Origin of the sequence: Cobetia sp. D5, from assembly GCF_035666195.1 — a bacterium.
In the GTDB taxonomy this organism is placed as follows: domain Bacteria; phylum Pseudomonadota; class Gammaproteobacteria; order Pseudomonadales; family Halomonadaceae; genus Cobetia; species Cobetia amphilecti.
This window is the reverse complement of sequence record NZ_CP142020.1, coordinates 172,006-401,376: the sequence shown is the minus strand read 5'-3', so window position 1 is coordinate 401,376 and position 229,371 is coordinate 172,006. Positions and strand designations below refer to the sequence as shown.

197 protein-coding genes, 14 tRNA genes and 3 rRNA genes (2 of these 214 cut by a window edge) are annotated in these 229,371 nt (G+C 63.6%); 85 read left to right on the top strand and 129 right to left on the bottom strand.

Annotated elements, in window-relative coordinates; translation table 11 throughout:
- The 9 genes from ccmI to ccmA all read right to left on the bottom strand — a co-directional run.
- A protein-coding gene (gene ccmI / locus U0O11_RS01845) for a c-type cytochrome biogenesis protein CcmI (protein ID WP_324691324.1) crosses the window boundary here: on the bottom strand, positions 1-813 show its 5' portion. Its footprint begins 540 nt before the window's first position; the window shows 813 of its 1,353 coding nt (coding positions 1-813); its start codon is at positions 811-813; its stop codon lies beyond the left edge, outside the window.
- A complete protein-coding gene (locus tag U0O11_RS01840; protein WP_442872636.1) occupies positions 810-1,373 on the bottom strand; it encodes a cytochrome c-type biogenesis protein in 564 nt (187 codons plus the stop codon). The genes ccmI and U0O11_RS01840 overlap by 4 nt, the downstream gene beginning before the upstream one ends.
- Positions 1,370-1,948 (bottom strand): DsbE family thiol:disulfide interchange protein, encoded by a 579-nt coding sequence (locus U0O11_RS01835; protein ID WP_324691322.1) that lies wholly within the window; start codon positions 1,946-1,948, stop codon positions 1,370-1,372. Before U0O11_RS01835 ends, U0O11_RS01840 begins: the two co-directional genes overlap by 4 nt.
- Complete coding sequence (locus tag U0O11_RS01830; protein WP_324692485.1) at positions 1,945-3,945, bottom strand: heme lyase CcmF/NrfE family subunit; 2,001 nt, start codon at positions 3,943-3,945, stop codon at positions 1,945-1,947. Before U0O11_RS01830 ends, U0O11_RS01835 begins: the two co-directional genes overlap by 4 nt.
- Positions 3,945-4,451, bottom strand: a complete 507-nt coding sequence (gene ccmE, locus U0O11_RS01825) for a cytochrome c maturation protein CcmE (protein ID WP_324691320.1) — start codon at positions 4,449-4,451, stop codon at positions 3,945-3,947. The genes U0O11_RS01830 and ccmE overlap by 1 nt, the downstream gene beginning before the upstream one ends.
- Before the next feature lie 81 nt (positions 4,452-4,532).
- Positions 4,533-4,799 (bottom strand): heme exporter protein CcmD, encoded by a 267-nt coding sequence (ccmD, locus tag U0O11_RS01820; protein WP_288989849.1) that lies wholly within the window; start codon positions 4,797-4,799, stop codon positions 4,533-4,535.
- Positions 4,796-5,563 carry a heme ABC transporter permease gene (locus U0O11_RS01815; RefSeq protein ID WP_324692484.1) on the bottom strand — a complete coding sequence of 256 codons (768 nt, stop codon included), beginning with the start codon at positions 5,561-5,563 and terminating at the stop codon, positions 4,796-4,798. The genes ccmD and U0O11_RS01815 overlap by 4 nt, the downstream gene beginning before the upstream one ends.
- 165 nt (positions 5,564-5,728) lie before the next feature.
- Complete coding sequence (ccmB, locus tag U0O11_RS01810; protein ID WP_324691317.1) at positions 5,729-6,451, bottom strand: heme exporter protein CcmB; 723 nt, start codon at positions 6,449-6,451, stop codon at positions 5,729-5,731.
- Entirely contained in the window at positions 6,448-7,215 is a 768-nt protein-coding gene (gene ccmA / locus U0O11_RS01805; RefSeq protein ID WP_324691315.1) for a cytochrome c biogenesis heme-transporting ATPase CcmA, read from the bottom strand. Before ccmA ends, ccmB begins: the two co-directional genes overlap by 4 nt.
- 474 nt (positions 7,216-7,689) lie before the next feature.
- On the opposite strand from ccmA, the gene U0O11_RS01800 reads away from it, so the two are divergent.
- Both U0O11_RS01800 and U0O11_RS01795 read left to right on the top strand, forming a co-directional pair.
- A complete protein-coding gene (locus U0O11_RS01800; protein ID WP_043333703.1) occupies positions 7,690-8,166 on the top strand; it encodes a LexA family protein in 477 nt (158 codons plus the stop codon).
- 26 nt (positions 8,167-8,192) lie between these two features.
- Positions 8,193-8,819, top strand: a complete 627-nt coding sequence (locus tag U0O11_RS01795; protein WP_043333702.1) for an IMPACT family protein — start codon at positions 8,193-8,195, stop codon at positions 8,817-8,819.
- A 110-nt stretch (positions 8,820-8,929) separates the two neighbouring features.
- Here U0O11_RS01795 and U0O11_RS01790 read toward each other — a convergent pair whose 3' ends face one another.
- Both U0O11_RS01790 and U0O11_RS01785 read right to left on the bottom strand, forming a co-directional pair.
- Positions 8,930-9,559, bottom strand: a complete 630-nt coding sequence (locus tag U0O11_RS01790) for an FMN-dependent NADH-azoreductase (protein ID WP_324691312.1) — start codon at positions 9,557-9,559, stop codon at positions 8,930-8,932.
- A 153-nt stretch (positions 9,560-9,712) separates the two neighbouring features.
- Positions 9,713-10,693 (bottom strand): MliC family protein, encoded by a 981-nt coding sequence (locus U0O11_RS01785; RefSeq protein ID WP_324691310.1) that lies wholly within the window; start codon positions 10,691-10,693, stop codon positions 9,713-9,715.
- 616 nt (positions 10,694-11,309) lie between these two features.
- Here U0O11_RS01785 and U0O11_RS01780 point away from each other — a divergent pair.
- Positions 11,310-12,221, top strand: coding sequence for a LysR family transcriptional regulator (locus tag U0O11_RS01780; RefSeq protein ID WP_054555293.1), 912 nt, complete (start codon positions 11,310-11,312; stop codon positions 12,219-12,221).
- 238 nt (positions 12,222-12,459) lie between these two features.
- On the opposite strand, the gene U0O11_RS01775 is transcribed toward U0O11_RS01780, so the two are convergent.
- The 4 genes from U0O11_RS01775 to U0O11_RS01760 all read right to left on the bottom strand — a co-directional run bounded on the left by U0O11_RS01775 (position 12,460) and on the right by U0O11_RS01760 (position 15,730).
- Positions 12,460-12,666, bottom strand: coding sequence for a cold-shock protein (locus U0O11_RS01775; RefSeq protein ID WP_043333698.1), 207 nt, complete (start codon positions 12,664-12,666; stop codon positions 12,460-12,462).
- A gap of 214 nt (positions 12,667-12,880) precedes the next feature.
- Positions 12,881-13,330 (bottom strand): lipocalin-like domain-containing protein, encoded by a 450-nt coding sequence (locus U0O11_RS01770; protein WP_324691307.1) that lies wholly within the window; start codon positions 13,328-13,330, stop codon positions 12,881-12,883.
- Positions 13,331-13,354: 24 nt separating this feature from the next.
- Complete coding sequence (locus tag U0O11_RS01765; RefSeq protein ID WP_324691306.1) at positions 13,355-15,016, bottom strand: ATP-binding protein; 1,662 nt, start codon at positions 15,014-15,016, stop codon at positions 13,355-13,357.
- 3 nt (positions 15,017-15,019) lie between these two features.
- Entirely contained in the window at positions 15,020-15,730 is a 711-nt protein-coding gene (locus U0O11_RS01760; RefSeq protein WP_043334706.1) for a response regulator, read from the bottom strand.
- A 599-nt stretch (positions 15,731-16,329) separates the two neighbouring features.
- Between U0O11_RS01760 and U0O11_RS01755 the strand changes: the two genes are divergently transcribed.
- The 3 genes from U0O11_RS01755 to gnd all read left to right on the top strand — a co-directional run bounded on the left by U0O11_RS01755 (position 16,330) and on the right by gnd (position 21,913).
- Positions 16,330-19,230 carry a ribonucleoside-diphosphate reductase subunit alpha gene (locus U0O11_RS01755; RefSeq protein ID WP_043334707.1) on the top strand — a complete coding sequence of 967 codons (2,901 nt, stop codon included), beginning with the start codon at positions 16,330-16,332 and terminating at the stop codon, positions 19,228-19,230.
- A gap of 277 nt (positions 19,231-19,507) precedes the next feature.
- A complete protein-coding gene (locus tag U0O11_RS01750) occupies positions 19,508-20,761 on the top strand; it encodes a ribonucleotide-diphosphate reductase subunit beta (protein WP_043334709.1) in 1,254 nt (417 codons plus the stop codon).
- A gap of 168 nt (positions 20,762-20,929) precedes the next feature.
- On the top strand, positions 20,930-21,913 hold the full coding sequence (gene gnd, locus U0O11_RS01745; protein WP_043334711.1) for a phosphogluconate dehydrogenase (NAD(+)-dependent, decarboxylating): 984 nt from the start codon (positions 20,930-20,932) through the stop codon (positions 21,911-21,913).
- A gap of 162 nt (positions 21,914-22,075) precedes the next feature.
- Here the strand turns inward: gnd and U0O11_RS01740 are convergent, their stop codons facing one another.
- From U0O11_RS01740 to U0O11_RS01715, 6 genes are all read right to left on the bottom strand, one after another.
- Complete coding sequence (locus tag U0O11_RS01740) at positions 22,076-22,618, bottom strand: retropepsin-like aspartic protease family protein (RefSeq protein ID WP_213113718.1); 543 nt, start codon at positions 22,616-22,618, stop codon at positions 22,076-22,078.
- Complete coding sequence (locus U0O11_RS01735) at positions 22,615-23,112, bottom strand: hypothetical protein (protein ID WP_324691301.1); 498 nt, start codon at positions 23,110-23,112, stop codon at positions 22,615-22,617. Before U0O11_RS01735 ends, U0O11_RS01740 begins: the two co-directional genes overlap by 4 nt.
- A gap of 26 nt (positions 23,113-23,138) precedes the next feature.
- On the bottom strand, positions 23,139-23,804 hold the full coding sequence (locus tag U0O11_RS01730; RefSeq protein WP_131431217.1) for an ankyrin repeat domain-containing protein: 666 nt from the start codon (positions 23,802-23,804) through the stop codon (positions 23,139-23,141).
- A 341-nt stretch (positions 23,805-24,145) separates the two neighbouring features.
- A complete protein-coding gene (locus U0O11_RS01725) occupies positions 24,146-25,510 on the bottom strand; it encodes a sensor histidine kinase (RefSeq protein WP_131431216.1) in 1,365 nt (454 codons plus the stop codon).
- Complete coding sequence (locus U0O11_RS01720) at positions 25,507-26,205, bottom strand: response regulator transcription factor (RefSeq protein ID WP_043334723.1); 699 nt, start codon at positions 26,203-26,205, stop codon at positions 25,507-25,509. The genes U0O11_RS01725 and U0O11_RS01720 overlap by 4 nt, the downstream gene beginning before the upstream one ends.
- A gap of 152 nt (positions 26,206-26,357) precedes the next feature.
- Entirely contained in the window at positions 26,358-26,855 is a 498-nt protein-coding gene (locus tag U0O11_RS01715) for a PepSY domain-containing protein (RefSeq protein ID WP_324691296.1), read from the bottom strand.
- Positions 26,856-27,113: 258 nt separating this feature from the next.
- Here U0O11_RS01715 and U0O11_RS01710 point away from each other — a divergent pair, with 258 nt between their 5' ends.
- Positions 27,114-27,950: a hypothetical protein gene (locus tag U0O11_RS01710; protein ID WP_324691294.1), complete on the top strand. Its 837-nt coding sequence runs from the start codon at positions 27,114-27,116 to the stop codon at positions 27,948-27,950.
- A gap of 336 nt (positions 27,951-28,286) precedes the next feature.
- Entirely contained in the window at positions 28,287-28,640 is a 354-nt protein-coding gene (locus tag U0O11_RS01705) for a hypothetical protein (RefSeq protein ID WP_166019712.1), read from the top strand.
- Positions 28,641-28,832: 192 nt separating this feature from the next.
- Here U0O11_RS01705 and coq7 read toward each other — a convergent pair whose 3' ends face one another.
- On the bottom strand, positions 28,833-29,498 hold the full coding sequence (gene coq7 / locus U0O11_RS01700) for a 2-polyprenyl-3-methyl-6-methoxy-1,4-benzoquinone monooxygenase (protein ID WP_284892560.1): 666 nt from the start codon (positions 29,496-29,498) through the stop codon (positions 28,833-28,835).
- A gap of 242 nt (positions 29,499-29,740) precedes the next feature.
- Entirely contained in the window at positions 29,741-30,082 is a 342-nt protein-coding gene (locus tag U0O11_RS01695; RefSeq protein ID WP_043334727.1) for a histidine triad nucleotide-binding protein, read from the bottom strand.
- Positions 30,083-30,303: 221 nt separating this feature from the next.
- Here U0O11_RS01695 and U0O11_RS01690 point away from each other — a divergent pair, with 221 nt between their 5' ends.
- On the top strand, positions 30,304-31,134 hold the full coding sequence (locus U0O11_RS01690; protein WP_324691292.1) for an RIO1 family regulatory kinase/ATPase domain-containing protein: 831 nt from the start codon (positions 30,304-30,306) through the stop codon (positions 31,132-31,134).
- Between the two features lie 34 nt (positions 31,135-31,168).
- Here U0O11_RS01690 and U0O11_RS01685 read toward each other — a convergent pair whose 3' ends face one another.
- The 4 genes from U0O11_RS01685 to phaR all read right to left on the bottom strand — a co-directional run bounded on the left by U0O11_RS01685 (position 31,169) and on the right by phaR (position 34,732).
- The gene (locus tag U0O11_RS01685; RefSeq protein ID WP_043334728.1) at positions 31,169-32,041 is read right to left on the bottom strand and encodes a phosphoribulokinase; all 873 of its coding nucleotides are present in this window, start codon (positions 32,039-32,041) and stop codon (positions 31,169-31,171) included.
- On the bottom strand, positions 32,041-32,496 hold the full coding sequence (locus tag U0O11_RS01680) for an acyl-CoA thioesterase (protein ID WP_324691290.1): 456 nt from the start codon (positions 32,494-32,496) through the stop codon (positions 32,041-32,043). The genes U0O11_RS01685 and U0O11_RS01680 overlap by 1 nt, the downstream gene beginning before the upstream one ends.
- Positions 32,497-32,755: 259 nt before the next feature.
- A complete protein-coding gene (gene purD / locus U0O11_RS01675) occupies positions 32,756-34,048 on the bottom strand; it encodes a phosphoribosylamine--glycine ligase (protein ID WP_043334731.1) in 1,293 nt (430 codons plus the stop codon).
- A 165-nt stretch (positions 34,049-34,213) separates the two neighbouring features.
- Positions 34,214-34,732, bottom strand: a complete 519-nt coding sequence (gene phaR, locus U0O11_RS01670) for a polyhydroxyalkanoate synthesis repressor PhaR (protein WP_248379881.1) — start codon at positions 34,730-34,732, stop codon at positions 34,214-34,216.
- Between the two features lie 197 nt (positions 34,733-34,929).
- Between phaR and U0O11_RS01665 the strand changes: the two genes are divergently transcribed.
- Complete coding sequence (locus U0O11_RS01665; RefSeq protein ID WP_248379880.1) at positions 34,930-35,655, top strand: 16S rRNA (uracil(1498)-N(3))-methyltransferase; 726 nt, start codon at positions 34,930-34,932, stop codon at positions 35,653-35,655.
- Between the two features lie 126 nt (positions 35,656-35,781).
- Here U0O11_RS01665 and U0O11_RS01660 read toward each other — a convergent pair whose 3' ends face one another.
- Positions 35,782-37,443, bottom strand: a complete 1,662-nt coding sequence (locus U0O11_RS01660) for a deoxyribodipyrimidine photo-lyase (RefSeq protein WP_324691287.1) — start codon at positions 37,441-37,443, stop codon at positions 35,782-35,784.
- A gap of 715 nt (positions 37,444-38,158) precedes the next feature.
- On the opposite strand from U0O11_RS01660, the gene U0O11_RS01655 reads away from it, so the two are divergent.
- The 6 genes from U0O11_RS01655 to U0O11_RS01630 are packed head-to-tail and all read left to right on the top strand — an operon-like array spanning position 38,159 to position 44,028.
- Positions 38,159-40,951, top strand: a complete 2,793-nt coding sequence (locus U0O11_RS01655) for a monovalent cation/H+ antiporter subunit A (protein ID WP_054555277.1) — start codon at positions 38,159-38,161, stop codon at positions 40,949-40,951.
- Positions 40,951-41,307, top strand: a complete 357-nt coding sequence (locus U0O11_RS01650; RefSeq protein ID WP_043334740.1) for a Na+/H+ antiporter subunit C — start codon at positions 40,951-40,953, stop codon at positions 41,305-41,307. The genes U0O11_RS01655 and U0O11_RS01650 overlap by 1 nt, the downstream gene beginning before the upstream one ends.
- A complete protein-coding gene (locus U0O11_RS01645) occupies positions 41,307-42,848 on the top strand; it encodes a monovalent cation/H+ antiporter subunit D (RefSeq protein WP_324691284.1) in 1,542 nt (513 codons plus the stop codon). Before U0O11_RS01650 ends, U0O11_RS01645 begins: the two co-directional genes overlap by 1 nt.
- Entirely contained in the window at positions 42,845-43,345 is a 501-nt protein-coding gene (locus U0O11_RS01640) for a Na+/H+ antiporter subunit E (protein WP_043334742.1), read from the top strand. The genes U0O11_RS01645 and U0O11_RS01640 overlap by 4 nt, the downstream gene beginning before the upstream one ends.
- Positions 43,339-43,608 carry a K+/H+ antiporter subunit F gene (locus U0O11_RS01635; RefSeq protein ID WP_043334744.1) on the top strand — a complete coding sequence of 90 codons (270 nt, stop codon included), beginning with the start codon at positions 43,339-43,341 and terminating at the stop codon, positions 43,606-43,608. The genes U0O11_RS01640 and U0O11_RS01635 overlap by 7 nt, the downstream gene beginning before the upstream one ends.
- Before the next feature lie 18 nt (positions 43,609-43,626).
- The gene (locus tag U0O11_RS01630; RefSeq protein WP_054555276.1) at positions 43,627-44,028 is read left to right on the top strand and encodes a Na+/H+ antiporter subunit G; all 402 of its coding nucleotides are present in this window, start codon (positions 43,627-43,629) and stop codon (positions 44,026-44,028) included.
- A gap of 202 nt (positions 44,029-44,230) precedes the next feature.
- Here the strand turns inward: U0O11_RS01630 and hemH are convergent, their stop codons facing one another.
- The gene (gene hemH, locus U0O11_RS01625; RefSeq protein ID WP_054555275.1) at positions 44,231-45,220 is read right to left on the bottom strand and encodes a ferrochelatase; all 990 of its coding nucleotides are present in this window, start codon (positions 45,218-45,220) and stop codon (positions 44,231-44,233) included.
- A 195-nt stretch (positions 45,221-45,415) separates the two neighbouring features.
- Between hemH and U0O11_RS01620 the strand changes: the two genes are divergently transcribed.
- Positions 45,416-47,092, top strand: a complete 1,677-nt coding sequence (locus U0O11_RS01620; protein WP_324691280.1) for a cryptochrome/photolyase family protein — start codon at positions 45,416-45,418, stop codon at positions 47,090-47,092.
- A complete protein-coding gene (locus U0O11_RS01615) occupies positions 47,089-47,475 on the top strand; it encodes a thiol-disulfide oxidoreductase DCC family protein (protein WP_324691277.1) in 387 nt (128 codons plus the stop codon). Before U0O11_RS01620 ends, U0O11_RS01615 begins: the two co-directional genes overlap by 4 nt.
- 15 nt (positions 47,476-47,490) lie before the next feature.
- Here the strand turns inward: U0O11_RS01615 and U0O11_RS01610 are convergent, their stop codons facing one another.
- The 10 genes from U0O11_RS01610 to rnr all read right to left on the bottom strand — a co-directional run bounded on the left by U0O11_RS01610 (position 47,491) and on the right by rnr (position 58,247).
- A complete protein-coding gene (locus tag U0O11_RS01610; RefSeq protein WP_324691275.1) occupies positions 47,491-47,847 on the bottom strand; it encodes a DUF6482 family protein in 357 nt (118 codons plus the stop codon).
- A gap of 214 nt (positions 47,848-48,061) precedes the next feature.
- Positions 48,062-49,930: a bifunctional diguanylate cyclase/phosphodiesterase gene (locus U0O11_RS01605; RefSeq protein WP_324691273.1), complete on the bottom strand. Its 1,869-nt coding sequence runs from the start codon at positions 49,928-49,930 to the stop codon at positions 48,062-48,064.
- A gap of 213 nt (positions 49,931-50,143) precedes the next feature.
- A complete protein-coding gene (locus U0O11_RS01600) occupies positions 50,144-50,431 on the bottom strand; it encodes a hypothetical protein (protein ID WP_043334752.1) in 288 nt (95 codons plus the stop codon).
- Between the two features lie 86 nt (positions 50,432-50,517).
- Positions 50,518-51,906 carry a replicative DNA helicase gene (gene dnaB, locus U0O11_RS01595; RefSeq protein WP_165873876.1) on the bottom strand — a complete coding sequence of 463 codons (1,389 nt, stop codon included), beginning with the start codon at positions 51,904-51,906 and terminating at the stop codon, positions 50,518-50,520.
- Between the two features lie 286 nt (positions 51,907-52,192).
- Complete coding sequence (rplI, locus tag U0O11_RS01590; protein WP_043334754.1) at positions 52,193-52,639, bottom strand: 50S ribosomal protein L9; 447 nt, start codon at positions 52,637-52,639, stop codon at positions 52,193-52,195.
- 12 nt (positions 52,640-52,651) lie between these two features.
- A complete protein-coding gene (locus U0O11_RS01585) occupies positions 52,652-53,506 on the bottom strand; it encodes a hypothetical protein (RefSeq protein WP_043334783.1) in 855 nt (284 codons plus the stop codon).
- Between the two features lie 12 nt (positions 53,507-53,518).
- Positions 53,519-53,746: a 30S ribosomal protein S18 gene (gene rpsR, locus U0O11_RS01580; RefSeq protein ID WP_024952281.1), complete on the bottom strand. Its 228-nt coding sequence runs from the start codon at positions 53,744-53,746 to the stop codon at positions 53,519-53,521.
- 26 nt (positions 53,747-53,772) lie between these two features.
- Positions 53,773-54,153, bottom strand: coding sequence for a 30S ribosomal protein S6 (rpsF, locus tag U0O11_RS01575; protein ID WP_043334756.1), 381 nt, complete (start codon positions 54,151-54,153; stop codon positions 53,773-53,775).
- A 303-nt stretch (positions 54,154-54,456) separates the two neighbouring features.
- Positions 54,457-55,368: a 23S rRNA (guanosine(2251)-2'-O)-methyltransferase RlmB gene (rlmB, locus tag U0O11_RS01570; RefSeq protein ID WP_082388189.1), complete on the bottom strand. Its 912-nt coding sequence runs from the start codon at positions 55,366-55,368 to the stop codon at positions 54,457-54,459.
- A 164-nt stretch (positions 55,369-55,532) separates the two neighbouring features.
- The gene (rnr, locus tag U0O11_RS01565) at positions 55,533-58,247 is read right to left on the bottom strand and encodes a ribonuclease R (RefSeq protein ID WP_324691266.1); all 2,715 of its coding nucleotides are present in this window, start codon (positions 58,245-58,247) and stop codon (positions 55,533-55,535) included.
- A 351-nt stretch (positions 58,248-58,598) separates the two neighbouring features.
- On the opposite strand from rnr, the gene U0O11_RS01560 reads away from it, so the two are divergent.
- The 4 genes from U0O11_RS01560 (at position 58,599) to U0O11_RS01545 (ending at position 59,211) form a co-directional block, all read left to right on the top strand.
- Positions 58,599-58,685: transfer RNA gene (locus tag U0O11_RS01560), tRNA-Leu, on the top strand.
- Between the two features lie 123 nt (positions 58,686-58,808).
- Positions 58,809-58,895, top strand: a tRNA-Leu gene (locus U0O11_RS01555).
- A 42-nt stretch (positions 58,896-58,937) separates the two neighbouring features.
- Positions 58,938-59,024: transfer RNA gene (locus tag U0O11_RS01550), tRNA-Leu, on the top strand.
- 100 nt (positions 59,025-59,124) lie between these two features.
- Positions 59,125-59,211 (top strand) — tRNA-Leu (locus U0O11_RS01545).
- Positions 59,212-59,513: 302 nt separating this feature from the next.
- On the opposite strand, the gene U0O11_RS01540 is transcribed toward U0O11_RS01545, so the two are convergent.
- Positions 59,514-60,380: a DNA/RNA non-specific endonuclease gene (locus U0O11_RS01540; RefSeq protein ID WP_324691264.1), complete on the bottom strand. Its 867-nt coding sequence runs from the start codon at positions 60,378-60,380 to the stop codon at positions 59,514-59,516.
- A 448-nt stretch (positions 60,381-60,828) separates the two neighbouring features.
- Between U0O11_RS01540 and U0O11_RS01535 the strand changes: the two genes are divergently transcribed.
- Positions 60,829-61,146, top strand: coding sequence for a high-potential iron-sulfur protein (locus tag U0O11_RS01535; protein WP_043334757.1), 318 nt, complete (start codon positions 60,829-60,831; stop codon positions 61,144-61,146).
- A gap of 183 nt (positions 61,147-61,329) precedes the next feature.
- On the opposite strand, the gene U0O11_RS01530 is transcribed toward U0O11_RS01535, so the two are convergent.
- The 12 genes from U0O11_RS01530 to U0O11_RS01475 form a co-directional block, all read right to left on the bottom strand.
- A complete protein-coding gene (locus U0O11_RS01530) occupies positions 61,330-62,895 on the bottom strand; it encodes a SpoVR family protein (protein ID WP_324692482.1) in 1,566 nt (521 codons plus the stop codon).
- Positions 62,896-62,978: 83 nt separating this feature from the next.
- The gene (locus U0O11_RS01525) at positions 62,979-64,262 is read right to left on the bottom strand and encodes a YeaH/YhbH family protein (RefSeq protein WP_043334759.1); all 1,284 of its coding nucleotides are present in this window, start codon (positions 64,260-64,262) and stop codon (positions 62,979-62,981) included.
- A 97-nt stretch (positions 64,263-64,359) separates the two neighbouring features.
- On the bottom strand, positions 64,360-66,282 hold the full coding sequence (locus tag U0O11_RS01520) for a PrkA family serine protein kinase (protein WP_043334761.1): 1,923 nt from the start codon (positions 66,280-66,282) through the stop codon (positions 64,360-64,362).
- Positions 66,283-66,985: 703 nt separating this feature from the next.
- Positions 66,986-68,071 (bottom strand): threonine aldolase family protein, encoded by a 1,086-nt coding sequence (locus U0O11_RS01515; RefSeq protein WP_303569190.1) that lies wholly within the window; start codon positions 68,069-68,071, stop codon positions 66,986-66,988.
- A gap of 199 nt (positions 68,072-68,270) precedes the next feature.
- On the bottom strand, positions 68,271-69,344 hold the full coding sequence (locus U0O11_RS01510; protein WP_324691258.1) for a 1-aminocyclopropane-1-carboxylate deaminase/D-cysteine desulfhydrase: 1,074 nt from the start codon (positions 69,342-69,344) through the stop codon (positions 68,271-68,273).
- Between the two features lie 203 nt (positions 69,345-69,547).
- Positions 69,548-71,575 (bottom strand): NADPH-dependent 2,4-dienoyl-CoA reductase, encoded by a 2,028-nt coding sequence (locus U0O11_RS01505; protein WP_324691255.1) that lies wholly within the window; start codon positions 71,573-71,575, stop codon positions 69,548-69,550.
- 493 nt (positions 71,576-72,068) lie between these two features.
- Positions 72,069-72,145: transfer RNA gene (locus U0O11_RS01500), tRNA-Asp, on the bottom strand.
- Between the two features lie 4 nt (positions 72,146-72,149).
- Positions 72,150-72,226 (bottom strand) — tRNA-Val (locus tag U0O11_RS01495).
- A gap of 49 nt (positions 72,227-72,275) precedes the next feature.
- A tRNA-Asp gene (locus U0O11_RS01490) sits at positions 72,276-72,352 on the bottom strand.
- A gap of 41 nt (positions 72,353-72,393) precedes the next feature.
- Positions 72,394-72,470: transfer RNA gene (locus U0O11_RS01485), tRNA-Asp, on the bottom strand.
- A 78-nt stretch (positions 72,471-72,548) separates the two neighbouring features.
- Positions 72,549-72,624 (bottom strand) — tRNA-Val (locus U0O11_RS01480).
- Between the two features lie 216 nt (positions 72,625-72,840).
- Positions 72,841-73,707: an alpha/beta family hydrolase gene (locus tag U0O11_RS01475; protein ID WP_324691254.1), complete on the bottom strand. Its 867-nt coding sequence runs from the start codon at positions 73,705-73,707 to the stop codon at positions 72,841-72,843.
- 321 nt (positions 73,708-74,028) lie between these two features.
- Between U0O11_RS01475 and U0O11_RS01470 the strand changes: the two genes are divergently transcribed.
- The 4 genes from U0O11_RS01470 to fnr all read left to right on the top strand — a co-directional run bounded on the left by U0O11_RS01470 (position 74,029) and on the right by fnr (position 77,475).
- The gene (locus tag U0O11_RS01470) at positions 74,029-75,519 is read left to right on the top strand and encodes a cbb3-type cytochrome c oxidase subunit I (RefSeq protein WP_324691253.1); all 1,491 of its coding nucleotides are present in this window, start codon (positions 74,029-74,031) and stop codon (positions 75,517-75,519) included.
- A complete protein-coding gene (locus tag U0O11_RS01465) occupies positions 75,516-76,133 on the top strand; it encodes a cbb3-type cytochrome c oxidase subunit II (RefSeq protein ID WP_052384483.1) in 618 nt (205 codons plus the stop codon). The genes U0O11_RS01470 and U0O11_RS01465 overlap by 4 nt, the downstream gene beginning before the upstream one ends.
- 25 nt (positions 76,134-76,158) lie before the next feature.
- Complete coding sequence (locus U0O11_RS01460; RefSeq protein ID WP_192838652.1) at positions 76,159-76,437, top strand: hypothetical protein; 279 nt, start codon at positions 76,159-76,161, stop codon at positions 76,435-76,437.
- A gap of 288 nt (positions 76,438-76,725) precedes the next feature.
- Positions 76,726-77,475, top strand: a complete 750-nt coding sequence (gene fnr / locus U0O11_RS01455) for a fumarate/nitrate reduction transcriptional regulator Fnr (protein ID WP_043333190.1) — start codon at positions 76,726-76,728, stop codon at positions 77,473-77,475.
- Between the two features lie 242 nt (positions 77,476-77,717).
- Here the strand turns inward: fnr and U0O11_RS01450 are convergent, their stop codons facing one another.
- Positions 77,718-80,216: a fatty acid cis/trans isomerase gene (locus U0O11_RS01450; protein ID WP_324691248.1), complete on the bottom strand. Its 2,499-nt coding sequence runs from the start codon at positions 80,214-80,216 to the stop codon at positions 77,718-77,720.
- A 269-nt stretch (positions 80,217-80,485) separates the two neighbouring features.
- Here U0O11_RS01450 and bufA2 point away from each other — a divergent pair, with 269 nt between their 5' ends.
- The 8 genes from bufA2 to U0O11_RS01410 all read left to right on the top strand — a co-directional run bounded on the left by bufA2 (position 80,486) and on the right by U0O11_RS01410 (position 87,075).
- The gene (gene bufA2, locus U0O11_RS01445; protein ID WP_197738697.1) at positions 80,486-80,752 is read left to right on the top strand and encodes a BufA2 family periplasmic bufferin-type metallophore; all 267 of its coding nucleotides are present in this window, start codon (positions 80,486-80,488) and stop codon (positions 80,750-80,752) included.
- 206 nt (positions 80,753-80,958) lie between these two features.
- A complete protein-coding gene (bufB, locus tag U0O11_RS01440; RefSeq protein WP_324691246.1) occupies positions 80,959-81,903 on the top strand; it encodes an MNIO family bufferin maturase in 945 nt (314 codons plus the stop codon).
- Positions 81,900-82,736: a DNA-binding domain-containing protein gene (locus U0O11_RS01435; RefSeq protein ID WP_324691244.1), complete on the top strand. Its 837-nt coding sequence runs from the start codon at positions 81,900-81,902 to the stop codon at positions 82,734-82,736. Before bufB (U0O11_RS01440) ends, U0O11_RS01435 begins: the two co-directional genes overlap by 4 nt.
- 119 nt (positions 82,737-82,855) lie before the next feature.
- On the top strand, positions 82,856-83,794 hold the full coding sequence (locus U0O11_RS01430; protein ID WP_324691242.1) for a pseudouridine synthase: 939 nt from the start codon (positions 82,856-82,858) through the stop codon (positions 83,792-83,794).
- Positions 83,795-83,994: 200 nt separating this feature from the next.
- Positions 83,995-84,879 (top strand): tRNA cyclic N6-threonylcarbamoyladenosine(37) synthase TcdA, encoded by an 885-nt coding sequence (tcdA, locus tag U0O11_RS01425; protein ID WP_324692481.1) that lies wholly within the window; start codon positions 83,995-83,997, stop codon positions 84,877-84,879.
- A 73-nt stretch (positions 84,880-84,952) separates the two neighbouring features.
- Entirely contained in the window at positions 84,953-85,210 is a 258-nt protein-coding gene (locus U0O11_RS01420; RefSeq protein ID WP_225996526.1) for a DUF1653 domain-containing protein, read from the top strand.
- Between the two features lie 221 nt (positions 85,211-85,431).
- Positions 85,432-85,950, top strand: coding sequence for a 5-(carboxyamino)imidazole ribonucleotide mutase (gene purE / locus U0O11_RS01415; RefSeq protein ID WP_043333193.1), 519 nt, complete (start codon positions 85,432-85,434; stop codon positions 85,948-85,950).
- 3 nt (positions 85,951-85,953) lie between these two features.
- Positions 85,954-87,075, top strand: a complete 1,122-nt coding sequence (locus tag U0O11_RS01410) for a 5-(carboxyamino)imidazole ribonucleotide synthase (protein WP_324691240.1) — start codon at positions 85,954-85,956, stop codon at positions 87,073-87,075.
- A gap of 92 nt (positions 87,076-87,167) precedes the next feature.
- On the opposite strand, the gene bfr is transcribed toward U0O11_RS01410, so the two are convergent.
- Both bfr and U0O11_RS01400 read right to left on the bottom strand, forming a co-directional pair.
- Positions 87,168-87,647, bottom strand: a complete 480-nt coding sequence (bfr, locus tag U0O11_RS01405) for a bacterioferritin (protein WP_043333195.1) — start codon at positions 87,645-87,647, stop codon at positions 87,168-87,170.
- A gap of 399 nt (positions 87,648-88,046) precedes the next feature.
- On the bottom strand, positions 88,047-88,250 hold the full coding sequence (locus U0O11_RS01400) for a bacterioferritin-associated ferredoxin (RefSeq protein ID WP_043333196.1): 204 nt from the start codon (positions 88,248-88,250) through the stop codon (positions 88,047-88,049).
- 632 nt (positions 88,251-88,882) lie between these two features.
- Between U0O11_RS01400 and U0O11_RS01395 the strand changes: the two genes are divergently transcribed.
- Positions 88,883-89,707, top strand: coding sequence for a hypothetical protein (locus U0O11_RS01395; protein ID WP_107335632.1), 825 nt, complete (start codon positions 88,883-88,885; stop codon positions 89,705-89,707).
- Between the two features lie 157 nt (positions 89,708-89,864).
- On the opposite strand, the gene U0O11_RS01390 is transcribed toward U0O11_RS01395, so the two are convergent.
- The 3 genes from U0O11_RS01390 to lptF are packed head-to-tail and all read right to left on the bottom strand — an operon-like array spanning position 89,865 to position 92,498.
- Positions 89,865-90,329, bottom strand: a complete 465-nt coding sequence (locus U0O11_RS01390) for an RDD family protein (RefSeq protein ID WP_324691238.1) — start codon at positions 90,327-90,329, stop codon at positions 89,865-89,867.
- Positions 90,322-91,404, bottom strand: a complete 1,083-nt coding sequence (gene lptG, locus U0O11_RS01385; RefSeq protein ID WP_324691237.1) for an LPS export ABC transporter permease LptG — start codon at positions 91,402-91,404, stop codon at positions 90,322-90,324. Before lptG ends, U0O11_RS01390 begins: the two co-directional genes overlap by 8 nt.
- On the bottom strand, positions 91,404-92,498 hold the full coding sequence (lptF, locus tag U0O11_RS01380) for an LPS export ABC transporter permease LptF (protein WP_324691235.1): 1,095 nt from the start codon (positions 92,496-92,498) through the stop codon (positions 91,404-91,406). The genes lptG and lptF overlap by 1 nt, the downstream gene beginning before the upstream one ends.
- A 412-nt stretch (positions 92,499-92,910) precedes the next feature.
- Between lptF and U0O11_RS01375 the strand changes: the two genes are divergently transcribed.
- The 3 genes from U0O11_RS01375 to U0O11_RS01365 all read left to right on the top strand — a co-directional run bounded on the left by U0O11_RS01375 (position 92,911) and on the right by U0O11_RS01365 (position 96,377).
- The gene (locus tag U0O11_RS01375; RefSeq protein WP_043333204.1) at positions 92,911-94,431 is read left to right on the top strand and encodes a leucyl aminopeptidase; all 1,521 of its coding nucleotides are present in this window, start codon (positions 92,911-92,913) and stop codon (positions 94,429-94,431) included.
- A gap of 145 nt (positions 94,432-94,576) precedes the next feature.
- Positions 94,577-95,671 (top strand): branched-chain amino acid aminotransferase, encoded by a 1,095-nt coding sequence (locus tag U0O11_RS01370; protein ID WP_324691233.1) that lies wholly within the window; start codon positions 94,577-94,579, stop codon positions 95,669-95,671.
- A gap of 235 nt (positions 95,672-95,906) precedes the next feature.
- The gene (locus U0O11_RS01365) at positions 95,907-96,377 is read left to right on the top strand and encodes a DNA polymerase III subunit chi (protein WP_043333207.1); all 471 of its coding nucleotides are present in this window, start codon (positions 95,907-95,909) and stop codon (positions 96,375-96,377) included.
- Positions 96,378-96,392: 15 nt separating this feature from the next.
- On the opposite strand, the gene U0O11_RS01360 is transcribed toward U0O11_RS01365, so the two are convergent.
- A complete protein-coding gene (locus U0O11_RS01360; protein ID WP_324691232.1) occupies positions 96,393-99,347 on the bottom strand; it encodes a cache domain-containing sensor histidine kinase in 2,955 nt (984 codons plus the stop codon).
- A gap of 262 nt (positions 99,348-99,609) precedes the next feature.
- On the opposite strand from U0O11_RS01360, the gene U0O11_RS01355 reads away from it, so the two are divergent.
- Positions 99,610-102,453, top strand: a complete 2,844-nt coding sequence (locus tag U0O11_RS01355) for a valine--tRNA ligase (protein ID WP_324691230.1) — start codon at positions 99,610-99,612, stop codon at positions 102,451-102,453.
- A 151-nt stretch (positions 102,454-102,604) separates the two neighbouring features.
- Here U0O11_RS01355 and U0O11_RS01350 read toward each other — a convergent pair whose 3' ends face one another.
- Entirely contained in the window at positions 102,605-103,111 is a 507-nt protein-coding gene (locus U0O11_RS01350) for an META domain-containing protein (RefSeq protein WP_324691228.1), read from the bottom strand.
- A gap of 531 nt (positions 103,112-103,642) precedes the next feature.
- Between U0O11_RS01350 and U0O11_RS01345 the strand changes: the two genes are divergently transcribed.
- Positions 103,643-104,326, top strand: a complete 684-nt coding sequence (locus U0O11_RS01345; protein WP_279834737.1) for a phosphatase PAP2 family protein — start codon at positions 103,643-103,645, stop codon at positions 104,324-104,326.
- Between the two features lie 41 nt (positions 104,327-104,367).
- Here U0O11_RS01345 and U0O11_RS01340 read toward each other — a convergent pair whose 3' ends face one another.
- The 4 genes from U0O11_RS01340 to U0O11_RS01325 all read right to left on the bottom strand — a co-directional run bounded on the left by U0O11_RS01340 (position 104,368) and on the right by U0O11_RS01325 (position 109,689).
- On the bottom strand, positions 104,368-105,594 hold the full coding sequence (locus U0O11_RS01340) for a GGDEF domain-containing protein (protein ID WP_324691226.1): 1,227 nt from the start codon (positions 105,592-105,594) through the stop codon (positions 104,368-104,370).
- A 285-nt stretch (positions 105,595-105,879) separates the two neighbouring features.
- Positions 105,880-106,320 (bottom strand): VOC family protein, encoded by a 441-nt coding sequence (locus U0O11_RS01335; RefSeq protein WP_043333215.1) that lies wholly within the window; start codon positions 106,318-106,320, stop codon positions 105,880-105,882.
- A 174-nt stretch (positions 106,321-106,494) separates the two neighbouring features.
- Positions 106,495-108,882, bottom strand: a complete 2,388-nt coding sequence (locus U0O11_RS01330; RefSeq protein WP_324691224.1) for an FdhF/YdeP family oxidoreductase — start codon at positions 108,880-108,882, stop codon at positions 106,495-106,497.
- Between the two features lie 15 nt (positions 108,883-108,897).
- Entirely contained in the window at positions 108,898-109,689 is a 792-nt protein-coding gene (locus U0O11_RS01325; RefSeq protein WP_052384488.1) for a formate dehydrogenase accessory sulfurtransferase FdhD, read from the bottom strand.
- A gap of 336 nt (positions 109,690-110,025) precedes the next feature.
- Here U0O11_RS01325 and trhO point away from each other — a divergent pair, with 336 nt between their 5' ends.
- On the top strand, positions 110,026-111,120 hold the full coding sequence (gene trhO, locus U0O11_RS01320) for an oxygen-dependent tRNA uridine(34) hydroxylase TrhO (protein WP_303570608.1): 1,095 nt from the start codon (positions 110,026-110,028) through the stop codon (positions 111,118-111,120).
- 69 nt (positions 111,121-111,189) lie between these two features.
- On the opposite strand, the gene U0O11_RS01315 is transcribed toward trhO, so the two are convergent.
- The 8 genes from U0O11_RS01315 to U0O11_RS01280 form a co-directional block, all read right to left on the bottom strand.
- Positions 111,190-112,077 (bottom strand): LysR family transcriptional regulator, encoded by an 888-nt coding sequence (locus U0O11_RS01315; RefSeq protein ID WP_213113684.1) that lies wholly within the window; start codon positions 112,075-112,077, stop codon positions 111,190-111,192.
- 175 nt (positions 112,078-112,252) lie between these two features.
- Positions 112,253-112,384 carry an entericidin A/B family lipoprotein gene (locus U0O11_RS01310; protein ID WP_043333217.1) on the bottom strand — a complete coding sequence of 44 codons (132 nt, stop codon included), beginning with the start codon at positions 112,382-112,384 and terminating at the stop codon, positions 112,253-112,255.
- Positions 112,385-112,535: 151 nt separating this feature from the next.
- Entirely contained in the window at positions 112,536-112,667 is a 132-nt protein-coding gene (locus U0O11_RS01305; RefSeq protein WP_107335644.1) for an entericidin A/B family lipoprotein, read from the bottom strand.
- Positions 112,668-112,690: 23 nt separating this feature from the next.
- Positions 112,691-112,822, bottom strand: a complete 132-nt coding sequence (locus tag U0O11_RS01300; RefSeq protein ID WP_084589348.1) for an entericidin A/B family lipoprotein — start codon at positions 112,820-112,822, stop codon at positions 112,691-112,693.
- Between the two features lie 65 nt (positions 112,823-112,887).
- On the bottom strand, positions 112,888-113,883 hold the full coding sequence (locus U0O11_RS01295; protein WP_324691217.1) for a zinc-dependent alcohol dehydrogenase family protein: 996 nt from the start codon (positions 113,881-113,883) through the stop codon (positions 112,888-112,890).
- Between the two features lie 168 nt (positions 113,884-114,051).
- Positions 114,052-114,831, bottom strand: a complete 780-nt coding sequence (locus tag U0O11_RS01290) for a sulfite exporter TauE/SafE family protein (RefSeq protein WP_225347489.1) — start codon at positions 114,829-114,831, stop codon at positions 114,052-114,054.
- 201 nt (positions 114,832-115,032) lie between these two features.
- Positions 115,033-117,105 (bottom strand): TRAP transporter permease, encoded by a 2,073-nt coding sequence (locus U0O11_RS01285; protein ID WP_324692480.1) that lies wholly within the window; start codon positions 117,103-117,105, stop codon positions 115,033-115,035.
- A gap of 363 nt (positions 117,106-117,468) precedes the next feature.
- The gene (locus tag U0O11_RS01280; RefSeq protein WP_043333219.1) at positions 117,469-118,476 is read right to left on the bottom strand and encodes a TAXI family TRAP transporter solute-binding subunit; all 1,008 of its coding nucleotides are present in this window, start codon (positions 118,474-118,476) and stop codon (positions 117,469-117,471) included.
- A 404-nt stretch (positions 118,477-118,880) separates the two neighbouring features.
- Between U0O11_RS01280 and U0O11_RS01275 the strand changes: the two genes are divergently transcribed.
- Positions 118,881-119,309: an HIT domain-containing protein gene (locus tag U0O11_RS01275; protein WP_054555248.1), complete on the top strand. Its 429-nt coding sequence runs from the start codon at positions 118,881-118,883 to the stop codon at positions 119,307-119,309.
- Positions 119,310-119,456: 147 nt separating this feature from the next.
- On the opposite strand, the gene U0O11_RS01270 is transcribed toward U0O11_RS01275, so the two are convergent.
- The 6 genes from U0O11_RS01270 to U0O11_RS01245 all read right to left on the bottom strand — a co-directional run bounded on the left by U0O11_RS01270 (position 119,457) and on the right by U0O11_RS01245 (position 126,516).
- Positions 119,457-120,719 (bottom strand): nickel/cobalt transporter, encoded by a 1,263-nt coding sequence (locus U0O11_RS01270; RefSeq protein ID WP_324691212.1) that lies wholly within the window; start codon positions 120,717-120,719, stop codon positions 119,457-119,459.
- Positions 120,709-121,470 carry a DUF1007 family protein gene (locus U0O11_RS01265; RefSeq protein WP_324691210.1) on the bottom strand — a complete coding sequence of 254 codons (762 nt, stop codon included), beginning with the start codon at positions 121,468-121,470 and terminating at the stop codon, positions 120,709-120,711. The genes U0O11_RS01270 and U0O11_RS01265 overlap by 11 nt, the downstream gene beginning before the upstream one ends.
- Before the next feature lie 122 nt (positions 121,471-121,592).
- A complete protein-coding gene (locus tag U0O11_RS01260; RefSeq protein ID WP_324691208.1) occupies positions 121,593-123,122 on the bottom strand; it encodes a sigma-54-dependent transcriptional regulator in 1,530 nt (509 codons plus the stop codon).
- Positions 123,123-123,138: 16 nt separating this feature from the next.
- A complete protein-coding gene (locus U0O11_RS01255; RefSeq protein WP_324691205.1) occupies positions 123,139-125,316 on the bottom strand; it encodes a sensor histidine kinase in 2,178 nt (725 codons plus the stop codon).
- 139 nt (positions 125,317-125,455) lie between these two features.
- Positions 125,456-125,893 (bottom strand): hypothetical protein, encoded by a 438-nt coding sequence (locus tag U0O11_RS01250; protein ID WP_324691203.1) that lies wholly within the window; start codon positions 125,891-125,893, stop codon positions 125,456-125,458.
- A complete protein-coding gene (locus tag U0O11_RS01245; protein WP_324691201.1) occupies positions 125,893-126,516 on the bottom strand; it encodes a hypothetical protein in 624 nt (207 codons plus the stop codon). Before U0O11_RS01245 ends, U0O11_RS01250 begins: the two co-directional genes overlap by 1 nt.
- Positions 126,517-126,928: 412 nt before the next feature.
- Here U0O11_RS01245 and U0O11_RS01240 point away from each other — a divergent pair, with 412 nt between their 5' ends.
- The 3 genes from U0O11_RS01240 to U0O11_RS01230 all read left to right on the top strand — a co-directional run bounded on the left by U0O11_RS01240 (position 126,929) and on the right by U0O11_RS01230 (position 131,082).
- Positions 126,929-128,926, top strand: a complete 1,998-nt coding sequence (locus tag U0O11_RS01240; RefSeq protein ID WP_054555244.1) for a BCCT family transporter — start codon at positions 126,929-126,931, stop codon at positions 128,924-128,926.
- A 364-nt stretch (positions 128,927-129,290) separates the two neighbouring features.
- Positions 129,291-129,770 carry a Dps family protein gene (locus U0O11_RS01235; protein WP_043333228.1) on the top strand — a complete coding sequence of 160 codons (480 nt, stop codon included), beginning with the start codon at positions 129,291-129,293 and terminating at the stop codon, positions 129,768-129,770.
- 199 nt (positions 129,771-129,969) lie between these two features.
- Positions 129,970-131,082 (top strand): App1 family protein, encoded by a 1,113-nt coding sequence (locus U0O11_RS01230; protein ID WP_324691198.1) that lies wholly within the window; start codon positions 129,970-129,972, stop codon positions 131,080-131,082.
- Positions 131,083-131,216: 134 nt separating this feature from the next.
- Here the strand turns inward: U0O11_RS01230 and U0O11_RS01225 are convergent, their stop codons facing one another.
- From U0O11_RS01225 to rmuC, 5 genes are all read right to left on the bottom strand, one after another.
- Entirely contained in the window at positions 131,217-131,690 is a 474-nt protein-coding gene (locus U0O11_RS01225) for a DoxX family protein (protein ID WP_324691196.1), read from the bottom strand.
- Between the two features lie 78 nt (positions 131,691-131,768).
- Positions 131,769-132,575 carry a DNA-binding domain-containing protein gene (locus tag U0O11_RS01220; RefSeq protein WP_324691193.1) on the bottom strand — a complete coding sequence of 269 codons (807 nt, stop codon included), beginning with the start codon at positions 132,573-132,575 and terminating at the stop codon, positions 131,769-131,771.
- Positions 132,572-133,498 carry an MNIO family bufferin maturase gene (gene bufB, locus U0O11_RS01215; RefSeq protein WP_324691191.1) on the bottom strand — a complete coding sequence of 309 codons (927 nt, stop codon included), beginning with the start codon at positions 133,496-133,498 and terminating at the stop codon, positions 132,572-132,574. The genes U0O11_RS01220 and bufB (U0O11_RS01215) overlap by 4 nt, the downstream gene beginning before the upstream one ends.
- 109 nt (positions 133,499-133,607) lie before the next feature.
- Positions 133,608-133,904, bottom strand: coding sequence for a BufA1 family periplasmic bufferin-type metallophore (locus U0O11_RS01210; RefSeq protein ID WP_043333233.1), 297 nt, complete (start codon positions 133,902-133,904; stop codon positions 133,608-133,610).
- A 346-nt stretch (positions 133,905-134,250) separates the two neighbouring features.
- Positions 134,251-136,119, bottom strand: coding sequence for a DNA recombination protein RmuC (gene rmuC / locus U0O11_RS01205; protein ID WP_324691189.1), 1,869 nt, complete (start codon positions 136,117-136,119; stop codon positions 134,251-134,253).
- 218 nt (positions 136,120-136,337) lie between these two features.
- Here rmuC and U0O11_RS01200 point away from each other — a divergent pair, with 218 nt between their 5' ends.
- Both U0O11_RS01200 and U0O11_RS01195 read left to right on the top strand, forming a co-directional pair.
- A complete protein-coding gene (locus tag U0O11_RS01200) occupies positions 136,338-136,925 on the top strand; it encodes a type 1 glutamine amidotransferase domain-containing protein (protein WP_043333235.1) in 588 nt (195 codons plus the stop codon).
- A 390-nt stretch (positions 136,926-137,315) separates the two neighbouring features.
- Entirely contained in the window at positions 137,316-137,717 is a 402-nt protein-coding gene (locus U0O11_RS01195; RefSeq protein WP_324691187.1) for a hypothetical protein, read from the top strand.
- A gap of 133 nt (positions 137,718-137,850) precedes the next feature.
- On the opposite strand, the gene U0O11_RS01190 is transcribed toward U0O11_RS01195, so the two are convergent.
- Together U0O11_RS01190 and U0O11_RS01185 are read right to left on the bottom strand one after the other, a co-directional pair.
- Positions 137,851-139,317: an aminoacyl-histidine dipeptidase gene (locus U0O11_RS01190; protein WP_324691185.1), complete on the bottom strand. Its 1,467-nt coding sequence runs from the start codon at positions 139,315-139,317 to the stop codon at positions 137,851-137,853.
- Positions 139,318-139,647: 330 nt separating this feature from the next.
- On the bottom strand, positions 139,648-141,978 hold the full coding sequence (locus U0O11_RS01185) for a tRNA(Met) cytidine acetyltransferase TmcA (RefSeq protein ID WP_324691183.1): 2,331 nt from the start codon (positions 141,976-141,978) through the stop codon (positions 139,648-139,650).
- A 268-nt stretch (positions 141,979-142,246) separates the two neighbouring features.
- Here U0O11_RS01185 and U0O11_RS01180 point away from each other — a divergent pair, with 268 nt between their 5' ends.
- The 4 genes from U0O11_RS01180 to U0O11_RS01165 all read left to right on the top strand — a co-directional run bounded on the left by U0O11_RS01180 (position 142,247) and on the right by U0O11_RS01165 (position 145,845).
- Positions 142,247-142,807 carry an iron transporter gene (locus U0O11_RS01180; RefSeq protein WP_324691181.1) on the top strand — a complete coding sequence of 187 codons (561 nt, stop codon included), beginning with the start codon at positions 142,247-142,249 and terminating at the stop codon, positions 142,805-142,807.
- A 176-nt stretch (positions 142,808-142,983) separates the two neighbouring features.
- Positions 142,984-143,388, top strand: a complete 405-nt coding sequence (locus tag U0O11_RS01175; protein WP_324691179.1) for a cupredoxin domain-containing protein — start codon at positions 142,984-142,986, stop codon at positions 143,386-143,388.
- 76 nt (positions 143,389-143,464) lie between these two features.
- On the top strand, positions 143,465-144,325 hold the full coding sequence (locus U0O11_RS01170; RefSeq protein WP_324691178.1) for an FTR1 family iron permease: 861 nt from the start codon (positions 143,465-143,467) through the stop codon (positions 144,323-144,325).
- A gap of 41 nt (positions 144,326-144,366) precedes the next feature.
- The gene (locus U0O11_RS01165) at positions 144,367-145,845 is read left to right on the top strand and encodes a 4Fe-4S binding protein (protein WP_324691176.1); all 1,479 of its coding nucleotides are present in this window, start codon (positions 144,367-144,369) and stop codon (positions 145,843-145,845) included.
- 179 nt (positions 145,846-146,024) lie between these two features.
- Here U0O11_RS01165 and U0O11_RS01160 read toward each other — a convergent pair whose 3' ends face one another.
- Complete coding sequence (locus U0O11_RS01160) at positions 146,025-147,635, bottom strand: DHA2 family efflux MFS transporter permease subunit (protein WP_324691174.1); 1,611 nt, start codon at positions 147,633-147,635, stop codon at positions 146,025-146,027.
- A 2-nt stretch (positions 147,636-147,637) separates the two neighbouring features.
- A complete protein-coding gene (locus tag U0O11_RS01155; RefSeq protein WP_324691172.1) occupies positions 147,638-148,765 on the bottom strand; it encodes an HlyD family secretion protein in 1,128 nt (375 codons plus the stop codon).
- A 244-nt stretch (positions 148,766-149,009) separates the two neighbouring features.
- On the opposite strand from U0O11_RS01155, the gene U0O11_RS01150 reads away from it, so the two are divergent.
- A complete protein-coding gene (locus U0O11_RS01150; RefSeq protein ID WP_107335663.1) occupies positions 149,010-149,687 on the top strand; it encodes a TetR/AcrR family transcriptional regulator in 678 nt (225 codons plus the stop codon).
- A gap of 440 nt (positions 149,688-150,127) precedes the next feature.
- On the opposite strand, the gene U0O11_RS01145 is transcribed toward U0O11_RS01150, so the two are convergent.
- From U0O11_RS01145 to polA, 14 genes are all read right to left on the bottom strand, one after another.
- Positions 150,128-151,762 (bottom strand): sigma-54 interaction domain-containing protein, encoded by a 1,635-nt coding sequence (locus tag U0O11_RS01145; RefSeq protein WP_324691169.1) that lies wholly within the window; start codon positions 151,760-151,762, stop codon positions 150,128-150,130.
- 65 nt (positions 151,763-151,827) lie between these two features.
- On the bottom strand, positions 151,828-153,285 hold the full coding sequence (locus tag U0O11_RS01140) for a hypothetical protein (RefSeq protein WP_324691167.1): 1,458 nt from the start codon (positions 153,283-153,285) through the stop codon (positions 151,828-151,830).
- A 75-nt stretch (positions 153,286-153,360) separates the two neighbouring features.
- On the bottom strand, positions 153,361-154,530 hold the full coding sequence (locus U0O11_RS01135; protein WP_324691166.1) for an iron-containing alcohol dehydrogenase: 1,170 nt from the start codon (positions 154,528-154,530) through the stop codon (positions 153,361-153,363).
- Positions 154,531-155,170: 640 nt separating this feature from the next.
- Positions 155,171-156,145, bottom strand: a complete 975-nt coding sequence (locus U0O11_RS01130) for an ABC transporter substrate-binding protein (RefSeq protein WP_192838689.1) — start codon at positions 156,143-156,145, stop codon at positions 155,171-155,173.
- A 197-nt stretch (positions 156,146-156,342) separates the two neighbouring features.
- Positions 156,343-156,963, bottom strand: a complete 621-nt coding sequence (locus U0O11_RS01125; RefSeq protein WP_324691163.1) for an HD domain-containing protein — start codon at positions 156,961-156,963, stop codon at positions 156,343-156,345.
- Positions 156,960-158,102 (bottom strand): 2-trimethylaminoethylphosphonate dioxygenase, encoded by a 1,143-nt coding sequence (gene tmpA, locus U0O11_RS01120; RefSeq protein WP_324691160.1) that lies wholly within the window; start codon positions 158,100-158,102, stop codon positions 156,960-156,962. The genes U0O11_RS01125 and tmpA overlap by 4 nt, the downstream gene beginning before the upstream one ends.
- 232 nt (positions 158,103-158,334) lie before the next feature.
- Positions 158,335-158,958: a hypothetical protein gene (locus U0O11_RS01115; RefSeq protein ID WP_054555228.1), complete on the bottom strand. Its 624-nt coding sequence runs from the start codon at positions 158,956-158,958 to the stop codon at positions 158,335-158,337.
- 143 nt (positions 158,959-159,101) lie between these two features.
- Positions 159,102-160,451 (bottom strand): TRAP transporter large permease, encoded by a 1,350-nt coding sequence (locus tag U0O11_RS01110; protein WP_054555227.1) that lies wholly within the window; start codon positions 160,449-160,451, stop codon positions 159,102-159,104.
- Complete coding sequence (locus U0O11_RS01105) at positions 160,441-161,172, bottom strand: TRAP transporter small permease subunit (RefSeq protein ID WP_324691157.1); 732 nt, start codon at positions 161,170-161,172, stop codon at positions 160,441-160,443. The genes U0O11_RS01110 and U0O11_RS01105 overlap by 11 nt, the downstream gene beginning before the upstream one ends.
- Positions 161,169-162,305, bottom strand: a complete 1,137-nt coding sequence (locus U0O11_RS01100) for a TRAP transporter substrate-binding protein (RefSeq protein ID WP_225996532.1) — start codon at positions 162,303-162,305, stop codon at positions 161,169-161,171. The genes U0O11_RS01105 and U0O11_RS01100 overlap by 4 nt, the downstream gene beginning before the upstream one ends.
- Before the next feature lie 451 nt (positions 162,306-162,756).
- Positions 162,757-164,307 (bottom strand): sigma-54 interaction domain-containing protein, encoded by a 1,551-nt coding sequence (locus U0O11_RS01095; RefSeq protein WP_324691154.1) that lies wholly within the window; start codon positions 164,305-164,307, stop codon positions 162,757-162,759.
- A 322-nt stretch (positions 164,308-164,629) separates the two neighbouring features.
- Positions 164,630-165,442: a hypothetical protein gene (locus U0O11_RS01090; protein ID WP_324691153.1), complete on the bottom strand. Its 813-nt coding sequence runs from the start codon at positions 165,440-165,442 to the stop codon at positions 164,630-164,632.
- Positions 165,432-165,698, bottom strand: coding sequence for a type I restriction endonuclease (locus tag U0O11_RS01085; RefSeq protein ID WP_324691150.1), 267 nt, complete (start codon positions 165,696-165,698; stop codon positions 165,432-165,434). The genes U0O11_RS01090 and U0O11_RS01085 overlap by 11 nt, the downstream gene beginning before the upstream one ends.
- A 125-nt stretch (positions 165,699-165,823) precedes the next feature.
- Positions 165,824-168,712, bottom strand: a complete 2,889-nt coding sequence (polA, locus tag U0O11_RS01080; protein WP_324691148.1) for a DNA polymerase I — start codon at positions 168,710-168,712, stop codon at positions 165,824-165,826.
- Positions 168,713-169,069: 357 nt separating this feature from the next.
- Between polA and U0O11_RS01075 the strand changes: the two genes are divergently transcribed.
- The 3 genes from U0O11_RS01075 to speA all read left to right on the top strand — a co-directional run bounded on the left by U0O11_RS01075 (position 169,070) and on the right by speA (position 172,632).
- Positions 169,070-169,399, top strand: coding sequence for a DUF2782 domain-containing protein (locus U0O11_RS01075; RefSeq protein ID WP_082388170.1), 330 nt, complete (start codon positions 169,070-169,072; stop codon positions 169,397-169,399).
- A gap of 195 nt (positions 169,400-169,594) precedes the next feature.
- Positions 169,595-170,557, top strand: a complete 963-nt coding sequence (locus U0O11_RS01070; RefSeq protein ID WP_324691145.1) for a homoserine kinase — start codon at positions 169,595-169,597, stop codon at positions 170,555-170,557.
- Between the two features lie 176 nt (positions 170,558-170,733).
- Positions 170,734-172,632, top strand: coding sequence for a biosynthetic arginine decarboxylase (gene speA / locus U0O11_RS01065; RefSeq protein WP_054555224.1), 1,899 nt, complete (start codon positions 170,734-170,736; stop codon positions 172,630-172,632).
- Positions 172,633-172,888: 256 nt separating this feature from the next.
- On the opposite strand, the gene U0O11_RS01060 is transcribed toward speA, so the two are convergent.
- Together U0O11_RS01060 and thpD are read right to left on the bottom strand one after the other, a co-directional pair.
- Positions 172,889-173,623: a fumarylacetoacetate hydrolase family protein gene (locus U0O11_RS01060; RefSeq protein ID WP_176675972.1), complete on the bottom strand. Its 735-nt coding sequence runs from the start codon at positions 173,621-173,623 to the stop codon at positions 172,889-172,891.
- A gap of 247 nt (positions 173,624-173,870) precedes the next feature.
- Positions 173,871-174,977 carry an ectoine hydroxylase gene (gene thpD / locus U0O11_RS01055; protein ID WP_318833289.1) on the bottom strand — a complete coding sequence of 369 codons (1,107 nt, stop codon included), beginning with the start codon at positions 174,975-174,977 and terminating at the stop codon, positions 173,871-173,873.
- A 588-nt stretch (positions 174,978-175,565) separates the two neighbouring features.
- Between thpD and U0O11_RS01050 the strand changes: the two genes are divergently transcribed.
- From U0O11_RS01050 to U0O11_RS01035, 4 genes are all read left to right on the top strand, one after another.
- Positions 175,566-176,489, top strand: coding sequence for a CsgG/HfaB family protein (locus U0O11_RS01050; RefSeq protein ID WP_324691141.1), 924 nt, complete (start codon positions 175,566-175,568; stop codon positions 176,487-176,489).
- The gene (locus U0O11_RS01045) at positions 176,416-177,360 is read left to right on the top strand and encodes a hypothetical protein (protein ID WP_165873872.1); all 945 of its coding nucleotides are present in this window, start codon (positions 176,416-176,418) and stop codon (positions 177,358-177,360) included. The genes U0O11_RS01050 and U0O11_RS01045 overlap by 74 nt, the downstream gene beginning before the upstream one ends.
- A 117-nt stretch (positions 177,361-177,477) precedes the next feature.
- Positions 177,478-177,861 (top strand): hypothetical protein, encoded by a 384-nt coding sequence (locus tag U0O11_RS01040; RefSeq protein WP_284727168.1) that lies wholly within the window; start codon positions 177,478-177,480, stop codon positions 177,859-177,861.
- A gap of 154 nt (positions 177,862-178,015) precedes the next feature.
- The gene (locus U0O11_RS01035) at positions 178,016-179,293 is read left to right on the top strand and encodes a sigma-54 interaction domain-containing protein (protein WP_324691135.1); all 1,278 of its coding nucleotides are present in this window, start codon (positions 178,016-178,018) and stop codon (positions 179,291-179,293) included.
- A 131-nt stretch (positions 179,294-179,424) separates the two neighbouring features.
- Here the strand turns inward: U0O11_RS01035 and U0O11_RS01030 are convergent.
- From U0O11_RS01030 to U0O11_RS00990, 9 genes are all read right to left on the bottom strand, one after another.
- Positions 179,425-179,499 (bottom strand) — tRNA-Gln (locus U0O11_RS01030).
- A 3-nt stretch (positions 179,500-179,502) separates the two neighbouring features.
- A tRNA-Phe gene (locus tag U0O11_RS01025) sits at positions 179,503-179,578 on the bottom strand.
- A gap of 77 nt (positions 179,579-179,655) precedes the next feature.
- Positions 179,656-179,731, bottom strand: a tRNA-Thr gene (locus U0O11_RS01020).
- A 49-nt stretch (positions 179,732-179,780) separates the two neighbouring features.
- Positions 179,781-179,855: transfer RNA gene (locus tag U0O11_RS01015), tRNA-Gln, on the bottom strand.
- Between the two features lie 5 nt (positions 179,856-179,860).
- Positions 179,861-179,936: transfer RNA gene (locus tag U0O11_RS01010), tRNA-Phe, on the bottom strand.
- 104 nt (positions 179,937-180,040) lie between these two features.
- Positions 180,041-180,352, bottom strand: coding sequence for an oxidative damage protection protein (locus tag U0O11_RS01005; protein WP_052384882.1), 312 nt, complete (start codon positions 180,350-180,352; stop codon positions 180,041-180,043).
- Positions 180,353-180,490: 138 nt separating this feature from the next.
- Positions 180,491-181,663, bottom strand: a complete 1,173-nt coding sequence (gene mutY / locus U0O11_RS01000; RefSeq protein ID WP_324691134.1) for an A/G-specific adenine glycosylase — start codon at positions 181,661-181,663, stop codon at positions 180,491-180,493.
- Between the two features lie 110 nt (positions 181,664-181,773).
- Positions 181,774-184,167 carry an AsmA family protein gene (locus U0O11_RS00995; protein ID WP_324691131.1) on the bottom strand — a complete coding sequence of 798 codons (2,394 nt, stop codon included), beginning with the start codon at positions 184,165-184,167 and terminating at the stop codon, positions 181,774-181,776.
- A gap of 240 nt (positions 184,168-184,407) precedes the next feature.
- Complete coding sequence (locus U0O11_RS00990) at positions 184,408-184,893, bottom strand: acetyl-CoA sensor PanZ family protein (protein WP_225347481.1); 486 nt, start codon at positions 184,891-184,893, stop codon at positions 184,408-184,410.
- Between the two features lie 260 nt (positions 184,894-185,153).
- On the opposite strand from U0O11_RS00990, the gene hisB reads away from it, so the two are divergent.
- The 4 genes from hisB to hisF all read left to right on the top strand — a co-directional run bounded on the left by hisB (position 185,154) and on the right by hisF (position 188,106).
- Entirely contained in the window at positions 185,154-185,747 is a 594-nt protein-coding gene (gene hisB / locus U0O11_RS00985) for an imidazoleglycerol-phosphate dehydratase HisB (RefSeq protein ID WP_043336716.1), read from the top strand.
- 70 nt (positions 185,748-185,817) lie between these two features.
- A complete protein-coding gene (gene hisH, locus U0O11_RS00980; protein ID WP_324691127.1) occupies positions 185,818-186,459 on the top strand; it encodes an imidazole glycerol phosphate synthase subunit HisH in 642 nt (213 codons plus the stop codon).
- A gap of 115 nt (positions 186,460-186,574) precedes the next feature.
- The gene (gene hisA / locus U0O11_RS00975) at positions 186,575-187,321 is read left to right on the top strand and encodes a 1-(5-phosphoribosyl)-5-[(5-phosphoribosylamino)methylideneamino]imidazole-4-carboxamide isomerase (protein WP_043336722.1); all 747 of its coding nucleotides are present in this window, start codon (positions 186,575-186,577) and stop codon (positions 187,319-187,321) included.
- 11 nt (positions 187,322-187,332) lie between these two features.
- Positions 187,333-188,106, top strand: coding sequence for an imidazole glycerol phosphate synthase subunit HisF (gene hisF, locus U0O11_RS00970; protein WP_043336726.1), 774 nt, complete (start codon positions 187,333-187,335; stop codon positions 188,104-188,106).
- A gap of 109 nt (positions 188,107-188,215) precedes the next feature.
- Here the strand turns inward: hisF and U0O11_RS00965 are convergent, their stop codons facing one another.
- From U0O11_RS00965 to U0O11_RS00955, 3 genes are all read right to left on the bottom strand, one after another.
- On the bottom strand, positions 188,216-189,064 hold the full coding sequence (locus U0O11_RS00965; RefSeq protein WP_324691124.1) for a CHAD domain-containing protein: 849 nt from the start codon (positions 189,062-189,064) through the stop codon (positions 188,216-188,218).
- Positions 189,065-189,126: 62 nt separating this feature from the next.
- The gene (locus U0O11_RS00960) at positions 189,127-189,738 is read right to left on the bottom strand and encodes a YjaG family protein (protein WP_043336733.1); all 612 of its coding nucleotides are present in this window, start codon (positions 189,736-189,738) and stop codon (positions 189,127-189,129) included.
- A 181-nt stretch (positions 189,739-189,919) separates the two neighbouring features.
- Positions 189,920-190,213: an MGMT family protein gene (locus tag U0O11_RS00955; protein ID WP_043336737.1), complete on the bottom strand. Its 294-nt coding sequence runs from the start codon at positions 190,211-190,213 to the stop codon at positions 189,920-189,922.
- A gap of 81 nt (positions 190,214-190,294) precedes the next feature.
- Between U0O11_RS00955 and U0O11_RS00950 the strand changes: the two genes are divergently transcribed.
- Positions 190,295-191,110, top strand: coding sequence for a type 1 glutamine amidotransferase (locus U0O11_RS00950; protein ID WP_324691122.1), 816 nt, complete (start codon positions 190,295-190,297; stop codon positions 191,108-191,110).
- 26 nt (positions 191,111-191,136) lie between these two features.
- Here U0O11_RS00950 and mnmH read toward each other — a convergent pair whose 3' ends face one another.
- On the bottom strand, positions 191,137-192,243 hold the full coding sequence (gene mnmH, locus U0O11_RS00945; RefSeq protein ID WP_287024178.1) for a tRNA 2-selenouridine(34) synthase MnmH: 1,107 nt from the start codon (positions 192,241-192,243) through the stop codon (positions 191,137-191,139).
- 118 nt (positions 192,244-192,361) lie between these two features.
- A complete protein-coding gene (locus U0O11_RS00940) occupies positions 192,362-194,233 on the bottom strand; it encodes a SulP family inorganic anion transporter (RefSeq protein ID WP_324691118.1) in 1,872 nt (623 codons plus the stop codon).
- A 338-nt stretch (positions 194,234-194,571) separates the two neighbouring features.
- Between U0O11_RS00940 and U0O11_RS00935 the strand changes: the two genes are divergently transcribed.
- Positions 194,572-195,216 carry a DUF1415 domain-containing protein gene (locus U0O11_RS00935; protein WP_107335681.1) on the top strand — a complete coding sequence of 215 codons (645 nt, stop codon included), beginning with the start codon at positions 194,572-194,574 and terminating at the stop codon, positions 195,214-195,216.
- Positions 195,217-195,337: 121 nt separating this feature from the next.
- On the opposite strand, the gene radA is transcribed toward U0O11_RS00935, so the two are convergent.
- From radA to U0O11_RS00920, 3 genes are all read right to left on the bottom strand, one after another.
- Positions 195,338-196,750, bottom strand: a complete 1,413-nt coding sequence (gene radA, locus U0O11_RS00930; RefSeq protein WP_043336740.1) for a DNA repair protein RadA — start codon at positions 196,748-196,750, stop codon at positions 195,338-195,340.
- A gap of 141 nt (positions 196,751-196,891) precedes the next feature.
- On the bottom strand, positions 196,892-197,359 hold the full coding sequence (locus U0O11_RS00925; protein WP_043336742.1) for a copper resistance protein NlpE N-terminal domain-containing protein: 468 nt from the start codon (positions 197,357-197,359) through the stop codon (positions 196,892-196,894).
- Positions 197,360-197,538: 179 nt separating this feature from the next.
- Positions 197,539-198,678, bottom strand: coding sequence for an alkene reductase (locus tag U0O11_RS00920; RefSeq protein ID WP_279837557.1), 1,140 nt, complete (start codon positions 198,676-198,678; stop codon positions 197,539-197,541).
- 403 nt (positions 198,679-199,081) lie between these two features.
- Between U0O11_RS00920 and hisC the strand changes: the two genes are divergently transcribed.
- Positions 199,082-200,137 (top strand): histidinol-phosphate transaminase, encoded by a 1,056-nt coding sequence (gene hisC / locus U0O11_RS00915; protein ID WP_279837558.1) that lies wholly within the window; start codon positions 199,082-199,084, stop codon positions 200,135-200,137.
- Between the two features lie 167 nt (positions 200,138-200,304).
- The gene (gene gloA2, locus U0O11_RS00910; RefSeq protein ID WP_279837561.1) at positions 200,305-200,748 is read left to right on the top strand and encodes an SMU1112c/YaeR family gloxylase I-like metalloprotein; all 444 of its coding nucleotides are present in this window, start codon (positions 200,305-200,307) and stop codon (positions 200,746-200,748) included.
- Positions 200,749-200,979: 231 nt separating this feature from the next.
- Here the strand turns inward: gloA2 and rrf are convergent.
- From rrf to tyrS, 4 genes are all read right to left on the bottom strand, one after another.
- Positions 200,980-201,095: ribosomal RNA gene (gene rrf / locus U0O11_RS00905) — 5S ribosomal RNA — on the bottom strand.
- Between the two features lie 136 nt (positions 201,096-201,231).
- Positions 201,232-204,117, bottom strand: a 23S ribosomal RNA gene (locus U0O11_RS00900).
- A 243-nt stretch (positions 204,118-204,360) separates the two neighbouring features.
- Positions 204,361-205,901: ribosomal RNA gene (locus tag U0O11_RS00895) — 16S ribosomal RNA — on the bottom strand.
- Together the 16S, 23S and 5S rRNA genes form the textbook arrangement of a ribosomal RNA operon.
- A gap of 577 nt (positions 205,902-206,478) precedes the next feature.
- Complete coding sequence (gene tyrS, locus U0O11_RS00890) at positions 206,479-207,687, bottom strand: tyrosine--tRNA ligase (protein WP_279836955.1); 1,209 nt, start codon at positions 207,685-207,687, stop codon at positions 206,479-206,481.
- 155 nt (positions 207,688-207,842) lie between these two features.
- On the opposite strand from tyrS, the gene U0O11_RS00885 reads away from it, so the two are divergent.
- Positions 207,843-208,991 carry an anhydro-N-acetylmuramic acid kinase gene (locus U0O11_RS00885; protein ID WP_324691114.1) on the top strand — a complete coding sequence of 383 codons (1,149 nt, stop codon included), beginning with the start codon at positions 207,843-207,845 and terminating at the stop codon, positions 208,989-208,991.
- Positions 208,992-209,081: 90 nt separating this feature from the next.
- Here U0O11_RS00885 and U0O11_RS00880 read toward each other — a convergent pair whose 3' ends face one another.
- Positions 209,082-210,236, bottom strand: a complete 1,155-nt coding sequence (locus tag U0O11_RS00880) for a PilT/PilU family type 4a pilus ATPase (RefSeq protein ID WP_043333447.1) — start codon at positions 210,234-210,236, stop codon at positions 209,082-209,084.
- A gap of 139 nt (positions 210,237-210,375) precedes the next feature.
- A complete protein-coding gene (locus U0O11_RS00875; protein ID WP_043333445.1) occupies positions 210,376-211,407 on the bottom strand; it encodes a type IV pilus twitching motility protein PilT in 1,032 nt (343 codons plus the stop codon).
- Positions 211,408-211,602: 195 nt separating this feature from the next.
- Here U0O11_RS00875 and U0O11_RS00870 point away from each other — a divergent pair, with 195 nt between their 5' ends.
- From U0O11_RS00870 to U0O11_RS00845, 6 genes are all read left to right on the top strand, one after another.
- Positions 211,603-212,355 (top strand): YggS family pyridoxal phosphate-dependent enzyme, encoded by a 753-nt coding sequence (locus U0O11_RS00870; RefSeq protein ID WP_279836957.1) that lies wholly within the window; start codon positions 211,603-211,605, stop codon positions 212,353-212,355.
- Positions 212,356-212,443: 88 nt separating this feature from the next.
- Positions 212,444-213,286, top strand: coding sequence for a pyrroline-5-carboxylate reductase (gene proC / locus U0O11_RS00865; RefSeq protein ID WP_324691111.1), 843 nt, complete (start codon positions 212,444-212,446; stop codon positions 213,284-213,286).
- A 149-nt stretch (positions 213,287-213,435) separates the two neighbouring features.
- A complete protein-coding gene (locus U0O11_RS00860; RefSeq protein WP_043333437.1) occupies positions 213,436-214,017 on the top strand; it encodes a YggT family protein in 582 nt (193 codons plus the stop codon).
- Between the two features lie 269 nt (positions 214,018-214,286).
- A complete protein-coding gene (gene metX, locus U0O11_RS00855; protein WP_324691108.1) occupies positions 214,287-215,480 on the top strand; it encodes a homoserine O-succinyltransferase MetX in 1,194 nt (397 codons plus the stop codon).
- Positions 215,473-216,087 (top strand): methionine biosynthesis protein MetW, encoded by a 615-nt coding sequence (gene metW, locus U0O11_RS00850; protein ID WP_153635072.1) that lies wholly within the window; start codon positions 215,473-215,475, stop codon positions 216,085-216,087. Before metX ends, metW begins: the two co-directional genes overlap by 8 nt.
- A gap of 249 nt (positions 216,088-216,336) precedes the next feature.
- Complete coding sequence (locus U0O11_RS00845; RefSeq protein ID WP_279836961.1) at positions 216,337-216,828, top strand: acyl-CoA thioesterase; 492 nt, start codon at positions 216,337-216,339, stop codon at positions 216,826-216,828.
- Positions 216,829-216,956: 128 nt separating this feature from the next.
- Here U0O11_RS00845 and U0O11_RS00840 read toward each other — a convergent pair whose 3' ends face one another.
- Positions 216,957-218,039 carry a ChaN family lipoprotein gene (locus tag U0O11_RS00840; RefSeq protein ID WP_324691104.1) on the bottom strand — a complete coding sequence of 361 codons (1,083 nt, stop codon included), beginning with the start codon at positions 218,037-218,039 and terminating at the stop codon, positions 216,957-216,959.
- A 185-nt stretch (positions 218,040-218,224) separates the two neighbouring features.
- On the opposite strand from U0O11_RS00840, the gene U0O11_RS00835 reads away from it, so the two are divergent.
- On the top strand, positions 218,225-218,557 hold the full coding sequence (locus U0O11_RS00835; RefSeq protein WP_324691102.1) for a Rieske (2Fe-2S) protein: 333 nt from the start codon (positions 218,225-218,227) through the stop codon (positions 218,555-218,557).
- Between the two features lie 69 nt (positions 218,558-218,626).
- Here the strand turns inward: U0O11_RS00835 and sfsA are convergent, their stop codons facing one another.
- The gene (gene sfsA, locus U0O11_RS00830) at positions 218,627-219,469 is read right to left on the bottom strand and encodes a DNA/RNA nuclease SfsA (protein WP_324692479.1); all 843 of its coding nucleotides are present in this window, start codon (positions 219,467-219,469) and stop codon (positions 218,627-218,629) included.
- Positions 219,469-220,653, bottom strand: coding sequence for an aminotransferase class I/II-fold pyridoxal phosphate-dependent enzyme (locus tag U0O11_RS00825; protein ID WP_324691101.1), 1,185 nt, complete (start codon positions 220,651-220,653; stop codon positions 219,469-219,471). Before U0O11_RS00825 ends, sfsA begins: the two co-directional genes overlap by 1 nt.
- Positions 220,654-220,928: 275 nt before the next feature.
- Here U0O11_RS00825 and dksA point away from each other — a divergent pair, with 275 nt between their 5' ends.
- From dksA to panD, 9 genes are all read left to right on the top strand, one after another.
- Positions 220,929-221,366, top strand: coding sequence for an RNA polymerase-binding protein DksA (gene dksA, locus U0O11_RS00820; RefSeq protein ID WP_043333424.1), 438 nt, complete (start codon positions 220,929-220,931; stop codon positions 221,364-221,366).
- 134 nt (positions 221,367-221,500) lie between these two features.
- Positions 221,501-222,436 (top strand): tRNA glutamyl-Q(34) synthetase GluQRS, encoded by a 936-nt coding sequence (gluQRS, locus tag U0O11_RS00815; protein WP_324691099.1) that lies wholly within the window; start codon positions 221,501-221,503, stop codon positions 222,434-222,436.
- Between the two features lie 152 nt (positions 222,437-222,588).
- Complete coding sequence (locus U0O11_RS00810) at positions 222,589-224,199, top strand: sigma 54-interacting transcriptional regulator (RefSeq protein ID WP_324691096.1); 1,611 nt, start codon at positions 222,589-222,591, stop codon at positions 224,197-224,199.
- Between the two features lie 488 nt (positions 224,200-224,687).
- On the top strand, positions 224,688-225,194 hold the full coding sequence (locus U0O11_RS00805) for a hypothetical protein (RefSeq protein ID WP_152965404.1): 507 nt from the start codon (positions 224,688-224,690) through the stop codon (positions 225,192-225,194).
- A 129-nt stretch (positions 225,195-225,323) separates the two neighbouring features.
- Positions 225,324-226,724, top strand: a complete 1,401-nt coding sequence (gene pcnB, locus U0O11_RS00800) for a polynucleotide adenylyltransferase PcnB (RefSeq protein WP_043333418.1) — start codon at positions 225,324-225,326, stop codon at positions 226,722-226,724.
- A 46-nt stretch (positions 226,725-226,770) separates the two neighbouring features.
- A complete protein-coding gene (gene folK, locus U0O11_RS00795) occupies positions 226,771-227,268 on the top strand; it encodes a 2-amino-4-hydroxy-6-hydroxymethyldihydropteridine diphosphokinase (protein ID WP_043333416.1) in 498 nt (165 codons plus the stop codon).
- 169 nt (positions 227,269-227,437) lie between these two features.
- On the top strand, positions 227,438-228,229 hold the full coding sequence (panB, locus tag U0O11_RS00790; protein ID WP_054556449.1) for a 3-methyl-2-oxobutanoate hydroxymethyltransferase: 792 nt from the start codon (positions 227,438-227,440) through the stop codon (positions 228,227-228,229).
- Positions 228,229-229,083, top strand: coding sequence for a pantoate--beta-alanine ligase (gene panC, locus U0O11_RS00785; protein WP_324691093.1), 855 nt, complete (start codon positions 228,229-228,231; stop codon positions 229,081-229,083). Before panB ends, panC begins: the two co-directional genes overlap by 1 nt.
- A 122-nt stretch (positions 229,084-229,205) precedes the next feature.
- Positions 229,206-229,371, top strand: partial view of an aspartate 1-decarboxylase gene (gene panD / locus U0O11_RS00780; RefSeq protein ID WP_043333409.1) — the start only. It continues 215 nt past the right edge of the window; only the first 166 of its 381 coding nucleotides appear in the window; its start codon is at positions 229,206-229,208; its stop codon lies off the right edge, out of view.

Below are 229,371 nucleotides of genomic sequence, written 5' to 3'. Positions count from 1 at the left end.
CTTGGCGGCATCGGGATTCTCGAAGCCGGCAATCGCCTTGCGCCAGTAATCGATGGCCTCGGGATAGCGGGCTTGATCGAAGGCCTCGATCCCGAGCAGGCCGAGTACCGTCGGCTGACGAGGATCGGCCGCCAGCACTTCATCGACCAGCGTCTGGACCTCATCGGTCAGGGTACGCTGGGCCGCGAAGAACTTGAGCTGCGCCAGCTGCGCGATCAGCGCAGGTACTCGGCCCTCGAGCGCAATCAACGCCTCGAGCGACTGCATGGCCTCATCGAGACGGCCGGCATCGCGGTAGAGCGGGAACAGCGCCATCCACACCTTGGCGTTGTCGGGCTGGGCCTCGGCCTCGGCGCGCAGCCGAGCGATGCGCGCCTCGAAGCTGGCAGCATCATGGATCGGCGTGGCGGCAATCGCCTGCGCCAGCGCCAGGTCCCCGCTCGCGCCTTCGCGCTGATACCAGTAGAGCGAGCCCGCCACCATCGCCACCAGCAACACGGGCACCAGCACGCGCCCGCTGCTGGCCGCCTTGAGCGGAGAGCGCTTGAGGGATTCAGCATCTTCCAGCAGGCTGCGTTCCAGCTCGACCCGCCCTTCCGCCAGCGCCGTGTCATCCAGCTCGCCACGCGCATGGCCGCGCTCCAGCGAGGCCAGTCGACGCCGATAGACACGCACGTTCTCGGCGCCGAGGCTGTCGTTGTCCTCGAACGCCTGCTGATCGGCATGCACGCGACGCGCCCGCCGCAACGGCAGCAACAGCAGCCAGCCGGCGGGAATCAACAGCACGGCAATCGCCAGCCATAACAGGATCATGAGCGCTCCTTGGCAGTGTGTTGCCCAGCGCCGGGTTGCTCATCACCAGGCTGCTCATCAATGGACTGGCGGTGCGTGGCAAGCAGTGCCGACAGGCGCGCCTGCTCATCATCATCCAGCGCACGCACACGTGCACGCCGCCGGGCGCGCACGATCAGGGTCACGACCAGCAAGCCGAGCAGGATCAGGACAGCCGGACCGCCCCACAGCAGCCAGGTGCGCCCATCGAGGCGCGGGTTGTAGAGCACGTACTCGCCGAAGCGCGCGACCATGAAATTCTGGATCTCGCTGTCACTGCGGCCGTCCTTGAGCAGGTCCGCCACGTTCTGGCGCATGTCACCGGCGATGGGGGAATCCGAGTCACCGATCGCCTGGTTCTGACACTTGGGGCAGCGCAGCGCGGCGGTCAGGCTGTCGTAGCGCTTCTGCAGCACCGGGTTGTCGAACTGATGCATCTCGATGGCGGCATGCGCCTTGCCGGCTGACAGCCAGGCGAGAAACATCAGCACCACCAGCGCCTGCACCAGCGGGATGGCGAAACTCCTGAGCACGGATTTCATGAGCTGGCCTCCTCATCGGGCGTGCTGGCGGCATCAGTCGCGGGCTCCGCGATGCGCTCCAGCGTCGGCAGGATGACGTCGCGGACATCTTCGGGCCGGATGTAGCCGGTGTGGTGATAGCGGATCACGCCCTCGGCATCGACCAGGAAGGTTTCCGGTGCCCCATAGACGCCGAGATCAAAGCCCAGCGTGCCCTCGGGGTCGAACAGATTGACGCTGAACGGGTTGCCGAATTCCTCCAGGAACTGGCGGCCCTTGGCGCGGGTGTCCTTGTAGTCGACGCCGACCATGTGCACGCCCCGCTCGGCGAGATCCAGCAGCTGCGGCATCTCGTGCTTGCAGGTCGGGCACCACTCGCCCCAGACGTTGATGAGGCTGACCTGCCCCTTGAGCAGCGAGGCATCGAGGCGCGCCTGCGGATCACTCAAGGTGCTGAGCGAGAATTCGGGGAAGGGCCGCGACAGCAGCGCGGAGTCCCGTGCATAGGGGTCATCATCGAGGCGCTGGTAGAGGAAGGCACCCAGTCCCACCACGACCACCAGCGGCACGAACAGCACCAGACGACGAACATTCATGGGCGAGCCTCCTGTGTGACGAGGGTGCGGGTGTCAGACGCCGTGCTGGCCTCGACACGGCGGCGATAACGGCGATCCAGCACGGCGATCACGCCGCCCGCGCCCATCAGCAGGGCGCCCAGCCACAGCCAGCGCACGAAGGGTTTGACCTGGATGCGTACCGCCCAGCTGTCGTCATCCAGCTTCTCGCCCATGGCGACGTAGAGGTCACGCGTGAAGCCGGCATCGAGCGCAGTCTCGGTCATCGGCATGCCGCTGGCCAGGAACAGACGCTTCTCGGGATGCAGTGTCGTCACCGCCCTGCCATCACGGCTGACCTCCACCGTGGCGCGGTCCGACAGGTAGTTGGGGCCACGATATTCGCCAAGTTCGGTCATGCGGAACTGATAGCCGCCCACGCTGACTTCCTTGCCCTGCACCATGCGCACGTTCTCGGCGACCTCGGTATTTGAGACCAGCGTCACGCCGACGATGGTCACCGCCAGCCCCAGATGCGCCAGCTGCATGCCCCAGTAGCTGGGCGTGAGGCGCTTGAGCCCCGCCCAGCGACCCGCCTTCGAGGCACTCTTGTCCCACAGGTCGCGCAGCAGCGGCAGCACCACCCACAGCGCGATGACCAGTCCGAGCGCCACCGAGAAGGTCCACTCGATATCCAGCGTCAGCGGCAGCAGGCCCCCGATGACGAGTGCCGCGCTGCCGGCCAGCGCCAGACGACGCGTAAGCTCGCGCCCCGGCATCTGCTTCCAGCGCGAGGCCGGCCCGAGGCCCATGAAGGCGCACAGCAGCGTGGTCAGCGGCACGAACAGCGCATTGAAGTACGGCGGGCCCACCGAGATCTTGCCCAGCCCCAGCGAGTCCAGCACCAGCGGATAGAGGGTGCCCAGCAGCACGGTGACCATCATCACCAGCAGCACGAGATTGTTGACCAGCAGGAAGGCATCCCGCGACAGCCAATGAAAGCCCAGCGTCGAACGCACGCGCGGTGCGCGCAGCGCGAACAGCAGCAGCGAGCCACCGACGGTGATGCCGAGCAGCACCAGAATGAACAGCCCGCGATCAGGGTCACTGGCGAAGGCGTGCACCGAGGTCAGCACGCCGGAGCGCACCAGGAAGGTACCCAGCAGTGACAGCGAGAAGGCGAAGATCGACAGCAGCACCGTCCAGCTCTTGAAGGCGCCGCGCTTCTCGGTGACCGCCAGCGAGTGGATCAGGGCGGTACCGGCCAGCCACGGCATCAAGGAGGCGTTCTCCACCGGGTCCCAGAACCACCAGCCGCCCCAGCCGAGCTCGTAGTAGGCCCACCAGCTGCCCAGCGCGATGCCGACGGTGAGGAAGGCCCAGGCGATGTTGGTCCAGGGGCGCGCCCAGCGTGCCCAGGCGGCATCGAGACGCCCGCCCATCAGTGCCGCCATCGCGAACGCGAACGCCACCGAGAAGCCCACGTAGCCCATGTAGAGCATCGGCGGATGGATGATCAGCCCGATGTCCTGCAGCAGCGGATTGAGGTCCGCGCCGTCAGCCGGCATGTCCGGCAGCAGGCGCGCGAAGGGGTTGGAGGTCAGCAGTACGAAAGCGAGGAAGCCGGTGGAGATCAGCCCCATGATGCCCAGCACCCGTGCCAGCATGTCGCGCGGCAGATGGCGCGCGCCCAGCGAGACGGCAAAGCCCCAGCCGGCCAGTATCAGGCTCCACAGCAGCACCGAGCCCTCATGGCTGCCCCACACGGCGCTGAACTTGAAGTACCACGGCAGCTGGCTGTTGGAGTTGTTGGCGATGTAGGCGACGCTGAAATCATCCAGCAGGAAGCTCGCGGTCAGGCAGGCATAGGCGATCAGCACGAACAGGAACTGCCCCCAGGCCATCGGCTGGGCGAAGCTCATCCACAGCGGACGGCGCGTACTGGCCCCCGCCAGCGGTACGACCGCCTGCACACAGGCCAGACAGGCACCCAGAATCAGCGCGAAGTGGCCGATTTCCGGCAACAGTTGCGTCACCATCACGGGGTCTCCTGCGGAACGAGCGCGGCCTTGGCTGCACTGCTGTCGCTGGTCAGGTTGCCCGTCCTGTTACCAGAGATATCGCGCCCGGAGGCCTTCAGCGCCTCCGACACCTCCGGCGGCATGTACTTCTCGTCATGCTTGGCCAGCACCTCGCTGGCCTCGAGATGCTCACCATCGAAGGTGCCCATCACCACCACGCCCTGCCCTTCACGGAATAGGTCCGGCAGGATGCCCTGATAATGCACCGTCACGTCATGATCGAAATCCGTGACGGTGAAGATGGCATCCAGCGTCTCGTTGTCGCGCCTGACACTGCCATCACGCACCATGCCGCCCGCACGGATCTGCCGCCCCTGGGGCGCTTCGCCGGTGGCGATCTGCGTCGGGGTATAGAAGGCGTTGATGTTGGCGCGCAGGGCATAGAGGGTCAGGCCCACCGCGAGGGCGGCCAGCAGCACGATGGCCGTGACGATATACAGGCGCTGCTTGCGTTTGGGAGTCATGGTCAGGGCTCGATCAGGGCAAGGGACGGACAAGCCTCTCGCGGCCAGCGGGACAACCGCAGCGGGAGGCAGAAAACAGGTTCAATCACGAGAGGTGTGGCGCGAAGCCTGATGTGACGAACGATGCGAAGCGCGGTGTGAAGCAGGGTGCGAAGAATGACGAGAAGCGTCACGGCGCAGCCGGCGACGGATATCCGCCTCCAGCGCGCGACGCGACAGCCGCGTGGCGATCACCAGCCCCACCAGACACGCCGCCGTCAGCCCCCAGGCCGACCACACATACAGCGCATGGCCGCCCATGGCGAAGAACTCGCTGACATTCGAGAAGGCGATGCCCGGCAGGTTCATGGCTTGTCCCCTTCTGCCGCGACTACCCCAGCATCGGGGCGCGCACGCGAAGACGGACTCAGCAGATCACGTACCCACTGCTTGCGACTCTCGCGCCTCAGCACCTCGACCCGCGTGCGCATCAGCACCAACGCGCCGAACAGGGCGTAGAAGCCGATCACCATCATCAGCAAGGGGATCCACATGCTGGCCGGCATCGGCGGCGCTTCGCTGAGCGTGAAGGTGGCCGGTTGATGCAGTGTGCTCCACCAGTCCACCGAATACTTGATGATCGGGATGTTGACCATGCCGACCAGCGCCAGGATCGAGGCCGCGCGCGAACCGCTGTCACGGCTGGCGAAGGAGCCACGCAGCACGATCACGCCCAGATACAGGAACAGCTGGATCAGCATCGAGGTCAGCCGGGCATCCCAGATCCACCAGGTGCCCCAGGTGGGAATGCCCCACACCGAGCCGGAAAACAGTGCCAGCGCCGTCATCAGGGCACCGACGGGCGCGGCGGCCGTGGCGACCATGTCCGCCAGCTTGATCTTCCACACCAGGAAGATGAGCGCGCACACCGCCAGCAGCATGAAGCACGACTGGGCGAGAATCGCCGCCGGCACATGCACATAGATGATGCGGAAGCTGTTGCCCTGCTGGTAGTCGGCGGGCGCGAAGGCCAGCCCCCAGACACTGCCGGCCACCAGCGCGATGATCGCCAGGGCCCAGAGCCACGGCAGCCAGCGCTGGCTGGCCGCGAAGAAGGTCGCCGGTGCGCCCATGCGATGCAGCCACGGCCATAGCCCGCCCTTGCGGGGGCGGACCTTGCGGGCAGGCGCTTGCTGAGAGTCGGAGTCGGCAGTCACACGGGCCTCTTGTCAGGGGCAATGAAGAGCCTTGCGAATGCCCGAGAATGCTCGGGCAGCGTCATGCAGTTCTTGATCGGGCTAGCCATTGATGCTCAGCCTGAGTCCGGCGGCGATGGCTAGCGGCGCCAGCAGCAGGGCCAGCGCCAGCATCGCGCCCAGAATGGCCAGATGGGCCAGACTGGGCATGCCATTGACGGCACTCTGAACGGCACCGGCACCGAAGATCAGCACCGGAATGTACAGCGGCAGGATGATCAGCGAGAGCAGTACTCCGCCGCGACGCAGCCCCACCGTGAGTGCCGCACCGATCGCGCCGATCAACGACAGACTCATGCTGCCCAGCGCCAGCGAGGCGATCAACACGCCAAAGGCGCCGTTCGGCAGCCCCAGCATCACGCCCAGCAAGGGTGCCATCAGCGCCAGCGGCAGGCCGGTCAACAGCCAGTGGCCCGCCACCTTGGCCAGCACCAGCAACGACAATGGCTGCGGCGTCAGCAACAGTTGCTCGAGGCTGCCGTCCTCCAGATCCTGCCGGAACAGACCGTCCAGTGACAGCAGCGTCGCCAGCAATGCCGCCACCCACAGCAGGCCCGGTGCCAGCGTCGCCAGCAGCGCCTTGTCCGGTGAGATGCCCAGCGGAAACAGCGTGATCACCAGGGCGAAGAACACCAGCGGATTGATCAGCTCACTGCGTCGGCGCAGCGCCTGACGCAGGTCGCGCGCGAGGGTCGCCTTGAAGGCACCGGCCAGCGAGCTGGTGGGCGGGGCCTCGGGCAGTGCCGTCAGCAGCTCATGGTTCATGCCGAGGCGCCTTGTATCGAGGCTGTGTCTTTCCCGCCCACGCCCTGCTCTGAACCCTGTTTTAGCCCCTGTTCGGCCTTCATCCCTTCCTTCGCGCCCAGGCGCAGGCGGCGCAAGCGCGAGGCCTGCGAGAAGCGATGATGGGTCGTCATCACCACACTGCCCCCACGCCGGGCGTGAGCCAGCAGCAATGCCTCCAGCGCCTGAACGCCGTCGCGATCGATGGCGGTGAAGGGCTCATCGAGCACCCACAGCCGGCGTGGCGTCAGATGCAGCCGCGCCAGCGCGATACGTCGCTGCTGACCGGCGGACAGCTGCTGGGCAGGCACATCCTCGAAACCGGCCAGCCCCACGGCATCCAGCGCCGCCCAGGCGAGCTCGCTGCGGGCCTCTGCCTTCGCCTGCAGCTGACCGCCAAGCGCCTGATACCAGGCAAGGTTTTCCAAGGCGGTCAGGGTGCCCTTGATGCCGGGCTGGTGACCCAGATAGAGCAGTGAGCCCAGAAAGTCGTCACGCACCCGCGAGGTGGGCTGGCCGCGCCACAGCACCTCGCCCTCGTAGTCATGGAACTGCCCGGACAGAATCTTGAGCAGGGTGGTCTTGCCACTGCCATTGGGGCCCTCGACCTGCAGGATCTCTCCCGCATGCAGCGAAAGATCCAGCCCCTCGAACAGCCAGCGCTCATCACGCTCACAGCCGAGCGCCACGACCGCCAACAGAGGCGGCGCGCTACAGACTTCATCGCTGGCAGGCAGGCTGGGCATCCCGGATTCTCGCGGCTGAGCCGTCGCGGAGTGCGACATCAAAAGCAGACCCAAAGGGTCACTGCGAGCCATTCTACGAGCTGAGGTCGACACTGACCACCGAACAGCCGATCGCCTGGCCTCGCAGCCCCGCCATGACGGGCAGTCAAGCACTCGAGAAATATATCAGCGACATGTGGTGCACATTCATACGACACACTTTCGCTGGATTGGCGCTGGTCGATCCGCTCACCTCTTGCCACTTCGCGAGAGCTTGCTATGATGCAGGCACTGTATACAAAAACAGTATCCATACAGTACCTTCATCACACGCCTGCCGAGTGCAGGCACAGACTGATCGGGTCGGCTCAACGCGTTGTCAGCATGTTCGCGGAGCCTAGCAGGCGACAGATGAACTCAGCCTGACGACCCTCCACGCTGCACCGCAGGCCGACGCACCATCCGCGCCGACCGTACGGCATCAGGGGATAGCTCATGTCACGTCTTCACGCTCCGCACTACCTTCAGCGTCTTCACAACCTGCCGCTCAATGACCAGGCCTGGCAGGAAATCACCGCCAGCGACATGATGGATATCCCGCTGCTCGGCAACATCACTGCCGGCATGCCCATCGAAGCCATCGCCGACTGCGGTACGGTTGCCGTGCCGACGCGCATGGTGCGCCGCAATACCTACGCCCTGCGCGTGCGCGGCCATTCGATGATCAACTGCAATATCCATGATGGCGACATCATCATCATCGAACGCAGCGAAAGCGCCGAGAACGGCGAGACCGCCGTGGTGATGATCAATCAGCAGGAAGTGACGCTGAAGAAGCTGTATATCGAGAAGACCGGCGTGCGCCTGCAACCGGCCAACGACAGCATGGCCCCCATCTATCTCAAGAATGCCGATATCGAAGTGCTGGGCATGGTGATGGGCGTGGTGCGCGGCAATGCCGTCACTCACTGAGGGCGACGCTTTGGTAAGATGGTGCCATGACCTATCTGATACCGGCACTGGCGCCCGAGGCGCATCATGAACACAGCATCGAGATCGAGAAGAGCCGCTTCATCGCCTGGCTGGCCCATGCCCCGACGCCAGAAGGCATGACGCGGCTGCTGGCTCAGGCGCATCTCGCCCACCCCAACGCACGCCATCACTGCACGGCGTTCATCGCCGGGGCACCCAATGAGCAGAACGCCATCGGCTTCTCCGATGATGGCGAGCCGGGCGGCACTGCTGGCAGGCCGATGTATCAGGTGCTCGAAGGCAGTGGCGTCGGCCAGGTGGCCTGTGTGGTGATCCGCTACTTCGGCGGTATCAAGCTGGGCACCGGCGGCCTGGCGCGCGCATACAGCCGCGCGGTGCTCGAGGCGCTCGAGCACCTGCCCACCACGACCTTCACGCCGCGCACGCCCAGGCGCCTGAAAGTCGGCTTCGCCCATGAAGCCGATGTTCGCCACTGGTTGAGCGGCTACGATGTGCCGGTGGATGCCAGCGACTATGGTGCCGATGGCGTGGTGTTGACGGCGGGCTGGCCGCAAGGCGGCGCCCAGCCGCCGCTGGAAGAACTGCATGCGCGCCTCAAGGGAGCGCTGGAAGTGCTCGATTCCCGCGATTGATCGACGTCAGCGACTGACCGGCGCCAGCGATTCCCTTTGGCTCTCCACAAACACGAACGCCATCGCCACCCCTTGTCCGGGCGGCGATGGCGTTCGTGTTTTCACTTCTCTCAGCGGAACTGCAGGGCTTCCACCTGATTGGCGATGGCAGCCTTGGCCTCGGCCAGCGAGGCGGCCCTCGGCTCATCGCCCATGCTGAGGCCTTCGGCATACACGAAGTGCTGATCCGTGATCCCCATCAGCCCAACCATGGATTTGAGATGCGGTGTCTGGGAGTCCATTTCAGTGCCCGCGTACATGCCGCCACGCGCCGCCAGTACCAGCGCCTGCTTGCCTTCCAGCAGGCCCACCGGCCCTTTCTCGGTATAGCGGAAGGTCTCGCCGGCACGTAGCACCCGGTCGAACCACGCCTTCATCTGCGTCGGCAGGCCCAGATTGTAGAGCGGTGCCGCGACGACCAGCAGGTCTGCCGCTCTCAGCTCGGCCAGAAAACCATCGGACAGTGCGGCGAGCTTGCGTTGCTCGGCGCTGCGCTCATCCACCGGCGCCATCCAGGCCTGCATTTCCGCGCCATCGAGATGCGGCAGGTCACGCTCGACCAGATCATGATGCGTCAGCTGAAATGGCTGCCCGGAGGCCTCGAGCGCACTGACGAAGGATGAGGCCAGCGCACGTGAATTGCCCTTGTCGGCGAACAGGGAAGCAGACACCAGCAGGACATTGAGCGAAGCTTTTGACATGTGGAGGGTCTCCATGAAAGTGAGGCGCGATCCTGTCGACGGTGTTCGACCCGATCCGCATGCACAGCATGATAAATGAACCATTCCACACGAAAAGCGACTTAAATCGCCCATATCATTCGAAAAAAGCGAACAGTTAGTCAGTCATCACCCTTATTCGACTGCCGACTGATAACGGAACGCCTCGCCACAGCCCTTCAATTCCTGCCCTGCAATCGTCAAGGTCGCCGTCAGTGGATAGGGCGCGCCCTGCATGGAATCGAAGCAGGCGCCCGGCGCCACCACCAGCTGCAAAGGCTCGCCCTGCTTGCCGTCAGCCGGGAGCTGCGCCTTGAGCACACGACTATCGTTTGCCTCGCGGGCGACCCGATAAGGCAGCTTGACCACCTGGACACCTGACGAGCGAGCGCCAGCCTCCGCTTTTGCAGAGCGCTCGGATGCCTGCGCCTCGTGCGGCGACTCGAGCAAGCCCTGCATGGCCGTCAGCGTCAGCAGGTTGTGCTCGCTGTCGAGACTGACCTGCCAGCCGGGCTCATTACCCTGCGCCACCAACAGCGGCTTCTGCGTCGTCGGATGAATCACGCGCCGATCATCCTGTACACATTCCAGATTGCCACGGGCATTCTGCAGCATCGCCTCGGAACCCTTGAACCACACCTCCAGTCCCTCTTCACCGGGCAACGCCTGCGCATCACCAGACGCCTTCTCGGCCGGCGATGCACCGGCATTGGCCTGATAGCGCTCGCCCGAGGCACTGACGACCCGCTCCAGGGTATAGGCATGCCGCCGCGACCACAGCCGCAACCAGTCATGCGACGCCTCGGCGTCGCCTTCGCTGAAGGCCATCAGCAGATCCTGCGCCGGAGTACAGCGCCACACCTGATACTCACTCGCCCGGGGCGGTGGCAGAAAGCTGGAGGGCAAGGTCACCGCAGCGGCCTTGCCCAGCGATTCCGCACTGGGCGGCGCAGGCTTCTTCGCCACCTCATGCACCACGGGGCCCGGGCCCTGCGCGGGGGCCGGCACCTTGAGCGGCGGTTGGCCAGCATCCGTCCCTGTCGTGGCATCCTGACTCCACGGCAGGGAGGTACATCCCGCCAGCAGCATGGGCACCGCCAGGGGCGACAGGCGCAAGCCCGCTCGACCGGCAGCGATCATCCCTGGCGTGAGACTCGCGGCCCACCTATGGGGCAACGCACGGGAAATGGCAAAAAGACGACAGCAATGACGTGACATGATGAACCCTCCCTGGGCATGTCGGACGACAAGATGCAGCGCAGGACTCTGATGATGAGACACTGCGGCATGGCTGGACTTCAAGGCGGAGACGGCGGCCTTCCTGGCGCACCCTGCCAAAGTCTATCAAGCGCAGTGAGGCTTGTGGGGATGGGAATGCACTGAGGGTACAAGGCGCGTGCCCTGCCGGCCTTGCATGACACCCTCCTGGCGCCTGACTCCGGCGCCCTTCGTGTTCCGCACGCCCCGAGTGATACGCGAATCGCCATGAATATGAGACAGTGTCATGAGCGCCCTCGGGCAGCCGCGCGTCACGATGGTGGCTTGGCGGGGAGAAAATCCCGCTGCCACTCTCCCACTGATCCAGTCACGCGGGAGTGATTGACCCGCGCGCGGCTTGCGCCAGAACTTTCAACTTATCGTTCTCGGCTTGCCTGTCTCAGCTGGCCTGTCTCAACTTGCCGTTCACAACGTACCTTTCTCACTCAACCTCTCAACATGAGCACCATTCATCATGCTTGAATTGCGCCATCTGCGTACCCTGCTGGCCCTGCGTGATGCTGGCTCGCTGGTCGAAGCCGCGGAGCGTGTCCACCTCACCCAGTCCGCCCTGTCCCATCAGCTGAAGGACCTCGAGGAGCGCCTGGGCGCGCCGCTGTTCATCCGCAAGACGCGCCCCGTGGAGTTCACCCGCGCCGGACAGCGCCTGTTGTCGCTGGCAGAGCAGGTACTGCCGCAGTTCCGCATGGCTGAGCGCGACATTGCTCGCATGGCGGGTAGCGAGCAGGGCCGGCTGCACATGGCCATCGAGTGCCATAGCTGCTTTCAGTGGCTGATGCCGACAGTGGATCGCTTCCGCGATCACTGGCCGGAGATTGAAGTCGATATCCCCTCGGGCCACAGCTTCGCTCCCCTGCAGGCATTGGGCCGCGAGCAGCTGGACCTGGTCATCACCGCCAACCCGGTGGAGATGACCGGCATCCAGTACATTCCGCTGTTCCGCTATGAGGTCATGCTGGCCGTGGCACGCCAGCATGCACTGGCCATCAAGGGCCATGTGGAGCCGCAGGACCTGTGCGACGAGACCTTGATCATCTATCCGGTCGAGCATGATCGCCTGGACGTCTTCACCCAGTTCCTCGAACCGGCTAACGTGAGCCCACGCGAGATCCGCAGTGCCGAGATGACGGTGATGATGATGCAGCTGGTCGCCAGCGGTCGCGGCGTCACGGCGCTCCCCAACTGGGCGCTGGCCGAGTATCTGACCCGCGATTACGTGCGCGGCCTGTCGCTGGGCGACGGTGTCTGGGCGACGCTTTACGCCGCCGTCAGAGAAGATCTGCTCGGCACGCCGTGGATGGACGACTTCCTGCGTACCGCCCGTGAGACATCATTCGAGGTGCTGAGTGGCGTGAAGCCTGCCTGATACCCGGGCCTCAGCGCTTACGTGGGATAGATACACGAAAGCCCCACTACTCGATGCCTTGCGGCCTGTCGAGTGGTGGGGCTTCTTGTTAGTACTGTTCAATGCTTGTTCACGCCATATCACTACGGCTTGCGTCCAAGACTTTTTCTTCAGCACAAACAGAACCGCCCCAGCATGAGCTGGGGCGGTTCTTGACATCTATCATCTCAAGCGGAAAGCATTCCGCAATGAGTGATGATCAGTCGATAGCCTTGACGTTGGCTGCCTGCAGGCCTTTCTGGCCCTGAGTCACGTCGAAGGAGACCTGCTGGCCGTCCTGCAGGGTCTTGAAGCCATCAGCCTGGACTTCGGAGAAGTGAACGAACAGATCGTCACCACCGTCAGCCGGAGCGATGAAACCAAAACCTTTAGCGTCGTTGAACCACTTAACTGTACCTGTAGCCATGAGAAATTCCTCTCTGATTAGCATGTTTGAAATAACGGGCATTACCCGAAGAGCGTGGGCAAAGCAAAACCATGCATCAAATCAGCGAGGCTTCTCGGGGCGCTCAAGGCGATTTACCGAGCAGCACAGGCGACTGAGTGGTGCGTCTTGCTATCCAACAGGGGCTACATTGCACGCTAACCCATGATCACGTCAAGCCTTTTCGACAATCACTTCACACAGTCGCCAATCGATGCCACTCCAGCCAGGTCAGAAATCCCCCTTCGGGCAGCTGCAGATTCGGCGCATCGGTCCCCAGCAGCAGGCGATCTCCCTCGAGCGTGACGCGCCGCACAAGCGTCACTTCATCCCAATCGGCGATCGTGGCCAGCGACAGATGATGGCAGACCTCCTCCCGCTCACTGTCCCACTGCCAGCGCCCACAGTAGGCAAAGCCCTCACGAAAGGCGGCGACCAGCTGATCATCCGTCGGCGCCATCCCCAGAGGCTGACGCTCACAGGACACCAGCTGCACGCTCATATAGCCATTGGCCATGTAATGCAGCTGTCCCTTGCACTCGCCCAGCGGTTCCAGCTCGCGTCCATCCGGCCAGGCATACCAGAAACGCTCGAGCCGCCACGCGCCGATCAAGTCAGGATTCAGTGACAAGGAAGATTGCCGCATGGCCGATTCCTCAAACGGTCGTGATCAGGTGGCGTGCTCGTCCTGGAGTGACGGCGGCTTGACCGGCGGCAAGGGCACAGGCGCCTTGCGTTCCAGCTGACTGGAGGTCAGTGGCAGCAACAGGCTGAAGCGCGCGCCCTTGAGCGACCTGCCCTTATCCACCACCACGCTGCCGCCGTGGGAATGCAGGATCTTCTGCACGATGGAAAGCCCCAGCCCGTAGCCGCCGGAGGCACGCGTACGCGAATCGTCCAGGCGCGCGAAGGGCTTGAAGACCTTCTTGCGATCTTCCTCATTGATGCCGGGGCCATCGTCCTCGACATCGAGCCTGACCACCTGCGGGTCACTGGTGATGCGCACCAGCACACGGGAATCCGCGTGACGGCAGGCATTGGAGACCAGATTCTGCAGCGCCCGCTGCAGATAGCGTGCCTCGGCCTCGACCTCCAGCGCCTCGCCCTCGATGCTCAGCAGCAATTCAGGATGCAACGGCGCCAGCGTCTCGCAGACCTGCTCCGCGATCTCGCGGCAATCCACCATGCCGAGGTCCAGCTGGATACCGGCGGCATTGTTGAGGCGTGCGTAGGTCAGGATCTCGTCGATCAACTTGTCGAGCTCCTCGATGTCGCCGTCTGCGCCCTTTATCTGACGCTGGACGAAATCATCATCGACCATGTCCTCGATCATCTGCAGCGCGAAGCGGATACGTGCCACCGGCGTGCGCAATTCATGCGAGACCGCCCGAATCATGTCCTGCTGCGCGCCCAGCAACCCCTGCACCCGCTCGGCCATGCCATTGAAGGCCATGCCGAGACGCCCGAGAAAGTCATTGGACTCGATGCGCACCCGCGTATCGAGATAGCCGCCCGCGATGCGTGTCGCGGCCTTTTCCAGACGCGTCAGACGCGCCTCCAGTGAACGCACCACCAGATAGATGACGCCGCCCAGCAGACTGATGACCGCCAGTATCATGGCGATGATCAAGGCCGGCGGTGTCGTCTCGAAGCCGCGGATGGGCCCCACCTTGAGCATGGCGCGGTCCCCTAGACGAGTATAGAGCGCCATCGCCTGGCCGTGACTGGCCACATTGAGCACCACCCGACCGGCCTCCAGGCGACTGGCCTGCTGCGCATCGAGATTCTGCGGAATGTCCGGCAGCAGCGCGAAGGAAAGACCGGAGGCCTGCTGCAGCTGGGCCAGCAAGTCGCTGCGCTGCTCGGCATTCATGGGCTGCAGGGTGTCATGCAGCGACACCATCAACCCGCGCAACTGCCGCTCCGCGAGATGCAGCAGCCGGAATTCCAGCACTCTCTCTTCGCCCGGCACCGCCATCAGCAGCTGCCAGCCGGCGTCATCATGTGGCCGCACCAGCGGCCGCCCGGCCTCAAGGCGGCGCTGCTCCCACCAGCTGAGGTCAAAGACCGCCGCCGGTGCCAGCAACAACCGCCCATCCAGCAGCCGGGCGGTCCGATTGAGGAAGGCCCCGCGCTCAACCTCCGGCGTGGCCGCGATCTGGCTCACCAGCAGGCGCATCGGCGCCGCGCCCAGACGCGTCTGGTAGGCCTCCAGCCGGACCATGTTGGTCAGCTGAAAACCGCCCAGCGCGATGCCCAGCGTGAGCACCAATGCCACCAGCAAGGCGACATAGACACGCAGGAAGATGCTGTCGGAGAGAGCCCGGCGCATCGTCTAGAGGTCCTTGACGAACAGGTATCCCTTGCTGCGCACCGTCTTGATCCGCTCAGGATGATTGGGGTCATCGCCAATCTTGGGGCGGATGCGCGAGACACGCACGTCGATGGAGCGGTCCTGGCCGTCGTACTTGATGCCGCGCAGCGCAGAGAAGATTTCCTCGCGCGTCAGCACGCGTCCCGCGTTCGAGGACAGCAGCCACAGCAGGTCGAACTCGGCACTGGTCAGCTCGATGCGCTCGCGCGCCAACCACGCCTCACGGGTGGCGTTGTCGATCTCGAGATCATTGAACACCAGGCGCGTCTCACCGGCGGCCACTTCGGGGCCATCGGCGCGACGCAGCAAGGCCCGCATGCGTGCAAGCAATACACGCGGCTGCACCGGCTTGGGCACGTAATCGTCGGCGCCCATCTCCAGACCCAGCACCTGATCCATGTCATCGGTACGCGCCGTCAGCATCAGGATCGGCCCGGCGAACTGAGGCCGCACGCGACGACAGATGGACAGGCCATCCTCGCCCGGCAGCATCAGGTCCAGAATCACGATGTCGGGGCGCAGACTGATGATCAGGTCCACCGCCCGCGCGCCGTCATTCTCGACGCTCACGCGGAAGTTGTTGGCTTCGAGGTATTCGCGCGTCAGTGTCGCCAGACGCTCGTCATCCTCAACAATCAATACATGTTCTTGCGCATTGGTATCCAAGGGCATTCCATCCGCATCGTTGGGTCAACGTGGCCAGCAGCTCACAAGCAGTTACTTTCCTGTGCCACGTCGTAACCTTTTCAGGGTGATTTGTCACGAATGATACGCCAATTTGGGCGTTTACGCGCCAGCAGCGCAGGCACCATCTGCATTGACGGAGCGCAGAAAATTTAACACCTGAACTCTTGACATCCCCCAGCGGCAAGGCCGGATTTTCAACCACACCTTACCCACAAGTTATCCACTTGCACGCCCCACCAAACAACACTATCTTGTGTCCAAAATCAGCTCACACCCCATATGTAGGGTTTTGGCGACGTCGACACCCATAGATCATGGCGACGATTGTCAAGCCCCGAAAGCATGAATCAACGTATGGGAAGGCAGTCACGCAAGGCTGCTGGAACCGTGTCTCATGAACGCTATCAGGCTCAGCCCGGGCGCCGATTGCCCCGCCTGAGCCTGATCGAGTTTCTCGACGACAAGGCTGACGACGACAGAATATCCCCGGGCGCAGGCAGGAATTTCCAGCCTGCGCCCCGATACGAATTGCCCTCGAGCCCTAACGGGCAACGATTCACCTTCAGACGATTCAGGAAGGCGTCATGGATTCCACTTTCAGCACCGATCAGGCGACAGTCGACGTGACTGCCCCCCAGCGCCTGCGCGTCATCAAGCGCAACGGCGATGTTGCGGCCTTCGACGCCAGCAAGATCTCCGTCGCTCTCTCCAAGGCGTTCATCGCCGTGGAAGGCGATCAGGTCGAGTCCAGCTCGCGCATCCGCGACCTGGTTCAGCAGCTGACCAGCCAGATCACCGACGCCTTCCAGCGTCGCATGCCTGACGGTGGCACCCTGCACATCGAAGACATCCAGGATCAGGTCGAGCTGGCGCTGATGCGTTCCGGCGAGCACAAGGTCGCCCGTGCCTATGTGCTGTACCGCGATGAGCACGCTCGTGCCCGCAGCGCCCAGAGCGACGGCATCGCCAAGCCGCACCCGACCATCAACGTCACGCACCTCGACGGCAGCGTGCGTCCGCTGGATCTGGGCCGTATCGAGACCCTCGTCTTCGATGCCTGCGCCGAGCTTTCCAACGTCGATGCCCAGAAGATCGTCGATGACTCCCTGAAGAATCTGTACGACGGCGTGCCGGTCGATGGCGTGTCCACCGCGCTGATGATGACCGCGCGTACGCTGGTCGAGAAGGACCCGAACTACACCTACGTCACCGCCCGCCTGCTGCAGGACAACCTGCGCCGCGAAGCCCTGAGCTTCCTCAAGGTCGCTGACGAGGCCACCTTCGGCGAGATGAAGGACCACTACCCGGTCGCCTTCAAGGCCTACATCGAAAGCGGTATCGCCTTCGAGCAGCTGGACGAGCAACTGGCCACCTTCGATCTGGAGCGTCTCGGCGCGGCCATCGATCACACGCGTGACAACCAGTTCACCTACCTCGGCCTGCAGACCCTGTACGACCGCTACTTCCTGCACCAGAACGACGTGCGCTATGAACTGCCGCAGGTCATGTTCATGCGTGTCGCCATGGGCCTGTCCCTGAACGAGGAAGACCGCGAAGGCCGTGCCATCGAGTTCTACGAGCTGCTGTCCAGCTTCGACTACATGGCTTCCACGCCGACGCTGTTCAACGCCGGTACCCGTCGCAGCCAGCTGTCCAGCTGCTACCTGACTACCGTGCCGGACGCCCTCGACGGCATCTACGGCGCCATCCGCGACAACGCCATGCTCTCCAAGTGGGCGGGTGGTCTCGGCAATGACTGGACGCCGGTGCGTGCGCTGGGCTCCTACATCAAGGGCACCAACGGCAAGTCCCAGGGCGTCGTGCCCTTCCTGAAGGTCGTCAACGACACCGCCGTTGCCGTCAATCAGGGTGGCAAGCGCAAGGGCGCCGTCTGTGCCTATCTGGAAACCTGGCACATGGACGTCGAGGAATTCCTCGACCTGCGCAAGAACACCGGTGATGACCGTCGTCGTACCCACGACATGAACACCGCCAACTGGGTGCCGGACCTCTTCATGAAGCGTGTCTTCGATGACACCGAGTGGACCCTGTTCTCGCCGTCCGACTGTCCGGACCTCCACGACCTGTACGGCGCGGCCTTCCAGGCGCGTTACGAGCAGTACGAGGAGATGACCCGTCAGGGCCAGCTGAAGCTGTTCAAGCGCGTCAAGGCGCGTGATCTGTGGCGCAAGATGCTCTCCATGCTGTTCGAGACCGGCCACCCGTGGATCACCTTCAAGGACCCGTGCAACCTGCGCAGCCCGCAGCAGCACGCCGGTGTCGTGCACTCGTCCAACCTGTGCACCGAGATCACCCTCAACACCTCCGAGGACGAGATCGCGGTCTGCAACCTGGGCTCGATCAACCTGGCGCAGCACGTCATCGACGGCAAGCTGGATGGCGACAAGCTCAAGAAGTCAGTGCGTACCGCCGTGCGCATGCTCGACAACGTCATCGACATCAACTACTACGCCGTACCGCAGGCGCGTCGCTCCAACATGCGTCACCGCCCGGTCGGCCTCGGTATCATGGGCTTCCAGGATGCGCTCTACGCGCAGTCCATCGCCTATGCCTCCGAAGAAGCCGTGACCTTCGCCGACGAATCCATGGAACTCGTCAGCTATCACGCCATCGAAGCTTCCAGTGATCTGGCCGCCGAGCGTGGTCGTTACGAAAGCTTCGACGGTTCGCTGTGGAGCCAGGGCATCCTGCCGATCGATTCCATCGAGAAGCTCAAGACCGAGCGTGGCGCCGACTACATCGAGATGGACGAAAGCCAGACTCAGGACTGGGACTACATCCGCGAGAAGGTCCGCACCCAGGGCATGCGCAACTCCAACGTGATGGCGATCGCGCCGACCGCGACGATCTCCAACATCTGTGGTGTCTCGCAGTCCATCGAACCGACCTACCAGAACCTGTTCGTCAAATCGAACCTGTCTGGCGAGTTCACCGTGGTCAACGCCTACATGGTCAACGACCTCAAGGCGCGCGGCCTGTGGGACGAGGTCATGATCAACGACCTCAAGTACTACGACGGCAGCGTGCAGCCGATCGAGCGCATCCCGGAAGACCTCAAGGCGCTGTACGCCAACGCCTTCGAAGTCGAGCCGAAGTGGATCGTCGAAGCCGCCTCGCGTCGTCAGAAGTGGATCGATCAGGCCCAGTCCCTGAACCTGTACATCCAGGGCGTGTCCGGCAAGAAGCTGGACGTGACCTACCGCATGGCATGGTTCCGTGGCCTCAAGACCACCTATTACCTCCGTGCTCTGGGTGCGACCGCCGTGGAGAAATCCACCGTCGATCGCAGCAAGCACAACGCCGTCGGCAATGCACCGACTCCGGCACCGGCTCCCGCGCCGACCCCGGCACCGGAAGCCAAGCCGGAACCGCGCGGCATCGAAGACTTCCTGCAGGGCAAGAGCGGCCAGCGCGCCCCCTCCGCCAGCAACATCGATGAGTTGGGCTGTGAGGCCTGTCAGTAAGCGATTGCGCCAGACCCGAGTCCGCTGACGCTGACTCACCGCCTGCCAGGACACACCTTGCAGGCGGATTGCGGCAAATCCACAAGACCGAGCCCCGCTCGGTCTTGTGCCGCCACCAACAATCACTGCCTCCTGACATTCCCTCGAAACAAGCCCGGGCCTGACTCCCTGTGGGAGCCACGCCACTCGATGGCGCTCGCGTCGTAGAACGCACCGCCCCTGCCTTTTCGTCACGCTGACTGCCCGCGTGACCATCACCGAACACGAGGAACGCAACATGTTGAACTGGGACGATTTCCACGAAGACGAAGCCCCCGCTGCCGAGAAGCCGGCGACGGCCAAACCGGCGCCGCAGGCCGAAGCTCCCGCCGCTGCCCCGGCGGCTGACGCTGTCGTCGCGAGCGAGAACAGCGAAGGCTACGCGATCAGCGATGCCGAGCGCATCGCGCGCGCCCAGCAGGCGCTGGACGATCTCGACGTGGCCAAGGGTCTGGAAGAACTGGAGATGGGTGCCCAGCGCATTCAGGTCGACGAGAAGCGCATGATCAATGCGCGCGCCGACGTCAACCAGCTGGTGCCCTTCAAGTACGACTGGGCATGGCAGAAGTACCTCGACGGCTCCGCGAACCACTGGATGCCGCAGGAAGTGAACATGAACGCGGACATCGCGTTGTGGAAGAGCCAGGACGGTCTGACCGAAGACGAGCGCCTGATCGTGATGCGCTCGCTGGGTTACTTCTCCACTGCCGACTCGCTGGTCGCCAACAACCTGGTGCTGGCCGTCTACAAGAACATCACCAACCCGGAGTGCCGCCAGTACCTGCTGCGTCAGGCCTTCGAAGAGGCGATCCACACCCACGCCTACCAGTACTGCATCGAGTCACTGGGCATGGACGAAGGCGAAGTCTTCAACATGTACCGTGAAGTGGACTCCGTGGCGCGCAAGTCCGCCTGGAGCCTCAAGCACACCCAGGCGCTGGCGCGTGCCGACTTCCACACCGGCACACCGGAAGCGGACCAGGAATTCCTGCGCAACCTGATCGGCTTCTACGCCGTCACCGAAGGCATCTTCTTCTACTGCGGCTTCTCCCAGATCCTGTCCATGGGTCGTCGCAACAAGATGACTGGCGTCGCCGAGCAGTTCCAGTACATCCTGCGTGACGAGTCCATGCACCTGAACTTCGGCATCGACGTGATCAACCAGATCAAGGTCGAGAACCCGCACCTGTGGACCGCCGAATTCCAGGACGAAGTCACCCAGATGATTCTGGAAGGCACCCAGCTCGAGATCGAATACGCGCGTGACACCATGCCGCGCGGCGTACTGGGCATGAACGCGGCCATCATGGAGGAATACCTCCACTTCATCTGCAACCGTCGCCTCGCGCAGCTGGGCCTCAAGGAGCAGTTCCCGGGCGCCAAGAACCCGTTCCCGTGGATGTCCGAGATCATCGACCTGCGCAAGGAGAAGAACTTCTTCGAGACGCGCGTCACCGAATATCAGGTCGGCGGTGCCCTGAGCTGGGATTGATCGCTGATCACTCCCCCTCCCAGAGACAGGCACGCGACTGACGCCTGCCTCTGCTGAGCACCCCAACGGGCCATGTCATTGATATGGCCCGTTTTTGCGTCCAGCGCCCGCACAGGGTAGGCTTCGCGCCGTCCCGACTCTCCCCGGCTTCACGTGAAAGGAACGAACATGCAACTCGGTATCATCGGACTCGGCCGCATGGGCGGCAATATCGCTCGTCGCTTGATGCGCAATGGCCACGAAGTGGTCGCCCATGATCGTGACGCGGCAATCGCCCAGTCACTGGTCGCCGACGGTGCGACGCACGTCGATAGCCTCGTGGAACTGGTTCAGCAGCTCGAGGCGCCGCGCGCCGTCTGGGTCATGCTGCCGGCTGGCGAGATCACCGAGCAGACCATCGCCACGCTGGCCGAGCTGATGGAAGCCGGCGACACCATCATCGATGGCGGCAACACCTTCTACAAGGACGACATCCGCCGTGCCACGGCCCTCAAGCTGAAGGGCCTGAACTACGTCGATGTGGGCACTTCCGGCGGCGTGTGGGGCCTGGAGCGCGGCTACTGCATGATGATCGGTGCCGAGAAGGCCGTGTTCGAGCATCTCGAGCCGCTGTTCGATACCCTCGCCCCGGGCTATGGCGATCTCGAGCGCACCAAGGGCCGCAACGCCCCGGATGAGCGCGCCGAGCGCGGCTACATCCACGCCGGTCCGGTCGGTGCCGGTCACTACGTGAAGATGGTCCACAACGGCATCGAGTACGGCCTGATGCAGGCCTACGCCGAGGGCTTCGAGCTGATGCAGAGCAAGGGCTCCGACGCCCTGCCGGAAGATCAGCGCTTCGACCTCAATCTGGCCGATATCGCCGAGGTGTGGCGTCGTGGCAGCGTGGTGTCTTCCTGGCTGCTCGACCTGACCGCCCAGGCACTGGCCGGTGATGAGCGTCTGGACCACTACAGCGGTGCCGTCTCCGACAGTGGCGAAGGCCGCTGGACCGTCGATGCCGCCGTCGAACAGGGTGTCGCGGTGCCTGTGCTGGCCAATGCGCTGTTCTCGCGCTTCAGCTCGCGCAAGGAAAACACCTACGCCAACCGCCTGCTGTCGGCGATGCGCTTCGGCTTCGGTGGCCATGTCGAGCCGCCCAGGAAAGACTGAGCACCTGCTCTGACACGCCAGACGTGAAACGCCCCGCTCATGGAGATCATGAGCGGGGCGTTGTCGTTTTCGGGGCCTGCTGGCAGAGCGGTGGAGTGTCAGCTGCCCTTCTTGCCAGCCCTGTCAGCCCTTGGTGTCAGCCATCTGTGTCAGCCACTGGCGTTATCGGCCGCCGCCAGCGCCATCCACCGGCGTCAGCGTCATCTGCTGACCGCGCATGTTGATATCGAACTCCCCCAGGAAACTCATACCCAGCAGCACCACCTCATCGTGCATGCCCGGCACGATGGCCCCGCGCACCTCGCGCTGGCTGAGCCCCGCCAGGCTGACGGTATCCAGTGTGGTCAGGGCGCCGTGACTGACGCCATTGGCGGTAGTGAAGCGCGCATCCCGCCCGCGTGGCAGCTGCAGGCGCTCGGCCAGCGCTTCCGACACCGAGACATAGGTGGCGCCGGTATCGAGCAGGAAGGTGACCGGTTGATCATTGATGGTGCCAGGGGCCACGAAGTGCCCTGAGCGATTGCGCGACAGCGTCAGTGGCTCGCCGGATGACAGCGACTGGCCAGCCAGCGAGGCATTGGGCCGGGTGCGCTCATCAAGCTGGCCCTGAAACCACCACACCAGCATGGCGAGAATCAGCGCCCAGCATAGCACCAGCATGCCGACACCATAACGGCGGGTCGCGCCGCCCCCTGAATCACTCATCCACCACCACCCCACAACAGCAGACGCAGGCCGACGGCGCACAGTGCGAAGCCGAGAATCAACGGCACCCCGATCAGCCAGCCGCGCGTCCCCGGCAGACTGGCCTCATGCGGGGCATCGAGGCGATAGACCAGCGCCACGCTCTCCCCCACGGCGGGTGTCGGCGAGGGCACCGCCAGTGGCGAGATGATCTCGTGCCAGCCATCACGCTGATCCTGATAGCGCACCACGGGCGCATACTGGATCGACTCGATATTGAAGCGCCCACCCGGCGGCAGACCCGCCATCGCCAGGGCCTCATCCTCGCTGAGTTTGCCACCCTTGGGCAGATGGATCGGGCTACGCCCTTCGACGTGCAGCGTGCGGTCGTGGTTGATGACCTCGCCCATCACCTGCGCGCTGTTGCGGGCGAAGGACTGCGCCTGCTGCCAGCGATAGCCGCCGAGCAGCAGCAAGGCGATACCGATGATGATCAGTCCCCAGGTCAACGCCATGCGATGCCTCCTTGTGGTCGGTGCCATCATGCACGACGCGGTGTCGAAGTACGGGCCTGGACGTCGTCGCTCACGTCATGGGCCACGCCCTGCTCGTGTCCGCCGGCCGCTTCCAGCCTCTCGCTCAGCGCCTCGAACTGGCGCCAGCGCGCATGCGCCAGCGGCGTGACACCTTCGGCGTCCGCCAGATTGACGTCGGCACCGTGGGCCAGCAGCTGCTCGACGACCTGTTGATAGTCAACGCCGCCATCCCCCAGCAACACGGCCTCGATCAGTGCCGTCCAGCCGAGCGTATTCTGGTGATTGACGTCGACATCGGTCTCCTCGAGCAGCTGACGGCAGATATCGGCATGGCCACGCTCACTGGCCGACATCAGCGCAGTGGAAGAAAAGCGATTGAGCACCGTCGCCGAGGCGCCATGCGCCAGCAGCCGGCTCAGACAGCGGCCATAGCCGAGTGCGGCCGCGGCCAGCAGGGGCGTGTCGTGCAGGGCATCGGTCTGCTCGCAATCGGCGCCGGCGGCCAGCAGGGCCTCCACCGCCTCCGGCTGATTGGCCTGCACCGCGACCAGCAATGGCGAGCGCCCACGATAATCCACGTCATTGACTCGCTCGTGCGCATCGGGAGCGGCCAATGCCTGTGCCAGGCCCTCCAGATCGCCATGCTGAGCACACATTGTCATGTCCTTCATCACCACCTCCTGACGCCCGGCAACGGATGCTTACTCTCTGACAGCCTATGCGATCCTGAGCGTGACCGTTAGCCCCGCCAGCGTTCAATCGGCGCCTTGAGCATCGCCTATCAGGCATGGCGCGACGAATGACAGGCAAAAAAAAGCGCTCCCGAAGGAGCGCCAGTTCGTCATCACCGCAGGGCGCGGCAGACGAGACTCAGAAACGAAGCCCGTCCGGCTGCCAGCCGGACACCGTCAGAATACTGTGTCGCCCTGCCCGCGCCCAATCATCTCTCGGGATGGCTGTGATAGCGCTGAGCTATCAAGACAAGAGCGCCGATAAACGAGGCGGCGCCCTGTCACTCCGTGGGCTGTGCCCCGACCAGCGGGGAGCTCGGCAGCCAGACGCGTGCCGCCAGGCCGCCCAGACTGGAGCGCTCAAGTGCCAGCTCGCCCCCATAGAGCGCCATCAGATCATCGACGATCGCCAGCCCCAGACCGGAACCGGAGCGCCCCTCATCAAGACGCGCCCCACGCCCCAGCGCGGCGGCGCCCTCTTCTTCATTCATGCCGGGGCCATCGTCCTCGATGATCAACAGCACGCCGCCATCGCGGGTCTCGCTGCTGACGCGCACCTGCTGGCGAGCCCACTGCAAGGCGTTCTCGAGCAGGTTGCCGACCATTTCCTGCAGGTCCTGCGGGTCGACCCGCACGCTGGCGTCGTCCTCCAGCGCCAGACTGAGCGTGATGCCACGCCGACTCGCCAAGCGCCCGAGACCCTCGAAGACCGGCCCCGCCGCCTCACGCAGGCTGATGCGCCCGCTGAGATGCGCGCCACCGGCGGCACTGGCACGCGCAAGGTGGTGGCGCACGGCTTCATCGATGCGTTTGAGCTCGGCGTCGATCCGCGCGCGGTCCTCGCCATCGAAGCGCTCGGACTGGGCCTTGAGCACGCTGACCGGCGTCTTGAGGGCATGCGCCAGATTGCCGGCCGCCGCGCGACCACGCTCGATCAAGCGCTGATCACGCTCGAGCACGGCATTGATGGCGCGGGTCAGCTCGGTCAGCTCCGGCGGCAGACGGGTCTCTTCCAGCCGCTCCGCCTCGCCGTCAGCGACCTTCTTGAGGCGAGCCCGCAGGCGCCGCAGAGGCGCCAGCCCCCAGCTGATCTGCGCGGCAGAGCCGCACACCAACAGCGATGCCAGCGCGACCAGCGCGCCCGCCAGCAGCCACTCGAAGCGCGCGACCTCGGCGTCGACCTCGCTACGACTGGCCGCCACCATCACGTGCAGTGGCTGGTTGCGACCGGGCAGGCGGATATCGCGCTCGAGGGAGCGCAGCACCTGATGGCGCGGACCCTTGAGATCTCGACTGATGATGACGCCCTTGTCCATGTCTTCCAGCGGCGGCAGGCGCTGGTCCCACAGCGAGCGCGACGTCAGCACATTGCCGTTGCGATCGGAAATCTGCCAGTACCAGCCCGAATAGGCCTGATCGAAGCGTGGGTCGCCCAGCGAGCGTGTCAAGCCGGGGCGGCCCTTCTCGCGGTCGAACTGGATGGCGGCGATCAGCACCTTCGACAGCGACAGCAGGCGCTGGTCGAAGGCGGTAGTCACGGCGTCACGGAAGCTCCAGGCCAGACCGAGTCCGGTCAACGGCATGACGATCAAGGCAATGACCAGCGAGCCGCCCAGCAAGCGACGGCCGACGGACAGTGGCTTCATGCGTCGCTGCCATCCGCCGGCGTCTGTGTCTCGGCGTCCGGATCACGCAGGCGATAGCCACGCCCGCGCAGCGTCTCGATGCGCTCGGCACCCAATTTGCGGCGCAGACGGCTGATCTGCACATCGATGACGTTGGAATCGGGTTCGTGGTCGCGGTCATAGACATGCTCGACCAGTTCAGAACGGCTGACCACACCAGGCACGGCGTGCATCAAATGCATCAGCAGACGCGTTTCCTGAGCGGTCAGCGACACGGGGCGCCCCGCCAGACTGACGGTACCGCCATGGGTGTCACAGGCCAGATCACCCAGCTTGAGCACGGGGTGGGCATGGCCGCGTGAGCGCCGTACCAGGGCGCGCAGACGGAAGATGACCTCGGCGGTCTCGAAGGGCTTGGTGACGTAATCATCGGCGCCGGCGGAGAAGCCGGCGGCCTTGTCAGACCAGCGCTCGCGCGCGGTCAGCACCAGCACCGGCACCTCGATACCGGCTTCCCGCCACTGGGCCAGCCAGCGCGTGCCATCACCGTCCGGCAGGCCGAGATCCAGCACTACGGCATCGTAGCTCTCGGTCTGGATCAAAAAGTCGGCGTCTCCCCCGGTGGTGGCATGCTCGACCAGTACATCGGCTTCCCCCAGGCGCGCCATCAGCGCTTCGGCCAACGGCATGTCATCTTCAACCAGCAATATCTTCATCGATTCTCGGGCTCCTGACGCAAGCGGCGTTCTACCGGTGGCGCAATGGACAATGGCACTAGCATACCGTTCCTCAGGGCCGCCAGGCACCCTCGGCGCCCTTGTCACAGCCTGCGCTGGCACTGCCTGGCCTGGCCACTGCCTGCCTCGCCTTACTGACTCTCGACCTCGGCATTGGCGCCGTCAGTCACGAGCGGCGCGTCGGCCGTCTCGGGCAGGGGCTTGGTCAGAGGCTCAGACAAGGAACCGCTGCCAGCGCGACGCATGGCATCCAGATTGACGCCGCGCACCTCACGCAGACTGCCATCCGAGGCACGCACGGTGAATCTGGCCATCTGGCCCTGCGGCCCGAGCATCTCGACCTCGTAGATCAGCTCGCCATGCGTCTCTTCGAGTTCCACCTCGACCACCTGCCCCAGCCAGTCGCGCTCGAGGCTATCGAGCAGCTCGGACAACGAAATGACACGTCCGGCGGCGACTTCGTCGTGCAGGCTGCGCCAGCGCTCGCTGTCACACAGCGCATGCGGCGGCAGTGCCAGTGCTCCGACCAGCAGGCTCCCGAGCCCGAGGCACAGCCAGGCATAGCGTTGCCGCCATTGACTGCCACGCGCTGCACGGGCGTCTGGCTGAGCCTTGTGGGGAGTCTGCATGAAGAGGAACCTCGTGAATGACGGCGGGGCTGGTGTGCGCCCAAGGCGGGCGCTTGCGCGTGGCGCTCAATCTAGCAACGGAATGTGCAATCAAACCTGCGTTGGAACAACGCGGACCAACGCGAGAACAACCACTGACCCTGTGATGCAGAGACTGACAGGAGGCAATGAACCTCAGATGAATTCACGTCTCAGCGTCGCGCAAGGTCGCCTGGCCCACAGTGAGCGCCATGCCCAGCCATCCTTGAGGAGGGTGCCATGTCCCCATCAGCCGCGTCCCGTATTGCTCCCGTTCGTGAATCAGACTCCGCATCCCGGCAGCCGCCATCCTCGGCCGCAGGCACCGCCCCGTCACGCTTCTGGCTCGCCAGCCGCGCAGTCCAGCACTGGCGACACGGCCTGGGCGTCAGCGCACTCGGCCTGATGCTGGGCTCGGCTCCCGCCTATGCCAACGGCATCGAGGACCTGCCGGTGCGCCATCAGCTGTCGGCGGCAGAACTCTCGACCGCAGGGCTCTCTGCAAATGGGCCCTCGACCAGCGAGCACTCAGATGACGGCAAGGCGCACGCCACGCCCGGAAATGATGCGGAGGATAGCGCGCTGGACACGGCCGCCACCCGCACAGCCGGAAAGCCTGCGACAGATATCTCTGACGCCGCGTCTACCCAGGGGCTCGCGCCAGAGCTGCTCACGCAGATGATGATCCACGCCAGTCGCAAGGGCATGATGGAATTCAGCACGATGGATATCCGCGACGATCATGTTCAGTTCACGGGCTGGGGGCATAATGGGTGGCAGATGGAACTGGCCATCAATCTCGCCGATGGAGAATTCATCAGCGAAGCGCTGCGCCAGAGTGATTCCGCGCCCGGCGACAAGGCCATCGATGGCGACAGCATGCGCCAGACCTTGAATTTTGCCGCTGTCGACGGCATCAAGAGTGTACAGAGCGTCGAAGTCGCTGCGCACGCCATCCAGATTCACGGGCGCGATGCTCAAGGCAGGCCGCAACGGATGACATTGAACATGCCGCTGCCGGGCAACGCTTTCAACCTCGCCGCCAGCGTGTCCATGAATCCGGATTACCGGCCGTGAACTGATCGACCCGCTTGACCAGCCACCGTGCCTTGAAGTGGTTCAGGGACTGAACCTGACATCCAGCGCTGGATCAACGCCGAAGCCGCTTGACGGCAACGATGCCAACTTCGATGCTGAACGAGTCGACCGGCCGCCCGATGCCATCAAGCGCCTCATGCAAAAGTGCGTCGCATCGAGCCCCACTTACCCATCCCCCGGCCCAGAGCACGAATGCCAGTTGCGCCGGGAGGGCAATACCCCTGTTTCCCGACCCGATATCCCCGACCACCCACTTTCACCTATCGGGTCATCCTCGCCCGGCCTGACGGCCCGGCTCTATCGTGGAGAAGACACATGCAAGGCCAACAGCACAACACTCTGTGGAACCAGGCTCGCCAATGGCAGGCCAACGCAGGCAACCAGCGCCCCTCCAATGGCCTGTCCGGCCTCAAGCTGGTCGCCGCCTGGCTGATCGGTGGCGTGGTCATGATCTTCAGCCTGTTCGCGGCGCTGGTGATGATGGTACTCGGCATCATCATGCTGCCCTTCATCCGCCGTCGCATGAAAAAGCGCATGAGCGAGATGCAGCAGCGCATGCAGGAGGCCCAGGACAAGGCCAACGGCCGCCAGAACTATTCGCGTGATGCCACGCGTGAAGACGGCAGCAGTACCGAGACACTTGACGGTGAATACCAGGTCAAGGAATAAGCCCTGACGCCAGAGACCGCTGAGCGTCTCACATTAGCCGTCTCACATTAGCCGTCTCACACTGGCCGACTCGCAATGATCTTCTCGTATTGATCATCACGACGTTCGCCCAAAACACAAAGGCCGCCCCATGGGGCGGCCTTTGTGTTGCTGCGTCCTGAAGCTGCCAAGGCAGGCTCCGGCGCCTGACCATCACACTCGATAGACGCTGGCCGTCATCACCTTGGACATCAGGCGCATGGCGCTCTTCAGCGGCCCCGGGAAGCGATGACCACCGGCTTCCAGCGCCCATTGCTCATGATGGGCTTCGTCGATTTCCATCTGGCGCAACACGGCACGTGAGCGCTGATCCCCCTCGGGCAGTGTCTGCTGGTGCTTCGACAGGTGCTCGCCGACCAGCTCTTCGGTCGCGGCCACGAACCCGAGGCTGACCTTGTCGTTGATGGCACCGGCCGCTGCCCCGAGCGCGAAGCTCGTCATGTAGAACAGCGGGTTGAGCAGGCTGGTATTGGCATCCAGCTCGACGAGTCGTGCATCGCACCAGGCCAGGTGGTCGATCTCTTCCTGGGCGGCCAGCTCCATCTGCGTGCGCGTTTCGGGCAGACGCGCCGTGAAGCCCTGACCCTGATAGAGCGCCTGGGCACACACCTCGCCGGTGTGATTGATGCGCATCAGGCCAGCGGCGTGCTGACGCTCTTCGTCGCTGATCGCTTCGTCGAGAATCTCGCCCGCCGGAGAGGGACGCGACGGCTGGGCGGCATGTGGCACCAGGGTACGCAGTACGGTGTCGAACTGATGGATCAACTGATCGGCGCGGCTGTGATGACGTTGCGCCGAAATGGCATCGGAATGCGGCATGGGAAGACTCCTGCACGGCGTGAGCAATGAGGCCATCTTACGCAAGCCAGCCCGCGACGGTAAGGGGCAGAGTGTCGCCGGGCGAGGCCTGACCGGCTCCCTTGCGCCGTGGCTTCCCCAATGAAAAACCGGCAATGCCGTTTTCACGACATTGCCGGTATGCGCCTGTGTGCCGCGCGCTTGTTATCGCTAGCCGCTACCTGCCCGCGAACCGCCGGTACAGGCGCCTGCTCTATGCCGGCTCAGCCAGCCGGCCATGTGAAGCGGCGACCACCCATCAGGTGCATATGAATATGATAGACCGTCTGGCCGCCATCTTCATTGCAGTTCATCACCACGCGATAACCGCCCTCGGCAAAACCGTAGTCCTTCGCCAGTCTGGCGGCGGTGTACTGCAGGCGCCCTACCGTGGCCAGCTGATGCTCCTCGATATCGTTGAGCGTGGCGATGTGCTGCTTGGGGATGATCAACACATGGGTCGGCGCCTGCGGATTGATGTCATTGAAGGCCAGCACCTCATCATCCTCATAGACGATATCGGCAGGAATCTCGCGGTTGATGATCTTGCAGAACAGACAGTCCATGACACCTTCTCCCTTGAAGTGGGGCTGCCCACGGCAGCGTGGCCTGCCAGCGTAGCGCCAGCCGGGCAACAGGCCAAGGGCAGACGCAGGAAAACGCGGGCCAGTTGGCGGACAGGGCAATGTCGCCTTTAGGGAAACAGACTGATTCACCGCTGCCAGTGGGCGAGTGAGGAAAACAGTAGGATAATCATTGTTATCCCGCTAACGAGAAGCCGCCCGTCATGCCCGTGTTCACTCGCCAAGATTCCTCCCTGCGCAAGGCCAACCACGAACTGGAGGCCGGCCTTGGCGCTCATGGCGAGACACGACCGGCCACTGTCGGCGCCCCCACCGTTGATCGCGCTGAGCCTACGCGCGCCGAGAAGGCGCGGGCGGCACTGCGTGCCGTGCCCAGGGTCGCGCGTGTTGACGGCGAGCAGGCCCCGGGCGAGTTCCTGCAGCGTGCCAAGGGCTTTCTCAAGGCCGAGGTCTATATCACGCACCTCAATGGCCAGCCGGTAGTCTGCAAGGATTACCGCCGCTATGCCGGCACGCCGGCGGCATTGGTGGCACGCTGGCTGGTACGCCATGAGCTGAAGATGCTCGAGCGTCTGGGGGATTGGACACACGCCCCCCGCGCCGTGGCGCGCCTGTCACCGCTGTCGCTGGCGATGGAATACATCCCCGGGCCGTTGCTGAGTGATGCCGCCCTGGATGACGTGACGGATGCCCGCCTCAGTCAGCAGCTGATTCTCGTCGTACAGCAACTCCATCAGCGTCAGATGGCCCACAACGACATCCGTGGCTCCAACGTTGTGCTGCGCGATGGCGTGCCGGTCCTGATCGACTTCACCTCTGCCGTCCGCCTGCCACGCCTGCCGGGCACGGCCACTCTCGCGCGCATGATGCGCCGCTTCGACCTGCGTCACTCGCTGAAGCTCAAGCAACGCACTCTCGGCCTGCCGCTGAGCACCCGCGAGGCACGCCTGCTGATCCGCAGTGGCCGCCTGAATCGCACCCTGCGCGTCTGGAAGAAAGGCATCCTGCCACGCCTCAAGGGCCGCAAGCACTGAGCCAGTCCGAGCCCAACCCCCTTCGTGTCTGCGGCTAGCGAAACCGCCGCTGCGCCAGCAGGCTCTTGACCAGCGGCGTGATGATCAGCTCGATGGCCAGTGCCATCAGCGCGCCGGGCACCACCAGCGTATGCGGGCGCGACATGAACGAGCCCTGGATCATCGCGAGCAGAAACGGGAAGTCGACACTGCCGGGGTCGCGGAAGTGGATCACGACCATCGACTCGGCGTCCGTCGGGATATCCTGCGGCTCGAAGGGGTTGGAGGTATCCACCGTCGGTACGCGCTGGAAGTTGATGTGCGTGCGTGAGAATTGCGGCTGGATATAGCGCACGTAGTCATCCATGCGGCTCAGGATGGTGTCCACCACCGCTTCCTGGGAGTGCCCGCGCAGCTTGGTGTCCCGATCGATCTTCTGGATCCACTCCAGATTCATGGTCGGTGCCACCCCGATCAGCAGATCGACATGACGCGCGATGTCATGCTCCGGCGTCACCAGCCCACCATGCAGCCCCTCGTAGAACAGCAGGTCCGTACAGTCCGGCAGCGACTGCCATTCGGTGAAGGTGCCGACCTTGTAGCCGGCCTCGATCATGCGCTTGTCTTCGGCATGGATGTAATGACGATGCGTGCCGGAGCCCTGCTCGCCATATTCGACGAACAGCGCTTCCAGACGATCCAGCTGGTTGGCCTCGACCGCGAAGTGAGACAGCTCGCGCTTGCGCTCCGGCGCCTCCTGAAACATGCGCACCAGCTCGTCACGGGTATAACGGTGAAAGGCATCCCCATCCACGTAGGCGGCATGAATCGCCTCACGCGAGAACATGCGCTCGAAGGTGCGCATGACCGTGGTGGTGCCCGCGCCGGAAGACCCCGTCACGGCGATGATCGGATATTCCCGCGACATCAGTTGGCTACCCGGGACGACATGGCAGAGACAGCCTGCTCGATGGCGGCACTGGCGCGCGCGCTCGGCTCCGCCAGCCCCTGCTCGCCAGCGAACACCAGCCCGACGCGCAGCGTCGCCAGTACCGCGTCATCGCTGACACGCAGCAGGCGGTGATGGACGCCAAGCCCCTTGCCGGACACGCTGTCGATGGCCGTTTCCACCACGAGGGCGTCACCCAGCCGGCCCTCACCCTGATACTGCACGGCGAGATCCGCGACGATGCTCATCAGCCCATCGATGTTCCATTCGGGGAAGCCCAGCGCCTGCCAGGCCTGGCTCCGCGCCTCGTGCGCCAGGCTGACCACGCTGTCGTGACCCAGGTGCTGGCCATAGTTGATGTCGCTGACCCGAATCGTCATCGGGTGGCGATGTACCAGGCGGGAAACCGGAAATTCAAGCCGGATACGGTCCATGCAGACTCCTTGTCGGCGAGACAGGAAAAGGGTTCAGGGCGGACAGCGACGCCATCTTTCGACGCCGGTCAGCCTCAAGAAGGAATATAGGATGACTAGGGTTATCGCATGCCCGATACCGACATGACCAGACCCCGACACGATGGTCGTAGGCGCTCAGGGCGTCGAGAGACGCCCCAACGACAAGACCCGGCCTGAGGCCGGGTCTTGTCGTGAAGCAGGCATGTCGCGGGGCGGTGGCCCGTGCGACTCAGCGCTTTCAGCTATCGCCGCGCTCGCGAGCGATGGCACGCCAGGCGATGTCGCGACGCACCAGCATGTCCTGCCAGCTGATGGCATCGACGCCTTCATAGGCACGCTCGGTGGCCGCCGCGACGCTGTCGCCAAGTGCGGTGACGCACAGCACGCGACCACCGCTGGTGACGACCTGGCCGTCCTGCTCGGCGGTGCCGGCATGGAAGACCTTGCAGCCGGTCGCTTCGGCAGCATCGAAGCCGCTGATGACATCGCCCTTGCGGTAGCTGGCCGGGTAGCCGCCAGCTGCCAGCACCACGCCGACCGCCGCGCGGGAATCCCACTCGCAGGTCTGGGTGTCGAGACGCCCGTCTTCGGCGGCCAGACACAGCGCGACCAGATCGGACTTCAGACGCACCATGATCGGCTGGGTTTCCGGGTCACCGAAGCGGCAGTTGTACTCGATGATCTTCGGCGCGCCCTGGGCATCGATCATCAGGCCGGCATACAGGAAACCGGTATAGGGATGGCCTTCGGCCGCCATGCCACGCACGGTGGGCAGGATGATCTCGTCCATCACGCGCTGGTGAACGTCAGCCGTCACCACCGGCGCCGGAGAGTAGGCCCCCATGCCGCCGGTGTTGGGGCCGGTATCGCCTTCGCCGACGCGCTTGTGATCCTGACTGGTGGCCATCGGCAGCACGTTCTCGCCGTCGACCATCACGATGAAGCTGGCTTCCTCGCCGTCGAGGAATTCCTCGATCACCACACGTGCGCCGGCATCGCCGAAGGCGTTGTCCTCGAGCATGTCACGCACCGCGGCGCGGGCTTCCTCGTCGCTCATCGCGACCACGACACCCTTGCCCGCCGCCAGGCCATCGGCCTTGATGACGATCGGCGCCGGATGGGCCGCCAGGTACTCAAGCGCCGCATCGACCTCCGCGAAGGTCGCGTAGTCGCCGGTCGGGATGGCATGACGCGCCAGGAAGTCCTTGGTGAAGGCCTTGGAGCCTTCCAGCTGGGCGGCACCGGCCGTCGGGCCGAAGCACTTGAGCCCCGCTTCGCGGAAGCGATCGACCACGCCGATCACCAGCGGCGCTTCCGGGCCGACGATGGTCAGCTCGATGGCGTTGTCACGCGCGAAGGCGACCAGCGCATCGAGATCGTCAGCGGCAATCGCCAGATTGGTCAGCTTGGACTCGCGCGCCGTACCCGCATTGCCGGGCGCCACGAAGACCTCCTCGACACGGGATGACTGGGCGGCCTTCCAGGCCAGCGCATGTTCGCGGCCACCGCCGCCGATGATCAGGACCTTCATCTTTTCAACCTTCATGAGCCAGTGTGGATCAGGGCTACCCGCATGGCGCGAGCTACCGAGGAAATATCAGGCTGCGCATTATGGCAGAAAGGCGCCCTGCTCGGGGCGCCCCTTTTCACATCACGATGAATTTATGTGAAAGCTGGATCTGACACGGTGTCACACTCAGCGTCGCTCATCGTCCGACGGCGTGTCCGACTCATCAGGCGCCGCATCCGCATCACTCGGCTGTGAGCGTGAGGCGTTCTTGCCAGCGCCCATGCCAGCGCCCATGGCCTGCTGCCAGAAGCGCAGGTTCTCTTCGGCGACCTCGCGCATCATCTCCATCGGCGAGTGACGCATGGCCTGGGACCACTGCTCCTGCATGCGCTGCTGCTGCTCCATCATCAGGCGCGTGCCCTGCTCCAGATAACCGGCCAGCGGCAGCGGCTTGGCCATCGCGTAGATGCGGATGAACTGCTCCAGCAGCTCGTTGGAGAAGACCTCGGCCTCGCCCTCGCCCTGCTCCTGCTCGATGATGATGGTCAGCAGGATGGTGCGCGTGAGGTCCTCACCGCTCTTGGCGTCCTCGACCTTGAAGACCTCTTCCGCCAGCACCAGGCTGCGCAGGTCTTCCAGGGTCACGTAGCGGCTCTGCTCGGTGTCGTATAGGCGCCGATTGGCATATTTGCGGATCACTCGCACGTGTCAGGCTCCTGTCGATTTTTCTTCATTGTGCACTCAAGGGGGGGGACTGCAAGAAAAGGCGTCACCACGCGTCAGCCATTGACGCCATGCCAACGCTGTCCCCGTCGGGTCAGCATGCACGACATGCTAGAATAACGCCCGCTTGCCGTTGTCTGTAAGCGATGCATCCCGCCCTCCACTGCCCCGGTATTGCCATGAATCTGATTTTGCTCGGCGCTGACGACCTGACCGCTCAGGACCATGCACGTGTCACGGACCCACGCCGCCTGCGCCATCTGCGTGAGGTGCATCGTGCCAGCGTCGGCGACGAGATGACGCTGGGGGTGGAGGGTGGCCTGATCGGCCGTGGCCGCCTGGAGCGACTGGAGGCGGACAGCGCCGAATTCAGCCTGACGCTGGACCGTCAGCCGCCGGCGCCACTCGACGTGCATCTGCTGCTGGCGCTGCCGCGCCCGCGCATGCTGGCACGCTCGCTGGAACACGTCACGGCATTGGGCGTGAAGCACATCACCCTGCTGCATACGCGACGGGTCGAGAAGAGCTATTGGCAGTCGCCGGAACTGAAGGAAGACAAGATTCGCCAGCATCTGGTGCTGGGACTGGAGCAGGCGCGTGACACCATCATGCCGACGGTGACCCACGAGAAACTGTTCAAACCCTTCGTGGAAGACTGCCTGCCGGCACTGATGACACCAGCATCAGGCACGCCTCTGCGCGGCATCATCGCCCATCCTGGCATGCCGGATGAATGCCCACGCGCCGTCCGCGAGCCGGTGATGCTGGCCATCGGTCCGGAAGGCGGCTTCGTGGACTATGAGGTCGAGAAATTCATGGCGACAGGCTTTGAAGGGGTGCATCTGGGCGAGCGCATCCTGCGCGTCGAGACGGCCGTCACGGCGCTATTGGCACGCCTGGGCTGAAGAGCGCCAGGTCATACAAGCAGCAGATCATAGTAGCAGCAAGTCGTAGAAGCAGCAGGTCATGGATGAGGTGCCACCAGGGCCTGGATCTTCCTAGACGACTGGCGTGATATCGACACCGTCTGATCACACATCGAAGCCCGCCAGATGCCGCCATTCGCCCCAGTGGATGGCGGCGTCGTAATCGAGCAGGCAACGCTCGAACCAGCGCGCGCCCAACCGCCAGTCGCCGCCGCCCTCCAGCCAGGCACCGGCCAGATACTTGCGCTCGGACCACGGCAACCAGCCTTCACGTACCAGCATCTGCATGGCCTTGTCGGCCCGGGCATCGCCGGTTCGCCCTTCGCTCCAGCGCGCAAAGGCGGCGTCATTTGCGGCGTCTTCCCGCAACGCGGCGCCATACCAGGCCGCGCGAGCCTCCTCATCCTTGTCACGCAGCATGCGCTGCCAGCACTCGCGCTGCAGCACGATGGCCAGCAGCTGCTGATTGATCGCCTCATCACCCGCCTCGCGGCGGCGGGCATCCAGTACCTGCAGAATGCGGCGCGGACTGATGCAACCCAGCGCCAGCCATGCTGCCAGTGGCCATGCATCCGCCGGGCGCGCCATCGATTGCATATCGTCAAGCGTCTTCCCCGCCTCCCGCTGGGGTGCCAGTCCCGTCGGCACACCAGCGCCTTCGGCATCGACAGAGTGCGATCGCTGATAGGACGCCCCTTCGATCGAGTCGTCATCGCCCTTGCCGGCATCTCCCTTCGCCCAGGCCTTGCCCCACAGCAAGGTCGACAGGTATGCGCGGGCTGGCTCCTCGCCGCCCTGCAGCTCCGCAAGCCGGGCAGTCGCCGGCTGCCAGGCTTGCGCCGAGCCACAGATGGCATCCAGCGGCGGAAAGCCACGCGAGGCAGAATCGGGCCACGGCGGCAGGGAATAGGGCAGCCCCTGCAAGGGCGACTGCGCCTCGCACAGCGCGCGCCACTGCTCATCGTTCAGCCCTGTCGGCAAAGCCTCGTGTTGAGACAGAGCCTCGCGCTGAGGGCGGGCCTGCATGGCGCCGGGCGTCGGCGTCAACACAGCACAAGGCGGCAGCATCAGGTCGGCCACGCCAGCGTCATCGCCACCACTGGCGTGCAGCACCTGCGAGGCAAGCGCGGCGCAGGTCGCCAGGGCGTCATGATCGTCTGATGCGCCTGTGTCAGCAGAGGCTGTGTCACGCAGAGTGAGATCACTGGAGGGAGTCGCACGCTCATCTACAACGCGGGACGCTTCATGCGCCACACGCAGGCGCGCCGTCTCTTCGCGGGGGAGTCTGCCCGGCAGCGGGCCATCCAGCAGCTGGCTGTCGAAGGCGATCTGGTCAGGGGGGTGACAGTGGAGGCGGGTCGAGGCCGGCAGGCGCCGTGAGAGCTGCTGCAGGGCGCGGCTGTCTTCCGGCGCGGCGGCGAGACTGACCTCCAGACACTGGACATCATGCTGGGCGACCTGCGTCAGCACTTCCTCGACGGGGTCCCCGACGCGCACCAGCAGGTCACTGCCGCGACGCAACAGCATGCCACGCAGGTTCATCAGGCTCTGCCACAACAGGCGCAGGCGCGCTGGCCCCAGGCGTGGCAAGCCGTCGCTCGGTGTCAGCCAGCGACGGTCGAAGACATACATCACCAGCATCTGATGCGGGCGACGTGACAGGGGCAGCGCGAACAGCGGGTTGTCTTCCAGCCGCAGGTCGTGACGCAACCACACCAGAGAGGTTTCCGGTGCGTTGCCCGAATTCATGCTGGCGACCTCGTGCATGATGACTCCGTGGAACGTATGGCGTGCAACATTTGTACAAGAAAATCGACATCTTGTACAACACTTCACACGGTACATGTCGCGTTCCGGCGGGTCGGGCATGCGCTGGCGAGGGGTGCAAGTGCGTGATACATTCGAGAGGTTAGGTCACGTTCCATCAATGTTTTCAACAAGATCGCGCAAGTGTCTCCACTCGAACACACACTTGTCATCCAGGGGCTTCAGGAGGAATACGGCCATGCTCGCAAGACATGACATGACCGCACCAACCCGGCATATTCGCCGGCTGCCCGTTGCGGGCAGCCGGGGACGCGCTGCGGACCTCATCCCATCCTGGATGCTGGCACCCCGTGCCGTGCGACTCCCCTTCCTGACGGATCCGCCCCTTGCGACGGTAACGTCATGCCCGGAGCGATTGACGCGCTGAACCCGCGCCAGATCCTCCGTGCAGCCTGAGCCAGCCACTGCCAACCCTTGCTGCCGCGTGACGCGTGACGTGTCTCGCATGGCCCCATGAGAACGTCTTCCTGACAGAGTCTCGTGTGTCCGGCACTTCATCGCGGCAACCTGCAGTGCGCTCGCCTATTCTGTCGGCACCCAGTGGCCGAAACTCCGCCTCCCGATCTCGAAGCTGGCAGTCCGGCCCTGAGCCTGTGTCTGCGCTGCCCACGAATGACGGACTACGTACTACAACAACGACTGGAGCGAGTCTTCCATGACCCTGCTGTTGATCGTGCTATTGCCGTTACTCGGTGCCCTGGTGCCCTTGATGGCCAGAAATCTGCCCCGCGCACGCCTTGCCTGGCTGACCGCGGTGGCACCTGCCATAGCACTCGGTATCGCCGTCTTCCACCTCGGAGACGTCTTCTCGGGCATGGTGCCCCAGTTCCATCTGCCCTGGATCGCGGAGCTGGGACTCAACCTGTCGCTGCGCTTCGATGGTCTGTCGGGGCTGTTCGTGCTGCTGATTCTCGGCATTGGCCTGCTGATCATTCTCTATTCCCGCTATTACCTGTCGGGCGAGGATTCGCTGGCACGCCTCTACAGCTTCCTGATGCTGTTCATGACCGCGATGCTCGGCATCGTGATGGCAGACAACCTGCTGCTGATGTGGGTATTCTGGGAGCTGACCAGTCTGAGCTCCTTCCTGCTGATCGGTTACTGGTACCAGCTGAGCGAGGCGCGCAAGGGTGCCCGCATGGCCCTGACCGTCACCGGTGCCGGGGGCCTGGCACTGCTGGCCGGTATCCTGGTCATCGGGCATATCGTCGGCAGCTACCAGTTCGATGACGTGCTGGCCGCGGCGGACCAGATCCGCTCCCACGAGCTCTATCCGGTCGCGCTGGTGCTGGTGCTGCTGGGCGCCTTCACCAAGTCGGCCCAGTTCCCGTTCCAGTTCTGGCTGCCCCATGCGATGTCGGCGCCGACGCCGGTGTCCGCCTTCCTGCACTCCGCCACCATGGTCAAGGCCGGTGTCTTCCTGCTGGCGCGCATGCACCCGGTGCTCGCGGGGACAGACCTGTGGTTCTACATCGTCAGCCTGACCGGCCTGGCCACCCTGCTGTATGGCGCCTGGTTCGCGCTGATGAAGCAGGACCTCAAGGGCGTACTGGCCTTCTCGACCATCAGTCACCTGGGCCTGATCACGTTGCTGTTCGGCTTCAATAGCCAGATGGCCGCCGTCGCGGGCCTGCTGCACATCATCAACCACGCCACCTTCAAGGCCTCGCTGTTCATGGCCGCCGGCATCGTCGATCACGAGTGCGGCACGCGTGACATCCGCAAGCTCAACGGCCTGTATCGCTACATGCCGCATACCACGGTGCTGGCGATGGTCGCCTCGGCCTCGATGGCCGGTGTGCCGCTGCTCAACGGCTTCCTGTCCAAGGAGATGTTCTTCGCCGAGAGCCTCGATGCCCAGCTGCTGGGCGGCCTGTCGTGGCTGATTCCGGCGCTGGCGACCCTCGGTGGCATCCTGTCGGTGGCCTACTCGCTGCGCTTCATCCACGACGTCTTCTTCAATGGCGAGCCGAAGGATCTGCCCAAGACCCCGCATGAGCCGCCGCGCTACATGAAGCTGCCCATCGAGGTGCTGGTGCTGATCTGTCTGCTGGTCGGTATCCTGCCGTCGCTGGTGATCAAGGACCTGCTGGTCAGTGCCTCCGCCAGCGTGCTGGCCGGACCGGTACCGGACTTCAGTCTCGCCATCTGGCACGGCTTCAATCTGCCGCTGCTGATGAGCGGTATCGCGCTGGCGGGCGGCGTCGCCGTCTATGCCCTGCGCCACCACCTCTATTCCTTCCAGCGTCAGTTCCGCGCCCGCAATGCCCTGCTGGTGTTCGAGGCCAACGTGCAGCGTCTCGTCAAGCTTTCCGAACGCAGCATGGACAGCTTCGAGAATGGCTCGCTGCAGCGCTACATGCTGTGGCTGCTGCTGACCGCGCTGCTGTTCGTCGGCATCGGCCTGCTGGCCGTGCCGCAACTGGGCGGAGAGCTTGAGCAACAGCCCTTCGATGGCATGCTGCTGACCGGCGCCGTGATCACCGGTCTGGCCGGCCTCGGTACCGCGATCACCCACCGCAAGCGTCTGATCTCGCTGCTGATGCTGTCCGTGGTCGGCCTGATGACCTCGCTGGCCTTCGCGCGCTTCGCCGCACCGGACCTGGCACTGACCCAGCTGGCGGTCGAGGTGGTGACGATGATCCTGCTGATGCTGGCGCTGTTCTTCCTGCCCCAGCGCACGCCCAAGGAATCCAGCGCACGCCGCATCATGCGCGACGTGCTGCTGGCCAGTGCCTTCGGCGTGGTGGTGGCGAGCCTCAACTTCGCCATCCTGACCCGCCCGGTGGAGTCGATCTCCGACTTCTTCATGGCCAATGCGGTCTCCGGTGGCGGTGGCCATAACGTGGTCAACGTGATTCTGGTCGACTTCCGTGGCTTCGATACGCTGGGTGAGATCACCGTACTGGGCATCGCGGGTCTGGCGATCTTCAAGCTGCTCAACCGTCTGCGCCTGTTCATGCCGTCCAGTGACCTGGATGGCCGTGGCTGGTCGCCGGATCGCCATCCGATGATCCTGGCCACCGTCTCCCAGACGCTGCTGCCGCTGGCTCTGCTGGTCTCGGTCTACATCTTCCTGCGGGGCCACAATGCGCCGGGCGGCGGCTTCATCGCCGGTCTGGTGACGGCAGTGGCCATCATCCTGCTCTACATCGCGCGTGGCGTGGACTGGACGCAGCGCTGGCTGCGCTTCCCCTATCAGCCCGTCGCGGCGGCCGGGGTGTTGATCGCCGGCCTGACCGGCGCCGGCAGCTGGGTGTTCGGCTATCCGTTCCTGACATCCTCCTTCGGCCACTTCACCCTGCCCGTCATCGGGGAAATCGAGCTGGCCACCGCGCTGCTGTTCGACCTCGGCGTCTACCTGACCGTGGTCGGCGCGACCCTGATGATTCTCGCCAATCTGGGCAAGCTGACGACTCCGCATCGCCCGACCAAGGAGAAGATGTGATGGAAGCCCTCTACGCCACTACCACCGGCCTGCTGGCCGCCTGCGGTGTCTACCTCACCCTGCGCGGCCGCACCTTCCCCGTCGTGGTCGGCCTGACGCTGCTGTCCTACGCCGTCAACCTGTTCCTGTTCTCCATGGGTGGCCTTGCGATGCACGGCAATCCAGCCGTGGTCGGTGCCGGCTCACCAGCGGCTGACCCGCTGCCCCAGGCGCTGGTGCTGACCGCCATCGTGATCGGCTTCGCCATGACGGCCTTCGTGGTCATTCTGGCGATGCGCGCGCGCGGCGACCTGGGCAGTGACCACGTCAACGGCAATCGCCTGGATGATTCGAAAGAGAAAGAGGACACCAAGTGATGCTGCAACACCTGATTGTCCTTCCGATTGTCCTGCCACTGCTGGTGGGGGCGGGCCTGCTGCTGAGCCGTGCCACCTCACCGACCCTGCGCCGCACGGTCAGCCTGGTGGCCCAGGCATTGATGGTGGCCATCGCCATCGCGCTGGTGGTGCAGGCCGGTGATGGCACCATCCGCTACTACGCGCTGGGCGACTGGCAGCCGCCGTTCGGGATCGTGCTGGTGCTGGACCGCCTGTCGGCGACCATGGTGCTGCTCAGCTCGCTGCTGGGGCTGCTGGCCTGTCTGTACGCCACGGCGGGCATCGATGAGACCGGCTCCAACTTCCACGGTCTGTTCCTGCTGCAACTGATGGGCATCAACGGCGCCTTCCTGACCGGCGACCTGTTCAACCTGTTCGTGTTCTTCGAGGTGCTGTTGATCGCCTCCTATGCCCTGCTGCTGCATGGCGGCAGCAAGGCACGCACGCTGTCGGCGCTGCACTATGTGGTGCTGAACCTGATGGGCTCGGCATTCTTCCTGATCGCGCTGGGTATCCTGTACGGCGTGACCGGCACCCTGAACATGGCCGACATGGCGGTCATCGTCACTACGCTGGACCCGGGCCGTGCCGGTCTGATGGAAGCCGGTGGCCTGCTGTTGCTGGTGGTGTTCGGCCTCAAGGCGGCGATGCTGCCGCTGTACTTCTGGCTGCCACGCGCCTATGCCGCGGCCTCGGCACCGGTGGCGGCGCTGTTCGCGATCATGACCAAGGTCGGCATCTATTCCATCCTGCGCGTCTACTCACTGATCTTCACCGACAACGCTGGCGCACTGGCGGACCTCGGTCGTGACTGGCTGTGGTGGGCGGGGCTCGCCACCCTGGTGGTGGCGATGCTGGGTGTGCTCTCGGCGCGTGATCTGCGCACCCTGGTGGCCTATCTGGTGATGGTGTCGGTGGGCACGCTGCTGACGGCGCTGGGCATGAACACGATCGAGGCAGACAGCGCGCTGCTGTTCTACCTGATCCACTCGACGCTGGTCACCGGCGGGCTCTTCCTGCTGGTCGACGTGGTCGCCGGTCAGCGCGGCAAGGCCGGGGCACGCATCGTGCGCTCGCGCCCGCTGCTGCAGGCAGGCCTGCTGGGCGGCCTCTTCCTGATCGGCACCGCCGCCGCCGCCGGGCTGCCACCGTTCTCGGGCGCCATCGGCAAGGCGCTGATTCTCGCCTCGGCGACGCCGGAGCAGCAGCTCTGGCTGTGGCCGCTGCTGCTGCTGGCCGGTCTGTGCTCGCTGGTCGCCTGCTCACGCGCCGGTTCCAGCGTGTTCTGGCGCACCAGCAAGGCCGAGCCCAGTGGCGAGCGCATCGGCGTAGCCCGTGGCATCGCCACTGGCGGGCTGATCTCGGCCGCGCTGATGCTGGTCATCTTCGCGGGGCCGCTGGCGAACTGGACCAAGGCCACCGCCGAGCAGCTGTCCAACCCGGCCCCCTATCTTGAATCCTTGCTCGGCAAGGACGCGGCACCGGAAACCGCACCGCCGCTGAAGGGAGATGTCTCATGATCAAGCCTCGTTCACGTCTCTTGCCCACGCCGATGCTGTCGGTGCTGCTGCTGATCGTCTGGCTGATGCTGCAGAACAGCGTCGCGCCCGGTCAGATCCTGCTCGGGGCAGTGCTGGCCATCGCGATTCCCATCCTGACCTACCGCTTCTGGGAGCCGCAGCCTGACCTCCAGAAGCCCTGGCGGCTGATCAGCTACTTCCTGCGCGTGATCATGGACATCATCATCGCCAACCTGCAGGTGTCCTACCTGATCCTCAATCCGCGCGCCAAGTTTCGCCCGGCCTTCGTGCGCTACCCGCTGGAGCTTGAGGAGAAGTTCCCGATCACCCTGCTGTCGAGCACCATCACGCTGACGCCGGGCACGGTCTCGGCCTATCTGACGCTGGATGGTCGCCATCTGATCATCCACGCGCTGGATGTCGAGGATGAGCAGGAGTTGATCGACGAGATCCGCCAGCGCTACGAGCGTCCGCTCAAGGAGATCTTCGAATGCTAGACATCGCCCTGTGGATCAGCATCGCGCTGTTCGCCGCCTCGCTGGTGCTCAACGTCTTCCGGCTCGCCATCGGGCCGGACCTGCCGGACCGCATTCTGGCGGTGGACACCATGTACGTGAACTCCATCGCCCTGATCGTGCTGTTCGGCATCCAGCTCAACAGCAAGTCCTACTTCGAGGCGGCGCTGTTGATCGCCATGCTCGGTTTCGTCAGCACCGTGGCAGTCTGCAAGTACCTGCTGCGCGGCGACATCATCGAATGACCTGAGCGGAGACTCCCCATGCCCACCTGGTTCTATCCTGTCCTCGAAGGCGTGATCGCCTTCTTCCTGGTTGCCGGCGGCCTGTTTGCCTTCATCGGCTCTCTGGGACTGACGCACCTCAAGGACTTCTACATGCGCCTGCACGGCCCCAGCAAGACCACCACGCTGGGGGTCGGCTGCGTGCTGATGGCGTCGATGATCTACTTCCGCGCCACCACCGGCCACTTCAGCTTTCAGGAAATGCTGGTGTCCATCTTCCTGTTCATCACCGCCCCCGTGACCGCTCACCTGCTGTCCAAGGCGGCGCTGCACCAGAAGCTGGTGGCGGACAGCCGCACACGCAACGTGCCGGAGCGACTCGAAGTCGCCGAGGAGCCGGACGAGGTCAACGCCGAGGCCAGCGAATCCCGCCTGCCGTGATCGTCACTCGGCTCTCGGCTCTCGGCTCTCGGCTCTCGGCTCTCGCCAGGCAGGCTCTCACCATCCTGGCTCTGAGCCACGAGCGCTGATTCGCAGGAGCGGGTTCACGAACAGCAGGCCAGCAACATGAAAACGCCCCACCAGTGATGACTGGTGGGGCGTTTTCATTTCTCGGGCAATGGCAGTATGACTGGCCTGCTCGTTACCAGCCCTGAGTATGCTGGCGACACAGCGCCTCAAGCAGATCGATATGGTCACTGCGGTCATTGAGCGCCGGAATGTAGCGGAAGTCGCCACCACCGGATTCGGTGAAGTAGCCGCGGTTCTCTTCCTCCAGCTCTTCCAGCGTCTCGAGACAGTCAGCCGCGAAGGCCGGCGAGATGACATCGACGCTTTCCAGCCCTTCACCGCCCCACGCCTTCAGCGTTTCATCGGTGTACGGCTTGAGCCACTCGGCCTTGCCGAAGCGCGACTGATAGGTCATCGCCCACTCATCGTCACCAAGCCCCAGTGCCTCGGCCAGCAACTGGCTGGTGCGCTCGCATTGCGTCGGGTAGGGGTCGCCTGCGGTGGCATAGCGCTTGGGAATGCCGTGATAGCTCATCAGCAGGCGCTTGCCGCGCCGACCTTCCTTCTCCCAGTGCTCACGCACGCTGGTGGCCAGCGCCGCGATGTAATCCGGGTGGTCGTGATAGTCGCGCACGAAACGCAGCTCCGGCAGATGCGGGCACGGCTTGAGTGCACGCGCCAGGCGATCGAAGACCGCGGCAGTGGTCGTGCGCGAAAACTGCGGATAGAGCGGCAGGATCAGCATGCGGTCGGCACCGCGGCTGGCGAGCTTGCGCCCCACCTCTTCCATGGTCGGCTTGCCGTAGGTCATCGCCAGCTCGACGGGAATGTCCTCGCCCAGCGACTCGGCCAGGCGTGCTTCCAGCGCGGCGCGCTGACGCTTGCCGATCGCCATCAGCGGCGAGCCGTCTTCTGTCCACACCGAGGCGTAGGCCTCGGCCACCTTCTTGGGACGCGTCGTCAACACCAGGCCATGCAGAATCGGCAGCCAGAGCAGACGCGGCAGGTCGATCACGCGCACATCACCGAGAAACTCCGCGAGGTAACGGCGCACCGCCTTGGGGGTCGGGGCATCGGGGGTGCCGAGATTGACCAGCATGACGCCAAAACGCGGGGTACTCATGGATGATGGACTCCTGAATAGGGGCAAGAAGAGAGGTGAAGCGGCAGCGCAGCCACTTGCACCGCAGCGCAGCCACCTTCACCGACAGCGCAGCCATATTACCAGCTCGCCCTGTGCGTGAGGGATGAAGTTATACTATCATCACGATTTGTATAGCTTTAAGACAATTATTGTCACAACCCTCCCGGAGTCATCGTGCCCGAACCCTCCACTCTGCAACTTGCCACACGTCACGACTTCGCGCGGCCACTGGTGCTGATCCTCGGCGACCAGCTCAGCCATGAGCTGGCAAGCCTCAAGCAGGCGCCCGCCGACAGCGTGATCGCCTTCTGCGAGGTCGAGGAGGAAGGCCGCTACGTGCCGCACCACCCGCACAAGATCGCGATGATGCTGGCCGCGATGCGCCATCACGCCCAGGAACTCAGGGAGTGTGGCTGGCAGGTACATGAAAGCCGACTGGATGACCCGGACAACCTCCAGCGTCTGGCCAGCGAGGCAGAGCGTCTGGCCGCCCTGTATCAGTGTGATGGCGTGCTGGTGACCCGCCCCGGCGAGTGGCGGCTGCTGGACGACTTTCTGGCGCGGCGCGAGGCCGGCAGCGTGCGCTGGGAAGTCCTCGAGGACACACGCTTCTTCACCACGCCGGCAGCCTTCGCCGGCTGGGCCGAGGGCCGCAAGCAACTGCGCATGGAATACTTCTATCGCGAGCAACGCCGTGACACCGACCTGCTGATGGAAGGCAGCGAACCCGCCGGCGGCAAGTTCAACCACGACCACGACAACCGCGAACCGATTCCAGATGACTTCCACGCCCCACCGCCGCCGGTGCATGCCCATCACGCGGATGCGACGACTCGCGAGGTGCTGGCGCTGGTCGCGGCGCGCTTCGGGGAGCAGGCCAGTGACAAGGAGCGCCACTTCGGCAGCCTCGAGAACTTCAACTGGGCCGTCACCCGGGCCCAGGCCCGCTCTGACCTCACGCATTTTCTCGATCACTGCCTGGCAGACTTCGGCCGCTATCAGGATGCCATCGAGGACAGCGATCCCTTCCTGTTCCATTCACGCCTGTCTGCCGCGCTCAATATCGGCCTCTTGAGCCCGCAGGAGGTCTGCAGCGCCGTGGACGCCGCCTGGCGGCGCGGCGAGGTGCCGATCAACTCGGCGGAGGGGTTCATTCGTCAGATACTCGGCTGGCGCGAATATGTGCGCGGCATCTACTGGACGCGCATGCCCGGCTACAAGCGCGAGAACCGGCTGGAAGCCAGCCGCAACCTGCCGGAATTCTTCTGGACGGGGGACAGCGGCATGCGCTGTCTGGATCAGGCCATCGCCAGCACCCGCGAGCATGCCTACGCCCACCATATTCGTCGCCTGATGGTCACGGGCAACTTCGCGCTGCTGTGCGGCGTGAAGCCCGAGGCGCTATGCGACTGGTATCTGGCGGTCTATGTGGACGCCTGTGAGTGGGTCGAGCTGCCCAATACGCTGGGCATGGTGCTGCATGCCGATGGCGGCCTGATGGGCTCCAAGCCCTACTGTGCCTCGGGCAAGTACATCGACCGCATGTCCAATCACTGCGCCAGGTGCCAGTACTCGCCGAAGAAGGTCACCGGCCCGCATGCCTGCCCGTTCAACAGCCTCTACTGGCACTTCATCGAGCGCCATCGCGAGGCGTTGTCACGCGATCCGCGCATGTCACTGGTCTACGGCAGCTGGCGACGCATGAAGGACGACAAGCGCGAAGCCCTGCTGCAACAGGCTGACGCCTTTCTGGCTCGCCTCGACAGCGCCGCGGACTATGGCAGTGATGCCCATCGCGCCGGTTACTACGCCGCACCCTCCAGTCTCACGACCGACAAGGAATCCTCATGAGTCGCATCTGGCAAGCCAGCGCACCGGTCACGCTCTATCACGATGGCAAGTGTCCCCTGTGCCAGCGCGAGGTCGCCTGGCTGGCCAGGCATCCCGGGCGGGAGCGGGTCAGAACGGTGGATATCCGTGCACCAGATTTCTCGCCTCAGGCGCTGGGCTTGAGCTTCGAGACGATGATGGGACGTCTGCATGTGCAGGACGCACGCGGGGAGTGGTATGTCGGCATGGATGCCAGCCGAGCACTCTATGCGGTGCTCGGCTATCGGCGCCTGGTACGCCTGTCGCTGCTGCCGGGCCTGCGCCCGCTGATGGACATGAGTTACCGCTTCTTCGCCCGCCATCGAGAGCGCATTGGTCGCTGGGTGCCCCAAAAGCACACCTGAGCCAGTAGCGCGGGCTCAGAAGCTCAACGGGATACGCGAACTCAAGGGCTGATGGTACTGCGGCGGGCGGCCGATCATCTCGTCATTGGCGATCTGCGAGACCAGCCACGCCCGTGACATCCCGCCCCGCTTGAGCTCGCTGTAGACATCCTCCAGCGAGCGGAACAGCATCGGCTTGCCGCGCTTCATCAGCAGCTCACTGCGCTCCTCCTCTTCCTCGCCGGCGGCTTCCAGCACCAGCTGGACCTGATAGAAACGGCTGGCGGCATGACTGATCACGCGTGCCTCCAGTGCAGGGTATTCGGCCATCAAGGATTGCAGATTGCTGGTAAAGATGGCGGACGGCGTGAAGATGCTGGCGGTTCTGGACATGTAAAGACTCCTGCGCATCCAGGGGACTGCGCATGGTAAGGCCGTAAGACGACGATGTGGTACAAGGATAGCCCGTGAAAACAGGGGCTGGGCGACTCAGGCTCCCAGCAGCCCGACACTTCAGGATGAACTTCAAGGCTTCACGCCAGACTGATGGCCAGCGATGACAGTCATGGGGCAGGCGGATGACGATTGAGTGACTCGCAGGCGGAGATCACTGCACTGGTGAGGCACACGCCTCGATGACACGCCCGGAGTCCCGCGCCTTGGCCTCGCTCTTGAGCTCGCTCCAGCGCGCGGCGATCCGGGTAGTCTCGCACCCGGCAAGGCCATGCAGCGCTACCAGTGACAGTCGCGTCAGCGGGAAGAAGCGCGTGGTGCCGAAGCGGTCGTGGCCCTGAAAGCCACCCGCTGCCAGCACATCGGCCGGATACAGGCTGGCGACCGCATGCTGGAATGCCGACTGCAGGCCAGCCAGACGTTGCTCGAGCGCTGTCAGGCGCAGTGCCCGGTGAGATTCGGTCATGCACAGCGTCATCACGAAATCATCGCCGCCGACATGGCCGAGAAAGTCACCCTCCTGCAGCGCATCGCGCAATACCGTCGCCAGCGCCAGCAGCATGCGGTCACCCTGCGCGTGGCCGAAGCGGTCATTGAAGGGCTTGAAGTTGTCGAGATCCAGATAGATCGCGGCCCACTCGGCACTGCGCGCGTTGCTGTTCTCGCCCAAGTCCTCTCGCAAGTCCTCGCCCAAGCCCGCGCCAGCCACGCAGTCGAGCAACTGACGCTCGATCGGCCCGTTGCCCGGCAGGCGCGTCAATGGGTTGGCCTCCTCGGCGCTCGCCACCTGCAGCTCCGTGATGATACGCAGCAGATCCAGGGTGCGCCCCAGCCCCTGATAGCGCCCGCCCCGCGTGATGATGAAGTCCTCATCGCGATCGCTGCCTTCGCGGCCGGTCACCTTGGCCGAGACGCGCTCCAGCGTCTCATCCGCCTCGACGCGCAGCGGACTGCTCTGCATGACCTCATGGATCAAGCGTCGCGCATGCAGTTCCGGCCCGAAGCGCTGGCTCAGCAACCCCAGCAGGCGATGGCGGATGATCAGGCCCACCGGTCGCTGCTGTTCGTCCACCACGGCCAGTGACATCACCTCCTGCTCGGCATGCAGACGCTGGGCGACCTCATTGACGGTGACATCCTGCTGCACTGGCGTCACGGCGCGTGCCAGACTGCCGATGCTGCGGCCAGGCGGCGGGCGCTGCTGCAGCCTGCGACTCAGCTGGCGCAGATGCCGGTCGAGCGCAGCACGCTGGCCGAGCGGGTCGGCCTCGGCCGGCGCGAACAACCAGCCCTGCAGGTAGTCAGCCCCCAGCTGGCGCACGCATTCCATTTCCGCCTCATGCTCGATTCCCTCGGCGATCACCTGACTGCCACTGCCGTGGGCGATATCGATGATCGAGCGCACGAAGCGCCGCTTGAGCGGGTCGGCATGGATACCACTGATGAAGTGACGGTCGATCTTGACAAAGTCCGGCTGCACCGACGACCACAGCTTGAGGCTGGCATAGCCCTCCCCGAGATCATCCAGCGCGATGGCGAAGCCCATCGATTGATAATGGCTGACGGCTTCCCGCATCAGCGCCGAATCCAGCCCCGGCGTCTGCTCGGTCAGCTCGATCACCACCTGATGCGGACGCAGGCCGAAGCGCCGCAGCAGGCGTCGCGTCAGGCCGGGCGAGTGGGCGCCATCCAGCAGCACATCGGGAGATACGTTGATGAACAGCCGCTCCGTCAGGCCCAGCGTCGACCACTGCTCGAGCGCACGCTCGCGACAGAGGCTGTCGAGCTCCACCAGACGGCCGTGCTCGCGCGCCGCCGAGAACATCGTCAGCGGTGAGGCCAGTGGCCCTGCGGCATTCCCGCGCGCCAGCGCCTCATAGGCGAAGACCTCACGGCCGTTGGACGACACGATGGGCTGGAAATGCATGCTCACCTGGCGCAGACGCAGCAACGCCTCCAGTGCATGACGGGATTCGACGACAGGCTGGCCATGAGCGGCTTGCAGGGACGGGGATGGGAGCATGTCAGAATCTGAACATGCTGATATGACAGAGGGATGACAAAGGTGACGCGCGGCGCATGAGGCGCCTCATCCGGCAGAGGGGATGCCAGACGCCAGTTCGACTAACTCGATGTGCCGACTATCTCGACGTACCGCCTATCTCGATCAAAACAGGATCACGCCATGCCGGCCTGGCAGCCGGTATGGCGTGATCCTCATGCGCCAGGGTGACGCTTACAGCGAGTTGGGGTCGATGGCCTTGCCGAGGGAGTTGCGGTCGATCCACTTGCCCGCCTTGGTCTCCTTGTAGCGGAAGACGACCATATCACCGGCTACCACCGGCACTTCGCTGTCTTCGGTCTGGTAGCTATAGCTCTCACCTTCCACGACCAGCGTGAAGCGGTAGAGGTCCGGCATGCCCAGCCATTCCTTGAAGGGCCCTTCACGCTCCAGGCTCTCCAGCGTGCCGCGGCCCTGCAGCTTGGGGGTACGTGCGCGTCCGCGCCCAAATCCACCTGCCATGCTATCTCCTCCCCGTCAGTGCGGGTCTTGCGAGGCAACGGCGATGCCGCCGCCCGGGTACATGATTGACGCGCGTACGCATCACGTTATTCAGCGAAGGCCTGGCCATAACTGTCGGGCGCCAGGTCCTCGAAACGGGTGTACTTGCCGATGAAGGCCATGTGAACGGTACCGATGGGGCCGTTACGCTGCTTGCCGATGATCAGCTCGGCCAGTCCCTTGTTGTCGGGATTGTCCTTGTTGTAGACCTCATCACGGTAGACGAAGGCGATGACATCGGCATCCTGCTCGATGGCGCCGGATTCACGCAGATCCGACATCACCGGGCGCTTGTTGGGGCGCTGCTCAAGCGAGCGGTTCAGCTGCGAGAGCGCCACGACCGGGCAGGCGAATTCCTTGGCCAGGCCCTTCAGCGAGCGCGAGATCTCGGAGATCTCGGCGGTACGGTTCTCGGAAAGCCCCGGCACCTGCATCAGCTGAAGGTAATCGATCATGATCAGGCCGATGCCGCCATGCTCACGCGCCATGCGTCGACAGCGCGAGCGCATCTCGTTGGGCGATAGCGCCGCGGTGTCATCGACGAACAGCTGCTTGTCCTTGAGCAGGTTGACCGCCGAGGTCAGGCGCGGCCAGTCCTCGTCTTCCAGCTGGCCGGTACGCACCTTGGTCTGGTCGATGCGGCCCAGCGAGGAGATCATGCGCAACATCAGCGATTCGGCGGGCATCTCCATCGAGAACACGGCGACCGGCTTGTCGCCGGAGACCACGGCATGCTCGACCAGGTTCATGGCGAAGGTGGTCTTGCCCATCGAGGGACGCCCGGCAATGATCACCAGATCCGACGGCTGCAGGCCGGAGGTCATGTCATCGAGATCACGGAAGCCGGTCGACAGGCCCGTCATCTGGCCCTTGAGGTTGAACAGCTCATCGATGCGGTCCACCGCGCCGGTCAGCAGCTGACTCATGCCCTTGGGGCCGCCGCTCTTGGGCCGCGACTCGCTGATCTGGAACACCAGGCGCTCGGCCTCGTTGACCAGCTCATCGGCATCACGGCCCTGCGGACTGAAGGAGCTCTCGGCGATCTGGTTGGCCGCCTGGATGAGCTTGCGCAGCGTGGCGCGCTCGCGAACGATGTCGGCATAGGCCTTGATGTTGCTGGCCGAGGGCGTATTGCGCGCCAGCTCGGCGAGGGTCGCCAGCCCGCCGACCGACTCGAGCTGGTCACGACTTTCCAGCAGCTCGGACAGCGTCACCACATCCAGCGGGCGGCTGCCGCCGACCAGCTGAGACATGGCGTTGTAGATGAGACGATGCTCATAGCGATAGAAGTCGTCGGCCACCAGCCGCTCGGAGACGGTATCCCAGGCGCTGTTGTCCAGCATCAAGCCGCCAAGCACCGACTGCTCGGCCTCCAGCGAATTGGGCGGCACCTTGAGCGCTGCCGTCTCGCGATCCTGATCCTGAATCTCGCTCATGCCTGGCTGACTCCTGCTGATGACTGACATGCCCGCGGGGGCTTCTAGTTTCACGCATTGACGCAAGCCTGCCAACCGCCGCGCCCACGCCGAAGCCTCTTCCTGACGGGGGCAGGCATTCTACCGGATTTTGTGCGTCATCGCCTCGCCGGCGACGAGGCAAATGCCACGCCGATGACAAATCGCGCCCATGAAAAAACCGCCTTCGCATCGAGGATGCAAAGGCGGCTTGGGTACCGCAGCAGTCGCTACACCGGATCACCGGCCAGCCACTGCAAATCAGCGATTACTCGCCGACCACGACCACACGGACAGTGGCAGTCACTTCAGCGTGCAGCTGCAGCACGATGTCGTATTCGCCAGTGTTGCGCAGCGGGCCTTCCGGCATGCGGACTTCGCTCTTGGCGATGTCGATGCCAGACTGGGCGATAGCTTCGGCCAGATCACGCGGACCGATGGAACCGAACAGCTTGCCTTCTTCGCCAGCTTTGGCGACCAGGGACAGTTCGATTTCGTTCAGCTGAGCGGCACGCGCTTCAGCTTCGGTCTTGCGCTCTGCAACCTGTGCTTCCAGCTCAGCGCGCTGAGCTTCGAAAGCTGCCTGGTTTTCAGCAGTGGCCGGAACTGCCAGGCCGTACGGCAGCAGGTAGTTGCGACCGAAGCCAGCCTTGACGGAAACCTGGTCACCCAGGTTGCCCAGCTTGCCAATCTTGTCGAGCAGAATGACTTGCATCTCGTAAACCTCTTATCGATGACTGCCGGCGAGACGTGCGCGAAAATCCGCAAAGACGTCCACAAGCGCCAACAGCAGCAAAATCAGAATCGTGGGCCAGGTGGTCAGCATCATGAAATAGACGCCGACGAGCCATAACCCGCTCATCCCCTTTAACCCGATGTAACCATGTACCAGGGCAATGCCCGCCACCAGCAGCGGTATCCAGATCAGCAGGAGCACTGCAGGTACATTGAGCAGTACGCCAATGATCCCGCAGGCTGCCAGTATCAGGATTTCGGGCAAACTCAGCCGAAAGGCATGGAATTCGCTGCGAAACCCACCCGGATTGTAGAGCCCGGACTGCCAACTGCGCGCCAGGGCCAGACAGCCCGTGGCGGCCAGCAGGACCACCAACCCGGTAATACCACCGATGACCAGCCCTGCGAGCTGTTCAGTCGGCACACCTTGAGCGGCAAAGTCGTTCAAGCGTGCGTCAAGCTCAGGGGCATTCTTGCGAATGCTCTCAAGCAGTGGACCGGCTCCGCCTGGTGGCAGGAATATCCCGGACTGCACCATCAGTGCCGCCGTCAGGCTGGCGCCTATCAGCGCCTCACCCCATCGCACGCGAGCGCGCAACAGGGTTGCCATCAGGGTGACCAGCAATACGGTTGCCAGAGGCACCGGATCGCCTTGTACCCACCACCAACCGGCCGGAACGGCGGCGGCGATGACTACGGGTGCGGCAGGCGCAAGGCCACGCCGAAGCGTGACCAGCGCACTGATGGCGGCACTGAACCAGAAGAACCAGGGCACGATTCCCGTCAGCAATGCAATCGCGATGCATTGCAGGGGGCCGCGCATGGCCCAGCGTGCCAGTGCCAGCATCATGGTGTCGCCTTACTGGTGGCTGTCGCTGTACGGCAGCAGAGCCAGGTAGCGAGCACGCTTGATGGCAGTCGCCAGCTGACGCTGGTAGCGTGCCTTGGTGCCAGTGATACGGCTCGGGACGATCTTGCCGGTCTCGGTGATGTAAGACTTCAGGACTTCGATGTCCTTGTAGTCGATCTGCTTCACGCCTTCAGCGGTGAAGCGGCAGAACTTGCGACGACGGAAAAAACGTGCCATTGCAATGACCTCCTGGGGGTGCGGTATCAGTTAGCGTCTTGAGCTTCGGATTCGTCACGCTTGTCTTCGCGACGCGGACGCTTCTCTTCAGCCGGCTTCATCATCGGAGACGGCTCGATGGCCGCTTCCTTTGAACGCACAACCAGGTTACGGATGACGGCGTCGTTGAAACGGAAGATGGTTTCGAGTTCTTCAACCACCTCACCGGTAGTTTCGACGTTCATCAGCACGTAGTGGGCCTTGTGGATCTTGTTGATCGGGTAGGCCAGGTGACGGCGACCCCAATCTTCCAGACGATGCACAGTACCGCCGGCTTCGGTCACGATGGAGGTGTAACGCTCGATCATGGCCGGAACCTGTTCGCTCTGGTCCGGGTGGACCATGAACACGATCTCGTAGTGACGCATGGCTTGGCTCCTTTCGGTTTGACAGCCCCCACGGCGCGTCTCGGGCCGGGAAGCAAGGAGTGGAGTGATTACTACGGTTGTGCCATTCAGACCCGAAGGCCACGAAAGACGCGCGCGGGCGAGGACAGGTGCCCCCATGCCGCGCATTCACTGCAGACTGCACTTCACAGAACCGCAGTATTGTAGAGAGGAGTCAAGGGCTTGGCAAGCGGCCCGTGAAAGACAGCCGGCCCCGTTCCGCTGGCCGTCTCTCTCTTGCCTCTACCCTGCCCCTCCCCTGACTATCCCCTGCCGACAATTGCCTCAGCCGCGGCGCTGACGCACGGCCTCGAACAGGCAGATGCCCGCGGCAACCGAGACATTGAGGCTGGAGACGCTACCCGCCATCGGCAGCTTGATCAGGCTGTCGCAATGCTCGCGGGTCAAGCGACGCATGCCCTTGCCCTCGGCGCCCATCACGATGGCGACCGGGCCGGTGAAGTCGGCTTCGAAGGCCATGGATTCGGCTTCGCCCGCCGTGCCCAGCACCCAGACACCGGCTTCCTTCATGGCGTCCAGCGTGCGGACCAGGTTGGTGACCTGATAGACCGGCACCACTTCCGCTGCCCCACAGGCCACCTTGCGCACGGTCGCGTTCAGCGAGGCCGACTTGTCCTTGGGCACGATGACGCCATGGGCGCCTGCGGCATCGGCACTGCGCAGGCAGGCACCGAGGTTGTGCGGATCCGTGACGGAGTCCAGCACCAGAAACAGCGGAGCTTCTGCGTGGGACCAGCCATCGAGACGCAGCTTGAGGCCGGTCTCGTTCTCGGTGGCCAGCGGCGCGCACAGCGCGACCAGCCCCTGATGGGCGCCACCGCCGACGGCCAGTGCATCCAGCTCCTCACGCCCCTTGAGGGTGACGCGCGAGCCGGCGGCACGCGCCTGCTCGATGATCTCGCTCAGGCGCAGCTCGGCCTCGCCCGCCTGCACCCACAGCTCGCTGGGTGCGCGGTCACGTGCCAGCAAGGCTTCCACGGCGTGCACGCCATAGACGGCTTCCAGGCCACCGGGAATCTTCGGCGCGGCGGCGCGAGCGCCACCCTTGCGTGCCCCGCCACGCTCGTGACGCTGAGCGCCGCTGCGCTCACCTCGGGAATGCTCACTTCTGGCGTGACTAGCACGCTCGCCGGCGGGCTTGCCGCGGCCGGGCTTGCGCCCCTTGTCCTGACTCATTGTGCCTTCCTGACTGATGACCCGACGGGCCCTGTCACATTGACGGAAACTGAGCTGCCGCCGACGCGACAGCCTTGAAATCGTGCAGCCTGACGACTGCCCAACGCATCAGCCCCGACCGGAGCCGGGGCTGATGCAATGACGCGCGAGGAGCCGAGCCGAAATCAGCTACGGCCGTTACCGCGACGCCCGCGCGAGCGCGAACCGCGCTTGCGCGACGGGTCGTCCTTGCCTGCGGCACCCATCGGTGCGACCGGTGCGAACGGGCTGTCGGCGGCTTCCGGACCACTCGGCACGGCCGGACGCGCCGCAGCCGGCGCCTCGCCGGCGGGCTGCTGCTCATTGCCAGCGGCGGCCTTGCGCTCTCCACGGCCCGAGCGATCATTGCGCTCGCCACGCTCACCGCGCGGCTTGCGCGGCGGACGCTCACCTGCCGGCTTTTCGGCCGCAGCCGCGTTGCCATTGCCTTCCTGACTGACTTCCTCGGTCAGGGACTTGAGGCGTTCGCGCTCACGCTTGCCGGGGCGCCCCTTGGCGGCGGCTTCCTTGCTGGCGGCGGAACCGCTCTTGCCGGCTGCCGGCTTGTCGCCCTCGCTGCTGCGCGCCTTGCGCGGCTTGCGCTTGGGACGCGGCGTCGGGTCGCTGAGCATGAAGTCGATCTTGCGCTCATCCATGTCGACACGGGCCACCTGGACGGTGACGCCATCGCCGAGACCATAGCTGACGCCGGCACGCTCACCCTTGAGGCGATGCTTCTCGGCCTCGTAGTGATAGTAGTCGGACGGCAGCGAGGAGATATGCAGCAGGCCTTCGACGTAGTAGGCATCCAGACGCACGAACAGGCCGAACTGGGTGACCGCCGCGACGGTGCCTTCCAGCACTTCCCCGACCTTGTCCTTCATGAACTCGCACTTGAGCCAGTCGTTGACGTCACGCGTCGCCTCATCGGCGCGGCGCTCGGTCATCGAGCAGTGCTCACCCAGCTCGAGCATCTGCTCGAAGGTGTACGGGCACCACTTGGTCGGGCGCTCGGTCACGGCATCTTCGGCGCGCAGCACGGTGTCGGTCTTGCGCGGGCCACGGATGACGGAGCGAATCGCACGGTGCACCAGCAGATCCGGATAACGACGGATCGGCGAGGTGAAGTGCGCGTAGGCATCGTAGGCCAGACCGAAGTGACCTTCATTCTGCGGCGAGTAGACCGCCTGGGTCATGCTGCGCAGCATCACGGTCTGGATGATGTCGAGGTCCGGACGCTCGGCGATCGAGGCACGCAGTGCCTGGAAGTCCTTGGGGGCCGGCTCGTCGCCACCTTCCAGCGTCAGACCCAGCTCGCCCAGGAAGGCGCGCAGGTTGTTCAGGCGCTCCGGTGCCGGCTGCTTGTGGACACGATAGAGGGCCGGGAGATCGTGCTCATCCAGGAAGCGTGCCGTCGCGACGTTGGCCGCCAGCATGCATTCCTCGATCAGCTTGTGCGCGTCGTTGCGGGTACGCGGCACGATCTGCTCGATCTTGCGCTCATCGTTGAACAGGATCTGCGTTTCGGTGGTCTCGAAGTCGATGGCACCACGCTTGTCACGCGCTTTGCGCAGCACGCCGTACAGCGCGTGCAGGTTGTGCAGCGACGGCAGCAGTTCGTTGTACTGCTGGCACAGTGCCTGACCTTCCTCACTTTCCGGGTCGGTCAGCATGGTGCCGACCTTCTCGTAGGTCAGGCGAGCATGTGAACGGATCACGGCTTCGAAGAAGCGATAGTCGAGCATCTCGCCACTGCTGGCAGAGATGGTCAGCTCACAGACCAGCGTCAGACGATCGACATGCGGGTTGAGCGAGCACAGACCGTTGGAGAGCAGCTCCGGCAGCATCGGCACGACCTGACCCGGGAAATACACCGAGTTGCCGCGCACATAGCCTTCCTGATCCAGCGGGCTGCCGCCACGCACGTAGTGGGAGACGTCGGCGATGGCGACCAGCAGCTTCCAGTTGCCATTGTCGTCCTGCCAGGCACAGACGGCGTCATCGAAGTCCTTCGCGTCTTCGCCATCGATGGTGACCAGCGGCGTCTCGCGCAGGTCGATGCGACCCTTCTTGTCTTCTTCCAGCACCTCGGCGGAGATGGTCGAGATCTGGTCTTCGACTTCCGGCGGGAATTCACTGGGGATATCGTGGGAACGGATCGCGATATCGATTTCCATGCCCGGGTCCATGCGCTCACCGAGCACCTCGACCACTTCACCCACCGGCTGCACGCGTGTGGCGGGCTGCTGAGTGATGCGCACGGACACCACCTGACCGTCCTTGGCACCATTGGCCACGCGGTTGGGGATGATGACTTCCTGCGCGATGCGCGAGTTCTCGGGAATCAGCACACCGAAGTCCGGCTCGGACTGACGATAGATGCCGACCAGGGTCTGGGTATTGCGCGCCAGCACCTCGACGATGGTGATCTCGTCGCGGCCACGACGATCACGGCCGCTGACGCGAGCCAGCACCTGATCGCCATGGAAGACGCGACGCATCTGGCGCGGCGGCACGGCGAGGTCCGGCTTGACGCCATCTTCGCGCGCCAGGAAGCCGAAGCCGTCGCGGTGACCGACGACGCGGCCACGGATCAGGTCCAGCTTGTCGATCAGGGCATAGGCACCGCGACGATTGCGCAGCACCTGACCATCACGCTCCATGGCATTGAGGCGACGGCGCACAGCTTCCTGTTGCTCCTCGTCCTCGAAACCGAGCATGCGGCTCATGTTCTCGTGGGTAATGGGCTTGCCATACTCTTCCAGCTTGTCGAGCAAGAACTCTCGGCTGGGGATGGGCTTGTCGTACTTATGGGCTTCGCGTTCCGCGTGCGGGTCGTCGCTGAGCGTCCATTGGGTCATTAATCAGGATTCCTTGACGATGAATTCGAGACGGGCAGCGATCGCGGCACGGAATGACAGGTTGTCTCTCATCCGCGCATTATAGCCTCTACCCTTGGGCCGACCCAACCATTCCCCGCCACTCATCACGGCGGAGGGGCCATTCAGTGCTCTCAATGGCGGCCCGGGGCCTGACTCTCAAGTCTGAAAGCTCGCCAATTGATGAGCTTCATCTGTCTGTTCTCTCTCTGTCCTCTATCTGTCCTGTGTCTGTCCTCATGAAGCGAGAGAGGCTTTCTGCGGCTCGCTCAACAGGGCATGAAAGAAAAAGCTTGCATTCCCACAGTACATCCGTATTATTCGGCACCACTTGCCCAGATGGCGGAATTGGTAGACGCGCTAGCTTCAGGTGCTAGTGTCCGTATGGACGTGGAGGTTCAAGTCCTCTTCTGGGCACCAATTTCAGGTTTCATGTTGGCGTGACACACGTTAAGATGGATACCAGAAAACGGGTAAAGCATTTAAGTTTCAACAACTTGACTGCTGATCCGGGTCTGCGGACCGAAACGAGTTCTGATGTCTGCCCAGGTGGCGGAATTGGTAGACGCGCTAGCTTCAGGTGCTAGTATCCGTAAGGATGTGGAGGTTCAAGTCCTCTCCTGGGCACCACGGACGTCAGACTCACAACGAACGACCCCTGTATCGCGCTTCGCCCAGATGGCGGAATTGGTAGACGCGCTAGCTTCAGGTGCTAGTATCCGTAAGGATGTGGAGGTTCAAGTCCTCTTCTGGGCACCACGATGCGCACTCGAACAGGGAACATGGCATCCACTACCAAGGATTTCATGCTCGTTCAGCTGCAAGACTCAGCTCTTGAGACTTCAGCACACAACTTGATGCCCAGATGGCGGAATTGGTAGACGCGCTAGCTTCAGGTGCTAGTGTCCGTATGGACGTGGAGGTTCAAGTCCTCTTCTGGGCACCATCAAGTTGATATCCGATGCATCCTCGCAGCGCCTGCTGCTCACATCGCGATACTCCCTCTCGCAATATCCTGACTGACTTACCCTCTTGTTTTGCCCAGACCCACAGCGCCCTGCGTTGTCTTTCGCATGTCTCGAAGAAAATACCGCTCGCCTCATGCGCAACTTGTCCACACCCATTACTACGCCTGGCATTGTGGATAACTCTTTTCAGCTGCACCCCTTCAGTCGGCCCCCCTTCAGTCGGCACCCGTCCGCCGAACTCCTTCAGTACGTTCCTGTCGGTCGGACCTTGGCTATACGCTCAATAACGTGATGGCGTACGACTGAAACTGTCGACCTGCCAGCCATCGCGCACGACCTGCGCCTCGAGGCGCTGCTCGACGTCATCGGGAAGCTCATGGAAGAAGTCCAGCCCTGTCAGAGACTCGATGCGATCGATGCTGACCAGAAAACGGTCCAGCGGCTCATCTCCCCTCACCTGCTGCGGGAAGAGAAATGCCAGCGCACGCGGTGCCTGCCGACCCGAGCCTGGCGAGATGATGATCTTGTAGAAGGCATCGGGAATCTCGATCAGATTGGGCAGCCGCTCGATACTACCGCTGAAGACCGGTCCTGCCGTGATCCATAGTGCGCCTTCGCGCGGCAGGATGCTGTCCATGATGGCAGCCTCCAGACGTTGCCAGAGCTTGCGATTGAGCGCCGGTGTCTGCGGCGAGATATTCGTCATGCGGAAGGTCTGATGCTGCGCCTTGACGCCGTAGATCTTGCCGATGGCGTAGTTGGGCGCCAGGTGTCCGCGGTCGTAGCCACTGTTGCGATAGCTATCCGGCGTGACGGGCCATAGCGAGCGCCAGTCGCGCTCGAACTCGTCAGGACGGTCCCCCAGCCGCGACCCTTGAGTATTCTCGAGCCGCCATGTCACCCACAACGGGTTGGCGCGCAGATCAGACCAGCCCACCAGATAGGCATCGCTGCGCAAGCCGCGCGCCAGCGTCTTCCAATCCAGTGCACGCGCCTGCGGCACGCCCTGCCAGACGTAGAACTGCTGGTAGTCGCGCTCCTGCCACCACCAGAGCCCACCCCCTACCAGTGCAAACACCACGCTGACCCCGAAGCCCCGCCACAGCTTGCGGCCGGCCGAGCGAATATCGTCCATCACATCCAGCATCCCGCCATTTCCTTCTTGTCGTTGCAGTTACCTCGGCAAGGCATGCATCCATCATTTCGCCAAGGCTCGCGGGCCACAGCGACGTCATTCACGTTCCTGCGTCGATTCCATCATGCCAGAGTTCTGCCAGCGAGGCTGACGGTTGCCCCAACTCAAGCCACAATAAGCAGGCAGCACCCGCTTGATGCACCATCGGCGAGCAGAGACCTCCTGACAAATCTGCCCGAACACTGATGGTGCAGAACCTGACCATATGTTCAGTATCTGGCATGCCACCTGCATCCATGAATGCCAGCAAGCGGTCAGCAATGCCACACAGAGCGCCCATCAAGGTGCCGGTGGCACCCGCGACACTGCAACGACTGACATGCAAGCGCCTCCTGACAGGCGAGCCGTGACCGCAGCACATCCCGACGGTTGTGCTCCATTGATGAGAAGGAATCCGACCATGGCCAATCAGAGCCGCCGTAACTTCATGCGCAACAGCCTGCTGGGGCTCGCTGCCCTGCCACTGGGCGCCGCCATACTCTCACCACGCGCCCTTGCCGCCGACCTGCCGCGACTGGATACCTCCAATCCGCAAGCCAAGGCGCTCAACTACGTGGAAGTCGCCAGTGAAGCCAAGGACCACCCCGCCTTCAAGCCGGGTTCGGACTGCGCCAACTGCATGTTCTACAAGCCCGAGAACGAAGGCTGCCAGCTTTTCCCAAGCCATAGCGTCGAGCCGAAGGGCTGGTGTCAGTCCTGGACCAAGCGCCCGGCCTGAGGTGCACAACTGGAACCCTCTGGCTGAGAGCACGAGCACGAGAGCCGATTGAGACAAGAAAACCGCCGCGAGGGTGTCCTCACGGCGGTTTTTTCATGCCTGCCTTATGCCGATTGCGTGCCGGTCAGGTCAGGCATCCCTCGACACCCCCTCGATCCGCCATGAGCGTCACCTGAAGCCCTGTCAGCCGGCAGTGGCGTCCTCCGGCAGTGGCCACTGGTAGCGCCTTGCCACCTCATCGTTCTCCATCGACTCCAGATGGACAGGGAAGCCCCACAGCTGATGCAGATAGCGCATCACGGGGTAGACGCTGCGCGCCAGCGGGCGGCGATCATCCTGCACATGGCGCAGGGTCAGCGAGCGATCACCGCGAATGTTGGCGGCCCACACCTGGATATTCGGCTCACGGTGGCTCAGTGCGTACTGCACGCACAGCGCCTCACGAATGCGCTTGTAACCACGACTGTCGTGAATGGCGTCGATGACGAGATGCTCATCGCTATCGTCATCGACCAGCGAGAACAGCTTGAGATCCCGGATCACCTTGGGCGACAGGAATTGCTGGATGAAGGACTCATCCTTGAAGTTGCGCATCGCGAAGTGCACCGTTTCCAGCCAGTCGCTGCCGGCGATATCCGGGAACCACTCACGATCCTCATCGTCGGGGTGCTCACAGATACGCTTGATATCGGTGAACATCGCGAAGCCCAGCGCATAGGGATTGATGCCGTTGTAATGCGGGTGATCGAAGCCGGGCTGCTGCACCACCGAGGTATGCGACTGCAGGAACTCGAGGATCACGCCCTCGCCGATCAACCCCTCATCGTAGAGCTGATTCATGATGGTGTAGTGCCAGAAACACGCCCAGCCCTCGTTCATCACCTGCGTCTGGCGCTGCGGGTAGAAGTACTGCGCCAGCTTGCGCACGATACGTACCAGCTCGCGCTGCCAGGGCTCCAGCAACGGGGCATTCTTCTCGATAAAATAGAGCAGGTTCTCCTGCGGCTCTGGCGGATAGCGGCCGCGACGATGCAGACCGAGAGGATCATTGACCTCATCGATCACCTCATCCTCTTCGCCCGCCTGGGGAATCGTGGTCCACAGCGCATTCACCTGGGCCTGCAGGTAGGCCTCACGCTCCTGCTGACGCTGGACCTCCTCCTCCGGCGAGATGGCCGAAGGACGCTTGTAGCGATCCACGCCATAGTTCTGCAGCGCATGGCAGGCATCGAGCAGCTGCTCGACGGCGTCCACGCCATGACGCTCCTCGCACTCGGACACGTATTTCCGCGCGAAGACGAGGTAGTCGATGATCGCCGAGGCATCCGTCCAGGTGCGGAACAGATAATTGCCCTTGAAGAAGCTGTTGTGGCCATAGCAAGCATGCGCCATGACCAGAATCTGCATCATCAGGGTGTTCTCTTCCATCAGATAGGCGATGCACGGGTCGGAGTTGATCACCAGCTCATAGGCCAGCCCCATCTGCCCTCGCCGATACGCCTGCTCCACCGACAGGAACTGCTTGCCGAACGACCAGTGATGGTAGCCGACCGGCATGCCGATGCTGGCGTAGGCATCCATCATCTGCTCGGACGTGATCACCTCGATCTGGTTGGGGTAGATATCCAGCTTGTACTGCGCGGCGATGCGCGCGATCTCGCTTTCGAAATGCTCGAGCAATTCGAAGGTCCAATCCGACCCGCTGGCCGGCTGGGTGTCTTCCAGACGGTTATCGATGCGCTTGCTCATTCGGTCATCAAGACCGCCATCAAGACCATGACTCATGAGGCCTCCTGGCCCGGCGCAACTGCCGGGCACGTCGCATGATGTGATCAGGCGCTGATGCGGCGCTTGAACAGCTCGCGGAATACCGGGTAGATATCGCCTGCCTCGACGATCTGCTGCATGGCAAAGCGTTCCGGAAATTCCGCCTCGACCCGCTCGTACTCCTCCCATAGCGCCTGATGGGCATGCGGCGTGATCTCCACATAGGCGTAGTACTGCAGGCGCGGCATCAGCTTCTTGATCATCAGTTCGCGACAGTTGGTGGAATCGTCGTCCCAGTTGTCGCCATCCGAGGCCTGCGCCACGTAGAGATTCCACTCACCGGCCGGATAGCGCGATTCGATCACCTCATCGAGCAGCGTGAGGGCACTGGACACGATGGTGCCGCCGGTCTCGCGGGAGTAGAAGAACTCCTCCTCGTCGACTTCCTTGGCAGCGGTGTGGTGACGGATGAAGACCAGCTCGACCTTCTCGTAGTTGCGCTCCAGGAACAGATACAGCAACAGGAAGAAACGCTTGCCGATGTCCTTGTGCGCCTGGGTCATCGACCCCGAGACATCCATCACGCAGAACATCACCGCCTTGTTGGACGGCATCGGCTGATTGATGAGGTGGTTGTAGCGCAGATCATAGGTATCGAGGAACGGCACCGCCTTGAGGCGCGCCTCGAGCCGCTCGATTTCCGCCTTGAGTTCACTGATGCGCACCTTGTTGCGCAGCACCGGGTCCTTGCGCTCCTCCTGCTCCAGCGCTTCGACAGCCTCCTTCAGCGCCCGCTTGATCGGGGAACGCATCGCGATGCGCCGCGCCTGTGCCGAGCGCATCGAGCGCACGATGTTGATACGTGCCGGTGTGCCGTCACGCGCGATCCCCGCGCGCACCGGCCGCACCTCCTCCATGTCCGCGATCTGCTTGCGCTCCAGATGCGGCAGTTCCAGCCCGTCGAAGACGAACTCGAGAAATTCCTCACGCGACAGGGTGAAGGCAAAGTCATCTTCCCCCTCGCCCTGGTTGGAGGCCTGGCCCTCGCCACTGCCGCCCCCCCCACCACCGCCGCTGGGACGGCGCATGCGGTCCCCTTCGACAAATTCCTTGTTGCCGGGATTGATCACACGCCGCTTGCCGCCCTGCCCGTGCTGGAAGACCGGCTCGGAAATGTCACGCGTCGGAATGGAGACTTCCTCGCCGCGCTCCATGTCGGTGATGGAGCGCCGATTGACGGCATCCTCCACCGCCCGCTTGATATGACTGCGATAGCGCCGAATGAAGCGCTGTCGATTCACTGCACTCTTGTTGCGTGCATTGCTGCGTCGATCAATGAAATAACTCATTCGCCCTCCTTGCCGGCCCCGCCCTCAGCGGATGGCCGGATGGCAAGTGCCGGCGGCAATCGTGCCCGCCGGCAGGCCTGTCGTCAGTCGGCAGGGCTTACTGCGACTTGCGTACGCGCAGATACCATTCGGACAACAGGCGCACCTGCTTCTCGGTGTAGCCGCGATCCACCATGCGCGCCACGAAGTCCTCGTGCTTGCGCTGGTCGGATGCCGAGGCCTTGGCATTGAAGGAGATGACCGGCAGCAGCTCTTCAGTATTGGCGAACATCTTCTTCTCGATCACCGCACGCAGCTTCTCGTAGGACTGCCAGCTCGGGTTGGTACCGTTGTTCTGCGCCCGTGCGCGCAGCACGAAGTTGACCACCTCGTGACGGAAATCCTTCGGATTGGAGATGCCCGCGGGCTTCTCGATCTTCTCCAGCTCCTCGTTGAGTGACTGACGGTCCAGCAGTTCGCCGGTCTCGGGATCGCGATACTCCTGCTCCTGGATCCAGAAGTCGGCATAGGTCACATAGCGATCGAAGATGTTCTGCCCATACTCGGAATAGGACTCGAGATAGGCGGTCTGGATCTCCTTGCCGATGAAATCGACGTAGCGGGGCGCCAGGTATTCCTTGATATAGCGCAGGTAGCGCTCGTGGGTTTCCTTGGGCAACTGCTCCTGATCGAGGCGCTGCTCCAGCACGTAGAGCAGATGGACCGGATTGGCCGCGACCTCACTGGCATCGAAGTTGAAGACCTTGGAGAGAATCTTGAAGGCAAAGCGTGTCGAGAGCCCATCCATCCCCTCGTCGACACCGGCGCTGTCGCGGTATTCCTGGATCGACTTGGCGCGCGGATCGGTATCCTTGAGGTTCTCGCCATCATAGATGCGCATCTTCGAGTAGACGCTGGAATTCTCCGGCTCACGCAGACGCGACAGCACGATGAACTGGGACAGCATGCGCAGCGTATCCGGGGCACAGGGCGCCTGATTCAGCGACGAATGCTCCAGCAGCTTGGCGTAGATCTTGACCTCCTCGGAGGCGCGCAGGCAATAAGGCACCTTGACGATGTAGACGCGATCGAGGAAGGCCTCATTGTTGCGATTGTTGCGGAATGCCTGCCACTCGCTCTCGTTGGAGTGCGCCAGCACCACGCCATCGAAGGGAATCGCGCCCATGCCTTCCGTCGGATTGTAATTGCCCTCCTGAGTCGCAGTCAGCAGCGGGTGCAGCACCTTGATCGGCGCCTTGAACATCTCGACGAATTCCATCAGCCCCTGGTTGGCCTTGCACAGCCCGCCGGAGAAGCTGTAGGCATCCGGGTCGTCCTGGGCATAGAGCTCCAGCTGACGGATATCGACCTTGCCGACCAGCGCGGAAATGTCCTGGTTATTGTCATCGCCCGGCTCGGTCTTGGAGATACCGATCTGATTGAGGCGCGAGGGATAGAGCTTGACCACGCGGAACTTGCTGATATCACCGCCATATTCCTTGAGGCGCTTGGCGGCCCACGGTGACATGGCACTGCGCATGCAGCGCTGGGGAATGCCGTACTCCTTCTCGATCAGCTCGCCATCTTCCTCCGGCGAGAACAGCCCCAGCGGAGACTCGAAGACCGGCGAGCCCTTGATGGCATAGAAGGGAATCTGCTCCATCAGCAGCTTGAGACGCTCCGCCAGAGACGACTTGCCGCCGCCCACCGGGCCGAGCAGATACAGGATCTGCTTGCGCTCCTCCAGTCCCTGCGCCGCATGCCGGAAGTAGGAAACGATCTGCTCGATAGCCTCTTCCATGCCATAGAACTCGGCAAAGCTTGGATAACGGCGGATCAGCTTGTTGGAAAAGATACGGGAAAGACTGGGGTCCTTGGCGGTATCGATGACCTCCGGTTCACCGATGGCCGCCAGCATGCGCTCGGCAGCGCTGGCGTAGGCAGTAGTGTCCTGCCGGCACAACTCCAGGTACTCCTGGAGACTCATCTCTTCTTGCTGAATCCGCTCGTAGCGGCTCTGCACGTGATCGAAGATGCTCATGGAAGCCTCCTTGTCGCGACATCAGTCGCTGGGACCATCGCCGGGCCCACTCAGGTAAGACCGCAAAATTCGTTCGTCCGCTCAGCCTGAAAAGCGTACGCAGGACGACTGCCTCGGCGTGTTTATCAGCATAGGTCGATATAGGGTGCTGGTGTCCAATACAGTGAATGAATGCATTCAACGAACTTTCCGCCGGCGGAGCCAGTTCTGCCAAGCACCGCAGGATCTACGGCAGCCAGTGGGTCAGCAGACACTACGATGGCGCCTGAACGCCCCTGACAACGCGTTGAAGAAAGCTTCGAAAGACGCGAAAACTCGACCAATGCTTCTGCTGTCGCGGGTGATTCACTCATGTCATGTTGCACCGCAGCACACCTTGAGCATAGGAACAGACTGACGGTTGACGCCAGTCACTCTCACGCCCAGGCGATGCTGCACACCAGCCCACCAAGCAAGAATATCCGCGCCCACACTTCACACCCGACCATCCCCGCCATGCTTCACGCAGCCTCCTGACTCACCACAAAGACCATGAAAACAACGACTGGCGACGAAGTGGCTACCAACCTGATCAGACTCTTGCCTCAGTCACGCATGACGTTGACAAGACCGGACAACAGGCCACAAAAAAATCCCCACCGCCGGGGCGATGGGGATCTCGAGGGAGGCGCTCACGCCTTCGGGACTGCCTGAATCAAGAGGCTCACAGCACGTCGCGAATATCCTTGAGCAGGGCGTCGAGCAACTCGGTGGTGGTATTCCAGGAGCAGACGAAGCGCGCGCCACCCGCACCGATGAAGGTATAGAAGGTCCAGCCACGCTCACGCAGTGCCGCCAGCACATGCTCGGGGAAGCTGGCGAACACGCTGTTGGCCTCGCTGGGGAACAGCAGCTCGATGCCCTCCAGCGCCTCGAGACGCTCGGCCAGATACTGCGCCATGCCGTTTGCATGGCGGGCGTTGTTCAGCCAGACATCATTTTCCAGCAGCCCCATCCAGGGCGCCGCGATGAAGCGCATCTTGGAGGCCAGCTGACCGGCCTGCTTGCAGCGGTAATCGAAATCGCGTGCCAGCTTGCGATCGAAGAAGATCACCGCCTCCCCCATGGCCAGACCATTCTTGGTGCCGGAGAAGCACAGCACGTCCACGCCCGCCTTCCAGGTCAGCTCAGCTGGCGAGACACCCAGCGCGGCGCAGGCATTGGCGAAACGGGCGCCATCCATATGGATCTGCAGATCATGACGGTCCGCCACTTCACGAATCGCCTGCAGCTCTTCCAGGCTGTAGACGGTGCCGACCTCGGTGCACTGGGTCAGGGAGATCACGCGCGGACGCGGATAGTGGATATCGCTGCGCTTGGTGACCAGCTGCTCGATGCCTTCCGGCGTCAGCTTGCCGTTGGGGCCCGGCGCGTTGAGCAACTTGGAACCGTTGGAGAAGAACTCCGGCCCACCGCATTCATCGGTCTCAATATGGGCCAGTTCGTGGCAGATGACGCTGTGGTAGGACTGGCACAGGTGGGCCAGCGACAGGGAGTTGGCGGCGGTGCCATTGAAGACGAAGAACACCTCGCACTCGGTCTCGAACAGCTGACGGAAGCTGTCGGTGACCTGCTGTGTCCAGCGGTCATTGCCGTAGGCGAGATCGTCATCACGATTGGCCTGCATCATGTACGCCATCGCCTCGGGACAGATACCGGACGTGTTGTCACTGGCCAGAAAGCGTGAAGTGCACGCTTCATCGGCAGCAGAGGTCGCAGCGGGGGTCGGGGCAATGGCGTCAGTCGTCATGGGGATTTCCAGAGCGGGACAGGGGATCACCCTGTCCGGTGAAACAGACACGGCTCCCGGATGGCAGGAGCCGCTGCAGAAACTCCATCATAACAGCGCTGCACGCCGCCGCCAGTGGCAGGTAAATGCTGCACGCAAGCCACAGGATGGCGCCTCACAGAAGGGGACGAGCCAGATGACACTCACCTCGCCAGCACCCTCAGATGGCCTGCAACGCCGGATAACCTCGCCGCCCCTGCAAGCCCCCGCTGTGCAGCACGCGAATGCGCGTACCGCGTGCGATCAGACCATTGGCCAGATGATGCGCCAGCGCTGCAAAAAGCTTGGCGGTGTAGACCGGCTCCACCGCAACGCCGGTCTCGGCCTCGAAGCGCTGAATGAACTGGATCAACCAGTCAGGCGCCTTGGCAAAGCCGCCGGCCTGCGCTCCCAGCCACAGGCCCCACTCCGGCGTCTTCTGCTGGCTGCCACCACTCTCTGCCAGCAGGCGACGCACACGATGATAGAGCTGATCGCCATGATTCATGGTCGGCACCCCGATGACCCGCAGCCCATCGCGCTCGCCCAGCGCACTCAGCACTCCGGCAAGCGTCGTGCCGCTGCCACAGGCCAGCAGCAACAGCTGCGGCGCAGATTCGCCCGGCACCGGCTCGGCCAGCGCCTGAGCCAACGGTGCCAGCCCGGCGACGCCTTCCACGCAACCGCCACCCTCGGGAATCCATACCCCCTCGCCATGGCGCCTGGCAAAATCAGGCTGGTCACGCTGCCGGTACTCGGCTCGCGAGACGAAACTCAAGCGCATGCCATTGTCGCGCGCATCGGCGAGCGTGGGCGTCAGCGGCGCTTCGGGATGCCCGCGCACCAGGCCATGCGTATCGATGCCCAATCTGGCGCCCGCCGCCGCCAGCGCATGCAGATGGTTCGACCATCCACCCCCACAGCTGATGATGCCCCGCTTCTCGCTCAACGCCCTGGCCAGCGGCAGGCGCAACTTCCAGGCCTTGTTGCCGGAAATCTCGCTATCCAGCGTGTCGGCGCGCAGGCACTCGACGATCACACCGGCCTCATCGGCCAGCGGCCACGCCAGGCGCTCGACCGCTGGCGGCGTGAAGAGATCCAGCAGGCTGTCCAGTGTCTCGGCTACCGGCGGGGAGGCGGCCAGCGATGATGAAGTCCGAGCATCCTCCCTGTGAGGCGGCAAAGGACTGTCCTCGGTGTCCGGCATCAGAGCCTCAGCGGTGGCATGGCGTGAGGCGGCAGCGTGCGGTGACATGAGCAGATCCCATCGTGGCGGCAAGGTAGAGATCAGAGCGCATCGAGCCGCTGGCGCGGCGCCCGAGGCAAACTCTGAAGACGACAAAGCCACCACGGAGGCACATGCAGCAAAGGCACGGCGTCCGCGGTGGCTTCCATCAGTCTAGGCAGTGGTCAGGCTCAGCTCAACGCTGAATATCCCCATGCGTGATCGCGGTCAACTCAAAGGGCAGCGGCCGCCATGGTGCCCTGCGCGATCGCGCGCTTGGCATCCAGCTCTGCCGCCTTGTCGGCGCCACCGATGATATGCAGCTCCACCCCCGCCGCCTCCAGAGGCGCCTTGAGTTCCAGCACCGAATCCTGCCCGGCGCACAGCACGATGCTGTCCAGCGCCAGATGCTGCTCTTCGCCATTGAGGCTGACAGTCAGGCCTTCACTGTCGATCGAGCGATACTCACAGCCGGCAACCATCTTGACGCCACGCTGCTTGAGGGTCGCGCGATGCACCCAGCCAGTGGTCTTGCCCAGCCCCTTGCCGGGCTTGGAGGTCTTGCGCTGCAGCAGCCACACCTCACGAGGCGCCTGCGGCACCACGGGTGCCTTGAGGCCGCCAGGCGTGCTGACCGAGAGATCCACCCCCCACTCTTCGCACCACAGTTCACCATCCAGCGAGGGCGACGGCTCGACGTGAGTCATCAGCTCCGCGACATCGAAGCCGATCCCGCCCGCCCCGATCAATGCCACGCGACGCCCGACCCGCTCCGGCGCACTGATCGCCTCGGCATAGCTGAGCACCTGACCCCGCTCGATACCGGCTTCGACACCCTCGATATCCGGCGTCCGCGCCTTCACGCCCGAGGCCAGAATCACGGCATCGAATTCCGCCAGCATCTCGGCGGTGGCGCGAGTATTGAGGCGCACCTCGACCCCACAACGCACCAGCTTCTCGTTGAAGTAACGCAGTGTCTCGTCGAACTCTTCCTTGCCGGGAATACGACGCGCGAAATTGAACTGGCCCCCCACCTCGGACTGCGCCTCGAACAGCACCACCACGTGACCACGCTCGGCCGCCGTCACGGCGGCAGACAGTCCCGCAGGCCCTGCGCCCACCACTGCCACGCGGCGCTCATGTCGCGCAGGCTCGATCACCATCTCGGTTTCATGGCAGGCACGCGGATTGACCAGACACGAGGTCAGCTTCATCTGGAAGGTGTGATCGAGACACGCCTGATTGCAGGCGATGCAGGTATTGATGATGGCAGCATCGTCCGCTCTGGCCTTGCTGACCCATTGCGGGTCCGCCAGGAACGGTCGCGCCATCGACACCATGTCGGCATGGCCCTCGGCCAGCACCGACTCGGCAACCTCGGGCATGTTGATGCGATTGGTGGTGATCAGCGGCAGGCTGAGTTCCTGCTTCATGCGCTGGGTCAGCCCGGTGAAGACAGCGCGCGGCACGCTGGTGACGATGGTCGGCACACGCGCCTCATGCCAGCCGATGCCGGTATTGATCAGGCTCGCCCCTGCCACCTCGATGGCCTTGCCGAGCGCGACCACTTCCTCCCAGGTGCTGCCCTCATCGACCAGATCCAGCATCGAGAGGCGATAGATGATCAGGAAGTCCTCGCCCAGCGCGGCACGGATACCGGCGACGACCTCCACCGCCAGGCGGATGCGATTCTCGAAGCTGCCACCATACTCATCCTCGCGCTGATTGGTGCGCCGACAGATGAACTGGTTGATGAAATAGCCTTCCGAGCCCATCACCTCGACGCCGTCATAGCCGGCCTCGCGGGCCAGGCTGGCGCAGCGCACGTAGTCGGCGATCTGCTCCTTGACCTCTGACGTGCTCAGCGCGCGTGGCGTGAAGGGGTTGATCGGCGCCTGAATCGCCGAGGGCGCGACCTGATCCGGCGAGTAGGCATAGCGCCCTGCATGCAGAATCTGCAGACAGATGCGCCCATCCTCGGCGTGCACCGCCTCGGTGACCTCGCGATGGTGCTCCGCCTCTTCCGGGGTGGTCAGCTTCGCGGCCCCCTGCATGACAGCCCCTTCCGCGTTCGGAGCGATACCGCCCGTGACGATCAGCGCCACCCCATGGCGTGCACGCTCACGATAGAACGCCGCCAGGCGCGCGAAGCCATTGGGAGTCTCCTCAAGCCCCGTGTGCATAGAGCCCATCAGCACACGGTTCTTGAGCGTGATGTGGCCCAACGTCAGCGGACGGAAGATATTCGGATAGGCAGTCATTGCGGTCTCTCCTTGGCTGTCTCGAGCACCTCGGACAATCATTGTTATATCGCGCCGCCGCCACTCTCATCAGCAACACTCACTCAGTCATGGTCATCAGTAACAGGTTGTCAGGACATCAACGACTGATGATAGATGGCAAACGGTCGTATGAAACGAGTGATCCCAGTGTAGAGCATCGCGCCATGGGCTCAATACTCCCAAAGGCCACATTGCGAATGACATCAGTGACGACAACAGAGAGGTGAGCAACCGCGCAGGACACCCATCAACGGAAATGAACGAAATGTCGTGATGTGCCCAGGGAAGACCGACAAGCCTGGAACATGACCAGGTCGAGAAGAGAGAAGAGAAAAGAGAAAAGAGAAAGGAAGAGGAAAGAGGCAAGAACAGGAGGCAAGCGGGCCGGGCCAGTACTGAAGACTTTCCGACAGCCAGAAACGCAAAAACCCGAGCTCGAAAGCTCGGGTTTCACGAATTCTATGAGATCGAATGGCGGACCGGACGGGACTCGAACCCGCGACCTCCGGCGTGACAGGCCGGCATTCTAACCAACTGAACTACCGGTCCGCATTGGTGGGTGATACTGGATTCGAACCAGTGACCCCAAGCATGTGAAGCTTGTGCTCTAACCAACTGAGCTAATCACCCAACACAAACGATCTTTGCTGCAAGCAGCGGTGATATCTCGCGATTCTGATGGCGGACCGGACGGGACTCGAACCCGCGACCTCCGGCGTGACAGGCCGGCATTCTAACCAACTGAACTACCGGTCCACTTCAGAACAACTCAACATCGGGCGCATGACAAACGAGAATGGCGGACCGGACGGGACTCGAACCCGCGACCTCCGGCGTGACAGGCCGGCATTCTAACCAACTGAACTACCGGTCCACGACAATCGCTTGCTTCTGCTAACGAACCAGGCCATTTAATCAAGTAACGCTTTGAAAAGCAATGACTTTTTTCAAATGGTGGGTGGTACTGGGTTCGAACCAGTGACCCCCAGCTTGTAAGGCTGGTGCTCTACCAACTGAGCTAACCACCCCTGTCTCGTTGGCGCTGCATTCTACGGAATCCGGCCCATGAGTCAATACTTTTTTTACGCGCAATTTCAGCAATCGTCCGCGACAGAGTATTGATAAGACAGGACTTTCCCGCTGCATCTCGCCTGCAGGCCAGTAAACATCAGCGTTGCGTCATCATTCTGACATGCCGTTGTCGCCACCGAAGGCCAGGGTAATGCCCCTCGCATGGTAACGATTCACTGCCGTTTTCCGCCCAGCGCCGAGTGATTGGCCAAGGCCTGCGCCGCACGCGAAATCAGTCCTTCACGCGTCTCGCCACTCGCTTTTCGTGGCTTGAAATCATGTTCGCCATCATTCAGCCAATGCAATGTCAGGCTTTCCGGCAACGGATATGCCGTCACTTCCTCGCGAGTTCCGAAGGGATCGCGGCTGCCCTGACAGATTACACCGGCCATCGGGATATCCGGCAGATGGTCGATGCGCAACTTGTCGGGCTTGCCCGTGGGATGAAATGGATAGCCCAGCGCGTACCACCCGACCGGCAACGGCGCATGCGCCGCCCGGGTCAATTCCACCAGCAGATGGGAGGCCACACGACTACCCATCGACTTGCCGCCGACCAGCCAGGGCAACGATCGCAAGGAGTCGACGGCCGCCATACACGCCATCAGCGCCTGACACCAGCGCGCCATCTCCTCGATCAGCCCGGGCAGCCGGGGCGGCGGTCGGCGGCGGCTTTCGCAGCGCATCCTGACGAGATAGCCGAAATCGAATGCCAGCCACGCCATGTCCTGCATCAGGCAGGCAGCGCCGAACTGTTGATGGAAGTCGGTCTCACGCCCGGCACCGGCACCATGCGCATGCAACAGCAGGGCACGCCCCGGTCGCCCATGGATCTCAAGCGGGCCCCGTTCCGCCAACCAGCCTCGCCACGGCCCTCGCGCCGCCAGCGCGTCGTGGGACATGGTCTGGCGAGCAGCAAGCTCCGAGGCGACATCGGCCAGGCTGGCGACACGAAAGCCTTCCTCGGCGTAAGGGCTGGGAACCTCAGCCGTATTGGACGCATTGGCATCTTCGTCCGATGATGAAGTGACGGCGGGCAAGCGAAATTCTCCTGTTGATCTCGTACGGCTCGCGCCAGACAACGCTGGAACCGATGAGGGGTAAACGCTGCATTCCAGCGCGAGGGATGGCCTGTCAGTCGGTCATGGTCGCGCGTGATATCGGTCAGCGCCAGCCCTGCTGCCCTGACAGGGGCGTCGATGACCTGGCCGCTCCCACAGCGCCGCTTCCAGCACCGTCACCACCAGCACTGCGCTTTCGCCCACTGCCGACGAGGTCGTGATATGCGTACAGCTCTTGAGGCTTCGGCCTGTCATCCCCGCGTTAACCATAATCATCACGTAAGCCATGATTTCGCTCGCATGGCCGTCATCTGGGGCCTGCTCAGCCTCTGTCTGGCGGTGTGGCTCAACCTCATCTGGCTATGGCCATCGCTGGGGCCGGAGGTGGCCTGGCTGAGCTACGGCCGCCTCGCGCCCCTGCAACATCACCTGCTGCTCTACGGTCTGGGCGGCTCGGCAGTGATCGCCGGCGGCTACTCCATCGCCATGCACAGTGTCCTGCAACGCGAATCACGCACGGACGCCGAGACGGCGATAGCGGATATCGCACTGCCCCCCTTCACGCTCAAGTTGATGCATTTCACCTTCCTCGGCTGGCAGGCCGTGGTCGCGCTCGGCGCACTGGCGATTGTCGCAGGCTACTCCTCGGGCCAGTACATGGCCGAAGCGCCCTGGCTCGTCGATCTCCTGATGACCCTCGTCTGGCTGGCCGTGGCGTGGGGCTTCTTCACAATGCTGGAACAGCGCACGCTGCGCCGCCTGCCGGTGGCCTGCTGGTACTTCATCGCCGTCCTGATGCTGGTGCTGATACAGCATGTGTTGATCTCGCTCAGCGTGCCGATCGACCTGCTGGAATCGATACCGCTCTTCACGGGCAGCCTCGAGGCACTGATTCAGCGCTGGCAGGCCGGGCCACTCCCCGGTGGCATGTTCGCATTCGGCCTCATTGCCTTGCTCCATCACACGGTGACGAGCCGCTCGCGGCTGGCGCTCTACTCGCACCGGCTGGCGACCACCAGCTTCTGGATGCTGGTGCTGCTGGTGACATGGGGAGGCGCTCCACTGCTGTTCGCGAGCGCCCTGCCGGCCTGGAGCCAGACACTGGGCATGGCGATGGGCCTCCTGCTGCTGGCGCCGGGGCTGGCACTCAGCCTCAATGGCCTGATGACACTCAAGGAGGATTGGCACTCATTGCGCCGGGATCCGCTTAACTGCCTGGTGGCGGCAGCTCTGGTCAGCTTCGCCCTGGCGGTACTTGAGTACAGCCTGCTGTCATTGCCAACACTCAACGCCCTGACCTTCAGTGCCGCCAACAGCCTGTCGCCGGCAGCAAGCCTGGGGGTGGTCGCGACAGTCGCCATCGTGATGGCCTACCACCTGCTGCCCCCGATGCGCTCCCTCGCGCTGCTCAAGACGCACGCCCTGCTGGCCATCATCGGCACCCTGCTGTGCGTTGCCGCCAGCTGGGCCACCACGCTGCTTCAAGGCAGCATGTGGCATGTGCTGGCAGATGGCGGCAGGCCGCTATACACCTTGAGCGAGGTGCTGGAAGTGGCCCGCATGCCGATGATGATCTCGCTGGGCGGGCTCGCCTGCTGGGCGCTCGGCTTGCTGCTGATGCTCCTCAACGTGACGCGCACCCTGGCTGATCAAAAGAGCGAACGCCAAGCCGCTCACGAGCGACAACGCCTGAACTCCGGCTCGCACAAGGCATCATCAGAACCTGCCATGCACTCTGCGTCCCCCTCTACCACGCCCCCTGCCACATCCTCGGGAGGGCACTACGCATGAGACATGTCCTGCTCGAACGTCACGCCGGCCTGATGACGGCACTGTGCCTGCTCACCATGAGCCTCGGCGCCCTCGCCCAGCTGGTGCCGCTCGGGGCTCACCCCAGTCTCGCCAGCGCACCCGAAGACCTCAAACCGCTGAGCGCCCTGGCGCTGGAGGGCCAGCGCATCTACCAACGCGAGGGCTGTCAGCAGTGCCACACACGCATGGTGCGCGATCTACCGGGCGACACGGCGCGCCACGGTGATGCGACGACCGCCCGGGAGCGCTATTACGACCGCCCTTCGCTGTGGGGCGTCGAGCGCTGGGGGACGGATTTGAGCAAGCTGCCTGCGCAGCATGACGATGCCTGGCAGCGCCTGCATCTGCATGACCCGCGCAGTCAGGTGCCGGGCTCAGCGATGCCCGCCTACCCGTGGCTGTTCGAGCGGGCGTTGAGCGGTGAAGGCATCGCGGCACGCATGCGAGCCCTGCAAGGCCTGGGCGTGCCCTACGCGGAAGACGAGATTCTCGCCGCCCCCAATGACGTGCGTGGCACTGCCGAAATCACGGCGCTGCTCGCCTACCTGCAGCAGGCCGCCCCCGCGAGCGACATCGCCAGCCGTGGCCCATGACAGGACACCGCTCAGGAGACACGACATGAATCTGCTGGAGACAACTGGACTCCCCCTGTTCTGGAATCTCTGGGTGCTGGCCCTCACGCTGGGCAGCCTGGTGCTGTTCGCCATGCTGGCCCTGGGCAGCCTTTCGCGCGCTGCAAGCGCTGACAGCGACGAGCGCGAAGGCGATGGCCCCATGCAGGAACATCGCATCAACGGCGTACGTCAGCCTGACACACCAGCGCCACGTGCCTGGGGCATACTGGCACTGGCGACGCTGGCCGCCGCACTGATCCTGCTGCTCGGCGCAGCTGGCTGAGGCAGGTCGTCGCGGTATGGTCATGCGGCGCCAACCAGGCCTAAAGTTCACACACCTTGCAACGCCCATGGGTTGGGCAGGATAATGAATTAATAAAATCTAATATTATGGCGTCACGAAATTGCACCGCATTAGCCGATGAGCGCTCAGACTCTGGTCGCTCGAATCACATCGGCTGAACAGGGTAGCGGCGGGCGACAAGGCCCCGCCCCACCGTTCGTTGCGCCCGAAAGCCCCCTCCGCTGCCCTGCCCCAGGGGTAGCGGTGACATTCCTCAGGAGAGTCACCATGACGGCCAATGCACAGGCATCACACCGCTTGCGCGCCCATGAAGCCCGCTGCCAGACCTGTTCGCTGAGTTCACTGTGCCTGCCACTGGCACTGAACATGGAAGATATCGACCAGTTTGACGCCATCATCCGCCGTCGCGCGCCACTCAGAAAAGGGGAAGTACTCTTCACCCAGGGCGATGCCTTCGATTGCGTCTTCACGGTGCGCTCCGGAAGTCTCAAGCAGATCACCAATGAAAACAGCGGCATGGAGCAGCTGACCGGCTTCTACCTGCCCAGCGAGCTGGCCGGGCTGGATGCCATCGACAGCAATTGCTATCCCGGCACTGCGGTGGCGCTGGAAACCACCACCGTCTGCGAGATTCCCTTCGACCGCCTCAATGCGCTCTCGGAGCAGATGCCGGAGCTGAGAACCCAGCTGTTCAAGAGCCTGAGCAAGGAGTTGCACGAAGATCGCCGCATGATGATGCTGCTGTCGCGCAAGACAGCCGATGAGCGACTGGCGAGCTTCCTGGTCAACCTGTCACAGCGCTTCCGTCGCCGTGGCTATTCGCCGTACAGCTTCCGCCTCTCGATGGCACGCGCCGATATCGGCAACTATCTGGGGCTGGCCGTCGAAACAATCAGTCGTATCCTGACCCGCTTCCAGACCCAGGGGCTGGTCGACATTCGTGCCCGCGAGGTGCATATCCTGCATCTGGATGGCCTGATCGAACTGGCCGAAGGCGAGTGTCAGGGCGGTCGCTGATGACGCCTGCTGACAGCACATCACGCTGAGCGACACTGCGCTGATCCGCCGCCAGGGCGCCATGTCGGCACCACACAAGACAGAAGCCCGCCACGCAATTTGCGTGGCGGGCTTCTTCTTTCTGTCAGGCCAGTCGTCAGTCGTCCTGACAACCCTGACAGCCCTGACAACCCTGACAGTCCTGACAACCCTGACAGTCATGACAACAGGGCTTGTCTCGGCCGCTCAAGCTTCGCTGGCGATCAGCGGTTCTCGAGGCGGTTATAGTCCAGCAGGCCCGCTTCGACAGGGCGATCAGCATAGTTGGTGCGCAGCACGCTGTCGGAGAACTCCCAGAAGCGCGGGTCAGTCCGGCGCACCCCGATATCGGCCTGCAGGGCGCGATAGTCCTCTTCGGTCTCGAGTGCCGCCACACGCTCTGCCAGCCCCGTCAGGGTGTCAGGCGTCAAACGCCAGAAGGCATTCGGGTAATCGCCCGCCACGCCCCGCAAGACATCGAGAGTGTCTTCCTCAGGACGGCGATTTTCCTCCTCATCGAACAGACTGGTGATGTTGGCGTGGGCGGAATTGCGCAGCACGCTGTAAAGGCGCGGCGAGTCATCAGTGCCATCCTCCAGCGCGACGATCGTCACCTCCGGCATCAGGCTGGCCGAGACTCCCTGCACCGCAGCGAGGGCCTGCAGCTCATGTCGCACATGCTCATCCTCGACATTGCTCAGGCTGCGCTCATGACCGAGTTCCGGTGCGAGGCGCTCCTGCATGCGCCGCATCAGACCAAGGCGAGCCTGGTTCGGGGATGACAGCTCCTGCGGTGTCCAGACGATGCCACTGGGCGCATCGAACTGCGGTGGCTTCTTGAACAGCAGCTCGCCAAGGCCGGGGCTGACGTCGCGATACCAGCTGTCATGCACCGCCTGGCGCTCACCTGCCGGCAACAGCACCAGCAGGTTGTTCTCGCCTTCCATGCGCAGGAAGTCCATGTACAGACGGGTGACCAGCTGATGGCCGAGATTGCCGTAGACATCGAAGCCGGCGACCAGCAGATAGTGGATGCGCTCCAGCATCGGGTAATCGATGATCCAGCCCGTCTTGGGCACGCCACCGACCAGCCCCTTCATCACCGCCGCATTGTCGAAGTGACGATAGATGGTCAGGGCCGCGTTGGGGTTACGCCCCTGGCCGGGGCCCTCGGTCCAGCCGCTGCCGTCCCACAGCACTCGCTCATCCAGGCGCAGATCGCCATCGAGATAGGCCTGGGACATCAGGCGCTGCTTGGCCTTGAGGTAGGCGGTCTGCTTGCTCTCGAACTTGACCCAGGAGCGGATCGGCAACGCATTGCTGCTCTGCTCGGCGGGCAGGCTGAGATTCTTCCCTTCCTCGGCCAGGGTGCGTTCCACTTCCGGGTGACTGAACATCTTCGGGTCAGTGAAGCCGACCCAGAAGTGATCATTGATCACATCCACCGCGACCTGCCCGCGACAGACCGGCCCCTTGATGAAGCCCATGATGGTGTTCTGCGACTCATCCAGCATGAAGCGATAGCGTGACTCGGCCGGAATGGCCTCGAAGGTCAGGAAAGGATTCGAGGCCGTCTTGAGGTCGTAATCCGGCAGGTCATCCACCGGGTAATCCGGTGTCAGGAACAGCGCCCGCCAGCGCTTGAAGCGAGCATCATCGAGCGCATAGGGCAGATGACTCTTGGCCAGGATCGTCGCGCGCTCCTGCCACAGACGGTAATAGACCCGCGGGCGCCCGGCGTCATCGTGGGGCATGCTCGCGCGCTCACCGGCGGTGTAGGAGGCATAGGGTGCATCGTAGGGGCGGCGCGTGGAGATGCGCTTGATCGGCTCGCCCGGCGGGGTGCTGGAACGCACCAGCTTGAAGAAGATCGGCCGGCCGTCCGCGCCCTTGATGCCCGGGAAATACACATGGCTCAGGAAGAGATGCTCGTAGATATAGCGATTCATCAGGCGTTGCTTGAGGCTGTCGCCATTGAAGAAGCGCTCGGCCTGCTCGATGTGCGGCATCAGCGCCTGGGGCAGCGGTGCCGGACCGGTCATCGCACCGCCCTTGGCCAGCCAGTTCACCAGCGTGCGGTGCTCTTCATCGCTGACCTGTGGCAGGGCGTAGGGCATGCCCCAGTCAGGATGGTCTTCGGCGAACTTGTCGTAGCCCTCGACGGGGGCACACACCTGACTGCGATTGAGCGACAGGTCGAAGCGGTCTTCCGGCAGCAGGCCATCTTCCGTCACCGGCAGCGGCGCCTTGCGCTTCTGGCTGAGCGCACGGAACAGCACACTGCCCTCCAGATTGGCGGCCGGAGAGTCAAAGCGCTCATTGAGCACCGGCGAGAAGTCCATGCTGCGCCACTGCTCGGTGGTGTCCGCGTCCTCGAACATGCGCGTCAGATTGGCCGCCAGCAGGCGCGTGCCATCGTAGACCGGCGCCGGATTCATGCCGCGATCGATCCCCGCGGCCGATGACATCTTGAGCTGACAGGGAGCGTCGTAGCAGCCATGACAGACCACGCAGCGCGTCTCGATCACCGGCTTGACCTCATCCTCCCACTGGCGCCCGGCAAGACTGTCGTGTGACACCACCCGCTCACGCGGTGACGCGGGGCCGAAACGCTCATCGAGCTGATGAATCGCGACGGCACTGCAGCCCCCCAACAGTAGAACGAGCACGATGCTCCAGCGCCAGCGCGGTATGCGCCATAGGCGTCGAAGAAGGTCCGGCATGGGGAGCTCCAGCAAGAGGAAGGGATATCGGCAATCAAATACATGATTGCGAAAGCCTACCATAAGCAGGCTCACGAATTCGGCAAGGCTGCACTTCCAAGCATAGTGAACAATGATGTCAGATTTTTTTGTCTCTTCCGCATCCAATCTTGTTTTGGCGGCGTATGACTTCATGACCCGTCTAGACGAGCTGTCTGACGCAAGCGGGTGCCACGATGTTCCTGATCCATAATTCAAAAAATACGGGCCCTGCCCGATAGGAAGCCATCATGACCATGAAGAAGACCGTTACTGCTGCCACCTTCGCCGCCGCTGCCGCCGCACTGTTCTCCACGGCCGCCCTGACCTCGTTGCCGGTGCACGCCGGTGACAATGCCGTGAAGTGCTCCGGCATCAACTCCTGCAAGGGCACCTCCGAATGTGCGACTGCCAACAGCGCCTGCAAGGGCCACAACGCCTGCAAGGGCCAGGGCTGGTCGTACACTGCCAGCGCTGAATCCTGTGTCGGCGAAGGTGGTACTGTCGTCGAGGGTTGATCCTCAGGCATCAGATGCGCCTGCTGAGGCAGGCGCATCTGGCGAATTCCCGACGGGAGGACGGCACACCGTCCTCCCGTTCCTGATTCTGGGTCTGGCTCTGTTTCTTCCTGGGCCCCCTGGCGGGTGTCTTTCAGCCCTCCTGACTCGCCATCTGCCTCGCCCTTTTCCGCACCCTCTGCCTTAGCTCAGAAGAGGACTCACGCATGACGACAGCTGTCACCTCTCCCCTGCCCACGCCCGCCAGCGCCGGCATTGGTCAGGGGCTGGGCCTGCGCCCCGAGTACTACCACGAGATTCTGACGACGCTGCCGGACATCGACTGGTTCGAGGCCATCAGCGAGAACTACATGGGCCACGGCGCCAGCGACTCCGGTGGTCTGAGTGCCGGTGGCAAGCCACTTCATCACCTCGAGCGAGTCCGCGAGCACTACCCCATCGCCTTGCATGGCGTCTCGCTGTCCATCGGTGGCAGCCATCCCATCGACAGCCGTTACCTTCGCGAGCTGCGCGCCTTGTGTGAGCGCATCGAACCGCTGTGGGTCTCCGATCACCTGTGCTGGACGCGCACCGGCGCGCATCAGTTCCACGACCTGCTGCCGCTGCCCTATACCGATGCCACCATCGACCATCTGGCCGAACGCATCGATCAGGTCCAGAACGCGCTCGGCCGTCAGTTATTGCTGGAAAATGTCTCCAGCTATCTGACCTGGCGCCCTGACGAGATGAGCGAATGGGAGTTTCTGGCCGAGGTCAGCCGCCGCGCCGACTGCCTGATCCTGCTCGACCTGAACAACGTCATCGTCTCGAGCCACAATCATGGCTTCGACCCGCTGACCTATCTGGACGCCATGCCGGCAGAGCGCGTCTGGCAGCACCACCTGGCCGGGCATATCCGGCAGGAAGTCTCCGGCGGCGAGCTGTGCATCGACACCCATGACCAGCCCGTCCCGGACGCCGTGTGGACGCTGTATGACGCCGCACGGGAGCGCTTCGGCGATGTCGCCACCATGATCGAGCGCGACGACAGCTTCCCGCCCTGGTCGGAATTGATGCAGGAGTACGCCGAGCTGCGCCGCCGCAGTGGTCGTCCGCTGACGGATGCCGCGCGCGCGAATCAGACGCCAGACCACGGAGGGCTGCGCGCATGACGCAAGCGAGCCCCGCAGGCGGTGCTGATCGCAGCGCCCTGATGCAACTGCAGGAGACCACGGGCGCCTACCTCGCGACGCCGAGCCCTGACACCCGCAGCGCAGCGGCCGAGGCCGTCATCAGTGATCAGCTTGCCAGCGCCGAGGAGCGCCTCGACATCTACGCGATGGCCTATCGGCTGCGGCTTTTCGAGGTCTTCGGCGGGGATTTCGAGGCCGTTCACACCCTGATCGGCGATGACGCCTTCGGGCTGCTGTGTCGTGACTACCTCGCGGCCCACCCGCCGAGTCATTATTCGATTCGCTGGGCAGGCCAGCATTTCCCGGCCTTCGTCGCGGCGCGCGAACCCGAGCGCTCCCTGGTCACCGAGATGGCCGCCTTCGAGTGGGCATTGGGGCTGGCGCTGGATGTGGTGGACAGCGCCCCGCTGAGTGTCGAGTCCCTGCAGACGCTGGCCCCTGATGAGTGGCCCGAGCTGGCCCTGGCAGCGCATCCGTCCCTCAAGCGCTTCTCGTTCCACTTCGATACGCCGGCCATCTGGAAGGCCATCGACAACGATGAGCCGCCACGCGCACCGGTCGAGTCCGACACGCCCACGCCCTGGATCGTCTGGCGCCAGCCCACCGCTGGCGCGCCCGAGGTGCACTATCGCTCTCTCGAGCCGCTGGAGGACCAGGCTCTCGGCGCCATCCTCGCGGCCGGAGACGAGGGCCTGAGCTTCGGCCGGCTCGGTGAGCTGCTGACGCCGCAGGTGGGGGCAGAGCAAGCCCCGGGCGTGGCGATCAACCTGCTGGTGCAGTGGCTCGCCGCCGGTCTGCTGATCAGGCCCTGACATAGGCATCCGCACGCCCGACGCCACAGCGGACATGACAGCCAGCGGCGAAAGCCGGACAATACACGCCGACCCTCATTGCGATGGTCGGCTTTCGTCTTCCTGCTGCCGTGATGCCCATGCCCTCTTCTCCTGATGCTCCGCACTCCGACGCGCCGACGGCGCCTCAGACATCTGCGCCGATGGCGGACGCCACGCCCACGCCTCTCGAGGCCAAGTCTGCTGAGGTGACTGAGCCGGCCGAGCCGGTTGAGCTGACTGAACCCGCCGAGCCACTCGACATCCTGTTCCAGGATGAAGTGCTGGTGGTGGTTCACAAGCCATCGGGCCTGCTGGTGCACCGCAGCCCCATCGACAAGCACGAGACCGAGTTTCTGCTTCAGCGCCTGCGCGACCAGATCGGCCAGCATGTCTTCCCCGTGCATCGCCTCGATCGCCCCACATCAGGGCTGATGGTGTTCGGCCTCTCACCCCAGGCGGCGCGCAAGCTGAGCACCGCCTTCGAGGAGCAGCAGGTCAGCAAGCGCTATCTGGCGATAGTGCGCGGCGTCGCGCCCGAGCAGCAACGCCTCGATTACAGCCTGCGCAAGGAAGATGGCAAGCTGCCCAAGGCCGAGATGCCGGAGCAGGAAGCCATCACCGACACGCGCCGCCTGGCACAGGTCGAGCTGCCCATCGCCATCGATCGCTATCCGCAGTCGCGCTTCTCGCTGGTCGAGGCCCGTCCGCTGACCGGCCGCCGCCACCAGATTCGCCGTCACCTGTCACGCCGTGGCTACCCGATCATCGGCGACGCCAAGCACGGCAAGGGCAACTACAATCGCTACTTCGCCACGACACTGGAATGCCCCCGCCTGCTGCTGGCGGCTGTCGGGCTCGAGCTCCCCCATCCCGAGGGCGGCTGGCTGAGCCTGTCGTGTCCGCCAGAAGGTGCCTACGCGGCACTGATGGAGCGCTTCGGCTGGCTGGGCCATCTGCCCGAGCGCTACGCTGAACATCTGGCAGAGCGCCCGATCAGACACTGGCTCGATGCGACCGCCGACGACCCGGCTGACTGAGCGCGTCCCTGCCGACTGCCACCCGTTCCCCCGAGATTCGCGAGCTGCGCATGACCACCTCTTCCGACACCCCGGACTCGACCGACATGAGCCCAGAACAGCAGAGCCCTGAAAATAAAAGCTCTGAAGAACAGAGCCCTGACCGCAAGCCCTCAGGCGAGCCGTCGCCCCACGACAGCACGCCCTCCGCCAGCGAACGAATGCTGGAGAGCTTCTTTGCGGCCGGCGCTGCCAGTCAGGCCCCCGCAGAAGACGACTACGACTTCCGCTTCGGCGGCATCCGCCGCCTCTACGGTGCCAGCGCCTTCGCCCACTTCCGCCACGCGCATGTCGCGGTGATCGGGGTCGGCGGCGTCGGCAGCTGGAGCGCCGAGGCGCTGGCTCGCTCCGGCATCGGCGAGATGACGCTGATCGATCTCGATGATGTCTGCGTGTCCAACGTCAATCGGCAGCTGCATGCGCTGGATGGCCAGATCGGCCGTCCCAAGGTCGAGGTACTGGCCGAGCGCTGCCAGCTGATCGCGCCGCAGATGAAGATCCACGCCATCTCGGCCTTCGTCACGCCGGACAATCTCGCCGAGCTGATCCACGACGACCTCGATCACGTCATCGACGCCATCGATAGCGTGCCCGCCAAGACAGCGCTGATCGCCTGGTGCAAGCGGCGCAAGCTGGGCCTGACCGTGACGGGCGGCGCCGGTGGCCAGCTCGACCCGACGCGCATCCAGATCGGTGATCTCGCTCGCACCGAGCAGGACCCGCTGTTGGCGCGCGTTCGCTCACTGCTGCGTCGCGACTACAATTTCAGTCGCAACCTGAAGCGCCGATTCGATGTCGAGTGCGTCTATTCCGACGAGCAGCTGACCTACCCCGGCGCCGACGGCGAGGTGTGTGCCACCAAGCCCGGCGACAGCGCCACGCGCCTGGATTGCGCTGGCGGCTTCGGCGCGGCCACCTTCGTCACCGGCAGCTTCGGCTTCACCGCCGCTGCCCGCGCGCTGGCGCGCATCGCACGCCGCGGTGCCAAGGCCACGCCTGTCGCTGATGACACCTCTGTGGCTGATGCGCCGAACGCTGCCGACTGATACGCCTGCTTCTCGCTGTTGGCTTCACCGCTTCTTGCTTCTCGCTTTTGGCTTCACCCTCAAGGAAATCGCCATGACTGACCTGCCTGCCATGCCACCGCTGCCGGAAAATCGTCCCGTGCCGGGCCTCTACCGCCACTACAAGGGCGCGCAGTACGAAGTGATCGGCACCAGTCGCCACAGCGAGACCGAAGAGCTGCTGGTGGTCTATCGTGCTCTTTATGGTGAATGTGGGCTGTGGGTGCGTCCGCTGAGCATGTTCATGGAGAACGTCGAGATCCAGGGCGAGCCGGTGCCACGCTTCGCGCTTGTCTCGGCGTGGTCCTGCTGATCCGCGGCCTTGCCGCACCCACATCCTGACCGACCAGACAGGTACATGCCGCCTGTCGGTCGCGGTGCTATACTGCGCCGCTTGTTTTTCCAGACATACGCATTGAGCCGCTTGCGGGCATGATCTGCCCGCGCGGCTCGGCCACGCCCACACAGCGCACCGCCCGGCACGTCTGGCAGGCACTGTGAGCTGGTTCATACCACGTCAAGAGCGGAGGAAGCATGAGCGCACTGGTTGGTGTCATCATGGGATCAAAATCGGATTGGGCGACCATGTGCCATACGGTCGAAACCCTGGAAGCGCTGGGGATCGAACACGAGGTCAAGGTCGTCTCTGCCCATCGCACGCCCGACCTGCTGTTCGACTATGCCGATACCGCTGCCGAGCGTGGCCTTGAGGTCATCATCGCCGGTGCCGGTGGCGCGGCGCATCTGCCGGGCATGTGTGCCGCCAAGACCTGGCTGCCGGTGCTGGGCGTGCCGGTGCAGTCCAGCATGCTGTCAGGTGTCGATTCCCTGCTCTCCATCGTGCAGATGCCCGCCGGCATCCCCACCGGCACACTGGCCATCGGCCGCGCCGGTGCCGTGAATGCCGCGCTGCTGGCCGCCAGCCAGCTGGCCAACAAGTACCCGGCCATCCGCACCGCGCTGATCAACTTCCGTGCCGAGCAGACCGACCGTGTGCTCGACAATCCGGACCCGCGCCCCGACGCACCCAGCCTGTCCCACGGAGGCGAGTAAGCCATGAGCCAGCCGTTCCGCTTCGGTATCGTCGGCGGCGGTCAGCTGGGCCGCATGTTGGCTCAGGCCGGCGCCGCCCTGAATGCCCGCTTCACCTTCCTTGATCCTTCGGATTCGCCCTGCGGTCGCGTCCACGGTCATCATCTCTGCGCCGATTGGCAGGATGATGCGGCTCTGACGCAGCTGGTGGCGGCGTCTGACGCCATCACCTTCGAATTCGAGAACGTGCCGGCGGACGCCGTCGCGCGTCTGGCGGCCGAGCGCCCGACCTTCCCGCCGGCTGGCGCCCTGGATACCGCGCGTGACCGCTGGAGCGAGAAGTCGCTGTTCATGCGTCTGGGCATCGAGGTGCCACCGCTGGCGCTGGTCGACAGCCAAGCGGACCTTGAAGCGGGCGTCGCGACCATCGGTCTGCCCGCCGTGCTCAAGACACGTACGCTGGGCTATGACGGCAAGGGCCAGAAGGTGCTGCGCGAAATGGCCGACGTCGCCGACACCTTCGCCGAACTCGGTAGCGTGCCGCTGATCCTGGAAGGCTTCATCGCCTTCGATCACGAAGTCTCGGTGATCGCGGTACGCGGTCGCGATGGCGAGACACGCGCCTGGCCGCTGTCGCGCAATGAACATCGCAACGGCATCCTGCACTGCTCCACGCCGCTCGACTCCCACGGCCTGCAGGCCGAAGCCGAGGCGGCTGCCTTCAAGGTGATGCACGAACTCGACTATGTCGGCGTGATGGCCTTCGAGTTCTTCGTCGTCAAGGACGCCGATGGCAGCGAGCGCCTGCTGGCCAACGAGATCGCACCGCGTGTGCACAACTCGGGTCACTGGAGCATCGAAGGCGCCGTCACCAGCCAGTTCGAGAATCACCTGCGTGCCGTCGCCGGCATGCCGCTAGGCGAGACCGCACTGCTCACGCCCTGCGCGATGCTCAACATCATCGGCCGCATGCCGGAACGTGACGCCGTGCTCGCCACCCCCGGCGCGCGTCTGCACGACTACGGCAAGGCGCCGCGTGCGGGGCGCAAGATCGGCCACATCACGGTTCTGGCCGCCGACAAGGCGAGCCTCGACGCCCGCATCGCGGCTGTCGAAGCGCTGCTGGTCAATGAACTGGGCAAGTAAGCCGGTTCTGCGCCACTGAAGACAAAACGCCCCCGCTGCCATCGGCAGCGGGGGCGTTTTCGTTTGGCACGGCTCAGCGAGCCGCCACGGAATCAGTCGATCTCGTGGTGGATCTGCTTCTGCAGGTAGAGCTCGATGCCGACCTTCTCGATCAGGCCCAGCTCGGTCTCCAGGTGATCGATGTGCTCTTCCTCGTCGTCGAGGATCTTGCGGAACAGATCACGCGAGGTGTAATCGCGAACCTGCTCGGCGTAGGCGATCGCTTCCTTCAGATCGCCATGTGCCTGGTGCTCCAGCGCCAGATCGCACTCGAGCATTTCCTTGGTGTTCTCGCCGATGCGCAGCTTGCCGAGGTCCTGCAGGTTGGGCAGACCTTCCAGGAACAGGATGCGCTCGATCAGGGTGTCGGCGTGACGCATCTCTTCGATGGACTCGTCGTATTCCCACTTGGCCAGGCGCTTGAGGCCCCAGTCCTTATACATGCGTGCATGCAGGAAGTACTGATTGATGGCGACCAGTTCGTTGGCCAGTATGGTATTGAGATGCTCGATGATCTTGGGATCGCCTTTCATGTCGCCATTCCTCTCTTGTCAGGGTTGCTGCTTGCGTCAGGTTCTCTGCTGCGCCTGATGACGGCATGCATCAGCCGCAGCGCGGGCACGTCAGGCGTGCCCTATCGGTCAGGTGCGGCAAGTATGGCGCAAAAACATGAATTTTTCGAGACATACCAACAAGTTGTCGACTTTTAGGCGCAAATGGGAAAGATTGGTATCCGCGTTGTCATGTGGCGACCGACACCGGATTGCCTGGCGCCCATACGAAAACGCCCGCCGCCCGGTCTTGAGACCAGGTGGCGGGCGTCAGGCAAGCGAGCACTTGCCGGGAGTCGACGAGAACGGATCACGCAGCAATGGACAGCGCGGCGACTGGAGTGTCAGTCGCCGGCAGGCGAGCCTCGGCTCGAGCCTGCATCACACCGCGTAGGCGAGATCCTCTGCCGGCATCATTTCACGCGCGACCGCTTCGCGAGTGATGGTCTTGGCCATGCAGGCACATTTGCCGCACTGAGTCGCGCAGCCGGTCTGCTCACGGACTTCGCGGAAGCTGCGCGCTCCCTGTTCCACGACTTCGCGGATCTTGTGGTCTGACACACCTTTGCACAGACAGACGTACATGGCTCACCTCGCTCACTCCAAGTGAGACAAATGTAAATGATTCGCAGAAACATGCGCAACACCTGACTGCAAAAAATTCTCATTCACACGTTATATCAAATACTTAGCGAGGCGATTTCTGGCCGGTTTGCGGTTGCGGAACACACGATGTCATAAGCAGGCCACATTAGCCTCACAAAGCGATTGCCGTGGGGAAAGCCAGCGCCGTATAAAGAATGATGGCTCGTGGCTGACAGAAAGGTAGGGTTGCGATTTCACACGAGGCCGCTAGTATGTATAACGATTTTTTATGCAATTCGAAAAACAATCGCACCAAAACATAATGAGTCATCGCTAGCCGATCACTCAGGCGGGTCACTCGAACGCAGCCCAGCTGAACGCAGCCCAGCTCCTCGCTCACGGGAAGCGCCGCGTCACGATGAAGGCAAATGACTGCCACGCCCCGCCAGGCAATCAGGAAAGAACATGAACAGGACACTGCAAGAGATTCCGTCGCTACGCCTCCTCATGGCCATGACCCGCATCGGCATGCCGATGATGGGCGCCATGCTGAAGCCGTGACCGGCCTGAATCCGTCTGCTGTTGCCCTATCTGCCGATTTCCGAACGCCAATCCGCAAGGAGCCCGATATCATGTCAGTACAACTCGCCACCGCCGATCATCACGCCACGTCCCACCTGCCACTTGATCTGGACGCCGTCCGCGACGCCGGCAGCTGCTTCGGTGACCACCACCGTCTGCCGCTGACCCCGCTGCTGCGCAATCTCTATCGTGAAGCCCGCCGTGAAGGCCTGGTGGATGAGCATTGCAACGCGCGTGAACTGATGAGCCATATCGCTCTGCCCCATGACCACGTGGTCACCCAGGAAATTTCCGATCGTGTCTGGCGCTACAACGTCGGTTACTCCAACACCGGCGAGAGCGCGGAACAGGGCGACCTGAGCGCGGCGCTGGACTCCCTCAACGAGCGCACCCTGGATGAGCCGCTGCCGGGCGCCCTGCAGCGCCTGACCGAATCCTGGCTGTACCTGCCTGGCGAGCTGGAAAGCCCGCGTCAGGCCAGCGCCGACGTGCTGTGGCTCGACAAGCAGGGCCGTGCTCGCTACCGCCTGGATCAGGCGCGCCACTGGTTCGCCACCCTGCGCGATGAAGCCGTCGACATCGATGGCTGGCTGGCATGGCGCCTGACACACCTGCCGCTGACCAGCGCGCCGGTGCTCGATACCGTCAGTGCCTTCACGCGTCTGGCGCGCCTCGATCACGATGGCCAGCGTCCGATCGGTCAGCTGTCCTTCGTGCGCTACCGTGAGGGCGTGCGCCTGGAAGGCATGGGCACCGCGGTGATCGACCTGCCGCGCGAGCTGCCCGAGACGGCGGCGCAGGAAGACAGCCTGGTGGTGTCACGCGCCAGCGTGGAACGCATCATCACGCGCCTGGATGGCCTGCTGGGCGTCTGATCACGCCCTGTACTCGCGGAAAACACAACGCCCCGCCAGTCGACGACTGGCGGGGCGTTTTCTTGTCTAACTGAGCTCACGTCTGGCTGAGATGACTTCTGGCTGAGCTCACTGCTTTCCTGCATGGCGCACGCGCCAGAGGCTCCCTATTGGTGCCTCACTTGCGCCGCGGCTTGGGCAGCACCACCACGCGGGTGCCGGAGGCGATATCCTGCCAGCTGCGCTGTTCAGGGTCCCACAGCTGCCAGACGTACCCCAGCCCGCAGGCACCCAATGACAGCCCGGCAACCACGAAGCGTATCAGGCACTGCTGCAGCGTCGGGACATGACCCTGCGGCGTCTCGATGCGCAGCCGCCAGGCCTGCATGCCCAGCGTCATGCCACTGCGACTCCAGCAGCCGCCGAAGAAGGCGAACATCGCCACCAGCAACAGACTGCGGAACAGCGGTGACTGATTGGCCTCACCGCCATTGACGGCAACCCCGATGAAGCCCAGCACGATCAACAACGCCATCACGAGGAAGGCGTCATAGACCACGCCGCCCAGACGCCGCATCAGGCCCGCAGGGCGCGCTCCCTGCGGGTCGAGACGGCGGCGAGAGTGCGGGGCGCCCCTAGCCACTGCGCCGGATCAGCAGCAGGCCGATCACGTAACAGGCCAGCATCGGCGCCAGCACCGCCCAGATGGGCGCGAAGCCGAACACCACCGAGGCCGGGGCGAGCAGGTCCTGCAGATACTTGAACAGCAGGCCGACCACGATGCCGTAGAAGACCCGTGTCCCCGCCGCCACCGTGCGCAATGGCCCGAAGACGAAGGAGGCGGCCACCAGCACCAGCGCCGCCAGCGTCAGCGGCTGCAGAATCTTCTGCCAGAAGTAGAGCAGCGGCTGGTTGGCCGACAGGCCCTGGTCCTCCAGATAGCGGGAATAGCGCCACAGATCGGAGGCTGACTGCTGCTTGGGGTCGCTGATGACCAGCTTGAGCAGGTCCGGCGTCAGCTGGGTGTCCCACTCGCGGGTCTCCTGCTGAGCCACCTTGGTGGCGCTCGGCTCGCCATCCTGGGACTCGAAGGTGGTGGTTTGCACCGCTTCCAGCGTCCAGCCATCGCTCTCCCAGACGGCGCGCTTGGCGTAGAGCGCCTGGGTCAGATGGCGCTCGTCATCGAAGCGATAGCGGGTCACATTGAGCACCACATCATCGCTGCGAATCGAGCCGAATCGGTAGTAGTCGTTGCCCTCGCGCTGCCAGCCGCCGCCTTCCGCGTAGACGGCGCCTGCGCCCTGCTGCTTCTCGGCGCGCCAGGCGTCAGCCTGCAGTTCGGTGACGGGGGCGACATATTCACCGACCGCCATGGTGATGGCGATGACCAGCCCCAGCGGCTTCATCACGCCCCACAGAATGCGCGTCAGTGAACGACCGGCGGCGCGCATGATGGTCAGCTCATTGCTCGAGGCCATGCTGCCCAGCCCGATCAGGGCGCCCAGCAGTACGCCAACCGGCACGAATTCGTAGAAGCGCGACGGCAGACGCATCAGCAGATAGAGGAGCACTTCAAAGGCGCCGTAGTCGCCTTTCACATCCCCCAGATCATTGATGTAAGTGATCATCAGGTCGAGCCCGAGAATCAGTACCTGCACCACCAGCATGGCCACCAGCACATTGCGGGCGATGTAACGGTCGAGACGATCAAGCAGCATCAGCGGCCACCTCCGCGGTTGTCGCGCCAGCTCAGCCAGATGCCGAGCGCCAGATAGACGCCGTGAATGGGCCACAGGCCGATGGCGGCCGGGTACTTCTCGGATGCGACGGCATTCTGCGCCGCGATCAACAGGCTGAGATAGGTGATGTGCACGAAGATGGCCGGCAGCAGACGCGCGAAACGGCCCTGACGCGGATTGACGCGCGCCAGCGGCAGGCCGATCAGCATCAGGATCGGCACCATCAACGGCAGCGAGATGCGCCACTGCAGCTGGGCCTTGGCCTCCGGAAGATCGGAAGCCCAGAGCTGTGCCGTGGTCGCAAGCTCGATGTCTTCCTTGAGGGCCGCGGCGTCCTGGCCCTCGGTGATGCGCACGCCGTAGCGATCAAAGCCCAGTCGCTGGGCGATCGCCTTGCCGGGCTCCACCCCGTAGCGCGTGCCGTCGCTCAACACCAGATAGCGGCTGCCGGTCTCGGGGCTGACTTCCTGGAAGGCACGCTCGGCGCGCACCACCGATTGGCTCGGTTCGCTGTCGGGCGTGCTGGCGGCATTGCTGTCACCTGCCTCGGCGATGAAGACGTTTTCCAGCTCGCTGTTGTCATCGCTCATGCTCTCGGCATAGACGGTGCGATTGCCGATCTCCTGGAAGCGTCCCGCGCCGAGAATCGAGAAGTCGGTCTTCTGCTTCTGCTGCTCGAGCAACAGTTCATTCTTGAGCGCGCCGGCAGGCGTCAGATAGAGGCTGCAGGCCGCGACCAGCACCGTGATCAACAGCGCCGGCAGCAGGGTGACACGCAGCAGGCGCTCCGGGCCGACGCCACAGGCGACCAGCACGGTGATCTCGCTGTTCATGTACAGCTGACCGAAGGCCAGCAACACGGCGAGGAAGAAGGACAGCGGCAGCAGCAGTTCGAAGAAACCCGGCAGGTGATAGAGCATCAGGCTGCCGAGAATCGACGCCGGGAAATCCCCCTCCGCCGCATCACTGAAATAGCGGATGAATCGGCTGCCCATGATGACAAGCATCAGCACCCCGGCCACGGCGGCCATGGTGGTGAGTATCTCGCGTGTCAGGTAGCGGAAGATGATCAAGTGGAACTCCTGTTTCCCGCTCGCAAGCGAGCGTGTTGACCAGATCGATGATAGCCGGTGGAGGAATGGTCATGATCACATGAAGGCATCATCCCCCTCATGCATGGTGCGCAGCCTTTGCGTACACTGGCGGCACGGGTCTGAAGACTGGACGGGAGCGGCTCCCCCTCATGCAGCAGCATTATCCAGAAAGGATGCTGCCTTGTCGCGGCTGCAGGCATTGCACGTGGACAGCCTGACATGATGGACTGCCCTCACTCGTGCATGCCAGCTCAGCTTGTCATGAGCGGTCTGCGCCCCCATCCAGACCATGACCTCGATGTCGCCGCGAGCCGGGCACGCCTGGCCTGACGACATCCTTCATCCTTGTACTGCTCATCTTCGTACCCTCACTCGCGCGCGTGGAGTTGCCATGGAATTTCCTGTAGTCACTGCCAATCCGGCCCAGCTTGAAACCGCCTGCATCGTGGTACCTGTCATCGAGGGCGACCTCACCGGTGCTGCGGCACGACTCGACGATGCCAGCGAGAAGCTGATTTCCCAGCTGATCGAGCGCGGCGACTTCAAGCCCGAGCTCGGCAATACCCTGCTGGTGCCCTTCGCTCCGGGCCTCGGCGCTCAGCGCCTGCTGCTGGCCGGTTTCGGCAGTGAGGAAAAGCTCGACGAAAGCCGTTACAAGCGTGGCCTCGACGCCGCCATGACCGCCCTGCTGAAGCTGCCCATCGAAGACGCGGCCTTCGCTGGTCTCGAGTTGAATCTCGAGCTGCGTGAGGCTGACTGGATGGCGCGCATGATCGCCGAGAGCGCGCTGCGCACTGCCTATCGCTTCACCGAGATGAAGAGCAAGCCGGGCGAGCCCGTCTCTCTGACCCGCCTGAGCGTGGTTAGTGCCGACAAGCAGCGTCAGGCCGAACTGGAAGCCGGCCTGCGCGTCGGTGCCGCCATCGGCATGGGCGTCAATGAAGCGCGCACGCTGGGCAATCTGCCGGGCAACATCTGCACGCCGCGCTACCTGGGCGAGCGTGCCGAGCAACTGGGCGCCGCCTCGGATGGCGCCCTGAAAGTGACCGTGCTCGGCGAGGAAGAGCTCGAGGAGCTCGGCGCCCTGTCCCTGCTGTCGGTCGGCCGCGGCAGTGAAGAGCCGAGCCGCCTGATCGTGATGGAATACCGCGGCGCGGAAGACGAGAACGAAGCCCCGCACGTGCTGGTCGGCAAGGGCATCACCTTCGATACCGGCGGCATCTCGCTCAAGCCGGGCGCCGGCATGGACGAGATGAAGTACGACATGGGCGGCGCGGCCAGCGTGTTCGGCACCATGCGCACCGTGCTGGAACTCAAGCCGAAGCTCAACGTGGTGGCCATCGTGGCCAGCGCCGAGAACATGCCGGACGGCCGCGCCACCAAGCCGGGCGACATCATCAAGACCCTGAAGGGTCTGACCGTCGAAGTCCTCAACACCGACGCCGAAGGCCGTCTGGTGCTGTGTGATGCGCTGACCTACGCCGAGCGCTTCGAGCCGGCCAGCGTCGTCGACATCGCCACTCTGACCGGCGCCTGCGTCATCGCGCTGGGCAATCACGCCACCGGCCTGATCTCCAACGATGATGACCTGGCGCTCGACCTGCTCGACGCCGGCGAAGAAGCCTGGGACCGCGCCTGGCACATGCCGCTGTGGGACGAGTATCAGACGCAGCTGGATTCCAACTTCGCCGACATCGCCAACATCGGCGGTCGCGAAGCCGGCATGATCACCGCAGGTTGCTTCCTGTCACGCTTCGCGGACACCTTCCCGTGGGCGCATCTGGACATCGCCGGCACCGCCTGGATGTCCGGCAAGCAGAAAGGCGCCAGCGGCCGCCCGGTGGGCCTTCTGACCCAATACCTGCTGGATCGCGAAGCGGAACTCAGCGCCCCGCAGGAAGAGACCGTCTGAGGCTTCGCATGCTCTCGATAGCGTGCTAGCGTTGAGACACGCGGGTCGCGACGCCACTCGGCACCGCTGACCCGAGAGGTCCTATAAAAATGATTCGACCCCCGGCGTTCCGCGTCGGGGGTCTCGCTGCTACGGAGACACCCACGTGACCAAAGGCTTCGACGTCCGCGCGTCCACGCAACCGGCGGATGCTGCCGTTCGTGACACCATTCTGGCCAATCCCGGCTTCGGCCGTCACTTCAGCGATCACATGGCCCATGTACGCTGGACCGCCGACGGCGGCTGGCACGGCCATGAAGTCCGCCCCTACGGCCCGCTGAGCCTCGACCCCGCCGCCTCGGTACTGCACTACGCCCAGGAAATCTTCGAAGGCATCAAGGCCTACCGTCATGAAGACGGCTCGGTGTGGACCTTCCGCCCCGAGAAGAACGCCGCACGTTTCCGCAACTCCGCCCGCCGTCTGGCACTGCCGGAGCTGTCCGACGAGGACTTCGTCGGCTCGCTCAAGGCCCTGCTCGCACAGGACAGCGCCTGGGTGCCGACTCCGGCCAGCGTCAGTGACGAATGCAGCCTCTATCTGCGTCCGTTCATGATCGCCAGCGAAGCCTTCCTCGGCGTGCGTCCGTCGCGTGAAGTCGATTACTACGTGATCGCCTCACCGGTGGCGGCCTACTTCAAGGGCGGCATCAAGCCGGTCTCCATCTGGCTGTCCTCGCACTACAACCGTGCGGCCGCCGGCGGCACCGGCTTCGCCAAGTGCGGCGGCAACTACGCGGGTTCACTGGCCGCGCAGAGCGAAGCCTCCGCCAATGGCTGTGACCAGGTCGTGTTCCTGGACGCCGCCGAGAACAAGTGGGTCGAGGAACTGGGCGGCATGAACCTGTTCTTCGTCTTCAAGGACGGCCGTCTGGTCACGCCGCGCCTGACCGGCACCATTCTGGAAGGCGTCACCCGTGACTCCATCCTGACCCTGGCAACCGATCTGGGCCTGGCGCCGGAAGAGCGCCCGATCAGCATCGACGAGTGGCGTGAAGGCATCGCCTCCGGCGAGATCACCGAGGTGTTCGCCTGTGGTACCGCCGCCGTCATCACCCCGGTGGGCGAGCTGGTCAGTGAAGAAGGTCGCCTCGACCTGACCGCCAACGCCGGCGATGTCGCCATGCGTCTGCGCAGCCAGCTGCTGGACCTGCAATACGGTCGCGCCGAAGACACGCGTGGCTGGATGACACGTCTGGCATAAGTGCGCTGAAATAAGTGCACTGACATTAGTGCACGGAAACAAGCCCTCGAGCCTGCCCCTGTGGCTTGAAGGATGACCGAAACCCCAAGGCCCGCCTCTTTCGAGGCGGGCCTTGGGGTTTCTGGCGTGCGGATATCTGACTGCGGAAAGATGTCACGGGAGGCAGGCTGCATCGAAGCCGCGCGGCGAGTGCGGTATCCTGAGCGCTCGAGAATTCCTTGCCCGAGCGGTGCCCATGACCCAGATCGACTTCTACATCCTGCCCGACACCACGCTGGAAGCCCGGCTGGAATTCGCCTGCCGGCTGGCCGAGACCATCCACGCCAAGGGCTTTCGCCTGCATGTGCATGTCGAGGACGAGGCGATGGCGCGTCAGTTCGATGAGCATCTGTGGCAGTTCCGCCCGGAAAGCTTCGTGCCCCATGCGCTGGATATCGATCTCGACATGGCCGCCCGCGAGGCCGAACACGCCGATGACGTGCCGCGCCCGCCGGTCACCATCGGCTGGCAGGACGCCCCGGCGCCGGGTATCGAGGCGCTGCTCAACCTGCACCCCGAGATCCCCGAGTGGTTCTCACGCTTCGAGCGCGTCGCCGAGATCATCAATCAGCATCAGGATGTGCTGGTGACCAAGCGCGAATGCTGGCGCACCTACAAGTCACGCGGTTATGCCGTGCGCTCGCATCAGCTCAAGGGCGTCAGCTGAGCGACACGCCATCCGTCAGCGGTCCGTATCGCAGGCACGCTGGAAGTTGACCATCAGATGCGTCATCCAGCGCTCGATATCGTCCATGCCGGGCGGACTTTCACCACTGTCGAAGAAGGCCTCGGGCAGGCCGCCTGCGGCCTCGCTGGCGTCACGCTCCCCGATACGCACGGCCCACAACGGCAGTTCGCGCGGCATGCGCTGGATCTCGGCGAACAGCGCCGCCACGTTCATGTCCGGCACATCGCCGAAGATGACCAGACACGGGCTGACATCTCGCACCAGGCGCAACGCCTGGGCCGCACTGCTGGCGATGATGATCTCCAGATTGGCGACGTGACTGCCGATCACCTCGAGGCGCAGACGATCCTGCGCCCGCGTGCTGATCACCAGCCAGCGACAGGGCACCGGCAGCACCTTCTCCGCCGACCACGCCGCCTGGACGACGCGCTCATGGGCGCTGACATCCGCCAGCGGCAACCAGACCCGGAAGCTGGCGCCCTCGCCCAGCTCGCCCCGCGCCGTGATGTCACCGCCCATGCGGCGGGCGAGCTCCCGCGACAGCGCCAGCCCGAGTCCGGTGCCCTCGATGCCTGAATCTTCACGCCCCAGACGCGAGAACGGCTGGAACAGCTGGACCGCCTGCGCGGAATCAAAGCCGAAGCCGCCATCGGTGATTTCCACCCAGCCCATCTCCACCCCGCTGGCATTGCGCTCCTGGCCGATGGCCAGACGAATCCAGCCCCCCTCGCGGTTGTACTTGATGGCGTTGCCCATCAGGTTGCCGAGAATCTGATCCAGGCGCCGCTGGTCGGCATTCAACCATAGTGACTCGCCTTCCAGCGCCAGCGATAGCGTCAGGTTGGCACTCTCCAGGCGCGGCTGATATTGCCCCGCCAGCCGGATCAGTTTCTGGCCCACCGAGAGAGGCTGGCAATCCAGCGGCAGATCACCGGCTTCCAGACTCGACATCTGCAGCACGTCCTCGATCAGCGCCGACAGCTGTGCCGCCGCATGGCTGGCCTCATCCACGTAGCGGCGCTGCTCGCGGGTCAGGTCGGCTTCCTCGCAGAGCAGATCCGTGAAGCCCATGATGGCGTTGAGCGGGGTGCGAATCTCGTGACTGAAACTCGAGAAGAAACGCGACTTGGACTGGCTGGCCTCGGTGGCACTGTCGCGGGCCGCCTCCAGCAGCTTGAGTGACTGCTTGTGGCGCTGGATATCCAGCGCAAGCCCGGTGGCGCGCTGTGGCCGGCCCTCATGATCACGCCGGGTGATCTGGCCGCGAATCTGCACCCAGACCCAGTGACCACGCGCATGCCGGTAGCGCACGTCGCGCGCCTCGGCCCAGCTTTCCCCGTGCATGACCCGCCAGCGCGCCTCGAGCAGGCCGACGAGGTCTTCCGGGTGCGTCATGGCGTCAAGGTCCGCCAGATGCATGCTGGCGCGGACCGGCAGCCCCAGCATCAGGAAGAAATTCTCGTGCAGGTAGAGATCGTCCTGATCGAAGTCATAGCGCCAGGTGGCATCGCCGGAGGCCGCCATCACCATCTCGACGTGCCGCGCACCTTCGGCGCGCTCAAGCTCGATCTGATCACGGCGCTGAGCCGCTTCGCGCAGCGCCTCACCGGCCTGATCCAGCTCCTGCAGCTGGAAGCGCTCGCGTACCACGGGCTGGCCGCGACCGATGCGCAGCGCCATGTCGCTGAGGCGTGCCAGTGATTCGGACAGGGTGGCCGCCATGGCCTCGGCCCGCCAACGCATCACCACCAGCAGGGCGAAGAAGAACAGGATCAGCCCCATCAGCATCACGTAGCCCAGCTGATTGAAGCGCTCATTCCAGATATCGATGCCGCTGTTCACCTGCTGCGCATCCACCACCGCCAGCAACCGCCAGTCGGTGCCCGGCACCGATTGCCAGCCGACCAGCCGCTCACCGGCGAGCAAGGAAACGCTGCGCACGCCCTGCGCCTCATCCGAGATGCTGCGCAGCAGGTGCGCCATGGCCGGGGAGTTCTCGACATCATGCGCCGTATCGAGGAAGCGATCGTGCAGCAGCGGCATCGGCACCACTTCAGGGTCGGGCTGGGGGCCGAAATCCTGCTCGCCGACACTCGGCATGGCCATGACGACATCGTCACTCACCAGAATCAGATAGGCGCCCCAGGGCAGCTCGGCATTCTCGAGCCGCTCGACCAGAGAATCGAGGGTGACGTCGATGCCGACCACGCCTTCGAGGAAGTCGCCGCGATGGACCGGCATCAGCGTCGAGACCAGCCAACCGCTGCCGACCGGGTCCTGGTAGGGCGGCGTGATGACGGCGCCACGGCTCGGGTTGTTGCGGTCATCCGCCAGGTAGTAGAAGCCGTAGCTGGTGAGGTCGACGCCGGGCGTGAAGATGTTGCGGGTATCGGTCCACGGCGATATGCGGAAGTAGCCGTCGTAGCCGGAGAACCAGATCTGGCGCAGCTCGGATTGCGTGGCGAGCATGTCCGACACCTGGGCATCCATTGCCGAGAGGCGCACCACCTTGTCGTGGTCCTGCAGATAGCTGGGCACCAGCGAGGAGTAATAGGAGCCGGCGCCACCATCGTTCTCGGCGACGTACAGGGTGCCGTCGCCCGCACTCATGTGGCGCTTTAGCTCCTGCTCGCGCTGGCGGGACGTCACGGGGGTGTCCATGTGACGCAGAGTGCTGCGCGCCAGCTGGCGGGCATCGCTGCGCCAGTCGTCCGCTAGCAGGCTGATGTGTTCTGCCTCGTAATGGGTCAGCTGCTCGAGCTGGGTATTCACCAGCTCACTGCGCGTGGAGTCCTGCTGCCCGGAGACCAGCCAGTGCAACACCAGATAGCAGCCCAGCAGCGCCACCTCGAGCACCAGCAATGGCACCAGCGCATGACGCAGCAGTTCATGCCAGACCCAACGACGTGTCGGACGAGGGGCACCGTCCGTGGGGCGAGGCTTGGACATTGCGGCTCCGCGAGCGTGAGAGAATGGGAAGTGTGCGAGGCGGCAAGCCTCGGCTCATGAGGTCGCAACAGGATACGGCATCAGTGCGTGGATGTTGCCTGCTTTGTGAAAACAGCGTCTGTCAGACGCCACGAGGGTCTGCCCGCCAAGACCGAATGACGCCCGTCATCAGCGGCGCTATAATCGAGCCCATTTTCTGCCTGCGCTGACCGCTCCTTGAGCCGGCGCGGGACGCCCCGCCCAACCGGATCAATGCAGACCCATGGACAAGACCTACCAACCGAACGCCATCGAGACGCGCTGGTACGAGCGCTGGGAATCCGACAACCGCTTTGCGCCGTCAGGCCAGGGCGAGAGCTTCTCATTGGTCATCCCGCCGCCCAACGTCACCGGCTCCCTGCACATGGGCCACGCCTTCCAGGATTCCATCATGGACACCCTGGTCCGCTGGCGCCGCATGCAGGGTCGCAACACCCTGTGGCAGGTAGGCACCGACCACGCCGGTATCGCCACCCAGATGCTGGTCGAGCGCAAGGTCGCCGCCGAAGAAGGCAAGACCCGCCATGATCTCGGCCGCGAAGCCTTCACCGACAAGATCTGGGAGTGGAAGGAAGAGTCCGGCGGCAACATCACCCGCCAGCTGCGTCGCATGGGCACCAGCATCGACTGGAAGCGCGAGCGCTTCACCATGGATGACGGCTTCTACAAGGCGGTGCAGGAAGTCTTCGTGCGCCTGCACAAGGAAGACCTGATCTACCGCGGCAAGCGTCTGGTCAACTGGGACCCGACCCTGCACACCGCGATTTCCGATCTCGAAGTCGAGAACCGCGATCAGCAGGGCAGCTTCTGGCACTTCCGCTATCCGCTGGCCGATGGCGTCAAGACCGCCGATGGCAAGGACTACGTCATCGTCGCCACCACGCGCCCGGAAACCCTGCTGGGTGACACCGGCGTGGCCGTCAATCCCAAGGACGAGCGCTACGCAAGCCTGGTCGGCAAGTTCATCGAACTGCCGCTGGTCGGCCGTCGCATCCCCATCGTCGCCGATGAACACGCCGATATGGAAAAGGGCTCCGGTTGCGTCAAGATCACCCCGGCCCACGACTTCAATGACTACGAAGTCGGCAAGCGTCAGGGCCATCTGCTGATCAACGTGATGAGCCAGGATGCCACCATCCTGGAGCGCGCCGAGATCTATGACCTCCAGGGCCGTCCGCAGCCCCAGGAAGACGCCAGCCTGCCGGCCGCCTACGCCGGTCTGGATCGCTTCGTCGCCCGCGAGAAGCTGGTCGCCGACATGGACGCGCTGGGCCTGCTGGAGCAGGTCGAGGCCGTCAACAACACCCTGCCGCACGGTGACCGCTCCGGCGATGTCATCGAGCCGCTGCTGACGGACCAGTGGTTCGTGGCCGTCGAGGAGCTGGCGCGTCCGGCCATCGAGGCGGTCGAGAACGGCGACATCGAGTTCGTGCCCAAGAACTACGAGAACATGTACTTCGCGTGGATGCGTGACCTGCAGGATTGGTGCATCTCGCGTCAGCTGTGGTGGGGCCACCGCATTCCGGCCTGGTACGACAACGACGGCAACGTCTATGTCGGCCGCAATGAAGAGGAAGTCCGCGCCGAGAACAACCTGGGTGCCGACGTCGAACTGCGTCAGGACGAAGACGTCCTCGACACCTGGTTCAGCTCCGCGCTGTGGACCTTCGGCACCCTCGGCTGGCCGGCGGACACGGAAGAACTCAAGACCTTCCACTCCACCGACGTGCTGGTCACCGGCTTCGACATCATCTTCTTCTGGGTGGCGCGGATGATCATGTTCACCCTGAAGTTCAAGGGTGAAGTGCCGTTCCGCAAGGTCTACGTGCATGGTCTGGTGCGCGACAGCCTCGGTCAGAAGATGTCCAAGTCCAAGGGCAACGTGCTTGATCCCATCGACCTGATCGACGGTATCGGCATCGAGGAGCTGGTCGAGAAGCGTACCGGCAACATGATGCAGCCGAAGAAGGCCAAGGCGATCGCCAAGGCCACCCGCAACGAGTTCCCGGAAGGCATCGAGCCTCACGGTACCGATGCGCTGCGCTACACCCTGCTGTCACTCGCCTCCACCGGGCGTGACGTGAAGTTCGACATGGGCCGTCTCGATGGCTATCGCAACTTCTGCAACAAGCTGTGGAATGCGGCGCGCTACGTGCTGATGAATGCCGAGAACCAGGATTGCGGCGTCAACGGCGAAGCCGTCGAACTGTCGCTGGCCGATCGCTGGATCATCGCGCGCCTGCAGCAGACCGAGCAGCAGGTCACCCGCGCGCTGGAAGAGTTCCGCTTCGACCACGCCTCCCAGGCGCTCTACGAGTTCATCTGGAACGAGTACTGCGACTGGTATCTGGAGCTGTCCAAGCCGGTTCTGTGGGATGACAACGCCAGCATCGAAGCCAAGCGCGGCACGCGTCGCACCCTGGTGCGCGCCCTCGAGACCATCCTGCGCTTGATCCACCCGATGATGCCGTTCATCTCCGAGGAGATCTGGCAGCGTATCGCACCGCACGCCGGCAAGCCGGTGGAAGGCGAGAGCATCATGAGCCAAGCGTGGCCGCAGGCCGAAGCCGACCGGATCGATGAGCAGGCCATCCGCGATATCGAGTGGCTGAAAGGCATCATCATCGCCATCCGCAACGTGCGCGGCGAGCTCAACCTGTCACCGGCCAAGCCGCTGGAAGTCTTCCTGCAGAACGGCGCAGCTGGCGATGCCGAGCGTCTGGAAGCCAACCGCCTGTTCCTCTCCAAGCTGGCACGTCTGGAAAGCATCACCTTCCTGGCGGCAGGCGACGAAGCCCCGATGTCCGCCATCCAGCGCGTCGGTGAGCTGGAAGTGCTGGTGCCGATGGCAGGCCTGATCGACAAGGAAGCCGAGCTCAAGCGCATCGACAAGGAGCACGAGAAGCAGCAGAAGGTCATCACCGGCCTCGAGAACAAGCTCGGCAACGAGAAGTTCGTCGGTCGTGCACCGGCTGATGTGGTCGAGAAGGAGCGCGCCAAGCTGGCCGACGCCCAGGCGGAACTTGCGCTGCTGGAAAGCCAGCGCGTCAAGATCGAAGCGCTGTAAGTCACGCACGCGCTTCACGCAAGCAAAAGCCCCCTGCACCGAACGGTGCAGGGGGCTTTCTCGTTTCTGGCAGCCCGCTCGCTAATCGCCCTCCCAGCCACGCCGGATGAGCGCATCGAGATGAGCTCATCGAGAAAAGCGCGCCGAGCAATTACTCGGCGGAGCCTTCCAGCGGCATGAAGGTCGCCAGCAGATAGCCGGTGTCATCCATCACGCGCAGCCGAGCGCTCTCACCGCTGCCGATGATCTGGTAACTGGCCACATCCTCGAGCATGCGATTGAAGGCGTTGGACTGCTCGGGGTTGGGGCACATCTTCATGGTCGAGGCCAGCGGACCGATATCCAGCGTCTGACGCGACTCATCCAGCACCACCGGCCCCATCAGGCGGTTGCAACCATTGCTGCCGACCAGACGCAGACGGTCATCTTCCTCGTCTGCCAGCTGCTGCTGACTGGGAGGCTGCAGCAGGAAGTTGGCGGCCTCTTCACTGGCATCCGTGGCGGAGAAACTCCATTGGGTGCCCACCAGGGCAGGAGCAGCGGCACCCGATGAGGCACTGCCCTGCGGAGGCTGTGTCATGGCCGCGCAGCCAGCCAGCAAGGAGATAGCGAACCCCACGGAGGTATAACGCGATAGACGACGCACGATAACGGACATGGATGACTCCTGTGGCGCCCGCCAGTGGCATTGCCGTCAACGGCAGCACCCGGCAGACGGAAAGAACGGTGGGTAAGGAACGGACATGACAGCAAGGGTAGCGATCATGCGCACGGCTGTCATGAACGACAGGCCCTCACGACATGCGCCTGAATGTCACCTGCCGGACTGCCGCTGGCTTGCCACCAGCGCGATGGACGCAACCAACTGTCCACCTCGCCGACTTTGAAAACAGTGTTTTCAAAGCAAAGCCTGCTCTAGAATTTCGACCAGATCGCCACTCAGCGTCGCCTGCCTCGAGTCCTCTGGCCACCGGGCCAGCGAGCTACCGACCTGAGTGCGCCTATCCCGACATGAGCCCTGCAGAGCTGACACGACATGACTCCCGCCGCCCCCGACAGTCCTTCCTTGCACGCCGCTGATACTGCGTCTTCACAGCGAGTCAGTGGTTCGCTGCAGGCCCCGCACGTGCAACCCTCGCCCCCGCCCCGCCCGCGCAGGGCGCAGACAGGATTCAATCTACGACGACTGATGATCCTGAATGCGCTCGGTGTGGCGCTGCTGGCGTGCTGGTGGATACCGGCGCTGGATTTCTGGCCCACCCTCGACAGCGATGTCTTCTGGGACTTCAACCAGTTCATCACACCACTCAATCCGCACTGGGACACGCTGCTCGGCATTCTGAACACGCGCGCCTTCGACGCCGTGGCCTTCGCCATGATGGGGGTATTGTTTTGCTGGGCGATGCTCAATGATCAACAGCCTGCCCGCTATCGCCGCTGGACCAGCATCGGCATCACCATGCTGCTGACGGCGGGCCTGCTCTCGCTGTTCGTACTGCGCGCCATCAGCTATGGCCATGCCAGCCCGACGCGCTTCTTCAGCCACGCACAGCATCTCTCCGAGCTGGTGTCCTTCAAGACCAAGGATTCAGCGTCGAACAGCTTCCCGGGGGATCACGGCCTGATGCTGATGGTATTCGCGAGTTTCATGCTGGCCTTCGCACCGCGCCGCATCGCCCTGTGCAGCCTGGCGTTCGTGGTACTGCTGAGCGCTCCGCGGATCATGGTCGGCGCTCACTGGTTCAGCGATGTCTATCTGGGCTCGCTCAGCATTGCACTGATCGCGTTGCCCTGGGTGCTGTGCACACCACTGGCGACCACCGTTGCCCGTGGCATGGAGAACGCGCTGGCCCGATTGAAGCAGCGCTCCTGAAACAGCATTCGTGAACCTGCATTCAAGAACCTGAACTCAGGTCAGCCGACGAGGGGTGTCCGCGAGAAAGGGCTGGAATCCTTGTGGCGCCGCTTTTCCTGGCGGTCATCCTCCTTGTCGCGAGCGCCCTCCTCCACGGCCTCTGCCTTGCCAAGCCCGCTACCGCCATTCCCGGGGGGCGGAGGGCTGGCATCGGCCGTGGCAAGGCCTGTCATCTCGTGTTCCCCACCGGCCACCACCTGATCACGCCCATTGTGCTTGGCGTGATACAGCCGCCTGTCGGCCAGCTGCATCAGCTCATCCAGCGAATCGACCTCATGACTGATGGCAACGCCGATGGAAACCGTGACCGGCACCGGCGTGCCGGCGAAGACCGGAGGAGACTTGGCCAGCAGGGAGCGCATGCGTCCCGCCACGGAAATGGCCTCGGTGCGCCCGATACGCGGCAGCAGCACCAGGAACTCCTCGCCACCGACACGCCCGGCGCGATCGCCCTGACGCAGTGTGGCCGTCAGCAGGCGGCCCAGATGACGCAGCACTTCATCACCGACGGCATGCCCATGCAGGTCATTGACGCGCTTGAAGTTGTCCGCATCCAGCATCAAGACCGCACAGGGCACTCCGTCACGCCACCAGTCCTCGGCGTGGCGCAATATCTGGCGGCGATTGAGCAATTCGGTCAACTCATCACGACTGGCATCCTTCAGATACTGACGCTCGAAATGTTCGGTAAGTGCCAGCATGCGCCACAGGAAGGTGACCATCATCAGGAAGACCGCGAACAGATTGGTCGATTGCAGCACCCAGGCCGACAGGACGCCGCCCTCATGCAGGACTGGCGAGACCATCAGCGCCGAGACAGCCGCCATGAACAGCATCAGTGTCGTCACCACTCGAACACGCGCCGCCAGCGGGGCCAGGTGAATACCGGCCATCACGATGAAGAAATAGTACTCATAGCCCGCCGAGAGCCCGAAGCAGAAAACCGAGAGCCAGGCCATCAGCGTCAAGGCGCTCATCATCAGGGCCAGACCCAAGGTCAGCTGATGCGCCCGGTGCAGCATCACGCCCAGCACGGACACGAGCGCCATGATGCCGCTGGCGAATGCCAGCCGCGACTCGTTGAAGAGAGTGAAGAAGGGAACCCACACCACGAAGAGGCCCATCAGCATCAGATAGACCCAAAGATAGGCATGGTAGAAACGACGATGCTCCACGGCGAGCAATCGTGGCTCATGACGTAGCCAGGCGCTTATGACTCTCGGCATCAGGCAATCCTTGCCAGCTAGGCAGTGTCCGCGTGGCGGTCCCTCACGCGACTCAAGGAGGTGCAACATCGCGGCAGGCGGGCAGCAAGAGAAAGGAAAAAGGTATAGCTGCCTGCCGCGATGACACTCCACAAAGGCCGAGCACGACATGCCACACATCATGCTGCGGGGCTTATGAACTTCATTACATCATAAGCCCTGCTGGGCGATGCACCAGTCATAATTCGGCTATTGCGTTGCCTGGATGCGACGCTTACGCACACGTCAACATGCGGCCTTGCTTGCTTACCAGCTGCCCGTGTTGCTCATGGAGGCCCAGGGTTCCTGCGGCGCAAGGGCGTCACCGGCCTGCAGCAGCTCCAGCGAAATCCCATCCGGGCTCTTCACGAATGCCATGTGGCCGTCACGCGGCGGGCGATTGATGGTCACGCCGTTGTCCATCAGATGCTGACAGGTAGCGTAGATATCCTCGACGCGATAGGCCAGATGGCCGAAGTTGCGCCCACCTTCGTATTCTTCCGGGTCCCAGTTATGGGTCAGTTCCAGCATCGGCGCCTGCATCTCGCGGGCACGTTCGGCATCCTGCGGGGCTGCCAGGAAGATCAGCGTGAAGCGGCCCTTCTCGGAATCCTTGCGCGAGATCTCGACCATGCCGAGCAGGTCACGGAAGAAATGCAGTGAAGCGTCGACATCACGGATACGCAGCATGGTGTGCAGATATTGCATGGATCACTCTCTTGAACGGTGGTTGGGGCAGCACTGAGGACGGAAAAGACGTGTGCCGAGCGTAGCTGGCTCGGCGCACGGGAATATTCTAGACACACGACTGCCGCGCGACGAGTCTCCTCGCGGCACGGCAGTGTGGTGATGCATGCACCCTGCTGCTGACATCTCGCGCCGTCAGGCGATGCGTGAACTGCGCTCCAGACGTACGGGCACCGCCTTGGAGGATGGCGTGCCGGTATCAGCGCCGTGGCTTTCCAATGCGACCAGCACGTTGGTTTCCGGATAGTAGGCCCCGATGCAACCGGCCGGGATGTCGTACTCGACCAGACGGAACTGCGGCGCACGTCGCTCGCTGCCGTCCGGACGCGGCTCGCCGAGCATGTCGACCCAATCACCGTCGGCCAGCCCCAGCCGCGCCAGGTCTTCACCATTGATGAAGATCACCCGCCGCTGACCCGACACGCCACGATAGCGGTCGTTGTAACCGTAGACGGTGGTGTTGTACTGATCGTGACTGCGCATGGTCTGCAGCGTCAGCCAGCCATCACGCCGCGCCAGCTGTTGATGCATCACCGACTCCGGCAGCGGCATGTGCGAGAACTCGGCCAGGCCGCTGGAGGTCGGGAAGACAAGCTCGCGTACCGGATTGGCGAGGTGGAAGCCGCGCTTGTGTGCCAGTCGTGAATTGAAGTCCGCGAAACCGGGGATGACCGCCGCGATCTCGTCACGGATCAGATCATAGTTCTCGCTCAGGGCCTGCCAATCGACCGGATCACTGGCACCTCGCGCCGGCAGCACGCGCGCCAGGGTGGCACGCGCGATCGCCGCGATGATGCCGGGCTCGGAGCGCAATTCAGGGCTGGCCGGTGCCTTGATGCCGGCGCTGGAATGCACCATCGACATCGAGTCCTCGACGCTGATGTGCTGGGAAGCCACCTGCGAGGAGCGATCGATCTCGCTGCGACCGAGACACGGCAGAATCAGCGCATCGGTCTGCTTGCCCATCACCAGATGACTGCGGTTGAGCTTGGTGCTGATCTGGACGTTGAGCTCGAGGTTGCGCATCGCGGCCTCGGTCCGCTCGCTGTCCGGCGTGGCACGCGTGAAGTTGCCGCCCAGCGCGATGAAGGTCTTCGCCTTGCCCTGCTCCAGCGCCGCCAGGCTCTCCACGGTGTTGTAGCCCTGCGCACGCGGCATGCTGACGCCGTAGCGCGCTTCCAGCGCCTCGATCAGCCAGGCGGGCGCCTTCTCGTCGATACCCATGGTGCGATCGCCCTGGACGTTGGAATGGCCACGCACCGGACAGGCCCCGGCACCGGGACGGCCGAAGTGCCCCCCGAGCAACAGCAGATTGACGATCTCGCGCACACTCTCGACGGCATGCAGATGCTGGGTGATGCCCATCGCCCAGGTGCAGATGACGTTGCCGGCACCCGCGAAGATGGCGGCCGCCTCCTCGAGCTGAGCGCGTGTCAGGCCGGACTGGTCCTCGAGGGTTGCCCACTCGGTCGCCTCGACCAGCGCCTGCCAGGCCTCGACGCCCCGGGTATGCGCTTCGATGAAGCTGGCGGCGCGCGTGAATTCGCCCCGCGCCTCCATCGCGAACAGCGCCTTGGCCATGCCGCGCAACGCCGCCATGTCGCCCCCCATGCGTGGCTGGTAATAGCGATGGCTGATGGGCTGGCTGGAGAGGGTCATCATCTCCAGCGGCGACTGCGGATCGGCAAAGCGCTCCAGCCCCCGCTCACGCAGCGGATTGAAGCTGACGATGCGCGCGCCACGCCGGGATGCGCGACGCAGATCGCCCAGCATACGCGGGTGGTTGGTGCCGGGGTTCTGACCGAACACGAAGATGGCATCGGCGTGCTCTAAGTCCTCCAGCAGCACCGTGCCCTTGCCGACGCCGAGGCTCGCCTTCATGCCGACACCGCTGGCCTCGTGGCACATGTTGGAGCAGTCGGGGAAGTTGTTGGTGCCGAACAGACGCACGAACAACTGGTAGAGATAGGCCGCCTCGTTGCTGGCACGCCCCGAGGTATAGAACAGCGCCTCATCCGGCGACGTCAGCGCGCTGAGGTGCTCGGCGACAAGCTCGAAGGCCGCGTCCCAGCTGATCGGCATATAGCGATCACTGGCCGCGTCGTAGCGCATCGGTTCGGTCAGACGCCCCTGATCCTCGAGCATGAAGTCGTCCCAGCCCAGCAGCTCCGTGACGGTGTGCTGAGCGAAGAAGCGCGGCGTGACCCGCTTGGCGGTCACTTCCCAGGCCACCGCCTTGGCGCCGTTCTCGCAGAATTCGAAGGAGGAGCCGTGTTCCGGGTCTCCCCAGGCACAGCCGGGGCAGTCGAAGCCCTTGTCCTGATTGGCCTTGAGCAGGGAGCGCACGCTCTTCCACGGCGCCCTGGAGTGACTGACATGCTGACCGACGCTCTTGAGTGCGCCCCAGCCACCCGCCGGCCCGGAATAGGCGGCAATGCGCGGATGACGCGTCTGTTGCGCATCCTCGCGGGGCAGGCTGGCAGACGCAGGCGTCTCGATCTCGGGGGCAGCAATGTCGGTCATGTCAGGATCCACTGGCTAGGATGAACGGGGGCGATCAGCGTGACCGCTGAGCAATTCGAGTCGACGCCCGCGGTGGGCACAGATCAGATTGAGGTCGCAGGCGCGGGCGGTCTCGACGGCGAGTCGCGAGGGCACCGCCAGGGTGATCAGGGTCGGAATGCGCGCACGGATGGTCTTCTGCACCAGCTCCAGGCTGCAGCGGCTCGACACCAGCAACGCCTCGGGCCACACACCGCTGTCGAGGCTCATGCCGATCACGCGGTCCAGCGCATTGTGGCGACCGATATCGGCGCCCTGCGAGATCAGACCGCCTTCGGCGTCCAACCCCAGCGCCAGATGCATGCCGCGGCGCGTGGCGCGCTCCAGGCGTTCCAGCCCGCGCATCAGCGCATCGGGCGCCAGCGCTGCCCGTGGCGGCAGACGCATAAGTCCCGCCATCAGCTCCGCTTCGTCCTGCACGCCACAGGCGCCGCAACTCGAGACACTGCTCTCACGCCGCTGATGACGCTCGGCCTTGCGCGCCAGCGAGTCACTGACCTCAAGACGCACCGCCAGCCCATGACGCAGCCGCGAGAGATGGATCGCCGAGACCTCGTCACGCCGCGTGATCCAGCCCGCGGTGAAGGCATGCCCCAGCGCCAGCGGCTCAAGGGCCTCTGGGCTGGCCAGCAAGGTGCCCATCGCGGTGTCATTGAGCGCCAGGCTCACCGGTAGCTCCGATGGGCCATCCAGCTCGCGCAGCGGCACCTCGCGGGCATCCGCATAGCCTGCAGCGCCTGGCGCCTGTTGATAGAGCGAATCTTTCATTACGGCTCTCCGTGGCGCAGATTCGTGGCGAGAATGGCGCGCGCAACCCTCAGCCGACCTCTGCGCAATATGGGAATATCCTACCGTCATGCCGTGAGGGCGACCAATTGAGCCGAGCCGCCAATTGATAGACACCGCCAATGAAGATGGCGTCCGGCCGGTGACAGGCATGCGGGCCATCGCGGCGGGCGAGAAATTCGCGCGCGAGTCGCGTAAAATGCGTCGCCGACCCTTGAGGGTGCGCCTGCTGTCGCGCTATCCCCCGTCCGCCGGCCGCTCTCATCTCTCGATCATCCTGCTCCGGATTTACGTTCCGGCCCGCATGAGGACCTTCGCATGACCGACACTCCCGACCTGACTGCCGCGCCTGACCAAGCCAGCGCCCCGCAGCTGACCAGCACATCTGCCTCCGCCCGTCCCAGCCCGCTGGCGCCGCAGCATGTGGTCTGTGCGCTCTACAAGTTCGTCACCCTCGAGGACTTCGAGGCGCTGCGCGACCCGCTGCTGGCGGTGATGAACGAGCACGCCATCCGCGGCACCCTGCTGCTGGCCCGCGAAGGCATCAACGGCACCGTGTCCGGCTCACGCGCCGGCATCGATGCGCTGCTCGCCTGGCTGACCAGCGACCCGCGTCTGGCCGAGCTCGACACCAAGCAGTCACTGGCCGAGCAGGCGCCCTTCCTGCGCGCCAAGGTCAAGCTCAAGCGCGAGATCGTCACCATGGGCGTCGAGGGCATCGACCCGCGTCACACCGTCGGGACCTATGTGGAGCCGAAGGACTGGAATGCGCTGATCTCCGATCCTGAAGTACTGCTGATCGACACGCGCAATGACTATGAAGTGGAAGTGGGGACCTTCGCCGGTGCCGTCAACCCGAACACCACTGCCTTCCGTGATTTCCCGGACTACGTCTCGCGCGAGCTGGACCCGACACAGCACCGCAAGGTGGCGATGTTCTGCACCGGCGGCATCCGCTGCGAGAAGTCCACGGCCTATCTCAAGGAGCAGGGCTTCGATGAGGTCTATCACCTCAAGGGCGGTATCCTGAAGTATCTGGAAGAGGTGCCCGAGGAAGAGACGCTGTGGCAGGGCGAGTGCTTCGTGTTCGATGAGCGCGTCACCGTCGACCACCAGCTGCGCCCCGGCCAATACGATCAGTGCCATGCCTGCCGCCTGCCGATCACCGAGGAAGACAAGCAGAGCGAGCGCTACCAGAAAGGCGTCAGCTGCCCGCGTTGCTACGACAAGCTGAGCGATGCCCAGAAGGCGCGCTTCGCCGAGCGCGAGAACCAGATTCGCCTCGCCAGAGAACGTGGCGAAGCCCACCTGGGCATGGACGCCGTCGCCCAGATGCAGGCGCGACGCGATGCCAAGCAGCAGCAGCGTGAAGCCGCCCGCCGTGCCGCGCTGGAAGCCAGCAAGAAGCGCTGATAGCAGCCAACGCCGCTTTCGCTACCCGAACACCCCGTCTCGACGGGGTGTTCTGCGTTGCAGGCTCGCTCAATCGGCCACACCCGCCGAGTGAGGCAGCGAACGCAGCAGTTCCAGCACGGCATTCAGCCGTCGGCTACGCTGCTGACCACTGCGCCACAACAGCCCGACCGTCTCGCCCTCGCCGGGCAGTCGACGCGCGATCAGCCCTTCACCAAGCCGCGAATCGGCCAGGTTCTCCGCCAGCACGCTGACTCCCAGGCCAGCCTCCAGCATCACGCCGAGGCCGGAAATCGAATTGGCCTCCAACAAGGGCGAGGGCTGCAGCCCCAGCAGCTCGAACTGCTGATTGAGGCGCCGCCGCTGCTGCATCTCCGGCGTCAGCAACACCAGCGGATAGTCACGCAGGCACTCCCACTGCGGCGCGTCGGGCAGGCGGAAATGCGTCTGACTGGCGATCAGCGCCGAATGCTCCTGATAGAGCGGCCGACAGGCGAAGCCGCTCATGGCCGGCGCCGCGGGGTAACCGACCGCGAGATCCAGCTCGCCATCCTCGAGCCCCTGGGCCAGCGATGAGGTCGACAGCTCACGCAGGCGCAGCGAGAGCTGCGGAAAGGCCTCGCGCAGCCGCGGCAGAAACTCGCCGACCGCCGCCAGCGCCGACGGCACCACGCCCAGTGACAGGCGCCCGGTCAGCACCGCGTCCGGCGACAGGTCTCCCTTCAGCTCATCCAGCTCGGCGAGAATGCGCCGTGCGTGGGTCAGCACGCGCTCTCCTTCCGGCGTGAAGCCCTCGAAGCGGTGGCCGCGCAGTATCAGCGCCGTGCCCAGCTCCTCCTCGAGCTGCTTGAGGCGCGCCGACAGCGTCGGCTGGGTGACATGACAGACTCGCGCTGCGCGACCGAAATGGCGCTCACTGGCCAGCGCGACCAGAAAACTCAACTGTCGATGATCCATGTCGGGCCCTTGGCTCGCGGTGGCGGGGGTGACGTACGCTGAGGGCGCATGCCGTCAGCGGTATGATGACGCAAGGCGGCCCGTCAGTCAGCACGCCTGCATGTCTGGCGATCAGACACGAAAACGCCCGGCGCGATGGCCGGGCGTTGGATATCACCACTATCCGGGGCGTCGCTTATTGAGCGGCGTCCTGGACAGCTTCGCCAGCATGCTCGACATCCTGGCCGGCACCGTCAACGGTGTTGCAGCCGGAAAGCGCGGCCAGAGTGAAGAAAGAGGCGAAGATGAGTGCAATGGTGCGGGACATGGTCATGCTCCTTGCGGTAGTGAATATCGAGAAATCTCGTAAAGACGCCAGTTCCTGCGCCTCTACCCTCATACCTTGGGCCGCCCCATGGGCTTTCAAGGGGTGAGATTCATGTTTTGTTCACTCGCCGCCCATGTCATGGACAGTGCCCTCAACTGGCCGATTCCTCGATGGAACCCCCAAGGTGCTCGAGATCTTCCCCGAAACCTTCCACGGTATTGCAGCCACCCAACAGCAGGCCGAACAGCAGCGCGGTGCCAGTCATCATCATGAATCGTCGCATGGGCATTCCTCTCTCTCGGGCAATCAGCTGGCGGCGTTGTCGATCGAACCGCCCAGATGCTCCAGGTCCTTGCCGAAACCGGCCACGGTATTGCAGCCGGCCAGACTCACACTGGCCACCAACAGGGCAGCCACCATCAAACGCGTCATTCTCATCACTTCTCTTCCTGATCAACGGCCAATGAAGGTAAGACACCCTCACTGACCGAAGGTGCCAATACTCAACGATTTACCAGCAGAATCTTGCCCAGCGCCTCGCCGGACTCCAGCAGCTCATGCGCCTTGGCGACGTCACGGAAGCTGAACTGGTGCTCGTCGAGCAGTGGACGTACCGCACCGGCTTCGAGCATCTCGCTCAAGGCGTTGAGCAGTTCCGGCTGGTCGTCCATGCCGATACCGGTCAGCAGCGGTACCGAGCGGAAGATGACGTGCAGCGACAGGTTCTTGGAGTGCAGCTGGGTCAGGTCGTGGGTCGAGCGGGTATTGATGGAGCACAGACGACCGGAGGTCGCGGTGGCCTCGATGGAGCGATCCAGATTGTCGCCACCGACGGTGTCGAAGACCAGATCGAAGCCACGCCCGGAGGTCAGGCGCGTCACGTAGTCCGCGACCGCTTCCTCGCGATAGTTGATGATCTCGTCGGCGCCCAGCTGACGCGCCAGATCCGCCTTGGCTTCGCTGGATACGGTGGTGGTGACATGCGCGCCCAGATACTTGGCGATCTGTACCGCGACATGGCCGACGCCGCCGGTGCCGGCATGGATCAGCACGTGCTCGCCTTCCTTGATCTGACCGCGTGATGCCAGTGCCGTCCAGGCCGTCAGGAACACCAGCGGCAAGGCCGCGCACTCTTCCAGCGTCAGCGCTGCCAGACTCGGACGCTTCACGATCACACGGGTGTCGGCGATCATGTAGTCCGCCAGAGCGCCCTGCCAGCCCTTCACGCCACCGGCACAACCGAGCACTTCATCCCCGACGGAAAAGTCCGTCACGCCTTCGCCGACCGCATCGACCACCCCGGAGACATCGCCATTGAGAATGGCCGGGAATTCCGGGTGCGACTTGACCAGCCCGCTGCGCAGCTTGGTCTCGATGGGGTTGATGCTGGAAGCCGTCACCTTGATGCGCACCTGCCCCCGCGCCGGTGTCGGGGTCTCCAGTTCGCGCTCGACGAACACTTCGGGACCGCCGTACTGCTCGATGACCATGGCTTGCATGAGGAAAGACTCCTGAACGATGAAGGAAGAGACGCCATAGCCGGGCTCGGCGCCATCATGAATAGGGGGTGAGCGGCATGCCGGTGTGTCGACAGGACAGACTGGCATTTCGCTCAGATTACCGCGAGCTTACTCCGTGTCGTGCATAAGGTCAGCATCAGGCCAGCATCAGGTCAGCGCCAGCTTGAGCACGATGATGAAGATGACCGCGACCGTCAGCCACTTGACCCACCGCGCGCCCGCGGGACTCATGTTGACCCGCGCGCCGAGGAAGGCGCCGCTCATGTTGCCGACCGCCAGTACCAGACCGTAGGCCCAGCGCACCTGACCATCGAACACGAACACCGCCAGCGCCGGCAGGGTATACATCAACACGATGAAGACCTTGAAGACGTTGACCTGGGTCAGGTCGATCTTGAGCAGCCGGTAGAGCACCACGATGAACAGCACGCCGACACCGACCTGGATGAAGCCACCATAAATGCCGATGCCGAACATCGCCAGCAACACCACGGGCGTGATGCGCTCCGGCGTCAGTTCACGCGTGTCGATGCGCGGCGTCGGCAGCAGCATCATGATCGAACACACCACCATCACCACGATCAGAACGCTCTCGAAGGCCTCGGCACTGATGCGGGTCGCCAGCCAGGCGCCCAGCATGGCGCCTGCCACGGCGGGTACGGCCAGCCGCCAGGCCACCCCCATGTTGTGCGCGCCCGCCTTGAGGAAGGTGCTGGTCGCGGTAGCACTCTGCAACGCGATCGCCACGCGGTTGGTGGCATTGGCCTGCGCAGGCGGCAGGCCGAGAAACATCAGCAATGGCAGCGTCAGCATCGAGCCACCCGCCGACAGCACATTGATGAAACCGGCCACGCCACCCAGTGCGATCAGCGCCACTACGCTGATCAGATCAAGGCCGCTGGTCAGCCCTGCAACATCCGACATCATGCCGACATTCCTTGTCCCGCCATCCCGTTGAGTGAAGACGCCCGAGGCGGACATGCCCCAGAGCGCGCGATGCCCGACACACCACCCTCGCGACTGAGCGGGGAAAGTGATGCCGGGCATCGTTCATAGCATATCGCGTCGCATCACGCCTGCTTCAGCCACATCGGCTGACGCGTCTGGCGCTCATCCGACACGCCTGGCTCAGTGCGCCAGCGCTTCCTGCCGGCCACTCTGACGCACGCTGTAGGCCAGCACGCCCAGGAAGATGACCAGACCCGCGAGGTCGTAGGTCAGCTGACCATGCGGCCACAGCATCAGCGCACCGAGCGGGAACATCGCCAGACGCAGCCACCAGGGCAGTTCGTGCTCCAGATAGCCTTCCAGGCCCGCGACGATGGCGTAGATCCCGAACAGCGCGAACACGAACACCGTCAGCATCTCGCCGATGTCACCGGAGATCAGCGGGCTCCAGGCGAACAGCAGCGGCACGATGTAGAGGCCCTTGGCGATCTTCCAGGCCATCAGGCCGGTCTTCATCGGCGGTGTGCGGGCGATCGCGGCTGCCGCGAAGGCGGTCAGGCAGACCGGCGGTGTGACGTTGGAATCCTGGGACAGCCAGAAGATGATCATGTGCGCACTCACCAGCGCCATGGTCAGCACGTGCGGCGACAGCGCCTGCTCATACAGCTGGCTCTGGAAGGTATCCGGCACCAGCGCCAGCAGTTCGCGGGCGGCGTCCATGCTCATCGGCGCGCCCAGCAGGTCCAGCTTGTCCGGTGCTGCCAGCATGAAGATGGCCTTGGCCTGCTCCGGCAGGTTGCCCGCCGCCAGCAGATCCACCAGCTGGGAATGGGCGATCAGGTTGTAGAGCGCCGGGGCGGACAGCGTGCCCAGCACGATATAGGACGCCGTCACCGGCAGGCCCATGCCCAGAATCAATGACGCCAGCGCGATCAGGATGATGGTGATCAGCAGGCTGCCACCCGCCCAGTCGGTGATCATCAGCGAGAAGGTGTTGCCGATACCGGTGGTGGAGACGACGTTGACGATCAGGCCGACAGTGATCAGCAGGATCGCCGTGGTGGTCATGTTGCGCACCCCGGCCAGCATCGCCTCGATGATGTCACCGAGCTTCATCGGATTCTTCGACAGCCACGAGGCCGCGATGACGGACAGGATCGCGATGCCGGCGGCGTAGGTCGGCGTGAAGCCGTAGATCAGTGCACCGACCAGCACGAACAGCGGTGCCAGATAGTGCCAGCCATCCTTGAGCACGTCCTTGAGGCGCGGGCCCTGCGGGTCGTCCAGCGCCGTGGCGTCGGAGCGCTTGGCCTCGATGCGCACGAACATGGCCACCGACAGGAAGTAGAGCAGCGCCGGCAAGGCGGCCACGCCGACGATGGTCAGGTACGGCACCTGGGTGTAGGACGCCATGATGAAGGCGCCCGCGCCCATCACCGGCGGCATCAGCTGACCACCGGTCGAGGCAGCAGCCTCGACGCCTGCCGCGAAGCGCGCCGGGAAGCCGGCACGGCGCATCAGCGGAATCGTGATCACGCCGGTGGAGACGGTGTTGGCGACACTCGAGCCGGACACCGAGCCCATCAGGCCGGAGGCGAACACGGCCACGAAGCCCGGGCCACCCTTGAAGCGACCCGCCGCGCAGCGCGCCAGATCGATGATGAAGTCACCCGCGCCGGACTTGACCAGAAAGGCCCCGAACAGGATGAACATGAACACGTAGGACCAGGAAATGCGCGCGATGGAGCCCAGCATCCCTTCGCCACCGATGAAGCTTCTGAACAGCACCGTCTCCCAGGTCAGGCCCGGGAAGTTGAACACGCCGCCGACATACTTGCCCCACCAGGCCACGTAGGTCAGCGCGATCAGACACAGCACCGGGATGAACCAGCCGGTGGTGCGACGCGCGAACTCGAGGATCAGGCCGACCGCCACGATGGAGACCACCCAGTCCGCGGTGGAGAACACCACGCCACGATCATAGAGCGCATCCTCGAAGCCGATCAGATAGAGGCCGCAACCCAGCGCCGCCAGCCCCAGCAGGATATCCACGCCCAACACCCAACGCTTGGCACCATCACCGGCCGGGGTCAGCATCGGAATGGTCAGCGCACACAGCAGACCGAACAACCCGAAGTGCAGGGCGCTCACCCACAATTCCGACAGGGTCGAGAGCGTATTGAAGTACAGATGCACCAGACAGGTGACGATGGAGATCACGAAGACGGCACGCCCCAACCAGGGCAGGTCCATGCGCCACGGCGCAGCTTCGGTGGATTCGTCACGCACACCGGAAAGATCCGGCTCCTGCGCTTCGCTATCAGTGGGACGAGAGGGCTCTGGCGAGCGGGAATCATGCATGGCGTTGCCTCAAAACGGGGTCAGACAGCGATGGCGCAGCGGCAACTCACGTCACCATGCGCCCGGGCTTGCGAGGAGAATACGGGCTTCTACAGCAATCATTCGTGGGCACTGCTCTGGTCCTGCGCCTCACCTTGCCCACGCTGGGCAGTGTCATGGCGCCGGACCGGCGGTGGTTTATTGGTCTGGGAAACTGCACTGCCCTCACCGCCGCCAGAGGCGAGCGATGAGGGCAGCGGGAACATCAGGTGTGGATCACTCGGCGATCAGGCGCGCCGGAATCTCGATGCCCTGCTCCTTGAAGTAACGTGCGGCACCCGGGTGCAGCGGCAGCGGCAGGCCCGCGATGGCCTTGTCGATAGCCATGGCCTTGGTGGCCGGGTGGATGTTGTTCAGGAACGGCAGGTTCTCGTACATGGTCTTGGTGATCTGATAGACGTCTTCTTCGGAGACATCGTCACGCACCACCAGGATGTTCGGCTGGGCGATGGTGTTGATCGCCTCGTCCTGGCCCGGGTAGGTGCCAGCGGCGATTTCATACGGGGTCCACAGCTCGAACTGCGAGTTGACCTTGGCCAGCTGCTCTTCGGTGAAGTCCAGCGTGGTGATCTCGCCGCCCAAGTTGGCGTAGGCACGGGTCACGGCGGAGGCCGGTGCGCCGGCCGGAATGTTCATGCCGTCGATGTTGCCGTTCTGCATCGCGTCGGCGCTCGGGCCATAGCCCATGTAGGCCAGATCCATCTTGTCGGCATCGATGCCCAGCTGCTCGAGGATGAAGCGACCCGAGCCTTCGGTACCGGAGTTCTTCTTGCCGATGGAGAAGCTCTTGCCGTAGAAGTTGGTCATGTCCTCGATGGTGCCGGACTTGACCTCATCATTGCGGGCCACGAAGTGCTCGACGTTCTGCCACAGCATCGAGATGCTGCGCAGGTTCTTGTGCGCCTTGTTGACCGGCGGGGTGCCATTCCATGCCCAGGCGCCGTAGAGGCCCTGGATGATGCCGAACTGGGCCTGGTCCTCTTCCATCAGCTTGAGGTTCTCGCCGGAACCGGCAGAGGAGATCGCGGACACGGAGATGCCGGCGGTCGGCTCGAGCTTGACCTTGATCAGCGTGGAGAGTGCCACGCCGACCGGATAGAAGGTGCCACCGGTGGTGGCGGTACCCATGATGTACTTGCCTTCCGCCTGAGCCACGGCACTGAGACCAAGAGAGGCTGCGATGGCGAGACCGAGACCGGCCTTGAGGAACTGGCGTTTTTGCATGGAGTGACTCCTTGGCGAACCTGCCGGGCGCAGGTTGAGCATTCTTGTAATGTGGGTAGGCAGACGGACATTGCGGCTGAGCAGGCTCTGGCCCTGGGCGGTGCTGGCCATGTCGCGACCGACAATGCGCAAGGTAGCCCTCTTTTGCGTGGGGCGTTCGTTGCGAGCCTCTGCATCAGCGTAGGAAGAAGGTTAGCAACTGTCCGCGCGGCGCGGTATTTGGCGATGGGGGCATTGCGCAGCCCCCACAGCGCGCACGGGCAATCCGCAAAGTGGCAGGATTCTGCCGATCTGGTCACACTGAGGGCATTCGCGGGCGTTCACGCCAGGGAGTCCGCCACGATTCGGGTTACCCTTTGCCCTCGACTCACGCCCGCCCTGCTCCATCCGATCAAGGAGAGACGATGACCCCCTTCAGCCTTCACCCGCAGCTGGACGCCGACACTCACTTCGTGGCCGACCTGCCGCTGTGCACCGTGCGCCTGATGAACGATGCGCGCTATCCGTGGCTGGTACTGATTCCGCGCCGCGATGCCATCCGCGAGATCTACGAGCTGGACAGCAGCGCCCAGCAGCAGCTGTGGCAGGAAACCACCCAGCTGGGCGAGCTGCTGATGACGGTAAGCGGCGGCGAGAAGCTCAATATCGGCGCACTGGGCAACATGGTGCCGCAGCTGCACATGCACGTGATCGCCCGCCGCAGCGATGATGCAGCCTGGCCGGGGCCGGTGTGGGGCGTCGGCACGGCCGAGCCCCACGACAGCGAAGCGCTGACGGTGCTGGTCGACACCCTGCGCATGAAGATCGCCGAGCTGCCGAGCTATTCCTACTGACAGCATCACCTGCGCTGTCACTGACATCTGCGCTCTCGCAGACACTGTCATCCACGCTCTCACATCTACGAAAACGGGGCCCAATGGGCCCCGTTTTCGTAGATGGCAGGTAGCGTGTAGCAGGTAGTTAGGGCGGCACCGCAGGCCTCACTTGTCGCCTGAGCTCTGCCCTGACGACCGCGGGCCCAGAGGGCTCTGGAGGGAGGTGCCCGGCGCCGAGCGATCGAAGGGCGAAGCACCACGACCGGTGGGAGAGTCCAGCGCCTTGAGACTGCTGGCGACCAGCAGAGCGCCAAAGACCGTGATGATGATGCCGCCGAGCAGCCCGACCAGTGCCGCCCACGGCCACTGACGGCGCGTGCGGCTGTCCGGGTGAGACCCACCCAGGCGCGAGCCGGCCGCCGCCAGGCGTCCGCTGGCCTTCATGATCAAGGTGGCCATCGCCACGCTACCCACCGTCAGCGCGGTGCCCAAAGACATCGCCAGCACCGCCAGTACCCCGCTGCCGACCATGTTCAGCGCCAGCGCGGCCAGCAAGACCAGAATCGCGCCGGAACACGGCCGCAGGCCGATCGCCAGCACCGCCATGCCCATGGTGCGCCAGTCGCCACTGGCCTGCTCCGCCGTCACGCCATGCGCATGGCCGCAGCCGCAGTCATGCCCGTGTGAATGAGCGTGGCCGTGAGAGTGAGAGTGAGAGTGAGAGTGAGAGTGAGAGTGAGAATGTGAGTGGTCGTGGCCAGGCGACGGCTCGAACGCCAGCCCCTGCATCGCTGGCGCCTGCGGCGCTCCCACGCTTGAGACAGGCTGTGCCCTGACAACACGCCATAGCGTGCGAGCGGCGCGCCACAGCAGCAACAGCCCCAGCACCAGCACCCCGAGATGACTGAGCAGGGTGACCTTCTCGACCTGTCCGAGCACATCGCGCCCCGCCCAGTCGAGCAGCCCCGCCCCGAGGCCGACCAGCACCAGCGCACTGACGCCCTGCAGCAAGGCCGCCAGCAACGACAGCCACAGCGCACGGCGCCGAACGATGGGCTGACTGACCAGCAGCGTACTGATGACGACCTTGCCATGCCCGGGGCCCGCGGCATGCAGCACGCCATAGGCGAAGGACAGCCCGATCAGCGCCCAGGGCGTGCCGGGATGCGCGGCAAGCTCACTCATGGCGCGCCCCAGCGAGCGCTGGAAACGCGACTGCTCGGCGAAGATCCACCCCAGCGCCTCGCCCCAGCCCTGCACCAGGCTTGGCCAGAGCGCCATGCCCAGCACAAGCAGCCCGCAGCCGACCGCCAGCCAGCCGGCCAGGCGCCGCCCCCGCGACGAGGCGGGTTTGAGCAAGCCATCGCGCATGCCCTTGAGGCTCTTGATATCGCCAAGTCCGCTGGTGTCCTTCGGCTCACTGCTCATCAGCCACCTCACAGCTGACACTGCCGACCTCGGCAAAGTACTGGCCGAGATCCATCGGTGCGGTGGCGTTGATATCCAGCATCGAGGCCTCGGCGACCTTGGACGGGTCCGGGTCGGCCGGCGTGATGCCCGGCGTGCAGCTCAGCGCCGAGTCCTGCCCTTCCAGCCCGCTCACCACCAGCCCTTGCTGCACGGCGATGGCATCCGGGTCATGCAGAATCTCGATGTAATAGGTGGGGTCATAGATGCGATAACTGAGGGTATGGCCAGCCATCGCCACCGGCTCGGCCAGCGGCAGCTCCATCTGGAAGGCGACACGCTCGCCCTTGAGCCAGGTGGTCTGGCGCGTCGCCTTGCCAAGCGCCACGGGTTCGCCATCCAGCGTGACATGGGTGTAGTAATCGAACTGCGACAGATTGGCCAGAATCTCGCTGCCCAGCACATCGAGGCGCTGTTCCATGCTGGTATCGTCCTCGAGCGCGGCCAGCTCCTGACGCAGCGTCAGGCTGTAGAAGGGGTCGAGCAGCCAATACTGGCGCATCGCGACGGCCCGCCCCTGATCATCGAGGCGCAGCGTCACCCGCAGATCGACCCAGCCGTGCGGGTGGGCGGCGGCGGGCTGACTGGCCACCAGGGTGCCCAGCATCAACAACGGTGTCAGCCAGACCGCGGGGCGCAGGCCATGACGAGACGGGAAACGCGCCAGCGCGGACGACAGCGCCGCCACCAGGCGATGAACAGCAACAGACATCGGGAAACTCCGGCAGAACGTCACGGGGACGACAGGAAGGGATTGGCAGGATGTTACTTCATGACAAAACGGGCGGCATCCTGACGCGGCCCGAGGACACCTTCGACAGGCAGCGGCGACGGTCAGTTCGCCGGATCATCATGGCCATGACGAAAGTCTTCACGGCGCAGCCCGTATTTGTGCATCTTGAGATTGAGCGTACGCCGCGGCAGTGCCAACTCCTCCAGCACCTGAGCGATGTTGCCGCGTGCGCGAGTCAGGGCGGCGCGAATCAAGGTCGACTCGAACATCGCCACCTGTGCCGCCAGCCCATGCTCCTCGCTGCTCGCCAGCGCCTCGTCGCTCGCCCCATTGCCGGTCTCGCCTGTGCCCTCCTCCGCTGAGGCACTGCCCGGTGCGGATGACTGCCGCGCGGTGGGCGATTCCCCCAGCACCACGCGGCGACTGGCGGCCTGGCGCAGCTGCCACAGATTGCCCGGCCAGTCCGCCGCCATCAATGCGGCCAGCTCACCGCTGGCGAAGGGTTGCGCCTCCACCTCATGCACCTCGGCGGCCTGACGGCTGAAATGCGCCATCAGCAACGGGATGTCCTCGCGCCGCTCGCGCAGGGCGGGTGTCGTCAGTTCGATCTCGGCCAGTGCATGACCGAGAGTACGCGTCAGCGACCCGCTTGCCATCACGTCGCCCACGCTGCACTGCGCGCTGCACACCAGCCGTGGCGCCAGTCGGGCGCCGTCCTCACGCGCGGCGATCCAGCCTTCCAGCCACTGCCATTGCGCGCCACTCAGGTGGTCCACCTCATGCAGCAGCAAGGTATTGGCCGCAGGACATGCCGCGAGTGCATCCTCGATCGCGCTCGCCAGTGCCTCCGCGCCCTCTGCCCTGGCTTGCGACAGGGGCGCGCATTCCACTCGCGCCAGCAAGGCCGTCGTCGCCGGCGGCATGGCGGTAGATGAGGACGATGCGTCGGCAGGTGGCGCATGCTCGGCCAGTGCCAGTGCCAGAGTGCTGCGCCCGCTGCCCGCCTCGCCGCTGATCCAGACGCGCGCCGGGTGCCCGCGCAATTCAAGCAGTCGCTCACGCAGCTGGCGAATCTGCCGACTCTCGCCCCGCAGCAGACCACTGAGGCCGCGCACGCTCAAGCGGCGGCGCAGGCGTTGGTTTTCATCACTCAGACGCCGCCCCGCCAGCGCCTGACGCAGCTTGAGCTCCAGCGCTTCGGGGTCAAACGGCTTCTCGATGAAGTCGCGCGCGCCGCCCTGCATCGCGGCAACGGCCGTGGCAACATCGCCGTGACCGGTCATCATCAGCACCGGCAGCTCCGGTGCCTGCAGCGCAAGCCGCGCCAGCAGCGTCAGGCCATCCATGCCCGGCATGCGGATATCGCTGATCACCACGCTGACCGGCTCGGCGGCAGCCAGGGCTTCCAGCAGCGCCTCGGCGCGCGAGAAGCAGCGCAGGTGGATCTCGGCCAGCTCCAGCCACTGGGCGAGGGATTCGCGCACCGCCGGATCGTCATCCACCAGCCATACCGGCGCCTCATGGGTCAGATCGCTGTCCTGCTGCAGGCGCAGCTCTGCCGGTTCCAGCCCCGTGGCGGCAAACTCCTCTGCGCCCTCGAAGCCATCGCTGTCATGCGTATAGCCTGTCATTCGTGCATATACCCCGTCATGTCACGGATTGCTGCCCGCTGCCGTATTGTTCGGTACCGTCGGCTGCATGCGTTGCCTCCGACGCCGGCGTGCGTAGCCACAATTCGAAGCAGGCGCCGCCCAGCGCAGAGCCCTCAGCCAGTGAGGAGCCCTCAGCCAGCGAGGAGCCCTCAGCCGGTTCAGATACTGAAGAGCCCTCAGCCAGCGAGGAGCCCTCAGACAGCGAGGAGCCATCAGCTGGTTCAGACACTGAAGCGCCATCGGCCAGACGCAGCAGGCCACCGAGGTCGCGCGCCAGGCCATAACTCAGAAACAGCCCCATCCCCATGCCTTCGCCGACCTCACGTGTGGTGGTGAAGGGATCAAACAGCGTGGCACGCAGCGCGGGGTCGATGCCGGGGCCATTGTCCTCGATACGCAGACATCCGCCCGGCTGCCCCTCAAGGCTGGCCACTGCCGGCCAGGCCTGCCAACTGAGGCGCAGTCGCGGGGCCGCGCGCTTGTTTTCCGGCGCATCGCTCTGCTGATCGGCCTGCTGCGCTTTCTGCTCCCCTTCCAGCGCATCGAGCGCATTGCGGATCAGGTTGGTCAGCAACTGCTCGAGACGCACCTGCTCGCCCATCACGATGATGTCTCGGGGCAGCGCGTCCCGCTCCACCGTCAGGTCGAGGGCGGTGACTCGCTCGGCGAGCAGTTCCAGCGCGAAGTCGATGCGTGGCGCCAGCGCCAGGGCGACGGGCGCCTGCTGACTGGCCGGACGCACGAAGACCCGCAACTGGCGAATCATGTCCGCCAGGCGCTCGGACAGCTCACTGATGCGCGTGAAGTTGCTGGCGGCGGATTCGGCGGCACGCGCGGTCAGCTCGGGGCGCGTAGCGGCGGAGGCGATGCCCCGCGCCAGCAGTTTGCCGCCGCTGGCGGCATAGGTACGAATGCCGACCAGCGGCTGATTGAGCTCATGAGCGATACCGGCCGCCATGGTGCCCAGCGCGGCCAGCTTGCCGGCCTGCACCAGCTCATCACGCGTGGCCTCGAGTTCGCGCGAGCGCTGGGCGACCCGCTCCTCGAGGCGCTCGTTGATCTCGCGCATCATCACCGCTTCACGCCGAATCAGCCCCAGGCGCGCCTGACGCTCGCGCATCCACAGCGCCATCATCGCCAGTCCCAGGATCACGGCGAGCCCGACCAGCACCACATTGCGCGCCTGGATATAGAGTGGCCGCAGCGGCATCAGAAAATGCAGCTGCCAGCCCAGCGGCCCGCTGGCCAGCGACTCATCCAGATAGCGCTGGCCCATCGCCGCCGTCGGCAGCCGCGCGATCTCCGACGCCGCCAGTTCGTGGTTGTCGCCCAGCACCAGGCTGCCGTCTTCCAGCTCCCGCGACAGCGGTGTCAGCGGCGCCCCGCGAAACTGCTGCTGTGCCCGAATGCTGTCCAGCGCCTGCGGCTCGATCGCCTCCAGCGCGCGATACTTCCAGTTGCGCCGCGAGGCCAGCAGGACGATGCGATTGGCATCGGCGAGCAGCACCGTCTCCCCCGCCTGGCGCCAGGTATCTTCCAGCGCCTCCAGCGAGACCTTGACCACCATGACGCCCAGCGGCTCGCCCTCGGCCCCCAGCACCGGCGCCGAGACGAAATAGCCGGGACGCCCGGTGGTATTGCCGACGGCGAAGAACTCGCCGCGCCCGCGCGCCAGGGCATCGATGAAGTAGGGGCGATAGTCGTAGCGATAGCCGACGAAGCTGTCTGGCTCATCGAAGTTGCTCGCGGCCACGGTCATGCCGTCGCGGTCGGTCAAAAAGATGGCCGCCGCGCCGGAGGCACGCGCGACACGCCGCAGGTGCTGGTTGAGATCACTGCTCGAACCGAGGGGAGCGGCGGCACTGGCGGCGTCGCGTTCGTCTGAGGGGATAACAGGCGGCGTTGCCGCAGGCGGAACGCCCTGCTCGCCAAGGGCGATACGCACACGGGCCTGGCGTGCCAGCAATTCCGGCAGCCACTGGAAGCGCGACAACTCGGCATTCAGCGTGCTGGCGTAGAAATTCAGACGAGTCGCGGCGTGCTGGCGAGCATCACGCTCGCCACGCGCCAGCTCCCAATGCCAGAGAGCAAACAAGGCCATCAGCCCGGCCAGCAGACTGGCCGAGAGCGCCAGCCAGGCCAGACGCCGACGGCGCAGCGCACTCAGTGTCATGGGCCATCACACCGCGCGAGCGCGGGCTCGCCCGGGCTCCGGCACTGCCCACCTGCAAAGTGGTGGACAAGGCCAGAGAGGCGACGCCGAGGGCCGCCTCGTGGGGTTGGCATGAGTGGGGTTGGCATGCGCGGGGCGGTCACGGCGCGCCGATCACCGGCACGGTGCGCGCATCCAGAGCCACGGCGACCTCCACCAGCAGGTTGTCGAGGCGGCCCGGCGCGATATCCGCACCATTGCTGTCACCGCTCACGCTGAGACGAATCTGGCCGTTGACCTCGCTCACCCAGGCTTCCAGCGCCAGCGGCGGCCGAGCAGCGTAGCTGGCATCGAGGCGCTCGAGATCCGGGTCTGCGCGCTCGATGATGAAGCCACGCTCCGCCAGCGTCGTCAGCAGGGTGGCGAAGACCTGCTGGGAGGTCAGGGTGCCGCTGTTGGGGGCGATCACCGCGGTGCGCGAGTCCGGCGCATGGGTCGGCTGATTCATGCAGCCACCCAGCACCAGCAGGCCAGCGAGCAGCGTCGCGAGCCCCAAACGTTGCCACAGCGAGCGTGGAGATGCCTTGCGCATGTTCATCAGCGAACCTCCCGTGGATCACGACCCGCCAGCGCGGCCTGCAGCTGACGCTCGATCTGGCGGCAGCTGTCGCTGTCATTGTGAGGGCGGGCATCGATGACGTAGCCGCCCTGATTGATGACCTGCTCATCGCGGATCACGCGCACGCGCTCATCCGGCGCGACCAGCGAGATGCGCTCGAAGCTGATCGGGTCATCGCGGAAGGTGTCATTGCCGACGCCCACGCCGAAATCATTGCCCGCCGCGACGCCATAGCCCACCGAGAAGCCGATGCGCGAGCCGAAGGGCCCATCGATCGCGCCCAGCCCCGGCTGGTCCACCTTGCGCTCACCCGTCACCACGCCCAGCGCCTGTTCGCTCTCGCGGATCTTGTAGCCACGGGCCTCGACGACCTGCGCCGCGGCACGCAACCACTGATTGGCATCGCCCTCACGCGGGAAGATGCAGGCTTCGGGCAGGCCAGCGCTGTCATTCGCGGCCAGCGGGTCCTTGCCGGACAGGGCCGAGCAACCACTCAGCAGCACCAGCCCCACTGCGAGCAGTGTCATGCGCGACAGGCGCGAGCGCGCTGACGTATCAGCCACGCTTGGCCGTGCGGAAAATTCGGGAAGTCGATGGAGCATGCGAACGTCTCCGGTCAGCCACTTGAGCCGGCGCGACATCACGATTTTCACACCATGAGACACACCAGAGGCACTAGACTGACACATAAGTCTTGTAGGGTTTCTGCATAATTATGGTATCGAGACAGCGAGATACCCTCGATGCAGGAAGCCTCATCTTAGCGCCCAGCCATGCCAGCGCCTACCGTATCCAGCCCCCGACAATGCAAGCCAAGACCGTACCGCCATTACCATTTCGCACGATGATCACGCAACGCCAGCGCCGCCAGGGCCGCTCGCTCGGCGCGCAAACCGCCGGTCAGCGCGCGCAACACTGGTTACATATGGAAACGATATCGCGCGGACAACTCACGACGCTACAGGTTCAATAAGTTACCATTATCGACGAATAGGCAATCAGGGAGAGAAATTTATGTCAGAAAATGCCGACCAGCCCACGGTCGCCAAGATCAATCCGCCAGTCTTCTTCGGCTCCGCCGTGGTGATTCTGGCGTTCGTGATCTTTACGGTCGCCATGCCGGATACCGCGCAGACCGCCTTCGGTCATGTCCAGACCTGGATCATCGACACCGTCGGCTGGTTCTACCTGCTGGCCATGGGCGTGTTCGTGATCTTCACGCTGGGTCTCGCCTTCTCGAGCTATGGCGACATCAAGCTGGGGCCAGACCATTCCGAGCCTGATTTCAGCTACGGCTCCTGGTTCGCGATGCTGTTTTCCGCGGGCATGGGCATCGGCCTGATGTTCTACGGCGTCGCCGAGCCTGTCTTCCACTTCACTGCGCCTCCGGTCGGCGATGCCGGCACCGTCGAGGCCGCGCGTGAAGCCATGAAGACCACCTTCTTCCACTGGGGCATCCACGCCTGGGGCGTCTATGCCGTGGTGGCGCTGGCGCTGGCCTACTTCAGCTTCCGCCACAACCTGCCGCTGCGCATCAGCTCTGCGCTGTATCCGCTGATCGGCAAGCGCATCCATGGCCCGATCGGCCATGCCGTCGATATCTTCGCCGTCTTCGGCACCATGTTCGGGGTCGCGACCTCGCTGGGTCTGGGCGTGCTGCAGGTCAGCTCCGGTCTGCATTACCTGTTCGATATCGACAACGACCTGACCACCCAGATCATCCTGATCGCCATCATCACCTGTCTGGCGACCGTTTCCGTGGTCATGGGTCTGGACGGCGGCATCCGTCGTCTCTCCGAGCTGAACCTTGGCCTGGCACTGGCGCTGATGCTGTTCGTGCTGTGCGTGGGCCCGACCATCTTCCTGCTGCAGACGCTGATCCAGAACATCGGTGGCTATCTCAGCGAAGTGGTCGACAAGACCTTCAACATGTTCGCCTATATCCCCGAAGATGGCCCGTCCAAGTGGCTGGGTGGCTGGACCCTGTTCTACTGGGGCTGGTGGATCGCGTGGTCCCCGTTCGTGGGCATGTTCATCGCACGCGTCTCGCGTGGCCGCACCATCCGTGAATTCGTCTACGGCGTGCTGTTCGTGCCGATGGGCTTCACCTTCCTGTGGCTGACCTTCTTCGGCGACAGCGCCCTGCACATGCTGCTGACCGACACCGCGGGCAACCTGGCAGAAGCGGTCTCCGCCGATGCGTCCGTGGCACTGTTCAAGTTCCTGGAGCTGTTCCCGTTCGGTAGCATCACCTCCATGCTGGCCACCCTGCTGGTCGTGACCTTCTTCGTCACCTCCTCTGATTCCGGCTCGCTGGTCATCGACATGCTGACCTCCAAGGAAGGTGATGAATCTCCGGTCTGGCAGCGTGTCTTCTGGGCCTTCTCCGAAGGTTTCGTCGCCGTGGCGCTGCTGATGGCAGGTGGTCTGGGCGCCCTGCAGACCGCCTCGCTGGCCTCTGCCCTGCCGTTCGCGATCATCCTGATGTTCGTCTGCTATGGCCTGCTCAAGGCACTGCGTCTCGAGGGCGTCAAGCAACGCTCCATGCAGCACCTGAGCAACACGCCGGGCCACACCGCCGGTGGCGCACGCAGCTGGCAGAAGCGCGTCCAGACCCTGGTCGAGACGCCGCGTCAGAAGAACGTCGAGCAGTACCTGATCAACACCGTCACGCCGGCACTGGCGGATGTCGCGAAGGAATTCGAGGCCCAGGGCCTGGATACTCGCGTCAATGACGAGGAAGACCGCAGCTATCTGCAGGTCAGCCACGGCGAGGAAGTCGACTTCGTCTACGGTGTGCGGGTGCGCGAATACGCTGCACCGGCCTTCGCGCTGCGCAACGTCAAGCGCAAGGGCACCAGCGACGTGGAACGCCATTACCGCGCCGAGGTCTTCCTGCGTGAAGGTGGCCAGACCTATGACGTCATGGGTTACACCAAGGAGCAGGTGATCGGCGACGTGCTGGACCAGTACGAGAAGCACATGCACTTCCTGCACATGGCGCGCAACTGACGCCTGAGCGTTGCAGAAGTGATGACAGCTGATGACATGGCTGTCGCAAAGGCCCCGCCCCGTGCGGGGCCTTTGCGTATGTGGCCGAAATCAGAATGTCCGAGCCGACGACATTGGCTGCAATATCCGTGTGCGACCTTGAAAACCGCGTGCGCGCACCACATCTCTTACCAGGCATTCATCTACGGCTTGAGGGTGGTGCGCCGGCGACGATAGGGGTGGCCGATGAGGGCGATACAGTGAATTCGTTACCCTGCATCCCGCCCAGCCTCTACACTGGTGGCATACTGGCAGCACGGCTCGCCACCTGCATCTCCACTTTCCCCACAATGCCGTTCACTTCACATTTTTCAGGAGAGTCTTCATGTCCAACGATACCAATGCCATCGGCCTGCACACTGCCAGCGCCACTCAGCTGGCCGAGCACCTCAACATCCTGCTGGCCAACTACCAGACCTTCTACATGAATGCCCGTGGCTACCACTGGAACGTGAAGGGCAACCAGTTCTTCGAGCTGCACGTGAAGTTCGAGGAAACCTACACCGACCTGCTGACCAAGGTCGACGAGATCGCCGAGCGTATCCTGACTCTGGGTCACGAGCCGCTGCACGCCTACAGTGACTACGCGCGTGTCGCCACCATCAAGGAAGACACCCACGTCAGCGACGGCACGGCTTGCGTCAAGGGCCTGCTGACCGGTTACAAGTCACTGATCGAACTGCAGCGCGAGATCATGTCCGTCGCGTCTGACGCCGACGATGAAGGTACCGCTTCACTGGTCGGTGACTACATCCGCGAGCAGGAAAAGACCGTGTGGATGCTGTCCGCCTACCTGGGCGAGTAAGCGCTCAAGCCAATGCAGTGCCAGGGCATGGCAGCGCGGATCTCTGATGCTGCTGCCTGACGCTGTACTTGACTGACACTGGGCCGCGAGGCATTCGCGCAGTGTGAACGCCGCCTTTCGACCCTGCACACGCGGGACTCGAAAGGCGGCGTTGTCATGTGGCCATGAAGGCCCGCCAGATACCGACCAGGAGGGTTGCATGTCACTGCCGCTGACACGTCTGCTACGCAAGCTGCTGCATGTGGCTGCCAAGCCCATGCGCCACGCCCAGGGCAAGGATGGCTACGTCATTCACGCCTATCGTGGCTACGGCTCGCACAGCGAAGCCTTTCTGATGGGGCGCATCTTCCGCCAGCCCGGCTCACGCAGCCAGCTGGCTCCCGGCGCCGGGCGCGACCTGATGGATGTCGGTCGTCGCATGCTGCGCTGGGGCAAGAGCGGCGTCGAGGTAGAGGTCGCGCTGGGGGACAACCGCACCACCGCCATCACCGACCGCGATGGCTACTTCAGCGTACATCTGCCGCTCGATGAGCCGCTGGAGCACCAGGGCCAATGGCATACCGCCCGCATCACCGCGTGTCCGCCGAAGCAGCCCCCGGTGGAGGGCGAGGCGCAGGTCTATCTGCCGCCCATCAGCACACGCCTTGGGGTGATCAGCGATATCGACGACACCGTGATGTACACCGGTGTCGCCAACAAGCTCAAGATGCTTTACCGCCTGTTCATCGAGTCCGCCGAGCGGCGCACCGCCTTCCCCGGCGTGGCCGCGCTCTATCAGGCGCTTCATGAGGGTGATGATGGCCAACAGCAGCGCCCGCTGCTCTATGTGTCGCGTGGCCCGTGGAGCATCTACGAGATGCTGGAGGTCTTCTTCCAGCACAACCGCATTCCGGTCGGGCCGATCCTGTTCCTGCGCGAGTGGGGCCTGACGCTGCAACGCCCGCTGCCCAGACGCTCCGAAGACCACAAGCAGGCGCTGATCGAGAAGATGCTCGGCCTGTATGACGAGATGCAGTTCCTGCTCATCGGCGACAGCGGCCAGCATGACCCGGAAGTCTACGCCGAGGTCGTGCGCCGCTATCCCGGTCGCATCTGCGCGATCTACATTCGCCAGATAGGCGATTCGGACTCGCGCAAGGCCGAGCTGGACCAGCTCGGCGAGGAGCTGGCTGCCCTCGGCTGCGTGATGCTGTTGAGCGCCGATAGCCTCGACATGGCGCACCACGCGCATGCCAACGGCTACATCGATGCCGCCAGCGTCGAGATGGTGCGTGCCGAGATCGAGCATCAACTCGCCGACGAGCCGGCCTGAGCGCCTCGCTAGTCAGCGGATAGATAGCGGCACTATCGCGGTACTACAACGCAAGACGGAGACCCCAGGGTCTCCGTCTTGCGTTGTGTGCGACTGATATGAGCCTCACCGAACGACTCTGCCGCATGACGGCCTCAGGCGATGCGTGAGCGAATCAGCTGATCGAGCGACAGGCGTCCCGGCCCCTGCAATACCAGCACCAGCAGGCTGGACAGCCACAGGCCGTGGGTCACCCAGGCATGGGGATAGACGAACAGCTGGATGGTCAGCGTCATGACGGCAAGCCCCAGCGCCGCGAAGCGCGTCCCCAGCCCCAGCCACAGCATCAGCGGGAAGAGGTGCTCGGCGATGGTCGCCAGCCAGGCGGCCAGTATCGGCGAGACCAGCGGCAAGGCGTATTCATGCTCGAACAGAAAGAAGGTGCTCTCCTTGATCGTGAAGCCATCGACCTTGGTCTGCGCTGACATGAAGAATACCGCGCCGACGATGATGCGCATCAGGATCAACAGCGCATCCATGCGCAGGTTTTCCAGCCAGACGAACACTTTCAGGACCTGCCCCGCCATACCGGTACGAACCGCAGACGTCGTTGATGATTCAAGGCTCATGATGAGGCCTCCTCAAGGGTGCGCCAGGGCGCGAAGGGTCAAACAGAAAAGAGCCGAGCAGAAAAGAACCAGGCAGGATCAGGTCGGCGCGCGGAAGGCACCACTTGCCAGCAGGGGGGCCAGCAGCGGCCCCAGCTCCTGCTCGGGGTGCGCGTCCGCGAGCCGCGCTGCCGCGTCCGCCAGCGCCTCCCCCGCCAGCAGCAGCTCGAGCAGCAAGGCAGCGGCCTCGCACAGCACCGTGACCTGCACCTCCAGCGCCGGGCGCGTGATCAAGATCCGCTCCGGCCGCGCGATATCCAGCCCCTCAAGGGTCGCGCCGGCATGCTGATGGCGCTGCCAGATCTCGAGCACCGCATGCTCCAGGCGCAGCAGACATGCCGCGGGGTGCACCGAGAACCTGAGTTCCATCACCGCCTCAGGCGGCAACCCCGCCAGCTGGGTCGGCACCAGGGTTTCGGCGTCCGCCGCGTGATAGGCCACCAGACGAGCGACCTCGAAGCGGGCCAGGTCCACCGCATAGAACGGCAGCTGAGCGGCCGACACCTGACGCGTCTCGACCAGCGTGGTCAGGGTCGTGTGCAGGGTCTCGGCAAGCCCGGCCCCGTACTCCATCATCAGCGGTGAGCGCGGCAGATGCTGGCGGGAATGATCGTGGGCCAGGGCCGCAAAGAAGCGCTCGCCCACCACCTGACGGGTCACCGGATAGGCCTCTTCCAGCGCACTGATCAGGCTGGCCCAGACATTGTTGCGATAGACATCGAGGCGCTGCTGATGGCCTGCCTCGATACCCAGAAGCGCGGCATCAGGCTGGGTAAGTGCCTCGATGAAGGCGCGCTGCCAGTCGGGCTGGCGCTCAGCGCTGGCATGCCGCTCGAGAGAGGTCATTGGCCGCCCTCCATGCCGGAGCGCGTCAGCTGCTGCGCCCGTGTGCTGTGCAGCAACGCCTGAGCGCGCGTGGTCTGCCCCAGCAAGACCTCCAGCGCCGGTACCTGGGTATCCCATTCAATCAGCGTCGGACGCGGCCCGATGCGATTGATGAAGTCGGCATACAGCGCCCAGACCCCATCGCAGACCGGCGCGCCATGATTGTCGATCAACAGACCTTCACGCGTGTCCTCGCCATGCCCCGCCAGATGGATCTCCCCGACGGCGTGGCCCGGAATGGACTCCAGCCAGGCCGCGGGATCGATCCCGATGTTGTGCGCCGAGACGAAGACATTGTTGACGTCGATCAACAGACCGCAGCCACTGCGCTCGACCAGACGAGTGAGGAAATGCGTCTCGGGAATCAGTTCCGCTCCCAGCTCGCGTGCATCGAAACGCAGATAGTGGGCGGGATTCTCGATCAATACCTGACGGCCCAGGGTGTCCTGCAACTGCATCAGGTTATCGCTGACCCGTGCCAGCATCGCGTCCGTCAGCGGTACCGGCAGCAGGTCGTTGTAGAAGTGGCCGCTATGGCCGGCCCAGGCCAGGTGTTCTGACACGCTGGTGGGCGGGTGACGCTCGCAGAGCGTTCTGAGGCGCGCCAGATGCGTGGCATCCAGCGGGCGCTCCGATGCCAGCGACAGGCCGACACCATGAATCGAGAGCGGGTACTCCTGCAGCGCATCCAGCCGGGCATGGGGTGCCCCGCCGGCGCCCATGTAGTTCTCGGCATGAATCTCGAGAAACCCCAGCGCCGGTCGCGACGACATCAGCTCACGCACATGCTGCGCCTTGAGGCTGATACCGACGGCCATCTCGTCGAGGGACGGATAGGCCGTACCGAAATCCGGACTGCCGGAGGAAGGGGATGGCTGGTGCATGAAGACCTCTCGAGGCGGCGAACGTCCGGTGGCGGCGTGGCGCCAGGCCACCGGACGTCAAGTTCGGGGGGATGCTAGGGAAGTCCGAGCCAGCCCCGAGGCGTGTTGCTTACTTGATTTCTTCCAGGCTGCCGGTGCCATTCGGCGTCTCGATGGAGGTGCAGGTGCCTTCCGGAACCAGCTTCCAGGCATTGCCCTGATAATCGACGGTGGAAGTCCCGGCACACGAAGTACCCGGGCCAGCGGCGCAGTCATTCTCACCGGCCAGCGACACGCCGTAGCACTTTTCCATGCCCGCCGCGTGGGCCGGAAGGGAGACGACAGCGGTAGACAGAGCGACAGCGGTTCCGAGTGCGGAGGCCAGGGCAAAAGCGGTCTTGGCGGACTTGTTAGTCTTGGTAGACATGGGCACATCTCCTGAGAAAATGCTCTTTAATGAGCCAAACTTTATTTATCTATCACTTTCGCCCCTGCGCTGCGGGCTCAATCCAACTTACGGGGGGCTTGGGGAGATGGATGCAGAAAAGATCGAAATTCTTGCCGCGACTCGACAATATCGCGCTGACCGCACTCCCCTCATCACATGTGGAAACGATACCCCGCGCTTGCGTTGACCTCGCCATGCAAACGCAAGCGGCCCCACATGGGGGCCGCTTGCGTTGACTGTCATCTGCTGTCTGAGGGCATGTCGCGACGTCTGTTGTAACGTCAGTCGCAACGGCTGCCTGCCGTGCTGCAGGCGATGAGGGCGATCAGCAATCGCCCTGCCACTTGCGCTCCATGAGCTCCCAGCGCGAGAGCGACGCAGGCGCCTGCCCTGCCTCGGTGTCCAGTGTCTCTGTGTCCAATGCCTCGGCACCCGGTGTTTCGGCATCCGGTGCTTCGGCACCCGGTACTTCGGCGCCCGGCGCTCCGGCGACATCCTGGCCTTCACTGGCAGGCGGCTCGGGCGCGGGCTGGCGATCAAGCGCCGACGGCGCGGATGTCGATGGCTGATCAAGTGCCTGCTCGGATTGATGCAGGGTGTCGCGCGACCGGCGCACCAGCGCTTCCGGCAGCGGCTTCTTCATGCGCGCGCCGAGTTCCAGCAGCTCCTCGGCACGGCTGATCAGGTTGCCGCGCCCGCTGGCCAGCCGCTTCATGGCGGTATCATGCGCCTCACGCGTACGTCCCAGCTGAGTGCCCAGCTCCTCGAGGGATTCGGCGAGGCCACGGAACTTGTCGAGCAGCGCCCCGGCGCGTTCCCCGATCACACGCGCATTGTCGTTCTGGCGCTCCAGACTCCACAGACTCGCCACGGTGCGCAGGCTGGCCAGCAAGGTGGTCGGCGTCACCATCACCACGCCCTGGGTGAAGGCGTCCTGGAACAGGCTGTCATCGTGTTCGAAGGCCAGCGCGAAGGCCGGCTCCATCGGCAGGAACAGGAACACGAAGTCCGGCGATCCCAGCCCCTCGATGGCGGGATAGTTGCGCCGCGCAAGCCCGGTGACATGGCCGCGCACCGAGGTCAGATGCGCGCGCAGCGCACGTGCTCGCGTCACGTCGTCCTCGGCGTTGACGTACTCGGTGTAGGCGGTCAGCGAGACCTTGGCATCGATGATCAGATGCTTGTTGTCCGGCAGGTAGACGATGGCATCCGGACGCTGGCGTCCGCCCTCGCCGGTGAACGACACCTCGCGCTTGAACTCGATGCCATCACGCAGGCCGGAGCGCTCCAGCACGGTCTCCAGAATCATCTCGCCCCAGTTGCCCTGCATCTTGCTGTCGCCCTTGAGCGCCCGCGACAGATTGGCCGCCTCCTCGGTGATCTGGCGGTTGAGGCCCGCCAGCTGATCGAGCTGACTCTTGAGGCTGGTGCGCTCACGTACCTCCTCGCCATGCAGCTGCTCGAGGCGCTGGCGGAAGTCGCCGACCTGCTCACGAAACGGCTTGAGCAACTGCTCGAGCTGGGCGCCACTGGCGGCGGTGAAGCGTTGCTGGCGCTCCTCGAACACCTTGCCCGCCAGCTGCTCGAATTCCTGACTCAGGCGCTCGCGCGACTCGTTGAGCAATGCCAGCTGCTGCTCGTGATGGCTGGCCTCCTGACGCTGGCGCGTCACCAGCGAGGCATGCGTCTCGCGCAGCTCGGCGTAGCGCTCGCTCAGTGTCTCGAGACGCTCTTCGCGCTCCAGCAGCTGCGCCTCCAGCACTTCCTGCTGGCGGGTCAGGCTGCGCGCCAGCGTCTGCTGCTCACTCAGGGCGCGTGACTGTTCATCCAGGCGCCCCTGCAGCGATTCGCGCAGCGTGGCGAGTTGCTCGGTCAGCGCATCGCGCGCCTGGCGCGCCTCCTCCAGCGACTGGCTCAGATAGCGTTGCTGCTGCTCCGCCTGCTGCTCATCCAGTGCGGCACGTTGCTCGATCAGGGCCGCCCGCTGCTCGGCCTGTTGCTGGCGCTCACGCGACTCGTCCAGCGAGGCCTGCCACGTCTGTTGCATCGACTGTTGCTCCTCCTCACTGCTTTCCTGCAGCGCATGGAGCTGCTCGCGGGTTCGCCGCCAGCCCAGCCCCAGGGCCAACGACAGCATCAACAGCACGCCGACCAGCAACCACATCACGGCGGAAGATTCAGAAAGCAGCGACATCGGACACTCCATGGCCTGTGAAAACGCAGCGGGGTCACCCCCCCCTTGAAAGTCAGTATCGCGCATCCATGTCTTGGGTGTCAGGGCACGAAAGGACGGGAATTGCCTGCCATCAGCGTGCAGTGCTCACCACGATGAGTGACGTACGCCTAGAGCAGAATTCTCCCCTTCTCTGCCCAGCACGCTCGCAAGAGCCGAAGCACGGAAAGGAGATTCGCATGACACAGCAGACCGATCAGCAGACACGTCAACAACTGCAAGGTAAGCGCGTGGCCATTCTCGCGACCCATGGCTTCGAGGAATCCGAGCTCGCGGTGCCGCGCGCCGCACTGCAGGAGGCGGGCGTCGAGGTAGACATCGTCTCGCCGGAGAAAGACGGCATTCGCGCCTGGGCCGAAACCGACTGGGGTGAGAAGTATCAGGTCGACACCCCGCTCAGCGATGCCAGCGAACACGACTATCACGGCCTGGTGCTACCGGGTGGCCTGTTCAATCCGGACACCCTGCGTCAGGACGAGAGCGCACTGAGCTTCGTGCGCAGCTTCTTCCAGGCCCACAAGCCGGTCGCCGCCATCTGTCACGCGCCGTGGATCCTGATCGATGCCGGCGTCGTCGAAGGCCGTCAGATGACCTCCTTCCCCTCCGTCGCTCAGGACCTGAAGAACGCCGGTGCAGAGTGGCAGGACAGCGAAGTGGTGTGTGACAGCGCGCTGGTCACCAGCCGCAAGCCAGCAGACCTTGATGCGTTCAACGCCAAGCTGCTCGAGGAACTGGCCGAAGGCAAGCACCAGCATCAGCACGCCTGAGGTCGCAAGCCAGAGAGCCGCAAGCTAGAGATCCGCACGCTCTGAAGCTTGAACAGACAGACGCCCCTGCCACTTCGGCAGGGGCGTTTTCGTTGTCTCAAGGGCGCAATCCGGTGCCTTGGCGGCAGAAGTGAAGTGTCCTCGCAGCACTGGCTGAACCACTCATCTCCGAGGATCGTTGACCACTCTGCAGACGTTCGCCGGATAACCTCATTGCGAGCAACCACTTACGCCACAGGCAACGCAATCTGGACAACTCAGCTCCACAACAACACACCGAGCGACGCACGGAGACATTAGCGAACGCCTTTCGTAAAAGGCGCTGCGACACGATATTCTGACGACAAGGATCCTCTTGGGTGACTGACCGACCATACGGGAGACCGCCCCATGCATATCTCTACCTTGACCACAGCCCTTACGTCTCTGCTGCCTTCCCTGCTGCTGGGACTGACGCTGATGTTCGCCACGCCGACGCTGGTCGCCGCGGATGATCGCCATCGCGCGCAGGGCCAGCACGGCGAGCGCCACAGCACGCCGCAGAGTCGCCACGAGGCGATCAAGCGCCGCCACCTCAGGATGTTCGACGAGCCGCGCGTGGAGCGCCATCACTCGCGTCATGACATCCGCCGCCATGTCCCCAAGCGCCGCTACCATCAGCATGGGCGTCTTGAGCACGACCGCTACCGCCCGTACTACTACCAGAACCATGACTCCGGCCGGCATGGCATCAGCCGCTACCATAACGGCGTGAGCATCGGCATTCCGGCGATCCGCATCAATATCAACTGAGCTTGTGCACTCTCATCAGGCCACGCCAGCGCCTGATGCCCAGAGATAACGACGCCCAGAGATGACGACGCCCCCGCAGGCTGACCTGCGGGGGCGTCGTTCGTCTACGTGACGAGTCTTGCCTGAGAGTTGATCAAGCGGCCTTGGCAGGCTCGGCGAGCTCGGTGATCAGTCCCTTGAGCACCTGCCAGAATTCACCGACCGACTCGACCTCGACCCGCTCGCTGGGCGAGTGGGCGCCGCGAATCAGCGGCCCGAAGGAAATCATCTCGAGCTGGGGATACTTGGCCCCCAGAATGCCGCACTCGAGTCCTGCATGGATGACCTTGATCTCCGGCGCACGGCCGGTGACGCGCTCGTGCAGGCTGCAGAAGCGCGCCAGCAGCTGCGCATCCGGCGCCGGCTGCCAGCCCGGATAGGCATTCTCGGCCACGGTGGTCGCGCCGATCAGCGCAAAGAGCCCACGAATGCGTTGCTCCATCATGGTCACGGCATCATCGCGCAGCGAACGCACCAGCGCGCAGAGATGGAAGCGCCCCTCGCGCAGCTGCACCACGCCGAGGTTGTTGGAGGTTTCCACCACGCCTTCCACCGCCGCACTCATGCGCTCGACCCCGTAGGGCGCGGCATCCAGCACCGCGACCAGCCGCTGGGTGTCCTCGACGGACAGCGCGTTCTCGGCGTTGCCGCGGGTCACGCTGAGCGAGACATCCGAGTCCGTCTCGCGCAGCTCGTCGCGAATCTGGGCCTCGAAGTCCGCGAGGCGCTGGCGCGCGGCGGCGACGCGCTCGTCATAGATCACCACGCCGACCGTGGCCTCACGCGGCAAGGCGTTGCGCAGCGTACCGCCAGACCAGCTGACCAGACGCGGCTTGAACTCGGCCAGCGCGACCAGCGCGCGTGACATCAGGCGATTGGCATTGCCGCGCCCACGATGGATATCGAGCCCGGAATGGCCGCCGACCAGGCCACCGATGGTCAGCTCCAGCTCCGCTTCGGCATCCTTCAGGGACGAGGTGGCAAACTCGTGGGCGACATTGATGTCCGCGCCGCCGGCACAGCCGATATAGACCTGTCCGCGGTCTTCCGAATCCAGATTGAGCAGGTAGCGCCCTTCCAGCCAGTTCTCGGCCAGATTCAGCGCGCCGCCCATCGAGGTTTCCTCCTCGAGGGTGAACAGCGCTTCCAGCGGGCCGTGCACGAGGCTGTCGTCTTCGAGAACGGCCAGCGCCGCCGCGACGCCGAGACCGTTGTCGGCCCCCAGAGTGGTGCCGCGCGCCTTGAGCCAGCCGTCTTCCAAGTAGGTATCGAGGGAATCACGCGTGAAGTCGTGATCACTGTCGCTGGCCGCCTGGGCGACCATATCGAGATGGCCCTGCAGCACGATGCCCGCTGCGCTCTCGTGGCCGGGGGTGGCGGGCTTGCGCAGGCGCAGGTTGCCGAAAGCGTCGCGATCATGGGCGAGACCACGCGCTTCGGCCCAGTCGATCAGATAGGCCACCAGCGCGGCTTCATGCCCGGACGGGCGCGGGATATTGCACAGAGTGCGGAAATGACGCCAGAGGATGGCGGGGTCCAACGTATCGATATGCTCATTCATGGCGAAGATTCCTGTTCTTGTCATCAGCGAGCATACGGAACAGCGGACGGGCGTGGCTAGTGGTTGTCGACACCTATCGATCAGCGACTTCGAATATGCAAGGATGACAATCACGATCCTGCTGACAGATGCATGCCATTCCCCACCTTCATCGGAGCCTTTATGCCTCGTCGACTACTGCTGCTGACCGCCATCTCCGCCACTACCGGCCTGCTGATGCTGAGTGGCTGCTCGCCGATTCCTGACATGCCCGGCCCGATCGGCATTCCGGGCCTCTGAGCCGCGATCGGCCGCGCTGGGCTTATCTGATGCTCATGTCATACGGCCTTGTCATTCGCTCTGTTCGATCAGGCGCCCGGCGGCCGCTCGGCACCAGCGATCGCGCGCCTTGCGGCCCACGATGCCCTGCCCCTCGGCCCAGCTGATGAAGGCAGGCGCATCCTGTCCGCCCAGTGCCAGCACCAGCCCGTGACGCGACGCCTCATCGAGTCGTGAAGGCTCACGGGACTCGAGTGCTGTCTCGAGCCACGGCCGTACCAGCGCCAGCCCCCCGCCACCACGGCGATACCAGTCCAGTCGCTGCACGCATGCGGCTGGCGTCAGCGTGGCCAGGTCAGTTTCACTTCCTTGCTGCCGCAGCCTGTCGGCCAAGACGGGCGGCAAGCCGTGCAGCTCATGCCTCAGCAGGCTGGGCAGCAGGCGCTGAAAGTCCTGCTGCAGCGCGCCGAGCAAGGCATCCTGCGCCAACTGCCCGCGCGGCGCAGATTCGCCACTCCCACTCTCGCCGATGGCCTTGCCCATCATCACCGCGTGCTCGCCACTGGCGGCATCGCGCTTGAGGCCCATGCGCAGCGGCACGAAGCCCTGCGCCAGCCAGAAGGCGACCAGATCGGCCTCGGCCCCGAAGCTGGTGCCGAGTCGCGTGACACCTGCCGCCAGTGCCTGCTGCTCGAGCGCCTGGAGCAAGCGCGCCCCCTGACCACGCCGCCACAGCGCGGGATGCACCGCGATGCGCAGCACCCGCCACCAGCGGGCCTCGGCGGCACCCTGATGGCCTGCATGCGCCGCCAGTGACTGTGCCAGCAGGTGCCCGCGCGGACGCCGCTTGCCGCACCAGATGTCATGCGCCAGGGGCATCGGGAAGCCGCCCTCCTCGACGGCGGCCACCACCCCTAGCCAGGCATCACGCCCAGTCGTGACGTCGCGCTGACGAATCGCCGTCAGCGTGAGCCCCGGCGTGTCGAGCAGCTGGCGCAGGTCCGCCGGCGTGGTGCGGTAATGTGCCTGCACCAGCAGGCCGAACAGCTGCCGCAACGCCGCCTCGTCACGCGCCAATGCATCACGCTCCAGTACGACAATGTCGCAGCCCTCCAGCCACTGCTGAGCATTCTTCGCGCATGGCTCAGGCAGCTCAGGCGGCTGCGCCGAGAGCAGCAGCAGGTCATCGGTCAATGCTTCCAGCGGGTCGCCGGGCGCCCAGCGCACGGGCGTCGTCATCTCCAGCGCCTGCCAGCCGGGACACTGGCGCTCGAGATGATGGCGAAACCGCAACTGGAAGCCGCGCCCGGTGCCTTCATAGCCATGCACGGTGGTAGCGAAGGCGATGCGCGAAAAATACGCCAGATAGCCTTTCAGCAAGGGCGTGGGGATGGCGGCGGCCTCATCGACGAACAGCCGCGGCAGCAGCTCATCGTGACAGGCGTGGCGAGCCGCCTCGATGGCATCCGGCGCCAGAAAACGCAGTTCGCTGCCGGAAGCCGTGTCGTCCTCCGCCTGCCCAGCCGGCAAGCGAAAGACATTGCCCTCGCGCCGCCCCCGGGGCAGCAGGGCCGCCAGGCGCGCGAAGATCGCGCTGACCGCCGCAGGGCGTGGCGCCGTCAGCCAGACATTCTCCCCCGCCGCCAGACAGCGCGCCGCCGCGATACCCAGCGCGCCACTCTTGCCACGCCCGCGATCGGCACTGATCACCACGGGTCGCGCAGGTGCCAGTGCCTCCAGCGCAGCCACGCTGGCGGCCTGGTCCTGCGTCAGGCAATCGCTGTCGACGATGGCGTCTGTTCGCGCCGCCTGTTTGCCGCCATCCAGCAATGGCGCAGGCAAGTGTCCGCCCTGTGGCCAGTGCAGCACACTGGCATGCGATGAGAGGCGCCGCGCCAGCCGCGCCAGATAGCGCGCCGTCAGCTGCTGCCGCTCGAAGGGCCAGTGAGCCAGCCGCGCGTGATCGCCATCCGGCACTGGCGCAGGGTCTGCCGCGGCCCAGGCGGCAGGCGTCATCAGCACCAGCAGCCCCCCCGCCTTCAGGGTGCCGGCCACGGCGCCGAAGGCATCGGGGTCGAAACCAGCCGCCGGCTGCGCCGCATCGAAGATGACCAGTGACTGCTCACCGCCCAGCTGGGTGGCGGCCTTGGCCATCGCCAGCGTACGCACCGGCGTCGCGCCCTGTGTCGGCAAAACTTCACCTGTGCCCAGCCACAGCGGGGCAGGCTCATGCGCTGGCCACCGCTCGCAGATCGCCTGCGCGGCGCCAGAGGGGTCATCGCCGCTGATCCACAGGCAGGCACGCTGACGCCGCGCGAGCAGATGTTGATGCAGCGTTCGGCACCACGCCTCGAGGGCGGGCAGGTCACTGCGAGAAGGAGAATCTGAAGGAGGAGTCGTCATGTCGCGCAGCATGCCGCATGGCAGCGCGCCAGACCAGATGAGCAGACCAGGTGGCGCGAGAAAGACGTGAGGCCGTCGCAAGAAAAACGTGATCTGCCCGGCGCGGCCGCCAGGCCTGCCACTCGCGCCTGTTACTTGAGAAGAAGCTCATGCTCATACAACGCCCCGTTGCAAGATGAGCAACGCAAGCGGCGCAGGGATGAGAATGGTTATATTTAGGCTTATCGGGATAATGAAGCTCCACTTCCCATCATTGCGAGTCCCCCCGATGCCACAGCGTCACTCCCTCACCACTGCTCTGCCCCGCGCGCTCAAGCCTTGCCTGCTCGCCCTGAGCCTGGCGGCAACATTCGTGGCGGGTCAGGCCTCGGCACTGGAATACCCGATCGGCACGCCGGTCAAGGAAGGCGGCATGGAAATCGCTGCGGTCTACCTGCAGCCGGTGGTGATGGCCCCGGCCGGCAAGCTGCCTGCCAATCAGGCCGATATCCACCTGGAAGCCGATATCCACGCGCTGATGGAAAACGACAACGGCTTCGCGCCGGGCGACTGGATTCCCTATCTCGGCATTCACTATACCCTGACCAGGCAGGGTGGCGAGGCGCCGATCGAAGGCGAGCTGGTACCGATGATCGCCAATGACGGCACCCACTACGGCAAGAACGTCAAGCTGGATGGCCCGGGCAAGTACCACCTGACCTTCGAGATCCAGCATCCGGACATGCCGCGTCATATCGACAAGGAAACCGGCGTCGCCGAGTGGCCGCAGACCATCACCACCGAATACGACTTCGTCTATGCCGGCGTCGGCAAGAAAGGCGGCTACTGAGCACCGCTCTGCCCTGCTGCATGCCCCTGAATGTCTGCATCCCGTGAAGCGGCCATTGCCGCTTGCTCCTTCGATGGCCGCCTGTGCTGACCTGCACTCGCGGCCATTGGTCGCTCTACCACCAGCGCCTTGTGCTGGTGTCAGTGTGCGCTTTCCCTCATCGTCCGGAGTGTCCCATGCGCCTGACCTCTTTCTTGCCCTCCCTCTTGCCCTCTCGCCTGCCCCGTCGAGCAAGCGCCCTGCTGCCCGCGCTCGTCATGTTGCTCGTCGCCCTTTTGCTCGTGGGCCTGCTGCCTCGGCCGGCGGCCGCCAGCGAAATGCCGTCCTACGACCTGACCCTCGACAACGGCAAGCTCATCCCTGAGGTCCTTGAGGTGAAGGCGGGCGAGAAATTCGTCATCCAGCTGCACAACGCGGGCAATACGCCGGCCGAATTCGAGAGCAACTCCCTGCGCAAGGAGAAGGTACTGGCACCGGGCGTGAAGTCGTTCGTCGTCATCCATCCGCTGCGCGCGGGCAGCTATGACTTCTTCGATGATTTCCACCTGCCGGACGCGCGTGGCAAGGTCGTCGCCGAATAAGCTCGGCCACCCTGTGCCAATGACGTATTTTTCGTCATCGATGGCGCGCACCGAACGTCAGTAGAAGAGAGTCCGCATGTTTGATCAGATCCTGTTTATCGTCTGGCGTGAAAGCGTCGAAGCCATTCTCGTCATCGGCATCATGCACGCCTGGCTGGTGCAGTCCGGCACCCGCGCGGGCCTGCGCTACCTGTGGGGCGGGGTCGTCGCCGGTCTGGTGCTGGCCGGCCTGATGGGGGCGGCGCTGATGGGCGCCAACACCTGGCTGACCGGCACCGCGCAGGAGGTCTTCCAGGCCGTACTGGTGCTGACTGCCTGCCTGTTGATCACCCAGATGGTGCTGTGGATGCGCACCAAGGGCCGCACGCTCAAGGCAGAACTCGAGAGCGGCCTGGCCAGCGCCGTCTCCTCCGGCAGCTACTGGGGCGTGGCGACGCTGGTCGCCATCGCCGTGGCGCGTGAAGGCGCGGAAACCGTCGTCTTCCTCTACGGCATGGGCGCCGCCAGCCTGCAGTCCGGCGGCATCGCCAGCTTCGTGCTGGCTGCGGGCCTCGGCTTCGCCCTCGCGGTGGCGACCTTCATGGCGCTGCAGCTCGGTTCACGCCTGTTCTCGTGGAAGCTGTTCTTCCGCGTGACCGAAATCCTGCTGTTGATGCTGGCGGCGTCACTGCTGATGTCGGGCCTCGAGCAGCTGATCGGCCTCGGCTATCTGCCGGCGGGCCTCGACCCGCTGTGGGATTCCAGCTGGCTGCTCGATGATGGCAGCGGCCTCGGCGGACTGCTGGCAACCTTCGCCGGCTATCGCGCCTGGCCTGCCACGACGATGGTGGTCGGCTATCTCGGCTACTGGGTCATCGTCGCAAGCCTCATGAAGCGTCAGCGCAAGAGGGAGCGCGTCGACCAGCGCCGTCAGCTCACTGCCCGCGCGCGCAGCTGAGTCTTGTTCACGCGATCTGCCAGTCAGGAGAAACGATAGTCATGGCCAATTGCGGCTCCAGCCCCCACGGTGACATCGCCAACCTCATCGCCAGTGATGGCGGCGCCTCGCCTGGCCGTCAGGCCACGCGCATCGCGCGCTTCGGACAGGCGATGCAGCAGCGGCGTGGTCTGATCCAGCTGGTGCAATGGCTGGTGGTCGGCATCTATGCCTTTCTGCTGGTGGTGCCGGCCCTGTTGCCGCTGCCGGATTACCAGGCGCATATCCTCACCAACCTGACGGTGTTCGCCGAGTTCGTGTTCTGGGGGCTGTGGTGGCCCTTCGTGCTGATCAGCATGGTGCTGATGGGGCGCGTGTGGTGCGGTGTCTTCTGCCCCGAAGGCACCCTGACCGAAGCCGCCAGTCGCATCGGCCTGGGTCGCCCGATTCCCGGCTGGATGCGCTGGGGCGGCTGGCCCTTCATGGCCTTCCTCGGCACCACGCTCTATGGCCAGCTGGCCAGCGTCTATCAGTACCCGCTGGGCGCACTGGTGGTACTGGGAGGTTCGACGGTGGCCGCGATCATCGTCGGGCTGATCTACGGCAAGGGCACGCGCGTCTGGTGCCGTCAGCTGTGTCCGGTGAATGGCGTCTTCAACCTGTTGGCACGCCTGTCACCGACCCACTTCCGTACCGACCAGGCCCGCTGGAACGCCCACAATCAGGCTGTTCGTCAGGGCAACGCCGTGCGCATGCACGCCCCTGACTGCGCGCCGCTGATTCCGCTCAAGCAGCTCGACAGCGCCGGTGACTGCCATGTCTGCGGACGCTGCAGCGGCTACAAGGACGCGATGCAGCTGGAGTGGCGTGCGCCGGGGGTAGAGCTGGTCGAGCCGCCGCAGCCGGTGCGCTTCACCCACTACTCGGTGCTGGTGTTCGGCCTGCTCGGCATCGCCATCGGCGCCTTCAGCTGGAGCGCCAGCCCGTGGTTCGTCGCCCTCAAGCAGCAACTGGCCTTCTGGCTGATCGATCACGACCTGATGTGGCCGCTGACCACCACCCTGCCGACCTGGATTCTGACCAACTACCCCGAGCACAACGATGTCTTCAACCTGCTCGATGGCAGTCTGATCACGCTGTGGATCGTGGTCGGTGGCGGCCTGCTGGGCGCGCTCACCAGCCTGCCGCTGCTGCTGGGCAACTGGCTGATGGGCGGCAAGGCGACGCTGTCACGTCAGTGGCACCTCTCGCTGAGTCTGATTCCGCTGGGCGGGCTGGGCGTGTTTCTCGGCCTCTCCGCCACCACCATGACGCTGCTGCGCGGCGATGGCATCAATCTCACCTGGGCCAATGACCTGCGCGCCACCCTGCTGGCACTGGCCTGCCTGTGGGGGCTGCGTCTGGCCTGGCGCATTACCGGTGAGCAGCGCAACGGCGGCCTGCTTGCCGGCAACGCTGCACGGCTGGTCGGTACCGCGAGTGTCGCGCTGGCCTGCCTGCCCGCGCTGGGCATCTGGTATCTGATGTTCTGGGGCTGGTGACGCCCTGCTGGCTGGATGCTGACTGACAGAGGCTCAAGGCCTGACACATCAAGGCTTGAAACACCAAGGCTTGAAACACCAAGGCTTGAAAGACAAAGACCCGCCGATTGGCGGGTCTTTGTCTTTCAGCGACATGCGGCGTTTTCTCAAAGTACGCTCAAGGAGCCTTCAAGGCGCCATCAGTGCGCTGGGCTCTGTTCACCACTTTCGCTGGCATCCGCCTTGCTGGCAGGGTCTTGCGGGCGACGGAACAGGAAGGCCGCCACGCTGCCGAGCACATAGACCGCGCCCAGCCACAGGAAGATATTGTCGAAGGCCAGCACCTCGGCCTGGATGCTGATGCGCTGGGCGATCATCTGCACACCGGCCTGCCACGGATCAGCCAGCCCCGCGAAGGTCGACTGATAGCTTGCCAGCTGATCGATCACCACCTGGCGGCTCTGGTCGATGGCCCCGATCATCTGGTTCCAGTGATAGTCCTCACGCAGCTCGCGGATGGTATCGATCAGCGCCAGCCCCACCGCGCCGCCCAGGTTGCGCATCACGTTGAACAGGCCACTGCCGTTGCCTATCTCGTGGGGCGCCAGACGCCCCATCGCCAGCCGGGAGACCGACAGCAGCACCATGATCTGGCCCGCGCCGCGGATCACCTGCGGCCAGAAGAAGTCATCGAAGCCCGAGTCCGAGGTCAGGTGCACGTTCATGCCGGTGCCGAGGCCGGTCAGCACCAGGCCGATGCACAGCATCAGGCGCAGGTCGATGCGATCGGAAAGCTTGCCCGCCACCGGCGCCATCAGGAACATCACCACACCGCTGACGAACATCACCTGCCCGATCTGCACGCTGGAGAAGCCGGAAATCGAGCCGAGAAACAGCGGCACCAGATAGACCAACCCGTAGAGCACCACGCCGATCCAGAAGCCGATGATCGCCCCCAGCGCGAAGTTGCGGTCCCTGAACACTCGCAGGTCGACGATGGGGTTGCTGGTCGTCAGCACGCGCCAGAAGAAGCCGACCGCCGCCACCGCGCACACCACACTCCAGAACAGGATCAGCGAACTGGCGAACCAGTCATCGCCGGGCCCTTCCTCGAGCACGAATTCGAGACTGCCGAGAAAGACCGCCATCAGCGCCAGTCCCAGCGTATCCAGACGACTGAGCAGACCGCGGTCGCCGCTGTCGATCTCCAGATTGCGCCACACCAGCGCCGCCACGATGATGCCCGGCACCAGGTTGACCAGAAACAGCCAATGCCAGCTCATGTATTCGGTGATGTAGCCGCCGACGGACGGCCCGATGGAGGGCGCCATGGTCGCCACCAGGCCGATCACCGCCTGGATGCTGCCCATCATGCGGCGCGGGAAGATCGAGAAACTGGCCGCCTGGGTCAGCGGAATCATCGCCCCGCCCATGAAGCCCTGGACCGCGCGCAGCACGATCAGGGCTTCCAGCGAGGTCGAGAGCGCACAGCCCAGACTCGCCAGCGTGAAGCCCAGCGCCGAGACGGTCAGCACCAGCCGCGTCGAGAAGATGCGCGCCAGCATGCCGGAGAGCGGAATCATCACGATCTCGGCGATCAGGTAGCTGGTCTGCACCCAGGAGATCTGGTCCTGACTGGCGGCCAGGCCTGCCTGCAGCTCGTTGAGCGAGCTGGACACGATCTGGATATCCAGAATCGCCATGAACATGCCGAACACCGCGGCCACGAAGCCGATCTGCTGGCGGCGCGTCGGCATGTCACTGGCGGTACCCGCCGGGGGCTGAACCGTGGACTGGGTCGTCTCGGCCATGCTTACTTCGCTCCGCGATCAGCGCTGGCGACCTGCGCGGCATCGGGCGCGATGACGCCCCTGGAGAGGCTATCGACGGCATAGGTGCCGGTGTCCGAAAGCTCTCGTGTATCGACGCTGGGGATGACCGACAGGCCGGCGCGCAGACGCGGCAGCGCATCCGCTGGGCCGGTCAGGCGAATGCGCACCGGCACACGCTGGACGATCTTGTTGAAGTTGCCGGTGGCGTTGTCGGTCGGCAGCAGGCTGAACTCGGTACCGGTCGCCGGCGCCAGGCTATCCACCACGCCCTCAAACTCGATGTCCGGGTAGGCATCCACCTCGAGACTGACCGGCTGGCCGACGCGCATGCGCTCGGTCTGGGTTTCCTTGTAGTTGGCCACCACATAGGCGCTCTTCACCGGCACCAGCTGCATCAGGGTCAACGAGGCGCTGGCCATGGTGCCCACCTCGACACTGCGATTGCCGACCACGCCATCCTGCGGCGCGTAGATCGAGGTCTTCTCCAGCTGGTGGCGCGCGTAGGCGAGATCTGCCGCCTCTGACACCACCTGGGCACGCGCCGATTCCAGCTGCGCCTTGTAGACCTCAAGCTGCTGCCGGGCAGACACCAGCGCGGCCTGCTTCTGGGCAACGCTCGCCTCGGCGGTGCGCATGGTCACCTGGTCATCCTCATAGGACTGACGCGAGGCGTAGCTGCGGCTCTCCAGACTTCTGGAGCGCTTGAGGTGCAGCGCCGCCTGATCGCGTTCGGCCTTGGCCGAGGCCAGCGCGGCCTTGGCCTCGTCGATCTTCGCGCCTTGCAGGTCCAGCTGACGCTCGGCCTGGACTTCCCCGGTGCGGGCGTTGTCCAGCGCGGCACTGGCCTGGTCCAGATTGGCCCTGGCATCTTCGTCATCCAGCTGCACCAGCAACTGCCCCTTCTTCACCGGCTGGTTGTCATGCACCAGCATGCGCGTCACCCGCGCGGTGATCTCGGAGCGCACCGCGACGCTGTCGGTACGCACATAGGCGTTGTCGGTCTCCTGCATGAAGCGCCCGACCTGCCACCATTCGACCCCCATCACTCCGCCAGCGATCACGCCCGCCACCACGATGAGTGCCACGACACCCTTGCCTGCCTTGTTCATTCGGCGACTCTCTCTTGCTGCCTGTCGGTGACAGGCGTGTAATCTGGCTGACGCTGCGGATGAGGCGGCCACGGTGCTTGCGAGCGCTCAGGCCACGGCTGTCATCTTGCATCGTCACAAAGTGTAATGAATACTACACTTACTTGAGGCAGCCCTGACAGTTTCGACAGATAGCGTCTCTCGTTCGCAATATCGCAACCTTGCCTGTTTCAGGCGGTTTCCGGATCACAGACAGGACACTCACATGACTGATTCGCCCTCATCAGAGACCGCCCCTGACTCGGGAAGCACCACGACTCGCGCCTCACCGCGCGGGGAAGCACGCCGCAAACGCCAACTGGAAGTCGCGCGTGAACATTTCCTCGAACACGGCTTCGCCGCGACCAGCATCAATGAGATTGCCCGGCAGGCCGGCGGATCACTGGCAACGCTGTATCGTAATTTCGGCAACAAGGACGGCCTGTTTCTGGCCGTGATGCAGCAGGAGGCGCAGACGGTGTGGTCGGTGATGGACCACGAAGCCAACGAGACACGCAGTGTCGAGGAAGCGCTGGAAGACTTCGGCATGGCGATGCTGGCGCTGGCCCTCGCGCCCGAACTGATCCGCCTGTTCCGTGGCCTCGCCTTCGAAAGCGGCCGCAACCCGCAGCTCGGCAAGCTGTTCCTAGACAACGGCCCCAAGCTGACCCGACAACGCCTGGCAGGCTACCTGTCGCGTCAGGTCGCCCAGGGCCACCTGCCGTCCACCGGCCTCGGCCAGGAGCCGCTGGCCGCCGCCAACCTGCTCACCGGCATGCTGCTCAACCCGCTGCATGTCGACGCCCTGCTCGGCTGCCCACCCGACACCGCAAGCCCCGAACAGCTCCGCCCACATGTCAGACGCTGCGTGCGCGTCTTTCTTGCTGGCTTCGGAGCAAGTTAGAAAGCTTGCTGGCTTCGGAGCAAGTTGGAGGGCTGGCAGGCTTCGGGGCCAGTTAGAAAGCTTGCTGGCTTCGGAGCAAGTTAGAAAGCTGGCAGGTTTCGGGGGCAAGTTGAAGAGCTGGCAGGTTTCGGTGCCAGTTAGAGAGCTGGCAGGTTTCGGTGCCAGTTAGAAAGCTTGCCGGCTTCGGGGCAAGTTAGAGAGCTGGCAGGTTTCGGTGCCAGTTAGAAAGCTTGCCGGCTTCGGGGCAAGTTAGAGAGCTGGCAGGTTTCGGTGCCAGTTAGAAAGCTTGCTGGCTTCGGAGCAAGTTGAAGAGCTGGCAGGTTTCGGTGCCTGAGGGACAAGCTGTGAAAGGAAAGCGGGTACACGCTCATCTAGGGAGGATTGAAGAGGCGAAAAGCGAGGGTCGAGGATGAGTAAAGGCTCGGGCAGCACTGCCGGCTTCAGGGCGTGTGGGTGAACTTCTGCATCTTCTTGACCAGCGTCGACTGGTTGATCCCCAGCGATGCCGCCGCAGCGCGAGTGGTGCGGTGCTTCTCCAGGGCTTGCTCGATCAAGCGCCGCTCCAGAGCTTCGGTATGTTCCTTCAGCGTGCGCTCCGGTGAGCCATCCTCCGGGGCGGTTATCGCGCCGAGTATCATCGAGTCATCCCACCCGGAATTGGCATGCGCCGCAAGATACTCTGCCGGCAAGACATCGGACGTGATCACCTCGTTGGTGGTGGTCACCACGAGGCGCTCCACCAGATTGATCAACTCACGGATATTACCGGGCCATGCATGGCCGCCCAGCAGTTCGAGCACTTCAGGATCAAGGCGCCGGACCAGTGCATGACGCTGACAGAAATGGCGGAGGTAATGCTGCAGAAGCGGGATCACTTCGCTGCGCCGCTCACGCAGCGGTGGCAGCGTGATGGGCACGACACTCAGGCGATAGTAGAGGTCTTCCCGGAAGCGCCCCTCCTTCACCCGAGCAGCCAGATCATGATGTGAGGCGGTCAGCAGACGGACGTTGGTGCGCCGAAGCTCTGTCCCGCCGACAGGCATGAAACGCTGCTCCTCGACGACCTTCAACAACTTGGCCTGCAATGAAAGCGGCAGATCACCAATCTCATCCAGGAAGAGCGTGCCACCATTGGCGACGTCCAGAAGCCCCTGCTTGCCACGTGCGTTTGCACCGGTGAAGGCGCCAGGCGCATAGCCGAACAACTCGGCTTCCAGCAGCCCTTCCGGCAAGGCAGCACAGTTGAGCTCAAGGAATACCCCCTCGGCACGCGTGCTGTGCTCGTGAAGATAGCGGGCCAGCAGCGTCTTGCCCGTTCCCGTCTCGCCCTGAATCAACACCTTCACATCAGTGGCAGCCACGCGTTCCGCCAACGCGAAACAGTCGGCAGTAGCGTCACTGGTCACCAGCTCCAGCGACTGTTCATCCGTCCCGGAGCTGACGCTGTAGGTGTCATGCAGAGAGTGCAGTTGGCGCAACTGCTCCTGCGCATGCTTGGCGCGCAGCAGCTCGGTGATATCGCGCACGCTGGTAACCACATGGCTCAAGGTGCCGTCGTGGGCCAGCATCGGGAGACCGCTGACCAATATCTTGCGGCCATCGCGCAGACTCTGCACGAGGGTGACGGGCTTGCCGTCACGGATGACCTCCAATGACACCGACTTGGAGATATACCCCCGGCGCACCAGCTCCTGCATGTGATGCCCCAGCACGTCACTGCGCTTGAGCCCGGTAATACGCTCATAGGCCTGATTGATGGCGACGGTCACGCCACGCCCATCGGTGATATAGACACCGTCATGCAGGGCATCCAGCAAACGCTGGGTCGGTACCTGAGCCAGCAGATCAGACGCCGGATCCGCGCCAACCTCCGTGGCATTCTTCCCGGTTGAGCTGCCCCGCTGATTGGAGAGCGCGAGGCGTTCCTTGAGTTCCGCGGCGGACTCCACCTCCTGACGCGTCAAGACACCGATAACCTCACCACGCGTATCGATGACCTTGACGGCCTCCAGTGACTGGCGCTCCAGCAACGCCAGCGCTGCTTCAAGTCTGAGATCCTGCTCCACGTTCTGCATTGACGACTCCCCCGGCAGAAACCCCCGCGCGCTCAGGCGGCGGGGGGACATGGGGTCACGATACGTCAATGCGAGGACGTCGGGGAGTCTGCCGAAGCGGCACCTGTCGAGGACAGGCTTGCTGTCTTGCTGTCGGCCGGCGCGATATCTGACTTGCCGATATCACGGCTGAAGGTCTCATCGATCTCGCCGGAGAAGAAGCGCTTGCCGTAGATCAGCAGACACAGCGCAATGCCGATCCCGAAGGCCCAGGCAGCCCCCTTGATGACCAGTACGGCGGCGATCACCCCGGCAATGCCCAGGTCGCGCTGGCTACGCGCTTCCAGAATGCCCAAGCGCACGCTGACATAGCCCTGGATCAACAGCGTCAGTGCCAATGCTATCCCCAGGATGGGCTGGACCAGACTGACGATGGGCAGTAACAGCAGACCGGTGTTGGTGCCCCAGCGGAATGAGCCCGAGCCACCGAACAGCGAATGCATCGCCTGCTTGCCTTCCTTGTAGCGTTCGACCACCACCACCTGCATGGCAGCCCACAGCGGGCCACACATGGTGACGTCCGGGCCGAACAGGCTCATCAGTGTATTGCGCCCGCCGAAGATCATGTGTGCACGGTTGGCGTCGTAGTCGATCTTCTCGTCGGGGCGGGACTCATCAGCCTCCTCGACCAGTGCCTTGGACTGCAGAACATCGCCGAACAGCACGATATAGGCAGCCAGCACGGTCGGCAGCGCCGTCAGGAACATCGACAGCGGCGGCAAGCCGACACCGAAGACAGTGTACTGGCTGAACATGGTCACGAAATCAGGTTGGCTGAAGCCCCACTGCACATCAGGCCATGCGGCCTCGCCCACCAGTGGAGCGACGACGATCGCCAGCAGGATGATCGGGAAGATGCCCAGCTTGCCGAGATTGCTCCAGAACGGGTTCGTGGTCTTCAGCTTGGCGAAATGACGCGAGAAGATGATGTAGAAAGCCAGACCTACTGCGATGCTGATGGTGATGGGATAGGTGTCGAAACGCCCGCCTTCCTTGAAGACCACGCTGATTGCGGCCAACCCCGCGCCCATGATGATGCCAGCCTTGATCGCCGAGGGGATCATGTTGACCACCTTGCTGGCCAGCCCCGTTCGCCCGAGCACGATGGCCAGTATCCCGAGCATCAGCTGGAAGGCAATCAAGGCATGCACCCGCGTCTCCCCCTCCGGGAAGGTCGCCACATAAGCCATCAACAGTGGAATGGCCGGCGTGATCCAGCCGGGAATGACCGGGTCGCCCAGCAGGTGGTGAACCAGATACAGCAGACCATTGAGCATCACGATGGCCAGCGCGGCCTCGAACGGCATGCCCAGGAGCTCCGTCATCAACGGGATGGCGGCGAGATCCACCGCGCACATCAACAGCCCTTGCAGGTAGTCGGGCAGCTCGAAACGGTAGTGCAGGAAGGGAAGACGGATCTTGAAGGGCCCCAGCGCGAAGTAGGGGCTTTCCTCACCGGGCTGGCGGGTTTTCCAGTGGCTCATGATGGCGTTCCTGTTGTTATCGTTATGCATCTTCACCTGTGGTGGAGATGGTGTTCAGAAAGGAGATTCAGCGCTTCAGTAGGCCGCGCGATAGATACTTTCGATATCGGCCTGGCTGAGCTGACGTGGATTGTTGCGCAGCAGGCGTTCGACCTTGAAGGCATCTGCCGCAAGTGAGGGGATGTCCTCTTCGGGGATGTCGAAATGGCGCAGGCCGCTGGGGATGTCCACATCACGACATAGCTTATGTAGTCGCTCGACGACCAGTTCGGCAGTCGCTTCATCCTTGAGCTTGCGATGTGATGTATCGAGGGCCTCCGCAATATCTCGGAAGCGCTCGACACAAGCCAATGCATTCCAGCGCATCACGTGGGGCAACAGCAGCGCATTGGTCACGCCATGTGGCAGGTGGTAGCGCCCTCCCAACGGATAGGCCAGGGCGTGCACCGCCCCGACACCGGCATTACCGAACGCCATCCCGGCCAGCAGACTGCCAGTCGCCATGTCTTCACGCGCCTTGAGGTCGGCAGGATTGGCATAGGCCTTGGGCAAGGCCTTGATGATCAGGCGCATGGCCTTGATGGCCAGTGCATCGGTGATCGGCGTGGCAAAATTGGAAAGATAGGCTTCGATGGCGTGGACGAGCGCATCGACACCGCTGGCGGCAGTGACATGTCGGGGGCAGCTCACCGTCAGCTCCGGGGCAACGATGGCGACATCTGGCAGCAAGTAATCATTGACGATGCCTTTCTTCATCCTCGCTTCGGTATCAGACAGAATCCCGATGTTGGTCACCTCGGACCCGGTGCCTGATGTCGTCGGCATGGCGATAAGTGGCGCTCCGCGGACACGCGCCTTGTTCTCGCCAAACAGACTCTCGAGATCACCATCATGGGTGGCATACACCGCCACGCATTTGGCGATATCCATCGCACTGCCACCGCCTACCGCGATCAGGCTATCGCAGCCCCCCTCGCGGTAGCTGCTCATGCAGTCCTCGACGATATGCACTTCAGGTTCGGCGCTGACATCACTGAAGATGCGATAGTCCGTCAGGTGTCCCCTGGACTTGAGGTCATCCAATTGAGCCTTGATCGGCTCCAGTGTTCCGGACCCCAGTACACCAGGGTCGGTGACCAACATCGGCGAATGCATGCCCAGTCGCATGACCTCCTCAGCAAGACGAGTCGAGGCTTGTTGTCCGGTGATCAGACGATTGGCAGATTTGAAGCTGGCGATACTCATGGCGATATCCTTTGGTGAGTGACGAGATGAATCCGCTGACCGCGTCTCTTGTCACTGTGGATAGCAAGCGCCATGCCAGCACCATTCACCTTATAACCAACTGATACTATTAACATTATTTTCAACCACCCTCCCAAGGTCGCTACACCAATGGTCTAGAGGTGATTCTATATCGCATCAAATAAGCGCCAATTAGATTCCCTATGGAATCAGAGACGATGCCTATCATGCTGTGCAGTCGGCGTGGATTGCCTATACCGAAAAGTATGCGAATGACCAGAAGCGCACCCCGCAGAAAGCACACAAAGACGCCGAGTCGACTGACTCGGCATCTTTGTGTGCAGGTTGAACAGGCCGTGCAGGAGAGGTACTTGGGAGGAAATCAGCGATGCCCGCCAGGCGAGTGCCCTCAGGCGGGCCTTGGCTGGCGCAGGCGCGCCAACCACCCGCCGCTGCGTGTCTGGGCAATACGAGGCCTGGGCGGAAGCCAGAACGAAAGCCAGAGCAGAGCGCAGAGAACAGAGAGCGGTACGCAAAGGCTCCGCTCCGCGACAGGCCACGCTCTGCAAGAGGCCATGGGCGGGAGCCATCCCTCGGCGCCCGCCCACGCCGTCAAGGCGGCAGCAAGGCTACGCCAGCCTCACAGGCTGGCCTTCACGGCGGCCAGGGCATCCTCGCCATCGCGCGTGGTCACGTCGGCGAGAAATTCCGCCAGCCGGTCCGGGTTGGCGGCCAGCCAGTCGTGCGCCACCTCATCGAGGTCACGCTCCTTCAGGCTGTAGTCGAGGATGAAGCCGCTCTGCTCTTCGGAGCTGAAGACGAGCTGATCGAGGAAGCGGGCGAGGTTGGGATTGGCTTCGGCGTAGGCGGTGCGCACGACGGTCTTGACGTCACTGGCGCCATTGTCGGGGCCGAACACCGACTCCGGGTCTGCCAGGATATGGGTGTCGAATTCCGGCACCATCCAGTGCGGTGTCCAGCCGTAGAAGGCGATCCAGCGTTGCTCGCGCTGGGCGGCACGCACCTCGCTGAGCATGCCGGGCGTCGAGGACTCCATCGCATCCCAGTCGCCCAGGCCATAGACATCATTGTCGATGGCGCCATTGAGCATGTCGCTGACCGTGGAGCCGCTTTCGATGGAGTAGACGGTCTCGTCGAATTGCTCGGCGTGGGCGGCAAGATCCGCGGCGCTGTGGATGCCGGCCTCGTAGACATAGCCCGGCACCGCGAAGCCCATGCGGGCGCCGGTGACGTTGTTGCCGAGATCGGTGATCGCACCGGCGGCCATGGCCGCGTCATAACTGTCTTTCTGGGCAGGCAGCCAGCCAGCGAGGAAGGCGTCGCTGTCGCCGGTGGTCAGGGTGTTGTAGCCGACGGTGGAGCTGACTTCCTGTCGCTCCACGTCGTAGCCCAGCGGGGCGAGGATCTGGGCGACGATCTCGCTCTTGACGGTGACGCCGGGCCACGGCGGCACGATCAGCGTCAGCTCGTCATCCTTGTCCTGGGCCGAGGCTGCCAGGCTAGCCGTGCCGAGCAGCAGGGTCGCGAGGGCAAGCAGACCACGGCGGGCGCCGTGCTTCGTCGTAGGTGTCAGGGGGTACGGGGTGGTGGTCATCGTGTCTTTCCTTGTCGGTTCCGGTCGCGCCGGGCCTTGTTGTTGTCGGGGCTGAAAGGCTTCGTATATGGCGGGCGTCGTGCGTGTCCATCGCTCACGGCGCTGTCGTTGTCGTTGTCGGCGCTTGTGTCTTCTCCGCCCTGCTGCGTCGCAAGCAATTGATTCGTTGGAACTTTACCCTCAGGCAGAGTACGCCTTCAGCGAGCACCGGCCTGACTGGCCATGTCCTTCTCAAGTTCTGGCTCCGGCACCAGATCCGGCAAGCCGCCGAAGGGCGCCCGCCCCATCACCCGCTCCAGCATCGGGATGAAATGCTCCAGCGGCAGGGTGTCGTATTCGGGGTCGAAGCTGGTCTGGTCCCACTCATCACAGAAGCGCACGGTGCGCTCATAGGCGGGATGCCCGGCATGTGCCTCGCGGGCGTGGCGGTCCTGACCGAAGAATTCGCGGTAGTGATAGCCCTGGAACAGCTCGTGATGACGAATCATCCAGGTGTTCAGCGGGTCGATGAACGGCTCGAGGATACCGGCGGCGATCTCGGCATGATTGGCCGGTGCCAGGTCATCGCCGATGTCATGCAGCAGCGCGCAGACCACCATCTCCTCATCGGCGCCAGCGCGCAGCGCGCGGGTGGCGGTCTGCAGGCAGTGTTCGTAGCGATCGACCGGATAGCCGTGGTGATCGCCCTTGAGGCGCCCCAGATGTTCAAGCACACGCCGGCAGGCATCGGACTGATATTCCCGGAAGCGCGCATCGATCAGCGCCCACTCGGCATGCGTGCTTTCCTCGAAACTGCGGAAGCGGGCCTGTTCGCTCATGCGCTGGCCTCCTCATTGGCGAACTGACCGGCGAGCTGATCGGCCAGCAGCAGACGGCGGCTGGCGGTGGAGTCACGGTCCACATAGCCCTGGCGCATATGGCGGATGCCACCTTCCAGCTGGAAGGCGCTGCGACCATGGAACAGCCGGTAGTTGTCCATGATCAGCATCTGGCCCGGTGCCAGCTTGAGGTGCAGCGTGAAGTCGTCACCGGAGATCAGGCGATAGAACGCCTGGCGGGCAGCGTAGTAGCGACGCAGGGTCGCGCCGGGCAGCGCCGGCACCCGCTCAGTGCGGTTGGAGAAGCGCACTCGGGCGACCTGACCACGGCTGTCCAGCTCGATCAGCGGGCCTTCGCTTTCCAGGCGCGTGGTGGCGTCGTGATAACGGAAGCCGGGGCTGACTTCTGTCAGGCAGGCGAAGGCCTCGGGGTCTTCACGGCGCAGGTGCTCTGCCGCACTGAAGCCATCCACCAGCATGCTGTCGCCGCCCTGGGCCGCGTTGCGCAGACAGTGCAGCCAGATGTAGCCCGGAATCGGGTCGCGGTAGGGATTGTCGGTATGCGGCTCCAGCCCGCGCTGGGTCATCGTGAGGTCATAGGCATTGGCGACGGATTTCACGTCGGCGATACCGCCCCAGTTGGTGCGCCGCAGCGGCCCGATGCGGTGGATCAGTCCCTGCATGCCGTCCTCCGTGTCCGGCACGCCGCTGACCCGCACGAAGCCGAAGCGCTGCAACTGCTCGAGCATGTCCAGCAAGGCCGCGTCATCCTCCAGCGCCGCGGCGAAGTCGGCCTCGGGCAGCTGGGCGAGATTCCCCTGCCAGAAGGTCATGCCCTGATAGGCCTCACACGGCTGACACTCCGCCAGCAGGGCCGCCAGCGAGAAGCTTGCCGCATGGCCGTCACTGAAGGCCAGCGACAGCGTATCGCCATCCAGTTGTGCCTGAGTCAGGCTCAGGTCCAGCGGCAGGTCCGCCGCCTCGATCAGGCGCTGACCGGTGAGGGAGTCGAGCGTCGTTTCATCGGGACTCCGCTCACGCAGCCAGAGCGCCTCGAGGGTCAGATCGCCCTCGGCGTGGCTCAGATGCAGTTGTTGTCCATGGTCTTTTAGGCTGACGGAATGCGGTCTGCTGGGCACTCGATGATCTCCACGGCTGAGGGAGCGGCACTGTTGTCTTACTGGTCAGGTACCTGCTCGCGGATGCTGGTGCGACGCTGAGTCTCCTTCTACCTTAATCACTTCAGCCAGAGCGGATTGATATAATTGGACGTATATTTGATCAAATTGGCCATATGTCAGACCAGCAGACGACAACAAGCGGCCGTGGCAATGCCACGGCCGCTTGTGTTGTAAAACGTCTGTCGGGAGATCAGTCGCTCAGGTGCAGTACCTGACCATTGAGGGAACGCCCGGCGCCACCGGCCAGAAAGCGCGCGCATTCCGCCACGGCGTCCGGTCGGCTGCCCTCCGGGCACAGCAGATTGGCACGTACCTTGTCCGGCGCGCGTGACGCCAGCCGCTGGATCAACTCACTCAGCGCCGCCTGTGCCATGGCAGTGCCGTGATGCTCCTGCGAGGATAGCTGCGAGGACAGCGACGAAGACGGCTGCGAGGGCAGCGGTGGCGCCACGGCCAGCAGGCGTCCGCCGTGGCGCAACATGCGCGCACAGGCCGCCTTGAGCAAGGCGCCGGGGCCGGCGACCTGCGCAACCAGGCAGGCTTCCAGCGACTGCCCGGCCATGGCCTGAGGCGGCATGCAGACCAGCACGTCGAGGCGCCCGAGACGCGCCACCAGTGTCTCGAAGCAGCCCTCGCCGACCACCTGGCCGAAGCGGTCCGACTGCTCGCCGCCCAGTGCATCCAGCACGCGTTCGAGGTCCGCTGGCGCGGTGCCCATCAGGGCGATGATGGCGCCATCTTCCAGGAAGGTGCGCGCCATGGCCTCCAGCCACTCCCCCTGCCCCGCGATCAATACCCTGCGTCGTGGCAGCATCTCATTCTCCCTGATAGAACCCCCGAAGGGTCACCCCTGCGTACCTCATGCCGCGCTGCGCTGCTCAGCTCTTTGCTCAACCCTCTGCTCAGCCCCCTGCTTACCCAGACATCACCTCCCTGTGATGCTCCGATTGGCGAGCGTCAGGGCATCAGCCCCGGCAGCCACAGCACCAGCGCCGGGAACAGCATGCACAGGATCAGACCCGCCAGCTGCAGGCCGACGAAGGGCAGAATCGAGCGATAGATGGTGCCGATGGACACCTGCCCGGCGGTGATGCCCTTGAGGTAGAACAACGCATAGCCGAAGGGTGGCGTCAGGAAACTCGTCTGCAGGTTGATGGCGACCAGAATCGCGAACCACACCAGCAGCCCCTGGCCGGAAAGCCCGAGCCCGAAGTCCAGCGCCTCGACCACCGGCGCCACCAGCGGCAGCACCACGAAGCTGATCTCGATCCACTCGAGGAAGAAGCCGAGCACGAAGATCAGCCCCATCAGCAGCAACAGCAGGCCATAGGGGCCAAGGCCGGTGCCGGTGATGACATCCTCGATCAGGTAGTCACCGCCGAGGCGCTTGAAGACCACCGAGAAGCAGGTCGCGCCGATGACGACGAACAGGATCATCGCGCTGGTGCGCGAGGTATCGCGCAGCGTGTTGCGCAGGGTGGAGAAGGACAGTCCGCCCATCACCAGCGCCAGCAGCAGGCTGCCACCCGCGCCGATGGCCGCGGCCTCGGTGGGCGTGGCGATACCGGTCATGATCGACCCCAGCACCGCGACGATCAGCACCATCGGCCCGAGCAGGTCGCGCAGCAGTGCCAGCGGCAGCGGTGTCTTGTCGGTGCCGAGCAGCGACTGGTCCGGCAGCGGTGCCCAGTCCGGGCGCAGCTTGGCGGTGATCAGCAGATAGGCGACGTAGAGCGCGCCGAGCATCAGCCCCGGAATCAGCGCCGCCTTGAACAGCGCCCCCACCGAGATCTGCAGGATGGAGCCCATCAGCACCAGCATGATCGAGGGCGGAATCAGGATGCCCAGGGTGCCGGAGGCCGCGATGACCCCACAGGCCATCTCGGCCTTGTAGCCCTGCCCCAGCATCACCGGCAGCGCCAGCAGGCCCAGCATGACCACCGAGGCACCGATGATGCCGGTACTGGCGGCCATCACCACGCCCAGCAGTGCCACCGAGACGGCCAGACCGCCATGCACGCGACCGAACAGCCGCTGCAGTGTCATCAGCAGATTGCGCGCCACGCCGGAGCTTTCCAGCATCAGCCCCATGAACACGAACAGCGGAATCGCGATCAGCAGCCAGTTCTCGATCACGCCGCCGAAGATGCGCGAGCCGACGGTGCCGAGAAACGGCAGCGGGATATCGCCGATGAAGGCGAACAGGATACCCAGCCCGCCGAGCAGAAAGGCCACCGGGTAGCCGGAGAAGATACCTATCAGAAGTGCCACCACCATGGTGATGGGCAAGGCGTATTCAGCGAGCATTGTCATGGCTCCCGTCTGCATGATTCTGGGGTGCCGTGGCGTCGGTGGTCGCTGGCGCAGCATTCTGCTGATCCGCAAGGCCGGCCAGACTGGCAATCTCGTGGTCTTTCAGGCGCTCGGGGGTGCGCGCCGGGTCGAACAGGCAGGCCAGATTCTCGAAGATCTGCCCCAGCGCGCCGAGGGCGAGGAACACCAGCCCCGTCGGCAGCATCGCCTTGATCAGGTAACGGTCCACCAGGCCGCCATAGTTGGACTTCTCGCCGGACATGTAGGACATGGTGACGAAATGCTTGGACAGCCAGGCGATCAGCAGGCAGAAGGGAATCAGCATGATGAGGTGGCCGAGGATATCGACCACGGCGCGTCCGCGCGGCGAGAGGCGCTGATAGAACAGGTCGACCCGCACATGCGTATCGCTGTGCAGGGCGTAGGTGCCACCGAAGAGCGTCAGCAGACCGAACAGGTGCCACTGCAACTCGGTGACGGAATTGATGGTGATCGCGGTGCCGAACAGCAGCACGTCGGGCGACCCCCAGTTGGCGATTTCATTGATGCCCAAGGCGTTGAGCGTGACGGTGGTGAGCACGGCCAGGATGATCGCCAGACCCAACCAGCTGGTCAGGCGACCCACCCACAGCCCCAGGCCGACCAGCGGTCGGCCCAGGGCGTCACACACCGCCCCGCCCTGTGCCCGCCAGGGCGCAAGGCGGGGGTCGGTCATTGGGCGCTACCCTCGTCAGCGTTGTCAGCCTGCTTCATGGCCATCGGCTGCGGCATGGCCTGCAGCTCGTACCATTCGTCGATCAGTGCGGCGTGCTTCATCAGCGAATCGTAGGCCTTGGCGAAGTCAGGATTGGTCTGCTTCTCTTCGGCCAGCACTTCACCCCAGGCTTCCTGCAGCGCGGTCATCACCGGCTCCGGGAAGCGCTTGACCTCGACGCCCTTCTCCTCGAGCTCGTGGATCGCACGTACCTGAGCCGGCGGTGCTTCGGCCATCGCCCACTGCAGGGTCGCGCGGCAGGCAGTCTGGAACTGCGCCTTGCGCTCATCGCTGTAGCTGTCCCATACCTGCTGGTTGATCAGCAGCGAGAACCAGCTGGCGCTCTGGTGCCAACCCGGGAAGTAGTAGTACTTGGCGACTTCATTGAAGCCCATCGCCTGATCGACCTGCGGCACCGAGAACTCGGTGGCATCGACACGGCCACGCTCCAACGCGAGGTAGATCTCGCTGCCCGGCACCAGCTGAGTCGAGGCGCCCAGCTTGTTGAGCACCTTGGCGCCGAGGCCGGAGATACGCATCGACAGGCCCTTGAAGTCCTCCGGCGAGTTGATTTCCTTGTTGTACCAGCCGCCGGTTTCCTGCGGCGAGATGAAGCACGGCAGCACCTTCACGCCGTAGGGGTCATAGGCGGCCTGCACAAGCTCGGTACCCTCACCGGCCCACATCCATGACATGAAGGCTTCCGGGCTCGGGCCGAACGGCAGTGCACCGTAGAGATTGGTGATCGGCACCGTGCCGGCCCAGTAGCCCATCCAGTCCCAACCGGCCTGCACCGCACCGGAGGAGACGGAGTTGAAGACCTCGAAGGCCGGCACGAGATCGCCCGGCTCGTGCACGCGCAGGCCGACTTCGCCGCCGGTCGCGCTCTTGAGTTCCTCTGACAGGCGCACGGCACCGGCACCGAGGAAGTTCTTGGTCGAGAAGGTACTGGCGACGTCGAGCTGTTTCGGCCCTTCCGCCTGGGCTGGCGCGGCGGCCATCAAGGTGGTGGTGGCCACGGCCGCCGCAATGGCAGCTCCGAGGCGCAGGCGGCGGGTCGGCGTCGATTGATACGGCGTGGCGTGTTGCGACATGGTGCGGCTCCCTGATTTGTTGTTGTGCTCGCTGGTCGTACGGCTTGTGGCTTGCTGGACATGAGCCACGTTGCAAGATGACGCTTACGTCAACTTACCCGATGACAACGCAAGCGGCTGACCACGCCACAACAACGTCAATGATTTCAGAGAGCTACGAGGGGAAGGCCCGCGCGAGCCGACTCACCGCGCCCTGCGCGGCAGTATCGGCTTACGACAGCGTCCGGAAAGCCGGACACTCAAGCTGCCGAGGCTGCGACCAAGGTCGCGCGCTGACATGAATTCTGTCTACGACTCCAGTCGAATATGCCGATAGAGGAATGCAGACCCCATGCGGCTATGCACGCCGTGGGCTGGCGAGAAACGCAAAGCGTCCGGAATTCCGGTCACTGACCGAGATTCCGGACGCTTTGGCCACTCGTTGGTGGCGGGGAGGTGAAATGCCGGTCGATCAGGGCGTTTCGGCCAACAGGCCATGCCGATTGAGCTTCTCGTAGAGCGAGGACTTGGCGATGCCGAGCTGACGGGCGGCGCGGGTGCGATTGCCCTCGGCGGCGCGCAGCGCGTCCTCGATCAATTGGCGCTCCGCCTGGGCCATCGCCTCACGCAGCGTGGCCGGCGTCGTGGGCAACTCCCGGGCGGTTGTGGACGACTCGGCCGCTGAAGCGGGTGTGGACAAGTCGCTTTGATGGGTAGCGGCGTGCCGGGCATCGCCATGCCGCGCATCGCCATGCCGGGCGCCGATGGCATCCGGCAGGTCGGTCGGTTGGATATGGCTGCCGCCCAGATAGAAGGCGGCTTCGAGCACGTTTTCCAGCTCGCGCACGTTGCCGGGCCAATGGTGGGCGCACAGGCGTTCAAGGGCGGCTTCGGAGAGAATCGGCGGGCGGCGACCACTGCGTCGCGCCAGGCGTGACAGCAGGTGCGTGGCCAGGGTCGGCAGGTCGTCGCGGCGCTCGCGCAGCGGCGGCACCTTCAAGGGCACCACGTTGATGCGGTAGAAGAGGTCTTCGCGGAATTCGCCGCTCTCGACCAGCGCTTCCAGCGGGCGGTGAGTCGCGGCGATGACACGGACATCAACACTGACCAGACGGGTCGCGCCGACCGCCTCGACCTCGCGGTCCTGCAGCACGCGCAGCAGCTTGGCCTGCATCGCCAGCGGCATGTCGCCGACCTCATCGAGAAACAGCGTACCGCCATCCGCGAGCTGGAACTTGCCGGGCTTGCCGCCGCGCTTGGCGCCGGTGAAGGCGCCCTCTTCATAACCAAACAGCTCCGCCTCCAGCAGCGCTTCGGGAATCGCTGCGCAGTTGAGCTTGATGAAGGGCCCCTTGGCGCGCGCCGAGCTGCGATGCAACGCATGGGCGTACAGCTCCTTGCCGGTGCCGGACTCGCCACGGATCAACACCGAGGCACCGCCGGGGGCGATCTTGCGCACCTTGCAGGCAAGTTCTCGCATGGCGGGCGAATCGCCGATGATGTCACTCAGCTGCCAGCGCGCGCCGTTGGGGGTTTCCAGCGCCTGACGGTAGTAGTCCACCTCCGCTTCCAGCGCCTGAACCTGAGCATTCACCTGCCGCCATTCCCAGGTGTCGTGATAGAGCACCGAGCCGATGGCACCGATCAGCTCGCCATCGCGGAAGATGGGATAACGGTGGGCAATCATGTGGTGGCCACGAATCAACTGCAGCTGGGCAAGCTCCGCGCGTCCGCTCTCCAGCACCTCGTGCATGCGGGTGTTCTCGATCACCTCGCTGACATCGCGCCCCAGCACCTCGCTGGCCTCGACGCCGAGAAACTCGGCATAGGGCGCATTCAGAAACTGGATACCGCCCTGGGCATCCACCACCACGACCCACTCCTCCACTGCATCCATCGCGGCACGCAGCAACTCGCGGCGCGCCCGCTCCAGATGAATCGAGGTGGCAGGTAGATCATCACGCAGCGGGACAGTCATCTTCTCCCCGACCACCGCGCCTGACACAGGCATCTGCTGAGCCATCACCGCTCTCCCTTGGCGTGTCCGGTCATCGTGGGCAGCCGTATCCCTCTGCCACTACACCCGCCGGATCTGATTGTTATGGGCCACGCCATCACGCAGCCAGCGTCCGGAAAACCGGACCCCCCCCACAGCATCGGCCTACCGCCGCCAAGGATCAACGTAGCCAGTGGTCGTAGAACTTCCCGAGGCCAGTGCCTCTGCTTTCTCATGCTCGTTTTATGGGCATGGACAGAGACGAGGGGGCCAGAGACCCTGCCCAGGAAATGCAGCCCAGAAACAAGAAAACCCCGCCAAAGCGGGGTTTTCTTGATCACATCTGAAATTACTGAATATATTTATCCAGGGTATTCAACAAGCGATCCTTGAACAAGAATATATCTTTAATATCTTTGATTTCCACTCTATCCGCTTCATCATCAAAGAACTCAACTCTTTTGATGCTTTTTCCGTTAAAGCGAAGGCGACAGATCGGCTTGCGATTATTATCATCAAGCAAAATACCGCAATAACTCTTGGTATCACGCATAACAACACGTTCAATATCGACCTTATCGCACACCAAAGCTCGCACGATATTATAGGCGTCAATTTCCTCTTGCGTGGTTTCGATACCGTCTTCTGGCTCTGCCTCTTTTTCAGCAGGATCGCTTCTCATGACATCGTTAACTGACAGGTCACTGGAGTTAAGCGCTTTCTTGAGACGAGTATCTACCTGTTCACGAATAAACTGTTGAATCGCATCATAAACGGTTGGCTTGAACTCACTCACGACACTTTGAGTCATACGTCCTTCGTAGACACGGGACACGATAAACTTCACAAAGTCTTCAGGCACATCGGTAATGAGAGAAGAAAACTCTTCTTGTATAAGCGAGATATATTTCAGCTGACTCGCAGAACCAAGGATATTATCAACCTCAAAATCACTCTTGCTGAATTTCTTCAATTCTTCTAAATCACGATCATTATGATCTAGCAGATCGAAGCGGAAGAAAGGCTGATCGTCAAGCTTATTCCTGTCATCCAAGTCCGAGAAGAAACGGTACTCCACACCATTTGTGAGCACGCCAAAACGTGCAGGAGTCACACTAAAATAACGATAAAGCTGAGTAAAGTGAGCTTGATCAAGGTTCATACCTAAAAGGCTTACACTCGATCAAAACTGAGATCTCGCCATCTTTCATGATGGCATAATCTACTTTCTCACCCTTTTTCTTGCCTATGTCGGCGATATACTCGGGGATAACCTCGCGAGGATTAAAAACGTCATACCCCAATATCTGCAACATAGGCAGTATTAACGCAGTCTTTGTGGCTTCTTCCGTTGTAATGTGAGAACTTTCATCGCGTGCACGACGGACCAATGGCTGGAAACGTTCTATCAAGCTCATTTTTCTTCTTCCCTGTGTAAAAGCTAGCGCTTATATTCTTACCTTGATAAGTATAACTGTCAAAGTTAATAACAAAAAACCCCGCCGAAGCGGGGTTTTGATGATTGCTTTAATGGTGCGTCGCGTTAATGCGCTTCTTCCCAGTTGTCGCCTTGCTCGACTTCGACGAGCAGCGGGACGTCGAGGGAGGCGGCGTTCTGCATGCGCTGCGCGACGTCTTTCATGAAGTCTTCGACCTGCGCTTCGGCGACTTCGAAGACGAGTTCATCGTGTACCTGCATGACCATCATGGCGTCGTACGCCTTGTCACCGTCGCTGCCCGCCAGCCAGGCATCCACGTCGATCATGGCGCGCTTGATGATGTCGGCGGCGCTGCCTTGCATCGGGGCGTTGATGGCGGTGCGCTCGGCGGCGCTGCGACGCGCGTGATTGCGCGAGCCGATTTCCGGCAGGTAGAGACGACGGCCGAAGATGGTCTCGACGTAGCCCTGCTCGGCGGCGAGCTGACGCGTGTCTTCCATGTAGGTGGCGACGCCAGGATAACGCTCGAAGTAGCGCTCGATGTAGGTCTTGGCCTGGCCGGGTTCGATATCCAGCTGACGCGAGAGGCCCCAGGCGGACATGCCGTAGATCAGCCCGAAGTTGATGGCCTTGGCGCTGCGACGCTGGTCACTGCTGACACGCGATTCCTCGGTACCGAAGACTTCAGCGGCGGTGGCGGCGTGCACGTCGCGGTTGTCGGCAAAGGCCGAGAGCAGGCCCTTGTCACCGGAGAGGTGCGCCATGATGCGCAGCTCGATCTGCGAGTAATCCGCCGCGACGATGCGATAGCCGGGGCGCGCGATGAAGGCCTGACGGATACGACGGCCCTCGTCACTGCGCACCGGGATGTTCTGCAGGTTCGGATCAGACGACGACAGACGCCCCGTCGCGGTGACGGCCTGATGGTAGCTGGTGTGCAGGCGACGCGTGGTCGGGTTGACCAGCTGCGGCAGCTTGTCGGTGTAGGTGCTCTTGAGCTTGGTCATGCCGCGATGGCGCATGATCAGCTTGGGCAGCGGGTAGTCCAGCGCCAGCTCCTCAAGCACCGCTTCGGCGGTGGACGGCGCGCCCTTGGGCGTCTTCTTCTTGACCGGCAGCTTCTGCTCCTCGAAGAGGATCTCGCCCAGCTGCTTGGGGGAAGAGAGGTTGAACTCGCGGCCCGCAAGCTCGAAGGCCTGCTTCTCGATGTCGTGGATCTGCTCGGTCAGCTCGCGGGTCTGGACGTGCAGGCGCTCGGGGTCGATCGCGACACCGTTGCGCTCGATGCGTGCCAGCACCGGAATCAGCGGATACTCGAACTGACGCAGCACTTCATCCAGACGCCCCAGCTTCTCGATGCGCGGCATCAGCAGCGCGGCGAGGCGCAGGGTGATGTCGACATCCTCGCAGGCATACGGCATCGCCTCTTCCAGCGCGATCTGATCGAACGTCAGCTGCTTGGCGCCCTTGCCGGCGATGTCGGTGAAGCTGATGGTGCTCTCGCCCAGATACTTGAGCGCCAGCGAGTCCATGTCGTGACGGGTCGCGGTGGAATTGAGCACGTAGGACATCAGCATGGTGTCGGCCAGCGGGCCGGCCACCGCGATGTCATAGCGCGCCAGCACCTCGATGTCGTACTTGAGGTTCTGGCCGATCTTGGTGATGGCGGTATCGGCGAGAATCGGCGTCAGCGCTTCCAGCACGGCCTGGCGCTCCAGCTGCGCGGGGGCATCCAGATAGCTGTGAGCGACGGGAATGTAGACGGCCTCGCCGACTTCCAGCGCCATGCCGATACCGACGATCTCGGCTTCCATGTAGTTGAGGCTGGTGGTCTCGAGGTCGAAGCACAGCGAGGTGGCGTTGCGCACGCGCTCGAGCCACGCATCCAGCTCGGCCTGCTCGGTGATGGCGCGATAGTTGCGCTCCTCACGCGGCGGCAGCGCATCGGGCATCTCGTCGCCCTCTTCCGCCGCTTCCAGATCAGGGGTTGGCGCAGCGGCGGTCTTGCTCTTGCCTGAGGCCTTTTCAGCGACCGGCGCGATGCTGTCACCGAACAGGTCACTGCCGGCGACTCCGCTGTCCTTCTCGTCGGCATGCGGCGTGGCCGCCATGTCGCCGCCTTCCAGCAGCTCCTTCAGCCAGGCCTTGAACTCCATCTCGCGGTAGAGCTCGACCAGCGCGGCGGTGTCCGGCGCGGCGATCGCGAGGTCATCCAGGCCATATTCCAGCTCGCAGTCCAGCTTGATGGTGGCGAGACGGTAGGAGAGATAGGCATCTTCACGATGCGCTTCCATCTTCTTGGCCAGGGTCTTGGCGCCACGGAAGCTGAGCGTCTTGATGCGATCGAGATCGCCGTAGATGGTGTCGAGGCCGCCTTCCATGCCCTGCAGCAGGCCCAGCGCGGTCTTCTCGCCCACGCCCGGCACGCCGGGGATGTTGTCGACCTTGTCGCCCATCAGCGCGAGGAAGTCGATGATCAGGTTCGGCGGAATGCCGAACTTCTCGGTGACGCCGTCCACGTCCAGCGTCTCGTTCTTCATGGTGTTGACCAGGGTGATGTGCTCGTTCACCAGCTGGGCCATGTCCTTGTCGCCGGTAGAGATGACGGCGTCACGCCCGGCCTCGGTCGCCATGCGCGCCAGGGTGCCGATGACGTCATCGGCCTCGACGCCTTCCACGCACAGCAGGGGCAGGCCAAGGGCGCGCACGCAGGCATGCAGCGGCTCGACCTGCAGGCGCAGGTCATCCGGCATCGGCGGGCGCTGGGCCTTGTACTCCGGGTACATGTCGTCGCGGAAGGTCTTGCCCTTGGCATCGAAGACCACCGCCATGGGGCTGTCCGGGTACTGGCGGATCAGGCTCTTGAGCATGTTGATCACGCCCTTCACCGCGCCGGTGGGCAGGCCCTTGGAGGTGGTCAGTGGCGGCAGAGCATGAAAGGCACGATAGAGATAGGAAGATCCATCGACGAGAACGATCGGCGTGGCGGCCATGAGCAGTCGCATCCGTAGGCTGAAGGGTGAGCTTGGGGCAAGCAGAGTCGGGGCCGAAAACCTCTCGGCAGCTATGGCTGTCATGATACGCAAGGGCTGCGGCGAGGCACAGTCGCCGCCCTCGGCGCGTGTGTCTTCTGCGCCCGGCATTGATGGCGGGAAGTCGTGCACACTGCCGTCAAGGGACGTAAACTGCGCCCATCAGGCAAGGTTTCAGGCCAGCGCCGATTCGCTTGTCTTCTGCACGGGTACGCACCGGGTGCTTGCTCGCAGGCACCCTGCCTGCAGGCCCCTTGCTCACAGAACTTTTGCACGCGGAACCTGATACAGGCTGCGCTTGTGTAAAGGAGGATTGTCATGCGCTCGACTGCTTCCATTGCTCCGCATTCCCTGCTGCGCCTGCCCACGCTGCTGGCCACCGGGCTGCTGCTGGCCGTCACCGCCCTGAGTGCGCCGCTGGCCGTCGCCGAGAGCGAGGCCCCCAAGCCGCAGATCACCAGCCGTCAGCAGGATGACCGCCAGCTGCGCGAATACCGCGTCAATGGCCATCTGTATGCCATCGAGATCATCCCCAAGGGCGGCGCGCCCTTCTTCCTGCTCGACAGTGACGGCAACGGCAACTTCATCAAGTCCAGCGTCACCAGCGCCAGCCAGCTCAAGGTACCCGGCTGGGCACTGAAAAAGTGATAAGCTCGGCATCTGGTTCACGCGACAGCTGAGCCAGCAGCGACAGGCGTCACGCCCGCGGCACATCTCTTGCCCCCGGGCGTGGCGGCATCCTTCCTGCATACCTACAACAACTCCTGTCAGCGCATTGCCGCCGCTTCGCTCCGGCGGCGCGCCACTGGCGGGGCGGACACATTTCGGCGAGAAGAGTCACCCATGGCAGTCTTTACCCCCCTGAGCGACGCTCAGGTCGCAGAATTTCTGGCAGAGTACGACGCAGGCACGCTGACATCGCTTGAGGATGTCGCGCACGGCACCGAGAACTCGACCTTCTTCGTCACCACCGATCGCCGCGAGATGGTGCTGACCCTGTTCGAGCAGGGCGAGCATGCGGAACTGCCCTTCTTCGTCGAGCTGCTCGACTTCCTCGCCAGCCACAAGCTGCCGGTGCCGGGCCCGCTGCACGACCGCGACGGCCAGGCGCTCAAGGTGCTGGCAGGCAAGCCGGCGCTGCTGTTCCCGCGTATGCCGGGCAACTGGCCGGTCTCGCCCAACGTGGCGCAGTGCCGCGAGATCGGCGCGGCGCTGGGGCGCATGCATGCCGTCTCGCAGCATTTCACCGGCCACCGCCCCAATACCCGTGACCTGCACTGGATCAAGCCGATGCACCACAAGGTACTGGCGTATCTGAGCCCGGAAGACCAGGCGCTGATGGCCGACGAGATCGATGTCTGCGAAGACGTCTTCAGCGGTGTCGAGCTGCCGCAGGGCGCGCTGCACGGTGACCTGTTCCGCGACAACACCCTGTTCGACGGCGACCGCCTCGGCGGCATCATCGACTTCTACAACGGCTGCACGGGCGACCTGATCTTCGATCTGTCGATTCTGGTCAATGACTGGTGCTCCAATGACGATGGCCGTCTGGACCCGGCGCGTTATGACGCCCTGCTCAGCGCCTATCTGACCGAGCGCCCGATGAATGCCGACGAACGCCGCCTGTGGCCGAGCATGCTGCGCATGACCGCGCTGCGCTATTGGCTGTCACGCCTGCTGGTGGTCTACGTGGACCCGCCCGCCCACAGCCTGACGCCGAAGGACCCGGCACAGTACCGCCAGCTGCTGGGTCGGCGCATCGAGGAAGGCGCTCTGCCGCTGCCCGAGGCCACGCAACCGGCCTGATCGGCACCTTCCGTACTCACCGAGTCGTCAAAGCAATTGCCTGCTGGCCCCCAGCAGGCATAATGCGCCCTCTGAGCGCCCACATTCCTGCGGGCGTCATTGTCTTCTCCGACGTTGCCTACACCTGTTGAGCACCGCCGGGCTTGCCTTCACGCCGTCCATCTCCGGAGACCGCGATGACCTCCTTTGCAGCCGAAGCACGCCGCACCTACAACATCGACCAGTGGGGCAGCGGCTATTTCGACGTGGGCCAGGATGGCCTGACACTGGTGCGCCCGCATGGCGAGCCGGGCACGCCTGCGCTGCCGCTGATCTCGCTGATCGACAAGGCGCGCGCCCAGGGCCTGCGCCTGCCGCTGCTGGTTCGCTTCGCCGATATCCTGCATGACCGCGTCGAGCAGCTGTGCGCCGCCTTCGATGCCGCCATCAGCTCGCGCGGCTATGGCGCCAGCTACACCGCCGTCTACCCGATCAAGGTCAATCAGCAGCGTCGCGTGGTCGAGGAACTGCTGGCGACCAGCGAGCGCTCACGCGGGCGTGTCGGGCTGGAAGCCGGCAGCAAGCCGGAACTGCTCGCCGTGCTGGCGCTGTCGGACAGCGGCCCGTCGGTGATCGTCTGCAATGGCTACAAGGACCGCGAATACGTGCGTCTGGCGCTGATGGGCGAGAAGCTCGGCCACCGCGTGCATCTGGTGGTCGAGAAGGCCAGCGAGCTGGAACTGGTGCTGGAAGAGGCACAGCGCCTGGGCGTGCGGCCGCGCATCGGCCTGCGCGCGCGCCTGGCCACCATCGGCAAGGGCAACTGGCAGAACACCGGCGGCGAGAAGTCCAAGTTCGGCCTGACCGCCAGCCAGATCGTCGCGCTGGTCGAGCGTCTGCGCGAGGTGGATGCGCTGGACTGCCTCAAGCTGGTCCACTTCCATCTTGGCTCCCAGATCGCGGACATCAGCGACATCCAGCGCGGCCTGGCCGAGTGCGCGCGCTTCTATCAGGGCCTGCACGAAGCTGGCGCCGGCGTGGAAATCGTCGATGTCGGCGGCGGCCTGGGCGTGGACTACGAAGGCACGCGCTCGGAAAGCGCCTGCTCGCTCAACTACTCGATGCGCGAATACGCCGACTATGTGGTCGGCGCCTTCCACGCCGTCTGTGATGCCCATGACCTGCCGCATCCGCACATCATCTCCGAATCCGGCCGCGCCCTGACCGCTCATCACGCGGTGCTGGTCACGGACGTGATCGGCGAGGAACGCGTGAACCTGCCGCTGCCCGCACGCCGCGAGGACGATGCCCAGATCGCCGCGCTGTGGGCGCAGGCCGCACGGCTGGAAGGTCAGCTTGAGCCGCGTGAGCTGGTGGAGATCTACCACGCCGTGGTGCATGCCCAGCATCAGGTGCAGGAGCGCTTCGTGATGGGGCTGGCCAGCATCGCCATCCGCGCCGAGGCCGAAGCCATCTACACCAACGTGTGTCGCAGCCTGGCCGGGCGTCTCGATGCGCGCCAGCGTTCGCACCGCGCGGTGCTCGATGAGCTCAACGAGAAGCTGGCCGACAAGCTGTTCGTCAACTTCTCGCTGTTCCAGTCGCTGCCGGACATCTGGGGCATCGAGCAGATCTTCCCGATCCTGCCGCTGACCGGTCTCGACCGCGCGCCGACCCGGCGTGGCGTGATTCAGGACATCACCTGCGACAGCGATGGCCGCATCGACACCTATGTGGATGACCAGGGCTTGGACGCCACCCTGCCGCTGCCGGAATGGCATGCCGATGAAGAGAAGCTGCTCGGCTTCTTCATGGTCGGCGCCTATCAGGAAATCCTCGGCGACCTGCACAACCTGTTCGGCGATACCGATTCCGTGGATGCCAGCCTCGACGACGATGGCCAGTGGCAGCTTTCCCATGCGATCCAGGGAGATAGCGTGGCGCAGGTGCTGCGCTACGTGAACTTCGACCCGGAGCAGCTGGCCGCACGCCTCGCGCGTCAGCTCAAGTCATCCAATCTGAATGCGCTGGAACAGGCAGACCTGCTCGAAGACCTGAAGGCCGGTCTCGACGGCTACACCTACCTGGAGAGCTGAGACACTGCCGAGGCTCGGGCCCTGGCTCAATGAACCGAGTTTGGAAGGATCAGGTTCGGAAGGATTGGCCCGGATAGCAAAAGCTAAAGTCCAGACAGCAAAAGCCCCTGCCGGTGACCCGGCAGGGGCTTTTGTTTTTTTAACCCGCTCAGGGCTGTTTTCAACCCGCTCAGGGCTGCTGTCTACTCGTTCAGGGCTGCTTTCAACTCGCTCAGGGCTGCTGTCTACTCGCTCAGGGCTGGCTCAGCCCCAGACGTCATGCCACGCCGCGTGTGCGTGTCTCGACACGCAACAGCTCGCCGCTGCCATCCGGGGCGTCCAGCGCCAGTGCCAGCGCCTGATCCGGATTCAGCTCGCCGACGCCTTCCGGCGTGCCGGTCAGCACCACATCGCCGGGCAGCAGGGTGAAGCTGTGGCTGATCTCACTGAGCAGGCGCGCAACGGGGAACAGCATCAGGCTGGTATCCGCCTGCTGGCGCTGTTCCCCGTCGATGGCGAAGCGATAGTGCAGCGCCTGGAAATCCACGCTGTGCAGCTCGCCATCGGCATCACGCCAACGCGGCCCTTCCAGCGCCACGAAAGAAGACAGCGGACAGCTGCCATCGAAGGCCTTGGCCAGCTCCCACGGCTGGCCCTTGGCCTTGAGCTTGCTCTGGCGCTCACGCAGGGTCAGGTCCAGCGCCAGGCCCATGCCGGCCAGTGCTTCCAGCGCCTCTGCTTCGCTGGCTTCACACAGCGGCTTGCCGATCAGCAGCGCCAGCTCGGCCTCGTAATGGTACTGGCCACGACGCCGCGAGATCGCCAATGGCTTGTCCATCGGCGTCACGCTGGTAGCGGGCTTGATGAACAGCAACGGCTCGCTGGGCACTTCATTGCCGAGCTCCGCGGCGTGGGCTGCGTAATTGCGGCCGACACAGACCACCTTGCCGAGGTCATGAGCGAAGACGCGACCATCGCTGAAACGCGGGGTGAAACGCTGAGCAAGCGGCATGTAGAACTCCTGTCGGGGCGTGATGGAGGATCAATGAAAGACGATCAATGAGAGATATCGCAATGATACGTCGCCCCGACAGCCTGCCACTACCACACCAACGTCCGAGATTTCGCCGCCTGAGCGCAACCCGGCGTTGTGCAGTTCAGTCCACTTCGATCTTCAAGGCTCAGCTTTCAAGCTTGGTCTTCCACTTCAGTCTTCAACTTCAGTCTTCAAGCTCGGTCTTCAACTTCAGTTTTCAAGCTCAGTCTTCAAGTTCATCCCAGCCACCATCGAGACGGTGTGCGAGAAATTCCGGGCGCGGACGTGCGGCGGCAAAGGGCGCCTGCATCGCGTTGTCGACGCGGTTGTAGACGAAGAAGGCGTTGCTGCGCGGGTCCGGCGACATGTTGGCGTTGGAGCCATGCAGCGTATTGCAGTCGAACATCAACAGACCACCGGCGGCGCCGGTCGGTGCTTCGATACCACGCTCGGCGATCAGCTCGCTCAGTGCTTCGCGCGAGGGCACACCGACCTTCTGGGTCTGCAGGGATGACTTGTGATTGTCATCCGGCGTCTCGCCCAGGCAGTGCACGAAGACTTCATGCGAGCCGGGGATCAGCATCAGCGGACCATTGAAGTGGTGATTGTCGGTCAGGATGATCGAGGCGCTGACCGCACGCATCTCCGGCATGCCATCCTCGGCGTGCCAGGTCTCGAAGTCCGAGTGCCAGTTGAAGCCCTTGCCCTCGAAGCCCGGCTTGTAGTTGATGCGCGACTGGTGGAGATAGACATCGCCCCCCAGGATCTGGCGCGCGCGATCGACCAGGCGCGGGTCTTCTGCCAGCTGGCGGAAGCGCTCGGACAGGAAGTGCACGGCGAAGATGGAACGAATCTCGCGGCTCTTGGGCTCGGTGATGGTGAAATCACGCCCCTGCCACTCTTCGTTGTCGAGCAGCGCTGCCAGCTCGGTCTTCAGCGCCTCGACTTCCTCCGGCGCCAGGAATTCCGGCTCGAACAGGAAGCCGTCACTCTTGAAACGCTTGAGCTGCTCGGCGCCCAGCGGACCCTCATCGGCACGCGAGTGCACGACGGGCTCACGGCGCTTCTGCCACAGATGCTCCGGCGGCTGGCTCAGGCGCGTCGGATAGGCGTCTCTCGAGTGATCGGAGCCTCGATCGCTGCCCGACTTGTCGAGATAGGCTTCCGGCGCCTGATCACGGTCGGCATTGGTCTGACGGGCGTCCAGCTGCTGATTGGAGGCTTCTGCAGCGGCGCTGACGTTGCCACCATCGGTCTGCTCATGTTGGCGTTGCTTGGATGAAAGAGCAGAAGTGGCGTTGTACGAGGTCATATGGCGTGAAGCTGTCATCATGCTCTCCTTAAGGCATCAATGTCTTGCATTGAGGAAAGTGGAATCTGGCGTTCTAGCATGCGGCTTGCCCGCACTGTCCCACCTATGGGCCATACAACAGACTTCAACCCCGAGATTCATGAAATAAGCATAGAGATCTGATCCACAAGATCGTTAAAAGACCATCCAATCTCACACCACACCCGCCATCACCCTTCTCAAGAAAACATGAGGCTGCCTGTGCCTCGCGGATGACAAATTCCTTCAGTCACCCCCTCTCGCCAGTCCCGACTCATCCTGTTGCCACGAACTCTCATCTTCCGTGAGACAAGCGGCCTAATCAGCGACTCATCACTGGCACCACGCCCGTGGTATTTCCCCTCACTTCGCTTCGCCATTTGCAAAACGCATCGCACGCAACATTGCGCATTAATGCGTAAGTGTCTGTGAAATATTGTGAAATTGTTTGGCACGTTTCGTGCCCCTTAGAAAACACGGCAGAACAACTGATAGAGACATATCAGAGAAAAATAACGGCGCAGGATCATGCGTCACACCAGGGGAACTTCCAGCATGTTTAAGCCACGGATATGCATGGCCGCTTGCATGGCCACAGTGCTGGGGGGCTGCGCCGCTGTCGAACCGAAATTCGACAATGTCGAACCGGTCGTAGGGCCACCAGTCACCTCCAACAATACGCCATATAGCGAATGCCTCGTATCACTCAGTCGAATTCAGGGAGCCACCAACCTGCCTGTGATTGCAGTGGGTCAGGTGACGGACAAGACCGGTCAGCGCAGTTACTCCACCGTGACAGAGAGTGCTGCCGTGACCCAGGGCGTATCAGAGATGCTGATAAGTGCTCTCTACAAGACTCGCAAGGTACATCTTACCGAGCGTCTCGATGTACGAGTCCCGCTGGCAGAGCAGCAGCTTTTCGAGAATAAGGCCATGGCCTACTCGCCGCGCAAACTGGCAGTTCTCCCTTCGCATTTCGTGGTTCTCGGCGCACTGACAGAGCTCAATTACAACATTTCAAGTGGTGGAGCTCGCCTGTTTGTCAGCGGAATCGGGGCCGGACTGCGCACTGCAGTCATCAACGTCGGCCTGGACCTGCGCATGGTCGACATCCGCACTTTCCGCACCGTCTATGTCACCAGCCTGCAGAAGCAGGTGGTGGGTTATGAAGTCGAAGCCGGCATCTACCGCTTCTTCGGCAATCAGTTGATCGAGTTTGATTCCGGCGCAGTGCGCAATGAGCCACTGCAGCTGGGGGTGAGATCAGTCGTGGAGATGGGCGCGTATCAGCTTCTGACTGAAGGCCTGGGGCTTCCTGTACCTGCGGGACAGGAATGCGAGCTTCACCCGGGACAGCATGTTGCAGACGACGTAAGCAACACGCAGCAAGTGGCCGCAGCCAATACCAGCAGTAATGCAGCAAGTGGCAATGAATCAAATGAAGCAGTCGCAACACCGTTGCAAGCAGCACCCGCATCAGAAGTACCGGCAGCATCCAGCGCAGCACAATAAGTCAACATTCATGAGGAACATGACAATGACTACCTATAACAAGCTCGCAGTCGCCATCGGTCTCGCAAGCGGCATGATGATGGCAAGCCAGGCGCAGGCCTTCGACAATGTCCATTGGAAGTGGCATGGACATGTAGACACTCACGTCAAGGTGGGAGCTTATATTGATCCGCATATCGTTGATCCGGGCGGCCTGGTGATGATCGAGAACTTCCAGAAGCAGATCGGTGACGTCAGCTCGGAAGCCATCGTCAAGGATGTCACCTATGGCACGACCGCCGGGGAAACTACCGTCGAGACAGGTAGCTTCGCTGGGGCAGGCGCAGGGGCCGCCGCAGGAGCAGGTGCAGCGGCAAGCATCTTTGGTAGTGGCGCAGCTGCAGGTGCGGGTGCTGCTGCGGGCGCTGTCGCGGGCACCTACACTATCACCACCGATACTGGCGGTGTCGTGAATCCTGATATCACGCGCCTGGAAAGCCTGGAAAATGCGGCGACCTCAGTCGGCAACAATGCCTCCATCGAAAGCGATGCCATGGTCAACCTGCATAACGAGCAGTTCCTGGCAGGGGGATACTTCAGCAAAGCTGATATTGATTCACTGGCCAAGGTCGAGAACATTCTCAACCTGAGCGTGGACAACGCTGCGACCTCCGTGGGCAACAACCTGTCGGTCACCCAGGATACAGCTGGTCTTGATACCGCCCTGATTGCTGACAATACCCAGATGAGCTTCGCCAATGTGACCTCCACGGCCTCGGTCAGCGACATCACGCTCGGCTTGCCGCCAGTGGGCAGTTTCGATGGCCCGGTCATCAACAATGCTGCGACCTCAGTGGGCAACAACGTCTCCATCAATGTCGGTCCGCAATAATCCAGCGACAGCCTGATCAACACACGCGGGGCAACCCGCGTGTGTTTCAGCATCTGCCGACACCAGATTCTTCACGCATCAGACACTGCATCTTTCACAGAGCGAAAGGAGCAAGACATGAATGCCTTTACACGTATCAGCCTGGGGGTCGTCAGCGCGGGATGCCTGCTGGCCACGACTGCCAGCGCCAACTCGCTGATGGGGCCATTTCCCTACGACTTTCCGGCACGTAGCGCAGAAACCGCCCTGATCCTCTACGAGAGCAAGAAGGCCGGCAGCCTGGGGGAAGGGTCCGATACCAATATCGGGGAATATACCCTCAATACCGGCAGCAGTACCTCGATCGGCAACTGGCAACAGATCGAACAGACACTGAGTGATGGTTCCACCGGCACCATCGATGGCACTGCGGATCAGTCCGCGGATGGCAGCTCTCAGACGTCGTCGACTGACTTCACCATCACCCACAACAACGAAGATGAGGAGGAAGACGCCCAGTGATGCACTGCTCGGGACAGTCATCCGCGGGAAGACAGACCGTCAGATACCAGAACTCACCCTTTCAGCGTGAGTAGAGAGTTGGTCAGCCAGGCGAGCGTCGAGACTGAGAAGTCTGCCACTCAGGGGGAGCGGAAAAAACGCACTAAAAGCCGCCATGATCATCTCGCACAAGTCATTAACCTCTATATGGGTACTCGATAAACCCCCAAGACGAACACTCAACGCTGGAGAATCCAGACTCTCCGGTGAGGCTGTCACCAGAAGCAGCCCGACAATTATTCTTTCGCAGCCCGCTCGCACGAAGCGCAGGCAATGCAGAAAGACCAGCAGCAAGGGAACAACACTCATGACCGCACTGAAAGCTCATCAGGCTGCATCATCGGCTACTGCATTGAATCTGGCTGACGATATCTCCACTACCTCGCGGGTAAGGGAACTACCGGTAAAGCGACCTCGCGGTTTTGGGGAGTTTATCGGAGACTCATCGGCCATGCAGACGCTCTATCGCACTCTCATCCAGGTCGCCCACTCGGACGCTCCCATCTTCATCACCGGCGAAAGCGGCAGCGGCAAGGAATTGTGTGCCACTGCCATTCACCGCCATAGCCCGGTACGTGACGGCCCGTTCATCGCCGTCAATTGTGCCGCCATTCCGGCAGAGCTGCTGGAGTCGCAATTGTTCGGACATGTGCGCGGGGCTTTCACGGGGGCCGTGAGCGCCCAGCAGGGGCTCGCCGTGGCGGCAGATGGGGGGACGCTGTTTCTCGATGAGATCGCGGAGCTGCCGCTGCCCTTGCAGAGCAAGCTGCTGCGCTTCCTGCAGACGGGGCAGGTAATGCCGGTGGGTGCCACGCGCACGGTAGAGGTCAATTGCCGCATCGTGTGCGCCACGCATCAGAACCCGCGGGTACTGGTCGATACTCACCGCTTCCGGGAAGACCTCTTCTATCGTCTGCACGTCATCCCGCTGAAGGTGCCGCCGCTGCGCGAGCGCGGTCAGGATATCCTGGAGATCGCCACCGGGCTGTTGGGGCGCATGGCAGGCCACGAAGGCAAGCGCTTCACACGACTCAGTGCGTGCGCCGAGCGTCAGCTGCTGGCCCATGACTGGCCCGGCAACGTGCGGGAGCTGGAAAACACGCTGCGGCGCGCCATCATCCTCAATGATGGTGAGGTGCTGACGGCCGACATGCTGGACCTGCCCTCCAGCACGGCGCATCGCACGCCGGTCAGCCACAACGCGTCGGAGGACAGCGAGACCACGCTGCGCCCGCTGTGGATGGTCGAACGCGAGGCGATCGAGAGCGTCATCAGCGCCTGTGATGGCAGTATCCCCCGCGCTGCGGCGATACTGGAGATCGCCCCCTCTACCATCTATCGCAAGCGCCTGAGCTGGCTGGCGATGCACCCGGAAGAGCCCACCTCGCATTGAGAGGAGCGCTGGCCTGCGGTATACCAAGCCGCCGCCCAGACCTTTACTCCAGACGCAAAAAAGCCACCCCGAAGGGTGGCTTTTCTGTTGGCTGCCGAATTCATCCTGCGACTTCATCAGCTAGCCAGAATTGGCTGGGGTACCAGGACTCGAACCTGGGAATGCCGATACCAAAAACCGGTGCCTTACCACTTGGCTATACCCCAATTTGGTGGCCAGAGACGGAATCGAACCGCCGACACGGGGATTTTCAATCCCCTGCTCTACCAACTGAGCTATCTGGCCAACCTGAAGACACAAAAAAAGCCGCCAAGGCGACCTCTATATCGTGTGTTCTTCGCTCATCTACAGAAGCCTGAAGATGGTGCCGGCTAAAGGAGTCGAACCCTCGACCTACTGATTACAAGTCAGTTGCTCTACCAACTGAGCTAAGCCGGCACAAAGAACTCATGATATGAGTCTTCTTACTACGTTACTGCATGTCAGCTGGCTGGGGTACCAGGACTCGAACCTGGGAATGCCGATACCAAAAACCGGTGCCTTACCACTTGGCTATACCCCAACACTTGGTGGCCAGAGACGGAATCGAACCGCCGACACGGGGATTTTCAATCCCCTGCTCTACCAACTGAGCTATCTGGCCCTTGCCAACGAGGACGTATTAAATAGAAAACCTTTCCCGACGTCAACCCTTGCTTATCAAGAATTTGGCGTCGTAATTCGCCTTCCGCCGTCCTCGCCGTCCACTCAGACTTCGTAGCCCTGTCCGCCCTGCGATTCACCCTTGGCGGCGGCGTCCGTCGGCACGAAACCTTCGGCCTGGTCCGTCTCCTGGTTGTTGAAGAAGCGATCCATCTGCTCCATCAGATAGCGACGGCTGTCGGCATCCATCATGTTGAGGTGCTTCTCGTTGATCAGGCGCGTCTGCAGCGCCTGCCACTCTTCCCATGCCTGCTTCGAGACGTTGGACCAGATGTCCTGGCCCTTCTCGCCCGGCAGCGGCGGAAAATCGAGACCCGGCAGGTCCTGGTCATACTTGCGGCAATGTACGGTGCGCATGGGTAACTCCGTAAGAGAACTGGATGTCAGTGTGGATGAGCGCCGAGCCTTCGCCAGACGCCTTTACTGTTGCCTCATTCTCGCACGCCTGGGCCGCTTTGCCCCAGACGTGCGGCCGATGCCGACACCGACAAGGCCTCACAGGCCGAACAGATCATCCGTGCAGCGCGCCAGCAGCGCCTTGACCGGCGCCGGCAGGCCCACGGCGTCCGGCGCGGCAGGGTCGACGAAGCGACGGTCGGCGGCTGACTCGTTGACGCTCCCGGCCGCTTGAGCTGGCGCAAGCCCTGCCTCCCCCAGCTGTACCGGCTGCGGCGTGATGGTCAGCCGGAAGTGACTGAAGACATGCTCGAAACTCGCCAGTGGCGCCTCCAGATGGGCGCCGCGGGCTTCGTGGGCGACCCATTCCCGCGCGGCCTCGCGGTCCTCGACCAGTGGCGGCGCCCACAGGCCGCCCCAGATGCCCGTCGGCGGACGGCGTTCCAGCAGGATCTTCCCCGCCGCATCACTGACCAGCAACATCAGCGTCTGACGCGTCGGAATGGTCTTCTTGGGCTTGCTCTCGGGGAAGCGCTTCTCTTCGCCACGCGCATGCGCCACGCAGACTTCCTCGAAGGGGCAACGTGCGCAATCCGGCTTGCTGCCGCGCGTGCACAGGGTGGCCCCGAGATCCATCATCGCCTGGGTCCAGTCCGCCAGCCGCACCTGCGGCGTGTAGCGCTCCGCCAGCGTCCACAGCTTGCGCTCCACCGCCGGACGGCCCGGCCAGCCCTCCACGGCATGCAGGCGAGCCAGCACGCGCTTGACGTTGCCATCGAGAATCGGCGCCCGCTGTCCGGTGCTGATGCTGATGATCGCCCCAGCGGTCGAACGCCCGATGCCCGGCAAGGCCGACAGTGCCTCGACACTCTCGACCGGGAAGGCGCCGTCGTGCTCATTCACGACCTGCTGCGCGGCCTTGTGCAGATTGCGCGCCCGCGCGTAGTAGCCAAGGCCCGTCCACAGGTGCAGCACGTCATCGATATCCGCTGCCGCCAGCGCCGCGACATCCGGGAAGCGCTCCATGAAGCGGGCGTAGTACGGCAGCACCGTCGCGACCTGGGTCTGCTGGAGCATGATCTCCGAGACCCACACGCGATACGGCGTGGTGTTCTCCTGCCAGGGCAGGTGCTTGCGGCCATGCTCATCGAACCAGTCGAACACGCGTGCTTGAAACGCCTCGGGGCTCAGGGCGATGTCTTCGAAGCCGGGCGTGGCGTGGCTCTCGGGAGCTGTCACGTCTGGCGTGGCAGCAGTGTCAGGTCGCGCCATCAAAACTTCCTCTGCTCGCGCCATGGTCGACGCCATGGCCTGGGCTCAAACGGCAGCACGCCAGCCCCGAGGAGCTGGCGTGCCGGTCTTGCTGCGAAGGGAGCGCGTGATCAGTTGAACAGCCCCTGAATCGCGCCCTTCAGCTTGTCGCTGGCGCCTTCGCCCAGCTTGTCGTCGATCTTCTTGCGGGTATCTTCGTCGAGCTTCTCATCCAGCTTCTCGCTGACCTTCTCGCCCGCCTTGCGCTTGGCTTCATCCTTGGCCAGTTCCGCTGCGGCACTCTGGAAGCCCTTCTGATCGAAGCCACACCACTCGCCCGGCTCACCGCTCAGATTGCCCTGACACTGGACCGGGAAGCGCAGCTTGATCAGACGCGGATTGACCTCACAGGCCGCGTCATCCGCACCCTCGATGAAGCGCGCCGCCACGTTGTAGTCGAAGGCCTCGGTCGGCAGGTTGAGCTGGCCCTTGCCGTCCAGCGCGATGCCCGGAATCGCCAGGGCGAGATCCTGATTGCTGATCACGCCATTGGTGACCGTGAAGCTGCCCTGCGCGCGTTCCAGCGGCGTATTGGCCTTCCACTCGCGCGAGGAGGTCTTGCCACTCAGCGTCGCCACGGCAGTGCACATCTCCCTGGAGATATTGACGTCGAGCACCTCGCCATTGCGAATCTCGAAGTTGCCCTTGCCGTTCAGATTGCGCTTGATGCTATCGATCTGATTGGTGCTGGTGGTGTAGTCACCATTAAGCGTCAGGCGACCGCGCAGGATGTCCTTCTGCTCCGGCGCCAGCGCCTTGAGGAACGGCGCGATATCCAGATTGGTCAGTTTCTCGCCGAAGCTCATGCTCAGCGGTGTCTTGCGGCTGTCGATGCGTGCATTGGCCGCCAGCGAGCCGCCATAGAGGCTGGCCGTCAGGCTATCGAGCTGCTGCACACCCGGCTGACCGGACAGCTTGGCGGTCACCTTGCTCATCTCGAGCCCCGAGGCGATCAGCGTGCCGATATCCAGCTGCCCCTGAAGGCCCAGCGTCTTGAGCAGTGCCACCGGCAGCAGCTCCGCATCGCCATCGGCCGCATAGACCGGCGCGATCACGCCCGCCGTGAGCGCTTCCCCCAGGCTTGCCGTCTTCTCGTCTGCGCCCGCCGGTGCCAGGTAGTCATCGAGATTGAGCGCGTCGACATCCAGATCGAAGGTGATCTGCGAGGCATCGAAGGACGAGCCGAGACGCCCATTGATGGTGGTGTCATCCAGCGCCATCACCAGGTTGGTCAGCTGCACCTGCGACATGTCGCCCTTGAACGGGCTGGAGAAGGCCAGTGAGGTCAGCGCGCTGCTCTTGGCGGTCTGCGGCGCCTCCATGCCGACACGCGTCATCCACGCCTTGGGCGACAGCGGTGCCAGCTTGAACTGGCCGCTATAGCTGAGCGCATCGCCGGTGATGTCCTTGGCCTTGAGCGCCCCGCTGAGGCGCAGGTCACTGCCGGAGGTCAGCAGCAGGTTCTCGAGATTCGCCGTGCCTGCCGCCAGGTCCGCTTCGGCGCCGAAGGTGGCTTTCAGCGGCAGGGCCTTGTCACCCAGCGCGGCCTGATGGAGCGTCGCGTCCAGCTCGGCGCCATCGGCCAGATACAGCTGCTTGTCGGTGTCCAGCGTCAGGGTGTCGATATCCAGCGCCACGCTCTGGTCCTTGTCACCCAGCGACGGCATGCGCGTGGTGGTATCCAGGCTCACGCCGGTCAGCACATGACGGCCGCCCTGCAGGTCCAGCGCCACCTTGCCATCGAGGCTGACGGTGCTCTGAAGCTCCGGCTCACGCCCATCGGCCACGAACGACAGCTCGACCGGGAAGGCCTTGTCGGGGCTGACGTTGGAGGACGTCAACGCCACATCGTTGAGCGTCATGTCGAGCCCGCTGGCCGCGTCCTGATAGGCGATCTGACCATTGGTGACCTGCACCGAGGCGATATCGAGATTGACCGCCATGCTGCCGGCGCCATTCTGCACCGACGGCGTCGTGTCATCCGCCAGCGCCACACCGGCGCTCTTGGCCGGCGGCAGCGCTTCATCCGCCACGCCACTGTCGGCGGCCGTCGCCGCATGCTCGAGCAGGCTTTCCCAGTTGCCACGCCCCTGTGCATCACGCTCGAGCGCCAGCTTGAGGCCGTCGAGGAAGACGCCTTCGACTTCGACCTCACCACTCAGCAGTGGCGTGAAGGACACGCCGACTTCCGCGCGGGTAAAGGAGGCAAACGGTGACTGGTCACGCTCCTGCTCCGGCAGCCAGGCTTCGGCGTCCTCGACGCTGACGCCAAGACGCGGATAGAAGGACCAGTCCAGCGGGCCGTTCAGGGCCAGTTCCAGCCCCGCCTGGTCCTTGACCGCCTTGACCAGTCGCGGCTTGAGATCATTCGGATCGAGGAAGGTGGTGACATAGATCACCCCTGCCACGACCACCAACGCCAGTACTCCGACGATGGCCAGCAAGGCTCTGAACAGTGCTTTCATCTGCGTCCTCCCTTTGACACGATGAGAATTGCTACGGTGCCCTCACTCCAGAGGGCAGCACATGGAATGGCGCTGGGAACTCGTGGCATCAGGCGATGCCCTTTCTCCCGCTCATCATCTAGCTCGAGCGCTGCGCGCCATCCTCCCGCACAGCGAGACAGCCTCAAGACAGAAATGATGATGACACAGCCGGTGGACAGGTCGCGTTGACGTCAGTTCCGCATCCGGCAACGACCGGGTTCACTCCTGCGCCAGCACGAAGCCGTCGCGGGCGGGGTCTCGCACATAGCCCAGACGTGATACCAGCAGCTCGTCGGCCAGGGTCAATCCCTGACTCGGCACGACCAGCAGACGCTGGGCACTGGCCGCTTCCAGCGACAGCAGCGCCATCAGGCGCGTACCGACACCGCGTCGACGCGTGCTCTTGCGCACGCAGCAATGGCTGATCTTCCAGGCATCGCCTTCATCCTCGCAGAGTAGCGCGCCGATATGACGATCGTTGAAGAAGGCGCTGCAGAAGCGGTGACCCGCGGCGAGATTGGCCTGAATGAAGTCATCCGGGGCGAGCGGGAGACGCTCACTGGGGGCTTCGTGATAGATACGCGACAGATCGATACGGACTTGCTCATCGGTTTGCCAGCGTGCGTGATCGATCATCTGAAGAGTGACCGGCATGGTGAGATCCTCGCCCGCGATATGAATGCCCGCCATTGTAGCGGATGCCATTGTCCTTTCTCTATAATGACGGGTCGGGCAGGCACAAAGACGACGCGCCTGCCGCCGATCAAGCGCCCCGCCGACGGCTCTCTGCCGTCGTCAATGCCCTGATCACGATTTCGATTGCGACATCACATGACAATAACCACATGATGCGCACTTCCCGGCCGGACTGGACACACGCCTCTCTTACCAAAGGCCCCAGACTGCGCCCAGACCCCATCGGCCCCGAAGCCGCTGATGGCGTCACCGACCGCTGGAGAGACATCATGGTAGAGCGTATCGCCGAAGTTCATCGCAACACCTCGGAAACCAAGATCCGGGTCCGCATCAATCTGGACGGTGAAGGCAAGCTGAGCGCCAACACTGGCGTGCCCTTCCTCGAACACATGATGGACCAGATCGCCCGTCACGGCGTGATCGACATCGAGGTCGACTGCGATGGCGACCTGCATATCGATGACCACCACACCGTCGAGGACATCGGCATCACCCTGGGTCAGGCCTTCGCGCAGGCGCTGGGCAACAAGGCCGGCATCCGCCGTTACGGCCATGCCTACGTGCCGCTGGATGAAGCCCTGTCTCGCGTGGTGATCGACTTCTCCGGTCGTCCGGGCCTGTTCATGCAGTGCGAGTTCACCCGCGGCAACATCGGTCGCTTCGATACCCAGCTGTTCTGGGAATTCTTCCAGGGCTTCGTCAATCACGCTGGCGCCACCCTGCATATCGACAACCTCAAGGGCTTCAATGCCCACCACCAGGCCGAGACCATCTTCAAGGCCTTCGGCCGTGCCGTGCGCATGGCAGTGGAAGAGGACGAGCGCATGGGAGGCCGTATCGCCTCCACCAAGGGCTCGCTGTAAACGAATGATCCGGGCGCCAGACGCCTGACATCCAGCGCCGGAGCCTGCCTCCGGCCTTCGGGAGAAAGACATGACGATTGCCGTCATCGACTATGGCATGGGCAACCTGCACTCCGTCGCCAAGGCGCTTGAGCACGTGGCCGACGAGAATGTCGTGATCACCAGTGACCCGCGCGCCATCCGCGGTGCCACCCGCGTGGTGCTGCCCGGCCAGGGCGCCATCCGTGACTGCATGGGCGAGCTTGAACGCGCCGAGCTGCGTGGTCTGGTCGGCGAGCTGCTGAGCAACCACAGCAAGCCGCTGCTGGGCGTATGCGTCGGTCAGCAGATGCTGATGGAGCGCAGCGAAGAGAACGGTGGCATCGATTGCCTCGCCTACTTCAAGGGCGACGTGAAACGCTTCGATGACCAGCAGCTGGACGAACACGGCCAGCGCCTCAAGGTGCCGCACATGGGCTGGAATCATGTCGCGCACACCCAGGGCCACGCGCTGTGGGAAGGTATCGAGGACAACTCGCGCTTCTACTTCGTGCACAGCTTCTATGTGTCGGCCAGCGAGCGCTCCAAGGTCTACGGCGCCACGCACTACGCCGGTGCCGAGGCGCACGTCGCCATCGGTGAGGGCAGCCTGTTCGCGGTGCAGTTCCACCCGGAGAAGAGCGCGGCCGTCGGCCTCAAGCTGCTCGAGAACTTCGTCCGCTGGCAGCCCTGAAGGCTCGCCCGCGTGACCCTCGGCGTCTGTCTCGCGTGACGGACGCCGATACATCCGCCTTCGATATACCGACGACAATACAGGCGTGCCCAGACACGCCGAGAGGACACCCGACATGCTGGTAATCCCCGCGATCGATCTCAAGGACGGTCAGTGCGTACGCCTGAAGCAAGGCCGCATGGAAGACTCCACCAACTACGGCGATGACCCGCTGGCCATGGCCGCGCGCTGGGTCGAGGCCGGTGGCCGTCGTCTGCATCTGGTCGATCTCAACGGTGCCTTCGAAGGCAAGCCGGTCAATGGCGACGCCGTGACACGCATCGCCCGCGCCTACCCGGAGCTGCCGATCCAGATCGGTGGTGGCATCCGTGATGCCGCGACCATCGAGCACTATCTGGAAGCCGGTGTCGGTCAGGTCATCATCGGCACCAAGGCCGTGAAGGAACCGGCCTTCGTCGCCGAGATGTGCCGCGCCTTCCCGGGCCGCATCATCGTCGGTCTCGACGCGCGTGACGGCTTCGTGGCCACCGATGGCTGGGCCGAAGTCTCCACCATCAAGGCCACCGAGCTGGCCAAGCGCTTCGCCAACGACGGCGTGTCCTCCATCGTCTACACCGACATCGCCCGCGACGGCATGATGCAGGGCGTCAACATCGAAGCCACCGTGGCACTGGCCCGCGAAGGCGGTATCCCGGTGATCGCGTCCGGCGGCGTGACCAACCTGGATGACATCCGTGGCCTGGCCGAAGTGGCCGATCAGGGCATCCTCGGTGCCATCACCGGCCGCGCCATCTATGAAGGCAGCCTGGATATCGCCGAAGCGCAGGCGCTGTCCGACTCCATCACCGGCCGCAAGGCCTGAGGGGAGCGATCATGGCACTCGCCAAACGCATCATCCCGTGTCTGGACGTCGACGCCGGTCGTGTCGTGAAGGGCGTCAACTTCGTCGGTATCCGCGATGCCGGTGACCCGGTCGAGGTCGCCAAGCGCTACAACGAGCAAGGCGCCGACGAGATCACCTTCCTCGACATCACCGCCAGCGTCGACAACCGTGGCACCACGGTCGACATGGTGTCGCGCATCGCCGGTGAGGTGTTCATCCCGCTGACGGTGGGGGGCGGTATCCGCACCTGTGAAGATATTCGCACCATGCTGAATGCCGGCGCGGACAAGGTCTCGATCAACACCGCGGCCGTGTTCAACCCGGACTTCGTGCGTGAAGCCGCGGAACGCTTCGGCAGCCAGTGCATCGTGGTCGCCATCGACGCCAAGCGCGTCAGCCAGGACGGCGAGACACCGCGCTGGGAGATCTTCACCCACGGTGGCCGCAAGCCGACCGGACTCGACGCCGTCGAGTGGGCGAAGAAGATGGTCGAGCTGGGCGCCGGCGAGCTGCTGCTGACCAGCATGGACCGCGATGGCACCAAGGCCGGTTTCGATCTCGGCGTCACACGCGCCATCTCCGACGCCGTCAGCGTGCCGGTGATCGCCTCCGGCGGTGTCGGCACCCTCGACCATCTGGTGGATGGCGTGCTCGAAGGCGGAGCGGATGCGGTGCTGGCCGCCAGCATCTTCCACTTCGCCGAGTACACGATCCCCCAGGCCAAGGCGCATATGGCCGCACGCGGTATCGAGATGCGCCTGTAAGCGCAGCCGCAGGGTAGTTCAGGCAGAAACGCGAACGCCGCCATTTCCTCAGGGAATGGCGGCGTTCTTGTCTGCAGAGAAGCAACTTCGGTTCAGGCGAGAACAGCGCTCAGACGTAGCCCAGCTTCTTCAGTGGCTTGAGCGCCTGCGCGAGTCGCTGGTCGGCAAGCGTCATGATGTCCGCGACCAGATGCTTCTCGGCGGCAGGCAGCATCACGCGCTCCCCGACCCACAGCGCCAGCTCCGCCAGGTCATGCTGATTGCCCAGCCGCGCGGCCGCCTTGTCGAGCAGTTCCGGCTCGCGGCGCCGTCCATGACTCGGTGACTCGAGTTCCCGCGCGGCTGCCTCACCCAGCGCCTCGTGCGCCAGTGCCAGCTGGAACATGCGGTACTTGACCCACTTGCGCAGACGGTGAGACGTCTCGATCTCACGCTTGCTGGCCACCTGCGCCGCAAGCTTGCTGATGCGATGACGACTGAATTCCAGCCCGATGTTGAGCTCCTCCACCGTCAGCGGTGCCGCCTGCCAGGCCGCCCGCTCTTCGCTCAGCAGCGTCTCGAGCGGCGCGTGATCCAGTTCGCCCTCTGGCTCGCTCAGCGAGGCACTGGTCAGCCCCGGACGCAGCGCATCCAGCAGGCGCTGACTGCGCTCATCCACCCAGGCGTAGGCGCGACCATGGGTCTTGCGCAGCATGTGCGCCTCGCGCGGCCCGGCCAATGCCTTGGCGACGGCGCGCGGACGCGTCTGATGCTCACTCACCGCCGACTTGCCCAGCGACTCGCGCCGCAGTTGCCACCAGCCGCGCTGCTGCTTGCAGTCGACGCGCAGCGCATGCACATCCGCCGCGCTCAGCGTCGGCTGTGCGAGACGCTCACGCATGGCGTCCAGACGCGCCTGAATCACGCCATTCAGCGCTGCGTTCATCGGAGAAGAATCCTGCTGACGGGTGTCGCTCATCTGTCTCTCCAATAACGGCTGGCCAGTCATCACTGGCACCAGGATGGCCCGAATCGGGCCGCTCAATCCTGCAAGGATAGCCCGAGATTGCTGACATCTTCATTGCGGCCCAATTGCTTGAGCGCGCGCCAGTCATCGCGTGACAGCTGCGGGGCTTCGACGCTCTCGAGCACGGCGTCCTGGAAATCACGCTCATCGATCATCAAGGGATGTTCGCGAATCATGGCTTCCAGCGCTTCCTGCTCGATGCCCTCACCGGCCTGCAGGTCGATCAGTGCGCGCACGCCATCGGCGGACAGACGGCTGATCTTGAGCGCGGCTTCCGGCTCTTCACTGATCAGCACATCGATGCAGGCGGTCAGCGCCATCACGGCTTCCAGGGCGCGGCGCGCACCGAAGCTGTCATCGTCCTCGGCGGGCTCGAAGGCGGTGACCTTCTCGGCCTGCAGTGAGAAATCGATCTTGGCATCGCGCACGCGCAGCTGCTCCCAGACGAGGTCCAGCAGCTTGCGCAGCTCACGCGTGGTGTCCAGCGCGCTGGCCGTGCCATTGGCTTCGGCGTAGAAGCCGGCATTGGGCAGGAGTCGCTCGGTCAGCGCCGCCATGAAGGCAGTACGGCGCACGGGGGCCAGCGCATCAAGGCGCGCACGGAAACCGGATACAGGCTGAGTCATGACGGCTCTATTCTCACTTCACTATTCAATATGCGGCGTTCGCGCTGGCGTCTTGGCTCCGCCAGCCGCGATGTCACCGGAGGTCGCTATAGGGTATGCGATAGGATAGGCGAAAGGGTAGCGCCCGCGCGTGGCCGGATGAACGCGACCCTGCTCGAGCGCTGCCGTGCTGCCGCACTCCTCAGGGCCACAGGCATTCCGTCGGCACGCGGCCGGCACCATCGAACAGGATGCCTTCGCTGCGCAGCTTTTCCCGCTGGCGCACTGCCCCGCCGTGCTCGGTGACCTTGAGCGAGGCGTTGATCACGCGATGCCATGGCAACTGATGGCCATCCGGCAGGTGACGCATCGCCGAGCCGACCATGCGCGCGCTGGCGCCATCGGTCATCTTGGCGATACGCCCGTAGGTGGTGATGCGCCCTTCGGGAATCTGCGCCACCACGGTGTAGATCTGTTCGAGCAGTTCGGCCCGCATGCGGTTCTCTCCTTGTCGAGTCGCGGCTGGTTCGCCCGGTGCAGGTGCTGAGATGTAGATACTGACTATGCAAGTAATGAGATGCAGGTACTGAGAAGCAAGTACTGGGGCCTTTACGCTGACATGGCGCTCACGCATGATGAAGCCATGCATCTTTACTTCATACATCAGGGGCAACTCCCTGACACTGAACCAGATTCAGCCGCCGATACCGCAACGCTAGCGCATGACTGGCAGAGTCCGCTACGCCTCAAGGACTGGCTTTCCGGCATGGGGCACAGCTTCAACACCAGCTTCCCGCTGGCAGGCGAAGCGCTGCCGGGCATCGATGACTTTCATGCGCTGGTGGTGCTGGATGGCCCGCAACGCCTGTCGAGCGCCGCACAGCCGGCCTCGCCCGCCGAACAGCAGTCGCTGCGCCTGCAGCGCAAGTTGATTCGGCGCACACTGAACAGCAATCGCCCGCTGCTGGGAATTGGCCTGGGGGCGCGACTGATCGCCGAGCAGATGGGGGCGATCGTCTCGTCCGCCGTGGTGCCGCAGCGTCGCTGGGCCACGTTGACGCGCAGCAACGAGTGCCCGCTGGGGCTACCCGCCGAGTTCGAGGCCTTGATGTGGCATGAGGAGATCTGCGGCCTGCCGGAAGACTGCGAGCTGCTGGCCAGCAGCGAGCATACGCCAGTGGCCGGCTTCAGCTGGGATGAGGGTCGCGTGGTGGCGCTCAACTTCCATCCGCACATGGATGCGGCGGCCACACAGGACCGCCTGGCCCGCCATCCCGCGCCCCTGGAGGGCAATGGCGTGCCGTCACGCGAGGCGTTGCTGGAGGACCCGAAGCGCTTTGATCGTCAGGCGGCCCTGCTGGACCGCCTGCTGGTGGACTGGCTGAATGCGTGAGCGCTGACCGGCGCCCGTAAGGGATATCAGCGCTGCCAGCGGTGATTGGCGCTCCACTCACGCGCGAAGGCAAGGCTGTTGTCCCAGTCGCCGACGTGCAGGAAGGTGCGCTCGTGCTTCTCGAGCTGATAGCGGTACATCGGGTCGTAATACTCGCTGAGCAGCGGCGCCAGCCAGCCTTCATGGGCAATGGGATTGCCACGCTTGTGCTCCTGGAAGGCGATGTCCTGCATGCGCACCAGACGAGCAAGGCGCGCACTGCCCAGGCGCTTGCGCAGACGCAGCAGCGCCTGACGCAGCTGGCGCTGCATCAGGGTCCAGCCGAGGAAGTCACCATAGTGGCGACTGTAGGTGGACCACAGCCCCTCGATATAGTCCTTCTGAATCTGCACGACTCGCCAGTCCAGCGGCATCTCGACGCGGATCAACGGCGCCTGCTCCATCGCGCGCCAGGTGGCGAGCGGAATGTTGACGCTGCCGATGAAGCGCGACTCGTCTTCCATGATGGTCGGCGCTTCATCCTCAAGCGTGAGCATCTCGGCGGCGATGCGGTGCTCGAAGTCGATCTGGCTCGGCGCCGGGAAGGGGTGGCGGCCGAAGGCCGAACCCTTGTGCCGCGCACAGCCTTCCAGGTCGATGCCATTGTCCAGCGCATGGATCAGCTCGGTCTTGGCGCAGCCGGTCAGCCCGCCGATCAACAGCATCGGGGCCTGCTCGGCACGCTCATCGATATGCTGACAGAGCTGCTGACGCATGGCCTTCCAGCCGCCCTCGATGCGCGGACGCTCGATCCCCGCTTCCTGCAGCCACTGCTGACTGAGCTGGGAACGCATGCCGCCGCGGAAGCAGTAGAGAATCGCGTCAGGGAGCCGCTCGACGTGCTCGACCCAGGCGCGGATACGTGCGCGCTTGATCCCGCCGCTGACCAGTTGATGGCCAAGATGTACCGCCGATTCCGGGCCGACCTGCTTGTACTGCAGCCCGACGCGATGACGCTCCTCATCATCCATCAGCGGCAGATTGACGGCACCCGGCAAGGCACCAGCGGCGAATTCGACCGGCGCACGCACATCGATCAACGGACGGCCGTCGCGAATCAGGTCGCAGCTGGCCGCCACGGTGGGCAAACTCATGGGCATCTCTCGGCAGACAGAACAGGATTGAGGCAATGGGCGGCGGCTAGCTGACTGGCCGCACCATCAAGGGGCCATATTCTAGCGCAAGCGTGCAGCCGCCCCCAGCCTTGTGCTTTCACGCCAACGGTGGCGTCAGGCGCACCCCCTGCCCCGGCCCGATCCCGGCCGGACCGAACAGCTGACAATCGGGGCAGGCAGCGGGCTGATCACCGTGGGCGCGATGCGCTTCGGCGACCGAGTCGCGCAGCGAGGCAATCGCCGCCTCGGCGGTATGGAAGTAGTTCTCACGCCCCATGCGCTCGAGGAAGCCACCGCGCTCCATCACTTCCAGCGCGTACATGCGAAAGCCGCACATGCTGAGACTGCCGCCGGCATCGCGCAGGCGACGTTGCTCGATCTCGAGCATCTCGGCACCCGCGATATCGATGAAGTTGCAGCCGGTGCCCAACAGAATGACGTGCTTGCCGGTATAGCGCGCCAGCTTGCGCTGGACGTGGTCGACCGCCCCGAAGAACAGCGAACCATCCACGCGCAGAATCACCACTTCCCGGCACTGGGCCAGCTGATAACGCTCGGCATTGCGCACGCCAAGCTCCGGGTGTTCCGGATCTGGCGCCATCTCGACCAGACGGGGCCGTGAGGTGCGGTTCAGATACAGCACCAGTGAGACCAGCACCCCGGCGAAGATGGCGAACTCCAGCGGCAACAGCAGAGTGGCGAGGAAGGTGATCACCAGCACCACCGCCTCTTCGCGGCTGACGGCCAGAATCTGACGGATATGACCGACTTCGATCAGGTTGGCGGCGATCACCATGATCAGGCCCGCCATCGCCGGCAATGGCAGCCAGGCGGTCACGTCAGGCACCAGCAACAGCACCGCCAGCACGATCAGCGCCGCCACCACCACCGACAGCGGCGTACGGGCGCCGGCATCATAGTTGGCGCCGGAGCGCGTGAAGGAGCCGGAGCCGGCAAAGCACGAGAAGAAACTGCCCGCCAGATTCGACAAGCCCTGGCCGATGAACTCCTGATTGCCGTCGATACGCTGATGCGAGCGCACGCCGATGGCACGCGCGATGGAGACCGCCTCGATCAAGCCGAGCACCGCCAGCGCGAAGGCCGCCCCACCCAGCGAGCGCAGGGTATCAAAGCCCAGCGGCGGCAGGGAAAACGGCGGCAGACTGCCGGACAGTGCGCCGACCATCGGGATACCTGCCGCGCTGCCGCCGAGCAATGCCGCGATACCACAGCCGACGGCCATCGCCACCAGCATCCACGGCAGCTTGCGATTCAGCCGCCGAACCAGCACGGCCGTGAGCAAGGTGCTGAGTCCCGTGATCAGCGTGGCCCACGAGGTATCGCCCAGATGCCCGAGCAGCGCCCACCAGGTGCCGAGAAAGCTCGAGGCATCGCCAAGCGCGATGCCGAACAGATGCTTGAGCTGACTGGTGGCGATCAAGACCCCGGCGCCGGCGGTGAAGCCGATCACCACCGTGTGTGAGATGAGATTGACCAGCGCCCCCATGCGCATCAGCCCCAACGACAGCTGGATGATGCCGACCATGCAGGTCAATGCCAGCACCAGCGGCAGGTATTCGGGACTGCCCGGCGCGGCCAGGGTCGAGACGGTACCGAACACCACCATCGAGATCGCCGCGGCCGGGCCACTGACCATATGCCGCGAACTGCCGAACAGGCCGGCGATGATCGCCACCACGATGGCGGCATACAGCCCATGCGCCGGTGGCAGGCCGGCGATCAACGCATAGGCCACCCCCTGAGGCAGCACCAGCACCGCGCCACTCAGGCCCGCGATCAGATCAGAACGCGCATCCCCGGGCGACAGCTGACGCATCCAGCCGAGAAAGGGTAACAGTCGCGACAGACGATAGGCCGCGGCACTGGTGTGCTCGGGCCCCTCTGCCGTCTCGGTAGATTCGGGAGATTCGGGGGGCGGCGAGGAAGGAGGCGGAGTATCAGCGGACAAGAAGTATCTCCGTGGCGAGGCAGGAAAGAAGTCGTCAACCGGTAGCCGCAATATCCCTGAACGTACTCGGGACAGGCTTGAAACCAGCGGTGATAAGTCTATCGCTGAAATCACTAATGAAACAGGGCCGCCACATGCTCGACAACGACCTGTGACCTTGCGGCCCTTTCCCTAGAAAGAGATATGTTGAAGAGAGACGATGAAGAGACATGATCAAGCAACACGGCGACGAGACACGATAACGAGACACGAAGAGAGACGAGAAGACACGGCGCTGGCCATGCCGCGCCCGAGCAGTGACAATACCCGTTCCTGACACCGCTGCGGACCCTGACGCCATGACCACCGACGCTACGCCGACCGATACCACGACTCCCGAGACGGCAGGTGGCTACACCCCGCCGCTGGATGCCAGCGAAGCCGAGGCCATCGACGCCACTCGCCAGTGGGTCGAGACGCACATCATCGCCGACAATCTGTGCCCGTTTGCCGCGCGCGAGATGGCACGCAACAGCATCCAGTATGCCGTGGTGCCCGGTGCAGGCCTCGAGCGCAGCCTGCAGGCACTCGGCGATGAGCTGCTGAACCTGGACGCCAATCGTGACGCCGAGACGACGCTGGTGATCTTCAAGGACGGCTTCCGCGACTTCGATACCTACCTCGAGCTGCTCGACTACGCCGAGGCGCTGCTCGAGATGCAGGGCTATGAAGGCATCTATCAGCTGGCCAGCTTCCACCCGGAATACGTGTTCGAGGACACCGAGGAAGACGACGCGGCCAACTACACCAACCGCTCGCCCTACCCGATGCTGCACCTGCTGCGCGAGAGCTCGGTCGAAGCCGCCATCAATGCCTACGCAGGCGATGTCGAAGAGGTTCCGGGGCGCAATGAAGAACTCATGCGCGAGCGCGGTGTCGAGCTTCTGGTCTCACGCCTCAAGGCCTGTGCTCACGCTGCCCGTCAGGCTGACAAGCAGGACTGAGCTTCGTGCTCGGAGAAAACTCCATACGAACAAGGCCAGCCGCGAGGCTGGCCTTGTTCGTTGCATGCTACATCACACCACGATGTCCCCGTGCGGCAGGCTCACGCGCCAGGCGCAGATGTCACAGGGCTTCCAGCGCCTGGGACAGCTTGTCGACCGCCACGATGGTCATGCCCTTGGGCGGATTCTTGGGGGCATTGCCCTTGGGCACGATAGCGCGCGTAAAGCCATGCTTGGCGGCCTCGACGATGCGCTCCTGGCCACTCGGCACCGGACGGATCTCGCCGGACAGCCCCACCTCGCCGAACACCACCAGCTCGCGCGGCAGCGGACGGTTCTGCAGGCTGGAGACCACCGCACACAGCACCGCGAGGTCGGCGCTGGTCTCGAGCACCTTGACCCCGCCAACCACGTTCAGGAAGACATCCTGATCGCCGGTGAACAGGCCGCCATGCTTGTTGAGCACTGCCAGCAACATCGACAGACGATTGCCGTCCAGGCCGACGGCGACACGGCGGGGATTGCCCAGCGGCGAGTCATCCAGCAAGGCCTGCACTTCGATCAAAATCGGTCGCGTGCCCTCCCACACCACCATCACCAGACTGCCGGAGGACTGCTCCTCGCTGCGCGACAGGAAGATCGCGCTGGGATTCTTCACCTCCTTCAGGCCCAGCTCGACCATGGCGAACACGCCCAGCTCGTTGACCGCACCGAAGCGGTTCTTCTGGCCACGCAACGTGCGGAAGCGCGAATCGCCATCGCCCTCCAGCAGCAGGGAGGCGTCGATCATGTGCTCCAGCACCTTGGGCCCGGCCAGCGAGCCGTCCTTGGTCACGTGGCCGACCAGCAGCAGCACGGTGTTGGTTCGCTTGGCGAAGCGGGTCAACGCGGCGGCGGACTCACGCACCTGCGAGACACCACCCGGGGCGGATGACAGATCCTCCAGATGCATGGTCTGGATGGAGTCGATGATCAGCACCTCAGGCTTCTCGCGCTCGGCGGTGGCCAGAATCGTCTCGACGCTGGTCTCGGCCAGCATCTTGAGGCCTTGGGTCGGCAGCTGCAGACGATGGGCGCGCATCGCCACCTGCGACAGCGATTCCTCACCGGTGACGTAGAGTGAGCGCTTGTGCTGGGCGAGCTTGCAGGCGGTCTGCAACAGCAGTGTCGACTTGCCGGCCCCCGGGTGGCCACCGAGCAACACGGCGGAACCCGGCACCAGCCCGCCGCCCAGCACGCGGTCGAACTCGCCGAAGGTCGAGGAGAAGCGCGGCACTTCGGCCAGCGAGACATTGGAAAGATCGGTCACATTGTCGCTGAGCGTGCCGGCGTAGCCGCCCCGCCCATTGCTGGCGCTACGCGCGGCACCACCGGCGACGGCCCCCGCAGCGGGGGCGGCGCCGGGCAATACCGTGGCGCCGACGCGGATTTCCTGCAGGGTGTTCCACTCGCGGCAGCCGCTGCACTGGCCCTGCCACTTCGAGAATTCGCTACCGCATTCGGTACATACGAAGGCGCTCTTTGCTTTCGCCATCAGACAATCCTGTCGGGAAGAAATGATTCTCGGCGCCGCGGCGGAGTGTCGTCAGCCGTGGATTTCCAACGGCTAGACACAAGGAAGGCGGCTTGCGCCGCCTTCCTTGTGCTCACGATCGCCTTGTGGCGCACGGCACGCTTACTGGCGCTTGAGGCGCAGTGTCTCACCGTTCTGGAAGCGACGCTTCTGCGGGTCGACCAGCTCCAGGGTCTGGGCATCCAGACGCAGGAAGTAGTAGGTCTGGCCTTCGCCGTCCGGCGTCAGCTCATAGACGGTCGCGTTCGGGTCCGTCACGGTGCCGGACAGCACGTCCCACTGGCCTTCGTAATGCTCTGGATCCGGCTGCTGCGGATGATCACGATAGGTGGCATCGAGACTGAAGGTACGCTCATCCTGGGCTGCCTCTTCGGCACCCTTGAGGCGTACATCGAGGTCAATGCCCGTGCAACGACGACACGGCAGGGTGCCCTTGTAGACGGCAACCTGCTCGCTGGCTGTCTCGGTGGCGCTGTTGTCAGCGGCACCGTCATTGGTCTGGGCCGTTGATGCGCACCCGGCGAGACCGACCATCAGCGCGGCTCCCACCATCAGAGTCCTGATCTGCATTGAATCCTCCTTAAGGCGATGACTCGATAGCAGCGTCAGCGCTATCGACGGCGAGCGGTCTACCCGCTTTGGCAGGCAGACCGCTCACAAGCTTCCATGTTCAAGAATAGCGGGTATCCGCCCCGAGAGGCCACCCCCGATGGCGTTTATCGAACACCATTCGCTAAATCGTGTCGGCCTCAGCCGCGGCGATCATGGCCATTGTCGAGAAACGGATAGTCGGTGTAACCCTTGGCGCCACCACCGTAGAAGGTGTCCGGGTCCTGCTCGTTGAGCTCAGCGCCGAGGCGAATGCGCTCGACCAGGTCCGGGTTGGCGATATACGGGCGCCCGATGGCGACGGCATCCGCGATGCCCTCATCGATGATGCGTGCCGCGCTCTCACCGTCATAATGGCCGCAGAAGATCAGCGCGCCCGTGACGCGCTCGCGCAGGGCACGACGGAAGTCATCGCTGAACTTGATGTCGCCACCGGCCCAGTCCGGCTCGTTGACGTGCACATAGGCGATGCCACGTCTGGAGAGCTGCTCGGCCATGTAGAAGGCCATCTCTTCCGGCTCGTCATCGGTCAGACCGAAGATCTCGATGAAGGGCGTCAGGCGGATGCCGGTACGCTCAGGGCCGAAGACTTCGGCGACGGCATCGACGACTTCCAGCGTCAGGCGCGCACGGTTCTCGACCGAGCCACCGTACTGGTCAGTGCGCTGATTGGTGCCGGTGGCCATGAACTGGTTGAGCAGATAGGCGTTGGCAGCATGCACCTCGATCATGTCGAAGCCGGCACGCTTGGCACGCACGGCGGCCTGACGATAGTCCTCGATCAGCTGGGGAATCTCGTCCGTGTCCAGGGCGCGCGGCGTACTGGTGGGGTGACGTCCGCTGGTGCCGTCCTCGAATTCGACGAAGCACTGGGCACCTTCACCGCGCAGGGCGCTCGGCGCGACCGGCTGCTGGCCGTCCGGCTGCACCATCTCATGCGAGACACGCCCGACGTGCCACAGCTGCAGCGCCATGCGCCCGCCCTTGGCGTGCACCGCCTGGACGACGCCCTTCCAGCCCGCCTCCTGCTCATCGGTCCAGATGCCCGGCGTGTAGACATAGCCACGTGCGGTGGGCGAGATGTTGGTCGCCTCGCTGATGATCAGGCCGGCACCGGCACGCTGACCGTAATAGGCCTGCTGCAGCTCACCGGGCACGCTGTCGGGGGTACGAGCACGTGTCAGCGGTGCCATCAGGATGCGGTTGGGCAGGGTCAGATCACCGAGCTTGACCGGATCGAGCAGGGTGTCAGCGTACGGGGCATTGGTGTTGGCAGTCATCGGGACTCCTTGAATTGCAGGTCTTCGCCCAGCGTCCTCATCGTGCAAGGTCGCACGAGCTGGGCAAGCATGCCTGTGACATGCGGCATACCACGCGCTGCTTCAAGCACGCGCATCGCACGAGAATAATGCTGGCATGGCAACAATGTGCGAAGCCCGCCGTGCGGCCACTCTTGGGCTTCTTTCAACACCCCCTCTCGGCAGCCCTTCACAACACCCTCTCCCGACAGTTCTTCGCAACAATCTCTCTCGACAGTCCTTCGCCACAGCCTTCAATCACCGCTCCAATGCCCCTCATGACTCACTCAGAGCGCATGCCGGTGCTTGTACCGCGACGATCCAGCGGGCAACATGAAAAGCATCCATGACACGGGTCATGCACTGTCACCAGCGGCGAGAAATCATGAGCAAGTACTGGAGCCCCCAGGTCCACGACCTGACCCCCTACGTCCCCGGCGAACAACCGCGTGAGCAGCTGATCAAGCTGAACACCAACGAGAACCCCTATCCGCCGGCGCCCGCCGTGGAGCAGACGCTGCGCGAGTTCAATGCCTCTGATCTGCGCCGCTACCCGGACCCGAGCTCCAGCTCGCTGCGCGCCGCCCTGGCCGATACCTTCCATGTGAGCGCCGAGGAAGTCTTCGTCGGCAATGGCTCCGATGAGGTGCTGGCGCTGGCCTTCCAGGCATTCTTCCGACAGGACAAGCCGCTGCTGCTGCCGTCCATCAGCTACAGCTTCTACCCGGTCTACTGCCGCATGTATGGCATCGAGTCGCGCAGCATCGCGCTGACCGACAACTGGGAAGTCGACCTGGAAGCCTTCGGCAACGACAATGGCGGCATCATCTTCGCCAATCCCAACGCCCCGACAGGGCATGGTCATGGCCGCAAGGCGATTGCCGCGCTGCTGGAGCGCAATCCGCAGAGCGTGGTGCTGGTCGACGAGGCCTACGTGGACTTCGGTGGCGAAAGCGCCATCCCGCTGATTCATCAGTATCCGAATCTGGTCGTGACAGGCACTTTCTCGAAGTCGCGCAGCCTGGCGGGCATTCGTCTTGGCTATGCCGTGGCCTCGCGTGAGCTGATCGAGGGTCTGGAGCGCGTCAAGGACTCCTTCAACTCCTACCCCATCGATCGTCTGGCCGAACAGGTCGGCGTCGCTGCGCTCAGTGATCCCGACTATTTCGATGAGTGCCGCACACGGGTCATCACCACTCGCGAGCAGACGCGCGATCGCATGGCGGCGCTGGGCTTCGAGATCCTGCCCTCGCAGACCAACTTCGTGCTGGCGACTCACCCGACCCACGATGCCGGCAAGCTGTTTATCGGCCTGCGCGAACAGGGCATCCTGGTGCGCCACTTCAACACCGACGCACTGCGTGACTATCTGCGCATCAGCATCGGTACCGATGCCGAGATGGACAGCCTGATCGAAGCCCTGGAAACCCTGTGTCGCTGAGATAGCGCACGGCCTGGCCAGTGATGGCTCCAATCAAAGAAGGCGCCCAGTGGGCGCCTTCTTTCATCAGGATGTCACTCAGGTGCTCACCGTACGGCCCATCCACACAGCTCATCACACAGTTCGTCGTGCCGTTCATCGCACCGAACACTCTGCAGGAGCACAACATGACAACGGAAAGTCTCGCCAAGGCTTCGGATTCACCCTCGACACCCCACCTGCCTCTGACGCGGGTGCATCACGTGGCGCTGATCACCGCTGATTACCCTCGCGCCAGGCGCTTCTATCTCGAGGTCATGGATGCGCAGGTGATCAACGAGGCCTATCGTGAGGCCCGCGACAGCTACAAGCTCGACCTGCTCCTGCCGGGCGGCATCCAGCTGGAGCTGTTCTCCTTCCCTTCGCCACCTGAGCGCCCCAGCTATCCGGAAGCCTGTGGCCTTCGTCACCTGGCGCTGGCGACAGAAGACATCGATACCTGTGTCGAATTGCTGATCGCCCGTGGCGCCACGCCAGAGCCGATACGTATCGATGAATACACCGGCGCCCGCTTCACCTTCCTGGCAGACCCTGACGGCACGCCCATCGAGCTCTACGAAGTCTCGCCCTGATGTGATGGCGCACTGAAACTTCACTGGCCCCTGAAGATAAAAGGCCCCAAAGACAAAAGGCCCCTGTCGAGATATCAACAGGGGCCTTCGTGTGTCATGTGCAAGTTGCTTGGGCAAAGCTCTTTTCTTTCGCCCACAGCTGATTCGCATGCAGGATTCTCTGCACCACTTTTCCTGAGCACAAAGAGAACCGCCCCTGCAGCAAGGCTACAGGGGCGGTTCGGGATAAGTGCCTGACGATGACCTACTCTCACATGGAGAAACTCCACACTACCATCGGCGCTAAGCGGTTTCACTTCCGAGTTCGGCATGGGATCGGGTGGTTCACGCTCGCTATGGTCGTCAGGCGAAACGGTGGCATCTTGCGATGCCTGAGTCCCGAGGCTTTTGGCCTCGCGACTCGCAATATGAATCATGCTGACCGATATGTCTCGATCCTGTCGCAATCCCGGCGTTTGCCTGCGCAAACCCCTTGGGTGTTATATGGTCAAGCCTCACGGGCAATTAGTACTGGTTAGCTCAACACATTGCTGTGCTTCCACACCCAGCCTATCAACCTTGTAGTCTTCAAGGGCCCTTCAGGAGGCGCAAGGCCTCAGGGAAGTCTCATCTTGAAGGGGGCTTCCCGCTTAGATGCTTTCAGCGGTTATCCCGTCCGAACGTAGCTACCGGGCAATGCCATTGGCATGACAACCCGAACACCAGAGGTTCGTCCACTCCGGTCCTCTCGTACTAGGAGCAGCTCTTCTCAAACTTCCGACGCCCACGGCAGATAGGGACCGAACTGTCTCACGACGTTCTAAACCCAGCTCGCGTACCACTTTAAATGGCGAACAGCCATACCCTTGGGACCGACTTCAGCCCCAGGATGTGATGAGCCGACATCGAGGTGCCAAACACCGCCGTCGATGTGAACTCTTGGGCGGTATCAGCCTGTTATCCCCGGAGTACCTTTTATCCGTTGAGCGATGGCCCTTCCATACAGAACCACCGGATCACTAGAACCTACTTTCGTACCTGCTCGACGTGTCTGTCTCGCAGTCAAGCACCCTTATGCTCTTGCACTCAATGCACGATTTCCAACCGTGCTGAGGGTACCTTCGTGCTCCTCCGTTACTCTTTAGGAGGAGACCGCCCCAGTCAAACTACCCACCATACACTGTCCTCGATCCGGATAACGGACCTGAGTTAGAACGCCAATGATGTCAGGCTGGTATTTCAAGGTTGGCTCCACCGCATCTGGCGACGCGGTTTCAAAGCCTCCCAGCTATCCTACACAGACAACATCAGCATCCAGTGTAAAGCTATAGTAAAGGTTCACGGGGTCTTTCCGTCTAGCCGCGGGTACACAGCATCTTCACTGCGATTTCAATTTCACTGAGTCTCGGGTGGAGACAGCGTGGCCATCATTACGCCATTCGTGCAGGTCGGAACTTACCCGACAAGGAATTTCGCTACCTTAGGACCGTTATAGTTACGGCCGCCGTTTACCGGGGCTTCGATCAAGAGCTTCGCGTGAGCTAACCCCATCAATTAACCTTCCGGCACCGGGCAGGCGTCACACCCTATACGTCCGCTTGCGCGTTTGCAGAGTGCTGTGTTTTTAATAAACAGTTGCAGCCACCTGGTATCTTCGACCGGTAAGAGCTTACGGAGCAAGTCCTTCACTCGAACCGGTGCACCTTCTCCCGAAGTTACGGTGCCATTTTGCCTAGTTCCTTCACCCGAGTTCTCTCAAGCGCCTTGGTATTCTCTACCTGACCACCTGTGTCGGTTTGGGGTACGGTCGCATGTGATCTGAAGCTTAGAGGCTTTTCCTGGAAGCGTGGCATCGATGACTTCCTGACCGTGGTCAGTTCGTCTCGCATCTCGACCTCAGAGGAACCGGATTTGCCTGATTCCTCGGCCTACATGCTTTCACCAGGACAACCAACGCCTGGCTCACCTAGCCTTCTTCGTCCCCCCATCGCAACCACATCCGGTACGGGAATATTAACCCGTTTCCCATCGACTACGCGTTTCCGCCTCGCCTTAGGGGCCGACTCACTCTGCTCCGATTAACGTAGAACAGAAAACCTTGGTCTTCCGGCGGGGGAGTTTTTCACTCCCCTTATCGTTACTCATGTCAGCATTCGCACTCGTGATACCTCCAGCAGACTTCTCAATCCACCTTCATTGGCTTACACGACGCTCCTCTACCGCTCATCCAGAGGATGAACCCGTAGCTTCGGTACCTGATTTAGCCCCGTTATATCTTCCGCGCAGGCCGACTCGACTAGTGAGCTATTACGCTTTCTTTAAAGGATGGCTGCTTCTAAGCCAACCTCCTAGCTGTCTGAGCCTTCCCACATCGTTTCCCACTTAATCAGGATTTTGGGACCTTAGCTGACGGTCTGGGTTGTTTCCCTTTTCACAACGGACGTTAGCACCCGCTGTGTGTCTCCCACGCTGCACTCACTGGTATTCGGAGTTTGCCTCGGGTTGGTAAGTCGGGATGACCCCCTAGCCGAAACAGTGCTCTACCCCCAGCGGTGATACGTGAGGCGCTACCTAAATAGCTTTCGAGGAGAACCAGCTATCTCCGGGCTTGATTAGCCTTTCACTCCGATCCACAGCTCATCCCAGCATTTTTCAACATACTTGGGTTCGGGCCTCCAATTGATGTTACTCAATCTTCACCCTGGCCATGGATAGATCGCCCGGTTTCGGGTCTATACCCTGCGACTGGTCGCCCAGTTAAGACTCGGTTTCCCTACGCCTCCCCTATACGGTTAAGCTCGCCACAGAATATAAGTCGCTGACCCATTATACAAAAGGTACGCGGTCACACCACGAAGGTGCTCCCACTGCTTGTACGCATACGGTTTCAGGATCTATTTCACTCCCCTCGCCGGGGTTCTTTTCGCCTTTCCCTCACGGTACTGGTTCACTATCGGTCAGCCAGGAGTATTTAGCCTTGGAGGATGGTCCCCCCATGTTCAGTCAAGGTTTCTCGTGCCCCGACCTACTCGATTTCACGTGACTCAGACTTCGACTACGGGACTATCACCCTGTATCGTCAAGCTTCCCAGCTTGTTCGTCTGTCAGTTGTCACGCTTAAGGGCTGGTCCCCGTTCGCTCGCCGCTACTTGGGGAATCTCGGTTGATTTCTTTTCCTCCGGGTACTTAGATGTTTCAGTTCCCCGGGTTTGCCTCTATAGGTTATGTATTGGCCTATAGATACTCACCTGATGGTGAGTGGGTTTCCCCATTCGGAAATCGTTGGGTCGCAGGGTATTTGCCACCTCGCCAACGCTTATCGCAGGCTATCACGTCCTTCATCGCCTCTGGCTGCCAAGGCATCCACCGTATGCGCTTAATCGCTTGACCATATAACCCCAAGGGGTCTGTCAAGGATTACGAATCTGTCGGACCTCTCCGACATATCGTTTTGATAGACATGCGCTTGGCGCACACATCTATCGTCAGCATGATTCACATTGTTAAAGAGCGGCTGTTCAGAGAACAGTGAGAAGCGCGCTCTGATGAGCACGCTTGCCACTGCCGGCTAAGCCAGCAATAAGATCAGGTAATTCGTTGTGAGCACTTGCCGCGAGCAGTAGACAGTGTCGATAAGGAGGTGATCCAGCCCCAGGTTCCCCTAGGGCTACCTTGTTACGACTTCACCCCAGTCATGAACCACACCGTGGTGATCGCCCTCCCGAAGGTTAGGCTAACCACTTCTGGTGCAGTCCACTCCCATGGTGTGACGGGCGGTGTGTACAAGGCCCGGGAACGTATTCACCGTGGCATTCTGATCCACGATTACTAGCGATTCCGACTTCATGGAGTCGAGTTGCAGACTCCAATCCGGACTGAGGCAAGCTTTATGGGATTGGCTCCACTTCGCAGTATTGCAACCCTTTGTACTTGCCATTGTAGCACGTGTGTAGCCCTACCCGTAAGGGCCATGATGACTTGACGTCGTCCCCACCTTCCTCCGGTTTGTCACCGGCAGTCTCCTTAGAGTTCCCGACATTACTCGCTGGCAAATAAGGATAGGGGTTGCGCTCGTTACGGGACTTAACCCAACATTTCACAACACGAGCTGACGACAGCCATGCAGCACCTGTCTCAGAGTTCCCGAAGGCACCAATCCATCTCTGGAAAGTCCTCTGGATGTCAAGGGTAGGTAAGGTTCTTCGCGTTGCATCGAATTAAACCACATGCTCCACCGCTTGTGCGGGCCCCCGTCAATTCATTTGAGTTTTAACCTTGCGGCCGTACTCCCCAGGCGGTCAACTTATTGCGTTAGCTGCGCCACTAAGTCCTCAAGGGACCCAACGGCTAGTTGACATCGTTTACGGCGTGGACTACCAGGGTATCTAATCCTGTTTGCTACCCACGCTTTCGCACCTCAGTGTCAGTGTCAGTCCAGAAGGCCGCCTTCGCCACTGGTATTCCTCCCGATCTCTACGCATTTCACCGCTACACCGGGAATTCTACCTTCCTCTCCTGCACTCTAGCCAAGCAGTTCCAGATGCCGTTCCCAGGTTGAGCCCGGGGCTTTCACACCTGGCTGACTTAGCCACCTACGCGCGCTTTACGCCCAGTAATTCCGATTAACGCTTGCACCCTCCGTATTACCGCGGCTGCTGGCACGGAGTTAGCCGGTGCTTCTTCTGCGAGTGATGTCTTTCCTCGGGAGTATTAATCCCAAGGCGTTCTTCCTCGCTGAAAGTGCTTTACAACCCGAAGGCCTTCTTCACACACGCGGCATGGCTGGATCAGGCTTTCGCCCATTGTCCAATATTCCCCACTGCTGCCTCCCGTAGGAGTCTGGGCCGTGTCTCAGTCCCAGTGTGGCTGATCATCCTCTCAGACCAGCTACGGATCGTCGCCTTGGTGAGCCATTACCTCACCAACAAGCTAATCCGACATGGGCTCATCCGATAGCGCAAGGTCCGAAGATCCCCTGCTTTCTCCCGTAGGACGTATGCGGTATTAGCCTGAGTTTCCCCAGGTTGTCCCCCACTATCGGGCAGATTCCCATGCATTACTCACCCGTCCGCCGCTCGACGCCTCCTAGCAAGCTAGGATCGTTTCCGCTCGACTTGCATGTGTTAAGCCTGCCGCCAGCGTTCAATCTGAGCCATGATCAAACTCTTCAGTTGAAAGCTTGATAGTCTGTTAAGCAGACCAAACTTGGTTCAGAGTCAAACTTCTCGTGAGAGGCTTGCTCCGATATTTGGTGACCTTGTCACCACTCATCGGCAAGCGCTCACACGAATTACCTGATCAAATTTTTAAAGAGCGTCGCTGTTAAGCGAGGAGGCATATTCTACCCGGAACGCTTGAGAAGTCAAGCACTTGATGATGAGTCAGTCGACTGCCTCTAAGCATCATCAAGCGGTGAGGAGCGTTGCTCGATCACCTGTTCCGTAAGGAGTGCGGCGTATTCTAGCGAATCGCCCGGGATTGTCAATCGATGATTTCGAAGTGAACTTCAAAAACATCAAGCAAAACAATCACCTGCAAACCTCGTTCACCGCTGGTGACGCCATGCGTCCCCGGCAGCGGATGCGTACTTTACGCACGAACCGCCGTGAGGGCAAGGGCTTTCTTGAGAGAATCTCGCCGCGGTGATGTCAGGCGCTCACAACGCGTTCGGCCCCACCATGTCTGGTGGGGCCGAACGGGAGGCGACATACGCCAGCGTCTTCTCAATACCTTTCAGAATCCCTCAGCACCTCAGCGCGTCACGGTCACTCTCGCGTAGCGCTTCTTGCCCGCCTGGATGACGATGGCGGTATCGAAAGGTGCCATATAGGAAGGCTCGACCACTTCGCCATCCACTTTCACGCGACCATTCTTGAGCATGTCCTTGGCCTGGGCACTATTGTTGGCCAGGCCCGCGCGATTGATGACCGCCGCGATCGGCGCCACCTCGGCGCCCTCCAGGCTGACGGTGACATCCGGCATGTCCGCCGGCAGCTCGCCGTCGGCCAGCTGATTGCCGCTGGAAAGGTGTGCCGTCGCCGCCGCTTCTTCATCGTGGAAGCGTGCCACCAGCTCGCGCGCCAGCTCCATCTTGATATCACGCGGGTTGGCACCGTCATCGATGCTGGCCATCAGCGCCTTCACTTCATCGAGAGGACGCAGCGACAGCAGCTCGAAGTAACGCCACATCAGCGAATCCGGCATGGAGACGATCTTGTTGAACATCTCGCCCGGGCGGTCGTTGATGCCGATGTAGTTGCCCAGCGACTTGGACATCTTCTGCACACCATCCAGGCCCTCGAGGATCGGCATGGTGATCACGACCTGCGGCTCCTGCCCGCGCTGGCGCTGCAGCTCACGCCCCATCAGCAGATTGAACTTCTGGTCGGTGCCGCCAAGCTCGATGTCCGCTTCCAGTGCCACGGAGTCATACCCCTGGATCAGCGGGTAGAGAAACTCATGGATGGAGATCGGCTGATTGCCGTTATAGCGCTTGTCGAAATCGTCACGCTCGAGCATGCGCGCGACCGTGCTGGAGGCCGCCAGCTCGATCATGTCACCCGCGGAGAGCTTGTTGATCCATTCGGAGTTGAAGGCGATGCGCGTCTTCTCCTTGTCGAGGATCTTGAAGACCTGCTCCTGATACGTCAGGGCGTTGGCCTTCACGTCCTCTTCGGTCAGCGGCTTGCGCGTCACGCTCTTGCCGGTGGGGTCGCCGATGCGGCCGGTGAAATCACCGATCAGGAAGATGATCTCGTGACCGAGGTCCTGCAGCTGGCGCAGCTTGTTGATCAGCACCGTATGACCGAGGTGCAGGTCCGGCGCCGTCGGATCAAAGCCTGCCTTGACCTTGAGCTTGCGCCCGGACTCGAGCTTCTTGATCAGCTCTTCCTCGACCAGCACCTCATCGGTACCGCGCTTGATGATCTCCAGCGCTTCCACTACTGACTTGTCGCTCATCCTGCCCTCTCTGACCGTTGCTGCTCCCCTCGTAACGGGGCATGTTGGCCCAGAATGTTAGCATGACGAGCATGGCATGCACCCCCTGCCGCAGAGCGGCGTGCTCACAAGCTTCACGCCCCTGTTGCACGCCCCCAATGATCGGGAGACCCCCAATGGCGCTCTACCTTGGCTTGATGACCGGCACCAGCCTGGACGGACTCGATATCGCCTTGCTCGATATCACCCCCTCCTCGCCAGACCACGAACGGATTCGCTTCATTGATGGGCTCGACCTGCTACTGCCCGAGACACTGCGGACTCGGCTCTGGCAGCTGATGCATTGCGATGAGGCATGCTTCGCCGATCTCGCCGCCGCCGAGCAGGCGTTGGCCGAACTGGCCGCCAGCGCGGTGACGCGCTTGCTGACCCGCCAGCAACTGAGTGCAGACGATATCGCGGCCATTGGCAGCCATGGCCAGACCATCGAGCATCGCCCCTACGGTTTCAGCGACCGGCCATGCCACACGCCCTACACCCTGCAGCTCGACAACCCCAGTCTGCTGGCCGAGCTGTGCGGCATTTCCGTCGTCGCTGACTTCCGGCGCCGTGACCTGGCCGCCGGCGGTCAGGCGGCCCCGCTGGCGCCCGCCTTCCACGCTGCTCTTTTCAGTCAGCCAGACCAATGGCATGGGCTGCTCAACCTGGGCGGCATCGCCAATCTGACGTTACTTCCCCCTCAGAACTCCACGGCTGACGTCATCGGCTTCGATACCGGCCCCGCCAACTGCCTACTGGACGCCTGGCATGCGCGCCATCGTGGCACCGCGGTGGATCAGGACGGCCAATGGGCCGCCAGCGGCAAGGTGATCCCTGACTTGCTCGAGAGATTGCTGTCGGCCGATTACTTCCGCCGACCACTTCCCAAGAGCACTGGCCGCGAAGACTTCCATCTCGACTGGTTGGCACAGCACCTGACCGGCGACGAGGCACCGGCCGACGTGCAGGCCACGCTCCTGAGCCTGACTGTCGAGAGCATCGTGCGGGCACTGGAGCAGACCGGCGTGTCACTGGCTGCGCTGACTCCCTGCGGTGGTGGGGCACGCAATGGCGCCCTGCTCACTCAGCTGGAGCAACGCCTGGCGCAAGGCGAGCAAGCGACGCCCCTCGTGTCCTGCGCTGACATGGGCTGGAACGCAGACCTGCTCGAAGCCAGCGCCTTTGCCTGGCTCGCGGCGCGCAGAGTACTGGAGCGCCCCGGCAACCTGCCCAGCGTGACCGGCGCGAACGGCCCGAGAGTGCTGGGCGGCCTCTACGCTCGCTGATCCTCATCGGATACGAAAAAGCCGCCCTCTTCCTCAGAAGAAGGGCGGCTCTTGATTGGCCGATCTCTACGCCAACATCACCGACACGCCTCAGTCGTCATCCCCTTGCAGCGAGAAGCGACTGGCGGCATTCAGGACATCCAGCTGGGCTTCCTGGGCGCTGTCGGAATCACCGAACTTGATCATCAGGCGCAGGTCATTGGCGGAATCGGCATGCGCCAATGCCACTTCCTCGGTGATCAAGCCCTGCTGATGCAAGGCGTACAGCGATTGATCGAAGGTCATCATGCCCTGCTGCTGCGAGCGCTTCATGACGTCCTTGATCTCGACCACCGCGCCCTTGCGGATCAGGTCGACGATCAGCGGCGAACGCAGCATCACCTCTATGGCCGGCACGCGCTGGGTGGTGTTGCCACTCTTGTGAGGCAACAGCTGCTGGGCCACGATGCCCTTGAGGTTCAGCGACAGATCCATCCACACCTGTTCATGACGCTCCTCCGGGAAGAAGTGGATGATGCGGTCCAGCGCCTGGTTGGCATTGTTGGCATGCAACGTCGCAAGACACAGGTGACCGGTCTCGGCGAATGTCAGCGCGTGCTCCATGGTCTCACGCGAGCGGATCTCGCCGATCATGATCACGTCCGGCGCCTGACGCAGCGTATTGCGCAGCGCCACCTCGAAGGACTCGGTATCGATCCCCACTTCACGCTGCGTCACGATGGAGCGCTGGTGAGGGTGGATATACTCGATCGGGTCTTCGATGCAGATGATGTGCCCGCTCGAGGTCTGGTTGCGGTGCTGGATCATCGCCGCCAGCGAGGTCGACTTGCCGGCGCCGGTGCCGCCGACGAAGATCACCAGACCACGCTTGGTCTCGGAAAGCCCCTTGATGATCTCCGGCAGCCGCAACTCTTCCAGGCTGGGAATCGACAGCTGGATGCGGCGAATCACCATGCCCATCTGGCTGCGCTGGTAGAACGCGCTGATCCTGAAGCGCCCGACCCCCGGCAAGCTATGCGCGAAGTTGGCCTCGCGCTCTTCCTCGAAGCGCTCGCGCTGCATGTCACTCATCGGTGCGAGCACCAGCTCTCTGACCTGATCGACACTCAGCTTCTTGTCACCCAGCGCCACCATGCGGCCATTGACCTTCATCTGCGGCGGTGTGCCGGTGGAGATGAACAGGTCCGAGCTGCCCTTGCTGACCATCAACTGCAGAAGTTCATGCAGCCATTCATGAGGAGTCATGAGTTGTATCCCGATATGCGCCTTGAGAGTCGCGCCCAAGGCCTCGCGCTGAAATGCCGTCCCATGAACCTGAAAAGTTGACGTGTTCCGGCCCCTGCCCCACCTACCTGCAACGTGATTGTCGGTACTCCTGGCGAATTCAGCTCAACAAGCCCTTGGCTTTCGCCTGAGCATCTTCATTGGTCACCAGCCCTTCCGCCAACAGACGCGTCAGCGCTGCATCCAGTGTCTGCATGCCCAGGGCGCCACCGGTCTGGATGGAGGAATACATCTGCGCCACCTTGTCCTCGCGGATCAGGTTACGAATGGCAGGCGTCGCGATCATGATCTCGTGAGCCGCCACCCGGCCACCGCCAATCTTCTTGAGCAGTGTCTGGGCGATGACGCCCTGCAGGGACTCGGACAGCATCGAGCGCACCATCGACTTCTCCTCGCCGGGGAAGACGTCGATGATACGGTCGACGGTCTTGGTCGCGGAGGTGGTGTGCAGGGTGCCGAACACCAGGTGACCCGTCTCGGCCGCGGTCAGTGCCAGGCGGATGGTCTCGAGATCTCGCAGCTCGCCGACCAGAATGACATCCGGGTCTTCACGCAGCGCCGAACGCAGCGCGGGCGCGAAGCCGTGGGTATCACGATGCACTTCACGCTGGTTGACCAGACACCGCTTGGACTGGTGCACGAATTCCACCGGGTCCTCGATGGTGAGGATGTGGTCGTACTTGTTCTCGTTGATGTAATCGACCATCGCCGCCAGCGTGGTGGATTTACCGGAGCCGGTCGGCCCGGTGACAAGAATCAGGCCGCGCGGCAGCATGCACATCTTGCGGAAGGCTTCGCCGAGCCCCAGATCCTCCATCGTCAGCACTTCCGAGGGGATGGTACGGAAGACGGCCCCCGCGCCACGCCCCTGATGGAAGGCGTTGACACGAAAGCGCGAGACACCCGGCACCTCGAAGGAGAAATCGGTCTCGAGGAATTCCTCGAAGTCACGGCGCTGCTTGTCGTTCATGATCTCGTAGATCAGCGCGCGCACCTGCTTGTCATCCATTGACGGCACATTGATGCGCCGCACATCACCGTCGACACGAATCATCGGTGGCAAACCAGCGGACAGGTGAAGATCCGACGCGTTCTGTTTTGCCGAAAAAGCCAGCAGTTCGGTAATATCCATGCAGTTCCCTCGCGAAGACCGAAGCTCTTGTACCAACGAGTCTTATGTACTCTGGTGAAAGTGTGAAGTGACTCTTCAGTAGATAGTGCGATGGGCACCATGTCACCAGGCCTGTCACGCTCATGCTATTGATGACACGCCTGATACCGTGCCAGCCATCGCCAGGTTGTTCCGCAAATTCTGGAGCCGAGCCGCATGACCGCAGTCCCCGACGACGAAGCTTGTGTTACCCAGTGTATCCTAGAGGCCCGCGCGCGGCTGGAAAAGGCATTGCAGACAAGTAAACGCAACGCTGATTCGGCGCAAGTGCTGGCCGTCAGCAAGACCAAACCCGCCACGCTGGTGCGCGCAGCCTGGCAATCCGGCCAGCGGGCCTTCGGCGAGAACTATCTGCAGGAAGCGCTGGACAAGCAGCAGGCGCTGTCGGACCTCACCGATATCGAATGGCATTTCATCGGCCCCATCCAGTCCAACAAGACGCGCGCCATTGCCGAGCACTTCGCCTGGGTGCATACCGTGGAACGCGAGAAGATCGCACGCCGCCTGAGTGAGCAGCGCCCCGGTGAGCTGGGCGCGCTCGATGTCTGCCTGCAGGTCAATATCTCCGGCGAAGCCTCCAAGGCTGGCGTGGCACCGCAGGAACTGCTGGCACTGGCCGAGACGGTGATCGCGCTGCCCGGGCTGCGCCTGCGCGGCCTGATGGCGATTCCGGCCCCCTGCGCCGCCGATGCCAGTGAGACCGAGCGCCGTGCGCCCTTCCGCCAGCTGCGCGAGCTGCTGGAGCAACTGCAGACGCGCTTCCCCGCCGCCAGCTACCCGCAGGCCCGGCTCGATACGCTCTCGATGGGCATGAGCGCGGATCTTGAGGCCGCCGTCGCTGAAGGTGCGACACTGGTACGCCTCGGCACTGCCATCTTCGGCGCACGTGACTATTCCCACGTCCACTGAGTCAAACGCTCGCTGATGCAAGCCCAACGCTCACGCAAGGCTCTCGAGCTTGCCGCCAGCCCTCCCACTGAATGATCAGGAGCACCGCATGACGCACCAGAGCACCGCTACACCGCGCACCATCGCCTTCATCGGCGCCGGCAACATGGCCAGCGCCATCTTCGGCGGCATGGTCGATGCCGGCTATCCCGCGGACCGCATCATCGCCACGGCCCGCTCGCGCGAGACACTCGATACCCTCGAGCAGCGCTACGGCGTGAGCACGACCCAGGACAACGCCTACGCCGTCTCGCAAGCCGATGTCGTGGTGCTGGGCGTCAAGCCGCAGATGATGCATGACGTCTGCCAGGCGCTGACCCCTGCGGTGCAGAACCGCAAGCCGCTGATCGTCTCGGTCGCGGCCGGCATCACCTGCGACAGCCTCGAGCGCTGGCTGGGCGGCGACCTCGCCATCATCCGCTGCATGCCCAACACGCCGTCACTGGTCGGTGTCGGTGCCAGCGGCCTCTATGCCACCGCCCAGGTGACGGAGGAGCAACGCGGCTTGATGGATGAGATGCTGACCGCGGTCGGTATCGTCGAGTGGGTCGAGGAAGAAGGTCTTCTGGAAGCCGTCACCGGCATTTCCGGCTCCGGCCCGGCCTACTTCTTCCTGTTCATCGAGTCACTCGAAGCGGCAGGCATCGAGCTGGGGCTGAACGCCGAGACCGCGCGCCGCCTGGCGATCCAGACCGCCCGCGGTGCCGCCGAGATGGCCTTCTCCAGCGAGCATGAGCCTGCCGAGCTGCGCCGCCGCGTGTGCTCGCCGAACGGCACCACGGAGCGCGCCATCAACAGCTTCGAGGAGGATGGCCTGCGCGATATCGTCGAGCGCGCCGCCAAGGCCTCCAGCGTGCGCGCCGCCGAGCTTGCCCGCGAGCTGGATCGCTGACAGCCTCTGCTCCACTGACAACTCCTGCAGGCCGCTGGCAGCCCGGGTCACAACAGGCCATCATGCGCTGTTCATCTGTTGTTGGCATGCTAGCGGCATGACGCGTGCACTATCGCGCGCCCACTTCTCACCGTCTTAAGGAAAGCCCCATGGGTGCTATGGGTAATATCGGACTTCAGCTGGTCACCATCCTGCTGCAACTGTTTGTCTACATCCTGATGCTGCGCTTCCTGCTGCAGCTGTCCCGCGCGGACTTCTACAACCCGGTCACCCAGTCTGTGGTCAAGGCGACCAACCCGCTGGTGGCCCCGTTGCAGGGCATCCTGCGCCCGCTGGGTCGCTTCGACATCGCCACCCTGGCCGCGGCCTTCATCGTCGTCAGTCTGGTACTGGTCGCGATCGGCGCCCTGTTCGGTGGCGGCATGCTGCCGGTCGGTTTCATCGCGTTGACGGCACTGGGCACCATTCTCGACAGCATCATCAACATCTACTTCTTCGCCCTGATCGCGATGATCATCCTGTCGTGGGTCGCACCGCAGGCCAACCACCCGGGCGCCATCCTGGTCCACCAGCTGGTCGATCCGATCATGAAGCCGGTGCGCAAGGTGATCCCGTCGATCGGCATGCTCGACCTGTCCCCGATCTTCGTGTTCATCGCGCTCAATCTGGTCGGCAGCCTGATCAACCAGACCCTGCCGTCACTGGGCATGCTGCGCAGCGCCTTCAGTTAAGCCGGCGCTCCGCCAGCAAGGTTGGCTCGCACGCGCCCAGCACACAGGCCGACGAGATCAGCGCCCGCCACGGACTCCCGTGGCGGGCGCTCTTGCATCGCGCGTCACTGGATCACGCGTGCGCACGCTGTGCTAGAGTGAGCCCTCGGCCGAAGCCAGAACCACGGTGCACGAGACGCCCACAAGGCGCATCACCGCGGCTTCGCGCCCCGGACACGGGCCTTGCCCCGAACACTCTGCTGGACATGATGCTGGAAACCTTCACCACGATGCCTGATTCCCTGCCCCCGGATTCGGTCGGTCTCGTCACGCCCCAGACTGCCCACTTCAATACCCCGCTGGAGCTGGCCTGCGGCAGACGCCTCGAACAGTACTCGCTGGTCTACGAGACCTACGGCGAGCTGAACGCGGACGCCAGCAACGCCATCCTGATCTGTCATGCCCTCACCGGCCACCATCATGCGGCTGGCTATCACGCCATGAGCGACCGTAAGCCTGGCTGGTGGGACAACTACATCGGCCCCGGCAAGCCCATTGATACCTCGCGCTTCTTCGTCATCGCGCTGAACAACATCGGCGGCTGCCACGGCAGCACCGGCCCGACCTCGATCAACCCGGAGACGGGCGAGCAATGGGGGCCTGACTTCCCATTGGTGACCGTGCCGGACTGGGTCGAGAGCCAGAAGCGCCTCGCCGAGTCTCTCGGCATTACCCGCTTCGCGGCGGTAGTCGGCGGCTCGCTGGGTGGCATGCAGGCGCTGCAGTGGGTGATGGATCACCCTGATCGCGTCGGTCATGTCGCCATCATCGCCTGCACGCCGAAACTCTCGGCGCAGAACATCGCCTTCAATGAAGTCGCGCGTCAGGCGATTCGCTCTGACCCGGAATTCCATGACGGCTGGTACTCGCGTGTCGATGCCGTGCCCAAGCGCGGCCTCAAGCTGGCGCGCATGGTCGGTCACATCACCTATCTTTCCGAGCACTCGATGGGCACCAAGTTCGGGCGCGATCTGCGTCAGGACCGCCTCAACTTCGGTTACGACGTCGACTTCCAGGTCGAGAGCTATCTGCGCCACCAGGGCGATACCTTCTCCACCGCCTTCGATGCCAATACCTACCTGCTGATGACCAAGGCGCTCGACTACTTCGATCCTGCCGCCACGGCAGGCGATGACCTGTCCGCGGCCATGGCGCCGATCAGCTGCCCGGTACTGGTGGTCAGCTTCACCACCGACTGGCGCTTCGCGCCGTCACGCTCTCGCGAGCTGGTCAACGCCATGATCCATGCCGGCAAGTCGGTCAGCTACGCCAACATCGACTCGCCGCACGGCCATGATGCCTTCCTGCTGCCGGGCGAACGCTACGAGACGGTGCTGGGCAACTTCCTGACTCGCGCTTACGACCACGCCTGTGGCGCGCAAGCCACGCAAAAGCCGAGCACCAAGGAGGCCAGCCATGCGTAACGACCTCGCCCAGATTCATGACTGGATTCCCGAAGGCGCGCGCGTGCTGGACCTCGCCTGCGGTGACGGCACCCTGCTGGCCTCTCTCAAGGAGACCAAGCAGGTCTTCGGCTATGGCCTGGAGATCGACCCCGACAACATCAGTGCCTGTGTCGCCCGTGGCGTGAACGTCATCGAGCAGAATGTCGATGATGGCCTGGCCAACTTCGCCGACGACACCTTCGATCGCGTGGTGATGTCCCAGGCATTGCAGGTACTGCGTCGCCCGGACCGTGCGCTGGAGGAGATGATGCGCGTCTCGCGTGAGGCCATCATCACCTTCCCCAACTTCGCCTACTGGCGTCATCGCCTGCACCTGGGCATGAAGGGGCGCATGCCGGTCTCCAAGTCGCTGCCTCACGCCTGGTACGACACGCCGAACATCCACCTGTCGACCTTCGCGGACTTCGAGCGCCTGTGTCGCGCCCAGGGCCTCAAGATCATCGACCGCGCGGTCGGCAATGGCGATCACGAGCCACACCCGGCGGCAACCTGGTGGCCGAACCTGTTCGGGGAAGTGGCCATCTTCCGCGTCTGCCGCGACAACTGCCCGCCCGACCAGCGCTGAGTCCAGGCGCCAGACATAAGTCGCCACAGACCAAGCGCCAGGCACCGCAAGAAAACGGCCGACAGGGCACTCCTGTCGGCCGTTTCGCGTCATGACACTACCGATTCTTCCGCGCCGCGATAGCGCTGCGCTATCCGGGCCATGCACAGACAGTCACAACTAAAGTCTATATACTTTCGGGGTAAACGCAGCTGAGGATCACGGCACGCACTTCCGGTGAGGTGCGCCGGCATCCCGAGGAGAGAGTGCATGAACTTCCATACCCGCAAATGGGTCAAGCCTGAAGATCTCAACCCCAACGGCACCCTGTTCGGTGGACGCCTGCTGGCCTGGATCGATGAAGAAGCGGCCATCTACGCCATCGTCCAGCTGGGCACCTCGCGCGTGGTCACCAAGTTCATGTCGGAGATCAATTTCGTCTCCAGCGCGCGTCAGGGCGACATCATCGAACTGGGCATCACCGCTAGCGCCTTCGGTCGCACCTCGATCTCGCTGTGCGTCGAGATCCGCAACAAGATCACCCGCGAGCGCATCCTGACCATCGACCGCATCGTGCTGGTCAGCGTCGATGCCGACTTCAAGCCGGTGCCCCACGGCCGCACGCGCATCACCTATATCGAAGACCGCTTCCGTGAGCAGGCCGGTAGCAACGATAGTCATAACGACAGTCACAACGACGAAACGCCGCAGAAGGCACCGCGTCGTCGTGCCGATAGCGCGTCGGATCTCAAGAACGCCTGATCGCGTCGCTGTTCAGGTCGCGCCACGCAAGTCGCACCAACGAAAAAGGCACCTCCGAGAGGTGCCTTTTTTCATGCCGGCAATTCAGGCCGCTGTTGTGTTGCTGACTTCCAGCCGCTGCCTGGCCGCTAACTGACGGTCGCCTCCACTGTTTCACGCAGACCCTCGCAGGCATTCGCGACTGGTGCCGTCGCCGGCGTGAACCACACCAGATCAAAGGCCGGCGCCGCACCGGCGCTTTCCGGCAGATAATCGGTGAGATGTGTCAGTGGCTGGCCCGCGTCATCCCAGGCCACCGGCATCAGCGCCACGGACAGCGTGCTGCCGTCCAGCCAGCGCGGCACGCCGATATCGCGACGGGCATGGCCGGAGCCACACACCAGCAGGCTGGTGGCGCCATCGGCTGTCAAGCCCTCTAGGCGTTCTGCCATCTGCTGATCACGTGCCAGCTGCGCACGCAGCATCGCATCCAGGCGCTCTGCGCCCAGCAGGCCGCAATGGCCTTCATCCAATGCCTCACGCTGCAGGCGCAGTACCGCTTCCGGCAGCGCCAGCGGCGACTGTCCCGGTGCCATGCTGGCCTCCAGCTGTGCCGCCGACAGGCTGGCAGAGGCCAGCGGTGCCCCGCTGTCCAGCGCTCCGCGCAGCAGGGGGGCATAGTCGGTGAAGGGCCAGCGCGCATTCCAGGCCAGCAACTGCTGAAGCTCGTCATCCGGCAATCCGGCGACCGCAAGCGACGTACGATTGGCCAGCGACAAGGCGGCATCCTGGGTCGTGTCCAGCATCTCCAGCGCCACACCACCCAGCTGACGCCGCGCGACCAGCGCATCGATCAACCAGCGTTCCAGCTGGTGATGGTCCGGATTGTCGTGATGCTCGCCCAGCAGCACCATCGAGTGCGCCTGACTCCAATCGACCAGCGCCGCTGGGGACAGACGACGATTGCCCTCCGCGACCAGAATGCTGCCCAGCAACGGGTGGGACGCCTTGGGGTCATGCCAGGCCGGCAGCGGTGGCAACGGCCCGTTGGCCGGCTGAGCGGCCTGCGCGAGCGGGCTGGCCAGTGCCGTGCCCAGCACGGAAAGCCCGCCCGCCGAGGCGACCATGCCGGCCAACAACTGACGACGGCTCACCCCGGCCGTGCGCTCAGGCGTCTCGGATTCGTTGCTGGAGCGGAAGCTGGAATTGATCGAGCGGCGAAATAGCGACATGAAGATGACCCGGCATGGAAGGAAGCGGCAAGACACGGTAAAAGACCACAAGAGAGCGTGCCAACGCTGCCATGATACCCGATGCGAGCCCCCTCATGTCCGAAAGGCCACCAACACTCCCCCAAGGGCCCTCATCCAGGCTGTGCTTGAGACTGCCGCTGCCATCACTGCCCGTCGGCCGCAGCATGACACTGACACTCGATGATGGCCGTCCGGCCTTGCTGGTGATGCAACCCGACGGCCCGCGCGCCTTCCTCGACCGCTGCCCGCACCAGGGCAGCCGAATGCTGACCGAAGACGAGACTGGCGATCCCTACATGGACGCGACCGGCGGCTTGATCCTCTGCCACCGCCATCAGGCCTGTTTCGAACCGCATCACGGCACCTGCATCAGCGGACCCTGCGTCGGCCAACGCCTGACCGCGCTGGACGTTGAGCTGGTGCACAACGACGCCTCACCAGCACAGCTGCTGCTGTGGGAGGCCGCAGGCAGCGGTGGAGAAATGAGGGAAAAATGAGGGAGAGATGATAGAGAGATTGTAGAGAGAGGCGAGCGCTGACTGGCAGGCTGAGCGCCAGCAACCAGATCAGCCAGCAAAGCGCGCGTCATGCAGTGGCAGCGCGCGCGTCAGACCCAGTCTTGCTCGCCACAGTGGCTGACCCGCGTCCGAAAGATACTCCTCGAGCGTGATCTGCATGCCCAGCGCCACTACCTCGACACCGGCGGCCTGCGCCCGGGCAAAGGCCTGCGCATAGGCCGGGTCGAGATGCGCCGCCGGTGCGACATCCTCGATCCCGTCATGGGCGACGCAGAACACCAGCACGCAGCGATGGCCTGCTGCGACCAGCGCCGCGAGGCTGGCCAGATGACGCTGTGCACGCGTACTCACCGAGTCCGGGAAATAGCCGTGACCGTCGGCTTCACGCAGCGTCAGTTGCTTGACCTCCAGATAGATCGAGGCCGCGCCCTCCTTCTTCGGCCACATCTGGAAATCGAGCCGTGAGCGCTCCGGTGTGTCATTGCCCGGTAGCAGGACCTCGACACGCGACTCGCGCTTGAGGCGCGCAAAGTCGGCAAGCCCCATGTCGTGCAGCACGCTGACGCTGGCCTGCTGCAACGCCGCCTCGACATGGGCATTGGCACGTCCAGTATGCACCGCCACCAAGGCCTCACGCCGGCCCTCAGCGCCGGGCGGATCCAGGGGCAGGCGAATCAGCTCCCAGGTCCAGGCGAGCTTGCGCTTGGGGTTGTCGGACGGCGACAGCCATACCTCACAACCTTCGACGCACACCGCGCGCATCGAGCCGGTATTCGGGCAATGCGCCGTCACCACTTCACCGGCCCGCTCACCCTCGAGCAGCTCTACCTCGGCGAAGAAGCGCTTGTAGCGACGGATCAGACGACCACGATACAGCCCCTCAAGCACCATCAAGCCGACACTCCCGCCTGAGTGGCACGCCGCTCAAGGAAGCGCTCCATGCGGGCCAAGGCCTCGCGCAGACGCGCCTCATCGGCGGTGAAGGCGATACGCACATGGCGACGCCCTTCGGCCAGCGCGAAGTCCGTGCCCGGCGTGATGGCGACATTCTCTTCTTCCAGCAGTGCGCGGCAGAAGGCCTCGCTGTCATCACTCAGATGCGAGATATCCAGCCAGACGTAGAAGGCGCCCTGCGGCGGCACCGACGGCGCCAGCCCCAGGCGTTCGAGCCCGGCCAGCAGCACGCCACGGCGGGCTTCGAGTACCTGACGACGCCGCTCGAGCTCTGCTTCGCATTCCGGCGTGAAGGCCGCCAGCGCCGCATGCTGGGCAGGCGTCGAGGCAGCCAGGAAGACATTCTGCGCCAGGCGTGACAAGGGCTCGACCGCCGCTTCCGGCGCCACCAGCCAACCCAGCCGCCAGCCCGTCATGCCGAAGTATTTCGAGAAGCTGTTGATGACGAAGGCATCGGGGCACTCCGCCAGTGCGGTATACGCAGGCACGCCATAGGTCAGCCCCTGATAGATCTCATCCACCAGCAGGTGCGCATCACGCGTCTGGCACAGCTCGCCCAGCGCCTTCAATTCCTCGGGCGACAGCACGTGTCCGGTGGGATTGGAGGGCGATGCCACCATCACGGCCCGCGTGTTCTCGCGCCAGAAATCATCGGCAAGTTCGGCGGTCAGCTGCCAGCCACTCTCGGCGTTGACGGGTACCACATCCAGCTGGGCATCCACCAGGCCCATGAAGTGGCGATTGCAGGGGTAGGTCGGGTCGGCCATCAACACGCTGTCGCCACGTTCGGCGCACAGCAATGTGGCCAGCAGCAAGGCACCGGAGGCGCCGGGCGTGATGATGATACGGGAGGGAGAGACCGTGACGCCGTGGCGGCGCTGATAGTCTGCCGCGATGGCCTCGCGCAGGGCCGGCAGGCCGCAGGCAGGGGTGTAGCGCGTCTGACCGGCCGCCAGCGCCGCCTGCCCGGCGGCGATCACCGGCGCGGGGGTCGGGAAGTCGGGCTCACCCACTTCCAGATGAATGACGTCATGGCCCGCGGCCTCGCGTGCCTGGGCGGCTTCCAGCAGCGTCATCACGCGAAAGGCAGCGACGGATTCAAGACGGCGGGCAAACGGCATGACAACACTCCTCAGGATGGGAGCTTCATTCTAGGCGCCTGCCAAGGCCCATTCCCAGCCCCTTCGTGCAGGAAAATCGGTGTTTGCCGGTACACGCCGGACCACTGCCCGCTACAAACTATCGTCGGAGATCGGTTGCAAACTTGTCATTTTTACGCTAAATAAGCTGATCTTCTCGCGAGGGCAGCAGTCAGGACAGCCCCCTCGCCGTGGCCAAGGAGGCAGTGCAACAGACTGTCGACGGCCCAAGTCACCTTGCGGAATGAGGCGGTCCCATGCCCTTAGCTGAAACCAAGCCGGAAGCGCTTAAGAAATTCACCCCGTATGAGCCGGCAGCGGGTGAAGAGTACATGAACGAGAAGCAGCTAGCGCACTTCCGTCAGATCCTGCTGGACTGGAAACAGGAGCTGATGGAAGAGGTCGATCGCACCGTGCGTCACTTGCAGGAAGATGCCAACAACTACGCGGACCCTGCAGACCGTGCCACTCAGGAAGAAGGCTTCAGCCTCGAACTGAGAACACGTGATCGCGAGCGCAAGCTGTTGAAGAAGATCAACGAGACCATCGAGAACATCGATGAAGACGACTACGGCTTCTGCGAAGCCTGCGGCGTCGAGATCGGCATTCGCCGTCTGGAAGCACGTCCGACCGCTACCCAGTGTGTCGACTGCAAGACGCTGGCCGAGTTGAAGGAAAAGCAGCTGGGCCGCTGAGCCCTGCTGTCGATGAAGCGACGTCAGGCCGTCGCCCTCATCCCCCATACGGGCACCCTCCTCGGAGCGGTGCCCGTATGCGTTCAGGCCCTGCTGCCTGCGAATTCCCCACCACGAAGGATGACGGAGCCCACATGCCTACCGCCTACCGTGGCCGCTTTGCCCCTACCCCTTCCGGCCCGCTGCATGCGGGCTCACTGCTGGCCGCCGTCGCCAGCTATCTCGATGCCCGCCATCACGGCGGCGAGTGGCTGGTACGTATCGAGGATATCGACCCGCCGCGCTGCCCCGCCGGGAGCGCCGATACCATCCTGCGCCAGCTGGATGCCTTCGGCCTGCAGCGCGATGGCGAGCTCCGCTATCAGAGCCAGCGTCACGCTGCCTACGCCGAGGCACTGGAGCAACTCAAGGCCAGTGGTATCGCCTACCCGTGTGACTGCTCGCGCAAGCAGTGGCGCGAGCATGCCATCTACCCCGGCTGGTGCCGTGAGCGAGCTGAACCTCCCACGTGCGAGCATGCCTGGCGGCTGGATGTGCGTGCGGCAGAGCGCTTCGGCGGCGCCCGGGCCATCGCTGGCTGGCAGGACCGCCTGCAGGGCGCGGTCCAGCTGGACCTCGCCACGCTCGGCGACGTGGTGCTCAAGCGACGCGATGGCCTGTGGGCCTATCAGCTGGCCGTGGTGGTGGATGACGCCGAGCAGGGCATCACCGATGTCGTGCGCGGGCTTGACCTGCTCGACAACAGCCCCTGGCAACGCCTGCTGCAGGCCGCGCTCGACCTGCCGATGCCGCGCCTGACGCACCTGCCGCTGATCACCGCCGACAATGGCCAGAAGCTCTCCAAGCAGAATCTGGCACCGGCCCTGCCGGAAGACGCCAGCGCGATTCGAACGCTGCTGCACCATACCCTGACGCTGCTCGGTCAGTCGCCGCCACCAGAACTGGCGACCGCCAGCCCCGCTGAACAACTCGCCCACGCCACTCCTCGCTGGTCACTCGCGGCGGTCGGCACCGCGCCGTCACTCAGTGCGACCACTGCTCCAATGCCAAGGACTGCTGAGGGCAGTTGAGGGAAGTTGAGGGAAGCTGAGACCAGGCACGCCATGCACTCGGGACGCCTGACAACAGCCACGATTGTCGGATTGCCTCCCCTGTGGGAACAGGACAGACTCGGACGACAGTCATTCCCTCATGCACACCCTCAGGCGAGCGACATCACCCCATGGCCCGGATTCTGATCGTCGAAAAGGAAGGTGCTTCGCGCAACACGCTGCAGCATCTGCTGGAGCGCGAGGGTCACGACGTGGTGCAGGCCAGCGGCCTGGAGGATGCCCGTCTGCAACACCCCGCCGACTTCGCGCTGGTGATCTGCGACAGCGAACTGGCCGGAGAGCATGCCGACCCGATCCTGCGTGCCAGCCGGCCAACTCCCGTGCTGCTGCTGGCCGACAACCCCAGCCTGCACGCCGCCATCGGCTGTCTGAAGGCAGGGGCAGCCGACTATCTGCCCAAGCCGTTCGATCAGCAGGCCTTCGCGCGCAGCGTGCGCGATGCGCTGTCGCTGCCACGCCAGGGGGCGCCGAGTGCCGCGCCCCCTCCGCCCCAGGCGCATGCTGGCACGGCCAACAAGCCGGTGGAGATGATTGGCCACTGTCGCGCCATGCAACAGGTCTATACCCGCATCCGCAAGGTTGCGCCCGCCGATGTCACCGTGCTGGTACTCGGTGAGTCCGGCACCGGCAAGGAGCTGGTCGCGCGCGCCATTCACCGCCAGAGTGAACGCCATCAGGCGCCGCTGATCTGCGTCAACTGCGCCGCCATTCCCGAGACGTTGATCGAGTCCGAACTGTTCGGCCATGAAAAAGGCGCCTTCACCGGCGCCACCAGCTCACGCACCGGTCTGATCGAAGCCGCCGACGGCGGCACACTGTTTCTGGATGAGATCGGCGAACTGCCACTGGATGCCCAGGCACGCCTGCTGCGAGTGCTGCAGGAGGGCGAGATTCGCCGCGTGGGGGCCATCGAGACCCGCTACGTCGACATCCGCCTCATCGCCGCGACCCATCGCAACCTGCATCAGCTCTCGGCCAGCGGCGAGTTCCGCCTTGATCTCTACTACCGCTTGAACGTGATGGAGATCGACCTGCCGCCCCTGCGTGAACGCGGCGATGACGTGTTGGAACTGGCCGAACATCTGCTGGCCGGCATCGCCCGCAAGCATGGTCGTGACGGCATGCGACTCTCTCAGCGGGCGCGTCAGGAAATCCATCACTACGCATGGCCCGGCAATGTCCGTGAGCTGGAAAACGCCCTCGAACGTGGCGTCATCCTGGCGGAGCGCCGCATCATCGCCCCGGAAGACCTCGGCCTGCGCACGCCCTCAGGGCAGCCGCTTCAGACAGCGCCCGCCGCAACGGCAGACCCGGTGCCCCCATCCACTGCTCAGGCGCCGAAGACAGCGGGCAAAGGGGCGGCGAAAGGAGCGATGAAAGGGTCGATGAAAGGCACAGTGAAAGGCGCCGCCAGGGACGCAAGTTCCGAGACGGCCGCAGCGCCTGTGACAGGGCAACCCGCGGCCGGCCAACAGGACATGGGCCAGCCACCGCCTGCGGACACCCCACGCAGCGGCCTCTCGGTGGTCGGCGATGCCGGTGAAGAGGAAGACCTCTCGCTGGAGGACTACTTCCAGCACTTCGTGCTCGAGCATCAGGACCACATGAGCGAGACCGAGCTCGCACGCCGCCTCGGCATCAGCCGCAAGAACCTCTGGGAGCGACGCCAGCGCCTGGGCATTCCACGTCGCAAGGGCCGCCGCAGCTCTCCCGCAAACTGACGTCGGCGCAATGAAGCTGGAGCGACGCTGGAACACTGACGCTGGCGCACAGAAGTCACTGCGCTGAAGTCACTGCGCTGAAGTCACTGCGCTGAAGTCACTGCACCATGCAGGTGCCCTCCCGAGCGAGCAACCCGCCTGCGGCGCCACCTTGCCTGCCACAGATCCCCGCATCATCGAGGGCATCGCTAGACTTTAGTGTCGAAAGACTCGCAAAAAACCCAGCTCAATCATTAGCTTGCAAGGCACTTCGTTAGACCTTCGCACCAATTGTTACCATCGACCCCAAATCATGACCCCATCCAGCGCACCAATGGGCACGTCAGGTAACACCTCGCACCTCTCTACACCTCACGTCTCAGCGACCTATGTCTAAATGACTGAATTGCTGGTTTTTTTTAAGCTGTGGCACATCCGATGCAATAACACGGTCAAGAAAAAGAACAACCGGAAATACGAAGCGCGCCCAACAACAACAAGAACGCGCAATGCTTCGAAAACCCTCGACACCAACAAGAACAATACCCGTCGAGCGCGTGACATTGATGATGAACCGCATGCCTCACTACATGAGTGGTGACAGGCAAGAGCCAAAACAAGAACAAACGGCCGCAGTTCATCATCCGCCGATCCAACAACAACAAGATATCGGCAGTCCGGAATCTACTGACCAGGACGCGACGAATCCGGCCTCGAGCACCAACAAGAACAACAGGCTCGACCCCGGATCACCCCCGAAACAACAACAACTCGCGGGGGGAGGCTACTCAGCCGTCGGTGAATGGAAGATTGTTTTGAATACGAGATGGTCACCGAACAGACAGCCAGACAACAACAACATGATCTGCAACACGAAGGATCTGTCTGCATTGATTTGTGACTGTGGTGCGTATTCAGGGCGATGCGCCATCACGAAAAAGAACATCCGCTCAAGGATGCGTGTACCCTACCTGCAAGGGAGACCGAGTGATCGGTCTCCCTTTTTCCTTGTCTGAGAGGTGATTTTCGCCTCGTCAGACGCCTTGAAGTGCAGAGTCGGCCCCTGGATGGCAGACCGGCGCTTTGCCAAGGTATCTGCCCTCGGCTACACTGGGCGGCCTGCCACGCACGAGTCGAATCGCTGCATGCTCAAAGGATTTACCCGCTTTCTACAACGCCCCGGTGACCGCTTGAAGACGCTTTTCAATGCAACTGACGCGCCCGCGGCCCCATTGCCCAGCCTGCGTGTGATACCGCGGGATGAGCATCCCGTGTCCCGCCGCCAGCTCAGCGAGAATGCGCTGAAGGTACTCTATCGCCTGCAAAGCGGTGGATATCAGGCCTATCTGGTCGGTGGCTGTATCCGTGATGCCCTGCTCGGACAACGCCCCAAGGACTTCGACGTGGCCACCAACGCCACGCCGGAACAGGTCCGCGAGCTGTTCCGCAATGCCCGCATCATCGGCCGTCGTTTCCGTATCGTGCACGTGCGCTTCGGTCGTGAGGTGATCGAGGTCACCACCTTCCGCGGCAAGCCGGCCGATAGCACGCCCAGCCAGCATACCCAGCAGTCGGAAGACGGCATGCTGCTGCGCGACAACGTCTTCGGCTCCATCGAGGAGGACGCGCTGCGCCGCGACTTCACGATCAATGCCCTCTATTACGACGTGTCCGACTTCACGATCCACGACTGGGCCAATGGTGTACGCGATATCGAAGCGCGCATGATTCGCCTGATCGGCGACCCGGAAACACGCTATCGCGAAGATCCGGTGCGCATGCTGCGTGCCGTCCGCTTCGCCGGCAAGCTGGACTTCGACATCGAGGAGGCCACGGCCGAACCAATGTACGAACTGGCCCCGCTGCTGCTGCAGATTCCGCCGGCGCGCATGTTCGAGGAAGTACTCAAGCTGTTCATGTCCGGCTATGCACTGGAAACCTTCCATCTCCTGCGTGAGTTTGGTCTGTTCCAGATGCTGTTCCCCGAGACGGAAGAGAGCTTCGCGCATTATCACTGGTCCATGCCGCTGATCGAGAAGGCGCTGGCCAGCACGGACGACCGCATCCGCGAAGACAAGCCGGTCACGCCGGCCTTCCTGTATGCCGCCCTGCTGTGGCCGGGCGTCAAGGCGCGTACCGACCAGCTGATCGCCAGTGGCATGCCCGATATTCCGGCAGCCCACCAGGCGGCTCAGCAGGCGATCGCTCGCCAGCTCAACCATACCTCGATCCCGAAGCGCTTCAGCATTCCGATGCGCGAGATCTGGGACATGCAGGCCAAGTTGCCGCGTCGCCGTGGCAAACGCGCCTTCCAGACCCGCGAGCATCCGCGCTTCCGCGCCGCCTACGACTTCCTGCTGCTGCGCGAATTCGCCGGCGAAGTGAAGCCGGGGCTGGGCAAGTGGTGGACCGACTTCCAGGAAGTCGATGCTCGCACCCAGGTCACGATGATCGAAGGTGTCTCCGATGAAGGCCCCGCCGGCAGCAAGCCGGTCGGCACCAAGCGTCGCGGCAAGCGTCGGCGCAATGGTCGCGGCCAGGGCTGAGCAGTGGCTCATCTGAGCCACTGCCGTCTCCACGCAGGAACTCCGCATGATCTCGACAGCCTTGATTGGCCTCGGTGCCAATCTTGACGATCCGCGCGCTCAACTGGAGCGCGCGCTTGAGGCTCTCGACCGGCTGCCGCTGACCCGCTGCACGCGACATTCTCGCCTGTATGCCAGCAAGCCGGTCGGCCCGCAGGACCAGCCCGACTTCGTCAATGCCGTCGCCGAGCTATCGACCCGCCTGTCTCCCCTCGCCCTGCTCGATCAACTGCAAGCCCTTGAACAGCAGCATCGCCGCGTGCGGCTGCGTCACTGGGGCCCCCGCACGCTGGATCTGGACCTGCTGCTCTTCAATGACAGCAGGATCTCTACGCCGCGTCTCGTCGTGCCCCATCGCGAAATGCTCAAACGTGGTTTCGTGATGCGTCCGTTGGCTGACCTGCTGGGCCCGCAGCGCCTCAGCGTGCTGGGCGAGGAGAATCTCGAAACACTGGCGTCTCGAGTTGAGGGCGATGACTTGCTCCCCCTCGGACCTCAGGAGTAGAGTTTCGCCATCTTGTTACCGTCGTGCCCACTTTGGCCTGTGCGGTAACACTTTCTGGTAACACCGGCCCGTGTCGCCCGCAGTCCGCCCTCGGCGGCCTTCTCGCGATCGCGGCTGCTCGACGCCACGGGCAGCCGCGTCATACGCGCCGCAACGAGTAAGCGTCCCGATGAAAAACGTCACCCTGAGCACCCTGCGCCGCCTCAAGGCCGATGGTGAGACGTTCAGTTGCCTCACCGCCTACGATGCCACCTTTGCTCATCTTGCCAGCGATGCCGGCATTGAAGTGCTGCTGGTCGGCGACTCTCTCGGCATGGTCCTGCAGGGCCATACCAGCACCCTGCCCGTCACCATCGATGACATCTGCTACCACACCGCCGCCGTGGCACGTGGCAAGCAAGGTAGCCTGCTGATGGCCGACCTGCCCTTCATGAGCAATGCCAGCACCGACATCCTGCTCGACCATGCGGCGCGTCTGATGCGTGCCGGCGCCGAGATGGTCAAGGTCGAAGGCGAAGCCTGGCTGGCCGATGCCGTCACCGCGCTCGTCCAGCGTGGCGTGCCGGTCTGCGTGCACATGGGCCTGACGCCACAGCACGTGCATGCCTTCGGCGGCTACAAGGTGCAGGGTCGCGACGAGGCACGCGCCGAACAGATCATCGCCGATGCGCGCACGCTGGAAGCCGCAGGCGCCGCGATCATCCTGCTCGAATGCGTGCCGTCCGAGCTGGCCGCGCGCATTCGTGATGCCGTCGAGGTGCCGGTGATCGGCATCGGTGCCGGCGTGGACGTCGATGGCCAGATTCTGGTCATGCACGACATGCTCGACCTGACGCCCGGCCGCAAGCCGCGCTTCGTCAAGAATTTCATGAGCGATGCCGGCAGCGTGCAGGAGGCCTTCGCCGCCTACCACCAGGCGGTCAAGACGCGCAGCTTCCCGGCGCCGGAGCACGGCTTCTGATGAAAACCGTCTCCCAGATCAACGTCCTGCGCGAGCAACTCGCCCAGGCACGCCGCGATGGCCTGCGTATCGCGCTGGTGCCGACCATGGGCAATCTGCATGCCGGCCACCTGTCGCTGGTCCGTGAAGCGCGCCGCCACGCCGACATGGTCGTCGCGAGCATCTTCGTCAACCCGCTGCAGTTCGGCCCCGGCGAAGACCTCGACAGCTATCCGCGCACCCTCGAGGCCGACCAGAATGCGCTGGCCGCCGAAGGATGTGACCTGCTGTTCGCCCCCTCGACGGCAGAACTCTACCCCGCGGGCCGCGACGGACTGTGCAACGTGCAGGTGCCGGGCGTTTCCGAAGGCCTGTGCGGCGGCAACCGTCCGGGTCACTTCGATGGCGTCGCCACCGTCGTCAGCATCCTGTTCAATCTGGTGCGCCCTGAAGTCGCCTGTTTCGGCGAGAAGGACTTCCAGCAGCTGGCCGTGATCCGCAAGCTCAACCGCGACCTGCACTTCGGCATCGAGATCATCGGTGTGCCCATCGTGCGTGCCGAGGATGGGCTGGCGCTGTCATCACGCAACGGCTACCTGAGTGCGCAGGAGCGCGCCATCGCGCCGCGTCTCAAGCAGTGCCTCGACGCCCTGAAGGCTCGCCTTGAGCAGGGCGTGACGCGTGATGTGGCGCTGCGCGAGGCACTGGCCGCCATCAGCGAGAGCGGCTTCAAGCCGGACTACCTCGAGCTGCGCCGCGCGGCTGACCTGGGGCCGGTCGAGGATGACACGCGCGAGGCGGTGATTCTGGTCGCCGCACACCTGGGCCGTACGCGCCTGCTCGATAACCTGAAGGTCGCCTTGCCGGTGGCCTGATGCCTGATTAGACTGCGCCGCCTTGCACCCTGGCGTGGCACTGTCCGCCACGTCATGCGCGCCATGGCCCTGGTCCCAGGGCCTTGATCTGCGCCCGGCGGCGCTCAACCGGAGACATCCTGATGCAAGCCATCATGCTCAAGGCCAAGCTGCACATGGCCCGCGTGACTCACGCCGTCCTCAACTACGAGGGCTCCTGCGCCATCGATGGCGACCTGCTCGACATGGCAGGCATTCGTGAGTACGAACAGATCCAGATCTACAACGTGGACAACGGCAAGCGCTTCA

What these genes read in the sequence shown, in the direction of transcription:
- U0O11_RS01840 (WP_442872636.1), bottom strand. Translation starts at nt 1,373, where the DNA reads ATGAAATCCGTGCTCAGGAGTTTCGCCATCCCGCTGGTGCAGGCGCTG.
- U0O11_RS01835 (WP_324691322.1), bottom strand. Translation starts at nt 1,948, where the DNA reads ATGAATGTTCGTCGTCTGGTGCTGTTCGTGCCGCTGGTGGTCGTGGTG.
- U0O11_RS01830 (WP_324692485.1), bottom strand. Translation starts at nt 3,945, where the DNA reads ATGGTGACGCAACTGTTGCCGGAAATCGGCCACTTCGCGCTGATTCTG.
- ccmE (WP_324691320.1), bottom strand. Translation starts at nt 4,451, where the DNA reads ATGACTCCCAAACGCAAGCAGCGCCTGTATATCGTCACGGCCATCGTG.
- ccmD (WP_288989849.1), bottom strand. Translation starts at nt 4,799, where the DNA reads ATGAACCTGCCGGGCATCGCCTTCTCGAATGTCAGCGAGTTCTTCGCC.
- U0O11_RS01815 (WP_324692484.1), bottom strand. Translation starts at nt 5,563, where the DNA reads ATGGGCGCACCGGCGACCTTCTTCGCGGCCAGCCAGCGCTGGCTGCCG.
- ccmB (WP_324691317.1), bottom strand. Translation starts at nt 6,451, where the DNA reads ATGAACCATGAGCTGCTGACGGCACTGCCCGAGGCCCCGCCCACCAGC.
- ccmA (WP_324691315.1), bottom strand. Translation starts at nt 7,215, where the DNA reads ATGCCCAGCCTGCCTGCCAGCGATGAAGTCTGTAGCGCGCCGCCTCTG.
- U0O11_RS01800 (WP_043333703.1), top strand. Translation starts at nt 7,690, where the DNA reads ATGTCACGTCTTCACGCTCCGCACTACCTTCAGCGTCTTCACAACCTG.
- U0O11_RS01795 (WP_043333702.1), top strand. Translation starts at nt 8,193, where the DNA reads ATGACCTATCTGATACCGGCACTGGCGCCCGAGGCGCATCATGAACAC.
- U0O11_RS01790 (WP_324691312.1), bottom strand. Translation starts at nt 9,559, where the DNA reads ATGTCAAAAGCTTCGCTCAATGTCCTGCTGGTGTCTGCTTCCCTGTTC.
- U0O11_RS01780 (WP_054555293.1), top strand. Translation starts at nt 11,310, where the DNA reads ATGCTTGAATTGCGCCATCTGCGTACCCTGCTGGCCCTGCGTGATGCT.
- U0O11_RS01775 (WP_043333698.1), bottom strand. Translation starts at nt 12,666, where the DNA reads ATGGCTACAGGTACAGTTAAGTGGTTCAACGACGCTAAAGGTTTTGGT.
- U0O11_RS01770 (WP_324691307.1), bottom strand. Translation starts at nt 13,330, where the DNA reads ATGCGGCAATCTTCCTTGTCACTGAATCCTGACTTGATCGGCGCGTGG.
- U0O11_RS01765 (WP_324691306.1), bottom strand. Translation starts at nt 15,016, where the DNA reads ATGCGCCGGGCTCTCTCCGACAGCATCTTCCTGCGTGTCTATGTCGCC.
- U0O11_RS01760 (WP_043334706.1), bottom strand. Translation starts at nt 15,730, where the DNA reads ATGCCCTTGGATACCAATGCGCAAGAACATGTATTGATTGTTGAGGAT.
- U0O11_RS01755 (WP_043334707.1), top strand. Translation starts at nt 16,330, where the DNA reads ATGGATTCCACTTTCAGCACCGATCAGGCGACAGTCGACGTGACTGCC.
- U0O11_RS01750 (WP_043334709.1), top strand. Translation starts at nt 19,508, where the DNA reads ATGTTGAACTGGGACGATTTCCACGAAGACGAAGCCCCCGCTGCCGAG.
- gnd (WP_043334711.1), top strand. Translation starts at nt 20,930, where the DNA reads ATGCAACTCGGTATCATCGGACTCGGCCGCATGGGCGGCAATATCGCT.
- U0O11_RS01740 (WP_213113718.1), bottom strand. Translation starts at nt 22,618, where the DNA reads ATGAGTGATTCAGGGGGCGGCGCGACCCGCCGTTATGGTGTCGGCATG.
- U0O11_RS01735 (WP_324691301.1), bottom strand. Translation starts at nt 23,112, where the DNA reads ATGGCGTTGACCTGGGGACTGATCATCATCGGTATCGCCTTGCTGCTG.
- U0O11_RS01730 (WP_131431217.1), bottom strand. Translation starts at nt 23,804, where the DNA reads ATGAAGGACATGACAATGTGTGCTCAGCATGGCGATCTGGAGGGCCTG.
- U0O11_RS01725 (WP_131431216.1), bottom strand. Translation starts at nt 25,510, where the DNA reads ATGAAGCCACTGTCCGTCGGCCGTCGCTTGCTGGGCGGCTCGCTGGTC.
- U0O11_RS01720 (WP_043334723.1), bottom strand. Translation starts at nt 26,205, where the DNA reads ATGAAGATATTGCTGGTTGAAGATGACATGCCGTTGGCCGAAGCGCTG.
- U0O11_RS01715 (WP_324691296.1), bottom strand. Translation starts at nt 26,855, where the DNA reads ATGCAGACTCCCCACAAGGCTCAGCCAGACGCCCGTGCAGCGCGTGGC.
- U0O11_RS01710 (WP_324691294.1), top strand. Translation starts at nt 27,114, where the DNA reads ATGTCCCCATCAGCCGCGTCCCGTATTGCTCCCGTTCGTGAATCAGAC.
- U0O11_RS01705 (WP_166019712.1), top strand. Translation starts at nt 28,287, where the DNA reads ATGCAAGGCCAACAGCACAACACTCTGTGGAACCAGGCTCGCCAATGG.
- coq7 (WP_284892560.1), bottom strand. Translation starts at nt 29,498, where the DNA reads ATGCCGCATTCCGATGCCATTTCGGCGCAACGTCATCACAGCCGCGCC.
- U0O11_RS01695 (WP_043334727.1), bottom strand. Translation starts at nt 30,082, where the DNA reads ATGGACTGTCTGTTCTGCAAGATCATCAACCGCGAGATTCCTGCCGAT.
- U0O11_RS01690 (WP_324691292.1), top strand. Translation starts at nt 30,304, where the DNA reads ATGCCCGTGTTCACTCGCCAAGATTCCTCCCTGCGCAAGGCCAACCAC.
- U0O11_RS01685 (WP_043334728.1), bottom strand. Translation starts at nt 32,041, where the DNA reads ATGTCGCGGGAATATCCGATCATCGCCGTGACGGGGTCTTCCGGCGCG.
- U0O11_RS01680 (WP_324691290.1), bottom strand. Translation starts at nt 32,496, where the DNA reads ATGGACCGTATCCGGCTTGAATTTCCGGTTTCCCGCCTGGTACATCGC.
- purD (WP_043334731.1), bottom strand. Translation starts at nt 34,048, where the DNA reads ATGAAGGTCCTGATCATCGGCGGCGGTGGCCGCGAACATGCGCTGGCC.
- U0O11_RS01665 (WP_248379880.1), top strand. Translation starts at nt 34,930, where the DNA reads ATGAATCTGATTTTGCTCGGCGCTGACGACCTGACCGCTCAGGACCAT.
- U0O11_RS01660 (WP_324691287.1), bottom strand. Translation starts at nt 37,443, where the DNA reads ATGCACGAGGTCGCCAGCATGAATTCGGGCAACGCACCGGAAACCTCT.
- U0O11_RS01655 (WP_054555277.1), top strand. Translation starts at nt 38,159, where the DNA reads ATGACCCTGCTGTTGATCGTGCTATTGCCGTTACTCGGTGCCCTGGTG.
- U0O11_RS01650 (WP_043334740.1), top strand. Translation starts at nt 40,951, where the DNA reads ATGGAAGCCCTCTACGCCACTACCACCGGCCTGCTGGCCGCCTGCGGT.
- U0O11_RS01645 (WP_324691284.1), top strand. Translation starts at nt 41,307, where the DNA reads ATGCTGCAACACCTGATTGTCCTTCCGATTGTCCTGCCACTGCTGGTG.
- U0O11_RS01640 (WP_043334742.1), top strand. Translation starts at nt 42,845, where the DNA reads ATGATCAAGCCTCGTTCACGTCTCTTGCCCACGCCGATGCTGTCGGTG.
- U0O11_RS01635 (WP_043334744.1), top strand. Translation starts at nt 43,339, where the DNA reads ATGCTAGACATCGCCCTGTGGATCAGCATCGCGCTGTTCGCCGCCTCG.
- U0O11_RS01630 (WP_054555276.1), top strand. Translation starts at nt 43,627, where the DNA reads ATGCCCACCTGGTTCTATCCTGTCCTCGAAGGCGTGATCGCCTTCTTC.
- hemH (WP_054555275.1), bottom strand. Translation starts at nt 45,220, where the DNA reads ATGAGTACCCCGCGTTTTGGCGTCATGCTGGTCAATCTCGGCACCCCC.
- U0O11_RS01615 (WP_324691277.1), top strand. Translation starts at nt 47,089, where the DNA reads ATGAGTCGCATCTGGCAAGCCAGCGCACCGGTCACGCTCTATCACGAT.
- U0O11_RS01610 (WP_324691275.1), bottom strand. Translation starts at nt 47,847, where the DNA reads ATGTCCAGAACCGCCAGCATCTTCACGCCGTCCGCCATCTTTACCAGC.
- U0O11_RS01605 (WP_324691273.1), bottom strand. Translation starts at nt 49,930, where the DNA reads ATGCTCCCATCCCCGTCCCTGCAAGCCGCTCATGGCCAGCCTGTCGTC.
- U0O11_RS01600 (WP_043334752.1), bottom strand. Translation starts at nt 50,431, where the DNA reads ATGGCAGGTGGATTTGGGCGCGGACGCGCACGTACCCCCAAGCTGCAG.
- dnaB (WP_165873876.1), bottom strand. Translation starts at nt 51,906, where the DNA reads ATGAGCGAGATTCAGGATCAGGATCGCGAGACGGCAGCGCTCAAGGTG.
- rplI (WP_043334754.1), bottom strand. Translation starts at nt 52,639, where the DNA reads ATGCAAGTCATTCTGCTCGACAAGATTGGCAAGCTGGGCAACCTGGGT.
- U0O11_RS01585 (WP_043334783.1), bottom strand. Translation starts at nt 53,506, where the DNA reads ATGCTGGCACTGGCACGCTGGGCCATGCGCGGCCCCCTGCAATGCATC.
- rpsR (WP_024952281.1), bottom strand. Translation starts at nt 53,746, where the DNA reads ATGGCACGTTTTTTCCGTCGTCGCAAGTTCTGCCGCTTCACCGCTGAA.
- rpsF (WP_043334756.1), bottom strand. Translation starts at nt 54,153, where the DNA reads ATGCGTCACTACGAGATCGTGTTCATGGTCCACCCGGACCAGAGCGAA.
- rlmB (WP_082388189.1), bottom strand. Translation starts at nt 55,368, where the DNA reads ATGAGTCAGGACAAGGGGCGCAAGCCCGGCCGCGGCAAGCCCGCCGGC.
- rnr (WP_324691266.1), bottom strand. Translation starts at nt 58,247, where the DNA reads ATGACCCAATGGACGCTCAGCGACGACCCGCACGCGGAACGCGAAGCC.
- U0O11_RS01540 (WP_324691264.1), bottom strand. Translation starts at nt 60,380, where the DNA reads ATGCTGGATGTGATGGACGATATTCGCTCGGCCGGCCGCAAGCTGTGG.
- U0O11_RS01535 (WP_043334757.1), top strand. Translation starts at nt 60,829, where the DNA reads ATGGCCAATCAGAGCCGCCGTAACTTCATGCGCAACAGCCTGCTGGGG.
- U0O11_RS01530 (WP_324692482.1), bottom strand. Translation starts at nt 62,895, where the DNA reads ATGAGCAAGCGCATCGATAACCGTCTGGAAGACACCCAGCCGGCCAGC.
- U0O11_RS01525 (WP_043334759.1), bottom strand. Translation starts at nt 64,262, where the DNA reads ATGAGTTATTTCATTGATCGACGCAGCAATGCACGCAACAAGAGTGCA.
- U0O11_RS01520 (WP_043334761.1), bottom strand. Translation starts at nt 66,282, where the DNA reads ATGAGCATCTTCGATCACGTGCAGAGCCGCTACGAGCGGATTCAGCAA.
- U0O11_RS01515 (WP_303569190.1), bottom strand. Translation starts at nt 68,071, where the DNA reads ATGACGACTGACGCCATTGCCCCGACCCCCGCTGCGACCTCTGCTGCC.
- U0O11_RS01510 (WP_324691258.1), bottom strand. Translation starts at nt 69,344, where the DNA reads ATGTCACCGCACGCTGCCGCCTCACGCCATGCCACCGCTGAGGCTCTG.
- U0O11_RS01505 (WP_324691255.1), bottom strand. Translation starts at nt 71,575, where the DNA reads ATGACTGCCTATCCGAATATCTTCCGTCCGCTGACGTTGGGCCACATC.
- U0O11_RS01470 (WP_324691253.1), top strand. Translation starts at nt 74,029, where the DNA reads ATGGCCGTCATCTGGGGCCTGCTCAGCCTCTGTCTGGCGGTGTGGCTC.
- U0O11_RS01465 (WP_052384483.1), top strand. Translation starts at nt 75,516, where the DNA reads ATGAGACATGTCCTGCTCGAACGTCACGCCGGCCTGATGACGGCACTG.
- U0O11_RS01460 (WP_192838652.1), top strand. Translation starts at nt 76,159, where the DNA reads ATGAATCTGCTGGAGACAACTGGACTCCCCCTGTTCTGGAATCTCTGG.
- fnr (WP_043333190.1), top strand. Translation starts at nt 76,726, where the DNA reads ATGACGGCCAATGCACAGGCATCACACCGCTTGCGCGCCCATGAAGCC.
- U0O11_RS01450 (WP_324691248.1), bottom strand. Translation starts at nt 80,216, where the DNA reads ATGCCGGACCTTCTTCGACGCCTATGGCGCATACCGCGCTGGCGCTGG.
- bufA2 (WP_197738697.1), top strand. Translation starts at nt 80,486, where the DNA reads ATGACCATGAAGAAGACCGTTACTGCTGCCACCTTCGCCGCCGCTGCC.
- bufB (WP_324691246.1), top strand. Translation starts at nt 80,959, where the DNA reads ATGACGACAGCTGTCACCTCTCCCCTGCCCACGCCCGCCAGCGCCGGC.
- U0O11_RS01435 (WP_324691244.1), top strand. Translation starts at nt 81,900, where the DNA reads ATGACGCAAGCGAGCCCCGCAGGCGGTGCTGATCGCAGCGCCCTGATG.
- U0O11_RS01430 (WP_324691242.1), top strand. Translation starts at nt 82,856, where the DNA reads ATGCCCTCTTCTCCTGATGCTCCGCACTCCGACGCGCCGACGGCGCCT.
- tcdA (WP_324692481.1), top strand. Translation starts at nt 83,995, where the DNA reads ATGCTGGAGAGCTTCTTTGCGGCCGGCGCTGCCAGTCAGGCCCCCGCA.
- U0O11_RS01420 (WP_225996526.1), top strand. Translation starts at nt 84,953, where the DNA reads ATGACTGACCTGCCTGCCATGCCACCGCTGCCGGAAAATCGTCCCGTG.
- purE (WP_043333193.1), top strand. Translation starts at nt 85,432, where the DNA reads ATGAGCGCACTGGTTGGTGTCATCATGGGATCAAAATCGGATTGGGCG.
- U0O11_RS01410 (WP_324691240.1), top strand. Translation starts at nt 85,954, where the DNA reads ATGAGCCAGCCGTTCCGCTTCGGTATCGTCGGCGGCGGTCAGCTGGGC.
- bfr (WP_043333195.1), bottom strand. Translation starts at nt 87,647, where the DNA reads ATGAAAGGCGATCCCAAGATCATCGAGCATCTCAATACCATACTGGCC.
- U0O11_RS01400 (WP_043333196.1), bottom strand. Translation starts at nt 88,250, where the DNA reads ATGTACGTCTGTCTGTGCAAAGGTGTGTCAGACCACAAGATCCGCGAA.
- U0O11_RS01395 (WP_107335632.1), top strand. Translation starts at nt 88,883, where the DNA reads ATGTCAGTACAACTCGCCACCGCCGATCATCACGCCACGTCCCACCTG.
- lptG (WP_324691237.1), bottom strand. Translation starts at nt 91,404, where the DNA reads ATGCTGCTTGATCGTCTCGACCGTTACATCGCCCGCAATGTGCTGGTG.
- U0O11_RS01375 (WP_043333204.1), top strand. Translation starts at nt 92,911, where the DNA reads ATGGAATTTCCTGTAGTCACTGCCAATCCGGCCCAGCTTGAAACCGCC.
- U0O11_RS01365 (WP_043333207.1), top strand. Translation starts at nt 95,907, where the DNA reads ATGACCCAGATCGACTTCTACATCCTGCCCGACACCACGCTGGAAGCC.
- U0O11_RS01360 (WP_324691232.1), bottom strand. Translation starts at nt 99,347, where the DNA reads ATGTCCAAGCCTCGCCCCACGGACGGTGCCCCTCGTCCGACACGTCGT.
- U0O11_RS01355 (WP_324691230.1), top strand. Translation starts at nt 99,610, where the DNA reads ATGGACAAGACCTACCAACCGAACGCCATCGAGACGCGCTGGTACGAG.
- U0O11_RS01350 (WP_324691228.1), bottom strand. Translation starts at nt 103,111, where the DNA reads ATGTCCGTTATCGTGCGTCGTCTATCGCGTTATACCTCCGTGGGGTTC.
- U0O11_RS01345 (WP_279834737.1), top strand. Translation starts at nt 103,643, where the DNA reads ATGATCCTGAATGCGCTCGGTGTGGCGCTGCTGGCGTGCTGGTGGATA.
- U0O11_RS01340 (WP_324691226.1), bottom strand. Translation starts at nt 105,594, where the DNA reads ATGCCGAGAGTCATAAGCGCCTGGCTACGTCATGAGCCACGATTGCTC.
- U0O11_RS01335 (WP_043333215.1), bottom strand. Translation starts at nt 106,320, where the DNA reads ATGCAATATCTGCACACCATGCTGCGTATCCGTGATGTCGACGCTTCA.
- U0O11_RS01330 (WP_324691224.1), bottom strand. Translation starts at nt 108,882, where the DNA reads ATGACCGACATTGCTGCCCCCGAGATCGAGACGCCTGCGTCTGCCAGC.
- U0O11_RS01325 (WP_052384488.1), bottom strand. Translation starts at nt 109,689, where the DNA reads ATGAAAGATTCGCTCTATCAACAGGCGCCAGGCGCTGCAGGCTATGCG.
- trhO (WP_303570608.1), top strand. Translation starts at nt 110,026, where the DNA reads ATGACCGACACTCCCGACCTGACTGCCGCGCCTGACCAAGCCAGCGCC.
- U0O11_RS01315 (WP_213113684.1), bottom strand. Translation starts at nt 112,077, where the DNA reads ATGGATCATCGACAGTTGAGTTTTCTGGTCGCGCTGGCCAGTGAGCGC.
- U0O11_RS01310 (WP_043333217.1), bottom strand. Translation starts at nt 112,384, where the DNA reads ATGTCCCGCACCATTGCACTCATCTTCGCCTCTTTCTTCACTCTGGCC.
- U0O11_RS01305 (WP_107335644.1), bottom strand. Translation starts at nt 112,667, where the DNA reads ATGCGACGATTCATGATGATGACTGGCACCGCGCTGCTGTTCGGCCTG.
- U0O11_RS01300 (WP_084589348.1), bottom strand. Translation starts at nt 112,822, where the DNA reads ATGAGAATGACGCGTTTGATGGTGGCTGCCCTGTTGGTGGCCAGTGTG.
- U0O11_RS01295 (WP_324691217.1), bottom strand. Translation starts at nt 113,883, where the DNA reads ATGCAAGCCATGGTCATCGAGCAGTACGGCGGTCCCGAAGTGTTCGTC.
- U0O11_RS01290 (WP_225347489.1), bottom strand. Translation starts at nt 114,831, where the DNA reads ATGATGTCGGATGTTGCAGGGCTGACCAGCGGCCTTGATCTGATCAGC.
- U0O11_RS01285 (WP_324692480.1), bottom strand. Translation starts at nt 117,105, where the DNA reads ATGGACCTGCCCTGGTTGGGGCGTGCCGTCTTCGTGATCTCCATCGTC.
- U0O11_RS01280 (WP_043333219.1), bottom strand. Translation starts at nt 118,476, where the DNA reads ATGCAAAAACGCCAGTTCCTCAAGGCCGGTCTCGGTCTCGCCATCGCA.
- U0O11_RS01275 (WP_054555248.1), top strand. Translation starts at nt 118,881, where the DNA reads ATGACCCCCTTCAGCCTTCACCCGCAGCTGGACGCCGACACTCACTTC.
- U0O11_RS01270 (WP_324691212.1), bottom strand. Translation starts at nt 120,719, where the DNA reads ATGAGCAGTGAGCCGAAGGACACCAGCGGACTTGGCGATATCAAGAGC.
- U0O11_RS01265 (WP_324691210.1), bottom strand. Translation starts at nt 121,470, where the DNA reads ATGTCTGTTGCTGTTCATCGCCTGGTGGCGGCGCTGTCGTCCGCGCTG.
- U0O11_RS01260 (WP_324691208.1), bottom strand. Translation starts at nt 123,122, where the DNA reads ATGACAGGCTATACGCATGACAGCGATGGCTTCGAGGGCGCAGAGGAG.
- U0O11_RS01255 (WP_324691205.1), bottom strand. Translation starts at nt 125,316, where the DNA reads ATGACACTGAGTGCGCTGCGCCGTCGGCGTCTGGCCTGGCTGGCGCTC.
- U0O11_RS01250 (WP_324691203.1), bottom strand. Translation starts at nt 125,893, where the DNA reads ATGAACATGCGCAAGGCATCTCCACGCTCGCTGTGGCAACGTTTGGGG.
- U0O11_RS01245 (WP_324691201.1), bottom strand. Translation starts at nt 126,516, where the DNA reads ATGCTCCATCGACTTCCCGAATTTTCCGCACGGCCAAGCGTGGCTGAT.
- U0O11_RS01240 (WP_054555244.1), top strand. Translation starts at nt 126,929, where the DNA reads ATGTCAGAAAATGCCGACCAGCCCACGGTCGCCAAGATCAATCCGCCA.
- U0O11_RS01235 (WP_043333228.1), top strand. Translation starts at nt 129,291, where the DNA reads ATGTCCAACGATACCAATGCCATCGGCCTGCACACTGCCAGCGCCACT.
- U0O11_RS01230 (WP_324691198.1), top strand. Translation starts at nt 129,970, where the DNA reads ATGTCACTGCCGCTGACACGTCTGCTACGCAAGCTGCTGCATGTGGCT.
- U0O11_RS01225 (WP_324691196.1), bottom strand. Translation starts at nt 131,690, where the DNA reads ATGAGCCTTGAATCATCAACGACGTCTGCGGTTCGTACCGGTATGGCG.
- U0O11_RS01220 (WP_324691193.1), bottom strand. Translation starts at nt 132,575, where the DNA reads ATGACCTCTCTCGAGCGGCATGCCAGCGCTGAGCGCCAGCCCGACTGG.
- bufB (WP_324691191.1), bottom strand. Translation starts at nt 133,498, where the DNA reads ATGCACCAGCCATCCCCTTCCTCCGGCAGTCCGGATTTCGGTACGGCC.
- U0O11_RS01210 (WP_043333233.1), bottom strand. Translation starts at nt 133,904, where the DNA reads ATGTCTACCAAGACTAACAAGTCCGCCAAGACCGCTTTTGCCCTGGCC.
- rmuC (WP_324691189.1), bottom strand. Translation starts at nt 136,119, where the DNA reads ATGTCGCTGCTTTCTGAATCTTCCGCCGTGATGTGGTTGCTGGTCGGC.
- U0O11_RS01200 (WP_043333235.1), top strand. Translation starts at nt 136,338, where the DNA reads ATGACACAGCAGACCGATCAGCAGACACGTCAACAACTGCAAGGTAAG.
- U0O11_RS01195 (WP_324691187.1), top strand. Translation starts at nt 137,316, where the DNA reads ATGCATATCTCTACCTTGACCACAGCCCTTACGTCTCTGCTGCCTTCC.
- U0O11_RS01190 (WP_324691185.1), bottom strand. Translation starts at nt 139,317, where the DNA reads ATGAATGAGCATATCGATACGTTGGACCCCGCCATCCTCTGGCGTCAT.
- U0O11_RS01185 (WP_324691183.1), bottom strand. Translation starts at nt 141,978, where the DNA reads ATGACGACTCCTCCTTCAGATTCTCCTTCTCGCAGTGACCTGCCCGCC.
- U0O11_RS01180 (WP_324691181.1), top strand. Translation starts at nt 142,247, where the DNA reads ATGCCACAGCGTCACTCCCTCACCACTGCTCTGCCCCGCGCGCTCAAG.
- U0O11_RS01175 (WP_324691179.1), top strand. Translation starts at nt 142,984, where the DNA reads ATGCGCCTGACCTCTTTCTTGCCCTCCCTCTTGCCCTCTCGCCTGCCC.
- U0O11_RS01170 (WP_324691178.1), top strand. Translation starts at nt 143,465, where the DNA reads ATGTTTGATCAGATCCTGTTTATCGTCTGGCGTGAAAGCGTCGAAGCC.
- U0O11_RS01165 (WP_324691176.1), top strand. Translation starts at nt 144,367, where the DNA reads ATGGCCAATTGCGGCTCCAGCCCCCACGGTGACATCGCCAACCTCATC.
- U0O11_RS01160 (WP_324691174.1), bottom strand. Translation starts at nt 147,635, where the DNA reads ATGGCCGAGACGACCCAGTCCACGGTTCAGCCCCCGGCGGGTACCGCC.
- U0O11_RS01155 (WP_324691172.1), bottom strand. Translation starts at nt 148,765, where the DNA reads ATGAACAAGGCAGGCAAGGGTGTCGTGGCACTCATCGTGGTGGCGGGC.
- U0O11_RS01150 (WP_107335663.1), top strand. Translation starts at nt 149,010, where the DNA reads ATGACTGATTCGCCCTCATCAGAGACCGCCCCTGACTCGGGAAGCACC.
- U0O11_RS01145 (WP_324691169.1), bottom strand. Translation starts at nt 151,762, where the DNA reads ATGCAGAACGTGGAGCAGGATCTCAGACTTGAAGCAGCGCTGGCGTTG.
- U0O11_RS01140 (WP_324691167.1), bottom strand. Translation starts at nt 153,285, where the DNA reads ATGAGCCACTGGAAAACCCGCCAGCCCGGTGAGGAAAGCCCCTACTTC.
- U0O11_RS01135 (WP_324691166.1), bottom strand. Translation starts at nt 154,530, where the DNA reads ATGAGTATCGCCAGCTTCAAATCTGCCAATCGTCTGATCACCGGACAA.
- U0O11_RS01130 (WP_192838689.1), bottom strand. Translation starts at nt 156,145, where the DNA reads ATGACCACCACCCCGTACCCCCTGACACCTACGACGAAGCACGGCGCC.
- U0O11_RS01125 (WP_324691163.1), bottom strand. Translation starts at nt 156,963, where the DNA reads ATGAGCGAACAGGCCCGCTTCCGCAGTTTCGAGGAAAGCACGCATGCC.
- U0O11_RS01115 (WP_054555228.1), bottom strand. Translation starts at nt 158,958, where the DNA reads ATGCTGCCACGACGCAGGGTATTGATCGCGGGGCAGGGGGAGTGGCTG.
- U0O11_RS01110 (WP_054555227.1), bottom strand. Translation starts at nt 160,451, where the DNA reads ATGCTCGCTGAATACGCCTTGCCCATCACCATGGTGGTGGCACTTCTG.
- U0O11_RS01105 (WP_324691157.1), bottom strand. Translation starts at nt 161,172, where the DNA reads ATGACCGACCCCCGCCTTGCGCCCTGGCGGGCACAGGGCGGGGCGGTG.
- U0O11_RS01100 (WP_225996532.1), bottom strand. Translation starts at nt 162,305, where the DNA reads ATGTCGCAACACGCCACGCCGTATCAATCGACGCCGACCCGCCGCCTG.
- U0O11_RS01095 (WP_324691154.1), bottom strand. Translation starts at nt 164,307, where the DNA reads ATGGCTCAGCAGATGCCTGTGTCAGGCGCGGTGGTCGGGGAGAAGATG.
- U0O11_RS01090 (WP_324691153.1), bottom strand. Translation starts at nt 165,442, where the DNA reads ATGAACCTTGATCAAGCTCACTTTACTCAGCTTTATCGTTATTTTAGT.
- U0O11_RS01085 (WP_324691150.1), bottom strand. Translation starts at nt 165,698, where the DNA reads ATGAGCTTGATAGAACGTTTCCAGCCATTGGTCCGTCGTGCACGCGAT.
- polA (WP_324691148.1), bottom strand. Translation starts at nt 168,712, where the DNA reads ATGGCCGCCACGCCGATCGTTCTCGTCGATGGATCTTCCTATCTCTAT.
- U0O11_RS01075 (WP_082388170.1), top strand. Translation starts at nt 169,070, where the DNA reads ATGCGCTCGACTGCTTCCATTGCTCCGCATTCCCTGCTGCGCCTGCCC.
- U0O11_RS01070 (WP_324691145.1), top strand. Translation starts at nt 169,595, where the DNA reads ATGGCAGTCTTTACCCCCCTGAGCGACGCTCAGGTCGCAGAATTTCTG.
- speA (WP_054555224.1), top strand. Translation starts at nt 170,734, where the DNA reads ATGACCTCCTTTGCAGCCGAAGCACGCCGCACCTACAACATCGACCAG.
- U0O11_RS01060 (WP_176675972.1), bottom strand. Translation starts at nt 173,623, where the DNA reads ATGCCGCTTGCTCAGCGTTTCACCCCGCGTTTCAGCGATGGTCGCGTC.
- thpD (WP_318833289.1), bottom strand. Translation starts at nt 174,977, where the DNA reads ATGACAGCTTCACGCCATATGACCTCGTACAACGCCACTTCTGCTCTT.
- U0O11_RS01050 (WP_324691141.1), top strand. Translation starts at nt 175,566, where the DNA reads ATGGCCACAGTGCTGGGGGGCTGCGCCGCTGTCGAACCGAAATTCGAC.
- U0O11_RS01045 (WP_165873872.1), top strand. Translation starts at nt 176,416, where the DNA reads ATGAAGCAGTCGCAACACCGTTGCAAGCAGCACCCGCATCAGAAGTAC.
- U0O11_RS01040 (WP_284727168.1), top strand. Translation starts at nt 177,478, where the DNA reads ATGAATGCCTTTACACGTATCAGCCTGGGGGTCGTCAGCGCGGGATGC.
- U0O11_RS01035 (WP_324691135.1), top strand. Translation starts at nt 178,016, where the DNA reads ATGATCATCTCGCACAAGTCATTAACCTCTATATGGGTACTCGATAAA.
- U0O11_RS01005 (WP_052384882.1), bottom strand. Translation starts at nt 180,352, where the DNA reads ATGCGCACCGTACATTGCCGCAAGTATGACCAGGACCTGCCGGGTCTC.
- mutY (WP_324691134.1), bottom strand. Translation starts at nt 181,663, where the DNA reads ATGGCGCGACCTGACACTGCTGCCACGCCAGACGTGACAGCTCCCGAG.
- U0O11_RS00995 (WP_324691131.1), bottom strand. Translation starts at nt 184,167, where the DNA reads ATGAAAGCACTGTTCAGAGCCTTGCTGGCCATCGTCGGAGTACTGGCG.
- U0O11_RS00990 (WP_225347481.1), bottom strand. Translation starts at nt 184,893, where the DNA reads ATGGCATCCGCTACAATGGCGGGCATTCATATCGCGGGCGAGGATCTC.
- hisB (WP_043336716.1), top strand. Translation starts at nt 185,154, where the DNA reads ATGGTAGAGCGTATCGCCGAAGTTCATCGCAACACCTCGGAAACCAAG.
- hisH (WP_324691127.1), top strand. Translation starts at nt 185,818, where the DNA reads ATGACGATTGCCGTCATCGACTATGGCATGGGCAACCTGCACTCCGTC.
- hisA (WP_043336722.1), top strand. Translation starts at nt 186,575, where the DNA reads ATGCTGGTAATCCCCGCGATCGATCTCAAGGACGGTCAGTGCGTACGC.
- hisF (WP_043336726.1), top strand. Translation starts at nt 187,333, where the DNA reads ATGGCACTCGCCAAACGCATCATCCCGTGTCTGGACGTCGACGCCGGT.
- U0O11_RS00965 (WP_324691124.1), bottom strand. Translation starts at nt 189,064, where the DNA reads ATGAGCGACACCCGTCAGCAGGATTCTTCTCCGATGAACGCAGCGCTG.
- U0O11_RS00960 (WP_043336733.1), bottom strand. Translation starts at nt 189,738, where the DNA reads ATGACTCAGCCTGTATCCGGTTTCCGTGCGCGCCTTGATGCGCTGGCC.
- U0O11_RS00955 (WP_043336737.1), bottom strand. Translation starts at nt 190,213, where the DNA reads ATGCGGGCCGAACTGCTCGAACAGATCTACACCGTGGTGGCGCAGATT.
- U0O11_RS00950 (WP_324691122.1), top strand. Translation starts at nt 190,295, where the DNA reads ATGCAGGTACTGAGAAGCAAGTACTGGGGCCTTTACGCTGACATGGCG.
- mnmH (WP_287024178.1), bottom strand. Translation starts at nt 192,243, where the DNA reads ATGAGTTTGCCCACCGTGGCGGCCAGCTGCGACCTGATTCGCGACGGC.
- U0O11_RS00935 (WP_107335681.1), top strand. Translation starts at nt 194,572, where the DNA reads ATGACCACCGACGCTACGCCGACCGATACCACGACTCCCGAGACGGCA.
- radA (WP_043336740.1), bottom strand. Translation starts at nt 196,750, where the DNA reads ATGGCGAAAGCAAAGAGCGCCTTCGTATGTACCGAATGCGGTAGCGAA.
- U0O11_RS00925 (WP_043336742.1), bottom strand. Translation starts at nt 197,359, where the DNA reads ATGCAGATCAGGACTCTGATGGTGGGAGCCGCGCTGATGGTCGGTCTC.
- U0O11_RS00920 (WP_279837557.1), bottom strand. Translation starts at nt 198,678, where the DNA reads ATGACTGCCAACACCAATGCCCCGTACGCTGACACCCTGCTCGATCCG.
- hisC (WP_279837558.1), top strand. Translation starts at nt 199,082, where the DNA reads ATGAGCAAGTACTGGAGCCCCCAGGTCCACGACCTGACCCCCTACGTC.
- gloA2 (WP_279837561.1), top strand. Translation starts at nt 200,305, where the DNA reads ATGACAACGGAAAGTCTCGCCAAGGCTTCGGATTCACCCTCGACACCC.
- tyrS (WP_279836955.1), bottom strand. Translation starts at nt 207,687, where the DNA reads ATGAGCGACAAGTCAGTAGTGGAAGCGCTGGAGATCATCAAGCGCGGT.
- U0O11_RS00885 (WP_324691114.1), top strand. Translation starts at nt 207,843, where the DNA reads ATGGCGCTCTACCTTGGCTTGATGACCGGCACCAGCCTGGACGGACTC.
- U0O11_RS00880 (WP_043333447.1), bottom strand. Translation starts at nt 210,236, where the DNA reads ATGACTCCTCATGAATGGCTGCATGAACTTCTGCAGTTGATGGTCAGC.
- U0O11_RS00875 (WP_043333445.1), bottom strand. Translation starts at nt 211,407, where the DNA reads ATGGATATTACCGAACTGCTGGCTTTTTCGGCAAAACAGAACGCGTCG.
- U0O11_RS00870 (WP_279836957.1), top strand. Translation starts at nt 211,603, where the DNA reads ATGACCGCAGTCCCCGACGACGAAGCTTGTGTTACCCAGTGTATCCTA.
- proC (WP_324691111.1), top strand. Translation starts at nt 212,444, where the DNA reads ATGACGCACCAGAGCACCGCTACACCGCGCACCATCGCCTTCATCGGC.
- U0O11_RS00860 (WP_043333437.1), top strand. Translation starts at nt 213,436, where the DNA reads ATGGGTGCTATGGGTAATATCGGACTTCAGCTGGTCACCATCCTGCTG.
- metX (WP_324691108.1), top strand. Translation starts at nt 214,287, where the DNA reads ATGCCTGATTCCCTGCCCCCGGATTCGGTCGGTCTCGTCACGCCCCAG.
- metW (WP_153635072.1), top strand. Translation starts at nt 215,473, where the DNA reads ATGCGTAACGACCTCGCCCAGATTCATGACTGGATTCCCGAAGGCGCG.
- U0O11_RS00845 (WP_279836961.1), top strand. Translation starts at nt 216,337, where the DNA reads ATGAACTTCCATACCCGCAAATGGGTCAAGCCTGAAGATCTCAACCCC.
- U0O11_RS00840 (WP_324691104.1), bottom strand. Translation starts at nt 218,039, where the DNA reads ATGTCGCTATTTCGCCGCTCGATCAATTCCAGCTTCCGCTCCAGCAAC.
- U0O11_RS00835 (WP_324691102.1), top strand. Translation starts at nt 218,225, where the DNA reads ATGACACTGACACTCGATGATGGCCGTCCGGCCTTGCTGGTGATGCAA.
- sfsA (WP_324692479.1), bottom strand. Translation starts at nt 219,469, where the DNA reads ATGGTGCTTGAGGGGCTGTATCGTGGTCGTCTGATCCGTCGCTACAAG.
- U0O11_RS00825 (WP_324691101.1), bottom strand. Translation starts at nt 220,653, where the DNA reads ATGCCGTTTGCCCGCCGTCTTGAATCCGTCGCTGCCTTTCGCGTGATG.
- dksA (WP_043333424.1), top strand. Translation starts at nt 220,929, where the DNA reads ATGCCCTTAGCTGAAACCAAGCCGGAAGCGCTTAAGAAATTCACCCCG.
- gluQRS (WP_324691099.1), top strand. Translation starts at nt 221,501, where the DNA reads ATGCCTACCGCCTACCGTGGCCGCTTTGCCCCTACCCCTTCCGGCCCG.
- U0O11_RS00810 (WP_324691096.1), top strand. Translation starts at nt 222,589, where the DNA reads ATGGCCCGGATTCTGATCGTCGAAAAGGAAGGTGCTTCGCGCAACACG.
- U0O11_RS00805 (WP_152965404.1), top strand. Translation starts at nt 224,688, where the DNA reads ATGCTTCGAAAACCCTCGACACCAACAAGAACAATACCCGTCGAGCGC.
- pcnB (WP_043333418.1), top strand. Translation starts at nt 225,324, where the DNA reads ATGCTCAAAGGATTTACCCGCTTTCTACAACGCCCCGGTGACCGCTTG.
- folK (WP_043333416.1), top strand. Translation starts at nt 226,771, where the DNA reads ATGATCTCGACAGCCTTGATTGGCCTCGGTGCCAATCTTGACGATCCG.
- panB (WP_054556449.1), top strand. Translation starts at nt 227,438, where the DNA reads ATGAAAAACGTCACCCTGAGCACCCTGCGCCGCCTCAAGGCCGATGGT.
- panC (WP_324691093.1), top strand. Translation starts at nt 228,229, where the DNA reads ATGAAAACCGTCTCCCAGATCAACGTCCTGCGCGAGCAACTCGCCCAG.